The sequence below is a fragment of the Streptosporangium sp. NBC_01469 genome, from assembly GCF_036227305.1.
In the GTDB taxonomy this organism is placed as follows: Bacteria; Actinomycetota; Actinomycetes; order Streptosporangiales; family Streptosporangiaceae; genus Streptosporangium.
Window position 1 is genome coordinate 5515244 of the sequence record NZ_CP109465.1, and the last position, 230686, is coordinate 5745929.

Genomic DNA, 230686 nt, shown 5'->3' on the forward strand with positions numbered 1-230686 from the left:
TCGGCCGCAGCCTGCGGCTGGGGTCGCCCACGAGCGAGGTGAACTACGTCTCGAAGTACACCAACAAGTCCGTCGTGGACGACTCCGGCACCGTCGTGCCGTACCCCTACGGCGGTTTCAACATGCCCAACCAGGACGCCAACGGCGGCTGGATCGCCTCGGCGGTCGACATGGTGAAGTTCGCCATGGTCTTCGACGCCGCCGGTCCGGTGCTGAACGCCGCCTCGATCGCCAAGATGTTCGCGAAGCCGGAGATCGGCGTCAACTCCGGCGGTTCCTGGTACGGCGGTGGCTGGTGGGTCCGGACCTCGGGCAGCAGCATCAACACCTGGCACTCGGGCTCGATGCCCGGCACGTTCACCTACCTGGCCCGGCTGAGCGGCGGGATCTCCTACTGCGCCACGTTCAACCGCCGAGAGGAGGAGGGCACGCCCGACTTCGGGGTGATCGACCCGCTCCTCAGCCAGACGGCCCGCGCGGTGACCTCGTGGCCGACGGCCGACCTCACCTCGAAGTACTTCTGAGCCTGGACTTCGAGGTTCTCCCGGAGCTCCCCGGGTGAGAGGCCGGGATCCCTTTTCCGGTCTCCCACCCGGGGTTCCGCTCCGGCGCTTTGCCCGGGGCTCCGCTCCGGTGCCTCATCGGTGAGGAGCCCGTTTCGGCGACGGGAGTCCATCTCGTCGCGGGGAGCCCGTCTCACCCCGATTGATCGTCCAGGGTGTGGGACAGGTAGCGGTCGGCGGATCGGCGGACGGCCCCGGCGCCGTCGGTGTGCACGATCCGCTTCCACCAGCCGCCGTAGACGCGTTCGAAGGAGTACGGCTCCAGCAGCGACAGGGCGCGGCGGATCGTGCCGGGGCGCTCGGGGATGAGGTTGGGGTAGCTGTACATGAAGCTGACCCAGCGGCGGTCCTGGACCACCTGGAGGATGTCGCCGGAGAACAGGGCGCCCCGGCCCTCCTCGCCGTCGCGCCAGTGCATGACCTGGCCGCCGTCGAAGTGGACGCCCGCGTTGATCAGTGTCAGCCCCTCGCGGATCTCGTGGGTGTCGCCCTCCCAGAACACGACGGAGTCGTCGGGGCGGCCCACCCAGTCGCGGTCGGCCGCGTGGATGTGGATCGGCGCGTCGAAGGCGTGCGCCCACTCCACCATCGAGCCGTAGAAGTGCGGGTGGCTGATCGCGATGGCGTCGATCCCGCCGAGCTCGGTGACCTGCTTGACCAGCTCGTCGTCGAGGTGGGTGACCATGTCCCACAGCACGTTGCCGCCGGGGGTGCGGACCAGTAGCGCCCGCTGGCCGATGGCGGTGGCGGGGTCGCTGCCGACCCCGACCACCCCGGTGCCCTCCTCGGCGATCAGCGGCCGGTGCCCGGTCGCGCGCAGCTTGTTCAGGGAGGTCCAGCGCTGCCCCTCCCAGCCGACGTACTGCCGCTCGTCCTCGCAGATCGGGCAGTTCTCCCGAGGTTCGGCGTACTGGACCCCGCAGGTGACACAGATGGGCAGATCGTTCACGGAATCTCCTCAGGTCGCGTTCGTTTCCCACCCTAAGATCACTGTGGGCCCCGGCGTTTCTCCGAGAACGGCCGTCACATCTGCCTCGACCGGCTTCCCGTACGGTTCCGGACGCCGCTTGGCCGGCGCGGGTAGATCTGGGTGGTCACGGCTCCTGGAGGAGACGGGCCGAGCGGCGGCCCAGGTGTAGCAGCGGCGGGCAGGTCAGGCGGGTGCCCCAGCGGGTGGGGAGGGCGAAGGCGACGGCCTTGGCCGGTGCGTCGGCGGTGAAGGTCGTCGTGGGGTAGGCGCGGCAGTGTCCCCGGGAGAGCTCCCGGACCAGCGTCAGGCCACGGCCGTTCTCGGCGAGCGGGTCCGGCGTGGCATGCGGGCGGGAGTGGTCGAGGAGCGCGGGAATCCAGCCCAGGTCGGGATCCCCGTCGACGAGCTCGCACCACGTGGGGACGCCCGCCAGGCTGAAGACGCGGATCTCGTACGGCGGACGGGCGTGCCGCTCGCAGTTGGCGGCGAGCTCGGCCGCGACCGCCTCGGTGTCGGCGATGTCGTCGCCGGGCAGGCCCTCGGCCAGCAGCACCTCGCGCACGACGGCGCGGGCCCGGCGGGAGGCCGAGCCCGGACGCAGGACGGCCACCAACATGCCGACCTCGCCGAGGGCCTCCTCCGGGGCTCCCACGCTGGTGACGGTGATCCCCTCATGGGGGAGGCCCGGTGGGTCCGCCGGGTCGCGGAAGGTTGGCCGCATGTGCTTGCTCCGTCGCTGTCGGTGACTGTTCCAGCAGGAAACGCCACGGGACGGGCGGCGGCCAGGTTCGGGTGCGGGCATTGCGGTGCCCCGCGCGGGGTGCGGGAGCGGGGCGTCGCCGCCGCACCCCGCGAGGATCATTCTGTCGGCTGGTCGTTTCCTGGTCGTTTCCGTCGGCGGGCGAGCCGCGCGAGCCGCGTTCGTCGACAATGGGTTGATGATTCGTCGCTCCGGGTGATGGAGGTTGCCGTGGGTGGTGAGGGACGTCCGGAACTGGTGCGGGCTCGTCGGCGAATGGGCATGAGCCAGGACGCGATCGCGGCGGCGCTGTGGGTGTCGGCGACGACGTGGAGCCGGTGGGAGCGGGGACGCCAGGAGATCCGGCCGATCTACCGGGCGCGGATGGCCGAGGTGTTCGGGGTGGACCCGGTCGAGGTCGAACGGTGGATCGAGGGCACCGCCCCGGTCGATACGGAAGCCTGGCTGGTGCCGGACTTCAGCGACCTGTCACTCGGGGCTACCGTCGAGGCGGCCGGACGACTGTGGAGGTGCGACGTGGATCCGGAACGACGACACGTGCTGGCCGCGCTGCCGTTCGTCCCGGCGGCACTGGGCGGATGGCTGTCGGAGTGGAGTTACGGCGCCCCGAACACCTCGGCGGCGTACCAGGGCTCCGGGGCGGCGGTGGGGCTGTCGGACGTGCGGCGGATCGTCGAGGCGCGGCAGGCGTTCGGGGAGATGGATCACCGTTTCGGGGCGGGGATGATACGTCCGGCGGTCGTGGACTACCTGCACAGTACGGTGGCTCCGATGCTGCGTGGCCGCTATGACGACAAGGTCGGGGCCGCACTGATGACGGCAGCGGCGGGGATGACTCTTCAGGCGGGATGGACCGCCTTTGACCTGGGGCGCCACGGACAGGCCCAGCACTACTTCGGTCAGGCGCTCACGCTGGCGAAGGCCGGTGACGACGCACTGACGGGTGCCTGGGTCTTGACGACCATGACGATTCAGGCGATTTACCTGGAGCAGCCCGCCTGGGCGGTGCGGCTGGCGCGAGCCGCCGTGGAGGCGGCTCACCGAGGTCAGGCCCCGCCACGCGTCCTGGCCGAGTTGCTGAGCAGGGAGGCCTGGGCGACGGCCCTACAGGTGAGTATGAGCGACACCGGTGACGGCCATGCCGCCAAACGGGTCGAGCAGCTGCTCGGGGAGGTCGAGCGGGTCTACGCCGGTGGCACCACCGACCGTGATCCCGCGTGGACCGCCTGGTTCGAGCCGACAGAGCCCGTCGCGGAGGCGGGCATCTGCTGGTCCCTCATCGGCGAGCACCGGCGAGGCGCCGACTGTGCTGAGGCGGTGTTGCGCGAGTACGACCAGCGCCGCAACCGCTCGGCCCAGCTCAGCCGGGTGAGCGCGGCCAAGGCGTACCTGGGCATGGGGGAGGTGGAAAAGGCCGTCGACTCGGCACGGGCCGCGATCCCGGCGGCCAGATCGCTGACCTCGCCCCGGCTGGTGGAGAGCATCAGGAAGTTCTCCGACCGCCTTGAGCCGTACGGGACGACCGTCCAGGTCAGGGAGTTCCGCGCCTACCTGGACAGTGAGCTTGTCTCCTGAGGAGGCGTTCCCTGATCCCGCGCGCATCGCCACCCGGAGGTCCGGGGGGTGCCTGGGACCGGGCCGCCGTTCCGATCTCCGGACCGGTCGAACCGCTATCGTGGTGGCGCCGGTTTCCTGGCGGAACGCGGGTAGGCGCCGGTCACGGCCGCCGCCACAGGACAGCTCGACATGGCGGGGGTGTGATGGGGCAGGCCGTACCGTTTCTGCGACGTGTGAAGGTGGAGAACTACAAAAGCATCGCGTCGTGCGATGTCACCTTCACGCCCCTCCTGGTCCTGCTCGGCCCCAATGCGGCGGGGAAGAGTAATTTCCTCGACGTGCTCAGGTTCGTGGCGGACGCGCTGGAGACGACACCCGCCGACGCCCTGATGAAGCGTGGTGGCCTGGATGAGGTGGGCCGACGGGTCCAGACGGACACGAGGTCGTTCGGCGTCTCGCTGGAGTTCGTGATCCAGCCGGACGAAGAGCCGTTGTCGGTCACGTACGGCTTCACCATCGGCCGGGACCCCGCCGGTCGCCGTCCACTTCTCGTGCTCGGAGAGCAGTGCTTCGTCCGTGGGACTCAGTCGCGGTCGAGTTTCAAAGAAGTCAGCTTTGTTATGACCCATGGTTTTTTCAACCAGCGAGGTGACGACGGTATCGAGCCGGACCGGCTCTATCTGCCGCTGGCCGCCACCCAGGGCATTTTCCGTGAGGTCTACCGCAGCTTGCGGAACATGCTCTTCTACCACCTGGACGTGGGCCTGATGCGGCAGGTTCAGTCCAGATCCGCCGGGACCACGCTGGATGACGCCGGAAGGCGGCTGGGATCGGTGCTCGGGTCCCTCGCGCAGCGGTATCCGGCCTTCAAGGCACGGATCGACGACTACATGGGCGCCATCGTTCCCGGGGCCGTGGGGGTCGATCAGCGGCTTCTGGACACCTATTCCACCGTTGAGCTCCTTACCCGTCATGCGGATCGAGAGCTGCTGTTCGGTCCCGAGGCCATGTCCGAGGGGACGTTGCGCGCGGCGGGGCTGCTGGCCGCGCTGTTCCAGCCCGCCGTCCTCGAAGGCGAGGCGACCCTGCTGGGAATCGAGGAACCGGAGACGTCGTTGCATCCGGCGGCCGCGGGGGTGCTGTTCGACGCGTTGAGCGAGGCGAGCGAGCACGTCCAGGTGGTGGTCACCACGCAGAGCGCGGACCTGCTCGATCGCGACGACTTCGATCCGGCGTCCGTACGCGTCGTGACCATGACGGATGGGCTCACGACGATCGGTGAGATCGACGACGTGAGCCGCCGCCTCGTCGACGACCGGCGGGCCACCATCGGGGAGCTGATGCGCGGCAACCAGCTCCGAGCCGGATCTGAGGCGGCCTAGCGACATCGAACGCCTGGTACGAGAGGGTCTATGAACGATCCGGGGGCGCCCGAAGCGAGGCACAGCTAGCGCCTTGGCCCGTCCAATGCGTTTCTCCGTCGGGTGGGGTCAGCGGTGGTAGACCTCCTGGCCGTCGACGAAGGTCATGGCGACCCTGGTGCGCCAGATGTCGGCGGCGGGTTCGGTGAACGGGTCGCGGTCCAGGACGACGAGGTCGGCGCGGTTGCCGGGGACGATGGTTCCGGCGTCGTCGTCGCGGTTGATCCGGGCCGAGCCCGCGGTGTAGGCGGTCAGCGCGGTGGCCAGGGTGAGGCTCTGGCCGGGCAGGAACGGGGTCTGCGCCGTCGGGTAGCCCGCGTGCACCGAGCCGCCGGGTTCGGTGCGGTTGACGGCCACGTGCATGCCCTGGATCGGGTCGGCGTCGGAGACCGGCCAGTCGCTGCCCGCGCAGAACAGGGTGCCGTGGCGCAGCAGGTCGGCGAACGGGTACTGCCAGGCGGAGCGCTCCTCGCCCAGGAAGGGGAGGGTCAGCTCGTCCATCTGGGCGTGGTGGGTGGCCCAGAGCGGCTGCAGGTTGGCGGTCACGCCGAGTTTGGCGAAGCGCGGCACGTCGGACGGCTCGATGATCTGCAGGTGTGCGATGTGGTGCCGGTTGGCCGGGTCGGTCCCCTCGAGACTGTTCAGCGTCTCGCGGACGGCCCGCTCGCCGATGGCGTGGAAGTGCACCTGGAAGCCGTGCCGGTCCAGCTCGGCGACGTACTCTCTCAGCAGCGAGGGGTCCACGTACGACAGGCCGGTGCCGCCGCAGCGGCAGTAGGGCTCGATCACCGCGGCGGTGAAGTTCTCGGCGATGCCGTCCTGCATGATCTTCACCGAGGTGGCGCGGAACCGCTCCAGGCCCTCGGCGGAGCGGCGCCGCTCCAGCAGTTCGGGGATCTGCTCGGCGCCGCGCGCCCGGTCCCACCACAGCGCGCCCACCACGCGGGCCCGCAGCGCGCCGGAGGCCGCCGCCGAGACGTACGTGGGCAGCTGGTCGTCGGAGCCCGCGTAGGAGCCGACGATGGCGTCCTGCCAGCCGGTGACGCCGAGGGAGAACAGGTGCTTCTGGGCCTCCATCAGCGCGTCGTGCAGGTCACCGGGCGTGGGGCGGGGGGTGAGCAGGCCGACCAGGTCCATCGCGCCCTCGTGCAGCACGCCGCTCGGAGTGCCGTCGGCGTCGCGCTCGATCCTGCCGTCGGCGGGGTCGGGGGTGTCGCGGGTGATCCCGGCCAGCTCCAGGGCCCGGCTGTTCACCCAGGCGGCGTGGTGGTCGCGCTGAATCAGGTAGACCGGGCGGTCGACGACGTCGAGCTGGGAGCGGTGCGGCAGGCCGCCGGGGAAGGCCGCCATGTCCCAGCCGCCGCCGTCGATCCACTCGTGGCCGGGATGGGAGGTGGCGTAGGCGGTGATCCGCTCCAGATACTCCGGCAGGCCGTAGACCTCGGACAGGTCGCACCTGGCCCGCTCCAGGCCCGCCAGGATCGGGTGGATGTGCGCGTCGGTGAACCCGGGCGTCAGCAGCCCGCCGCCCAGGTCGACGGTCTCGTGGCCGGGGGCGGCCAGCCGTACGACGTCGGACTCCGCGCCCACGGCGGCGACGCGGCCGTCACGGACCAGCACCGCCTCGGCGAAGGCGTCGGCGGCGAGGAAGACCCTGCCGCCGCGGAAGAGGATGTCGTTCACTCGTTTCCCACTCGGGGGGCGGGCGGGCAGGTCATGGCTCTCCTCGGCATCCGTGTTCTCGGCGTTACCGGCGTTGCCGGTGTCCTCGGCATTCCCGGTGTTCCCGGCATTCTCTGCGTTCCCGGCGCTTTCGGCGTTCCCGGGGTACGGCGACGGTCTCAGCGTCCGGTGATGGAGTCGGCGACGCGGGCCAGCACCGAGGTGCGGCCGAGCCCGGCCTTCTCCCTGGCGTCGGCCCGGCGGTAGAGGTCGTACATGGTGTGCACGCCGATCCACCGCAGCGGTTCCACCTCCCAGCCTCGCACCTTGCGGTCCACCCAGGGGAGGGACGTCAGCTCGGTGTCCTCGCGCAGGATCAGGTCGCGCAGGGTACGGCCGGCGAGGTTGGTCGTGGTCACCCCGTGGCCGGTGTAGCCGCCCGCCCAGCCGATGCCGGTGGTGTGGTCGACGTGCACGGTGGCGCACCAGTCGCGGGGCACGCCGAGCACCCCGGACCAGGCGTGCGCCACGCGAGAGGCCCTGATCGCGGGGAACATCCCGGTCAGCAGCTCCCAGAGCGCCTCGATCGTCCACTCGTGGGTGTGGCCCCGGTCGTCCACGCGGGATCCGTACAGGTAGGGCTTGCCGCGCCCGCCGAACGCGATCCGGCCGTCGGCGGTGCGCTGGGCGTACATGTAGTAGTGCGCCATGTCGCCGAGCAGCTCGTGGCCCTCCCAGCCGATCTCGTCCCACAGCCCGCCCAGCGGCTCGGTTACGATCATGGAGCTGTTCATCGGCAGCCAGGCGCGGTGGTACTGCTTCAGCTCGGCGGTGAAGCCCTCGGTGGCGCGGATGACGTACTCGGCGCGGACCGTCCCGTACGGCGTGCGGGCCTCGCGCGGGGCGATCTCGGTGACCGGGGTGCGCTCGAAGATCTCCACCCCGAGGTTCCGCACGGTCTCGGCCAGGCCCCGGGCCAGCTTGGCGGGCTGGATCCTGGCGCAGTGCGGGCTCCAGATCGCGCTGACCGCGCCGTCCACCCGCAGGCGCTCCTCGCGCTCGGCGGGGTCGAGCAGCCGCAAGTCCTCCTCGGTCCAGCCCCAGTGGCGCTCGTGGGCGAGCAGCCGGTGCAGCCGCCGGTCCTGGGCGGTGTTGGTGGCGACCGTGGTGACGCCGCCCTTGACGATGTCGGCGTCGATCTTCTCGTCCTTGGCGACGGCGACGACCTCGTCGATCGTCTCGAACATCACCCGCTGCAGCCGCCTGGCCGCGTCCGCCCCGTGCGTCCTGGCGTAGCGCTCGGGGGTGCCCGCCAGCTCGCCGACCAGCCAGCCGCCGTTGCGTCCGGAGGCGCCGTACCCGGCGAACTCCTTCTCCAGTACGACGACCCGCAGGCCGGGGCTCGCCTTCTTCAGGTAGTAGGCGGTCCACAGGCCCGTGTATCCGGCGCCGACGATGGCCACGTCGGCGTCGAGGTCGCCTCCGAGTGGGGCGCCGGGCGCGGGGATGCCGAGGGAGCGGTACCAGAAGGAGACGTCTCCGTTGACGAAGTCCCCAGCCAGGGGAACGCGCGTGCTCATGGCCTCATATCCTGCTATATCCGTCTATAGGGGCGTAGCTGTCAACGGAAATCGTTGTAGAAACGCCGTACTGCCGCGTAATGAGTGATCTTCCCAGACGTAACGATGGGCTCACTCATGTGTAGCAGTCCCGTAACAGTGTCAGGCAAGGCTATCCCCCAACAGAGGGAGCATTCTGATGGGGTTTCTGAGGATTCGTACGACCGTTGACGAGAGGCCGGGACGGCTCGCCTCGCTGGCCGCCGCGCTCGCCGCCAAGGGCGGCAACATCCTGGGCCTGAGCGTGCAGACCGACGTGGACGGCACGGTCGACGAGTTCGTCACGGACATCCCCGCCGGAGCCGAGGCGGTGCGCGAGGCGCTGGAGGCCGCCGGGGGACGCCGGGTCCAGGTCGTCACCGCCACCGCCCACGAGCTGACCGACGAGCCCACCCGCATCCTCCTGCTCGCCTCCCGGCTGCGCATGACGCCCTGGCGCCTGCCGGAGCTGCTGGGAGAGCTGCTGCGCGCCGACGACTCCCGCTGGGTCTACGGTTCGGAGATGAGCGATCTTCCGGACCCGACCCTGCTGACCGTGCCCGTGGCCCCGCGCCGCGCGATCAGGGTCCGCCGGGCCGAGCTGCCGTTCACCCTGACCGAGGCCGCCCGCGCGGCCTCCTTCGTACGCCTGGCGCAGCCCCCCGTCGAGCAGGCAGGGGTCGACCGCGAGATCACGCTCTCCGACGGCGTCGAGGTCGAGATCCGCCCGCTCACCCGCCTCTACCGCGAGGCCGTACGCGACCTGCACGACCGCTGCTCGCCCGAGGCCCGCAGGTTCCGCTACTTCACCTCGATGCCGGTGCTGCCGCCGAAGGTCTTCGACCGGCTCTGCGACCGCACCCGGGGTCAGTCGATCGTCGCCGGGTACGACGGCCAGGTCGTCGGCATCGCCAACCTGATGTTCACCGCCGATCCCGGCATCGCCGAGATGGCGTTCCTCATCGAGGACCGCTGGCAGGGCAGGGGGCTGGGGACGGCCCTGGCCGGGATGCTCGTCCGCCAGGCCCGCGACCTGGGCTTCGCCGAGGTCAGGGCGACCCTGCTGTCCGACAACGTCCGCATGCGCAGGCTCCTGGTCTCGCTCGGCGCGACCCTGAACTACACCGAGGACCCCGGCGTGGTGGAGGCCAGGCTGGCCGTGGGCGTGATGGCGACGGTGTCCCCGAGCTGACCCCATCACGTGGCCTTCCCGTTTCGAGATCGCTCAGGGATCCCGAAACGGGGAGGTCGCACTCTTCCCCGTTCCCGCGCGTTCCCTTCCCGTGGGGCGAACCGTCGGCCTCGGCGGGTCGTTCTTCCCGGGAGGGAGTGGGACGCGCTGAACACGCCGCTGCGAGGTAGGTTCGGCGGCTCCGGCGCGCTTCAGGAGGCCCGCCCCTCCTGGGACGGGGACTGCGGGGCGCGGGGCGCTCAGGCGGTGTCGGCGTCTCCGGCGGCGGGGGCGTCGCTGGAGGTGTCGAGGGCGTCCAGTCTGCGCTCGATCCGGTCCAGGCTCTCCTGGACGCGATCCAGCCTGGCCGAGAGCGTCGTTCCCATGACGTGGAGGCCCTCCTCGGCCGCCACCGCGCGCTCTGGGACGCGCCGCCCGAGCAGTGCGGTCACCTGGGCGCGTACGACCTCCAGACGCGCTCCCTGCCCGATCAGCACCTGGCCCGCCACACCCTCGCTCTCGCGGATCAGGCCGAGCAGGATGTGCTCGGTGCCGATGTAGGTGTGGTGCAGGCCGAGCGCCTCGCGCAGGGACATTTCAAGCACCTTCTTGGCGCGCGGGGTGAACGGGATGTGGCTGCCGGGGACCTCGTCGCCCGTGCCGATGATCTCCTCCACGTCGTTCCTGACACGCTCGCCGTCGATGCCGAGGGCCCGCAGGGTGCGGTTGGCGACGCCGTCCCCCTCAAGGACCAGGCCGAGCAGGATGTGCTCGGTGCCGATGTGGTTGTGACTGAGTCTGCGAGCCTCCTCCTGGGCCAGGACCACGACGCGGCGGGCACGGTCGGTGAAGCGCTCGAACACGGGAAGCCTCCGTGAAGGGTGTCGAGGTGCTTGCCCCCACTATGCGTCAGACGGCCGGTGAGCGGGAGGACATCTTCCCGGGCAATTCCCGATCCGTTCATCGTGGCCGATCTCCCTTGATCGATGAAAGCTCACATTTTATTGTTAGCTTCATCGCAAATGTCTTCCGTGTCCGGGGGTGGCGTGCGTAGGGTCCCCGCATGACGATCGACGCCTTCATCGACGCCCTCCCCAAGGTCGAGCTCCACGTCCACCTGATCGGCTCCGCCTCGGTCCCCACCGTGCTGGAGCTCGCCCGCCGCCACCCCGACGGCGGCGTCCCCACGGACGAGGAGGAGCTGCGCGCCTTCTACAGGTTCACCGACTTCCCGCACTTCGCCCGGATCTACCAGGCGGTCAACGCCCTGGTCCGCGAGCCGGAGGACGTGGCGACCCTGGTGCTCGGCCTCGCCGCCGACCTCGCCCGGCAGAACGGCCGGTACGTCGAGCTGACCGTCACGCCGTACGCCCACCACGTCGTGGGCATGCCGATGCGGGAGGTCACCGAGGCGCTCGACCTGGCCGCCCGGCGCTCCCGGGAGGAGCACGGTGTGCGGATGGCGTACGTGTTCGACATCCCCGGCGAGTACGGCGCCGAGGCGGCCCGGGTCACCCTGGACCACGCGCTGCAGGAACCTCCCCAGGCGCTGGTAGGTTTCGGGTTGGCCGGTATCGAGCAGGAACGCCCGAAGTATCGTGACATCTTCGCGGACGCCTTCCGCGCCGCCACCGCCGCCGGGCTGCGCAGCCTGCCGCACGCGGGGGAGATGACCGGCCCCGAGACCATCTGGGAGGCCCTCGACCTCCTGGGCGCCGAGCGGATCGGCCACGGCACCTCCTGCATGGACGACCCCCGTCTGGTCGCCCACCTGCGCGAGACCCAGATCCCGCTGGAGGTCTGCCCCACCTCCAACGTCTGCACCGGCCAGGTCGCCCGCGTCGCGGAGCACCCGCTGCCCCGCATGATCGAGGCGGGCCTGTTCGTCACCCTCAACAGCGACGACCCGCCCATGTTCGCCACCACCCTGAGCCACGAGTACCGCGTCGCCGCCGACCACCTGGGCCTGGACCGCGCGACCCTCACCACCCTGGCCCGCAACGCCGTCGAGGCCTCGTCCATGGACCCGGCGGGCAAGAGGGAGATTCTCGACGAGATCGACGACCTCACCGCCCAGCCCTCCGGGACGACGCTCTGACCCGCCCGAGGCGGCCACCCCGGCCGCACGCGTCGCCGAAGGTCGGGGAACGGCGAGCGCCACCCGCGCCGACGATCGTCCGGGGAGGGCAGGCCCGAGCGGGCCGGTGGCCCTGTCGCACACACGCTACGGCCCCCCTTGTCGCGGATATCTCAGCCATGGCGCCGGTCGCGCTCTCGTCAGTCGAGGTCGAGTTCGAGTCCGAAGTCGAGGCCGCGGAGTTCGGCGCGTGCGGAGATCCCGAGTTTGGGGAACGCCCGGTACAGATGCGAGCCCACCGTCCGCGGGCTGAGGTGCAACCGGTCGCCGATCTCGCGGTTGCTCAGCCCCTTGGACGCGAGCCTGGACACCTCCAGCTCCTGCGGGCTGAGCAGAACGGCGACCGCCCGGCTCCGGTGCGGTACGGTGCCGCCGGCCGCGCGGAACTGGGCGGCCGCGCGCCGTGCCCACGGTGCCGCCCCCAACGCCTCGAACGTCTCGCCCGCGGACCTCAGGATCGGCTGGGCCTCGGTCCTGTGACGGTTGTGGCGCAGCCATTCCCCGTAGAGAAGTTCGGTCCGCGCCCGGTCGAAGGGGCGCCGGTCGAGCCCGCCGCCCGCGAGCGCGCTCCGGTAGTGCGACTCGGCGTGCGCGTCGTCTGCCAGGATCGCGCGGTAGCGGTGCCTTCGGGCCAGGGCGGCGGGCCCGCGGATGCCGCCGGTCCGGGGTTCCACGGCCGCGACGACCCGCCGGGCCGGTTCCGGATGTCCGGCGCGCACGGCGGCCTCGACGAGGTCCGGGAGCATCGCGAAGGCGACGAAGTCATTGGACCGAGGTGAACCCCGGTCGACCAGGCGCATCAACTCCGTGAACGCCTCCTCCGACGCGTCCTCACCCAGCGCCAGCAGCCCCAGGGCGCCGGTCGCGGTCGCCGCGGCGACCCGCTCCCGCAGCGGGAGCGCGATCTCCAGTGCCCGCCGGGCGAGCGTGCGGCATTCCGCGGCCTCGCCGCGCACGGCGGCGAACCGGGCCGACTGGGCGAGGAAGTTGGCCGTCCATCCCCGCTGGCCGGTCTCGTAGCTCAGCCGCAGGCCCTCCTCGGCACGCGCGGCCCCCTCGGTCCAGCGCCCGAGCCGGAACTCGATGTCGACGTGGTAGAACAGCACCTCGGTCAGGAGCGCGGGAGAGCCCGCGGCGCGGACCCGGCGGCCGGTGGCTTCGGCGAGCCGGAGTGCCTGGTGGTCGTCGGGCCCCATCCAGCCGATCACGGTCGCCCACATCCACTCCCGCTCGCCGCCCCCGGCCCCGGCCTGGGCCATGGCGCCCGGCAGTTCCCACAGCTCGGCCCCGGTGATGACACCCTCGTCGCCCTCGAGGAGGCCTTCGGCGGCGCGAAGTGTCGCCGGGGAGCAGTCCAGGCCGGTGATGCGCCTGGTGGCCAGCACCGTCGCCTCCATGTCTCCGGCGTGCAACGCCGATCCCGCCGCGAGCGTGAGGATCCAGGCCGCCTCCTCGGGCTCGGCGGAGGCCGTGAGCTCGGCGCACCGCATCAGGTGTGAGTAGGCGATCGCGGGGTCCCCGCTGTACAACTCGATGGTCCCGTTGAGCCGGGCCAGTACGGCGGGGGGCACGGGCTCGGCCATGACCTGGTCGGCGAGCGTCCGTGCCAGGCCGGGCCGGCCCGCGTCCAGCGCCACGAAAGCGGCGGTCACCGTCCTGCGGCAGCGGTCGGCGGGCGACTCGCTGAGCCGCGCGGCCTGCCGCAGGACGGAGATCGCCGCGGCCGCGCCACCGCGCCGCCGGGCGGCGTCGGCACCTCGCTCCAGCGCGGCGGCGATCTTCTCATCCGGCACGGTCGTGGCCACGGCGAGATGCCAGGTCGCCTGGTCCTCCTCTCCGGCGGCGCCCAGGTACGCGGCGATGGCCAGGTGCGTGGCGCGGCGGCGGTCGAAAGAGGCGTCGGCGTAGACGGCGGAGCGGATCAGCGGATGCCGGAAGCGGATCTCGACCCCGGTGAGCCGCACCAGCCCCGACCGCTCGGCCGGGTCCAGGGCGTCGGCCGGCAGGCCCAGCCGGGCGGCGGCTCCGAGGACGGTGCCGGCGTTCCCGCTCTCCTCCGCGGCCGCCACCAGCAGCGCCGCGCGGCCGTCCGCGGACAGGGCTTCGACCTGGCGCAGGAACGCCGCGCGGACGCGGGCGCTCACGGGCAGGGTTCCGGTCATCGCGAGGTCGGGCAGGGCACGTTCGGGCCCGTCGAGCCGGGCCAACTCGATCAGCGCCAGCGGGTTGCCGCCGGTCGCCGCGACGAGGGCGTCCCGCTGACGGGCGGGCAGCGTCCAGCCGTACGCGTCGAGCAGTCGCGCGGCGTCCTCGGGGGGCAGCCCGTGCAGCACCAGCTCGGTCAGCCCTGCCGTATTGACCTGCGACGATTCGGGTTCGCGCACAGCGAGCAGCATCGCGACGGGCTCGCCGGCCAGCCGTCGGGCGGCGAACAGCAGGGCGGCGGCGGAGGCACGGTCCAGCCACTGCAGGTCGTCGACCGTGACCAGCAGCGGGCGGTCCGCCGCCACCGCCGCGAGCAGGGTGAGCACCGCCGCCGAGACCAGGAAGTCCGAGGCGGGGGAGTCGGTCAGGCCGAGCGCGCCGCGCAGCGCCTCGGCCTGGACGCCGGGCAGCGCGTCCAGGTGATCGAGCACCGGCCGCAGCAGCCCGAGTAGCCCGCTGAAGGCGTGCTCGACCTCGGACTCCACCCCGGCGCACGTGAGCACCCGCATGGGCTCGGGGGCGGTCGCGGTCTCCGCGGCATGGCGTAGCAGCGAACTCTTGCCTATCCCCGCCTCGCCGCGCAGGACCAGCACCCCGCCGCGTCCGCTCCGCGCGTCGGTGAGCAGCCGGGCGACGGCTTCTCGCTCCCCGTGCCGGCCGTGCATCACCTGTGGGTCCCGGGTCTCCGCCGAGGGGCTTCCGGGTGACTGCAGTCGGATCGACTCTGGCCCCGGACCCGCGTCCCCGCGAGGCTGGCGCCGATGGGCGGGTAACACCTGCCGGCCCCGACGACGATGAGGAGACCTTCTGTGGCCACGATGCTGGGAGGAGCGGGCTCGGTGCCGGACGAGGATGGGGCGTCGCCTCCACGGCCGGCGGCGCGACCACAGCGACGGCGCCAGCTTCGCTGGATCATTCCGCTGTTCATCGTGATGCTCGCTTTCGTGGTGTATTCCGTGCCGCCGTACCTCACCTTCGATCCGGCGCAATCGCGGGTCGAGGTGTCCGATGCTCCGTCATTCTTCTATCCCCTGCTCGTGGCGCACATCATGTTCGGCACGGTGGCCCTGCTGACGGGGTGCTTCCAGGTGTGGCCGTGGTTCCGTCGCTCGTTTCCCCGGGTGCACCGCTGGATGGGGCGAGCGTACTTCTTCCTCGGGGTCTTCCCTGCCGGCGTCACCGTGCTCGGGGTCGCTCCGTTCGGCCACACGGGGCTCGGGGGGAACGTCGGGAACACCATGCTGGGGGTGGTGTGGCTGGTCACCAGCATCGTCGGATGGCGGATGGCACGGCAGCGGCGGTTCCCCGAGCACCGCAGGTGGATGATCCGCAGCTTCGCGCTGACCACGTCCATCGTCGTGAGCCGGCTGTGGGCCGGGGTGTTGCTCCTCGTCCAGCTTCCGCGGCTCGACACCACCTACGGCGGCGACGAGCAGGCGATGATCATGGCGATCGGAGCCGCCGGTGTCTGGCTCAGCTGGGTCGTCAACCTGGTGGTCGCGGAATGGTGGCTGGAGTACACGGACCACGCCGGCAGGCCGAAGTCCCGCAGGCGCCCGCGGGGAGGCGTCGCGTCCGCGTCAGGGAGAGGACGTTCCACGGGCTGAGCCGGGTGGCCGCGTCCGAAGACGCCTGCGGCCGGGCGTGGAGGTCACCGTCGTCTTCGGCACTCTCGCACCGTGCGAGCGGCAGTGCCGCCGTGGTCGCAATCGTAAGACGGTCGTTGATATGAAAAATCCTCGCAAATGATTTCTCATTTGCGAGGATTCTCGATGCTCCGAGCCAGGGAGAGTTCAGGGAGAGGAGATCCGGCTCAGGGAGGAGGGGATCTTGGAGGCGGCGGCCCTGTCCAAAAGGAAGAGGGTGCGCCGGCTGCCACGGGCCCCGGCGGCCGGGACCTGCATCGTTCCCGAGTCCGACAGCGCCAGCCGCACAACTCCCGCCTTCTCCTCGCCCGCGGCGATCACCCACACCTCGCGGGAGCCCTGGATGACCGGCAGCGTCAGCGAGATACGGGTGGGCGGAGGCTTGGGCGAGCCGTGCACCGCCACCACCGGGCGGGTGTCGTACAGGGCGGGCATGCCGGGGAACAGCGAGGCGATGTGGCCGTCAGGGCCCATGCCCAGCATCATGAGGTCGAACGACGGGGCCGGGCCGTGGTCCTCGGGGCGCGCGGCGCGGCGCAGCTCCTCGGCGTACGCCTCGGCCGACTCCTCGGCGGTCATGCCCGAGTCGGGGCCGCGCATCACGTGGACCCGCTCGGGGTCGAGGTCGAGGTGGTCGAGCAGGGCCTTGCGGGCGCCGGTCTCGTTGCGCTCGGCGTCGCCGTCCGGCAGGAACCGCTCGTCGCCCCACCAGATGTCCACCTTGCGCCAGTCGACGGCGTCCCTGGCGGGAGAGGCGGCGATCTCGGCGAGGGTGGTGATGCCCAGGGTGCCGCCGGTCAGGACCAGGTGGGCCGAGCCCTTGGCGGACTGGGCGTCGACGGCTCGGACGATCACCCGGGCGGCGACGGCCTTGGCGAGCACGTCGGCGTCGCGGTGGGTGATCACAGTGGGAACGCTCACGGGATTTCTCTTTCGAAAGGAGTGCCCCGCGGCCGTGGCCGCGGGGCACCCACGGCTCAGGACTTGTGGGTCCGGGCGAGTCGCTGGATCGCGGACGCGTAGATCTCGTCGGGGTCCAGCCGCCGCAGCTCCTCGGCGAGGAGCTCCGACGTCGGACGCCGGGTCAGGGCGACCCTGCGGTCCGGCTGGCCGGGGCGCGACAGCATGGCCATGCGGCCGTCACCCCGGGTGATGGTGATGTCGCCGTCGGCCGAGACCAGCTTGACGGCGGTCAGGCCGGGCCCGGGGGAGTCGGCGACCTTCACGGACGCGCCGAGGCGCTCGCCGAGCCAGGCCGCCAGCAGCAGGGCGCTGGCATGGCCGGGCACGGCCTCCACGGTGCCTCGCTTGACCTTGCTCACCGGCTGGTCGAACGCGGCGGCCAGCAGGCTCCGCCACGTCGTCAGCCGGGTCCAGGCCAGGTCGGTGTCGCCGGGCACGTAACCGCGGGCCCGGCCGGTGATCGCCTTGACCGAGTCGGCCGCCGACCGCGCGTCGATGATGCGGCGCTGGGCCAGCATGCCGATCGGATCCTTGGACGGGACCTCGGGACAGTCGCTGGGCCACCAGGCCACCACCGGGGTGTCGGTGAGCAGCAGCGGGCTGACCACCGAGTCGGCGTGCCTGGTCAGCTCCCCGTACAGGCGGAGCAGGATCACCTCGCCCGGGGTCGACTCGCCGAACCGGATCTCGGCGTCGAGCCGGTTCGGCTCCTCCGCGTCGCGGGGGATGACGACCAGGATCCGGGAGGGGTGCTCCCTGGCCGCCTCGGTCGCAGCCCGGACCGCGTCGTACTGGTCGCTCTCACCGCAGACCACCACGAGGGTCAGCACCATGCCGACCGCCGGAGTGCCCATCTGGTGGCGCAGGTGGGTGAGCTGGGAGGAGATCTTCGAGGCGGTCGTGCCGCTGAGCATGAAGCTGGTCATCTACAGCCGCCTCCAGACACGCCCGTCGCGGGCCATCATCTCGTCGGCCGAGGCCGGCCCCCACGTGCCCGCGGGATACTCCTCCGGCGGGCCCTGGGAACTCCAGAAATCCTCGATCGGGTCGAGGATCTTCCATGACAGCTCGACCTCGCGCTGGTGCGGGAAGAGCGGCGGGTCGCCGATCAGCACGTCCAGCAGCAGCCGCTCGTAGGCCTCGGGAGAGGACTCCATGAACGACTCGCCGTAGGCGAAGTCCATCGAGACGTCCCTGACCTCCATCGCGGTGCCCGGCACCTTGGAGCCGAACCGCACCGTGATGCCCTCGTCCGGCTGCACCCGGATGACCAGGGCGTTCTGCCCCAGGATCTCGGTGTCGTCCTTGCTGAACGGCAGGTGCGGCGCTCGCTGGAACACCACGGCCACCTCGGTGACCCGGCGGCCGAGCCGCTTGCCGGTGCGCAGGTAGAACGGCACCCCGGCCCAGCGCCGGTTGGCGATCTCCACCTTGACCGCCGCGTAGGTCTCGGTGATCGAGTCGGGCGGGATGCCCTCCTCCTGCGTGTAGCCGATCACCGGCTCGCCGCCCTGCCAGCCCGGCCCGTAGCGGCCGCGCGCGGTGGCCAGCGACAGGTCGGACGGCAGCCGCAGCGCCTTGAGGACCTTCTCCTTCTCCCTGCGCAGCGAGTCGGCCCCGAACGACGTCGGGTCCTCCATGCCGACCAGGGCCAGCAGCTGCAGCAGGTGGTTCTGGATCACGTCGCGGGCCGCGCCGATGCCGTCGTAGTAACCCGCCCGGCCGCCGATGCCGATGTCCTCGGCCATCGTGATCTGCACGTGGTCGACGTAACCCCGGTTCCAGATCGGCTCGAACAGGTTGTTGGCGAACCGCAGCGCCAGGATGTTCTGGACGGTCTCCTTGCCCAGGTAGTGGTCGATGCGGAACACCGAGCTCTCCGGGAAGACCGCGCTGGTGATCGCGTTGAGCTCCTGGGCGCTCTTCAGGTCGTGCCCGAAGGGCTTCTCGATCACCACCCGGCGCCACGACCCGGCAGGGGCGTCGGCCAGGTCGGTCCGCTTCAGCTGCTGGACCACGACCGGGAAGAACTTCGGCGGCACCGACAGGTAGAAGCCGTAGTTGCCGCCGGTGCCCCGGGTCTGGTCGATCTCCTTGAGCATCATCGCCAGCGTGTCGAACGCGCCGTCGTCGGTGAACTCGCCCCGGCAGAAGAAGATGCCCTCCGACAGCTGCTTCCAGACCTCCTCGCGGAACGGCGTCCGCGCGTGCTCCTTGACGGCGTCGTGGGTCAGCTGCGCGAAGTCCTGGTCCTTCCAGTCGCGGCGGGCGAAACCGACCAGGGAGAAGCCCGGGGGCAGCAGCCCGCGGTTGGCCAGGTCGTAGATCGCCGGCAGCAGCTTCTTGCGGGCCAGGTCGCCGGTCACGCCGAACAGCACCAGCACGCACGGCCCCGCCACGCGCGGCAGGCGCTTGTCGCGCGGGTCGCGCAGCGGGTTGGACTCGATCAGGGCCTCGGTGATGCCGGTGGTCGCCGCGGCGGTGGCGGTGGTGACCGTGGGCGTCACCGTCCCCCCCGTGCCCGTCCCCGTGCTCGTCGCCGAGGTGGTCGTGGTGTCCGCGGCGGCGTCCGCCTGGACGCTCTCCCCGGCACTCGCCCGGGAGTTCTCCTTGCTCATGCGAACCTCCAGCGGCCCATCAGACCTCCCGTGCGGCGGCGAGCAGACGCGCGACTCCGGCGGCGCGGTCGGTCAGGTGCAGCCGCACGGCGGGACGCCCGCGGCTGGCCAGCGCGCCCAGGTCGCCCAGTGCCTGGGCGAGCTGGAGGCGGCCCAGGGTGTAGGGCTTGCCGGGGACCTCGACGTCGTCCGCGACGGCCCCGGTGATCTGCAGGAACACCCCGTTCTGCGGGCCGCCCTTGTGGTACTGGCCGGTGGAGTGCAGGAAGCGGGGGCCCCAGCCGAAGGTGACCGGGCGCTCGGTGCGGATCGCGAGCATCCCGCGCAGCGTGGCCGGGTCGGCCCCGCTCCACACGTCCGTCATCTCCTCGAACGAGGCGCCCTCGGCGTACGGGGCGTCGAAGGCCGCCTCACGGTCGAGGTAGGCCATCACCGCGAGGTAACCGTGCTCGGGGATCGCCTCCAGCAGCCGGGTGAGCACGTCCGACAGGTCCTTGACGTCCTCGGAGCCGGGGAACTCGCCGTACACCTCCACCGGGCCGTCGACCAGGATCGGCGTGCCGACCGGCAGCTCGGCCCGGTCGAGCAGCTTGGCGGTGTTCTCCTTGGACTCGGCCACGTTCGGCTGGTTGAACGGGTCGATGCCGAGGACGCGGCCGGCGACGGCCGTGGCGTACTCCCAGACGAGGAACTGCGCGCCCAGCGGGCCGATGACGGTCACGGCGCCGTCGGTGTCGATCCCGGCGAGCAGCTCGTCGTCGGCGTCGCCGGGGTCGGCGCCCACGACGGGAAGGATGCCCTTGCCGGACTTGCCGGTGGACTCGGCGACCAGCTGCTCGATCCAGTCGGGCAGGCCGTTGATCTCCGACAGGCTGTCCTCGATCACGAGCTTGTCGCGCCCGGCCGTCGCGGCGGCGCCCAGGGCGGCACCGAGGTCGAGGCCGGGGTTGCCCTCGGTCCGCGACAGCAGCGGCAGCACCTCGGCCGCGTCGTCGAGCAGCCGCTCGACGTCGGCGCCCGCCAGCGCGCTGGGCACCAGGCCGAACGCCGTCAGGGCGCTGTAGCGGCCACCCACGTTCGGGTCGGCCAGGATCACCTGGTAACCCGCCTCGCGGGCGCTCGCCTCCAGGGGAGAGCCGGGGTCGGTGACGACGACGATCCTGCCGACCGGGTCGATCCCGGCGTCACGGAAGGCCTTCTCGTAGATCCGCCGGTGGCTGTCGGTCTCGACCGTGCCGCCGCTCTTGCTGGCGACGACCAGGATCGTGTTCTCCAGCCGGTCCTCCAGCGCGCGGCGCACCTGGCCGGGGTCGGTGGTGTCGAGCACGGTCAGGGGCACGTCGGCGGAGGCGGTGATGACCTCGGGGGCGAGGGAGGAGCCGCCCATGCCCGCCAGGACCACGTGGTCCAGGCCCTCGGCGCGGGCACGCTCCACCAGCGCGCCGATCTCGGGGAGCAGTCGCCTGCTCGTCAGCGGGAGGTTGAGCCAGCCGAGGCGGACGGCCGCCTCGGCCTCCGCCTCCGGGCCCCACAGGGTGGGGTCACCGGAGGCCAGAGCCTGGGGGACCCCCTCGGAGGCGAGCTGCCCGGCGGTCTCCGCGGCCTGCTCGGTGAGGTCGTCCTCGCCGAACGTTACGGACACTGACATGTGTTCCTCACGCCTTCTTCAGCTCGGAGGCGACGGTCTCCAGCAACTCGGTCCAGGAGACCTCGAACTTGCTCAGGCCGTCCTCCTCGAGGAACCTCACGACGTCGTCGTAGTCGATGCCGGCCTCCTTGAGGGCGGCCATGGTGTTCCAGGCCTCCTCGTAGGAGGAGCGGACCGTGTCGCCGGTGACGTTGCCGTGGTCGGCCGTCGCGTCGAGGGTCTTCTCCGGCATCGTGTTGACCGTGCCGGGGGTGACCAGCTCGTCGACGTAGAGGGTGTCGGGGTAGTCGGGGTTCTTGGTCCCGGTGGAGGCCCACAGCGGGCGCTGCGGCCGGGCCCCGGCCGCGGCCAGCGCCTCCCAGCGCGGGGACGCGACGACCTCCTCGAAGGCGGCGAAGGCCAGGCGGGCGTTGGCGATCGCGGCCTTGCCCTTCAGCGCCAGGGCCTCGGGGGTGCCGATCTTGTCCAGGCGCTTGTCGATCTCGCCGTCCACGCGGCTGACGAAGAACGAGGCCACCGACTCGATGGCCGACAGGTCCAGGCCGTTGGCCTTCGCCTTCTCCAGGCCGGTGAGCCAGGCGTCCATCACGGCGCGGTAGCGCTCGAGGGAGAAGATCAGCGTGACGTTGACGCTGATGCCCTCGGAGATCGCCTGGGTGATCGCGGGCAGGCCCTCGACGGTGGCGGGGATCTTGATGAACAGGTTGGGCCGGTCGACCAGCCACCACAGCGCGCGCGCCTCGGCGACGGTCTTGTCGGTCTCCCTGGACAGGCGCGGGTCGACCTCGATCGACACCCGGCCGTCCACCTGCCCGCTGGCGTCGTAGACCGGCCTCAGCACGTCGGCGGCCCAGCGGATGTCGTACGTGGTGATGGCCCGCACGGCCTCCTCGACGTCGACGCCGCGGATCTTCAGGTCGTGCAGCTGGCCGTCGTAGGCGTCGCCCTTGCTCAGCGCCGACGCGAAGATCGTCGGGTTGGAGGTGACACCGACCACCTGCTTGTCGGCGATCAGGGACTGCAGGTTGCCCGTACGCAGGCGCTCACGGCTGATGTCGTCCAGCCAGATGGAGACGCCCTGCTCGGAGAGCTTCTTCAGGATCTCACTCATGATCAGTTTCCCGTCGTCTCGCCCTTGTCGGCTCCGGTCTTGGCGAGGCTCGCCTTGGCGGCGGCGGCCACGCGCTCGGCGGTCAGGCCGAACTGCTCGTAGAGGGTCTTGTAGGGGGCCGAGGCACCGAAGTGCTCCAGGCTTACCACCACGCCCTCGTCTCCCACGAACTCCCGCCAGCCCAGCGCGATTCCCGCCTCCACCGCCACGCGAGCGCGCACCGAGGAGGGCAGGACCGTCTGCCGGTAGGCCGCGTCCTGGGCCTGGAACCACTCCACGCACGGCATCGACACGACCCGGGTGGCGATGCCCTCCGCCTCGAGGATCTCGCGGGCCCCGATGGCGATCTCGACCTCGGAGCCGGTGCCGATCAGGACCACCGAGGGCTGCCCGTCGGAGGCCTCCCGCAGGACGTAACCGCCGCGGGCGACCTTCTCCGCGTCGCCGGTGCCCTCGAAGACCGGCAGGTTCTGGCGGGTCAGCGCCAGCGCGGCCGGGCGGTCGTTGTGCTCAAGCACGACCTGCCAGGCGGCGGCCGTCTCGTTGGCGTCGGCCGGGCGCACCACGTCGAGACCGGGGATGGCGCGCAGCGCCCACAGGTGCTCGACGGGCTGGTGCGTCGGGCCGTCCTCGCCCAGACCGATGGAGTCGTGCGTCCACACGTAGGTGACCGGCAGCCTCATCAGCGCCGCCAGCCGCACGGCCGGGCGCATGTAGTCGCTGAACACCAGGAACGTGCCACCGTAGGGGCGGGTGCCGTTGTGCAGCGCGATGCCGTTGAGGATCGCCCCCATGCCGTGCTCGCGGATGCCGAAGTGCAGCGTGCGGCCGTAGGGGTTGCCGGGGAACTCCTTGGTCTGGAACTCCTCGGGGATGAAGGACGGCTCGCCCTTCATCGTGGTGTTGTTGGACTCGGCCAGGTCGGCCGAGCCGCCCCACAGCTCGGGCAGCACCGGCGCGAGGGCGCTGAGCACCTCGCCGGAGGCCTTGCGGGTGGCGACGGAGGAGCCGACCTCGAAGGACGGCAGCGCCTCGGCCCAGCCGGCGGGGAGCCTGCGCACGGAGATGCGGTCGAACTCGGCGGCGCGCTCGGGGTTGGCCTCGCGCCAGCTCTGGTAGAGCTTGTCCCACTCGGCGCGTACCGACCGGCCGCGCTCGACGACCTCGCGGGCGTGCTCCAGGACCTCGGCGGGGACGTCGAAGCTCTTCTCGACGTCGAAGCCCATGACCTTCTTGGTCGCGGCGACCTCGGCGGCGCCCAGCGCCGAGCCGTGGATCTTGCCGGTGTTCTTCTTGTTGGGGGCGGGCCAGCCGATGATCGTGCGCAGCCGGATGAACGACGGCCTGCCGGTCTCGGCGCGGGCGGCCTCCAGGGCCTGGTGCAGCGCCTCGACGTCCTCGACGTAGTCGCCCGTCTGAGTCCAGTCGACGGTCTGGGTGTGCCAGCCGTACGCCTCGTAGCGCGCGACGACGTCCTCGCTCAGCGCGATCTGGGTGTCGTCCTCGATCGAGATGTGGTTGCTGTCGAAGACGACGGTCAGGTTGCCCAGCCGCTGGTGGGCCGCGAGGGCGCTCACCTCGTGGCTGATGCCCTCCTCGATGTCACCCTCGGAGGCGATGCACCAGATGTTGTGGTCGAACGGGCTCGCGCCCGGAGCGGCGTCCGGGTCGAACAGGCCGCGCTCGCGGCGGGCGGCCATCGCCATGCCGACCGCGTTGCCGATCCCCTGGCCGAGCGGGCCCGTGGTGGTCTCGACGCCGACGGTGTGGCCGTGCTCGGGGTGGGCCGGGGTCAGGCTCTCCCACTGGCGGAGCCCCTTGAGGTCGTCCAGGCCGAGGCCGTAGCCCGACAGGAAGAGCTGGATGTAGAGGGTCAGGCTGCTGTGACCCGCCGAAAGGACGAACCGGTCACGACCCGCCCACGAGGGGTCTGACGGATCATGCCGCATCACCCGCTGGAACAGCAGGTAGGCGGCCGGCGCCAGGCTCATCGCGGTGCCGGGGTGACCCGATCCCGCCTTCTCTACCGCGTCCATGGCCAGGGCCCGTACGACGTCGACCGCACGGCGGTCCAGGTCGCTCCATTCGAGGGCTGGCACGAGTTCACTGCTCAAGTGCTCGATCTCCGGATCTAATCGTGTGATGGTGGCGCCGGTCTGGTATTTCCCGCCCACACCGGACCCTAACGGTTTCGACCTCGCTACCGTGGCGTAGGTCCACCCGGGGCGGGTCCGCGGGATCCGAGGCGGTGCGTGCCTCCCTCGCGGGAGCCCCCTCGCGCCGCTTCCGCACCCCGTGCCGGGACCGGCCCCCCCTGCAACTACAGTGAGTCCTCAAGGCTGGCTGGTGCCCGCATTCACGGATCCGCTCTAATCAGAGGTTACGCGTTGACCCCGCACGTGCTGGAAGCGCCTTAGATGGTGCTCACCGACAAGCAATCGACGGCCCCGCCCGAGGCGGGCACGGCTCCCGAGGCCGCGCCGCGCTCCTTCGGCGACGTCGTGAAGGCGTACGTCGCCCTCACGAAGCCGCGGATCATCGAGCTGCTGCTGATCACGACGCTACCGGTGATGTTCCTGGCGGCCAAGGGCCTGCCGCCGCTGTGGATCGCCGTCAACACCCTGGTGTTCGGCACCCTGTCGGCCGGCAGCGCGAACGCGCTGAACTGCTACATCGACCGTGACATCGACGCGGCCATGCGCCGTACCCGGCGCCGCCCGCTCGCCCGCGACCTGGTGCCGCCGACGAACGCGCTGATCTTCGGGATCATCCTCGGCGTGCTGTCCACCCTTGGACTCGGTCTGACGGTGAACTGGCTCGCCGCGGGCCTGTCGCTGGCCGCGAACCTGTTCTACGTGCTCGTCTACTCGATGATCCTCAAGCGGCGGACCTCGCAGAACGTGGTGTGGGGGGGCATCGCCGGCTGCATGCCGGTGCTGATCGGCTGGGCGGGCGTCACCGGCAGCCTCGCCTGGGCCCCCGTGGTGCTCTTCGGCGTGGTGTTCTTCTGGACGCCGCCGCACACCTGGACCCTCGCCATGCGCTACAAGGAGGACTACGCGGCGGCGAAGGTCCCGATGCTCCCGGTGGTCGCCACCGAGCGCCGCGTGGTGCTGGAGAGCATCGTCTACACCTGGGCCACGGTGCTCTGCTCGCTGCTGCTGTGGCCGGTGGCCGGGACCACCCTCCTCTATCCCGTCGTGGCCGCCGTCCTCGGCGCCGCCTGCCTGTGGGAGGTCCACCGCCTCCTCGGCCGGGTCAACGCGGGCAAGACCGGTGTGGACCTGCGCCCGATGCGCTTCTTCCACTGGTCCAACGCCTATCTGGCGCTGCTCTTCCTGGCCGTCGCCATCGACTCGATGTTCGTCTGATGTCCGCCTGATATTCGTCTGATGCCCATCTGAGCCGTCTCACACGTACGGTCTCCTCCGGTGCGCCCGTTTCCGCGCCCCGGCCACGGGGGAGACGTCTCCCGGGGGAAGATGTTTTCTTGACCGGCCCGGGGAGGGCCTGGCCGTGGGGAGGGTGGTTCGTGGTCTTCGGTAAACCCCGGGAGCCGGATTCCGGCTCCGGCCGCGCGGGAGGCCCATCACTCGGTATGGTTTCGGGATTCGCTGTGGCCGGCCGGGTTCACCGGGTTCTCGGCGGGGAGTGGCCGGGGTCCGGCGGCGGGTTGAGGTACGTCAACCTTCGGGTGGTAATCTCCCGGTTCGATCCGTGGGATGGGCGCCAACGGTTACGGTGGCCACATGGCCGGCCATGATCCCCGCTGGGTGCTCAGGGACCGCCCGTCGGTCGCGCTGATCGCCGGGCTCGTCCTGGCGGGGCTGTGCGCCCTGGTGTCGTTCTCCTTCGACGTGCTGAACGGCGACCCGGTCTACTTCTTCATCGCCCTGGGCCTCGCGCTGGCGCCCGTCCCGGTGCTGCTGGCCGCGGTGCTCGCGCTCGACCGCATCGAGCCCGAGCCGCGCGGCAACCTGCTCTTCGCGTTCGCCTGGGGCGCGGGCGTGGCGGTCCTGGTCGCCGGGGTGATCAACTCCTTCAACCTGCTCTACATCGAGAACACCGTCCAGCTGGGCTACGACTACGCGCGCAACATCACCGCCACCTTCGGCGCCCCGGTGGTCGAGGAGACGATGAAGGGCCTGGTCCTGCTGGGCCTGCTCAGGTTCAAGCGCGCCGAGCTGGACGGGCCCACCGACGGCATCATCTACGCGAGCATGGTCGGCCTCGGCTTCGCCATGAGCGAGAACGTCAGCTACTACGTGGCCGCGCTCGACGAGCTGGGCGCGCAGGGCCTGGCGGTGACCGTGGTGCTGCGGGGGATCCTCTCGCCGTTCGCGCACCCGCTGTTCACCTCCATGATCGGTGTCGCGGTGGCCTACGCGGCGCAGCGCCGGGGCCCTGGCCGGATCTTCGTCATCGCCGCCGGATGGATCGGCGCGATGCTGCTGCACGGCATCTGGAACGGCTTCGCCTCCTACGTCGGCATCGGCGGCCTGGCCATCGCCTACCTGCTGCTGATGACCGTGCTGTTCGTGCTGATCTGGATCATCTTCCGCGACCGCAAGCGCATCATCGCGCTCATCCAGACCTACCTGCCCGCCTACTGGGCGACGGGGCTGGTGTCCTCGGGCGACGTCGCGATGCTCTCGTCCCTGCCCAGCCGCCGCCAGGCCCGGCAGTGGGCCAGAAAGCACGGGGGCAGGAAGGCACTGCGGGCGATGAGCGACTACCAGCTCGCGGCGACCGAGCTCGGCCTGCTCCACGAGCGGGCCAGGGGCCACGTGATCGACGAGCGCACGTTCAACGAGGAGCAGCGGGCACTGCTGGAGTGCATGGCCGGCGCCCGTGCCCAGTTCCCCGCGTCGCCCGCGGCCGGGAACGCTCCGGCGGGCCAGGCCTCCGGCGGTCCCGGCCGCGCACCGGGCGGTCCGCCCCATCCGCAGGGAGGCTCCGCCGGTCCCCCGTGGGGTGGTCCCGGCCATCCGCCGCAGGGCGGGTCGTTCCACCCGTAGGGCGGCCCCGGCCGGGTGCCGGGGACGGGGTTCACCCCCGCCGGAGCGCGGTCTCCAGGGTGGTCTCGCGTGGGCCGGGGAAGACGGGCCGCGAGTCGAGGAGCACGGAGTCGACGAGCCCCTTCGCCGAGGCGAGGAACTCGCGGGCGGCGAGACCGTAGGTGGACACCCACCGCTTGGACGAGTCGTCGCCCACGCCGAAGGTGTCGATGCCCGCCGTGCGGCACAGGGCGACCGCCCTGGGCAGATGGAACACCTGGGTGACCACGGTGACCTTGGTGGCGCCGAACACGGTGCGCGCCCGCACGCACGAGTCCCAGGTGTCGAAGCCCGCGTAGTCCAGGACCAGCGCCCCGGCCGGTACGCCGCTCGCCAGCAGGTGGTCGCGCATCACGGTCGGCTCGTCGTACTCCTCGCGGCTGTTGTCGCCGGAGAGCAGGATCGCCTTGACCTTGCCCGCCCGGTAGAGCTGCGCGGAGATGTCCAGCCGCCTGGCCAGCATGGGGCTGGGGGCGCCTCCGACGACGCCCGCCCCCAGCACCAGCGCCACCGGGGCCTCGGGAACCCCGGCCACCCAGCCGGGGGAGGAGTCGGCGACCGCCCGGTGCCCGGAGCTGGTCAGCCAGGTCCAGGTGATCGGGGCGATGGCCAGGACGCTCAGCAGCACGGTGCCCTGGTAGCAGCGCCGTATGGTCGTGCGTGACAACGACATCCGATCATTGTCCAGCCGTACCGGGACCGCGTCGAGTGCGGACGCCGCGTGGTGGCGTACGGGTGGCTCGGACGCGGACGGCGAGGGGCGGTGCGCCGGTGTCCGAATGCGGACGGCGTGGGGGCGTACGGGCGGTTCAGACGCGGACGGTGTCGAGCTCGCCGGTGACCGCCTCCGAGGCGTCCCCCGGCCCGCGCGGGCCGGTCGCGAAGACCACCCGCAGCGCGCAGACCCAGACCAGGGTCGCGCCGAGCACGTGGAGGTTGACCAGGGCCGCGGGCACGCCGAGGAAGTACTGGACGTATCCGATGACCCCCTGCGCCGCCTCCACGCCCAGCAGCGTCCAGGCGGCCCGCCGGGCGGGGCCGGGCGCGTCGGTGATGTGCAGCGCGAACGCCAGCGCGAAGGTGAGGCCGACCACCACGTAGGCGACGTCGGCGTGGATCCTCGCCACGGTCTCGATGTCGAAGCCGAACCGGGAGGCCATCTCGTCCCCGGAGTGCGGCCCGGTGCCGGTCACCACCACGCCCACGACGAGCAGGACGAACACGGCGGCGACGAGCGCGAGGACGAGCGTGCGGACGTGGCGGTGGACCCGCTGCCGCGAGACCTCGTTCCAGCCCCCGCTCCCCTCCCCGGCTGCGCGGGCGTAGAGCGCGTACGCCGCGGCGATCATGCCGATGGAGACCAGGAAGTGCACGCTCACGGTGACCGGGTTGAGCGCGCTGCGCACGACCAGGCCGCCCCAGAGCCCCTGGAAGGCGACGCCGATCGGCTGCAGCCAGGCCAGCCTGACCAGGTCGGGGCGGCGGGCAGGCAGTCGCAGGGCGGCGACCAGGCAGGCCACGCCGACGGCCAGCACCAGGAAGGTCAGCATCCGGTTGCCGAACTCGATCGCCATGTTCAGCGGTGAGATATCGGCGTGGGCCACCGGGGTGAAGCTCTCCGGCGTGCACCGGGGCCAGGTGGGGCAGCCGAGGCCCGACCCGCTGACCCGCACCGCGGCGCCCGTCACCGTGATCCCGACGTTGACGACGACCGCCGCCAGCGCCCAGCGGCGCAGGGTGAGGAGGGTCGGCGGCCCCACGATCCGCGCCGACCCCACGGCATGCCGACGGGCCTTGTCAAGGAGGTGGTTCACGGCTCACATGCTAGGCGGCGAGGTGCGCGGTCCCGCCGTGGACCCCGGGTACGGCCGTCGGTGCGGGGCGTGCGGCACGGGACGGCGTGCCGTACGGGCCCGGGGGTAGGGGAGGGCTTGAGCCGAGAGAACGCGTGCGATGTCCGTTTTGGTGCATTGATCGGCTAAAAGGTATGTGACATAGTACTGGCGAGCCCGAGGCGCGGGAGCGAGGTGAGACATGCCGGACGTCGTGGTCGTCGGCGCCGGGGTCGTCGGTGCCGCCTGCGCCTACTACGCCGCTCGCGCGGGGCTGGACGTGGTGGTCGTCGACCGGGGGGCGGTGGCGGGCGGCACGACGGGGGCGGGCGAGGGCAACATCCTGGTCTCCGACAAGGAACCGGGCCCCGAACTCGACCTGGCGCTGCTCTCCAACCGGCTCTGGCGAGACCTGGCCGGAGCCGGGCCCGGGAGCGGCTCCGGGGGTGGGCCGGGGGGCGAGCACGCCGGTGGGGCCGATGCCGGGTCCGGAGCTGGCGGTGGCGGATCGAGTAAAGCCGGTGCCGGGTCCGGAACTGGCGGTGGCGAGTCCGGGGTGGGGCCCCCGGGCCGGTCCGCGCCGGGTGGCGGCGGATTCGAGCCGGGCGGCGGGTTCGAGTTCGAGGCGAAGGGCGGCCTGGTGGTCGCCGAGACGGACGAGATCCTGGAGGCGCTCACCGACCTGGCGGGAAAGCAGGGCGTCGAGCACGTCGCCGTCGCCCCGGGGAAGCTCGGCGACTACGAGCCCCACCTGGCGAAAGGGCTCGCCGGAGGCGTGTTCTACCCGCAGGACGCCCAAGTCCAGCCCATGCTGGCGGCGGCCAGGCTCATCCGGAGGGGTGCCGAGCGGTTCGGGCACGGCGCCCTGATGCTGCGTACGGGCGTCACGGTGACCGGCTTCGTCCGCGACGGTGACCGGGTCGCCGGCGTCACCACCGACCACGGCGACATCCTCGCCGGAGCCGTCGTCAACGCCGCGGGCACCTGGGGCGGCGAGATCGCCGCGCTGGCCGGTGTGCGCGTCCCGATCCTGCCCAGGCGCGGCTTCATCCTGGTCACCGAGCCGCTCGCCGGGCCGCTGATCAGGCACAAGGTCTACACCGCCGCCTACGTCACCGCGGTGGCCAGCGACTCGGAGGGGCTGGAGACGTCCGCCGTCGTGGAGAGCACCCCGTCGGGGCCGGTGCTCATCGGCGCCAGCCGCGAGCGGGTCGGCTTCGACCGCACGGTCTCCGTTCCGGTGCTCGAACGTCTCGCCCGCCAGGCCGTGGAGCTGTTCCCCGCCCTGGCGGCGTACCGGGTGATCCGCGCCTACTGCGGCTTCCGTCCTTACTGTCCCGACCACCTCCCGGTGATCGGGGAGGACCCCCGGGCTCCCGGGCTGTACCACGCCTGTGGCCACGAGGGGGCGGGCATCGGCCTGGCCCCGGCCACCGGCCACCTGATCGCCCAGCTCCTGGCCGGGCTCCGCCCCGACCTGGACCTCACCCCTTTCCGCCCGGACCGCTTCACCCGGGAGGGGCCTTGACCTGCTTCCGCGGCCCAGGCTTCTGTGGCCCAAGCTTCTGTGGTCCAGGCTTCTGTGGTCCAGGCCGGAATCGACGCCTTCCCGGCGGAGGTGTCCGATGAGGGATCCGTACCGCCTGGTGGGGGCGCGGCCCGAGCCGGGGTTCGAGATCAGCGTGGACGGCGCTCCCGTCCCGGTGGTCCCCGGCCAGACCGTCGGCGCCGCCATGCACGGAGCGGGCGTCCGCTCCTGGCGCACCACCAGGTTCGGCGGGCGCCCGCGCGGGCTGTTCTGCGGCATCGGGGTCTGTTTCGACTGCCTGGTCACGGTGAACGGGATCCCGTCCCTGCGCGCCTGCCTGACCGAGGCCCTCCCGGGAGACCTGGTCACCACCGGCGGCCCTCCGCCCCCGTCTCAGGACCCGCCGGAGGATCCGGAGGACCTGGAGGATCTGGACGACGAGGCCGGAGCCGGGCCGGGGGAGCGGACGGTCGGCGAGCCGGCCGCCCCGGGCGTCAGCGCCTTCGGTACGGAGGGGGGCGTCCCCGCGCGGGCTCCCCGTGGTCTCGACTCCGGTACGGAGGGGGATACCCCTACGGGCGTTTCCCGTGATCCCGGCTCCGGTACGGAGAGGGCCGCGCCGGGTGCGCACGCTCCCCGTGACCCCGGCGCCTCCGGTCCGGAGGGGTGAGCGGCCGATGACGCGGATTCACGACCTCGCCGTGGTCGGCGCGGGTCCCGCCGGGGTCGCGGGCGCGCTCACCGCAGCCCTGGCCGGGCTGGACGTCGTACTGATCGACGGGGCCGCCAGGCCGGGCGGCCAGTACTTCCGGCACCCCGCCGAGGGTTTCCGCACTGCGCGGCCCGGCGCGCTCCACCACGGCCTCGGTGGATTCACCCGCTTCACCCGCCAGTGGGAGACGCTTCGCGAGCGCGCCGAGGTGCTGATGCGCCATCGGGTCTGGGCGGTCGAACGCGCGGACGGGGCGATCACCGTACGGTGCCTGGAGGGAGATCGCGAGGAGCGGCCCCGGGCGGTGACCGCGCGAGGGTTGCTGATCGCCACCGGCGCGCACGACCGGCCGCTGCCGTTCCCCGGCTGGGACCTGCCGGGAGTGCTCACCGCGGGCGGCGCGCAGGCGCTGCTCAAGGGCGACCTGGTCCTCGCGGGAAGCAGGATCGTGGTCGCCGGCACCGGCCCGTTCCTGCTCCCGGTCGCCGCGGGCCTGGCGGACGCCGGGGCCCGGGTGCTCGGCGTCCACGAGGCCGGCGGCGGGTTCGGGCTCGCCAGGCACCCGCTGCTCGCCGCGGGACGGGCCGGGGAGGCCCTCGGGTACGGAGCGCGCCTGGCCCGCCACCGGATCCCGTACCGCCGCCGCGAGGCGGTGGTCGCCGCGCACGGCGACACCGCGCTGACCCACGTCACCGTGGCGAGCCTGGACGGCGACTGGCGGCCGGTCTCGACGAGGACCGTCGAGTGCGACACCCTCGCCTATGGCTACGGGTTCGTCCCCCAGCTCGACCTGCCGGTCCAGCTGGACTGCGCCACCCGCCGCGACCCCGACGGCAGCCCGGTCGTCGCGGTGGACGCGGGCATGCGTACCGGCGTGCCCGGCGTCTACGCGGCGGGGGAGTCCACCGGTGTCGGCGGGGCCGCGCTCGCCGAGGTGGAGGGGCGCATCGCGGGCCGGTCCGCCGCCGCGGACCTGGGCCGCCCGGTGCCGCCCGACCCCGCCCTGTCCCGGCGCAGGAACCGGCTCGCCGCCTTCGCGCACGCCCTGCTGGAGGCCTACCCGGTACGGCCCGGCTGGCGGGAGTGGCTCCGCGACGACACGCTCGTGTGCCGCTGCGAGGAGGTGCCCCTGTCGGCCGTACGGGAGGCCCAGGCCATGGGGGCCGTCGACGCGCGCTCCGTCAAGCTTCTGGCGCGCCCGGGGATGGGATGGTGCCAGGGCAGGATGTGCGGCTACGCGGTCGCGTGCCTCGCCGGTGAGGACCCCGCGCCGCCCCGGCGCCCGATCGCCCAGCCCGTCAGGCTCGGCGACCTCGCCGCGCGGCCACGGGCCTCCTCGGACCGGCGGGAAACCCTCCCGGCGATGGATCGGCCGGAAACCCCTGCGGAGCCGGGCGAGCCGGGGACCCCCTCGCGCCCGGACCGTGCGGAGGCTCTCTCGGATCCGGCCTCGGACTCGGACCGGCTGGAAACCCCTCGGAAGGACGAACCATGACGACCCCCGTGAAGCCCTGGCACGGTGTGACGGTGGCCACCGCGCTGCCCCTGGGCGCGGACCTCTCCGTCGACCTGGACGGTTACGCCGAGCACTGCCGGTGGCTGGTCGCCTCCGGGTGCGACGGCGTCGTGCCGAACGGGTCGCTGGGCGAGTACCAGACGCTCACCCCCGAGGAGCGGGCCTCGGTCGTGGAGACCGCGGTCGCGGCCGTCGGCGGCGACCGCGTCATGCCGGGCGTCGCCGCCTACGGCGCCCTGGAGGCCCGGCGCTGGGCCGAGCACGCCGGTGAGGCCGGGTGCCGCGCGGTGATGCTGCTTCCGCCGAACGCCTACCGCGCCGACGACAGGACCGTGGTGGAGCACTACCGGGAGGTGGCCGCGGCCGGTCTGCCGGTGGTGGCCTACAACAACCCCTTCGACACCCGGGTGGACCTCACCCCCCGGCTGCTGGCCACCCTCCACGCCGAGGGCCTGATCGTCGGGGTCAAGGAGTTCAGCGGAGACGTCCGCCGAATCTACGAGATCGCCGAGCTCGCCCCGGGGCTGGACGTGCTGGCCGGGGCCGACGACGTACTGCTGGAGCTGGTCACCGCCGGGGCGGTCGGCTGGGTGGCCGGATTCCCCAACGCGCTGCCCGAGTCGACCGTGGCCCTGTACCGTGCGGCCGCCGCGGGGGACACGGCCACCGCGCTGCCGCTCTACCGCGCGCTGCACCCGCTGCTTCGCTGGGACTCCAGGCCGGTGTTCGTGCAGGCGATCAAGCTCTCCATGGACCTGGCCGGGCGTAACGGCGGCCCGTGCCGCCCGCCCAGGCTCGGCCTCGCCCCCGAGCAGGAGGCCGCCGTACGCGCCGCCACGGAGAAGGCCCTGGCCGAGGGCCTGCGCTAGACCCGTCCCGTACCCTTTCCCGCGAGGAGAGTCGATGAGAACGAAGAGGATCTTCCACGCGGTGGACTCCCACACCGAGGGCATGCCCACCCGAGTGATCACCGGGGGAGTGGGGGTGATCCCCGGTTCGACCATGGCCGAGCGGCGCGAGCACTTCCTGGCCGAGATGGACCACGTCCGCACCCTGCTCATGTACGAGCCGCGCGGCCACTCGGCGATGAGCGGGGCCATCCTGCAACCGCCCACCCGGCCCGACGCCGACTACGGCGTGCTCTACATCGAGGTCTCCGGCTGCCTGCCCATGTGCGGGCACGGCACCATCGGCGTCGCCACCGTCCTCGTCGAGACCGGGATGGTCGAGGTCGCCGAGCCGGTCACCACCATCCGGCTGGACACCCCCGCCGGGCTGGTCGTCGCCGAGGTCCGGGTCGAGGACGGCGCCGCCACGGAGGTGACCATCACCAACGTGCCCTCCTTCAGCGCGGGGCTGGACCGCGTGGTCAAGGTGCCCGGCGTCGGGGAGGTCGTCTACGACCTCGCCTACGGCGGCAACTACTACGCGATCCTGCCCATCGAGTCCGTGGACCTGCCGTTCGACCGCTCGCACAAGCAGCGGATCCTCGACACGGGCCTGGCGATCATGGAGGCGATCAACGAGCGGGACGAGCCCGTCCACCCGCTGGACCCCGGCATCCGGGGCTGCCACCACGTGCAGTTCACCGCGCCCGGCGCGGGCGCCCGGCACTCGCGGCACGCGATGGCGATCCACCCCGGCTGGTTCGACCGCTCGCCGTGCGGCACCGGCACCAGCGCCCGGATGGCCCAGCTGCACGCCAGGGGCGAGCTCCCCCTGGACACCGACTTCGTGAACGAGTCGTTCATCGGTACCCGCTTCGTCGGGCGGCTCGTGGGGGAGACGGAGGTGGCGGGCCTGCCCGCGGTGGTTCCGGCCATCACCGGGCGTGCGTGGGTCACCGGCACCGCCCAGTACTTCCTCGACCCCCGCGACCCGTTCCCCGCGGGTTTCCTCCTCTGACCTTCCCCACCCTCTCCGGGCCTCTCTGAGCTGTGGATACGCCGCCATTCCCGGTGGGCCGCGCATCACGGGGGAAACGGCGTCTTAACGTTAACGGTCTTGTTTCGGCCCTTGACGTGTACGTGCATTGCACGTGCAATATCACACATCACCAGATGTGAGGAGCCGCGCATGCGTGCCACCCCCCTGAAGTGCTTCACGTCGCTGGCCGTTCTCGGTCTCCTGGTCACCGGATGCGGCCAGGGGCTGCTCGGTGACGGAGGCGGAGGCCAGACGGCCGCCGCGAAGGACGAGCCGATCGTCCTCGGCATGCTGATCCCGCAGTCGGGCAGCGAGGCCGCCATCGGCCCCTACATGAGCAACGCGGCGCAGCTCGCGGTCGACGAGATCAACGCCAAGGGCGGTGTGCTCGGCCGCAAGCTGGAGCTGAGGACCGCCGACGACGCCTGTGACGCCCAGTCCGCGGCGGCGGGCGCCAACAAGCTGGTCACCGAGGGGGTCGACATCTCCGTGGGCGGCTACTGCTCCGGTGCGACGCTCCCCACCCTGCCGATCTTCGGTAAGGCCGGAATCCCGATGATCATCCCGGCTGCCAACTCCCAGGAACTGGTCGACCAGAAACTCAAGCACGTCTTCCTGATCAACGGCACGGGCTCCCAGCAGGCCGCGGCCGCGGAGAAGTGGATCGCCAAGCAGGGTTCCGGGAGCGTCGCGCTCATGCACGACAACACCAGCTACTCCAAGGACATCGCACTGCGTACCCAGGCCCTTCTGGAGGCCCCCGGCGGAGCCGAGGCCGTGATCACCGAGGCGGTCACCCCGAAGGAGAGCGACTACAGCGCCAACATCACCAACGTGCTGGCCAAGAAGCCCGACTTCGTCTACTGGACCGGCTACTTCCAGGAGGGCGGCCTGATCGCGCGCCAGCTCCGGCAGGCCGGATACAAGGGCTCGATCATGGTCGGCGACGGCTCGGTCTCCCCCAAGCTGGTCGAGATCGCCGGAGACGAGGCCGCCGAGGGCCTCTACGCCACGATGACCCAGACGCCCGACACCCTTCAGGGCGCGGAGGGCTGGATCGAGGCGTACAAGAAGAAGTACGCCTCAGAGCCGGGCCCGTACTCCAACCAGGCCTACGACGCGGTTCGGCTCGCCGCCGAGGCGGTCACCAAGGCGGGGGCCACCGACGGCGACAAGGTCATCGCGGCCCTTGAGGCGATCGACGGCTTCCAGATGTTCTCCGGGCCGCTGAAGTTCACCCCCGAGCACACCCTGGCCAACGGCGGCTTCCAGATCCTTGTCGTCAAGGGCGACGGGTTCGCCCTGCAGGACGCGCTCAAGTGACGCAGCTCGTCTGGAACGGGTTGTTCGTCGGCTCGTTCTACGCGCTGGTGGCGTTGGGGTACAGCATGGTGTACGGGATCATCAAGCTGCTCAACTTCGCCCACGGCGACCTGTACATGCTGGGGGCGTTCGCTGGTTTCGCCATTCTCGGCGCGGTGGGTGGTGTGTCCTCCTCGATGGCTCTGCCGCTGCTGCTGGCGGTGCTGGTGGTGACGATGGTGGTCACCGGCCTGGCCGGGGTGGCGTTGGAGCGGATCGCCTACCGGCCGTTGCGTCGGGCGCCGCGGTTGTCTCTGCTGATCACCGCGGTCGGGGCGTCGTTCGCGTTGGAGTACGGGATGCGCGCGGTGGCCGGGGCCGACCCGCGGGTGTATCCGGTGCGGCTGGGCGGCACCTCGATGGAGGTGTTCGGGGCCAGGTTCACCGTGCAGCAGTTGGTGCTGGTCGGGGTGGCGGTGGCGTTGATGGCCGGGTTGAACCTGCTGGTCACCCGCACCCGTGAGGGCCGGGCGATGCGGGCCATCGCGTTGGACCCGCGTACCAGCGCGTTGATGGGTATCGATGTCAACGCGGTGATCTCCCGCACCTTCTTCGTCGGTTCGGCGCTGGCGGGGGCGGCGGGGGTGATGGCCGGGGCCTACTACGGGAAGATCGATTTCATGATGGGCTTCCTGATCGGGCTCAAGGCGTTCACGGCGGCCGTCATCGGGGGCATCGGCAACATCCCCGGCACGATGCTGGGTGGGTTGTTGCTTGGGCTGTTGGAGTCGTTCGGCACGTTCTGGCTGGGCGGTGAGTGGCGGGATGTGTTCACCTTCGGGGTGTTGATCCTGTTTTTGACGGTGCGGCCGACCGGGCTGCTCGGCGAGCGCGTCACGGAGCGGGTATGACCGGGCCCGCCGGGAGCGCCGGACCCACGGGACCCACTGGACCCACTGGACCTGTCGGGAGCACTGGACCCACGGGAGCCACCGGACCCACCACGACCGGGGTCCGCCGTCTGGGTACCGACCGGCCGCCCAGCCGGGCGTCGAGGCTGATGGGTAACCGGTGGGCCGGGCTGGGCGGGCTGCTGGTCGCGCTGCTGGCTCCTTTCGTGAACGCCACGCCGTACGCGTTGTCGGTGATGACGAGTGCGGCGATCTTCGTGATGCTGGCGGCCGGGTTGAACATCGTGGTCGGCTACTGCGGGCTGCTGGATCTGGGCTACGTCGCGTTCTTCGCGGTCGGCGCCTATACCAGCGGGGTGCTGGCCACCCGGTTCGATCTGCCGCTGCTGGCCACGGTGCCCGCCGTGCTGGTGGTCACGGTGCTCGCCGGGATCGTGATCGGCGCCCCCACTTTGCGCCTGCGTAGTGACTATCTGGCCATCGTGACGCTGGGTTTCGGGGAGATCATCCGGATCACCGCCAACAACCTGGACGTCACCGGCGGCCCGTCGGGTATCTATGGGATCCCGCATCTGGTCGGGAGTCCGGTGGCCTTCTACTACGTCACGGTGGTCGTGGTCGCGCTGGCCGTGCTCGGCGCGGCCAGGTTGGGCCGCTCCCGGCTGGGTCGGGCCTGGCGCTTCGTCCGTGAGGACGAGGACGCCGCCGAGGCGATGGGTGTGCACACCTACCGGGTCAAGCTCGCCGCCTACATCGCCGGGGCGGTCTGGGGCGGCTTGGCCGGGGTGCTGTTCGCCTCCCAGCTGTCGGCCGTCTCGCCGGGCAGCTTCACCTTCCTGCAGTCGGCGCTGGTGTTGATGGCCGTGGTGCTGGGCGGGATGGGCTCGGTGCCCGGCGTCGTGGTCGGCGCCGTGGTGATCAGCATCCTGCCGGAGGTCCTGCGTGACCTCGCCGACTACCGGTTCTTCCTGTTCGGCGTACTTCTCATCGCCTTCATGCTGTTGCGGCCGCAGGGGATCTGGCCGGCCCGTTCTCAGGAGGCGCTGCGATGAGTCTGCTACACGTCACCGATCTGCGTCTGGTCTTCGGCGGGCTGGTGGCCATCGACGGCCTGTCGTTCTCGGTGGGCGAGGCGGAGATCGTCTCGGTGATCGGGCCCAACGGGGCGGGCAAGACGTCGGCCTTCAACTGTGTCACCGGCTTCTACCGGCCGACCTCGGGCCGCATCACCCTGCGCGGCAAGGACCTGCCGGGACTGCGGCCCTCGGCGATCGCGGGGTTGGGCGTCGCGCGGACCTTCCAGAACCTGCGGCTGTTCGGCGAGCTGTCGGTCCTGGACAACGTGCGCGCCGGCTCGCATCTGTGGCTGCGTCAGAGCGTCTGGGACGCGTTGTTGCACACTCCGCGCTACCGGCGCTCCGAGCGTGAGTGCACCGAGCAGGCCCATCACTGGCTGGACTTCGTCGGCCTGCGCGGCGACCGGTACGGGCAGGCCGGGAACCTTCCCTATGGTGAGCAGCGCCGTACCGAGATCGCCCGTGCTCTGGCCCGCCGCCCTGATCTGTTGTTGCTGGATGAGCCCGCGGCCGGGCTCAACCGGGGGGAGAAGGCCGAGATGCTCGACCTGATCCGGCGTGTCCAGGCGTTGGGGGTGGCCATCGTGCTCATCGAGCATGACATGGGTTTGGTGATGGAGGTCTCCGAGCGGGTGGTGGTGCTCAACTTCGGCAGGGAGATCGCCGACGGCCGGCCCGAGGACGTCCGCCGCGACCCCGCCGTCATCGAGGCCTACCTCGGTGGTGACACCGCCGCCACCGGGGACGAGACCGACGGGACCGCGACGACCGGGAGGGACCGCGCCGGGAAGGACCGCGCGGCGGAAGGCGGCACGGGCGAGGAGACCGCCGGGAAGGACGGCACGGCCGGGGGAGACGCCAATGCTTGACATCGACGGGCTGGACGTCCACTACGGCGGCGTACACGCCCTGCGCGGCCTGTCCCTCCGCGTCGCCGAGGGCGAGATCGTCGCCCTGCTGGGCAACAACGGCGCGGGCAAGACCACCACGCTGTCCGCGGTCTCGGGGCTGCTGCGGCCCAGCGGCGGCAGGGTGGCCTTCGACGGGAAAGAGATCACCAGGGAGAAGCCGCACAGGATCACCGCGCGCGGACTGGTGCACGTCCCGGAGGGCCGCAGGATCTTCAGCACGCTCAGCGTCCACGAGAACCTCCAGCTGGGCGGGTACCTGGTCCGTGACCAGGCGGAGCTACGCGCGCGGATCGACCGCGTCTACGGGCTGCTGCCCCGCCTGGCCGAGCGGCGCGCACAACAGGGCGGCACCCTGTCGGGCGGCGAGCAGCAGATGCTCGCCATCGGCAGGGCGCTGGTCACCGGACCCCGGCTGCTGCTGCTCGACGAACCGTCCATGGGCCTGGCCCCGCTCATCGTCGTCCAGGTCATGAAACTCATCGCCCAGATCAACGCCGAGGGCACCTCCGTCCTGCTCGTCGAGCAGAACGCCACCGCCGCCCTCGGGATCGCGCACCGTGGTTACGTGATCGAGAACGGTGCGTGTGTCCTCGACGGGCCCGCCGCCGAGCTCCGTCGGGACCCCCGGGTGGCCGAAGCCTACCTCGGCGGGGCCGGGGGGAGCGGGCGGAGACGACCGGCGGGCCCGCCACCGGGGGATCACCCCCCGGGTGTTCGGAGGCACCCTCATGGCCTGGGAGGATGAGGGGGTGGCGGGTTCCGCCGACGAGGCGTGGACGCGAGCGACACGAGAGGCTCCGGTATGGCTCCTAGGGCGGACGGCCGGCTCGACCTGCCGGCCGTGAGCGAGCGGCAGAGCCTGCGGGAGCAGGTGGCCCACGCGCTCAGGGCGGCCCTGATCACCGGTGAGATGAGGCCCGGCATGGTCTACTCGGCCCCGGTCCTCGCCGCCCAGTTCGGGGTCTCGGCGACCCCGGTGCGCGAGGCCATGCTCGACCTGGCCAAGGAGGGCCTGGTCGAGGCGGTACGCAACAAGGGCTTCCGGGTCACGGAGCTGTCCGACCGGGACCTGGACGAGCTGACCGAGATCCGCAGGCTCATCGAGGTGCCCACGGTGGCGCAGCTGGCCGACGCCGGGCGCGCGCCGAGCTTCGAGACACTGCGCCCGCTGGCCCAGGCGATCGTCGACGCCGCAGAGCGCGGTGACCTGCTCGCGTACGTCGACGCCGACATCCGCTTCCACCTGGACCTGCTCGCCCTGGCGGGCAACTCCCATCTCGTGGAGGTGGTCCGCGACCTGCGCAACCGGGCCCGCCTGTACGGCCTGTCCTCCCTTCACCGGCGGGGCACCCTCGCCGACTCCGCCCGCGAGCACCTCACGCTGCTCGCGCTGCTCTCCGAAGGCGACGCGAGCGGTGCCGAGCGGCTGATGCGCGCCCACATCCGGCACGTCCGCGGCATCTGGGCCAGCAGGCCCGAGGAGTAGGGCGGCCGGGACAGGCCAGAGGGGGACGCGGCGGCCCGGTGGGCGGGCGAATGCCCCCGGAGTGCCGGGACGGGGTCAGCCGGTGCTCCGGGTGGCGCCGACGCTGGCGATGACCACGCAGCCGATGGCGGCCCACTCGCGCACCTGGAGTATCTCGCCCAGGATGACCAGCCCGACCAGCGCGGCCATCGCGGGCTCCAGGCTCATCAGGATGCCGAAGACCCGCTTGGGCATCCTGCGCAGCGCCTCCAGCTCGATCGAGTAGGGGATGACCGACGACAGCAGCCCCACCCCGAGCCCGATCAGCAGCAGTTCGGGTTGGAGCAGGTCGGTGCCGCCCGAGGCGATCCCGACGGGGGCGACCAGCACACAGGAGACGATCATCGCCAGGGCGAGGCCGCTCGTCCCGGGGAAGCGGCGGCCGACCGAGGCCGACAGCAGGATGTAACCGGCCCAGCAGACCGCCGCCACCAGGGCGAAGGCGATCCCGGCCCAGCTGATCCTGGACGCCCCCGAGCCCCACGGGGCCAGCAGCACCACGCCCGACCCGGCGAGTACGACCCAGAGCAGGTCGAGGCGGCGGCGCGAGGCCGCCACCGCGACGCCGAGCGGGCCGAGGAACTCGATCGCCACCGCGATGCCCATGGGCAGCCGGGCCAGCGCCTCGTAGAACGACAGGTTCATCACGCCCAGCGTCACGCCGAACGCCACCCCGGCCCCGATGTCCGCCCTGGACAGCCCGCGTAGCCGAGGGCGGGCGACCAGCCCTATGACCAGCGCGCCCGTCGCGATCCGCAGGAACACCACGGCGCTCGGCGGCAGCTGGGAGAAGAGATCCTTGGCGAAACCCGCACCCACCTGCACCGACATGATGGCCAGCAGCACCAGCCCGGACGGCGGGATGGCGTCGGAGGCCGCTTTCAGCAGCGCTCCGGGGTTGGACAGCCCCGGCTTGTACGGCTCGGCGGGCCCGTGCAGGGCTTCGGCGGTCATGACTCTCCTCATGCCAGGTGCAAAGCGATAGGTGACACCTTACTGGCCGAGGCTTTTGGTTTCCGTGGCGTCCGCGATGCGAGACGGCTCCGCGAGGGTGGCGGTCTCGTGAAGGGTGGCGCCCCTCGCGAGACGTGACGGCTCCGCGAGAGGGCCTCGCCGTCTATCCGGCGTCCGGCGCGGGTTCGCGGGTGTAGAGCGCGACGGTCATACCGGGTACGCGGCCCGTCCGCCAGGCCTTGGTCCGGACGAATCCCTCCTTGACCAGGGCGGTGACCCGGCCGACGCGCGAGGCCGCCTCGGATCCGCCCCGCCAGATCACCCAGACCCGCTCGCGCCCGGCCACGGCGACGGCCACGTCGGAGCGTTCCGGGTAGCCGAAGGAGTCGGGCAGCGGGTCGGGCCCGGCGAGCAGCACGTCGTCGGGCAGACCCTTCCCGCCGTGCCGCGTCTCGTCGTAGTAGCGGAAGCCCTCGCGCAGGGAGGAGCGCCCGTAGAGAAGGGCGTCGCCCGGCCGGCCCTCGCTCGCGAGGATCCGTACCGCCCGGGGGAAGTTCTCGTGGTGCCCGTCCTCCTTGCGGAAGTCCAGCTGGCCGGGGATCCCGGCCGCCAGGACGCCCGCCAGCGCGAGCCCGGCGGGCAGGCGGGGCAGCGCGGCGAGTACGAGCCCGGCCAGCAGCGCGTACGCGGGCACCGTCGCGAACAGGTAGCGGTCGACGTAGACCGGCGAGACCAGGTGGGACAGGGTGAACAGCAGCAGGGGCGGCAGGAGCGCCCAGGCGACCAGCAAGCCGATCCAGAGCCGGTCGGCGCCGTGCCGCCGGCGCAGGAACGGGGCGGCCGCCGCGACGGCCATCACCACGCACCCCGCCAGGGCGGTGCCCCCGGCCATCTTGGGCAGCGCCAGGAACACGTCGGGTCCCGGCATGGTGATCCAGCTGATCGCGTGCCGCTCGGCGAAGCCGACCGCCGCCCAGACGGCCCCCGGGACGGACCCCAGGGCCATGCAGGCCAGCATCCTGGGCAGGACGCCCCGCCCGTACAACCCGATGGCGAGCAGGTGCGCGGCCAGCACGAGCAGCGCGAACACCTGCGTGCAGCCCAGCAGTGCGACGGCGGCCGCGTACCTCCACCAGGCGCCGCGCCGTCCGGGCTCCTCGATCGCCCGGTACAGCGCCCAGGTGGCCAGGACCGCGGCGGCGGCGGCGAACGCGTAGGAGCGGACGTTCTGCCCGTGGTAGGAGACCGAGGGCAGGAAGACGTAGACGGCGGCGGCGGTCAGTCCGGCGGGCTGCGAGCTCAGCCGGCGTCCCAGGTCGGCGATGAGCGCGGTGGCCGCGCCCGTCGCGAGCGCCGAGGGCAGGCGTATCCACCACTCGGCCTGCCCGAACTCCAGCCACAGGTGCATGAACCCGTAGTAGGGCAGGAAGTGCCCGTCGATGTGCTGGGCCAGCTCCCAGAGTCCTCCGGCGCCACGGCGGGCCGCGCTGAGAGTGGCGAGTTCGTCCCCCGACTGGGAGACCGTGGACGAGCCCGCGACGGCGACAAGCGTGGCAACGATCCCCATGGCCAGACTCGGCCAGATGCGCCCCGTATATCGTGTCGCCGGACGGGACGGAGATCGCGTTCCGGTAGTGATCACCTGGAGGATGGTAGATCTTGACGATCATCCTCGTTGATCTTTTGCGGTGAGAAGTGGGGATATTCCCGGTTAGGTGGTTTCCAGTAAGGGGTTTCCGGCCGGGTCATTCCCAGCGGAACGTCCGGGAGGTCAGGAAGAGTGACACCGCCGCCCACGCCGCGAGGATCGCCAGGGCGGCGAGCGGCGGTCCCGCGCCGTCACTCAGGACGGTGCGGAGCCCCCCGGTCAGCGCCGAGATCGGCAGCAGCTCCAGCACCGGCCGTACCGACTCGGGGAACCTCGCCAGCGGGAAGGCGACCCCGCCGCAGGCGAGCAGGAGCAGGTAGACGAGGTTCGCCGCGGCGAGGGTGGCCTCGGCGCGCAGCGTCCCCGCCATCAGCAGGCCGAGCCCGCTGAACGCGGCGGTGCCCAGCACGACCAGCAGGAGCGCCGCGAGCGGCGAGCCCGCGGGGTGCCAGCCCAGGGCGAGCGCCACCCCGCAGATGACCGCCACCTGGATGACCTCCACGGCGATCACCGCGAGCGTCTTGGACAGCATCAGCCCGGTCCGCGACAGCGGGGTCGCGCCCAGCCGCTTCAGCACGCCGTACCGGCGCTCGAAGCCCGTCGCGATGGCCTGCCCGGTGAAGGCGGTGGACATCACGGCCAGCGCGAGCACCCCGGGGGTCATGAAGTCGATCCGGGAACCGCCGCCCACGTCGATGATCGGGGCGGAGGAGAGACCGACGAGCAGCAGCACCGGGATGATCATCGTGAGCAGCAGCTGCTCGCCGTTGCGGAGCATCGCCCGGATCTCCGCGCCGGTCTGGGCCGCCACCATCCGGCCCAGCGGCGCGGCTCCGGGGGCCGGCGTGAGGTCCAGGGTCGTCATGGGGCTCTCCTGCGATCTGACATGTCGACTGGCGGGTGGGCCGGCGTGTGGTCCGGCTCGGACCACGCCCGGCCGCGCACGGGGTACCGGCGAGAGGGCTTCGAGAACGCCGCCGGAGCGGAGGGCTTGGGAGGCGTCGGCGAAGCCTCCGGAAGCGCCGGCGAAGCGAGGGGCTCCGGGGACGTCACCCGGGCGGGAGGCTCCGGGGACGCCGGCGGGGCGAAGGGCTCGGAGGGCGTGGGCGGAGCGGAGGACTCAGACGGCGTCACCGCAGCTCACGCCCGGTCAGCTCCAGGAAGACGTCCTCCAGGGTGCGCCGCTCGATGCTGAGGTCGTCGGCGGTGACGCCCTCGGCGGCGCACCAGGTCGTCACCGTGGCCAGGAGGCCGGGCGCGACCTGCCCCTCGATGATGTAGTGCCCCGACGGCGATTCCTTGGCCGCGCTGCCGGCGGGCAGGGCGGCGAGCAGCTCGTCCAGGCAGAGGCCGGGCCGGGCGCGGAAGCGCAGCTGCCGCTCGGCACCGGTGAGGGAGGAGGGCGTGCCCTCGGCGACCACCCTGCCGCGGTCGATGATCACGATCTGGTCGGAGAGCCTCTCCGCCTCGTCCATGTGGTGGGTGGTGAGCACCACCGAGACCCCGCTCGCGCGCAGGTCCTTCACCAGCTCCCAGCAGGCGTGCCTGGCCTGCGGGTCCAGGCCTGCGGTCGGCTCGTCGAGGAAGACCAGCTCGGGACGGCCGATGACCGCTCCCGCCAGCGACAGGCGCTGCTGCTGGCCGCCGGAGAGCCTGCGGTACGGGGTGCGGGCGTGCTCGCTCAGCCCCAGCCGCTCCAGCAGCGCCGCCGGGTCGAGCGGGTGGGCGTGGAAGCGGGCCATCAGCCGCAGCCACTGCCCGCAGCGGGACGCGGGGGGAACGCCGCCCGCCTGGAGCATCACCCCGACCCTGGCCCGCAGCTCCGGCCTCGACGGGGCGAGCCCGAGCACCCGCACGGTGCCGCCGTCGGCCCGGCGGAACCCCTCGCAGATCTCCAGGGTGGAGGTCTTGCCGGCCCCGTTGGGGCCCAGCACCGCGGTGACCGCGCCGCGGGCGGCGTTGAAGGTCAGGCCGTCGATCGCGGTCGTCCCGCCGTATCTCTTGACCAGGTCGACGATCTCGACGGCTGGGGAGTCCATGGCCACGAGTTTAGGGACTGCGCCCGCCGGTCACGCTTCCGGACCACGCGTCCGGGGCCGCGCCGGGCCCGTTTTCCGGCCGGGACCGGACCCGCCCGACTGGCACTTAAAGGTTTTTTCGGGGAAATTTCCGAAATACAGGAATTCGGATGACCGACTGTTGGTTTGGACGCTTCGGCCCCTGTGGGCCCGTCATCGCCCGTAACCAGGGGGCGTGGCCTGCGACCAAAAAGGGGATACGGGTATGACCGCGGCCGTCGTCGAGCCGGAGGTGGCGCCGATCGCACGGCGCAGGTCACTGCTACTGCTCATCCTGGGCGCGCTGTCGGCGGTCGGTCCCCTGTCGATCGACATGTACCTGCCCGCCTTCCCCTCCATCGCCGCCGACCTGGGCACCGGGCAGGCGCAGGTGCAGCTCACCCTCACCGCCTGCCTCGTCGGGTTCTCCGTCGGGCAGGTCGTCGCGGGCCCGATCAGCGACTCGCGCGGCCGGCGGGGCCCGCTGCTGATCGGCATCGCCGCCTACGCCGCCGCCTCCCTGCTGTGCGCCTTCTCGCCCTCGGTGTACGGGCTGGTCGGGTTCCGCCTGCTCCAGGGCATCGCGGGCGGTGCCGCGCTGGTGATCGTCCGCGCGGTCGTCCGCGACCTGTACGAGGGGGCGGCCATCGCCCGCATCTTCGCCACCCTCATGCTCGTGACCGGCCTCGCGCCGATCCTGGCCCCGATCGCGGGCGCGCAGCTGCTCGACCACACCTCCTGGCGGGGCGTGTTCGTCGCGCTGAGCGTCGCGGGGCTCCTGCTGCTGGCCTCCGCGCTGTCCGGGGTGCGCGAGACGCTGCCCGCCGGGCGGCGCGAGCGGGGCGGGCTCCGGCACACCCTCGTCACCTTCTGGCACCTGCTCCGCGACCGTGCCTTCATGGCCGCCACCCTGTCCGGCGGGCTGGGCTTCGCGGCCATGTTCGCCTACATCTCCGGGTCGCCCTTCGTGCTCCAGGACGTCTACGAGACCTCGGCGCAGACCTTCTCCCTGGTGTTCGGGCTGAACGCGCTGGGCCTGACCGTCACCGCGCAGATCGGCGGGCGCCTCGCCGGGCGGCTGGACCCGGCCAGGCTGATCCTCGCGGGGTTGTTCCTGAGCGTGGCCGGGGCCGCCGGGGTGCTCGTCACGGCCCTGCTCCACCTGCCCCTGCCGGTGCTGGTCGCCGCGCTGTTCGTGATGATGTGCGGGGCGGGCTTCGTCCTGCCGGGCAGCGCCGCGCTCGCCCTGGCCGGTCAGCCCCCGCAGGTCGCCGGGAGCGCGGCCGCGCTGACCGGCGTGCTGCAGTTCGGGCTCGGCGCGCTCGCCGCCCCGCTGGTGGGTCTGGGCGGCGAGGGATCGGCCCTGCCGATGGCCGTCGTCCTGGCCGGGTTCACCGTCGCCGCGCTCGCCGCCTTCGTCGGGCTGCGGGGGACCTCACGGAGCGTTTCCCCAGCTTAGGTAAGGCTTACCTGCGTGACGAACCACATTCCGGACGACCGAACATCGGGTTTGTAACTGAGGAAGCAATTACGGCACACTGATGTTGTGAAATACGTGACCGGGATGCAGGGCACCGAGGGAACCGCCGCCGCGCGGCCCTCCGGCGTGTCCGCCGAGCGCAGCACGCGAGCGCGTGTCGCCCGGCTCATCCTGGAGCACGGGCCCATCACCGCCGCCGCCCTCGGCGAGCGGCTCGGCCTCACCCCCGCGGCCGTCCGCAGGCACCTCGACGCCCTGCTGGCCGAGGGGATGGCCGAGGCCCGCACCGCCAGGCCGCGAGGCCAGCGCGGGCGCGGGCGACCGGCCAAGCTGTTCGCGATAACCGACGCGGGACGCAGCGCCTTCGAGCACGCCTACGACGGCCTCGCCGGGAGCGCGCTGCGCTTCCTGGCCGAGCGCGTGGGCGAGGAGGCCGTGGCCGAGTTCGCCCGCTCACAGGTGGCCGGCCTGGTCGACCGCCTGGCGCCGAAGATGAGCGAGGTCCCCGCCGACCAGCGGGTCCGCGTCCTGGCCGAGGCGCTGTCGGCCGACGGCTACGCCGCCTCGGCGAGCAAGGCCAGCCTCGGCGGCGAGCAGCTGTGCCAGCACCACTGCCCGGTGGCGCACGTGGCCGCGGAGTTCCCGCAGCTGTGCGAGGCCGAGACGGAGGCGTTCGCGCGCATCCTCGGCACCCCCGTGCAGCGGCTCGCGACCATCGCCCACGGCGACGGCGTGTGCACCACGCACGTCAGTCCCCACAGGACCCCCGGGCCGGGCACGAGGGAGCGCGCGACGGGCTCCCCGGCACCCGATCCGGCGCAATCACCGGCAATCCACGAAACGATCGACACATCGAGCAAGGAGACCGGAAGGTGACTGTCACCGACCGCCCGGAGCTGGAAGGCCTCGGGAATTACAAGTTCGGCTGGGCCGACTCGGACGCCGCGGGAGCGACGGCCCGGCGTGGCCTGTCCGAAGAGGTCGTCCGCAACATCTCCGCGCTGAAGAGCGAGCCGGAGTGGATGCTGGACCTTCGTCTGAAGGGGCTGCGCCTTTTCGGTAAGAAGCCCATGCCCAACTGGGGTTCCGACCTCAGCGGGATCGACTTCGACAACATCAAGTACTTCGTGCGCTCGACGGAGAAGCAGGCCGCCTCCTGGGAGGACCTGCCCGACGACATCAAGAACACCTACGACAGGCTCGGCATCCCCGAGGCGGAGAAGCAGCGCCTGGTCGCCGGCGTCGCCGCCCAGTACGAGTCCGAGGTCGTCTACCACAAGATCCGTGAGGACCTTGAGGAGAAGGGTGTCATCTTCGTCGACACCGACACCGCCCTCAGGGAGCACGAGGAGATCTTCAAGGAGTACTTCGGGACCGTGATCCCGGTCGGCGACAACAAGTTCGCCGCGCTGAACACGGCCACCTGGAGCGGCGGCAGCTTCATCTACGTGCCGCCGAACGTCAACGTGGAGATCCCGCTCCAGGCCTACTTCCGGATCAACACCGAGAACATGGGCCAGTTCGAGCGGACCCTGATCGTCGTGGACGAGAACTCCTACGTCCACTACGTCGAGGGCTGCACCGCGCCGATCTACTCCTCCGACTCGCTGCACAGCGCGGTCGTGGAGATCATCGTGAAGAAGGGCGCGCGCTGCCGCTACACGACCATCCAGAACTGGTCGAACAACGTCTACAACCTGGTCACCAAGCGCGCCGTGGCGTACGAGGGCGCGACCATGGAGTGGGTCGACGGCAACATCGGCTCCAAGGTCACCATGAAGTACCCGGCCGTCTACCTCATGGGTGAGTACGCCAAGGGCGAGACCCTCAGCGTCGCCTTCGCCGGTGAGGGCCAGCACCAGGACGCCGGGGCCAAGATGGTGCACCTCGCGCCGAACACCAGCTCCTCGGTGATCTCCAAGTCCGTCGCCCGCGGCGGCGGCCGCACCTCCTACCGCGGCCTGGTCCAGATCGAGGAGGGCGCTCACGGCAGCGCCAGCACCGTCAAGTGCGACGCGCTCCTCGTCGACCAGATCAGCCGCTCCGACACCTACCCCTACGTGGACGTGCGTGAGGACGACGTCTCCATGGGGCACGAGGCCACCGTCTCCAAGGTCTCCGACGACCAGCTCTTCTACCTGATGAGCCGTGGCATGGGCGAGGACGAGGCGATGGCGATGATCGTCCGGGGCTTCGTCGAGCCGATCGCCCGCGAGCTCCCGATGGAGTACGCCCTGGAGCTGAACCGCCTGATCGAGCTGCAGATGGAAGGAGCCGTCGGCTGATGGGTCTCGACACCGGAAAACCCCTGTCGACCCTCCACGAGAAGGCCTCGTACGACGTGGCCGACTTCGAGGTACCGACCGGCCGGGAGGAGGAGTGGCGCTTCACCCCGCTCTCCCGGCTCAAGGGCCTGCACGAGGGCGTCGCGGCCTCCGCGAACGTCGTCGTGCACGTCGACGCCGCCCCCGAGGTCACCGTGGAGACCGTCGGCCGCGACGACCAGCGGGTCGGCAGGGCCTACGTGCCCGCCGACCGGGTCAGCGCCCAGGCCTACGCCTCCTTCGAGAAGGCCACCGTGGTCACGGTCCCGCGCGAGGTCGTCGCGTCCAAGCCGACCCTGATCACCCTCACCGGGTCCGGCCAGGGCGCCGCGTACGGCCACACGGTCGTGAAGCTGGAGCCGATGGCCGAGGCCGTGGTCGTCCTCGACCACCAGGGCAGTGCCGTCTACGCCGACAACGTCGAGTTCGTCGTGGGCGAGGGCGCCACGCTCAAGGTCGTCAGCCTGCAGGACTGGGCCGACGACGCCGTGCACGTCTCCCACCACCACGCCCTGCTGGCCAAGGACGCGACCTTCCGCGGCTTCGTGGTCACCCTCGGCGGCGACCTGGTCAGGCTGTCCCCGTCGGTCTCCTACGACGGCCCCGGCGGCGACGCCGAGCTGAACGGCCTCTACTTCGTCGACGCCGGCCAGCACCTGGAGCACCGCCTGCTCGTCGACCACTCCAGGCCCGACTGCCGGAGCAACGTCGACTACCGAGGCGCGCTGCAGGGCCAGGACGCCCACGCGGTCTGGATCGGCGACGTCATCATCCGCGTCGAGGCCGAGGGCACCGACACCTACGAGCTCAACCGCAACCTGCTGCTCACCGACGGCGCCCGCGCCGACTCGGTGCCCAACCTGGAGATCCTCACCGGCGAGGTCGCCGGGGCGGGTCACGCCAGCGCCTCGGGCCGTCTCGACGACGAGCACATCTTCTACCTCCAGGCCAGGGGCATCCCCCACGACGACGCCCGCCGTCTCGTCGTCAAGGGCTTCTTCGCGCAGCTGCTGGAGAAGATCGAGGTTCCCGAGCTTCGCGAGCGGGTGCTCGCCCGGGTCGAGGCGGAGCTTGAGAAGTGACGTTCGAGAAGGTCTGCAAGCTCGCCGACATCCCCGACGAGGGTGTGGTCGGCATTGAGGTAGGCGACACCCCCATCGCCCTGGTCCGCCAGGGCGAGGAGGTCTTCGCGCTGCACGACGTCTGCTCCCACGCCGAGGTGAAACTCAGCGAGGGGGAGGTCTACGACGGCACCCTGGAGTGCTGGCTGCACGGCTCGTGCTTCGACCTGCGCTCGGGCAAGCCCACCGGCCCGCCCGCCAACAAGCCCGTTCCCGTATACCGAGTAAAGATCGACGGCGATGACGTCCTCGTCTCGCTCTCGAAGGAGTCATAAAGTGTCTGACACGAGCCGAGTCCCCTCGGGGTCCACCCTGGAGATCCGCGACCTGCACGTCACCGTCGCCGACAAGGAGATCCTGCGCGGCGTCAACCTGACCGTGCGGGCCGGCGAGACCCACGCCATCATGGGCCCCAACGGCTCGGGCAAGTCCACGCTCGCGTACGCGATCGCGGGCCACCCCAAATACACCATCACCAGCGGCCAGGTCCTGCTCGACGGGGTCGACCTGCTGGAGCTCACGGTCGACGAGCGCGCCCGCGCCGGGCTGTTCCTCGCCATGCAGTACCCGGTCGAGGTCCCCGGCGTCAGCGTCTCCAACTTCCTGCGCACCGCCGTCACCTCCATCCGCGGCGAGGCTCCCAAGCTCCGCGAGTTCGCCAAGGACCTCAAGTCCGGGATGGACGCCCTGTCCATCGACGCGACCTTCGCCCAGCGCAACGTCAACGAGGGCTTCTCCGGCGGTGAGAAGAAGCGCCACGAGATCCTCCAGCTGGAGCTCCTCAAGCCGAAGATCGCCGTCCTCGACGAGACCGACTCCGGCCTCGACGTCGACGCGCTGCGCGTGGTCTCCGAGGGCATCAACCGCTTCCGCTCCGCCGAGACCGGCGTGCTGCTCATCACCCACTACACCCGCATCCTGCGCTACGTGAAGCCGGACTTCGTCCACGTCTTCTCCGCCGGGCGGATCGTGGAGCAGGGCGGCCCCGAGCTCGCCGAGAAGCTCGAGGCCGAGGGCTACGAGGCCTACACGAAGGCGTCGGCCTGATGGAGACCGGCCTTGACGTGGAGAGGATCAGGAAGGACTTCCCGGTCCTCTCCCGCGAGCTTCCCGGCGGCAGGCCGCTGATCTATCTCGACTCGGGCAACTCCGCGCAGAAGCCGGCCCAGGTGGTCGAGGTGATGCGCGAGCACATGACGATGCACTACAGCAACGTCGGCCGCGCCATGCACGTGCTGGGCGCGGAGTCCACCGAGGCGTACGAGAACGCCCGCGACAAGGTCGCCGCCTTCATCGGCGCGCCCGACCGCGACGAGGTCGTCTTCACCAAGAACGCCTCCGAGGCGCTCAACCTGGTGGCGTACGCCTTCGGCAACCCCATCGGCGAGGACCCCCGCTTCCGGCTCGGCCCCGGCGACGAGATCGTCATCTCCGAGATGGAGCACCACTCCAACATCGTGCCGTGGCAGATGCTCGCGCAGCGCACCGGCGCGACGCTGCGGTGGTTCTCCGTCACCGACGAGGGACGCCTGGACCTGTCCGACCTCGCCGAGCTCGTCACCGAGCGCACGAAGATCGTCTCGATCGTGCACCAGTCGAACGTGCTGGGCACGGTCAACCCGGTCGCCCCGGTGCTCGCCAGGGTCCGCGAGGTCGGCGCGCTGATGATGCTCGACGCCTCCCAGTCGGTGCCCCACCAGAAGGTGGACGTGGCCGCGCTGGGCGTCGACTTCCTGGCCTTCACCGGTCACAAGGTCGTCGGCCCCTCGGGGATCGGCGTGCTGTGGGCCCGCGGCGAGCTGCTCGAGGCGATGCCCCCGTTCCTGGGCGGCGGTGAGATGATCGAGGCGGTCTGGATGGACCACTCGACCTACGCGCCCGCACCGCACAAGTTCGAGGCGGGCACCCCGCCGATCGTCGAGGCCATCGGCCTCGGCGCCGCGGTCGACTACCTGTCCGAGATCGGGATGGACGCCGTCGTGCGCCACGAGCGCGAGCTCACCGCGTACGCGCTCGGCGCCCTGGGGGAGATCCCGGGGCTGCGGGTGATCGGCCCGCTGGACCTCGCCGACCGGGGCGGTACGGTCTCCTTCACCCTCGAGGGGATTCACCCGCACGACGTCGGGCAGATCCTGGATGACAACTTCGGGGTGGCCGTGCGCGTGGGACACCACTGTGCCCGCCCGCTCCATCTGAGATTCGGGATTCCCGCGACCACGCGGGCGTCCTTCTACCTCTACAACACACCGGCCGAGATCGACGCCCTGGTCCGCGGCCTCCACCACGTGCGGAAGGTGTTCGCCTAGCCATGCCCGAGCAGTCGAGCCGGCGGACGGGCGAACGGCGGGCGGGAGACGCCCGCCGCACGGCGCCCGGCGACGCACGAGCGCACGGCGCAGCGAACGAGAAGGTGAGCACGACCCTATGATCGCCGAGTCCATGTACCAGGAGCTGATCCTGGAGCACTACAAGCACCCGCAGGGGAGGGGGCTCCGCGATCCGTACGACGCCGAGGTCCACCACGTGAACCCGACGTGTGGTGACGAGATCACCATGCGTGTGAAACTGGGCGACGGCGGCAAGGTCGAGGACGTCTCCTACGACGGGCAGGGCTGTTCCATCAGCCAGGCCGCGGCCTCCGTGCTGCACGAGCTGGCCACCGGCTCGACCGTCCACGACACCCTCGGCATCGTGGACGAGTTCACCCGGCTCATGCAGGGCAGGGGGAAGGTCGAGGCGGACGAGGACGTGCTGGGCGACGCCGTCGCCTTCGCCGGGGTCGCCAAGTTCCCCGCCCGGGTGAAGTGCGCGCTACTGGCGTGGATGGCCTACAAGGACGCGGTCGTGAGGAGCACCAAATGAGCAAGGCTGTTGAGACCCCCACCACGGCGTACGACGGGGACACCACCCATGACGAGGTCATGGAGGCCCTCAAGGACGTCGTGGACCCCGAGCTCGGCATCAACGTCGTAGACCTGGGCCTGATCTACGGGCTTCACCTGGACGCGGCCGAGGCCGCCGAGGGGGCCGAGGGCGGTGCCCTGCCGGTCGCCACCATCGACATGACGCTGACCAGCGCGGCCTGCCCGCTGACCGACGTCATCGAGGACCAGGCGCACTCGGCCCTGGAGGGCATGGTCTCCGACGTGAAGATCAACTGGGTGTGGCTCCCGCCGTGGGGCCCGGACAAGATCACTGACGAGGGACGCGAGCAGCTCAGGATGCTGGGTTTCAACGTCTGAGAAGTGCTTTCCGGTACGGCTCGCACCCCCGGGGTTCGGGCCGTACCCAATTGTGTGAGAGGATTTCCGAGGCCGGGAAGAAAAGCCCGGCCGGGAGTGTTGACTCCAACCGACGGACAAGCGACCGGCTGATGCCGGACGCCCCGACCGAACCCGGCACTGCGAACGCCGGGTATGCTTGATCGTGGTTTGACTGCGTGCGGGTAAGCTAGACCCGCCCCGTGCGGTGCGCCTCGACTTGCACCGCACTACCGCCCCCATGTGGGCGTTGATCCAGCGCGGCCTCAGGCCGTGCGTTCCAGGCTCGTCCTTTCGCAGAAGTGACGTGCCCCGTTCTTCTATCGAAAGGCACGAGTCTTCGTGACCATGCTTGACGCTGTTCTGCCCGAAATCACCGACATCACCGAGATCTCCCAGGCCCCCGCAGGTCCGTCCGAGTTCACGCTCCTCGGCCTGCCGAAGCCGCTGGTGACCGGTCTCTCCCGTTCGGGCATCGACAGTCCCTTCCCGATCCAGCGGGCCACGATCCCCGACATTCTCGCCGGTCACGACGTCCTCGGCCGCGGCCAGACCGGCTCCGGCAAGACGCTCGCCTTCGGCCTGCCCATGATGACCCTCATCGCCGGCGCCAAGGCCCGTCCGGGCCACCCCCTGGCCGTCATCCTGGTCCCGACCCGCGAGCTCGCCATGCAGGTGACCGACGCGCTCGAGCCGCTCGGCCGCGGCCTGTCGCTGCGGATGAAGACCGTCGTCGGCGGTATGTCCATGGGCCGCCAGATCGAGGCGCTGCGCCGCGGCGTCGAGGTCGTCGTGGCCACGCCGGGCCGCCTGACCGACCTCATGCAGCAGGGTGAGTGCATGCTGGACGAGGTCCAGGTGACGATCCTCGACGAGGCCGACCACATGTGCGACCTCGGCTTCTTCCCGGTTGTCAGCGCGATCCTGCAGCAGACCCCTGGCGACAGCCAGCGCCTGCTGTTCTCCGCCACCCTCGACGGCGACGTCGACAAGCTGGTCCGCCGCTTCCTCACCAACCCGGTGACCCACTCCATGTCCCCGGCCGCCTCCTCGGTCGACACCATGGAGCACCACGTGCTGGAGGTGCACCGCGACGACAAGTTCCCGGTGACCGCCGAGATCGCCAACCGCGAGGGCCGGACCATCATCTTCGTGCGCACCCAGCACGGGGTCGACCGGCTGTGCAAGCAGCTCGCCCAGGTCGGCATCCGCGCAGGCGGCCTGCACGGCGGCAAGCGCCAGAACCAGCGCACCCGCATCCTGGCCGAGTTCAAGGAAGGCACGATCAACGTCCTGGTATGCACGGACGTCGCGGCCCGCGGCATCCACGTCGACAACATCAGCCTCGTGCTGCACGTCGACCCGCCCCAGGACCACAAGAGCTACCTGCACCGCGGTGGCCGTACCGCTCGCGCCGGGGAGAAGGGCACCGTCATGACGCTGGTGCTCCCCAACGAGCGCCGCTCCACCGACGCGATGACCCGCCGCGCGGGCATCAAGCCGTTCCGCATCAAGGCCACCCCGGGCCACCCGCGCCTGGGAGAGGTCGCCGGCGCGCGTACGCCCAGCGGCGAGCCGATCCCGGTCTGGGAGCCCTCGGCGCCGGCCGCCAAGCAGCGTCAGGGCCGTGGCGGCTTCGGAGGCAACGGTGGCGGCGGCGGGCGTGGCCCGCGCCGCTTCCGCTCCGACCGTCCCGCCCACGGCACGGGCGAGGGCCAGCCGCCCCGCGAGCGTTCCTTCGGTGACGACAACCGTGGCACCGGCGCCTCCGGTGGCGGCCAGTACCGCTCCGAGCGCCCGGCCGGTGGCGGCGGTTACCGTTCCGAGCGTCCGGCGGGCGGTGGCTTCCGCTCCGAGCGTCCCGCCACCGGTGGCTACCGCGGTGGCGAGCGGCGCGAGCCGTTCCGTGCGGGCACCGACCGTCCGGCCCCGGCCGGCGGCGGCTTCCGCTCCGAGCGTCCGGCGGGCGAGCGCGAGCCGTTCCGCGGCGACCGCCAGGGCGGCGGCTTCCGCGGCGGCGAGTTCCGCGCCGACGGCCGCGGCTCCGCCCCGCGCAGTGGCGGCAGCCGTTACGGCCGCTGATCGCCTCTGATCACCTCGTAGGACCCTGAAGGGCCGGTGCGGCATCCGCCGTACCGGCCCTTCGGTCTTTCCGTAGCGGACCACGCGTGGGTGTGGCCGCGTAGGGGCGGCGATTCCACTACCTCCGGCCGATCCCACCGGCGCCTTCGTCTTTGTGCGGCAGGGTCCCCCAACCGCCGCGATGACGTGCGAAGGACGCTCTATCCCGAAGCCGGTGACGCCTGCCTTCGCGCGGCCGTCCGAGTGATCTCATCGGCGTTCACATGACGCGGTCACCGCCGGTGTCTAGTAGGCCCAGCTGCCGCAGCCCTCGGTCGCCTCGCACACCCGCCAGTTCAGGATGACCGAACCATCCTCCGACAGCTCCGTTCCGGCAGGGGCGGCCGAACCGTTCGCGTCGCCGATCGTGTACGTGTGTCCATTACGCGTGCGGTACTCCGCGTGGACCCCGTGGTTGTCCGCCTCGCGGTCATCCACCCAGATCCGGACTCCGCCGTCCGTCCAGGCCTTGTCGGATCCGTGGTAGGCGTTGGGGCCGGCGGCGTGCGCGGCTGTCTGGGCGAGCCCGGCCAGCGCGACGGCCGCCGTGATGACGACGGCCAGGCGGCCCGGCCTCGAGTGCTGAAACTTCATGTTCATCCCTCCGTGGTTTTGCGACTCCCCCGAGCCTGGTGGAAGGCGGGACCGAAGTCATTGCTGGAGAGCGCCGGTTCATTGACGATCCGCGCCAAAACGTCGCCCTGTGCCAAGCGGAGCTGTGAACGCCGGAGAGCCGCCCCTCCTGGCAGGACGTCGCGAGTCACGGAGATCTCGCGGTCGACGATCTAGAATCAGTCATCATGGCTTCATGACCCACTGTTTCCGTTCATCTTCGAAGCCTTGCGTAGGCCAGACGCTCTCCGTCAGGCTGCCTGGATGATCAACTGATGCGTCTGGAATATCCGAAATAAGAGGATAAATGCGCTTTCTGTGGTCCAGCCTCCGCGTTCTCGCCCGCTTTCCCCTCGTCGTCCTGCTGGCCGTGGCCGGGACCGTTACCATCGTTTCCCCCGCGTCCGCCGCGCAGAGTTACCGCGTCCTGCAGCTCAACCTCTGCCACAGCGGCGTCAACACCTCCTGTTTCAACGGGGCCGACGTCATCCAGGAGGCGCGCGACATCATCGCCGCCAGGCAGCCGCAGGTCGTCACGCTCAACGAGATCTGCCGCGACGACCTGGCCCAGCTGGCCCCCTCGATGGGGGACGGCCACCGGGTGTTCGCCCCGGCGCTGCGGCCCGACGGCACGCCGGTGCGCTGTGTCAACGGCGACGAGTACGGCAACGGGCTGATCTTCCGCGCCACCGGGGCGACGAGCTTCTCGGGCGTCTACGCCACCCAGGACAGCGGGAGCGAGAAGCGCGTCTACGTGTGCGCCGAGTTCGCCGACCTGACCGGCTGCACCACCCACCTGTCGACCACCGGGAACGTCGCCATGGCGCAGTGCAAGGCGGCCATCGCGATGCTGCGCGACCGGGGCGCCGCCACCAGGCCGACCTTCCTGGCGGGCGACTTCAACATGAAATACGCCCCGCTGTTCGGGCAGAACGTCCAGAACTGCAACTCCGCCCCCTTCTTCAGGAAGGGGGACGGGAGTGTGCAGCATGTCTTCGCGGCGAGCATGGGCTTCGAACGTACCGATGTCATCTCCATGCGGTACACCGACCACCCCGCGCTGCTCGTCACCCTGACGAAGCCCTGACCCGCCGTCACTCCGGACAGGGTGGGCCGCGCCGTCCGGAGCGAGCTGGGCCCGGGGGCAGGGACGCCGCGATCGCCCGCGCGGGTCGCGCCGCCCGGGGCGAGCCCTCGCGGCGGCTTCGGTGCGCCTCACGAGGGGCTGCCCTCCCGCCGGGGCGGGGGAGCGGTGCTGGCCCTGGGGGTGAGGCGGGCGACCTCGTCCTCGTACGGGCCCGGCTCCTCCCCGGCGACGAGGGCGAGGAGCCTGCGGGCGGCGTGGGCGCCGTAGGCGGGGGTGTCGCGCCTCAGGGCGGTGAGCGGGGGCGGACGACCCGGGAGAGAGGGGAGTCGTCCCAGGCGACGATGGACAGGTCGCCCGGGACATCCAGGCGCAGGTCCTGGGCGGCCGACAGCCCGGCGACGGCCATGATGTCGTAGACGATCGCGGTGGGCCGGGCGGGGGAGCTGAGCAGGCGCCGGGTGGCGCGGGCGCCCTCCTCGCCGGTGTAGTCGGTGTGCACCGTCACGTGCTCGGCGACGCCGTCGCAGGCCTCGGCGAAGGCGCGGTCGCGCAGCACGGTGTGGACCAGGCGCGCGATTCACTCGTCGTCAAGTACGTTGATCCAGCCTTCGAGAATGAAATCGCCGAAGAGCGAAAGCGCCAGAAAATGGGGCCTGCGGGTACACCTGTTCTGATATGTCGTGGCCAATCTGGCCCAGGTCGTGGTGTGGTTGGCCTACGACCAGGAACACTTTTTCTGGCCCGTGTGGTCGATAGTCTCCTGAGGCATCGTGCTGGCCTTCCACGCCTGGGCGGTCTTCTCGCCGCCCACATCGAATACCGGGCAATAAGCTGTGGAGTTCTTCCGGCAATTCATGCGCGATCCCATGACGGTCGGCGCGGTGGGCGAACAGATGCGCCTCGCGTTCGACCGACAGCGCCCGAGCTCGTTCGGAGCAGGGCGAGCGGTTAGGCCTGTTGCCGCGGCCCGGTGTTCGGCTTGGCGCGGTCCCGCCACACCCGCAACGGACCGAGGATCTGCAGGCGCAGGTTGTCGCCGGAGGACGGCCGGCCGTGGCCACCGGTACGGACCTGAGGCAATGAGCTGTCCAGGCCGGTTCCACCCCAAATTGATCTGTGCCACGCAGGCCACGCGCAGACATCGGCCGGACGGGAAGTCGCCGTTCACTACTCCCGGGTTCTCGTTCAGTGCCGGTCAAGTTCGCTTTCGTACGTTGAGGCCGCCGGGAACGAACTCAAGCCGAAGGGGCCGCGACGATGACGACCACCCGCCGAACACTGCCGGCCGGATCCGCCGCGGTCGCCACCGGCACACCGCTCGATGCGCCCGCCGCGCAGGCACATGACCTGCCTCCCACACCAGCCCATGCCTGACCCGAGTCATAAGGAGCGTTGGATGCCAACTCGAGTGAACCGGCAGACCGTCGGCCTGTACCTCGGCATGCGGGTGAACCGGCGGTACGGGATCCGGACCTTCTTCAGCTTCGGCCGGAAGATCAGTGAGTCGGTCGAGGGCAAGCCGGACGGGCTGCTGCTGCACGAGCCCGTGTACTACTCGTTCTTCCCGATGAACATGGGGATGCGCCAGTACTGGCGGGACCTGCCCTCGCTGCTCGCCTTCGCCCGGTCCGAGCCGCATCGGCAGTGGTGGCTGGACTTCCTGCGGGACTCGGGCGGCACCGGTTTCTGGCACGAGACGTACTCGGTCAAGGGTGGCATGGAGGCCGTCTACGACGACGTGCCCAAACCGCTCGGGTTTGGACGGTTCGCCGGGCTCCAGCGCGCTCGTGGACCCATGTTCGGTTCCGCGGCCCGCCTGGGACGCTCCGACGACGGCAGCCCGGTCCTGAACGAGACGGACCTCTACGAGTCCTAGCCGCGCGGGCCGTCGTCGACGACCACAGGGGGTGTCCGCCCGGTGACACCCGCCGCCTGCCGCTGAACTGTACGAACAGCCGTCGGGCGATACTTGACGGCACGAGTGTGAGCGCGGACCTTCCTACTTGTCGTGCTGCCGGCGCACCATCTCGGTGATCCAGATGGGCGCGAACGGAGACGTGCAGCCCGGGGAAGTCGGATAGTCCTTGAGCACCTCCAGGCGCTCACCGATGTCGATCGCACGGGCGCGGTGCTCGGCGCGCTCGATCCCGATCTGAGCCAGGCAGTGGTTCATCGCCCACCGCAGGCGATCCGGGGCGTCTTTCATCTCCGCCTCGATCACGTCGAGCAGTCCCGCGAGGTCGAGGCCTTCGGGCTTCTTCGCCACGCGTTCGGTGGTCAGCGCCCAGCCGGCACTCGCGACCACCGGATCCGGATCGGCGGACCAGGCCAGGCGCAGCTCTTCGGAGTGCGGACTCTTCTTCACCACGTAGTTCACGAGCCAGTCGTGCACCTTGGGTACGCGCGCCTCGCGCAACATGACGTCCAGCTCCTGCCGCCCGAACGCCTTCGGGCGGCAGATCAGGATCGCCAGCAGTCTCGCCGCGGTGTCATCCGTCTCCCAGAGCCGACCCGCGAGTTCCTGCTGAGTCTTCAGCCGCTTCGCGAGCGCGCGCAGCCTGCCGAGGTTCACACCGTGATCGTCACCGTGCTTCTCGCTCACCGCGCGTATCTTCGGGTCCTCAAGCCCGGCCAGCTCGGCCATCACCTCGGCCACCGTTGTCTCGGTCAGTGTCGTCTCGGCCACCTCGGACTCCTGTCCATCACGTGCGGGATGCAGCCCACGACGGAAGCGGGCCTCCTGTCGTACACGCCAGTCTGACGGCAGCCACCGACACGAAACCCCGTTTCTTCACAAACCGGCTGATCGCCGCCAAGAGGTGTTTCGACCCGGACGGCGTCTTCTCCGCCACACCACTCCCGCAGGTGATCCCCGGCTGAGACACGCGGGCCACCCCTCTCGTTCCTCCGGCTTCCTTCGGCCAACCCGCCGTCCCGCGTCGCGCGACGCCTTCGGAGCGGCGGTCGCCGGCGCGATGAGGGATCACCCGGTGCCGGCGACAGCCGGTGATCCCGGGTGTCGTGACCACGAAGAGGGACGCGCCGGTGGTAGGCAGGGAGGAGGCCGCGCCAGGCCGTCCGTGCCGCCCGTAGTCGCCCGTGCCGCGTCCCAGAGCGTGGAACCCGCACGCGGTGGGGTCGGATGGCCCGTTAGGCTTGACGAGCACATCCGACGACGCCGAGAGAGATCATGAAGACCTTCGAAGAGCTGTACGCCGAGCTGTCCGACAAGGCGCGCACCCGGCCCGAGGGCTCGGGCACCGTGGCCGCGCTGGACGCCGGGGTCCATGCCATCGGCAAGAAGGTCGTGGAGGAGGCCGCCGAGAGCTGGATGGCGGCCGAGCACGAGTCGAACGAGCGGGCGGCCGAGGAGATCTCCCAGCTCCTCTACCACGTGCAGGTCCTCATGATCGCCAAGGGGATCGGGCTGGACGAGGTCTACAAGCATCTGTGAGCCGGTGCGCCCGGCTCCCGGTCTTGTAGGCAGATCCCGTCCACATGTAAGGAACCCAGCCATGCTGCGTCTCGCCGTACCCAACAAGGGCGCCCTCACCGAGGGTGCCCAGACGATCCTCAAGGAAGCCGGATACCGCGTCCGCAAGGACAGCAAGGAGCTCGTGGTCGCCGACCCGGAGAACTCCTGCGAGCTGTTCTTCCTGCGGCCCAAGGACATTGCCGTCTACGTCGGCGAGGGCACCCTGGACGCCGGGATCACCGGCCGTGACATGCTCCACGACTCCGGCGCGCAGGTCGAGGAGATCATCCCGCTCGGCTTCGGCCGCTCTACCTTCCGCTTCGCCGCCAACCCCGGCGACTTCGACTCCGTCGCCGACCTCAAGGGCAGGCGTGTCGCCACCGCCTATGCGGGCCTGCTGGAGGCCTACCTCGCCGAGCGGGGCGTCGAGGCCCGGGTGATCAAGCTGGACGGCGCGGTCGAGACCGCGATCCGGCTGGGCGTGGCCGACGCCGTGGCCGACGTCGTGGAGACCGGCACCACGCTGCGCAACATCGGCCTGGAGGTGTTCGGCGAGCCGATCACCCACTCCGAGGGCGTGCTGATCAAGGGGATCGGCACCGAGGAGACCCCGGGCCTGCGGCAGCTCATCCGCCGCCTGCAGGGCGTGCTGGTGGCGCGCGACTACGTGATGATGGACTACGACATCCGCGCCGAGCGGATCGAGGAGGCCATCGCCCTCACCCCGGGCATGGAGGGGCCGACGGTCTCCCCGCTGCACCGGGAGGGCTGGGTCGCGGTCCGGGCCATGGTCCCGCGCAAGGGACACCAGCAGATCATGGACCAGCTCTGGGAGATGGGTGCCAAGGCCATCCTGGTGACCGCCATCTTCGCCTGCCGCCTCTGACCCGGCGCCCCTCGGGCGTCTGCGGCTTCCGGCCCGGCGCCCCTCGGGCGTCTGCCGCCTCTGACCCGGCGCCCCCGGGTGCCTGCCGCCTCTGACCTGACGCCCCTGGGCGCCTCCGACTCTGGCTTGACGGCCTCGGGTGCCTGCCGTCTTTGGCCTGACGGCTCCCGACGCTCCGGCGAGCCCGCCCGTCGTCCCCGTGGCGCCGGTCCGGCTCGCCGCCGGGTGCCACGGGGTCGGCGTGCCCGGCGGACGCCGCCCCCGAACCCCGCCGGCTCAGGAGGAGAGCGCCGTGGCCTCCTCGGCCTCGATCTGCTCGTTCCACTCGCGCTTGGAGGAGCGCCACGCCTCGTCGTCGCGGCCCAGCCGCCAGTAGCCCGAGATGGAGAGTCTCGCCAGCGGGACGCCGCGCTCGGTGCGCAGGTGGCGCCTGAGCTCGCGGACGAAGCCCGCCTCGCCGTGGACGAAGGCGTGCACGTCGCCGCCGGGGAAGTCGAGCTCGCGGACCGCCCTGACCAGCGTCTCGCCGTACGGGGCGTCCCCGCGGTGCAGCCAGACGATCCTCACGTCGCCGGGGGAGTCGATCTTCTGCTCCTCCTCGGGACCCTCGACCTCGATGAAGGCCCAGGCCGGGGCTCCGGCGGGGAGGTTCTCCAGGGAGACGGCGATGGCGGGCAGCGCGCTCTCGTCTCCCGCGAACAGGTGCCAGTCCGCCTCCGGGTCGGGCGCGTACGCGCCGCCGGGACCGAAGAAGTGGAGCTCCTCACCCGGCTGGACCCGGTCGGCCCACGGCCCGGCCAGGCCGACGTCGCCGTGGTGGACGAAGTCGAGCGTCAGCTCTCCCGCCTCGGCGTCCCAGCGGCGGACGGTGTAGGTGCGGGTGGTGGGCCACTGCTCGCGGGGCAGGTCGCGGCGGATCGCCTCCATGTCGAACGGCCGCGGGTAGCTCACCCCGGCCGGGGCGAACAGCAGCTTGACGTAGTGGTCGGTGTACTCGTCCGCGCAGAATCCGGCGAGGCCCTCGCCGCCCACCACGACCCGGATCATGTGGGGGGTGAGCCGCTCGACCCGCCGGACCAGGCCGCTCGTCACCTTCGGCGTACGGCGCCCGGCTCTCTCGTCTGCCATATGTCACTCCGTGGGGGTCTAAGTTAGGTGAACCTAACTCGTACCATACGTCACCGGAGCGCGGCGACGGCCCTCACCGCCTGGTCCACCTGTTCGGGGGTGGTGACGATCCCGGTGCCGAAGCGCAGGTAGACGTCCTGGTACGGGGTGGCGCTGGTGACGATCCGGTGGTCCCTGCGGAGCCTGCCCACCGCGGTGGGGGCGTCCACGCCGTCGACCGCGCAGCAGACCAGCCCGGCCGACAGCTCGGGGGAGACCGGGGTGACCAGGCGCACGTTGGGCAGGGCCGCGAGCCCCGCCTTGAGCCGGGTGGCCTGCTCGGTGATCCTGGCCGTCACCCGCTCCTTGCCGATCGCCGTGTGGAAGGCGAACGCCTCGCCCAGCGCCCAGCGGTGCTCGAAGCTGTGGTAGCCGCCCGGGGTGTGCACGAGCCCGCCGGGGCCGTACGGCTCGTCGCCGGTCCCCGGGTCGACGGTCACGTTGGAGAAGGTCGCGATCACCGGCAGCAGGGCGTCCCAGGCCCGGCCCCTGCCCCACAGGATGCCGGTGCCCCGGGGCCCGAACAGCCACTTGTGGGTGCCGCTGGCCAGGAAGTCGCAGCCCAGCTCCTCCACCCCGTCGGCCATCGCGCCGAAGCCGTGCACCCCGTCCACGCACAGCAGCGCCCGGTCCTCGGCGTCCCTGGAGCGGTTGGCCTCGGCGACCATGTCGGCGATCGCCCTGACCGGCATCCGCACCCCGGTGCCCGAGTGCACCCAGGTGATCGCCACCACCCGGGTCCTCGGTTCGAGCGCGGCCTTCAGCCGGGAGACGATCTCGTCGGCGGAGGCCTTGGCCGGGTCGTCGTACAGGCGGACCCTGCGGACCTTGGCGCCGGTCCTGGCGGCGAGCAGCCGCAGGCTCTCGTGGGTGGCGAAGAAGTCGTGCTCGGTGGTGAGCACGTCCTGGCCGGGGAGCAGCCGCATGCCGCTGTAGAGCAGGCCTAGGCCCATCGTGGTGCTGTCGGTGAGGGCGACGTCGGGGGCGTCGGCGCCCAGGTAGGCCGCGGCGGCCTCGCGCACCGCCTCCTCCCGGTCCTCGCCGTGCAGGTAGGCGTCGGTGTCGGTGTCGAGGCCGCGCCGATGCTCCTCGATCGCCCGCCGCACCGGGGCCGGGTGGGCGGCGAGGACGTAGGCGGCGAACTGGGCGTAGGAGGGGTCGAGTGGGAACTGGGCCCGCACCGACTCCCAGCTGGCGGGGTCGAACGGCGGAGGCCGCGACGCGGTGGGCGTGGCGGGCTCGTCGCCGGGGGTGCATCCGGACAGCGCGGCTCCGGCTCCGGCCAGGAGTCCCGCGCCGAGCAGCCCGCGCCGCCCGACCCGAGGTCCGCGCTCGTCCATGCCCTACCCCTCGCCGTCGTCCCGCCCCTGTGCCCCTTCCTATCGTGATCATGCGCGCCTGCCAAGAGGGCACGGCGACGGCGTGGCGGATGTTCGAATCTACAACGTAAAGGCGTCGGCGTCCGGCGGGACGGAATGGACCGTTCCGGCCAGGGGTGGAGAGGTCCTCAGCGCTGCATGGCCGCGACCTGGCGGATCAGGTCGGCGACCCGGACGACGCCCATGCAACGGCCGACCTCATCGGTGACGACCAGGTCGTCGTAGACCCGCTCGGCGTCGCGGCCCGCGACCTGCATGGCCGCTATCGCGGGGGTGGTCTTGGGAACGGTGCGGGCGGGGTCGGCCAGCCGCCCGGCGGCCTTCTTGCCGTGCAGGGCGTGGCCGAAGCGTCCGGCGATCGAGAGCAGGAAGCGGCTGCGGTCGAGGCTGCCCCGGGGGCGCTGGTACTCGTCGACGAGGATCACGCTGGTGATGGACGGCTCGCTGCCGAAGGCGTCGATCACCGCCTCGGCGGTGGCCTCGTAGGGGAGGGTCACCGCGGGCAGCAGGAACTCGTGGACGCGGGGGCCGAGGACGAACCGGGAGGGCTCCTGCTCGACGACCGGGAGCGGCACGTGCACCCGCCCCGACGGGCCGGGGACCAGCAGTGGGCCCTGGGCCAGCCGCACCCCCCAGCCGCGGACCGCGGTGAGCTGCGCCTCGTCCCCGATGCCCGGGGCCAGCACGTGCGCCCCCACTCCCCGGGCGAGCCGCGCCAGGCCCTCGCCGATCGCGGCGCGGCGCGGGTCGCGGGGCACCTGGGCGATCAGGTCCGGTGAGATCACCGCCAGGTACGGCGCCGCGTCGGCGATCAGGTCCAGCGGGACGTGTCCGGTGCCCAGGTCGCCGACCGCGATGAGGTAGCCGATGGCGCGCAGGCCGTCCAGCCCGGTGAGCAGGGAGCGGCGCTCGAACTGGGCGAAGTCACCTCGTACGGTGAGGATCACCTCGCGGGGGCGCCGGCCTGACGCGCGCAGGGCCTCGTGGAGCGGTGCGAGGGCGGCCGAGCCGCCGATCACCGCGGCCGTCGGCAGGGGGAGCACCAGGGGGAGCAGGACCTCGCTCGCGGCGACGTCGCGCACCGTCTGGACGGTGGAGGAGATGTTCCCGCGGCCCGCGCCGTCGGCCTGGAAGGCGATGACGCCCCCGGTATCGAGATCGACGACGGGCGTGACACCCACGCCTGCCGCGGAGGAGTGCGGGACGGCTTGCGCTCTGGTCGTCACGTTCCGAGAATGCGGCATTATTTATCGTCACAGAAGTAACGCACTGTGATGTTCACCGATATTTCGCCATTCGTTGGACTTGGCCGGTGGGACGGTGTGTCCGGCGAGGTCAGCCGGTAGTGTCGCGTTCCATGACGTCGCGACCGGCCAAAGGGGGAGGCCGCTGGGTCTCCGTGGCGCCCGAGCGCCTGAACCGCTGGATCGACGGCTTCGTCGACCGGCACGGCCCGCCGAGCGTGACGGCCTCGGCCTCCGTCGTACGCCTCGAGGGCGCGGACGGCGCGGTCGCCGAGTGCCAGGTGCCGTTCCCGCCGCTGACCCCCTCCGGGGGCGGCCCGATGGCACGCCTGGTCACCCACGTGCGCACCGAGCGCAGGATCGGCGTGCTGCTCGTACGGCTGGGCGGCCACGCGGCGGGGATCTTCCAGGGCGAGGAGCTGCTCTCCTCCAAGGTCGGCTCGCGGCAGGTCCACGGGCGCAGCGCGGCGGGCGGCTGGTCACAGCGGCGCTTCGCCCGGCGCAGGGAGAAGCAGGTGGACCAGGCGCACGAGGCGGCGGCCGAGGTGGCGCTGCGCGTCCTCGGCCCGCACGTGGGGGAGCTGGAGGCCGTCGTGCTGGGCGGAGACCGGCGCGCGGTCGACGCGTTGCGGCCCGACCGCAGGCTCGCCCCGGTCTTCGCGCTGGAGACCGAGCCCTTCCTGACGGTCCCCGATCCGCGGCTGGTGATCCTCAAGGACACCCCCGCCCAGTTCCGCGCGGTCCGCATCAGGGTGAGCGACCCGGTGTAGCCGGGTTCCGCGCGGTCGGGCACCACGTGAGCGGGCTCCGCGTGAGCGGGCTCCGCGTGAGCGAGGCCCGTTTGAGCGGGTTCTGTGGGAGTTCCGCGTGAGTGAGGCCTGTGTGAGGCCTGTGTGAGCGGGCTTCCTGTGAGCGGGTCCCGCTGGACGGGGGCTCCGCCTGACAGGGGCTCGCGTAATCGTGGAGAAGCCGGCCGGTGCCGCGCCGTACACTGATCGGTATGCGCACTCCCGATTGACCGTCGTCCCGATGAAGGCGAGACGGCCGAGCCGAGAGCCGGGAGACACAGGGCGCGGCGGGTTCGGCCACAGTGAAGTGAGCCTGTGTATTTCCTGCTGGGAGTGTTCTCCAACCATGATCGTAGCTTCTGACATCGAATTGCGGGCCGGGGCCCGGTTGCTCATCGAGGCCGCGTCCTTCCGGGTGAACCCCGGCGACAAGATCGGGCTCGTCGGCCGGAACGGGGCCGGGAAGACCACGCTGACCCGCGTGCTCGCGGGAGAGGGGTCGGCCGCCTCGGGCACGGTCTCCATCAGCGGCGAGGTCGGCTACCTGCCGCAGGACCCGCGCACCGGCGACCTGCACGTGCTCGCCCGCGACCGCATCCTGTCGGCCCGCGGGCTCGACCAGGTGCTGCGCGAGCTGCGCGAGGCCGAGTCCGGCATGTCCTCGGCCGACGACCGCACGAGAGACCGCGCGGTCCGCGCCTACGGGCGCCTGGAGGACCGGCTGCACGTCCTGGGCGGGTACGCCGCCGAGTCGGAGGCCGCCTCCATCGCCTCCAGCCTGGGGCTGCCCGACCGGGTGCTCGGCCAGCCGCTGGAGACCCTCTCGGGAGGGCAGCGCAGGCGGGTGGAACTGGCCCGGATCCTCTTCAGCGGGGCGGAGACTCTCCTGCTTGACGAGCCGACAAACCACCTAGATGCGGACTCAATCGGGTGGCTTCGTGATTTTTTACGATCCCACCAGGGCGGCTTGATCATTATTAGCCACGATGTCTCGCTTCTTGAAGCGACGGTAAACCGCGTCCTGCACCTCGACGCCAACCGCGCGGTGATCGACACCTACAACGTCGGCTGGAAGGCCTATCTGACCCAGCGGGAGACCGACGAGAAGCGCAGGAGGCGTGAGCGCGCCAACGCCGAGAAGCAGGCCTCGGCCCTGATGTCGCAGGCCGACAAGATGCGCGCCAAGGCCACCAAGGCCAAGGCGGCGCAGGACATGCAGCGCCGGGCCGAGCGCCTGCTTTCGGGCCTGGAGGTGGAGCGGCGCAGTGACAAGGTCGCCAAACTGCGCTTCCCCCAGCCCGCCCCGTGCGGGCGCACCCCGATCATGGCGGAGGGGCTGTCGAAGTCGTACGGTTCCCTGGAGGTCTTCACCGACGTCGACGCCGCCGTCGACAGGGGGAGCAGGGTCGTCATCCTCGGTCTGAACGGCGCGGGAAAGACCACTCTGCTGCGGATTCTCGGCGGCATCGAGGAGCCGGACACCGGCGCGGTCAAGCCGGGACACGGGCTCAAGCTGGGCTACTACGCGCAGGAGCACGAGACGATCGACCCCGAGCGCACCGTGCTGGAGAACATGCGCTCGGCCGGGGGAGAGCTCCCCGACGTGGAGCTGCGCAAGGTGCTGGGCTCGTTCCTGTTCACCGGCGACGACGTGGACAAGCCCGCGGGGGTGCTGTCGGGCGGGGAGAAGACGCGGCTGGCGCTGGCCACGCTGGTGCTGTCCGCGGCCAACGTCCTCCTTCTCGACGAACCCACGAACAACCTTGATCCGGCCAGCAGGGAGCAGGTACTTTCGGCCCTAACGTCCTATTCTGGGGCGATTGTGCTCGTCACGCATGATGAGGGTGCTGTAGAGGCTCTACGACCCGATAGGGTGATCTTGCTGCCTGACGGAGTTGAAGACGCATGGAGCGACGAATTTTCCGATCTTGTGGCACTTGCCTGATCTTAATTTGAGCGGGTACGGATCTTTTCCCGTGGAGTAGGTAGCCGATCTCGTTGAAATGACTGATCATGGCGTGTGTAACGCTGCGGAAGTCTGGCACTACAGGAGGTACTCGTGGCCGAGACTCTGAAGAAGGGCACCCGGGTTACCGGGGCCGATCGTGAAAAACTGGCCTCCGATCTCAAGAAGCGCTACAGCGCGGGTGAAAGCATCCGTGCCCTGGCCGCTTCGACCGGCAGGTCATACGGGTTCATCCACCGCATCCTGAGCGAGTCCGGTGTGACTCTGCGCGGGCGCGGTGGCGCCACCCGAGGCAAGTCCAAGCGCTGACCCCGCCTCGGAACGCGCGACCGCAGCCGCTCGTCCCCCACGCCGAAGCCGTCCCCGCCCGGACCTGTAGAACCTCATTCTGGGGAATCGATAGGCTCGGGCGAGGCGGACACCGAGGGTGGGAGAACGGCGATGGCGGAAGTGGCGTTCGGGGGGAGTGCGGAGGAGATCTCTCTCAAGGAGGTCGGTCTGCGCTACGAGGTGGACGGCGAGATCGCGACGATCACGCTGGACCGTCCGGAGAAGCGAAACGCTCAGACGTTCGCTACCTGGTCGGCTCTGGCTCATATCGGTGACGGCCTGCCGCAGCAGGTGAGGGTCGTCGTGATCAGAGGTGAGGGGCCGTCCTTCTCGGCTGGGATCGATCTGAGGATGTTCACTCCGGAGGGGGTTCCAGGGCAGGGGTCGTTCGCGACCTCCGCGACACTCGACGAGGCGGCCTTCGCCGAGCGGGTGACGCGGGCCCAACGGGGTTTTCTCTGGCTGAGGCGTCCCGACATCGTCTCAGTGGCGGCCGTTCAGGGCCACGCGATCGGTGCGGGGTTCCAACTGGCGCTCGCCTGCGATCTGCGGGTCCTGGCGGACGACGCCAAACTGTGCATGAAGGAGCCCGCCCTCGGGCTGGTTCCCGACCTGACCGGCACCAAGCCGCTGGTCGACCTGGTGGGCCTGTCGAGGGCGATCGAGATCTGCCTCACCGCCCGCGTCGTGGGGGCGCGGGAGGCGGCGAGGATCGGCCTGGCCGAGCTGGTCGTCGCGCCGGGGGAGCTGACGCAGGCCGTACGCGACCTGACCGACGCGCTGCTGGCGACCGACCGCGACGCCGCGACGGCCACCAAGCGGCTGCTTCAGGGGGCTTCGGGGCGCACACTGGCCGAGCAGGGCGCGGCCGAGGCGCGCGAGCAGGCGAAGCGCGTCAAGGCGCTCTTCGGATAGGCCGTCCCGCGGAGCACAGGTGTTCGCCTCAAGCTGACAGGGGAATGATCGCGCTTCTCCCGATGCTCGCATCGGGAGAGGAGGCCATATGGCGATGATGGGTGGGGGACTCGGTCCCCAGGCGATGGTCTCGTTCCGGCGTGACAGCTCGGTGACCAAACAGCGTCTCGCCCCGGGCACGGTCAGGCGCATCGCCCGCTACGCACAGCCCTTCTCGCGGCAGATCGCCGCCTTCCTCGCGCTGGTCGTGGTCGGCTCGGTCATCGTGATCGCCAACCCGCTGCTGATGAAGGCGATCATCGACGACGGCATCATCGCCAAGCGCCAGGGGGTGGTGGTCGCCCTCGCGCTGGTCATCGCGGGTCTGGCGGTCGCCGACGGGGCGCTCACCCTGGCCCAGCGCTGGTTCTCCTCGCGGATCGGCGAGGGCCTCATCTACAACCTGCGCACCGAGGTCTTCGACCACGTCCAGCGGATGCCCGTGGCCTTCTTCACCCGTACCCAGACCGGTGCCCTGGTCTCCCGGCTCAACACCGACGTCATCGGCGCCCAGCGCGCCCTGACCAGCACCCTGTCGTCGGTCGTGGCCAACGTGGTCATGCTGGTGCTGGTGCTCGGCGCCATGCTGGTGCTCTCGTGGCAGATCACCCTCGTCGCCCTCGTGCTGTTACCGATCTTCATCTTCCCCGCGAAGTGGGTCGGCAGGAAGATGTCCGGGCTCACCCGCGAGCAGATGGAGCTCGACGCCGAGATGAGCACCATGATGACCGAGCGGTTCAACGTCGCCGGGGCCATGGTCGCCAAGCTGTACGGTCGCCCGGCCGACGAGACCGCCGCCTTCGGCGGCAGGGCGGGGCGGGTGCGCGACGTCGGCGTCACCGTCGGCATGTACGGGACGGTCTTCCGCGTCGCGCTCGGCCTGGTCGCGGCGCTGGCCACCGCCCTGGTGTACGGCGTGGGCGGCGTGCTGGCCGTCTCCGACGTCTTCGAGCTCGGCACCCTCGTGGCGCTCGCCGCCCTCCTGATGCGCCTGTACGGCCCCCTGACGAGCCTGTCGAACGTGCACGTGGACGTGATGACCGCCCTGGTGAGCTTCGACCGGGTCTTCGAGGTGCTCGACCTGCAGCCCATGATCGCCGAGAGGCCCGGCGCCCGGCCCCTTCCCGGCGGCCCGGCCTCCGTGGAGTTCGAGGACGTCCGGTTCAGATACCCGTCGGCCTCGGAGGTGTCGCTGGCCTCGCTGGAGGCGGTGGCCCGCCCCGACACCGGGCCGGGTCACGAGGTGCTGCGCGGCGTCACCTTCACCGCCCGCCCCGGCGAGATGGTCGCCCTGGTCGGCCCCTCGGGCGCGGGGAAGACCACCATCACCGGCCTGGTCTCCCGTCTCTACGACGTCAACGAGGGCGCGGTCCGCGTCAACGGCCTGGACGTGCGCGACGCCACCCTGGCCTCCCTGCGCGACACCGTGGGAGTCGTCATGCAGGACGCCCACCTGTTCCACGACACCATCGGGGCCAACCTCCGCTACGCCAGGCCGGGGGCCACCGACGAGGAGATCTGGGACGCCCTGCGCGCCGCCCAGATCTCCGACCTGGTCCTGGACCTCCCCGACGGCCTGGAGACCGTGGTGGGCGACCGGGGCCACCGGCTGTCCGGTGGCGAGAAGCAGCGGCTGGCCCTGGCGAGACTGCTGCTCAAGGCGCCCCGCGTGGTCGTCCTCGACGAGGCCACCGCGCACCTCGACTCCGAGTCCGAGGCCGCCGTCCAGCAGGCGCTGAAGGTCGCGCTGGCCGGGCGCACCTCGCTGGTCATCGCCCACCGGCTGTCCACGATCCGCGAGGCCGACCAGATCCTGGTGGTCCAGGACGGCCGGGTGGTCGAGCGGGGCCGCCACGAGGAGCTGCTGGCCAGGGGGGCGGTCTACGCCGAGCTCTACCGGACCCAGTTCAGCCGGACCTGACCTCTTCCGGGCGCCCCCGGCCGTGGCAGCGGCCCTCCAGGCTGCCCTGGCCGTCCTCCTGACCTCTTCCGAGGCCAGGCCCGGCCCCGGACCTCCGGACCTGTCCCGGCACCGGTTCGGCCGGATCTCCCGGCGGCTGACGACGTCCGGCGGCGCGGCTCTGAGTGGATCTTCCGGTACCGATGGTGTTAGATCATGGGGACGTGGACGACCGGTTGAAACGCGATGATCTGACCGACGACGAGTGGGGGCGGCTGGCGCCGTTGCTGCCCGCTCACGCCCGGCGGGGAAACCGGTGGGCCGATCACCGCACGATCATCGACGGGGTGTTCTTCCGTACCAGGAGCGGCTGCCCCTGGCGCAAGCTGCCGGAGGCCTACGGCAACTGGAAGACCGTCTACAACCGGCACCGCCGGTGGTCGGTGGACGGCACCTGGGAGACGATCCTGGGGGCGCTGCGGATCGGTGACGGCGTCGGCGGGGGTCCGGTGCCCGGCACCGGTTCCACGGCCGTCACGGCCCGGCCGGGGGACATCCGGCCCGGCGCGACGTTCGAGGTCCCCGGCTGGTGACCACAACCCCGTGAGGGGGCTCGCATGGCCCGTGGGAACACGATTTCACGCCGGACATCGGTCCACTCGATGCCCCGTGAAGGGGCTCGTACGGCCAGGGGAACCCCGAGAACGCGGACCGGCGTCAGGACGAGGCGTAGCCCAGGCGGGTGAGCTCCTCGCGGGCGACCTTGGCCACCAGCTCGGCGTCCTGGCCGCGCAGGCGGGTGCGCCAGACACCGACCTTCGGCACGCTCCTGCCCAGCAGGGCGATCTTCGGAACCCGCGTCTCCAGGAAGTGGGAGAGCCCGTCCAGGGACTCGGCGGGAGAGGAGATCAGGTCCTCGTAGCGCATGGTCAGCAGCTGCTCCCGGGGCAGCTCCTGGTGGAGCGAGGCCGACAGCCGCACCGCGCTGCGCCAGCGCAGCGCGCACTTGCCCGCGGTGGGCATCGCCTTCCAGCGCTCGCGGTGCTCGCCGGAGTTGACGCCGAGGAACGGGTTGGGGAACTCCGTCTCGTCACTCAGCATGGCCGGCTTGAACCACGTCAGGGAGGCGGGGTCGGCCAGCATGTCGGCGGCCACGTCACGGCCGTCCCTGATGAGCTGGACGAAGCGGGCGTCGGGGAAGGCCTGCAGCAGCACCGAGGCGCTGTAGAGCAGGTCGGGGCTGGCGTCGCCGAATCGGGCCACGGAACCCGAGGCCACGCAGGGGCCCGCCCCGGTCACGCCGCCAGCCTCCCGGCACGGCGCCGGGCACTCCTCGCAGGCGCCGGGGACGATCTGCCAGGACTCGGCCATGGCGTCGCGGAGCACGCGGGTCGCGCCCATGCCCCGTCCCGCGATCGAGGGCCGCCGGGCGAAGGCGTAGACGACGTGCGCCACCGCCGCCCGCCCCATGGTGACGTGGAATCCGGGGGAGCGTTTCAGGGCGCGGGCCAGCAGATCCGCGCCGGAGTGCGGGGCGGCGAGCACGAATACCGGCCTGCGGACCTTGATGCCGTTGACCACCAGGATGTGGGGCGGAGGTCGCATATGAAAGCCCAGTGTGGCACCGTTTGCGGAGTGAACGAACCGGCTGCCGGGATACCGGTCCCACCTCCGCCGCGTCCGGGCGACACGGTGGCGGTGGTGGCCCCGTCCGGACCTCCCGATTTCGAGCGGCTGGCGCGCGGAGTCCGTGTCCTGGAGGGGCTCGGGCTGAAGGTCGTCGTCGGCGCCCACGTCCTCGACAGGGACCGCTACCTGGCCGGTTCCGACGCCGACCGCGCGTCCGATCTGCTGAACGCCTGGTGTGATCCCGAGGTGAGCGCGGTGTTCTGCGCCCGCGGCGGCTACGGCGCCACCCGCCTCCTCGGCCACCTCGACTGGGACGCCATGCGGGCCGCCGGGCCCAAGGCGCTGGTCGGCTCCAGCGACGTCACCGCCCTGCACCGCGCGTTCGCCGTGGAGCTGGGCGTCGCCTCCTGGTTCGGGCCGATGCCGGCCAGCTCCACGATCAGCGATCCCGAGGGGCCCGAGCCGCGCACCTTCGAGAACTTCACCGCCGCGCTCGCCGGAGCCCCGCCGACGATCACCGGCGACCGGGTGATCGTTCCCGGCGACGTCACGGCGCCGGTCACCGGTGGCAACCTCAGCCTGCTGGCCGCGCTCTGCGGCACGCCGTACGCGCTGTCGGCGCGGGGCCGGATCGTCCTGCTGGAGGACGTCACCGAGGCGCCGTACCGGATCGACAGGATGCTCACCCAGCTGCTGCGGAGCGGGGCGCTCGACGGGGCCGCCGGGTTCGTCCTGGGATCCTGGATCGACTGCGGCGACCCCTATCCGGTGCTGGAGGAGCTGCTCGCGCCGCTCGGGGTACCCGTTATCGCGGGGCTTCCGATAGGGCATGGAAGTCCACAGTTTTCTGTATTGCTCGGGGCACTTGGTGCTATTGATGCAAAATCGTGCTCTCTGGCCTACTCAACAGGGGGCGTCGGCAAGGCACTCTAGGTGCGAACCTAGGAGGAAACCGGCAGAGGGGGCGCACGCGTGAGATTGTTCCGGCGGCACCGTGACCGGCGGACCGAGACGCCGCCGCGTCCGGTCGAAGAGGTCGATCTCGACTCCCTGCTCGCCCTGGTCGCGGACAATCTCGGCTATGCCTGCGCCTTCGATCCCGGCGGCGGGACCCTGACGCTCACCGGCCCGCGCCGGGTCGTGGTGCGGCTCGCCGGGCTGCGCGCCGAGGCGCTCCGGCGCTCCCGCGAGGACTGGCCCGTGATCGTCTCCGAGCACCTGTCCCACGCCCTGGCCACGGCGGACGAGCCGTTCGACGCCTGCGATCTGGAGCAGGTACGCCCGCTGCTGCGCACCCGCATCCAGCTTGACGACGATCTCGACTCGGCCCGCGTGGTCGGGCGCCACCTCACCGCCGACCTGGTCGAGGTGCTCACCATCGGCGACGGCGCCGCCGGGCGCCAGGTCCGCCCCGAGGAGGTCGGCTGCTGGCCGATCACCGCGGCCCAGGCGCTCGACCTGGCCCTGGACAACGCCCGCAGGGACGAGCGGCTCTCGGTCACCGAGGGTGACCTCGGCGGTGTGGCGGTCCGCAGGCTGACCGGTCCCACCGAGGGCGCCGCCGCCCATCTGCGCAGGCTGGGCGACTACCTGCCGGTCCCCTCCGACGGGGTCCTCGTCGCCCTGCCCGACCCGGCGACGCTGATCGTCCACCCGGTCGAGGGCATCAGCGTGGTCCGCGCGATCGAGCGGCTGCGGCTGTTCGCCCAGCGGGAGTTCGACATGCGCGCCGAGGCGCTCAGCCCGCAGGTCTACTGGTGGCACGGCGGCCGTCTCTCCCTGATCAGGGCCGACCTGGTCAGCCAGGACGGGCAGACCCGGCTGGTGGTCGCGCCCCCGCCGGACTTCGCCCGCGTCCTCGCCGCCCTGGCCGTCCGCCCCGACGGCGGCCTCGGCGGCTGACCCGCCCCCCCGCGAGGACGGTCACCCGAGCCCGGCCCGTCCCACCCCCGGGCTCCTGCCGGTCCTGTCGCCCTGTGAAGGTCCCCCGCGCGGGGGACCTCGCAGACCTGTCATCGGTGCGACCATCGTGACCCGGCGGTCCGGGACGGGATAAAGTACGCCTGCGCCAACCCCGTGTGCGACTGGGTCGGGCATGCCGACACCAACGCCGCGATCAATATCAGGAACGCCGTCGGAACGCCGGTGTCAGGACGTGGAGACCTCGGGGTTACCCGGTCTGCGAAGCGTCAACCCCCGCGCGCCGCCCAACCGCGACGCGACGGGAGAGTCCCCGGCCCTCAGGCCGGGGAGGAGTTCAAGAGGAGTGGACATGGCGCAGTGGTGCCTCGGTGTCGATCTGGGGACGAGCTTCTCCGCCGGGGTGATAGCGGCAGAAGGACGCTTCGACGTCCTGGAGGTCGAGGGGGAGCGGCGCATCCCCTCCGCGGTCATGCTGGACGAGCGCGGGACGCTCGTGGCGGGCAGGATCGCCCAGCGGGGCATCGCGATCAGTCCCGAGCGCGTCGAGCGCAACCCCAAGCGCTACGTCGGCCGGGGCCGGATGCTGCTCGGCGGCGTCCCGGTGGACGTGGCCGACGCCCTGGCGGCGCTGCTGGAGCTGTTCGTCAGCGAGGGACGGCGGCGGTTCGACGGCGCCGACCCCGACTGCATCGCGCTGACCCACCCGGTGGCCTGGGGCGCCGACCGCAAGGCGGTGTTGCTGGCGGCGGCGAGGAAGGTCGTCAGCGGCGTGCGGATCGCGCTCATCGACGAGCCCGTCGCCTCGGCCCGCTACTTCGCGTCCGCGGGACGGGCGACCGGCGGATCGCGGCTGGCCGTCTACGACCTCGGCGGCGGCACGTTCGACGCGGCCGTCCTCACCGTGGACGGCGGTGACTTCGCGGTCGTCGGCGAGCCGGGAGGCAGCGACGAGATCGGCGGCGAGGGGTTCGACGAGCAGGTCTTCGCGTTCCTCGGCGCCCAGATCGAGCGGCTCGACGCCGACTGGTGGCAGCAGGTGACCACCAACCCCGAGCGCCGCTACGTCAGCTACGCCGCCGACCTGCTCAAGATGGCCAGGGAGGCCAAGGAGACGCTGTCGAAGTTCGACACCTCCTCCCACTACGTGGTGGGCATCAACGAGGACGTGCACATCACCAGGGCCGACCTGGAGGACCTCATCGGCGAGGAGATCGTCAGGACGGTCGACATCCTCGACGAGACGATCCGCGGCGCGGGGGTCGAGTCCGGCGAGCTGGCCGCGGTGTTCATGACCGGCGGGCCCAGCAGGATGCCGCTGGTCCAGAAGGCCGTGCGCGAGCGCTTCGGCGAGCGGGTCAGGACCTACGACGACCCGAAGATCGTGGTCGCGTACGGCGCCGCGCAGCTGGCCTGGAAGCTCAAGGTCGAGCACCGCGAACCGGGCCGGGGCTCCGCTCCCGCCACCGGCGGTCACCCGGTCCCTCCCGGCACCTCCGGCGATCCCGGCGCCGGGCGGGTCCCCGGTGCGGGGCAGCGGGCCTTCACCGGCCCCGCGGACTCCCCGGTCCCCGCGGGCGGCCCCGCCGGGGGGCACCGGCCTCCCGGGGCGCCGGTCGCCGTCCCGGCCGCGGGCCCGCGGGCCTTCACCGGCCCGGCGGGCGGTGCCACCGGGGACCACCGGGTGCTCACCGGTCCCGAGGACGGCGCCACCGGCGGCCACCGGGCCCCCACCGGCCCGTCAGGGGGTCCCGGGGGTCCCGGGAGCGCCGGGGGTACGGCGGGCGGGCCCACGGTCCAGGGGATCGAGAAGGTCATGGACGCCGTCCTCGAGGCGCGGGCTGAGGCGGGCCGGGTCCTCGTCCACCAGGCCTTCGATAGCGGCCACCTCCTGCGCAGGCTCGACGGGATCGGGGGCCGCCACGACCGGGAGTTCCGCTTCGGCAGGCTCGTGGAGTGGGCCGCGTCCGGAGAGGGCGTCGTGGCCGTGGAGCAGGTGGGGCCCGCGCAGGTGCTGGTCCGCACCCTCACCCCCGACCTTGCCATCCGCGCCACCCACCCGATGCAGATGTGGGGCAACCCCACCGTGATCGCCCACGGCCGTACGGCGTGGGCCTTCTTCCACTCCCGGCAGGCCGTCCCGGTCGACACCGCGATGGGCCTGCCCTGGGGGGAGACCGGCCAGCTGGCCATGATCGAGCTCGACCTGGGCGGGAACCTCGCCTTCCAGGCTCCCCAGCCGCGCGAGCTGGGCCCGTACGCTCAGTGGTTCCTCAACGAGGACAACAGGCTGCGACGGCTGCTCGACCAGGAGGCCCCCAGCGGCACCGAGCCGTCGCCCTCGGTGGGCGCGCCGGGCTGCACCGTGGTGCTCGGGCAGTTCGGCAGCAACAAGCCGATGTTCCAGAACCGGCACCAGGACTTCAGGCCGTGGCAGGTCCTGTGCCTGGTCGACCCCGGCGGCGTCGTGCGCCCGACGGTGCGCGAGCCGGGGCGGAGCTGGCTGCACCAGGTGGTCCTGCACGGGGGCAGGTGGTTCACCTCCGGCTCGGCGGGGCTGGAGGCCGACACCGCGGACGGCAGGACCAGGCTGGTCATGCCGCGTCCCCGGGGCGGCGCGCTGCGCTGGTTCCCCGCGGGCAACCAGATCTACGCGGTCGGCACCGACCAGGTGAGCCCGGCCAGGGGCTGGTCTGTCGGGATCTTCGACCAGCGCTCCCAGACGCTGGAGTTCCTGATGGGCAAGCAGTCGGCGACCCTGGCCGGTCACCTCACCTCGCGGCACCGCTGGGAGCGTCCCAGGTTCGTCGCCGACGGCGACTCGATGTGGATGACCATGCTTGACGCGGGCCGCAGCAGGCTGCTGCACGTCACCCCCGCCGGGGCGCGGGAGGTGCACCGCACGCCGGGGATGTTCGAGCCGGTCGCCCGGGTTCCGACGGGTCTGCTCTGCCTGCACCGCCCCGCCGACGCGCTCGGCGCCACCCGCGACCAGCCCGCCACCCTGGTGCACCTGCCCCTCTGATCGTTCACGGCCCCCGCCCGGCAGGCGGGGGCCGTCACGGCTCCACGGGTGCGTTCCGGTTCCGTCCCGATCCTCGTTCCCCACCGGAGCGACGGCCGACGCCGACAGCGAGGTGGCGACGGCGGGCGACGGTGATCGGTCGCCGGCCGCGGTCGCGCGGCAGGGAGGTGTCCGGTCAGGTCGCGGCGGGCACCGGTCGTTCCGCGCCCAGGGCGGCCACCGCGGTGGCCAGTTCCCCGCGGAGCTCCTGGCCGCGCGCGGTGAGGGTGGCGATCGCGGCGATGCGGTCCTCACCCGACCTGCGGGCCTTGAGACGGTCGGCGGCCGAGCGGGCGGAGGCGGACTTCAGCTCGGCCCGCCTGCTCTCCAGCTCCCTGCGGCGCCGGGCCAGGCTCTCGTCCGCGGTCTGCTCGACGCCCACCCGCCAGGTCGCCACCATCCGCTCCAGGTCGAGCGTCATCTCCCTGGCGACCACCGAGAACTGGTCGCGCAGCGCCCCCCTGATCGCCGCCTGGCTGCGCTGCACCTTCTCCATCGAGCGCCGTCCCATGAAGATGGCCGCCCCGATGGCCGGGGCGACCAGGATGAAGCCCACCGGGCCGAGCAGGGCCGTGGCGAAGCCGCCCAGCGACAGCCCGATCGAGGCCGAGGGCAGCACGTCCCGGATCAGGTCCACGCTGCCCGGGTCGTCCGCGGCCAGGTCGCCCTTGACCTGGACCTGCGTCAGGTTGGGCATCGCGCGCCCGTCGGTGGCCAGGTCGACCGGGTCGAGGCCGAGATCGCGGGCGAAGGCGTCCAGCGTGGTCCTGGCCAGCGTCTCCACGTCGTACACGATCTGCGACCACGCCGCCTCCAGGGAGCGCTGCACGCTCTCCGGCAGCTCCGCCATGTACTGGTCGACCTGGGCCTGCTTCTTCAGCGTGGCGATCGTGTTCTCGTACGGCTGGCGGATCTCCGACACCCGCGCCGCCACGATGCCCGCCACCTCGCGCCCGAGGAAGGTGTTGGCCACCGCACCCGCCCTGCGGCGCCCCGCCAGCCCGGCGAGCTCCGCGAGGCCGGCGTCCACCTCGGCGAGCCGGGCGGTGACGTCGCCCTCGTCGTCGGAGCCCACGGCGACGTCGTCCTTCGCGCCGGTCGCCAGCGAGCCCAGCACCGACAGCGCGGCGGCGACCACCGTGGCGCCCCGCGCGGAGTCCCTGCCCTCGGCGAAGCCGCGCAGGTGCCGCTCCAGCACGTCCATGCCGCTGCGCGCCCGCAGCGTGTCGGCGCGCTCCGTGCGTCCCTCGCGCCGCTTGACCTCGGCGGCCTCGGCGAGCTTGGCGCTCACCGGGATCCACGGCGCCTCCAGGAGCGGGGCCAGCGTCGCCGCCCTGCCGGGACTCGCCGCGATCGCCTCGGTGACGAACGTCCTCAGGCGGGTCTTGTTCTCCTCCTGCAGGGCGCGCCAGTTGGCCGAGTCCTCCACCTTCGTCAGGACGAACGCGATCGCCTGGACCCGCTCGGCGGCCTCGGCGAGGAACTCCAGCTCGTGCCTGAGCACCGGCTGGTCCTGCGCGCTGAGGGTGAACAGCAGCGCGTCGGCCCGCTGCAGCATGGCCACCGTCACCTGCCGGTGGCCGACCGTCAGGCTGTCCACGCCGGGGGTGTCGAGCAGCCGCAGGCCGTCGAGCAGCGGGTTGTCGAGGGTGATGTCCACGCTGACGACGTCGCGGCGCTTGCCCGCGTCGCCGCGCATCGAGGCGTAGTCGGGGATCGACTCGACGGTGATCGGCGTCTGGACCGGTCCCGCGTCGGTGCTACGGTGCACGACGGCAGCGAGCTGGGGGCCGCGCCGCAGCGACAGGAAGCAGTTGGTGGCCACGTCGGCGTCGACGGGGAGCAGGTCGGGGTGGGCCACCAGCGTGTTGAGCAGCCGGCTCTTGCCGCGCTTCTGCGCCCCGGCGACCACGATGTCGGTGCACTCGTCCTTCCAGCGGCCCGCGCACGCGGCCAGCACCTCCGCGAGGTCCTTCCTGCCGCACTGCCCGGCCAGCGCGTGAACCTCGTTGGCGTAGCGCAGCAGCCTGGCCACGGGGCCGGTCGGGTCGGGGGTCGTCATGGTCCTTGTTCTCCTGTCGGGGATGGTTCGGGTGTCGGGGGCGCGCCCTCTCAGGAACCGCCGCCGTAGTGCGACCAGATGGCCTCGTACGCCTCGCACAGCGTCTCGGCCGCCCGCCGCTGCCGCAGGGAGAGCGGCCGGTGGGTGAGGACGCGGAACCGGGCGCCCAGGGCGGCGGCGTAGCCCGCGACCTCGGCGCGCGGCGCTCCGGGCGGCGCCCCGAGCTGGGTGGCCAGCTCGGACCCCGCGAGCAGGAGCTCCAGTGCCCGCCGGTCGTCGGCGGGGACGAGGGGGGAGGCCCGCAGCGCCTCGATCGCGGCGGGGTCCACCCGGACCGGGGGGAGCGGTTCGCCCCCGGCACTCGCGGGGGACGCCCCTCCGGTCCGTACGGCCCCGTCCGACGCCGCCTCCTCCAGGGCCGCCTCGTCCAGGGCCGCCTCGTCCAGCGCCGTGGAGACGAGGTCCTCCAGGACGGTCAGCACGTCCCTGGCCCGGTGCCCGCCGGTCCTGCCCTCGCTCATCATCGCCAGGGTGCGCCAGCGCATCGACGCCGCGGTGGCCGCGGCGGCGACCTCCGAGGCCGAGGTCCCCGAGGGCAGGCCGAGCTGCTCGGCGGGCTCGTCGTGGCGGGCCAGGCGCAGGAGTTCGGCGGTCATCTCCTCGTTCAGCACGAGCGTGCCCCGGCCGAGCGCCTCGGCGGCGGTGAAGATCCGCAGGCCGCCCAGGGAGGTCGCGATCGGCCGGTTCTCGTCGAGCTGGGCCGCGAGCGCGTCCAGGGTGGCGCGGTCGGCCCCCAGCGCGGGCGTGCGGGCGATCGCGCGCAGCCGGGTCAGCGCGTCGAGCGCCTTCAGCTGGTCGGCGCGACGGGCGAAGTGGGCGATGCCCGCGGCCACCGAGCCGGTCGCGGCCCGGCCCGCGGAGGAGTAACCCGAGCGTTCCAGCAGGTGGGCGGCGAGCGCCTCGGGGTCGGCGGTCCCGGTCGCGCGCACCGCGTCCACCGCGCTGGTGATGCCGTAGCGGTGCAGCCGCTCCACCAGCCGGTGCCGCACCTCGGCCGGTACGGGAAGTTCGGGCGCCGAGCGGAAGTCGTCCAGGTCCAGGAGATAGTCCTCCAGGTCGTCCTCGTCGAGCCCGGCCAGCGCCGCCAGGGCCGCCGCCTCCTCGGTGCCCAGCGGACGGGCCCGCGCGGTCTCGGCCAGCAGTCCGATCACCGGGACCACGTCGAAGACGGAGGTGCGCAGGTCCGCGTAGCCCTTGGCGGCGAGCCGCCTCGCGGTCGGCCACGGGTCGCCCTCGTCGCCGCGCCGGTCGACCTGGCCGAGCACGGCGAGGGTGTTGACGCAGCTCATGCCGCAGGCGTCGGTCAGCCCGCGGAACTCGGCCAGGGTGGTGTCGTCGAACTTCTGGACGTAGCGCAGCACGTAGATCATCGCCTGTGCGCGGTCGTCCTCGTCGCCCGAGCCGAACAGCATGCTCCTGGCCGCCCGCTCGTTGGCGACCGTCACCGTGTTCATGCCGGGGGTGTCGACGATGGTGATCGTGCGCAGCGACGGCAGGTCGAGGGTGACCCGCAGGCGCCGGATCCGGGCCACGTCGACGCCGAACTCGGAGGGGAGCCGGTGCCCCGGCAGCAGCCGGGAGTGGGCCACTCCGCCGTCGGTGAGCTCGACCGTGATGTGGCCGTCGTCCTCGCCGTACTCGTACTGGGTGACCACGAAGGTGCACTCGCCCGCGTCCACCGGGGCGACGGGCAGTCCGAGCAGCGCGTTCACCAGCGTCGACTTGCCGCTGCTCACCGCGCCCGCCACCGCGACCCGCAGCGGCGCGTCGAGGCCGGCGCGCACCTGCCCCACCCGCTCGCGCAGCTCCGCGCCGGAGAGCCTGGCCGAGGTGGTGTCGCACAGGCGGCGCAGCAGGTCCGCGGGCCCGGCGTTCACGCGTCACCGTTCCGGCCGCCCGAGGCGTTCTCGCGGGCGGGTACGCGGTTCCGGCCGTCCGGTGGAGGTGTCTGAGCGGGCATGTCCGGTATTTCCTTCTCGGTGGGTACGGGAGTTTGGTGGGTGCGGGAGCCGGTGGGGCGGGGTGGACGCGAGGGCGGGGGGCGAGAGGGGCGAGCTCCGGCGCGGTGAGGGCCGGGCGCTTCACCGCCGCACCGGCTTACCGCCGCTCCGCTCCGGGGTCCGGCGAGCCGTGGCGGTAGACGACGACCCGCGGCACGCGGATCACGCGCTCGCCGTCGGCGTACCCCCGCCTGATGGTCTCGGCCACGATGTCGTGCAGTTCGGGGCGTCCGGCCGGCTCGGTGCCGGCCGCCTCGTGCAGGCGCGGGTCGAAGCGCCGCCCGTCGGCGACGATCTCCCGGATCCCCGCGCGGTTCAGCGCCTCCAGCAGCGTCCCGGCCAGCCGGGGGTGCCGCTCGGCGAGCTGGTCACGGTAGTCGACGCAGGCTGTCACCAGCGCCTCGCGCCCCGGACGGCCCCCGGCGAGGAGCCGTTCCACCTGCTGCGTGAGCGCGGCGCTGATCCCGCTCGCCGCGACCTCGGCCAGCGCCCCGGCCAGCGGGTCCGCCGAGGGATCCGCCCCCGGATCGGCGGATGGAGCGGCGTGGTCCGCGCCGGGCCGTCCCGGTGCCGGTCCCGCCCCGCCCGCCGGGAACGGCGGCGTCCCCGGTGGTACGGGGGCCGCCCGCCAGGTGCCGGGAAGGGGGGCTCGCGGGGTGGGGCGGCGGTCGCGGTGCCGCAGGTACAGGCCCACGGCCACCACGGTCACCACGGCCAGGGCGCCCGCCGCCACCGCGAGCACCAGGGGCGGCGGGAGGAACCCGAACGGTGTTCCCACCGTGACGGTCCCCGCCTCCCCGGGATCCAGGGGGCGCACGCCGCCGTCCCGCAGTGGGACCGACGGCGCGCCGACCGCCTCTCCTCCGGGCCTCGTCACCGCGCCGCAGCCGGTCAGCACCGGCCAGGCCAGGAGCAGGGGAAGGAACGCGCGTCGGTCCCTCATCGCAGGCCTTTCTCGTCGGCCGCCCGTGTGACCCGGATCCGGGTCCCCCCTCGGTGAGATCACACGGGCTCGTGCCGGTCTCTCTGTTTTCAGACGGTTCAGACGGTCGGGAAGGGGCCTGCGGTCTCGGTGTAGTCGGCGACCCCGTCGCCGTTCAGGTCGACGCGCGTCTCGTCGATGTAGCCGTCGCCGTCGTGGTCGAGGTAGACGACATCGGTGACGCCGTCACCGTCGGTGTCGTAGCGCTCCTCGTCGGCGAGACCGTCACCGTCGACGTCGATCAGCTGGGCATCGGTGCCCCCGTCGCCGTCGTAGTCGACCAGGTCGGTGGTGGTCACGTCGAAATCGCTCATTGGTTCGATCCTTTCCGGTGGTGTTACATCGGATGAGAGTCACGATCGCACCGGATTGTTGCAGCCGAATCCCGGATTTCTTGGCGAATTTCCGAGAAGTCAGCCGTTTCCAACGACCTGTTCAGACAAAAAGGGATAAAGCGGACTGGAGGTGCCCGGAGATCGGCGTCTCAGCTGAGCGCGCGGGCGGTGTGGATCAGCGGAACGTGGCTGAACGCCTGCGGGAAGTTGCCGACCATCCGGCCGTAGCGGGGGTCGTACTCCTCGGCGAGCAGGCCGACGTCGTTGCGGAGCGACAGCAGGCGCTCGAACAGCTCGACGGCCTCGTCCTTGCGGCCGATCATCGCCAGGGTTTCGGCCAGCCAGAAGCTGCACGCCAGGAAGGCGCCCTCGCCGCCGGGCAGGCCGTCCACGTCGTTGTCGGGAGAGACCGGGTAGCGCAGCACGAAGCCGTCGACCATGAGCTCGCGCTGGATCGCCTCCACCGTCCCGACCACCCGGGGGTCCTCCGGCGGCAGGAAGCCGACGATCGGGATCAGCAGCAGGGCCGCGTCCAGCTCCTGCGAGCCGTACGACTGGGTGAAGGTGCCGCGCACCGGATCGAAGCCCTTGTCGCAGATCTCGGCGTGGATGCGGTCGCGCAGGTCCCTCCAGCGCGCCAGCGGGGCGGGCTTGCCGAAGGCCTCCACCTGCTTGACGGCCCTGTCGACGGCGACCCAGCACATGACCTTGGAGTGGACGAAGTGCCGTCGCGGACCGCGGACCTCCCACAGGCCCTCGTCCGCGTCCACCCAGTGCTCCTCGACGTAGGAGATCAGCTCGTACTGCAGGGTCCACGCCCGATGGTCCGCCTCGAGGCCGGAGACGCGGGACAGGTGCAGGGAGTTCATGACCTCGCCGTAGACGTCCAGCTGGAGCTGGTCGACCGCGCCGTTGCCGATCCTGACCGGCCGGGAGTTCTCGTAGCCGGGCAGCCAGTCGAGCTCCAGCTCCGTCAGCCTGCGCTCCCCGGCGACGCCGTACATGATCTGCAGGTCCTGGGCGCGGCCCGCGATGGCCCGCAGCAGCCAGGACCGCCACGCGCCCGCCTCCTCCAGATATCCGGCGCCGATCAGGGCGTCCAGGGTCATGGTGGCGTCGCGCAGCCAGCAGTAGCGGTAGTCCCAGTTGCGGACGCCGCCGATGTCCTCGGGCAGCGAGGTGGTCGGGGCGGCGACGATGCCGCCGGTGGGGGCGTACGTGAGCGCCTTGAGCGTGATGAGCGAGCGGACCACGGCCTCGCGCCACGGCCCCTGGTAGGTGCACTGCTCGACCCATTCGGCCCACAGCGACTCGGTCTCGCCCAGCTGCTCGTACGGGTCGATCTCGACGGGCCTGGGCTCGTGCGAGGGGTGCCAGGTGAAGACGAACGCCAGGCTGTCGCCCTCGGACACCTCGAACTTCGCCCGGTGGGCGTAGTCACTGCCCTCCAGCGGGACGGGGGAGTGCAGCCACACGGAATCGGGCCCGCCGACGGCCTGCAGCAGGCCGTCGCTGCGGCGCACCCAGGGCACGATGCGGCCGTAGTCGAAGCGGATGCGGATCTCGGTGGCCATCTCCACCGTCCCGGACACGCCCTCGACGATTCTCACCAGGTCGGGGTTGGTGTGCCGGGTGGGCATGAAGTCGGTCACCCTCACCGTGCCGGTCGGGGTGTCCCACTCACTCTCCAGGATGAGGGTCTCGCCCCGGTAGCGGCGCCGGGTGGCGTGCGGACGCTCGGCGTGCGCGGGGCCGATCCACCACTGGCCGTTCTTCTTGTCGCCGAGCAGCGCTCCGAAGCAGGAGGGCGAGTCGAAGCGCGGCAGGCAGAGCCAGTCGATGGAGCCGTTGCGGCCGATCAGGGCCGCCGACTGCATGTCGCCGATGAGAGCGTAGTCCTCGATCCACATGCCTCGAAGCTAGTGCCTTCGCGCGGTCCACGGTGGCCTCCGGAGGAACTGGGCGCCGGGCCGCGTCCTGGGCATGAAGAACTGGCTCAGCGGCCCGATGGCGAGGGCGAAGACGAGCGTTCCCACCCCCACGGTCCCGCCGAGCAGCCAGCCCGCCGCCAGCACGGTGACCTCGATGACGGTGCGCGCCGCGCGGATGGACAGGCCGAGGCGGTTCAGGCCGGTCATCAGGCCGTCGCGCGGCCCGGGGCCGAGCCCGGCGCCGATGTAGAGGCCGGTCGCCGCGCCGGTGATCACGACACCGAGCAGGAGGTACGCCCAGCGCGCGGCGAGCGCGTCCGGGGTCGGGAGCAGCCACATCGCCCCGTCGGCGAACAGCCCGAGGAAGACGACGTTGCTGAGGGTGCCCACTCCCGGTCTCTGCCGCAGCGGGATCCACAGCAGCATGACCAGGGCGCCCACGATGATGATCCAGGTGCCGATCGACAGGCCCATGTGGATGGAGAGCCCCTGGTGGAACACGTCCCAGGGGCTGCCGCCCAGCCGCGACTCGATCTGCAGGCCGACGCCGACGCCGTAGAGGGCAAGGCCCGCGTACAGGCGGGTGAGGCGGTTGGGAAGGGAGACGAGGGTGGGCAGGGAGAGTTCGCTCATGATGGTGTCAATCGTCCAGGCCACAGTTTCGGATCAAAAGGGCCAATTTCCGGAAGTGGCCTTAAAGTGGTCCTCATGGATCGGTATCTCAGCGGCTCCCAGCTCGCCCGCCTCCTGGCGATCGACCCCGCCGCCCGGCCGTACTACCGGGTCCTGGCCAGGACCGTGCGATCGCTGGTCCTCGACGGGCGGCTGCCCGTGCGGGTGCGGGTGCCCGCCGAGCGGCACCTCGCCGAGGCCCTGGGCGTCAGCCGCACCACCGTGACCTCGGCCTACGACCTGCTCCGCGAGCAGGGATACCTGGAGAGCAGGCAGGGCGCGGGAAGCTGGACCGCGCTGCCCGACGCGGGCTCGCTGGGCGTAGACAACCCGTGGATCGCCGCCCAGGACGACGGGCTGCTGCCGCTGCACGCCGCGGCCCCGAGCGCGATCTCGTCGCTGCCCGACGCGATCGCCGCCGCCACCGGCCAGTATCCCCGCTATACGCTCGGCATGGGCTACGACCCGGTGGGGATCGCCCCGCTGCGCCAGGCCATCGCGGCCCGCTACACCGCGCGCGGGGTGGCCACCCGGCCCGAGCAGATCCTGGTCACCACCGGCGCCCAGCAGGCCATCCACCTGGTGACCACGATGCTGCTCTCCCGGGGCGACCCGATGCTGCTGGAGTCGCCCACCTACCCGCACGCCATCGACCTGGCCAGGATGCGCGGCGCCAGGATCGTCCCGGTCGGCGTCCCCGACGAGGGCTGGCGTGACCTGGACCTGCTGACCTGCGCGATGCGCCAGTCGGCCGCCCGCCTCGTGTACGTCGTCCCCGACTTCCAGAACCCGACCGGGCACCTGATGGGCGACGCCGCGCGGGCGGCCCTGGCCGCCGCGGCGAGGCGGTACGGCACCACCCTGGTGGTCGACGAGAGCTGGAGCGAGCTGGCGATCGACGAGGGGGCCGGGGCCACGCCGCTGGCCGCGTTCGACACCGACGGCAGGGTGATCACCATCGGCTCGGCGTCCAAGCTGTGGTGGGGAGGGCTGCGCATCGGCTGGATCCGCACCAACGCCGCCACGGTCCGCCGCCTGGCCGTGCTCCGCGCCTCCGTGGACATCGCCAGCCCGCTCTTCGAGCAGCTGGTGGTGGCCAGGCTGTTCGAGGACATCGAGGAGGCCAGGGCCGAGCGGGCCCGCGGTCTCGGCGCCTCCAGGGACGTTCTGGCGGCCGAGCTGGCGGCGCGGATGCCCGACTGGAGCTTCACGCCGCCCCGGGGCGGCGGCTCGCTCTGGGTGCGGCTGTCCGGCCCCTCGGCCACCGCGCTGGCCGACGCGGCGGCCTGTCAGGGGGTCCGTCTCGCCCCCGGCCAGTGGTTCGGCGTGGACGGCACCCTGGAGGGGCGGCTCCGCCTCCCCTTCACCCAGCCGCCCCAGGTCCTCGTCGAGGCCGTGCGGCGCATCGCCGAGGCCAGGCTCAGGGGCGCGTACGGCATCCGCCCGGCCGAGCCCCTCACCCCGAGTCTGTGAACCGGCCCCGTCACCCCGCGGGGACGCGGTTCGGCCCGAGGCGACGCTCCTCGCCTGGAGCCGGTGAACCGGTCCCGTCACCCTGCGGGGACACGGTTCGGCCCGAGGTGATGCCTCTCACCCCGAGCTTGTGAACCGCCCCCGTCACCCCGCGGGGGTGCGGCTCAGTCCGACGTGACGCCCCTGGCCAGCGGGGCCCGCAGTCCCAGCCGCATGGCCGCGATCCGCAGCCCGAAGGCGAGGAGCGCGGCGGCCAGCGTGGCCGGCCAGCCGTGCAGGCCGGCGGTGTAGAGCAGTGCCATCAGCGCCGAGCCGAGCATGGCGGGCACCGCGTACAGCTGGCGGTCATAAAGCAGGGTGGGGATCTGCCCGGCGAGGATGTCGCGCAGGATGCCGCCGCCGACCGCGGTGGTGACCCCGAGCAGGGCCGCGTGCAGCGGGGTGAGGCCGAAGTGCATCGCCTTCTCGGTGCCGACCGCGCAGAACAGGCCGAGCCCCGCGGCGTCGAGGACGTTCACCGCGGGCATCACCCGTTCGACCTGCGGGTGCCAGAAGAACACGATCGCCGTGGCCACCACGGGAACGACCACGTAGCCGACGCTGGAGAAGGCCGCGGGCCGCACGTTCAGGATCAGGTCGCGCAGGATCCCGCCGCCCAGCGCGGTCATCTCGGCCAGCACGGCCATGCCCACCACGTCGAGTCGCCTGCGTACGCCGACGAGGGCGCCCGAGAGGGCGAAGACGAAGATCCCGACGAGATCGAGCACAGTATTCACGGATAAATCATCCCATGACCGGACATATGGGCTTTCCGTTGAGGGGGCGGGGTGGCTAGGGCGACGGGCTGGTGCTCGGCGCCCGGTGCTCGCGCATCATCGCATGCAGCCTGCCGGAGAACGCGAGCAGCACCAGCGACGCCACGATGGAGATCGAGGCGAGGGTGAGGAAGTACGCGGGCTCCGACATGTGGTTCTTCAACCGTCCCGTCTGCCCGCCCACCGCGTCGCCCACCGAGAAGGACAGGAACCACAGCCCGAGCATCTGACTCTTGAACGCCTCGGGGGCGAGCTTGGTGGTGACCGAGAGCCCGACCGGGCTCAGCGCCAGCTCCCCGAAGACCTGGACGAGGTAGACCAGCACCAGCCACCACACCGAGATCCTCCCGCTCTGGGCCAGCATGGCGGCCAGAGCCATGACCATGAAGCTCAGGCCGTTGACGAACAGTCCCACCGAGAACTTGTGGGGGGCGGTCACCCGGTTGCCCAGCCGGATCCAGAGCGCCGCGAAGACCGGCACGAAGATCATGATGAACAGCGGGTTGAACGCCTGGGTGATCGCCGGGGTGATCCGCAGGCCGAGCAGCGACAGGTCCGTGTTGTGCTGGGCGAAGAACAGCAGCACGGTCGGCGCCAGGTCGTAGACCATCCAGAAGATGGCGGCGGCGACGAACAACCAGACGTACGCCTTCATCCGGGAGCGCTCGTCGTCGGTCAGGTTGTGGCTGCCCAGCAGGATGTAGCCGAAGTAGAGCACCGGCACGGCCACGATGAGCAGCGTCATCACCAGGGCGAAGGTGTCGAGGCCGAAGGTGCCCGAGGCCACCCACGCGGCCAGCGCGCCGCCCGCCACGACGACGGCCACGACGAGGGCGAGGGTGAAGTGCCGGCGCTCGCGCGGGGTCATCCGATGGCCTGGCCGCTCGCCCACGCCCATCAGGTGGCGCCTGCCCAGCACGTACTGGACCAGGCCCAGGGCCATGCCGACCGCCGCCGCGCCGAAGCCCAGGTGCCAGCGGTCGTCCTGGGCGAGCCAGCCGACGACGACGGGGGCGATGAAGGCGCCGATGTTGATGCCGAGGTAGAAGATCGAGAAGCCCGCGTCCCTGCGCGCGTCGTCGTCCCGCGGGTAGAGCTTGCCGACCATCGTGGAGATGTTGGGCTTCAGCAGCCCGGTCCCGGCGATGATGAGGAGCAGCCCGAGCGCGACGAACACGCCGGTCCTGACGGGGATGGCCATGCTGATGTGGCCGCACATGATGACGACGCCGCCCCACAGCACCGCCCTGCGGGCGCCGAGTATCCGGTCGGCGATCCAGCCGCCGGGCAGGGCGACGAGATAGATGAGGGCGCCGTAGATGCCGATGATCGCCTGGGCGGTCTGCTCGGTCAGCCCGAGGCCGCCCGTGGCGGGGGAGGCGGCCATGAAGGTGGCGAGGATGGCCCGCAGGCCGTACCAGCTGAAGCGCTCCCACATCTCGGTGCCGAAAAGCGTGGCGAGGCCGCGCGGGTGCCCGAAGAAGGTCTTCTCGCGAGCTCGTCTCCCCGATGGCATGCGTCCCCCCGAACGTCATCGCGTGATCAGAGGCTAACTCTACGTACGCATCCTGTCGGGATGGAAAAGACGGTTGTGCAATGTGGCGTTTCTTCTCCCTTTCAGGGTCTTGTCCGAGGGGAACGGCGTGTGGTGCGATGCATGCCACTCGTGCAAGTGAGCACTTTCAGGAGGCGCGTCATGGCCGATGTCCTTGAGGAGCGGGCGGCGATCGAGAGGGAGATCGCGGGCCGTACGGTCTGCGGTCAGCTGAAGGAGGCGGCCGAGAGCAACCCCGACGCGCCGGCGTACTCCGACCCGGTCGAGGGGGGCTGGTCCACCCTGACGTACTCCCAGGCCAGGCAGCGGGTCCTGGAGATCGCCGCCGGCTTCGTCGCCCTCGGCCTGGAGCCCGGCGAGGCGGTCGCGCTCATGATGGTCAACCGCAGCGAGCACGTGCTGGCGGACCTGGGCGCGGTGCACGCCGGCGGCGTGTCCTGCTCGGTCTACTCCACCTTCGCCCCCGAGCAGGTGGCCTTCGTCGCCGGTGACGTCGAGGCGAGGATCGCGGTGCTCGGCGGACCGGCCGACCTGGCCAGGTGGGAACCGGTCCTGGACGAGCTTCCCGGGCTGCGCAAGGTCATCGTGCTGGAGGGCGCCCCGACCGGCGACCGGTTCGTCTCCTGGGACGACTTCCTGGCCCTCGGCCGCGAGACGCTCGCCGCCGACCCCGCCGCCGTCGACGCCCGCTGGCGGGCGGTGACCGCCGACGACGTCCTCACCGTCCTGTACACCTCCGGCACCACCGGCAACCCCAAGGGCGTGCCGCTGACCCACTCCAACGTGTTCTTCGAGGTCGTGGCCACCAACCAGATGGCCGACCTGCCCAGCAACGGCACCCAGATCTCCTACCTCACCTACGCGCACATCGCCGAGCGGGTGCTCAGCCTCTACCTGCCGCTCTTCAAGTTCTCCCACACCCACTTCTGCACCGACCTCGCCCAGCTCGGCGCCACCCTCGGCCAGGTCAAGCCGGTGCTGTTCTTCGGCGTGCCGCGCGTGTGGGAGAAGATGATGGCCCGCCTGCAGGCGCTGCTGGCCACCCAGCCGGAGGAGCAGCAGGAAAGCGTGCGCCAGGCCATGGCCGCCGGGCTCGCCCACGTCGAGGCCAACCAGTACGGGCGCACCCCCTCGCCCGAGGTCCTGGCCGCCTACGAGCAGGCCGACGCCGCCCTGCTGTCGATCATCCGGTCGATGATCGGCTTCGACAACGCGGGCTGGCTCGCCACCGCCGCCGCGCCCATGCCGCTGGAGGTCCAGCGCTTCTTCGCCGGTCTCGGCCTGCGGGTCCTCGACGTGTACGGCATGACCGAGACGACCGGCGCGTTCACCGCCAACGCCCCCGACCGCTTCAAGCTCGGCACGGTCGGGCAGGCGGGTCCCGGCGTCGAGGTCAGGATCGCCGAGGACGGCGAGATCATCACCCGCAGCCCGGCCAACACCCGCGGCTACCTCGGCCGGCCGGAGGCCACCGCCGAGCTGCTCGACGAGGACGGCTGGCTGCACACCGGCGACGTGGGCTCCATCGACGAGGACGGCTTCGTCAGCATCGTCGACCGCAAGAAGGAGCTCATCATCACCTCCGGGGGGGAGAACATCTCCCCGGCCAACATCGAGAGCCACCTCAAGGAGCACCCGCTCATCGGCCAGGCCCTCGCCTACGGCGACGGCAGGCCGTACCCGGTGGCGATCCTCACCCTCGACGGCGAGGTGGCCCCCGGCTGGGCGCAGGCCAACGGCGTCTCGTTCACCACCCTGGCCGACCTCGCCGAGCACCCCGACGTCCTCAAGGCAGTCGAGGGCGCGATCGCCGTCGCCAACGAGAAGCTGGCCCGCGTCCAGCAGGTCAAGCGCTGGCGCCTGCTGCCGGTGGAGTGGACGGCCGAGACCGCGGAGCTCACCCCGAGCCTGAAGCTCAAGCGCCGCGTCATCCACGCCAGGTACGCGGAGATCATCGACGGCATGTACGAGGGCTGATCCCGCGTCGATCTCGGGCCGGCCACGAGCCGCCCGGCGCCCGCCGTCGCCGGGCGCCGGGTGTCCCCTTCCCCGGATGTTCCCCGGGTGCGGGGTTCCGGGTCACCGGGCACCGGCTCCGGCCGCCCGGACCCGGGAGGGTTCCGGCGGCCGGTTCCGGCGCGAGTCCCGTGGCGGAACCGGCCCGCCCTCGCTTTGCCCAACGGTGCGTGTGTCCTCTACCTGCTTGTTACCGGCGGCCTCCTAGCGTCCTGATCATGACGATGAGAGCCCTTCTCGCATCCCTCGCGGCCGGGGCGGTGACCCTGCCGGTACCGGCCGGAGCCCCGGCCGCGGCCGTCGAGGACCTGACGATCCGCTCGGTGACCCTGCGCCCGGCGACCCCGGTGGTCGGGCCCGCCGACTCCGTACGCATGGTGATAGAGGTGGTGGCCCGGGGCGTCGTCGGCCCCGAGGGGGTGAGGATCAAGGTCGAGCCCGGCGCGCCTCCCGCCTCGGCGAACACGTCCTTCCCCGTCACGGCGCCCCGCCCGGGGGCGTCCGCCCGGCCGGGACCCGGACGGGGCCCGGCCCTCGCGCCGGGTCCCGTACCCGGCCCGGTCGTGTCCGCCCGCCTGGCCCCCGGCGCGGCCGGGGCGAACCACCAGGTCTCCCGCCCGGGGGAGGGCTGGGAGACCTGGCGGTTCGCCCCGGAGAAGAGCCTGAGCCGCTGGTACCCGGCGGGACCCTGGACGGTCTCCGTGACCGCCAAGGGCGCGGACGGCGCCGAGGTCACCGGGTACACGGGCTTCCTGCTGAAGCGCCTGACCAGGTTCGGCGGGGTCGAGGCGGTCAGAGAGGGCTCGGGCGTACGGGTGACGGGCGTGCTGAACAGGGTCGACCCGCAGGGGGCCCTCGACTACGCGCCCTTCCCCGGCCAGCCCGTCGAGATCATGCACCGGCCGGGGGAGAGGGCCGGCTGGACGAAGGTGGCCGGTGCCACAACCGACTCGCGGGGACGTTTCGCCCGGACCGTGGGCGATCGCACGGGCGGTGAGTGGCGGCTCCGCTTCCAGGGCACGAACCACTACGCCCCGAGGCTGGGCATCGTCCACCAGGTCTCGCGCTAGGTGTTCCGCCCCGTGGGTCGCCGGGCCGTGCTCCGTCCGCCGGCATCCCGGGAATGCGGGCCGTCCCGTGGGTCGCCGGGCCTGGGCTCGTCCGCCGGCACCCCGGGCGTGTGGGTCGCCGGGCCAGGCCAAGCTCCGTCCGCCGACGCCCGCGGGGGTGGCGAGCCGGCCAGTGGGTCCCCAGGTCAGGCCAGGGCGTGCACCGCCGCGCCGAACAGGGAGGGCATCCGCCGGGCGGCCGGGACGATCAGCCGCCCCGCCGTCCGGTATCGGCGGGTGCCCAGCAGCGCCCCGGTGAGCAACCGGTGGCGCCGGGACAGCCGCAGCCAGGCGGCCTCGTACGACCCGGGGGTACCGGCCCGCAGGCAGTCCACCAGCAGCCGCGCGGACGCCAGCGCGAGCGACACCCCCTCCCCGGTGAGCGCGTCGACGTAGCCGGCCGCGTCGCCGACCAGCAGCACCCGCCCGGCCACCCGGGCGCGTACCCGCTGGCGCAGCGGCCCCGCCCCGCGCACCGGGGTCGCCGCGGGTCCCTCCAGCCGTTCCAGGAGTGCGGGGAAGTCCGCCAGGTGCTCCGGGTAGCCGCGCCGCCGCGAGCTCAGCACGGCGACGCCCACCAAGTTCTCGCCCACCGGCGTCACGTACGCCTCGCCGTCCGCCGCCCAGTGGACCTCGACGAAGTCCGTCCACGGCGCGACCGGGTAGTGCCGCCGCAGCCCGTACCTGCGCGGCCCGCGCCCCGGCAGCTCCAGCCCGAGCAGGGCGCGCAACGGGGAGTGCAGGCCGTCCGCGGCCACCAGCCAGCGGGCGCGCAGGCCCGCGGCCTCGACCCCGCCACCGTCCTGCCGCACGCCGTCCACCTTGCCCGGCACGACCTCCACGCCCAGTTCCCGCGCCCGCCGGGCCAGCGCGGCGTGCAGCGCGGTCCGGCGCACGCCCAGGCCCGGCCCGTCGCGGAACGCCGCCTCCACCTCGTACCGGCGGTCCAGGTAGCGGATGCCGCGCAGCGGCCTGCCCTCGACCCGCACCCCCAGCGACCCCAGGGCGGCGGTCCCGCTGGGCATCAGCCCCTCGCCGCACGCCTTGTCCACCGGTACGGCCCTGGGTTCGACGACGACCGCCTCCATCCCCGCCATGGCCGCGTGGATGGCGGTGGCCAGCCCCGCCGGCCCCCCGCCCGCGATCAGGACGTCGATCACGCCGGCGCGTCCCTCGACGGCTCGGTCCCCGCCGTGGTGAGCGAGGCCAGGGCGTCCTCCTCGCAGCGGATCCGCACCACCATCAGCGCGGCGTTGAGCACGGTGAACACCAGCGCGGTGACCCACGCGGTGTGCACCAGCGGCAGCGCCGCCCCCTCGACGGCGACCGCGACGTAGTTGGGGTGGCGGAGCCACCGCAGCCGGTAGGGGCCGCGCTCCACCGGTGCCAGGCCGGGCACGACGATGACCTGGGTGTTCCACTGCGGGCCCAGCGTGGTGACGCACCACCAGCGCAGCCCCTGCGAGGCGACCACCAGGACGACCATCGGCCAGCCGAGCGCGGGCAGGAAGGGCCGGTCGGCCAGGCCCGCCTCGAACAGGCATCCGGCGAGCAGGCCGGTGTGCAGGGCGACCATCCACGGGTAGTGGCCCTGCCCGGACACCACCCCGCCGCGCGCCATGCTCCAGCGCGCGTTGCGGCGGGCGACGACCAGCTCGGCGAGGCGCTCCAGGCCGATGAGCAGCACGAGCGACAGGTACCAGGACGACAGATGCCAGGACATCGGGCTCCTACCAGCGCAGCAGTACGAGTTCGGAGCAGAAGCCCGGCCCCATCGCGAGGAGAAGCCCCGGCGTGCCCGGCGGCGGCGGCCGCAGAGTGAGCGTATCCCGCAGCACGTGCAGGACGGAGGACGAGGACAGGTTCCCGATCGCGGCGAGCGAGCGCCAGGTGAGGTCCAGCGCGCCCTCGGGAAGCCGCAGCGTCTCCGCCACCGCCTCCAGGACCTTCGGGCCGCCCGGGTGGCAGACCCACGCCGTCACGTCCTCGACCCTCAGGCCGTGGTCGCCGAGGAAGCCGTGCACGTCGTCCGCCAGGTAGGTGCGCACCACCTCGGGGACGCTCGCGTCGAGCACCACGCGGAAGCCGGTGTCGCCGACGTTCCAGCCCATCACGTGCTCGGATCCGGGATACAGGTGGCTGCGCGAGGCCACCACCGTCGGCCCCGTCAACGCGTCCGCCGGCTCCGGGATCCCGTACGCTCCGGCCGGCTCGGGGAGCGGCCGGTGCGTCACGGGCGCGCCGGTCGCGGGGGAGAACCTCGCGACTCCCGGGGACGCCGAGGACGCAGGGGACGCATAGGACACGGTAGGTGCGGATGGTCCGGAGAGGGGGAGCCGGTGGTGCGTGGCGGGCGAGCCGTTCGCCGGAGAGGAACCGGCGGGCCCCACGGGCCGCGTCGTCGCGGCCGCGCCGTTCGCCCCGGCGGCACGGGAGGCCGCGGAGGGTCCGGTACGCCGAGGCCGCCACTCGTCACCGCAGGCCACCAACGCCGTCGCCCCGTCGCCGAACAGGGCGCTCGCGACCATGTTGGCGATGGAGGCGTCGCCGCGCTGCAGGGTGAGGGAGCACAGCTCGACCGAGAGCAGCACCGCCAGATGGTCCGGCCAGCCGCGCAGGTAGTCGTGGAGGCGGGCGATCCCGGCCGCCCCCGCGACACAGCCCAGGCCGAAGACCGGTATCCGCTTGACGTCCGGGCGCAGTCCGAGCCGCCCGGCGAGCCTGGCGTCCACCGAGGGCGCCGCGACACCGGTCACCGAGGTGAAGAGAATCATGTCCACGTCCTCGGGGGCGACCCCCGCGTCCTCCAGCGCCCCGCCCACCGCCTCGACGCCCAGCTCCACGGCCGTCTCCACGAAGGCGTCGTTGGCCGCGCCGAAGCCGTCCAGCTTGGCGTACCGTTCGAGCGGCAGCGTCAGGTGCCGGGACTCCACCCGCGCGGAGGCGTGCAGCCGATCGAGCAGCCGGCGGCTGGTCCCCTCGGGAAGGCACGCTCGCGCGAACGCGTCGGTGATCTCTGCCTGGGAGTGGCGGTTCGGCGGGAGCGCGCCGCGGACGGCGACGATTCGCGTCATCTATTAACCCCCGGCTCGCGAACAGCGGACATCTCCCTTTTGCCCACCTGTCGTGTGCGGCATGCGTCACGAAGTCCTCTGTGCCCGCTTTCCAAAGCGTTCCGGTCCGGGAGGGAGCAGCGCCTCGGTTCCGTGAGGTCCGGGAGGGAGTCGCGCTCCGGTCCGTGAGGCGGGCGGTCGGTCTGTGAGGCGGGCGGCCGGAGAGCGCGGGGCGCGATCCGGTCCGCGAGGGTGCCCGCGCTCCGTGAGGTTCCCGCCTACGATCGACGCGTGACGACGAGCAGGCCATCGCACCCGAGTTCCGGGCCGTTGCTCCGGGCCGTACGGGGATTGCTGCTGGCCTGTCACCCGGGACCGACCGCGGCGGTCACCGTGCTGGTGACCGCGCTGGCCGTCGCGAGCGGGCGTGACGCGGCCGGGTGCGCCCTGGTGGCCGCGGCCGTGCTGACGGGGCAGCTCTCGATCGGCTGGTGCAACGACGCGGTGGACGCCGCGCGGGACGCCGCCGCGGGCCGCACCGGAAAGCCCGTCGCCTCCGGCGCGGTGAGCGTCCGTACGGTATGGGCCGCCGCGATCGCGGCCCTGGCGCTCTGCGTGCCGCTCTCGCTGGCCTCGGGCCCCGCCGCGGGTGCCGTCCACCTGGTCGGCGTCGCCGCGGCGTGGGCCTACGACCTCGGGCTCAAGGCGACCGTGCTGTCCTGGCTGCCGTACGCGGTGGGGTTCGGCTCGCTGCCGGGGTTCGTGACCCTGGGCCTGCCGGGACACCCGTGGCCCGCCTGGTGGGCGGTGACGGCCGCGGCGCTGCTCGGCTGCGGGGCGCACCTGGCCAACGTCCTTCCCGACATCCCCGCGGACCTCGCGGGCGGGGTACGGGGCTGGCCGCAGCGGCTCGGCGTCGCCCGCGTCCGCGTCCTGATCCCGGTGCCCCTGCTGGCCGCGACGGCCCTGCTCGTCTTCGGCCCCCCGGAGCAGCCGGGCGTGGGAGGCTGGGCCGCCCTGGCCGCGGCGGTGGCCTTCACCATCGGAGGGCCGGCACTGGGCCGGGGCTCGTCGCGCGTCCCCTTCGCCGCGGCGATCGCCGTCGCCGCGGTCGACGTCGTCCTGCTCCTCGCACGCGGCACCGCCATCACCGCTCCCTGACCGGCCCGCTCACGTTCGGCGCCCCCGAGCGGGGCCAGACCTTGCCCCGTCCCCGGCAGGTGCGACCGCCCGCGGTTCGGCGGCCCGGCGTGCCGGGTGCGAGGCACGCCGGGGCCGATGATCGTGCGCGTGTGCACGGTCCGGCGGGCGAGGATCCGCCGGGAGAGCACCCGCATCGTACGACGGTGTTTCGGATGAGCGACGAATATCGATTCGGTCGCAAAGGAAATGGGGCGGCCTCGCCGGCCGTGTCCGAGGGGTATTTCCGCAAACGCGAATAAAGCTGGGACCGAAACCGGTATGCCAAATAGGTTTGGAGTGGGGTAAGGTTAAAGTCGCCCGGCTGGCGACGCTTTGATTCCGCATTTTCGACTTTATTTATAGGTTTTGTGGGTTTTCTGGTTTCCGGGTGCGGGTTCTCGATATTCCGCCTCGCGATCCGGTCCAGGGATCTTTGGCGGGCCCCCTCCGATGGCGGACACCACAAACGGCCGGGTTGTGCGATGGAGCTCAAACTCCCAGCTCAGAGAGGTTTCCGATCTGGGGTGGGGAAGTGACGGCCGCCCTCGCCGCCCGTGGGGCGCGGCCTCCGCCGGACCGGGACGCCCCCGCCGGAGTCGCGGGCCCGGTGATTTATCCGGCGTCGGGGGAAACGCGGGCGGTCGCGGATGCGTGTGGAAGGTCGCATGTCCATTGCCGCAGCCATACCATTTCTGCCCATTGACACCCTTGGCGCATTTAGGGAACATTCAAAAGATTTTCCTCGGCCCCCAGCATGATCGAGAAACCCGTCCCACGAACCTGAGAAACCCTCGGAAGAATTGATCTCCGCGATTTCCCGGACGATCACCAGTGTTGTTTCCGATCCGCCCCCGGCCCCGCGATCGCGGTGGGGAGCGCGACAGACAAGTTCACCGCCGCCACCTTCGACACCACCGGAACCGCGTGACCATGACCGCGCCGTGGTGGTGATCACGCCTGCCAGAAAGCCATCGACGAGAAAACCAGCCAGCCAGCAACGAGGAGCTCGACGGTGAACAGAAAGAAGGAGGGACCCGCGCCGGTCCTGTCGCTGCCGGGGAGTGGAGCGACCGAGGACGCGCGGCTCGCCATACACGGTGGCGACCCCGTCAGGCGCGTGCCCTGGCCGACCTACGACAAGGGAGCCGTCTTCGTCCACCCCGAGGACGAGGAGGCGGCGATCCGCGCCATCCGCAGCCATCTCTACTTCCGCTACGACTGCCGATCCCAGCGGGACACCGAGTGCGGCCGGTTCGAGGAGGAACTGCGCCGCTACTTCGGGACCAAGCACGCGCTGGCCGTGTCGAGCGGCACCACCGCGATCGCGCTCGCCATCATGGCGGCGGGGATCCCGCGGGGCTCCCTGATCGCCTGCCCCGGCTTCACCTTCGTCGCCACCCCCAGCGCCATCGTGCTCGCCGGGTGCACCCCCCTCCTGGTGGAGGTGGACGAGAACCTCCACATGGACATCGAGGACCTCCGCCGCCGCTGGACACCCGAGATCAAGGGAATCCTCGTCGTCCACATGCGCGGTTTCGCCGCCGACATGGAGGCCCTGACGCGCTTCGCCGCCGAGATGGGCGTGCCGGTGTTCGAGGACGCCGTACCGGCCCTCGGCGCCGAGCTGAAGGGCCGCAAGCTCGGCACCTTCGGCCTCGCGGGCGCCTTCAGCACCCAGTCGGACAAGTCGCTCAACTGCGGCGAGGGCGGCTTCCTGGCCACGGACGACAGCGTGCTCTTCGCCCGCGCCGTCGTGCTCTCCGGCGCGTACGAGGGACGCTTCCGGCGGCACTTCCCCGACGGCGAGCCGCCGATCGGCACCGATCTCGACCTGCCGCTGCTCAGCTTCCGTATGGACGAGATCCGCGCGGCCCTGCTGCGCGCCGAGATGGCCCGGCTGCCGCTGCGCCTGGAACGTTTCCACCGCAACTACGCCTACGTGGCCTCGGCCCTGTCCGGCCTCTCCCGGATCGCGATCCGGCAGCCCGTGGAACCCGGCGCCTACCTCGGCGAGGCGTTCATCTTCCGCGTTCCCGGGGTGGACGCGAAGTGGTTCGCGAACGCCCTCTGCCGAGAGGGTGTCGACGCGCGCAACCTCGGCTCCGACGAGGACACCAACGTGCGGGTCTTCTGGAACTGGCGGTTCATGTTCGGCGCCAAGGACGCAGAGGAGATCAAGACGCTGTTGCCGAACACCACGAGATACCTGGAGCAGGCGGTCGACGTCCCCCTGTCCTCCAGCCTCTCGGTGGAGGACTGCGACCACCTGATCAAGGCGGTCCGCAAGGTGGCGGCGGCCGTCGCGCCGGATCGCCGCCTCGCGGAACCGGTACGGGCCGTCCTGGGCGACGATCGCGGGTACGCGCCCGGCGGCCAGGACTCCGGCCCGTCGGCGGAACCGGTCGCCGGGCTGGCCGACACCGCGCCCGTCGGGCAGTAGCGATGGAGGCCCCCGCGGAAAGGAGCACGATCCCGCGCCTCGCCCTCGTCGGGGTCTTCGGGGGGCTCTTCTGCGGCTACCTGGGTCTCACCGCGGCGATCCCGGTCCTGCCCGGCTTCGTCAGGGAGAGCTTCGGCGCCGGTGACCTCGCCGTCGGGCTGGTCGTCATGGCGACGGCGCTCACGGCCCTGCTCGTACGGCCCGTCTCCGGCCACCTCGCGGACCGGTACGGCCACCGCCTCGTCATGCGGGCCGGCGCGCTGGTCATCACGGTCGGCGGCCTGCTCTACTTCCTGCCGCTCGACCTGAACGGTCTCGTCGCGGTCCGCCTGCTGCTCGGTGCCGGCGAGGCGTCGCTCTTCACCGCGGGTGCCGTCTGGGTCGTGTCGCTCGCGCCGCACAACCGCCGCGGGCAACTGATCGGGCTCTACGGCATCAGCATGTGGGGCGGGATCTCGGCCGGGACCTTTCTCGGCGCGGCGCTGCTGAATCTCGGCTACGGCGCGGTGTGGGGCTTCGGCGTCGCCGCGGCGCTCGCCGGTCTCCTGCTGATCAGCTCGGTTCCCGCGCCCTCCGGGGCCGGGCGGCCCGGCGAAGGGCGGCAGGGGGAGGGGCCGGACGGTGAAGGGCGGCGGGAGCGGCGGAGCTGGGGGAGCACCCTGCTGCCGCGCCCCGTACTGCTGCCGGGGCTGGCACTCGCGCTCGCAGCCGCGGGATACGCCGGGCTCGCCGCCTTCGTCGTCCTCCACCTCCAGGCCCGAGGCGTCTCGTCGGGCGTTGTCGTGCTCAGCGGTTTCAGCGCCGTCTACGCCGGCACCCGCCTGTTCATCGGCCACCTGCCGGACCGGCTCGGGCCGCGCAGGGTCGCTATCTGGTCCGGTGCCGGCGAGGCCGCCGGCCTGCTGATCATCGCCCTGGCCCCGAACCTGCCCGTCGCCGTGCTCGGGAGCCTGATCATGGGGGTCGGGTTCTCGCTGCTGCACCCGTCGCTGGCCCTGATGGTGATGAACCGCACCGACCCGTCGAGGCAGGGAGCCGCGATCGGTGCCTACACCTCCTTCTGGGACCTGGGCCTGGCCGTCTGGGGACCGCTGGCCGGAGCGGTCGCGACCGGGTTCGGCTACCCCGCGGTGTTCGTCGTCGGTGCCGCCTGCGCGGCGACGGCCGTGGTCGTGTCGCTGTGTGTCCGCCGGCCCGACGCGCGGCCGGCGGTCGTGAGTTGAGCCAGTCGAGTCAGGAGCACGCCATCAACACATCGGAACCCCCGGGCGCGTCGCCGCTCAGGATCCTCTGCATCACCGGCTGGTGCCGCAACGGCAGCACCATCATCGGCAACATCCTCAACGAGGTCCCGGAGTTCTTCCACGTCGGGGAGATGCACTTCCTGTGGAAGAACTCCGCGGGCAGGGGCGCGAACAGCTCGTGCGGCTGCGGCAGGCCACTGACCGAGTGCCACATCTGGTCGAGGATCCTCCTGCTCGACCGGCCGCCAGGGGTCTCGGCGGAGGCCCACGCGGACGCCGTCATCCGCCGCCAGCTGGCCTGCGTGCGGACGCGGCACACCTGGCGCGTGCTCGGCCGCGGGCTGCACTCCGCCGAGATCCGCGAGCACGCCGCCCTGATGACGCGGACCTACCACGCCGTCGCCGCGCTGACCGGCGCGCGCGTGCTCGTGGACACCACCAAGATCCCCGGTGAGGCGGCCCTGCTGCCGCACCTCGAAGGGGTGACGCCCTACTACGTCCATCTCGTGCGCGACCCTCGGGCGGTCGCCCAGTCGTGGAGCCGGGAGAAGCAGTACTGCTACGTCATGTCGTCCAGGAAGAGCACGGCCTACTGGCACGGCTTCAACGTGGCCTCGCGGGCGATCCTCCGGCGCCATCCGGAGCGGTCGACGTTCCTGCGCTACGAGGAGTTCATCGCCGATCCGGCCGGGACGATCGACGCGCTGCTGCGGTTCTGCGGCGCCGATCCCGCCGCCAACCCGGTGCGGGGCCGGACGGTCGAGCTCCACACCAACCACACGGTCACCGGCAATCCGGATCGCTTCAACACCGGCACCACCGTCATCCGGAACCGGGACGACTCCTGGAGGACAGGCCTTCCCGTACCCGCCAGGCTGGCCGCGACGACGCTGTCATGGCCGCTCTTCCGGCGCTACGGCTACGAATACGGCGGCACACTCCCCATCGGCCCGCGGCGGGCCGGTACCGCGCCGCCGCGGGCGACCGGTGAGCGTTAGGCCCGGACGGCGGCGGGCGCGCGTCGAGGAACCCGTACGACAGGACGTCGCGGACACCGGGAAGTCCGGGCATCGGGAAGTCCGGGTGGCAGGACGGCAGGGACGGCAGGACGGCAGGGACGGCAGGGACGGCAAGGAGGAGGACGGTTGGATCTGGGGCTCAAGAACAAGGTCGCGCTCGTCGCCGGTGGCTCCAGCGGCCTCGGCCTGGCCACCGCCATGGAACTGGCCGGGGAGGGGGCGCACGTCGCGATCGGCGCACGCGACCGCGACCGGCTCGCGGAGGCGGAACGGAGCGTCAAGGAGGTGGCGCGCGGACGCGTGCACGCCACGAGCGTCGACGTCACCGACGGGGACGCGGCGCGCCGCTGGGTCGACGAGGTCGCCGCCGACTTCGGCGCGCTCCACATCGTCCTCGTCAGCGGCGGCAGCCCGCCGATCGGCACGGCCTCGCAGTTCGAGCCGGCCGACTACCAGGCGGCCGTCGACAAGGTGCTCTCCCCGGCGATCGCCCTGGCCCTCGCGGCGCTGCCGCACCTGAGGGCCGCCCGGTGGGGCCGGCTGCTCTTCGTGGCCTCGGAGACGGCGAGCGTCCCCATCGCGCAGCTGGCGCTGTCCGGGGTGACCCGCGCCGCCATCGTGCGTTTCGCCCAGTCCCTCGCCTCGGAACTCGGCCGCGACGGCATCACCGTCAACGTGCTGGCACCCGGCACGACCCGTACCCCGCCGGTGGAACGGGCGGCGGCGAAGCTGGCCGTGGACGGCGACGTCGAGGCCCGGCTGCGCGCCATGGGCCGTCACAACGCCCTGGGCCGCCTCGCCGACCCGGCCGAGTTCGCCGCCGTGGCGGCCTTCCTCGCCGGGGAGCGGGCCTCGTTCGTCACCGGCGCGCTCCACCTGATCGACGGTGGCGCCAGCGTGGTGGGGCCGGAGCCGGCCCACCTCACCTCCGCGAGCAGGGACACCTTCACATGACGGCCGGGGCGATCCCCGCCGGGAGCCCAGGTGACAGGGCCCGGGAGGACCGGGCCACGAAAAACAGGCCCAGGAGGACGAAGCCCAGGAGGACGGGGCCTCGGAGGACAGGGTTCGAAAGACGGAGTTTCGAAAGACGGAGTTTCGGAAGACAAGAAAGGCACCCGTGATGTCGACGACCAGCCACGCCCACACCGAGAGAGACGTCCGCGACTTCTTCGACCAGACCCTCAGCACCTATCTGAGTTTCTGGGACGGCGACGGTGTCCTGCACACCGGTTACTTCGCGGACGACACCGACGACGACTACCGTGCCGCCGCCGAGCGGACGTCCGACATCCTGGCCGCGGACGCCATGATCGACGACTCGTCCTTCGTACTCGACGTCGGCTGCGGCTGCGGCAACTTCCTCATCCACCTCGCCAGACGGTTCGGCTGCCGGGGAGAGGGGCTCGACCTGAGCGTGGAGCGCGTGAAGTTCGCGCGGGAGGCACTCGCCGCCGAGACCGGGCTCGACATCGGGTTCCGCCAGGGCTCGGTCATACAGATGCCCTACGAGACGGGTACCTTCAGCCACGTCGTCAGCCAGGACGCGCTCTGCCTCGTACCGGACAAGCCCAGCAGCCACCGCGAGATCCACCGTGTCCTCAGGCCCGGGGGCATCTTCGCCTTCTCCGACTTCCTCCAGCCCAAGGAAGAGATCGGCGAGCGCGCCCGTAAGCACGTCTACGACCGCGTGAGATGGAACAGCGGCTACTCGTTCGTCGGCTACCAGGCCGTCCTGCAGGAGGCCGGATTCGAGATCCTCCTGGCCCGCAACCTGGAGAGCCACATCAGGCAGACCTACCGCGTACTGGGCAGGACGGCCACGGAGCGCGCCGGGACGACGCAGGACGCAGCGGCGCGCGACTGGATGCTGGCCTTCGCCGAGTCCTGCGCGGAGATCCAGGTCGCCATCGACGACGGCGAGTTCGGCTGGGGGATGTTCGTCACCCGCAAGCCCGGCGACGCCACGTCGTAGCGCCGGCCCACGTCGTAGCGCCGACCCACGATGAGCGCCGGATCACCATGAGCGCGGAATCACGATGAGCGAGGAAGTCATGCAGCGTACAGAAGGTATGAAGCGGACGATGGCCGAAGTCGTCGCCGAGCGGAAGAAGCAGATGTCGCCGGGCCGGATGTTCGTCGAGGCCTGTATGGCCAAGGGGCTTGAGGCCTCCGTCGAGTACGACGTGACGATCACCGACTCGCTGACGAGCTCGCGGCGCAAGCCGCGTTACCCGGCGCGCAACATGCTCAAGGTCGTCGACCTCTCCAGGGACCCCCGACGGTACTACTGGCAGGAGAGCCCGCCCCGGCCGGACGACCCCAAGGTCGACGAGGCCGACCTGCGGCGCGAGGCGGCGAACCGCTTCCACAGATCGCCGATCCCGGAGCTCTATCCCACCACCGCGTGGGTGCGGGTACCGCCCGGCCTGTGGGAGGACCCCGAGACCTTCGAGTCCTTCATCAACTACCGGCTGATCGTCCGCCTCGGCACGGCCGAGAACCACACGATCATCCGCGGCAAGGGCGGGCTGCTGAACATCCCGGACGTCATACGCATGACGTCGAAGGGCCCGTTCACCTCGACGATCCTCGCGGCGTGCAACGAGGCGGAGCAGATGGGAGGCACGGCCGACGGCCTCATCATCAACCCCGTCGACTACTACCGCTTCATGGGACAGGGCCGCCTGATGGACGACCTGGAGCAGAACGGCGTCTTCATCGTGCGGACGCGCCTGGTCGACCCGGGAACCGCCATCGTCGGCGACTTCGGGCACGGTGCCCAGCTGTTCGACGCCGGGCGCTCGGTGATCCGCTTCGCCGAACCGCCCCCGGGGACCTTCGCCGAGCCCGGCATCGCGCTCATGGCCGAGATCTACGAGCGGGTCGTGATCAACCTCATGACCAACTTCTTCATCGTGACCCTGTGACCGAGACCCCTGTGACCGAGACCCCTGTGACCGAGACCCCTGTGACCGAGACCCCTGTGACCGAGACCCCTGTGACCGCGACCCCTGTGACCGCGACTCCCATGAGCGTGATCCCGTGACAGCGACCCCCATGAGCGTGATCCCGTGATCGTGACCCCTTAGAGGACCGCACATGCCGACAGCGCCGCCGCCCCCGCCGCCCCCATCACTCCCGCCGCCTTCGCGGCCCTCATCGAACCCGGCACCCATCCGGCGCGATCCCGACGTCCTCGTCATCGGCGGCGGCGCCGTCGGCCTGTTCTGCGCCTACTACCTGCGCCGCGCGGGCTACGGCGTGACCGTCGTGGAACGCGGGCCGCTCGGCGGTCCCCAGTCCTGCTCGTACGGCAACACCGGCTTCGTCGGCACGCAGGGCGCGCTTCCCCTCGCCGAGCCAGGCGTGATGGCCCAGGGGCTGCGCTGGCTCCTCAACCCGGAAAGCCCCTTCTACATCAGACCGCGACCGGACCCCGAGCTGCTGTCCTGGCTCTGGCACTTCCGCCGCGCCTGCAACGAGCGGGACGCGAAGGCCGGGTTCCGGGTGCTGGTCGACATGAAGAAGCGGAGCCTCGACATCCTGCGAGAGCTCTGCGCGCCGGGAGACCTCGCCTCCACCTTCACCGCCCAGGGCATGCTCCTCGCGTACAGGACACCGCAGGGGTTCGAGAAGGCCCGCCTGTCGGTGCCCGGTACGGTCGCGAGCGGCGTGCCGCTGCGCGTTCTCGAACCGGGGGAGCTGAGCGTGCTCGAACCGGACGCCGAGTTCGACATCTGCGGCGCCCTGTACAACGAGGAGGGTGCCTACCTGCGTGTTCCCGAGTTCGTCACCGGCCTCGCCCGGACGCTCGACGGCATGGGCGTCGAGATCCACGAGCGGACCGAGGTCGTCGGCATCGAGGCCGCGGGCCGCGAGATCCGGCGGGTCAGGACCACGCGAGGGGATCTCAGCCCCCGAGAGACGGTCGTCGCCGCCGGGACGTGGTCGGCGGAATGCGCCCGCGGGCTGGACCTCGGGCTCAGGCTCCAGCCCGCCAAGGGGTACTCCGTCACGGTCAAGGCACCGGCCAACGCGCCCCGGCTGCCGGTCCTGCTGGGCGAGGGGAAGGTCGCGCTCGTGCCCCTCGGCGACCGCCTCCGCTTCGGCGGGACCCTGGAGCTGTCGGGCCTGGACGCCACGATCTCCCGCCGCCGCGTGGACGGCATCCTGCGAACCGTCCACACCTACCTTCCGGAACTGGAGAGCACCGAGATCCTGGAAACCTGGAGCGGCTTCCGCCCCTGCAGCCCGGACGGCCTTCCCTACCTGGGACGCGCCGACCCCTACCGCAACCTCTCCGTCGCGTGCGGCCACGGCCACATCGGCATGGGTCTCGCGCCGGTCAGCGGCAGGCTGATCGCCCAGATCGTTGCCGGAGAGCGGCCCGAGACGGACCTCACCCCCCTGCGCCCCGACCGCCACGGAGGCCGTACCCGGCGCCGGCTCCGGTCCTGATCACCGGCCGCGCCCGTTCCCATGACGTGACAGCATCCTCCGACGGGAGAGAACCACCGTGACTCCTCCGCTTCCTGAAGGGAGCGGCTTCTCGTTAAGCCGCTTGCGCGACGTCGCGAAGGGCAAGCCCTGCCCTGAGGATGTTGATCGCCGCGTTGACGTCGGCGTGCGCCGCATGAGCGCACCGCTGACAGTGGAACTCGGCTTGGGTGAGGCGGTTCTCCTTCGCGCAGTGCCCGCAACGCGAGCAGGTGCGGGAGGTGTTGGCGGGGTTCACCGCGATCAGCTCTCGGCCAGCACTTTCAGCCTTGTGCGACAGGATCGTCAGGAACACCCCCCAACCCGCGTCCAGGATGCTGCGGTTCAGGCCGGACTTTTGCGCGACGTTCCGGCCGGGTGCCTCCACGGTGCCGGACGCCGATCGGGTCATGTTGGCGATCCGCAGGTCTTTGTGGGCGATGACGTCGTAGTCACGAACCAGGCGCAGGGCCGCCTTGTGTGCGCCGTCGAGGCGTTGGCGGCGGATCTTGCCGTGCAGGGCGGCGATCCGGGTCACAGCCTTGCGACGCCGCTTCGAGCCTCGCTTGGTGCGGGCGAGGTCCCGCTGCGCGACGGCGAGGCGGTCTGCGCAGGCGGCCAGGTGGCGCGGGTTGTCCAGGTGGTCTCCGTCGCTGGTGGTGACCAGCGACGCCACTCCCATGTCGATCCCGACGGTGGCGCCCGCGGCGGGCAGGGCCTCGGCGGGTACGTCGTCGCAGGCGAGGATCACATACCAGCGCGAACCTTCACGTTTCACGCTGATCGTCTTCACGGTGCCACGTACGGCACGGTGCTGGTGGACGCGTACATGCCCGACGCCCTGGAGGCGGACGAACGTCGCGGACGGGTGTTCGGGCTGGGAGTCCCACCGGCAGCCGTCGCCGTCCTTCGGCCACTGCACCGTGTCGAACCGGCCCTTGCCCTTGAAGCGAGGAAAGCCCGGTGCGCGCCCGGCCTTGACGCGGGCGAAGAACGCGGCGAACGCCTTGTCGAGACGGCGCAGGGTGGCCTGCTGGGAAGAAAACGACCAGCGGCCCTGACCGTCTGCGTCATCGGCGCGGATGTGCTTGAGGTCGGCCGACTGCTCACCGTAGCGGACCGTCGCGCCTGCCTTGCGGTAGGCGGTGCGGCGGTGCTCCAGCGCGGCGTTGTACAGGGCGCGGTGGTCATCCAGGCACGCGGCCAGTGCGGCGGCTTGGCGGGCGGTGGGGCGCAGCGGGAACGTGAACGACCTACGCACGAGCACCCCCGCTCGTGGGGACACGCTCGTACTGGGTCTCGATGTAGCGCTGCACGGTATCGGCGGACACCGCGCCGACCGTGGCCACGAAGTAGGACCGCGACCACAGCGTGGGCAGTCGGGATCGCAGGTGCGGAAACTCGGCGCGCAGGTGGTGGGAGGTGAAGCCCTTGAACTGGTTGGCCACGTACGACGGTGAGTTCTTCGGGTGCGGCTTGACGAACAGGTGCACGTGGTCGGGCATCACCTCAAGCGCCACGATCTGCCAGCCATGCTCGTCGGCCTTGGCGCGGATCAACTCCTCAAGGCGGTCCTTCACCCCCCCACAGAGAACCGGGCGGCGATACTTCGGACACCACACCACGTGGTATCCGAGGTCGTACGCCGCGCCGGGAGAGGTGCGCATCTGACGAGTCACACGATCAATACAACAACGCCATCCATCTAATGCGCGACGATCGGAGATCTCCAATGCGCAGACCTGACCGGCCAGGGCACACTCGGGCCTTGGCCGCCCTCTCTCTCCCGATTCCCCCGTCGCTCAAAGGCGACGGTCCCCTCCGGAGGATCTGATGGCAACCGAGACGGACACGACGCGCGATGTCGCGATCGGCGTCCTCTGCTGCGACACCGACTTCACCAAGATCCCGGGGCACATCCGCAACCGGGCCACCTTCGACTTCCCCGTCATCTACCGGGTCGTGGACGGCGCGACGGCGGAGCGCGTGGTGACCCAGGCCGACCCGAGCCTGCTCGACCCGTTCATCCAGGCCGCGCGGGAACTCGAGGCGCGGGGCGCGGCGGCCATCACCGGTGCCTGCGGCTTCCTCGCCATCTTCCAGCGGCAGCTGGCCGACGCGGTCAACGTCCCGCTCCACGCCTCAAGCCTGATCCAGCTGCCCATGGTCCACCGCATGATCCGCTCGGACCGGAAGGTCGGATTGCTGGTCGCCAGGAAGCCCTCCCTCACCCGGCGCCACCTGGAGGCGGTCGGTGCCGAGCACGTCCCGGTCTGCGTCGCGGGCCTGGAGGACCAGCCGGAGTTCCGTGAGGTGATGCTCGAAGGGCGGCGAGCCGAACTCGACGCCGACCGCCTGGGCCGCGAGGTGCTGAGCCAGACCGAACGGCTGGCGAAGGAGAACCCGGACATGGGAGCACTCGTCATCGAGTGCACCGACGTGGTGCCCTACGCGCACGAGATCCAGGCGCGGCTCGGCATGCCGGTCTTCGACATCGTGACGCTCACCCAGATGGTCCACCGGAGCCTGACCCGCAGCCCCTTCGGCACCTCCGGCACCGTCGGGAACACGTGACCGCGACCGGACGGAGGCCGCCCGGATCCCCACGGACGCCATCGTCCTGGCCACAAGAGGCCATCTCGTTGTCACCGGGAAAACGTGGTGGAAGTGTCATGGTTCCTTCGGAAAAGTGATTGGGAGATCACCATGAGCCAGACCACGCACGCGACCCCCAAGCAGACGCGGATGGCAGCCGTGCAGGCGGCGATCGGCAAGACGAAGATGACCACGGCCAAGCTGTGGAACCCCTGGCCGCAGCTGCTGGACGACGACGTCGTCATCAAGAAGCTGGAAGTCGCGGCCGGTGGCGGGAACGTTCCAGAGATCATTCCCGACGGTCAGCAGTTCTCCGACCTCAAGCCCGTGCGCCTGCCGGCGATCGGCAGGGAGGCGGGCCTCGGCGGGCCGGTGACCCAGGTCACGTTCGCCGAGGCCCGCGAGAAGATCAAGGGCAAGTACGTCGCGACCGGGCGGGCCAACTATCGCGGGCTCGCCAGCGCCAACTGCACGCTCTTCGCCTGCTGCGTCATCGGGATGCTCGCCGACCAGCCCAAGCTGCTCGGCTCGGGCGTCAAGGTGGAACTGATCAACTTCCGCGACACCACCGGGGGCGCCGGGCACGCCTACGTCGTCGTGGGACGCGACGAAGGCGATGTGGGCAACATCAAGACCTACGGTTCCGACTGCTTTTTCATCGACCAGTGGTACGCCCGCCACAAGAGCGGCACACCGGGCGTCCAGGGGGTCAAGGACGCCGTTCCGGGTGAGTCTCCCAACCCTTTCTGGGACTTTGATTTCTACGCCTTCATGAGTGACGAGACCTCCCCCGTCGTGAAGCTCACCTTCACCAGCGACGAACTGTCCAAGCTCGGACTCTGAGCCTCTGCTCCACCGAATCCGTGGTCCGACCGGCCATCGGGGTGGGTGTGGCCGCACGTGGGCACGCCGGGCGTCGAAACCCTCGTCGGCCTTTCCTGGCGGTGGAGAGAAGGCGGGTCGATATGTCGGCGTTTCGTCGTTGACCGTGCACGGTATGTGGGTGCCGGAACATGTTCCGGCACCCACATACCGTGCACCCCTGAAAGACATATGGTGACGAGTTCGGGAACGGCGTAAGCTGCTGTGTCAAAGACCCTGGAATTTAACGGTGTAGGCGAGAGTGTTAACCGAAGTCGTCGGTGACATCGCACAGGCGCTGGCCCTGCCTATCGCGGTGCTTGCGCTGGTCGTGGCGCTGGTTGTTCAGCGCCGCAGCGCGCACTCTGCGACGATACAGAGTGTCTACCAGGCGTTCGGTCAGCTCACGACCCTGCGCATCGAGCACTGGGAGGCCGCGCATCTGTTGGAGATGCCCGAGAATTACGCCATCCAGTTCGAGGCGGTTCACCGGGCGGTCGGTAGGGTTTCCGCCAACGAGCAGGAACGACTGTTGCTCCTCGAACGAGCCGTGGCCGTGCGGATCTTTGAGATGTTCGAGCAAAATCTCTATGAGCAAAACCAGGCCCACCGCGCGGGCGAGAAGCAGCGTCTTGGTTTTCTGCAGGATGTCGAAGGATTTTTCCTCAGGCTTCTGCAGAATCCGCGGCTCGTCTGGTACTGGGATCCTCAGAACGGAAATCTGTGCCAGTACGCGGAGAAGGAGACCCGAACTCACTACGACAAGGTCATGGCCGGCCTCCCCCTTCGAGCTGATGCGGAGAATCCATACTCGGGCCGTCGGCCACGCGGCTGGAGGGCAGTGTTTCTGCGATGGCGTACGGCCGGGCCGCGGCTGGGGGCGTCGCGACGGCGTCCCCGATCTGCGTGACCACGCCGCCCATCAGTGCGAGTCCGAGCAGGACGGCAACGGCCTTGCCGGTGTCGGCCAACGCGGCTCGCAGCCACCGCTCCTCGTCCTCGGGACTCTTCCAGACCCCGAAGCGGATGGCCTCCCAGGCAAGAACAAAGGCCGCGACTGCCCCGTATTGATATCCGGCCCGCCATCCACCTTCAGAGATGATCGAAGCGCCGACCAGTCCGAGTCCGAAGGCGAACGCCCCCAACGTGAGACGCGTTGCCCGGACCACCCTGGGCATCCGGTCGGCGACACCACTTGGCGCGTTCGTGCTCGGAGGTGCCCTTCGGATGATGTCCTTTGGGCGCAGTTCGCGTAGTTGCGTCCAGCCGTCGCGCCAGCTCGCTCCAAGCTCGGGCAGGCGTGTGAATACGTAGAGTGGACGTTTCGCGACCCCCTTATAGAAAAGGAAGGTCTCACGGTTGGAAAGAAGCGAGACGAAACCGACACCCCTGATATCCGCTCTGTCGACGAGTCGGCCACTATGCGTCTTGGTCTGCCAGCGCGGTATTTTTACAACAACGTGCTTGTCCGACATCACCCGCCCCGGCTTCTTGTGGTGTCTGCAGTATTTCCACTCGCCGGGAACGATGGTCCTGCAGGGCTTGTCCGAACGTCGCTGCTGGGTGTGGTAATACTTGCAGGCTACCGGCCACACGCGTCCGCGCAGTACCCAAAGTGTGATTCTTAGTACGGCGACGAAAGGAAGGAAGAGAAGCCCGAGGATCAGTGGCCAAGGTATCGGACTGACCGAATCCAGCCAGGTGGCGAAGATCGCGAAAAGCTGGCCGAGAAGCTCCGAGACATCCGCCATCACAATATGAAGCCACTGGATGCCTGTGCTCGAAAAGTCTATTATTCGGTCGGCGGACGGATAGCTTTATGTGGACTGCTCGGCTATTGCCTGAGGCTCCGGGTGCTGCGACCGTCTGGTCCCTCGCCAGCCGGCCCAGCACGACGTCCAGCGTTTGAACGCGTCCGGTCGCCGTGCCAGAGCGCCACCAGCGTGAGCGGCAGCGGCGCGTCGTCGAAACGGGTCTCCTCGGTGACCCGATGGAACGCCACCAACGCGTCGCCCGCGTCGTCGCCGGCAAGAACGTCACTCATGCCGGCGCCTTCCCATTGCGTTGACCGCAGGCATCCTCCCGGCACGTTCACCGTTGCCGGTATGGCCGGATCCGGTCACCACCGGCCGGTGTACCGGCGCCCTTTCGTGGGCTGTCCCGCGACCTCTTGCTTAGTCCAACTTACTAAGTTTTACTGAGTATATGGGACGTCGAACACAGGATCTCGGGCGCTTCACCGACGTGGCACTGCTCGTGCTCGTCAGCCTCGCCGAGGGCGACAAGCACGGCTACCGGATGATCCAGGACATCGAGGAGTTCTCCGGGACGGCTCTGGAGCCCGGCACCCTCTACGGGGCGCTCATGCGCCTGGAGGAGCGCGGCTGGATCGAGCAGGTCGCCTCCGACGAGCGCCGCAAGCCGTACCGGCTCACGGAGAGCGGCAGAGGCGCGCTCACCGAGCAGCTCGCGACGCTGCGCCGGATCGAGCGGACGGGCGCCAGGCGCGCTGAGGTCGCCTGGGGATTGTCATGATGCGGGCGCTGGCCGTCGGAGCGCTGCGGCTCTATCCCAAGGTGTGGCGCAGGCGCTACGAGGAGGAGGTCCGAGAGCTGGTCGAGGCGCGCCCGGTGCGGTTTCGCACGGTGGCCGATCTCCTCGCGGGCGCGTTCGACGCCCGTGTCAACCGTGACCTGATCCCAGGAGGTTCCGCCATGCGAATTCCGCCCGCCGCCGTGCTGACCGCCGGCGGCATCGCGCTCATCTATCTCTGGAATCCCGGCATCCGCCAGATGTCCAGCCTGGAGGCGACGTGGTCGCACGCCCGGGAGCACGGGCCGATCGCGGAGTCGCTGGCCGGCGTGAGCACCGCCGCGTTCACGATGGCGCCGATGATCGCCGTGCTCGCGATGATCCCGCTGCTGGTGAACACGGTGAGGGTGGTCAGGCGCAGCGAGCTTTTCGCCCCCTACGGGGTGATCGCCTTCGCCCCCGTGTGCCTGTTACCGGCGGGACTGATCGGGTGGCTGTACGTGAGCATGGTGTTCATGGACGTCGGATTTCCGATGGGAGTGTTCGGCAACGCCATGACCGGCGGGTTCTTCGTGCCGATAATGCTCGCCTTCCTCCTGGGGCTGCCCTCGACGGCGGCCGGGGATCCCATGCTCGCCCCCGGTGTCCGTACCGCCGGCCGGTTGCTCGCCGTGGCCGGCTGGGCCACCGCCCTGGCCTGGCTGCCGATCGCCGTCCTGATGCTCATGGGCGCCGAGGGAGTCACCGGCTCCTTCGCGACGGCGGTGGCGGCGAGCGCGGCGGTCAGCGTGGCGACGTCGATCCTCATCGCCACCCGGGCCCTCGGCCACGACCGCCAGGCGGTCCGGCACCTCGCCCACGCCTGACAGGGAAACCGGCCCGGCCGGGACGACAGGGGCGGACCGGCCGGTGGTCCGCCCGATCCCCACGACCCCGAGCAGCACCTGAGCCTTCGCGTCGGCGCGGTTGAGCTCCTCGCGAGCCTCGGTGAACAACCGGGTGGCATAGGAGCGGGCGGCCTCCGCGTGGTCCCGCTCCGCGGCTCGCGGTTCCACCACGTTCCTGACACGACGACGCAGCACTTCAGGCCCCTAACCTCAAGCCGGTTCGATGGTTCCAGCCACTCCCGCCTCTGGTGCCGTTCTGCGATTCGGCGGGAACCCGGCGCACTCCCGCACCATTGAACCGAGGACGGTCATGACCTGTACACGGATGTCATGATCACATTTTGTGGGCGAGGACGCCCTCCGGGAGCCGGCCGAGCGGTCCGGCCGAGCGGTCCGGCCGGGAGGCCGGCAACGGGGAAAGCTACCTGACCTGGCCGGACGAGTCGATGGGTCATCGAACGACCCGTATCACGGGAGCCAGGCTGAAGGTGAGCGTCAGGACGGCGCAGCCACCGATGATCGTGAGCAGTGGCGGCCACGGCACGACGATCGGCATCGAGGACGTGACGGGTCCGAGGGCGATGCCGATGCCCGCGAGGGTGGCGGCCGTCACCACACCGCCCAGGAGCGTGCCGATCGCGAGGACGAGCACGGCCTCCCACCCCACGATCCGCAGCAACTGCCCGGGGGTCGCCCCGGCGAGCCGTAGCGCGGAAAGCTCGGCGGTCCGGTTCGCGGTCCCCATCGTCTGGGTGTTGGCGATGGAGATGCCCGTGTAGACGAGAGTCATACCGATCGTGGCGAGCAGCGCGATCTGGCTTAACCGGTCGAACTCCGCGTCCAGCGTGGAGAGGTGGGCCCTCGTCGGCGTCACGACGCCGCCCAGTGGCCGGACGACGGCGTCCACGGACGCGCCGGGGACCAGGCTCAGGTAGACGGCGTCGGGCAGGGGCACCGCCGAGTGCGCGGCCACCATGGGCCAGGGCAGCAGTACGGTGGGCAGCCCCATCCTGTCGTCGAAGACGGCGACGACGCGGAGCCGCACGAGCGCCCCGTCGCCGAGCCACAGGGTCATCCGGCGGCCCACGGCCAGGCCCATCGACCGGGACAGCGCCACGGTCGCCGTACCGGTCAGCTCGGCGAGCGACCCGGCCGAGACGGGCACGGCCAGCACGTCTCGTACGGCGGGACCGTCCACGAACCAGGCGCTGTGCTGGCGGATCATGTCCTTGTCGCGGTCGTACGCCATGCCGGCCTTGACCGGGACCGCGGCGGTGACACCCGCCACCCGCCGGACCGTGCCCGTCAGACTGTCCGGCAGTGCCGCCCGCCCGGCGGGAACCACCACCGACGACGCGGTGACGTGATCACGAAGGCCCTGGGCTCCGGCGGCCGAGAAGGTGGCCATTCCGGAGAGAGCCGCCCCGGCCAGACCCACCGTCGCCAGCACGGGCGCGACGGTGGACGCGACGCGCCGGGGGGACGCCAGGGCGCTCGCCCGGCCGAGCACCCCGATCGGCCCGCGTACGGCGAAGGGCGGTGTGCGCACCAGGAACGGCACGAGGGCCGGGGCGAGCAGGGTGAGCCCGAGGATCAGTAACAGGGCCACGGCGAACGTGTACGCGCTGCCCTCCGGTGACCGGAGGAGAGGGATGACCGGCACCGCCACCGCGAGAGCGCCCACGCCGAACGCCCACCGGGTCCGCGTCATCGGGCGTCGTTCGGCCGTGGCCTCGCGAAGAGCCTCGACCGGCCGGATCGCACCGGCCCGCCTGGCCGCCGACCAGGCGCCCGCCACCGCCATGGCGAGACCGATGCCGAAGGCCACCGCCGGAGGCCACGGGACGGCGTGTGCGCCGAAGCCCGCCGGCGCGAGACCGACCCGGGCCATCCAGTGGGTGAACGCCGGCGCGGCCACGACGCCCGCCACACATCCGCTCAGCCCAGCCGGTACGCCGACGACCGCGGCCTCCCAGAGCACCAGTCGACGCGTCTGGCGCGGGGTCGCCCCGGCGGCCCTCAGTAGGGCGAACTCGCGGCGCCGCTGGGTCACGCCGAAGGCGAAGGTCCCCGAGACCACGAACGCGGCGACGACGGCCGCGATGCCGGCCGTCGTGCCCAGTAGTGACGCGGCGACGATCAGCAGGCCCGCCTCGGGGTCCGGCTCCGCGAGCCGCCGCGCGTCGCCGGTGAGGATCCGGAGGTCGGGCCATGCGGCGAGCGCGGCGCGGACGTTCTCCACGCCCGCGGATCCGGGCAGCGCCACCGCGACGACCCGGTCGCGCGCGAGCCGGGCGGCCTCGCGGTCGGTGACGTACAGCGCGGGCGGCGCCGAGGTCCGGACGATCCCGGTGACCGTGAACCGGCGAGGCCCCTCCGCGGTGGCCACGGTCACGACGTCACCGGGCAGGTGATCGGCGGGCGCGGTGAGCACGATGTCGTCATCGGCCGCCGGGGCCCTCCCGGTCAGGGTGAACCGGTGCAGGGAGGCCGCCGACCAGGGGCGCGCCCCGGTCGTGTTCCCCAGCCGCGCGTAGCCCGACCGGTCCAGCACCGCCCGGCCGAGAGAGGTGAGCCGGGAGACGGCCTCGGCCGGGATGTGGCCTCGCTCGCCGGGCGGCAGCATGGAGTTCCCCGGGGTCCCGCCACCCGCCTGGGAGGGACCCGCGACCACGATCTCCGGAACCGTGTACCACCGCGGCGGCCTGTCCGGCCCGCCGTAGGCCGACGCGAGGGCGAGTCCGGTGGTGGTCAGCAGCGCGACACCGAGCATCAGGGCGGCGAACGAGCCCGCCATGTTCGTCCATCGGGCCGCGACCGCGCGCACCGCGACCCGGATCACGACGTCACCTCCGGCTCTGTCGTCCGCTCCGCGATCCCGATCACGACGCCACCTCCAGCTCCGTCATCCGCGCCGCGACCCGCAGCGGCGTCGGACCGGCGAGTTCGCCGGCGAGACGGCCGTCGGCGAGGAAGACGACCCGGTCGGCGCGGGAGGCGGCGAGCGGATCGTGGGTCACCATCACGACCGTCTGCCCGTGGTCGTCCACGAGGGAGCGCAGCAGCGACAGCACCTCACGGCCGGTGGCCGAGTCGAGCGCGCCGGTGGGCTCGTCGGCGAACAGCACCTCGGGACGGGTGACCAGGGCGCGGGCGATCGCGACCCGCTGCTGCTGGCCGCCGGAGAGCTCCGCCGGACGATGCCCGATCCGGTCCGCCAGCCCCACGGCGGCGAGCGCGGCGGAGATCTCGGCGCGACCAGGCCGCCGACCGGCCAGCAGCAGCGGCAACGCCACGTTCAACCCGGCGTCCAGGGAGGCCAGCAGGTTGAAGCCCTGGAAGACGAAGCCGATCCGCTCCCTGCGCAGCACCGTCAACCGCGTCTCGTCGAGGTCGTCCAGCCTCGTGTCCCCGACGAACACCTCGCCCGACGTAGGCCGGTCGAGCCCGGCGGCACACTGCAGCATCGTGCTCTTCCCGGACCCGGAGGGGCCCATCACCGCCGTGAACGTGCCCGCGGGGAAGTCGAGCGTCACGCCGCCGAGGGCCGCGACGGCGCCCGCGCCGGTTCCGTACACCTTTCGTACTCCGTGCAGCCGCACGGCTCGTTTCACCATGTCCCCAACGGTTCCGGCTCCGCCGGTCGGAATCACTGGCGCGGGATTCACGCCCGCCGGTAACCCTGGCACTACCACCCACGGTCACGTCACCGGTAGGGGCAACCGGGACGCTGCCTTCTATCCTGGGGAGATCATGGATGGCGTTCGGACGGCGTGGCAGGCCCTGACCGGGCTCTCCCCGCCGCGGTTCCTCGCCTCCGGCTGGCCGTGGCGGGCGCAGGTCTACCTGCTGACCGGCTCGCTCGTCGCGTCGGTGTGGCTCGCCTGCTCGCTCGCGATGCTGGTCGTCCCCGCGGCCGGGGCCGCGGTCCTGCTGGCGGGCGTCCCGCTGAGCTCGGTCGAGCGATGGCGGCTGCGGCTGCTCGATCGCGCACCGGCGCCGTCCGCGCATTCGCCTTCCGGGCAGGGGGTCTGGACGTGGACCGCGACCCGGTTCCGCGAGGCGGCGACGTGGAGGGAGCTGGCGTACGCGCTGGCCTTCGCATTCGGCCTGGCCTGGCTGGACCTGGTCATCGCGATGCTCGGCTGGTGTGTCCTGTACCTGATCTCCTTCCCCGCGCTCCTCCTCCTGCTGCCGGACTACCAGCCCGAGGTGACAGTGTCTCCCTGGCTCGTCGCCGCCGTCGGGATCGTCGTCGCGCCGATCGTCCTCTACCTGGGAACCGCGTACGCCGCGGGCAGGGCGACGATGACCCGGTCGCTGCTGGTCCGGCGCGATCCCCCCGCCGGGGACGTCCTCGAACTCACCCGATCGCGAGAACGGATCATGGAGGCGTTCGACGAGCAGCGGCGGCGCATCGAACGCGACCTGCACGACGGGGCGCAACAGCGGCTGACCGGCCTCATCATGACCCTGGGAATGGCCCGGCTGGACCCGCCCGCCTCCCATGACCTGATCGACAAGGCGTACCGGGAGGCGAAGACGACGCTCGCGGAACTCCGGGACCTCGTCCGCGGCATCCATCCCCAGGTGCTGACCGTGCGCGGCCTGGCGCCGGCGGTGGCCGAGCTCGCCGAGCGCTGCGCGGTTCCGGCCGAGGTCGACATCGACCTGCCCCGGCGCCCCCCGGAACCGGTGGAGGCGGCGGCCTGGTTCATCATCGGAGAGGCGCTCACCAACGTGGCGAGACACAGCCACGCCCGGTGCGCCCGGGTGACGGTCCGCCGGTCCGGAGACCTGCTCGTGCTCGAGGTCCGCGACGACGGTGTCGGCGGCGCCGACCCCCGCCGGGGCACCGGGCTGTACGGCCTGGCGGACCGGGTGTCGGTGTTGCGCGGCAGGATCGTCGTCAGCAGCCCCGACGGCGGCCCGACGACGCTGCGGGCGGAGCTGCCGTGCGCATAGTGATCGCCGAGGACTCGGCCCTGCTGCGCGAGGGGCTGACGCACATCCTCACCCACTTCGGGCATGACGTGCGGGCGACACCCGACGCCTCCGGTCTGCTCGCGGCCGTCGAGGAGGACCGGCCCGACGTGGTCATCACCGACATCCGGATGCCCCCGGACTTCCGCGACGAAGGGCTGAAGGCCGCCGTCGAACTCCGCCACCGCGACCCCGGCCTGGCCGTCCTGGTCCTGTCCCAGTACGTCGAACAGACCTATGCCGCCGAACTCGTCGAGACCGGAGGCGGTGTCGGTTACCTGCTCAAGGACCGGGTGGGTGACGTCGCCGAATTCGTCAACGCCCTGACCGAGGTCGCGGCCGGAGGCACCGTCATCGATCCCGAGGTCGTCCGCGGACTGCTCTCCCGGCGCCGCGTCCAGGCTCCACTCGCACGGCTCACGCCCCGCGAGCGTCAGGTGCTCGCCCTGATGGCCGAGGGCCGCTCCAACGCCGCGACAGCCCGGCGGCTGAGCGTCACCGACGCGGCCGTCGCCAAACACGTCAACAACATCCTGGCCAAACTCGATCTTCCCCCGGCCCCGGACGACCACCGCCGCGTCCTCGCCGTTCTCGCCTACCTCCAGGCCTGAGCCCGCCCCCCGCCGGGTGGCCGGACCCAGGTAGGCCCGGTGAGACCGGCTCCCCGAATCAGGCCGGGCAGGTCAGGCCGCAACGCGGCGCCCCGCCGCCGGTGACCGGCGACGGGGCTCGGGAAGCGCGAGGTCAGCCCTTGTAGTTGAACACCTGGCGCAGTGTGTGCTGGATCGCGACCAAGTCCTTCTGGTCCGCCATCACCTGGTCGATCGGCTTGTACGCCTGCGGGTGCTCGTCCACCAGGGCGGCGGCGCGGTCCGCGTTCCAGGTGCGGCCGCGCATCGCCTCGGTGAGGGACGTGGCCGTCAGCTCACGCTTCGCCCGGGTGCGCGACATCCTGCGGCCGGCTCCGTGGGCGCAGGAGTTGTAGGACATCGGGTTGCCGAGCCCGCGCACGATGTACGAGCGCGTCCCCATCGAGCCCGGGATCACGCCCTCGTCGCCGGTGTCGGCCTTGATGGCCCCCTTACGGGTGATCCACAGGTCCTTGCCGTCGTGCGTCTCCTGCTGCGTGAAGTTGTGGTGGCAGTTGATCGTCCGGAGCCGCTGACCCTTGCCGACGACCCGGAACAGGGCGTTGCTCAGCACCTTGTCCATCCGGGCGCGCGAGGCCATGGCGTAGTGCTGAGACCACAGCATGTCCTCGATGTAGGCGGTGAACTCCGGCGTGTTCTGCACCAGGTAGGCCAGGTCCGGGTCCTCCAGGCCGATCTCCTGCTTCTTCATCATCTTCTTGGCGTCGACGATGTGCTTGGTCGCGAGCAGGTTGCCGATGCCGCGCGACCCCGAGTGCAGCACCGTCCAGACCCGGTCACGCTCGTCGAGGCAGACCTCGACGAAGTGGTTGCCGGACCCGAGGGTGCCGAACTGCAGGGACACCTTCCTCTCCTGGTGAGGGGTGAGGTCGGTGTGCGGGCGGCCGAGGTCGCCCAGCGCGCGGTCCGTGGACGGGTCGTCGTGGCCCCTGCCGACGCCGGCCGGGATCCGCTTCTCCACCAGCGGCATCAGGGCCTCAAGGGTGTCAGGGAGGTCGGCGGCGGTGAGCGTCGTCTCGGTCGCGACCATGCCGCAGCCGATGTCGACGCCGACGGCGGCCGGGATGATCGCCCCCTCGGTGGGGATCACCGATCCGACCGTCGCGCCGATCCCGATGTGCGCGTCGGGCATGAGAGCGACGTGTCCGGAGACGAATGGCAGGCGGGCGGCGCGCGCGGCCTGCATGATCGTACCCTCGTCGATCTCGCTGGCCCACGACACCAGGTTCGGTGCGGGATGGTTCGGCATCATGATCTCCTTAGTTGCGAGATCCAGTTTGCCCACGTTCCGACATGAGATCCCACTCATTTTATCGAGTGCCGCCGGTCATGACCGCTCGGTGTACCTCGCGCGTACCGGGACATCCGGCCGGGCCCGGCGGCGCGGGCCGACCAGGTCGAGACCGTCGCCCACCTGCGGCGGCCGGTCCGCGCCAACGCAACGAGGCGGTCCCGGCGGCCGGGGGAGGGGCGCGGGAAGTCAGCACGCCAGGAATCAACCATCTCATGGTGATGTTGAAACAATGAGGCCTGTTTAGGGTCGGGCAGGGGGCTGGCCGTAGGCTGGCCCCCTGTTCCAACAGGTGACCAACTGAGAGGTGGCGTCCCGTGTTGCAGGATTCCTTCGGTCGCGTGGCGACCGATCTGCGGGTCTCTCTCACAGATCGCTGCAACCTGCGCTGCTCCTACTGCATGCCACCCGAAGGCCTTGAATGGCTGCCGAAACCCGAGCTGCTCACCGCCGACGAGATCGTCCGGCTGGTCACCATCGGGGTGGAACGGCTCGGCATCACCGAGGTCCGCTACACCGGCGGCGAGCCCCTGCTCCGCCGCGAGCTGGTCGACATCGTGACCCGCACCACCGAGCTCGGCCCCGCCCCGCAGGTCTCGCTGACCACCAACGGGATCGGGCTGGGCAGGATGGCCGCCTCCCTGGCCGCCGCCGGCCTGCACCGGGTCAACGTCTCCCTCGACACCCTCGACCGCGAGACCTTCAAGAAGCTCGCCCACCGCGACCGCCTGGCCGACGTCCTCGAAGGGCTGGAGGCGGCCGACACCGCCGGGCTGCGCCCGGTCAAGGTCAACACGGTGCTGATGCGCGGGATCAACGACCACGAGGCCGTGCCGCTGCTCCGCTACTGCCTGGAGCGGGGCTACGAGCTCCGGTTCATCGAGCAGATGCCGCTGGACGCCCAGCACGGCTGGCGCCGGGAGAACATGATCACGGCTGACGAGATCCTCGCCACGCTCAAGGCCGACTTCGACCTGGCCGACGCCGACTCGGCGGAGCGCGGCAGCGCGCCGGCCGAGCTGTTCCTCGTCGAGGGCGGCCCGGCCAGGGTGGGGGTCATCGGCTCGGTCACCCGCCCGTTCTGCGGCGCGTGCGACCGGGTACGGCTCACCGCCGACGGCCAGATCCGCAACTGCCTGTTCGCCACCGACGAGTCCGACCTGAGGGCCGCGATGCGCGCGGGCGCCGATGACGACGAGATCGCCGAGCGCTGGCGATCCGCGGTCCGGATCAAGAAGGCCGGTCACGGCATCGACGACCCGACCTTCCTGCAGCCGTCCCGCCCGATGTCCGCCATCGGCGGCTGACGTCCCCACCCGGAGGTGTCCGATGACCGTCCGCCACGACGCCTGCATCCTGGCGGGCGGTCTCGCGCGAAGGCTCGGCGGGCGGGACAAGCCCGGCCTGCACGTCTCCGGCCGCCCGCTGGTCGAGTCGGTGGCCGCCGCCGTGCCCGGCGCGGCACGGCTGATCGTCGTCGGGCCGCCCCGCCCCGGGCTGCCGCGCGCGATCTTCCGGCGCGAGGACCCGCCGGGGGGCGGCCCGGTCCCGGCGCTGCGGGCAGGGCTGGCCGAGGTGACCGCACCGTGGGTGGCGCTGCTCGCCGCCGACCTCCCGTTCCTGACCGCCGAGCACGTGGAAGCGCTGCTGGACGCCGCCGGGGCGGGGGACGGGTGGGACGCAGAGGACACAGAGGGGGCGGGGGCACCTCCGGGCGGGCCCGGGGCGGGGGCGGTGCTCCTCGACGACGGCGGGCGCGAGCAGTGGCTCGCCGGGGTGTGGCGCACGCGGAGCCTGACACGGGCGCTCGCCCGCTACGAGGGGCGGTCGCTGCACGGGCTGCTGGCCCCGCTCTCCCCGGTCACGCTTCATCTCACCGGCCGGCCGTGGTTCGATTGCGACACCATGGACGATCTACAGCGGGCCCGGACGATGGAGCCGGGCTCCGACGGCGGAGACGCGGATCCCGGCGAGGGTCGCGAGAGCGGCGACGGCACGGGACGGGCGCGACCGCGGACAAGGAGCGAGAGTTGAACGTGCTGACGGAGTGGACCGCGCTGGTCTGCCGGGAGCTGGGTATCGATCCCGCGGTGGTGGACCGCGACGAGGTGCTGGACCTGACCAAGGAGGTCGCGCACGGGGTGGCCCGGCCGGCCGCGCCGCTGACGGCCTATCTGCTCGGCCTGGCCCAGGGGGCGGGCACGGCGCCGCCGGACATCGTGGAGAGACTGACCACGCTGGCGCGCAACTGGGAGCAGGCGACGACCGAGACGCTGGGCGACAAATAACGCCAAAGAAAAGAAGACTTGTTGTTAAAGTCTGGGAAAAGGGCGACGCCGGGTGGTTACGGGGGCAAACCACCCGGCGTCGCTTCATCGGCGTTCCGACGGGGGCCCGGAACGCCGGCAACAGTGCCCCGACGGGGGACCAGGGCACTTGGCTAAAGCGTACACCTACTACCCTTGGGGTGCGTCAAGACTTAGTCACGACCCGATCTCGCGTCGGTGGCGCGGAATCTGGTTTTGTCCTGAATCTTCCACGTCAGGGGCATGCGGAACCCCGCGCGGCGGCGCATTGGCCCCGATCACGGCAACGTATGGTAAAAAGATCGCCCCGGCGAAGAGTAGCAGCCGGACGGGCATCGGAGCGGGCACCGTGAAGGCGAGGACCAGGCAGATCAGCCGGATCCCCATCTTGATGAAGTAGCTCTTCTCGCGCTTGCCGATGTCGGCGCTGAGAGAGGGCTGGGCGTCGGTCACCTGATGAACCACCGGACGCCTGCGCAATCCCTTCACGATTCCCAATCTAGGCCTCATATCGGCTGGGGGCGAACGGTCATGTAATCGTGGCTTTCCGGGAAGAAGCAGGGGATGACAGATCGAACGTACCGGGTGACCGAGATAGTCGGCACTTCGGGGGAGAGCATCGAGGCCGCCGTTCGCAACGGGATCCGCAGGGCCTCCCGGACCCTGCGCCACCTCGACTGGTTCGAGGTGACCGAGATCAGGGGGAACATCGAGGAGGGGGAGATCGGCCGCTTCCAGGTCGGCATGAAGATCGGATTTCGCCTGGAGGACGACTGAGCCTGTACGTCGGCTGCCCGGTGACACAGACTGCGGGAATGGAAGAGACGCGGGCCGCGAGGGCGAGAAGACCACGCGGCGCGGCGGGGGCGGTGGTACGGGCCGCGCTGGCCGCGGCGGTGATCCTCCCGACCGGCTGCGCCACCCAGGCGGGCGGCGCGCCCACCGTGCCCGCCGCCACCGAGGCCGCCTCGCGAACCACGCCCGCCGCCACCGCGCCACGACCCTCGCCCGACGCCGACGCCGACGCCGACGCCGGGCCGCGAGCCGGGACGGAAGGGGAACCACTGCTGCGCCAGAGCGCCACCGACGTCGCGCGGACGATAGGCAGTCTCCGCAGGATCGACGACCTGCCGCTGTACGAGATGACCTTCCACGGGTCGTACGACCGCGAGGCGCCCCTCGGGGAGGAGGAGCTGGCGGGACGCGCCGACGGCTGGGCCTGCTCCCTGTTCGCCCTCGGCGGCGACCGGCCGCTGTTCGGCCGCAACTTCGACTGGGACCCCAACCCGGCGCTGATCGTGCACGCCGACCCGCCCGACGGCTACGCCTCGGTCTCCGTCGTCGACCTGTTCCACCTGATCGGAGGCTCCGCCCCGCCGGACCTGTCCGCCGCGCCCGCCCGCCGCAGGATGGCCCACGCGGTGCTCGCCCCCTTCGACGGGGTCAACGAGAAGGGCCTGGCGATCGGGATGGCCACCTCGCCCGAGGGCGGGCTGCCCGCCCGCTCTCCCGACCGCCCCGACATCGGCAGCGTGCGCGTCATCAGGATGATGCTCGACAAGGCGGCGACCGTGGACGAGGCGCTGGCGATCATGCGCCGCTACGACGTCGACTTCACGATCGGGCCGCAGGTCCACTACCTCATCGCCGACGCGGCGGGCGGGTCGGCCGTCGTGGAGTACGCCGGGGGCAGGCTCAACGTCATCGACGACCGCGTGCTCACCAACTTCGGCATGACCGGCACGTCCGCCGCCCAGCGCCGGGCCGACCCCCGCTACCGCACGCTCGCCGAGGGGCTGCCCGCCACCGGGGACTGGCGCGACGCGATGGGCCTGCTCCGGCGGGTGGCCCAGACGCACACCCGCTGGTCGGTCGTCTACGACCTCACCGACGCCACCGCCCGCGTGGTGGCGGGCCAGCGCTGGGACACGGTGCACACCATCCCGCTCGTCCAGCGCTGAGCGGACGGAGCGCGCCTTCCCCGGCCACGCCCCGATCCAGCGGACGGCCGGCCCCCGACGGCCCCACCACCGCGGATGGAGGACCTAGCTGGCCTGGCTGACCGTCGACATGTTGAAGTCGGGCACCCGGATCGGAGGCATGATCGCGCGGTTGAAGTAGTCGCTCCACTCGCGCGGCAGGGTCTGCTCCGAGGCGCCGATCTCGCTGAGGCGGCGGAGCAGGTCCACCGGGCTCTCGTTGAAGCGGAAGTTGTTCACCTCGCCCACGACCTCGCCGTTCTCCACCAGGTAGACGCCGTCGCGGGTCAGGCCGGTCAGCAGCAGCGTCTGCGGGTCGACCTCGCGGATGTACCACAGGCAGGTGAGCAGCAGGCCGCGCTCGGTGGAGGCGATCATCTCCTCCAGCGACCGTCCGCCCTCGGGCCCCCGCATGATCAGGTTGTCGACGGCCGGGGTCACCGGCAGGCCGGTCAGCTCGGCCGAGTGCCGGGTCTGCAGCAGGTTGGCCAGCCTGCCGCCGGAGATCCAGTCGGTGGGCGCCAGCGGCAGCCCGTTGTCGAACACCGAGTTCTCCCGGCCGGAGGTGTGCGCCACCACGAACGGCGGGCACTCGATACCCGGCGCCGAGGGGTCGCCGTACAGACGGATCGGCAGCTCGGAGAGGACGTCGCCGACGCGGGTGCCGCCACCGGGCCTGGAGAAGACCGTGCGTCCCTCCAGGGCGTCGCGGGCTCCGGCCGTCCAGTACAGGTAGGTCATCAGGTCGGCCACGGCCGTCGGCGGCAGCAGCGTCTCGTACCGGCCCGCGGGCAGCTCGACGCGGTTCTTCGCCCACTCCAGGCGCCGGGCCAGCGAGGCGTCCAGAGCCGCCACGTCGACGTCCGAGAAATCGCGGGTCGACACGCCGGCCCACGCCGAGCGCCGCATGTCGGAGGACTTGGCGTTGAGCTCCAGGCGGCCGGTGGGCTGGGTGTGCCGCAGCCGGGCGCCGGTCGAGGTGCCCACGAAGGTCGTCGTGACGATGTGCTCGGCGAACCCGTACAGCCTGCGCCCGCCCGCCTCGGCCGTGGCGAAGGCCTCGCCCAGGGCGGGGGCGAAGGCACCGAACACCCCGATCGAGGTCGGCTCGGCGGGGGCGTCCCAGTCGCCGGAGCGGGTGCCCTCCAGCAGCGGCCGGGCGTCCTCGGACGGCCGCGCGTCCTCCGCGGCGTGGTCGGCGGCGGCCACGACGTCGTCGAGCTGGTCGGGGCGGACCGCCGCCCGCGACACCACGCCCACACCGCGGCCCACGATGGAGATCACGGTCAGCTGCGAGGAACGGGACACGCCGTTGGTGGTGAGGGTGTTTCCCGCGAAGCGCAGGTTGGCACTCGACCCCTCGTCCACGATCACGACGTTGTCGTCGGCCGTGGAGAGCTCAAGGACCTTCTCGATCATCTCCTGGGGAGTCATCCCGCTCCTCTCCTGCCGGACCGCGCGGCCGGCGCCTGCTTCCACCCGCTCGCCGTACGTGCTCAACTGCCACTCTCCTGGACGGTGTTGAGGACGCGCACGCCGCGGAAGAGCGCCGACGGGCAGCCGTGGCTGACCGGGGCGACCTGGCCGGGCTGCCCCTTGCCACAGTTGAACGCCCCGCCCAGCACGTACGTCTGCGGCCCGCCGACCGCCGCCATCGAGCGCCAGAAGTCGGTCGTCGTGGCCTGGTAGGCGACGTCGCGCAGCTGCCCGGTGAGCCTGCCGTTCTCGATCGAGTAGAACCGCTCGCCGGTGAATTGAAAATTGTAACGCTGCATGTCGATGGACCAGCTCTTGTCGCCCACCACGTAGATGCCCCGGTCGACGCCGGAGATCAGCTCCTCGGTGGTGGGGCCGTCGGGCGCCGGCCGCAGCGACACGTTGGCCATCCGCTGGATCGGGGTGTGGCCGGGGGAGTCGGCGAAGGCGCAGCCGTTGGAGGCGCCCAGGCCCTTCAGCAGTGCCATCCGCCGGTCGAGCTGGTAACCGACCAGGACGCCGTCGGAGACGATGTCGAACTCCCTGGTCGCCACCCCCTCGTCGTCGTAGCCGATCGTGGACAGGCCGTGCTCGACGGTGCGGTCACCGGTCACGTTCATCACCGGCGAGCCGTACACCAGCGTGCCGAGCTGGTCGAAGGTGGCGAAACTCGTCCCCGCGTACGCCGCCTCGTAGCCGAGGGCGCGGTCGAGCTCGGTGGCGTGCCCGACCGACTCGTGGATCGTCAGCCACAGGTTCGACGGGTCGATCACCAGGTCGTACGGCCCCGCCTCGACAGAGGGCGCCCGAAGCTTCTCCTCCAGCAGCTCGGGGATGCGCGCCAGCTCCTTGGGGAAGTCCCAGCCGGTGCCGGTGAGGTACTCGTACCCCCGGCCGACGGGCGGGGCGAGCGTCCGCATCGAGTCGAAGCGGCCGTCCAGCACCCTCGTCGCCTTCAGCTGGGGATGGACGCGCACCCGCTGCTGCGTGGTGGAGGTCCCGGCCGTGTCGGCGTAGAACTTCTGCTCCTTGACCTGCATCAGCGACGCCTGGACGTGGTCGACCCCGGGATCCCTCAGCAGGGCGCCCGACCAGTCGGCGAGCAGCGCAGCCTTGTCGCGCATCGGCACCTCGAACGGGTCGACCTCGTAGGAGGAGACCCAGGTGACGTCGGAGTGGACCGCCTCGGGCGCCAGCTCGACGGGCTCGCGGTTGACCGCCGCGGAGACGACCGCCACCTCCACCGCCTGCTCGGCGACCCTGACGGCCGCCTCGGGGGTGAGCTCGATGCCTCCGGCGAAGCCCCAGGTGCCGTTCTTGACGACCCGTACGGCGTAACCGAGGGTGTCGGCGTCGATGGAACCTTCCAGCGCGGCGTCGGACAGACGCAGGGTCTCCCCGCGGACGCGCTCCAGCCGGAAGTCGGCGTGCTCGGCGCCCAGGTCCCGGGCGCGCTGCAGGGCCGCGTCCGCCAGCCGGCGCAGAGGCAGGGCGAGGAAGTCGGAGTCGATCTGGCGCATGTCAACGATCCTAGCCCTGCGATCTTGTCCTTCCCGGACAAGAGGGTTACCCCCCGGTAGCCGATACCTTCTGACCATGGCTCGATCTGTTCTCGTAACCGGCGGCAATCGCGGCATCGGCCTCGCGATCGCCCGCGAACTCGCTCAGGCAGGCGACAACGTCGCCGTGACCTACCGTTCCGGCCAGCCTCCCGAGGGCCTGTTCGGCGTGCGCTGCGACGTGACCAGCACGGCCGACGTGGACGCCGCCTTCGCGAAGGTCGAGGCCGAGTACGGCCCGGTCGAGGTGCTCGTCGCCAACGCGGGCATCACCAGGGACACGCTGCTGCCGATGATGAAGGAGGAGACCTTCACCGACGTCATCGACGCCAACCTGACCGGCGCCTACCGGGTCGCCAAGCGCGCCACCCGCGGCATGCTGCGGCTCAAGCGCGGGCGCATCGTGCTGATCTCCTCGGTGGTCGCCATGCTCGGCTCGGCGGGGCAGAGCAACTACGCCGCCTCCAAGGCGGGCATGATCGGCTTCGCCCGGTCGGCCGCCAGGGAGCTTGGCTCGCGCAACATCACCGTCAACGTGGTCGCCCCCGGTTTCGTGGAGACCGACATGACGGCCGAGCTGGACGAGGCGTACCAGGAGCAGATCCGGAAGAACATCCCCCTGGGCCGTTACGCCGCCCCGGAGGAGATAGCGCGCGTGGTCAGGTTCCTGGCCGGCGAGGACGCCGCCTACATCACGGGGGCTGTCATCCCCGTTGACGGCGGCCTTGGAATGGGGCACTGACGTGGGAATTCTCGAAGGCAAGCGGCTTCTCGTCACCGGGGTGCTCACCGACGCCTCCATCGCCTTCTCGGTGGCCAAGCTGGCCCAGGAGGAGGGCGCGCAGATCGTGCTCACCGGATTCGGCCGGCTCAGCCTGGTCGAGCGGATCGCCAAGCGCCTGCCGGAGCCGCCCCCCGTGCTGGAGCTCGACGTCACCAACACCGAGCACCTCGACTCCCTGGCCGACCGGGTCGGTGAGCACCTCGGCGGCCTGGACGGGGTGGTGCACGCCATCGGCTTCGCGCCGCAGACCGCCCTGGGCGGCAACTTCCTGAACACCTCCTGGGAGGACGTGGCGACCGCCGTCCAGGTCTCCACGTACTCGTTCAAGTCGCTCGCGGTGGCCGCGCTCCCGCTCATGAAGGAGGGCGGCGCGATCGTCGGCCTCGACTTCGACGCCACGAAGGCCTGGCCGGTGTACGACTGGATGGGCGTGGCCAAGGCCGGCCTGGAGTCCTGTTCCCGCTACCTGGCCCGCGATCTCGGCAAGCAGGGCATCCGGGTCAACCTCGTCGCCGCGGGCCCGATCAGGACCATGGCCGCCAGGAGCATCCCCGGCTTCGTGGAGTTCGAGGAGAGCTGGCCCGCCAAGGCCCCGATCGGCTGGGACATCAACGACCCGATCCCGGCGGCCAAGGCGTGCGTGGCCCTGCTGTCCGACTGGTTCCCCGCCACGACCGGTGAGATCGTCCACGTCGACGGCGGCGTCCACGCCATCGGAGGCTGAGCGCTTTCCGGCTCGGCGGGCGGTGACCGGCCGGGGTGGTGTCGTCCCGGGGGGCGAAGTCGCGGGCGGGGGGTCCAGCGGGGTTCTCGGCGATCCGCTTCCGGCGGTGTCGTCTCAGAGTTTCAGCGGTGTCGTCTTCGGGTTTCAGCGGTGTCGTCTCCGGGGCGGGCGGCGAGGAGTCGCGGCCCGGCCGCGGAGTGACGACACCGTGGGGCGACGGCGTGAGCCGAGGAGCGTGGCCCGTCGTGGGGTGACGGTTCGACGAGCCGAGGAGCGTGGCCCGGGACGTCGCGGCCAGGGCCCTAGGCCACCCGCTGGTGTCCTGGTGGAACCGGATCGAACGGTATCGACTCCCTGATCTTCCGCCTGCTGTACAGCAGGCGGACCGCGAGGATGGCCGAGATGAGCACCGCCGTGGTGAGCACGGTGCTCGCGGTGTCGGACGACCGGCTGGGCGTCACCGGCCGTTCGCCCGGCATCTGCCGCTGGAGCTCCTGCATCACCGGGGCGGGCCACAGCAGCTCCACCCGGGGCGCCTCGGCGTCGACCACGGGCGACGGCTCGGGGGGCACCGGCTCGCCCACGTCGGTCGTGGGCGTCCTGGTGTCCGGGAGCGACACCTCCGGAAGCGGTCGGCCGGTCGGCACCGGAACCGGGCTCTTGCGCGCGGGAGCGGCACCCTCACGCCGCGAGGGGCTCGCCGAAGGGGTCGCCGACGGGCTGGGACTCGACGGGCTGGGGCTCGGCGGCGCCGTGGGCGAGGCCGCCTCCTCGGGCTCCTCGACGAGGGTGGTCACCGACGAGTCCGCGCACCCGGGGGAGGCCGCCGCGGCCCGGCAGGCGTCGTCGGTGCCCTGGGGCAGGGGCGTCTGCGTATCGCCGGAGGGCTCCCTTTCCCTCCCCTTCACGGCGGGTGGCCTCTTTCGCGACGGGTGCTCGGAAACCGAGGCGACCGGCGCCGGGGTCTCCGGCCGGCCGGGCGTCTCCTCGACGTCGGCGGACGTCTCGGCATCGTTCCCCGCGGAGTCTCCACCGGAGGGCAGCAGGGGGGCGGGGAAGGAAGGGGAGACGGCGTCCCCGAGGCCGTGCACGACGCCGTCCACACCGTTCTCAAGACCGTGCACGACCCGGCAGACCCCGCCGGTCACGGTGCCCAGCAGCCCTCCGTGATCGCAGTCGTCCATCCGCGGGACGGCGCTCGCCTGGGCGGCACCCGCGGGCACGACAGCGACCGCCGGGATCCCGCCCCCCAGCGCCAGCGCCAGAACGCCTGCCGCCATCGCAGTTCGCACTCGTCTCCTTCGCCCCGGGTCGGACATCGGCCATGGCATCTCACCGACATCCGGGTGCCCCCGCCACCTGTTTGACAGTTTTGTGGGGAGGCCCGCTTTTTCCACGGAAAGTTGCCATTCGGTATCGACTAGTGATACGCGAGACGAATTCTCGTTCGGTTTTCGCGGGTGGCGACCCGCACCGGAGCCTCCGCGCCGCGCCGTGCCTCTCCCCGTCCCTCCGTCCGCGCCTCCGCCTCTCCCCGCCCCTTGGTCCGCTAGTCCGCGGACACGTCGTCGAGCGCTTCCCTGATCTCCACGGGGAGCGTCAGGTCCTCGGCCTGGAGCACCCCGGACAGCTGCGCGTGGGTGCGGGCGCCGACGATGGCGGAGGACACCCCCGGCTGGTCGCGTACCCACGACAGGGCCACCGACAGCGGTGAGACGCCGAGCCCCTCGGCGGCGGTCGTCACCGACTCCACGACCCGGCGGCACCGCTCGTCGAGGTAGGGGGTGACGAAGTCGGCGAAGTGCGGGGTCGCGGCCCGGGAGTCCGCGGGGATGCCCGTGCGGTACTTCCCGGTGAGGACTCCACGACCGAGCGGCGACCAGGCGAGCACTCCCGCGCCGACGTGCTCGGCGGCGGGGATCAGCTCGCGCTCGGCCTCCCTGGCCAGGAGCGAGTACTCGACCTGGGCCGCGACGATCGGCACCCTGCCGGGGACCGCCCGCTGCCCCACGGCCGCGGTCGCCAGCTGCCAGCCCGCGTAGTCGCACACCCCGGCGTACGCGGCCCGCCCCGAGGACACGATGGCGTCCACGGCGGCCAGGGTCTCCTCCAGCGGGACGTCGGGATCGAAGGCGTGCAGCTGCCACAGGTCGACCTCGTTGACGCCCAGACGGGTCAGGGAGGCGTCGATCGCGGCGACCAGATGCTTCCTGGAGGCGTCGCGGGGCCTGCGCCCGGCCGGGGTGAGCACGGCCTTGGTGGACAGCACCAGCTCCGAACGCGGCACGGAGTCGCGCAGCAGCCGCCCGAGCAGCCGTTCGGCGTCGCCGCCCGTGTAGACGTCGGCGGTGTCGATGAGCGTGCCGCCGGCCTCGGCGAACATGCGGAGCTGCGCCGCGGCCTCCTCGGCGCCGGTGTCACGTCCCCACGTCATCGTCCCCAGTCCCAGGCGGGACACCGACAGGCCGCTGCGGCCCACATAGCGCTGCTCCATGATCCGGCCAGGTTACCGCCCGGCCACTTAAAAGTAGTGGAGCGAAGGCTGCAAGACTTGCCCGCGTGACGACCTTGTTGCTGGCCAGACACGGCCTTACCCACCTCACCGGTCCGGTCCTCGCGGGCTGGACCCCGGATGTCCACCTCAGTGACGCGGGACGGGCCCAGGCGGAGGCGCTCGCCGCGCGGCTGACCGCCCTGGAGCTGGACGCGATCGTCTCCAGCCCGCTGGAACGCTGCCAGGAGACCGCGCAGGCGGTCGCCGAGGGACGGCGGGAGGCGGAGGTGCTGACCGACGAGCGCTTCGGCGAGTGCCGCTACGGCGAGTGGACGGGCCGCCCGATCGCCGAGCTCGCCAAGGACCCCCTCTGGCCGGTCGTGCAGGCCCACCCGAGCGCGGTGACGTTCCCCGGGGGAGAATCCCTGTCCGCCGTCCAGCACCGCGCCGTGACGGCCGTCAGGGAGTGGAACGAGCGCCTCGGCCCGAAGGCGGTCTACCTCGTCTGCAGCCACGGAGATGTGATCAAGGCCATCGTGGCCGACGCCATGGGGCTCCACCTGGACCAGTTCCAGCGGATAACCGCTGATCCGGCGTCGCTCACCGCCATTCGCTACACCCCCTTGCGTCCCTTCGTGCTCAGGCTCAACGACCTGGGCGGAGATGTAACCGGATTGCGCCTTCAGGAGGGTTCGGACGGCGAGGAGGGGGGAGAAAATCCCACCGGGAGCGATGCCGCAGTCGGCGGCGGATCCGGAACCACGTAAGGTCGGGCTATGCCGGTCTTCGACTACGATCCACCCGAGAGGTTCGTGGCCGGTGCCGTGGGGCAACCGGGATCACGAACCTTCTTCCTGCAGGCGCGGGGCCAGGGCAGGCTGACCACCGTGGCGCTGGAGAAGTTCCAGGTCGCGGCGCTGGCCGATCGCCTCGACGAGCTGCTCGACGAGGTGTTGCGGCGCGGCGAGGGCAGCGTCCCCGTGCCGGCCGTCGCCCCGGCCGCGCTGACGGACAACGCCCCCCTCGACGTGCCGATCAGCGAGGACTTCCGCGTCGGCGTCATGGCCCTGGCCTGGGACTCCGAGGCCGCCCAGGTGATCATTGAGGCCAAGGAGGCCGTCGCCGAGGACGAGGAGTTCGAGCCGTCCCCGCTCGTCGAGCCCACGGTGCTGCGCGTCCACATCAGTCCGGGCGCCGCGCGGGCCTTCACCAAGCGGGCCATGGCGCTCGTCGCCGCCGGCCGCCCGCCCTGCCCGCTCTGCGCCCAGCCTCTCGATGCCGAGGGGCATATTTGTGTGCGGCTCAACGGTTACCGGGGTAGTAGCGCTTCATCTGCTGGAGGAGGCGAATGAGTGCTGAGAGCGAGCCGACGCTGAGTGCGGCGCCGGCCGCGGGGCTGGACGACGAGACCGCGACGCGTCTGCTCCGTGACGGCCAACTGGATGTGGCGGGCCGCCTGGTCGAGGCGACCAACATGACGCTCTACTGTTCGGTCCGGCTCGGCGGGCTCGCGGCGGCCTGCGTGTACAAGCCGGTACGGGGCGAACGCCCCCTCTGGGACTTCCCCGACGGCACCCTGGCCGCCCGCGAGGTCGCCGCCTACGAGGTCTCCGCGGCGATCGGCTGGCGGATCGTGCCACCCACCGTCTACCGCGACGGTCCCTTCGGCCCGGGAATGTGCCAGCTCTGGATCGACACCGACCCCGAGACCGACCTGATGGTGCTGATCCGCAGCCGTCAGCCCTCGCTGCGGCGGATGGCCGTCTTCGACGCCGTCGTCAACAACGCCGACCGCAAGGGCGGTCACCTGCTGCCGCTCGCCGACGGCCACGTCTACGGCGTCGACCACGGGGTCTCCTTCGCCGCCGAGGACAAGCTCCGCACCGTGCTCTGGCAGTGGCGCGGCAAGCCCCTGTCCCGCGAGGCCATGAACGTCCTGACCCGCCTTGAGGCCGACCTGGAGCAGGGCCGCCTCGGACGCCGCCTCCGAGAGCTCCTCACCCTCCACGAGGTCGAGGCCACCTGGTCGCGGGTCCGCAGGCTCCTCGACACCGGCCTGCACCCCCTGCCCTCCAAGGACTGGCCCGCCATCCCCTGGCCGCCGATCTGAGGCCCTCGCGCGGTGACGTCTCGCCGCGGGCGCCGGGCACCCCGCGGGGAGGCGGGACCGGTGACCCGGCGGCGCCCGTGACCTCGGCCACGGGGCCCGTGACCTCGACCGTAGCGGTGCCCATGATCTCGGACTCCCCCCGAGGCGGGGCCCCGGTCCGAGCCCGTCCGCCGTGAGGGCGTAGCCTCCGGGCATGTGCACGGTTGTCGTCAGCATCGATCCGAGCGCCGAGATCCCCCTGATCGTGGTCGGGGTGCGCGACGAGTTCACCGATCGCCCCTGGGTCTCCCCGGCCCGGCACTGGCCGGAGAGCCGGCCCGGCCTGATCGGCGGGCGTGATCTCCGGGGAGGCGGCACCTGGCTGGCCGTCGACCCCGAGGCCCGGCGGGTCGGAGCCCTCCTCAACGGGCTCGGCGTGCTCGCCCCGGAGGAGACCCGCCGCTCGCGGGGCGACCTGGCGCTCCTGGCGGCGGCCGGAGGCCGGCCGATGGAGGGTGATCTCGGTCACTACGACCCCTTCCACCTGCTGCGGGCCGATCCAGCCGGGGCCCGCCTGTGGCACTGGGACGGGATCACGCTGGAGCGGGACGACCTTCCCCCGGGAACCCACATGATCGTCAACAGCGGATGGGAGCGCGGTGAGGAGAACGAGCGCGTGGCGTTCTTCCGCCCCCTGTTCGCCAAGGCGGGCCGTCCCTCGGAGCTCGACGGCCCCTGGGAGGAGTGGCGGCAGCTCGCCACCGGGGCGGGGATTCCCTCCGATGACCCGCGCACGATGATCATCCATCACGATCTGCCCGACGGGCGGACCTTCGGTTCAGGGTCGGTCACCCTGCTGGCCCTGGCGCCCGGCGGCGTGCGCTACGACTTCACCGCCGATCCTCGCGATCCGGGCGCCTTCCGCGGGGTCCTCACGGAATGATCCGGTCAGTTTCCGGAGTTGAGGTGAGTGCCCATATGTCCACCACCCCGAGCCAACCGGGGTGGTCTAACTGCTGGATAGGCTGCATTTTATGAGATCGTGGTCTGAGCCGAAGGTTCCTCGGCTTCCCGGTGCCGGTGTCCCGCTGCGGTTGTTCGACACCGCCGCGCGAGAGGTCGGCCCCACAAAGCCGGGCCCCACGGCACGGATGTACGTCTGCGGCATCACGCCCTACGACGCCACCCATCTGGGCCACGCCAACACCTACCTCGCCTTCGACCTGGTCAACCGGGTCTGGCGCGACGCCGGTCACGAGGTGCACTTCACCCAGAACGCCACGGACGTCGACGACCCCCTGCTGGAGCGCGCGGGGCAGACCGGCATCGACTGGCGTGACCTGGCCGAGCGTGAGATCGAGCTGTTCCGGACCGACATGGAGGCGCTGCGCATCCTCCCGCCGCGCGACTACGTCGCCGTGACCGAGGTGATCGACCAGGTCGCCGACCTGGTCGCGTCGCTGCGTGACAAGGGCGCCACCTACGACCTCGACGGCGACGTCTACTTCGACGTGGCCGCGGCCCCCAAGTTCGGTGCCGTCTCCGGCTACTCGGAGGAGCGCATGCTCGCCCTGTTCGGCGAGCGCGGGGGAGATCCGGACCGGCCGGGCAAGAAGCACCCGCTCGACTGGCTGCTCTGGCGCGCGGAGCGTCCGGGGGAGCCGTCCTGGCCCTCGCCGTTCGGCCTGGGCAGGCCCGGCTGGCACATCGAGTGCACCGCGATCGCCCTGGCGAACCTGTCCAGTGGTTTCGACGTCGCCGGCGGCGGTTCCGACCTGATCTTCCCCCACCACGAGTGCGGCGCCCACGAGGGCCACGTGGCCTGTGGGGAGTGGCCCTTCGCCAGGGCGTACGTGCACGCGGGCATGGTCGCCCTGGACGGCGAGAAGATGTCCAAGTCGAAGGGCAACCTGGTCTTCGTCTCCCGCCTGCGCCGGGAGACCGACCCGATGGCCATCCGGCTGGCCCTGCTGGCGCACCACTACCGCTCCGACTGGGAGTGGACCTCCGAGCAGCCGGCCTCGGCGGAGGTGCGGCTGGCCCGCTGGCGCTCGGCCGCGGGGCTGCAGACCGGCCCCGACGCCGGTGTCGTGCTCGAGAGGGTACGCGCCCGGATGGCCGACGACCTGGACGCCCCCGGAGCCCTGGCGGTCGTCGACGACTGGGCCGAGCGGGCCCTGTCCGAGGGGGGCAGCGACCCGGACGCGCCGGTCCTCGTCAGGGAGACCGTGGACGCGCTGCTCGGGGTCGCGCTCTAGGTTTCAGGCGGTGCCGGATGGCGCGTCCGTGCCGAGCATCTCCGGCCGGGTGATGTCGCGCTCGGGGCTTTGGGCGGTGCCGGATGGCATCCATGCCGAACGTCTCCGTCTGACATCTCCGCCCGGGTGACGTCGCGCTCCGGGGTCCGAGACTCCGGGCGGCGCCGGCCCCGGGGTAGGTGCCGCCCGGCCCAGCCCAGCCGCCCGCCCCGCCCAGCCGCCCGGCGCCGTCCGGACGGCCCGGGGCCTGCCTGGTCCGGGACCGCTCAAAACCGTGCCCGGACGGCGCGGGGGAGACACCCGCGCCCGGGAAAGAACTGAGCCCGCACCGCTTGCGCGGTGCGGGCTCAGCCTAAGCCTTTGAGGTCAAGCCAGGTCAGATGACCTCGACCTTGTCGGCCTGGGGGCCCTTCTGGCCCTGCGTGGTGACGAAGCTGACACGCTGGTTCTCCTCCAGGCTGCGGTAGCCGCCGGAGTTGATAGCCGAGTAGTGCACGAAGACATCGGCGGTGCCGTCATCCGGTGCGATGAATCCGAAGCCCTTTTCGGCGTTGAACCACTTAACGGTGCCCTCAGACAAAACTACTTCTCCTCATTGGGAGCCTCACCGAACCACCAGGTCGGCGGCACGGGGCTGCGTTGCGGACCCTACCATGCACCCGCGGAGACCATCCGGAGAAACTGTGTAACGTCCGCTGTCGGCGGACTTCTCATAAGCACTTGAGATGATAAGGCTAAACTGAGAACTACGACTGCAACCATACGACCCTATCCGACGCTTCTGTGATGCGCAAGTCACGAAATCGAGTCGAGGAAGCGCTCCCGATCCTCCTCGGGGAGGTGGTCGACGAAGAGGGTGCCGTCGAGGTGGTCGGCCTCGTGCTGCAGGACGCGGGCGAGCATGCCCAGGGCGCGGACGGTGGCGGGTTTGCCGAACATGTCGCGACCACGGGCGGTGACCATGTAGGAGCGTTCCAGCGGCCACCAGCGGCCGGGCGCGGACAGGCAGGCCTCGTCGGCCACGATCTTCCGCTCGGACAGCTCCAGGCGCGGGTTGACCAGGTGGCCGGACTTGCCGTCCAGCTCGTAGACGACCACCCTGAGGGGGACGCCGATCTGCGGGGCGGCGAGTCCCGCGCGGCCCGCGCCGGCGCGCATCGTGGCCTGGAGCGACTTGACCAGGCCGCGCAGCGCGCGGTCGAAGGTGGTCACCGGCTCGGACACCGTGCGGAGCACGGGATCGGTGAACGGTCGGATGGGCTGGACAGCCACGCACACTCCCCGAAGCGAACGAACTGAATACCGAAGACGCTTCCCGTTGTCGCTCCGGCTCAACCGTTACCCCGTCGCCCTTTGCGTTTCCGGAATGTTGCGAGTGTGCGACCTGTGCATTGCGTATTTCCATGGTTAGTCACACGTAACCGGCGCACCATCACAGATAGTAAATGTGCGTAATGCCGTTCTCTTAGGTTTCGGGATCGTAGCCCCCGAAACCGCAGGAGGAACGATGGCCAAGCCCTGGATCAGCGACTGGCGGCCCGACGACCCCGACTTCTGGCAAGGACAGGGCAGGAAGGTGGCCCGCAGGAACCTGGTCTTCTCCATCTTCGCCGAGCACCTCGGATTCACGCTGTGGACCGTGTGGAGCATCGTGGCCGTGCAACTCGGCTCCTACGAGTTCTCCACCGACCAGCTCTTCTGGATGGTCGCCCTGCCCAACCTGGTCGGCTCGGCGCTGCGCATCCCGTACACCTTCGCCCCGGCCAGGTTCGGCGGCCGGAACTTCACCGTGGTCAGTGCCCTGCTGCTGCTCGTGCCCGCGGTGCTGCTGGCCATCGCGGTCGGTGATCCCGGCACCCCCTACTGGGTGTTCCTGGTCATCGCGGCCACGGCGGGTCTGGGCGGCGGCAACTTCGCCTCCAGCATGGCCAACATCACCTACTTCTACCCCCAGGACAGGCAGGGGTCGGCGCTCGGGCTCAACGCCGCGGGCGGCAACATCGGGGTCAGCTCGGTGCAGCTCGTCATGCCCCTGGTGATCGGGGCGTTCGGCCTGGCCGCCGCGGGACTGTTCTGGATCCCGTTCATCCTGGCCGCGGCGATCGGCGCCTACTTCTTCATGGACAACCTGACCTCCGCCAAGGCCAGTCCCGCGGACCAGCTGAAGGTCGCCGGCCGGGCCCAGACCTGGATCATGTCGGTCCTGTACATCGGCACCTTCGGCTCCTTCATCGGCTACTCCACGGCGTTCCCGCTGCTCATCAAGAGCCAGTTCCCCGAGCAGGCCTCCCTGGTGGGGCTGGCCTTCATCGGCCCGCTGCTCGGCTCGCTGATCCGCCCGATCGGGGGCTGGCTGTCGGACCGGCTCGGCGGGGCGCGGGTGACGCTCGTCAACTTCGCCGCGATGGCGGGCGCGGCGGCGCTGGTCTGGCAGGGTCTGTCCCAGCACGCTTTCGCGCTGTTCTTCTGCGCCTACATGCTCCTGGTCGCCACCACCGGCATCGGCAACGGCTCGACCTACCGGATGATCCCGGCGATCTTCCGGGCCAAGGCCGTGGCGGGCGTCGCCCCGGGTACGCAGGCCCACGAGGCCGCCGCGGCCATCGGGAAGCGGGACGCCTCCGCCGCGATCGGGATCATCTCCGCGATCGGCGCCTTCGGTGGATTCTTCATCAACCGTGGATTCGGCAGCTCCATCGCCGCGACCGGGGGAGCGGGCGCCGCGCTGGCCTCCTTCGCCGCCTTCTACCTGGTGTGCGCGGTCATCACCTGGGGCTGCTACCTGCGTACCGCGGGATCCGTGCCGAGTCTGGCGGCGGCCCGCGTGTGACCGCCGGCGCGCCAGGTACCCGTTCTGCTCACATCCGGCACCGGCCCGGCCGATGGACAACTCACATCGGCCTCATCGCGAATGTGAACGCGGTTAGCGGCTTGTAGCACATCGGTAACAGAGGAGACCTCGCGGTGAAACCGCCTGAAAGCACCATCGGATCCATGCCGGTCTCACTTCACCCCCAGACGCCTGTGAAGGCTGGGACGGCGACGCGCCATCCGCACCGCGCTCCGCGGCACGGCGTGAACGCCGCGACGGGCGAGACCATCACCATCACGTCGCGTCACGGCGGCCCCGCCGCGCGGGAGACGGCCGGCGTCGTGCCGCCCACCGCCCGGTGGGCCGGGAGGAGCGGCACCACGACCGATCCAGGGTGGGCGCCGCTCCGCCGCCGAGCGGTCGCTCCGCCGTCAGGGGGGCGGAGCGGCCCCGAGACCCTCAGGAGACCCGCCGAGCGGTCGCGTGGGACGGGGAGGACGCCGGATTCCGGCGGCAGGGCGCGCGAGGACGTCGCCGACCGGCTCGGCGACCGGGAAGGGGGCCCGGCGTGAGCGCCGAGGGACCGGCCGCGCGCCGGACGGGCGGCGAGGCCGGGGCGGACGTGGACCGGGTGAACGGAGCGCCCCGCGAGGGGCGGGCGGACGACAGCGGAGCGGACGGGAAAAGGAGCGCGACCATGTCACGGCTCGTCGTGGTGGGACACGGACCGACATCGCACCGGCTGGTCGAGGCGCTGGTCGCGAAGGGCTTCGCGGGCGGCATCACGGTGCTGGGGGAGGAGCCCCGGCCGGCGTACGACCGGGTGGCGCTCACCTCCTACCTGGCGGGCAGGAGCATCGAGGACCTCACCTATCCGACGCCGGACGGGGTCGTGCTGCGGCTGTCGTCCAGGGTCGTGAGCATCGACAGGCGGGCGCGTGAGGTCACCACCGCGGACGGCCACCGCGAGCCGTACGACGTGCTGGTGCTGGCCACCGGCTCCAGCCCGTTCGTGCCGCCGGTGCCCGGCAGGGAGCTGGACGGCTGCTTCGTCTACCGCACGATCGACGACCTCGACGCGATCAGGGAGGCCGCCTCGGGCGCCACGAGCGGCGTCGTGATCGGCGGCGGCCTGCTGGGCCTGGAGGCCGCCGACGCGCTGCGCGGCCTGGGCCTGGCGACGCACGTGGTGGAGATGGGCGGCTGGCTCATGCCCCGGCAGGTCGACGAGGGCGGCGGCGCCGTCCTGCGCGGCCACGTGGAGGCGCTCGGCCTGAGCGTGCACACCCAGGCGGGGGCCAAGGAGATCGTCGCGGGCCCGGACGGGCGGGTCGCGGGCCTGGTCAAGCCGGACGGCGAGACCGTCGAGGCGCAGATCGTGGTCTTCTCCGCGGGCGTCAGGCCCCGCGACGAGCTGGCCAGGCAGGCGGGCCTGGAGGTCGGCGGGCGCGGCGGGATCGCCGTGGACGACGGGATGCGCACCGGTGATCCGGCGATCTACGCGGTCGGCGAGTGCGCCCTGCACGAGGGCGTGGTCTACGGGCTGGCCGGGCCGTGCTTCACGATGGCAGAGGTCGCCGCCGACCGCATCCTCGGCGGCGAGGCGGTCTTCACCCGCGCGGACCTGTCGACCAAGCTCAAGCTGCTCGGCGTGGAGGTCGCCCAGTTCGGCGCGATGGAGGGCGCGCTGGACGTGACCTTCATGGACCCGGTGGGCGGGGTCTACCAGAAGCTGTTCGTCAGCGACGACGCCCGCACCCTGCTCGGCGGGATCTGCGTCGGCGACGCCACCCCGTACAACACCCTCAAGCCCTTCGTCGGCCGCGACCTGCCGGGCTCGCCGAGCGAGCTGCTGTTCACCGGCGGCCCGGCGAACATGGAGGTCCCCGACGACGCGCAGATCTGCTCCTGCAACAACGTCACCAAGGGGCAGGTGTGCGAGGCCATCGCCGAGCACGGCCTCACCGACGTCCCCGGCATCAAGGCGTGCACCCGTGCGGGCACCACCTGCGGCAGCTGCGTCCCGACGCTCAAGCGGATTCTTGTCTCCTCGGGCGTCGAGGTCTCCAAGGCCCTGTGCGAGCACTTCGCGTACAGCAGGGCGGAGCTGTTCGACATCGTCCGGGTGCGCGGCATCACGACGTTCTCGTACCTCATCGCCGAGCACGGCACCGGGCGCGGCTGCGACGTGTGCAAGCCCGTCGTCGCCTCGATCCTCGCCTCGCTCGGCAACGGCCACATCCTCGACGGCGAGCAGGCCGCCCTGCAGGACACCAACGACCACTTCCTGGCCAACATCCAGCGCAACGGCACCTACTCGGTGGTGCCGCGCGTCCCCGGCGGGGAGATCACCCCGGACGGCCTCATCGTGATCGGCGAGGTGGCCCGCGACTTCGGCCTCTACACCAAGATCACCGGCGGGCAGCGGATCGACCTGTTCGGGGCCCGCGTGGAGCAGCTCCCGCTGATCTGGAAGCGCCTGGTGGACGCGGGCTTCGAGTCCGGGCACGCGTACGGCAAGGCGCTGCGCACGGTGAAGTCCTGCGTGGGCTCGACCTGGTGCCGGTACGGGGTGCAGGACGCCGTCGGCCTGGCCATCGCGCTGGAGCTGCGCTACCGGGGCCTGCGCTCGCCGCACAAGCTGAAGTCGGCCGTCTCCGGCTGCGCCCGCGAGTGCGCCGAGGCCCGCGGCAAGGACTTCGGCGTCATCGCCACCGAGAAGGGCTGGAACCTCTACGTGGGCGGCAACGGCGGCTTCACCCCGCGCCACGCCGACCTGTTCGCCGGCGACCTGAGCACCGAGGAGCTGGTCCGCGTCATCGACCGGTTCCTGATGTTCTACGTCCGCACCGCCGACCGCCTGCAGCGCACCTCCGCCTGGCTGGAGGCCCAGGGCCTGGCCTACGTCAAGGAGGTCGTCCTGGACGACTCCCTGGGGATCTGCGCCGACCTGGAGGCCCAGATGGAGCGGCACGTGGCCGGGTACGCCGACGAGTGGCGTGCCGCGATCGAGGACCCGGAGAAGCTCCGGCGGTTCGTCTCCTTCGTCAACGCCCCCGGGACCCCGGACCCGTCGATCGCCTTCGAGACCGAGCGCGACCAGGTGAAACCGGTCCTGATCCCGCTGGAGGTCGTCCGTTCCTGAGTCGTCCTGATCCGTCCTGATCCGTGTCCCGCCCCGGCCGTACCGGATCGCCGCCGTCGCACCCCGAGGACCCGAGGAGAGGAGACCTTCACCGATGACAGCCCTGAGAGAAGACCTGGAGACGACCCGCTGGACCCCGGTCTGCTCCTACACCGACCTGCTGCCCGAGCGCGGAGCGTGCGCGCTCGTCGGCGACAGGCAGATCGCGCTGTTCCGCGCCTTCGACGGCTCCCTGTTCGCGATCGGCAACCACGATCCGTTCAGCGGCGCCCACGTCCTGTCCCGCGGGATCGTGGGCACCAGGGCCGGCGAGCCCGTGGTGGCCTCCCCCATGCACAAGCAGGTGTTCTCCCTCACGACGGGGGTGTGCCTGGACGACCCCGCGGTGGCCGTGCCGACCTATCCGATCCGCGTCACCGGCGGAACGGTGGAGGTGGGTTCGCCGTGAGCGGGTGCGCCGTGGGGCCGCGGGCGACCGGATACCGAGGAAACATCGAGCGAGGAGTGGTGAACGACAGATGAGCATCGCCGTTCTGGACAGTCCCATCGGCTCTCCCGAGACAGCGCCCGACGCGCTGGCCGGGTTCACGATCGGGGTCACCGCCACCCGGCGGCGCGAGGAGTTCTGCGCGCTGCTGGAACGCAGGGGCGCCAGGGTGGTGCGCGCCCCGGCGATCCGGCTGGTGCCCCTGGCGGAGGACGCCGACCTGCTGGCCGCGACCCGCGCCAGCCTGTCCGCCCCGATCGACGACGTGGTGGTCACCACCGGCGTCGGCTTCCGCGGCTGGATGGCCGCGGCCGAGGGCTGGGGGCTCTCCGTCGACCTCTCCGAGCACCTGACCTCGGCCAGGCTGCTGACCCGCGGGCCCAAGGCGCGCGGCGCGGTCAGGGCGGCGGGCCTCGTCGACCACTGGACCCCGCCCACGGAGTCGTGCGAGGAGGTCAAGCAGCACCTGCTCGCCCAGGACCTGCGCGGGCGCCGCATCGCCGTGCAGCTGCACGGGGAGCCGCTGACCGGTTTCGTGGCCGCGCTGCGCGAGGCGGGCGCGGAGGTCATCGAGGTGCCGGTCTACCGGTGGCTGCCCTACCGCGACGTGTCGCCGCTGCGGCGGCTGGTCAGCCAGGCCATCTCCGGCGGGGTGGACGCGGTGGCCTTCACCAGTGCCCCCGCCGTGCTGGCCATGCTCAACTCCGCCCGCGCGGACGGCCTGGAGGACGCGCTGGTCGCGGCCTTCGCCGGGCCGGTCGTCGCCGCCTGCGTGGGCCCGGTCACCGCGGGGCCGCTGGAGGCGCGCGGGGTGCCCACCGTGCAGCCCGAGCGCTCCCGCCTGGGCACGCTGGCCCGTACCCTCGCCAGGCACCTGCCCGAGCACAGCGTCACCCGCCTGGTCGCGGGCGGCCACCAGCTGGAGATCCGCGGCCACGCCGTCGCGGTGGACGGCGAGCTGAAGCCGCTGCCGCCGGCGCCGATGGCGGTCCTCAAGCGCCTGGCCGACAAGCCGGGACACGTGGTGGCCCGCTCCGACCTGCGGACCGTGCTCCCCGGCGGCCCGTCGCGCGACTCGGCCGAGCACGCGGTGGAGATGGCCATCACCCGCCTGCGCCGCGCCCTCGGCCCCGCGGGGATCGTCGAGACGGTCGTCAAGCGCGGTTACCGCCTGGCCTGCGACCGGGGCGAAGGCCTGTGACGACGCTGGTCCTGGCCGGGCACGGGACGCGCAGCGCGAGGGGGGAGGAGACCCTGGCCGGACTGCGGGACCTGGTGCGCGGGGGCCGCCGGGGAACGCGCGTGGAGCAGGCGTTCCTGGAGATCAGCTCACCTCTGCTGGCCGACGTGCTTCCCGGCCTGCCCGGCCCCGTCGTGGTGGTCCCGCTGCTGCTGGCGGGCGGCTACCACGTCCACATCGACCTGCCCTCCGTGGTGGCCGAGGCCAGGCCGGACGCCGTGGTGGCGGCCCCGCTGGGACCGCACGCGCTGCTCACCTCGGTCCTCGCCAGGCGGCTGTCCACTGCGGGGCTGAGGGCGGCCGACTCGGTGATCCTGGGAGCGGCGGGGTCGTCCGATCCCGCCGCGCTGGCCGACGTGCGGGCGGCGGCCAGGCTGCTGGCGGTCCGGCTCTCCCGCCCGGTCACCGCGGCCTTCGCCGCGACGGGCGCCCCGTCGATCGCCGAGGCCCTGGACCGGCTGCGCTCGGGACCGGCGCCGCGGATCGCGCTGGCCTCCTACCTGCTGGCCCCCGGCTTCTTCCAGGACCGCCTGGAGGCGTCCGGCGCCGACCTGGTCGCCGCTCCCCTGGGGGTGGACGCCGACCTGGCCGCGCTGGTGTGGGCCCGGTTCGACCAGGCCCGCCTGGCATCGGTGGCCTCGGGGGGCGTCCGGGCCCGCCTGGCGTCCGCGGCGGCGGGTGCCGACCGGGCGCGCCCGGCCCCGCCGGGGTCCGAGCGTCCGGGGCCCGGCGGGGTCCGCCTGGCGCCGGTGGTCCCGGGAGGAGATCAGGCTCGCTGGGGCTCCAGCCTCAGCTCCCGGACGATTTCCTCGGCGACCTCGTCCCGCGACGGCAGGGAGTCGGAGCCGAGAAGGATCTCGTAGTAGGCGTGGCGGAAGCACCCGGCGAGCAGCAGCCGGGCGCTGGCGACCGGGACGACCTCGGGGGAGAGGCGCCCCGCCCGCTGCTCGGCCGCCAGGTACGCGGTGAGCGGGACGATCTCGGACATCGGGCCGATGTCGCTGTCACGCATCGCCTCGCGGAAGCGGACGGTGACCGAGGGGGAGGTGAAGGCGGGCAGCGCCGCCGACTGGACCTCGCAGTAGTAGTCGATGCCGGCTCGCGTGATGGGCAGCAGGTTCTCGCTCACCCGGCCCTTGCCGACCAGGTACATCAGGTCGTCGAGGATGCGCCGCCAGACCGGGAGCCGGTCCTGCAGCAGGGCCAGGAACATGTCGACGGCGTGTCCGGTAGCGGTGCCCCGAGAGCGCGGTCGTGAGGCGTCGTCGGCCTCCTCGCGTTTCATGAACGCGGCCAGCTCGAGGACGCGGAGCCGTGCCTCCTGCGCGTTCCGGTGCGGGTCGGCGGTCTTGCGGTACGGATCGATATGGGGAGTCGCCATGGTCGCCCTAACGTGCGCAGTCACATGGACAGATGGTCGTAACAGTGATGCGTCGTTCACCGGTGTCCGCGAGGCCGGGTCTTTCCTGGCCGTGCAGTCGCCGACGTCCGGTTTTCCGCTCGGCGCGACCCCGGCGAGTGCGGGGCGTGCCCGATCAGTGCCTGTCGACCCGGGCTCGACCCCGGGCGCAACCTGGGTTCAACCTAGGCGAAAAACAGCGGCCGGTGGTAACCGTACGCCGTGAGTTCAGCCGTCGGAGTCACGGTCGCGGCGGCGAAGATAGCGCTCGAACTCGGCGGCGATGGCGTCGCCGCTCGCCTCGGGCAGCTCGGCGGCGTCCTTGCGCTCCTCAAGCTCCTTGACGTACTCGGCGACCTCGCTGTCCTGGGAGGCCAGCTCGTCGACGCCGTGCTCCCAGGCCCGGGACTCCTCGGCCAGCTCGCCCAGCGGCATCGGGATGTCGAGCAGGTCCTCCATCCGGCTGAGCAGCGCCATGGTGGCCTTCGGGTTGGGCGGCTGGGCCACGTAGTGCGGCACCGAGGCCCACAGCGACACGGCGTGCAGCCCGGCGGCGCCCAGGGAGTGCTGGAGGACGCCGACGATGCCCGTCGGCCCCTCGTAGCGGCTCAGCTCCAGGTTGATCGCCCTGGCCAGGCCCTCGTCGGTCGCCGACCCCACGATCGGCACCGGGCGGGTGTGCGGCGAGTCGTTGAGCAGCGCGCCGAGCAGGACCGCGAGCTCGACCCCCAGCTCACGGCAGACCAGCACGATCTCCTCGCAGAACGCGCGCCAGCGCATGTTGGGCTCGATGCCGCGCAGCAGGACCACGTCGCGGTCGACGCCCGGAGGCCTGGCCACCGACAGCTTGGTGGTCGGCCAGGTGATGGAGCGCGTCAGCCCCTCGCCCATCTCGACGATCGGGCGGGTCACCTGGAAGTCGTAGTATTCCTCCGGGTCCAGGGAGACCAGCGGGGTCGCCTTCCACTCGTCCTCCAGGTGCGCGATCACTCCGCTCGAGGCCTCACCCGCGTCGTTCCACCCCTCGAACGCGGCGATCATCACCGGGTCGACGAGCTCGGGCAGACCTTCGATCTCGATCACGCGCCCCCTCCTTCTCACCTCACGTCCTATCCGGCTAAGCCTATGCGGTGAGGGGGCCTTCACGTCACCTTCCCGGCGCGGTACGGACGATCAGGACGTCGCGGCCCGCGCGGCCGTCACCCGCCGGACGGCGCCGGGCACCGTGACCCGCGCGGGCCGCCGGGCTCCGGCCGCCGGCCGCGGGGAGGCCACCCCCGCGGCCGGGGAACCGCCGGCGCGGACAAAGGCCGATAGGGATGGTGTGATCAGCAACCATTGGTACTTCAGAGAATCGGTGGAATCAATTGGACAAAGGGTTCAATTGCCACCAAGAACAATTAGTGCCCGGACGGATCCCAGTACTCTTGTTCCCATGACAAGCACTCCGTCTTTCCGTGAAGTCCTGGCCGAGCGCGTGATGGTCGCCGACGGGGCCATGGGGACGATGCTTCAGGCCCACGACGTCACCATGGATGACTTCCAGGACCATGAGGGCTGCAATGAAGTGCTCAACGTCACCCGTCCCGACATCGTCCGCGCCGTGCACGAGGCCTACTTCGAGGTGGGGGTCGACTGCGTCGAGACCAACACCTTCGGGGCCAACCTTTCAGCTCTCGGCGAATACGACATCTCCGAGCGCGTCTTCGAGTATTCCGAGGCCGGCGCCCGCGTCGCCCGCGAGGCCGCCGACGCCTACTCCACCCCCGACCGCCCGCGCTTCGTGCTGGGCTCCATCGGCCCCGGCACCAAGCTCCCCACCCTCGGGCACAAGCCGTACGCCGTGCTGCGCGACGCCTACTACGACAACGCCGCCGGCCTGGTCAGCGGTGGCGCCGACGCGCTGATCATCGAGACCTCCCAGGACCTGCTCCAGGTCAAGGCGGCGGTGATCGGCGCCCGCCGGGCGATCGCCGACGCGGGCCGCGACGTGCCGGTCATCGCCCAGGTGACGATCGAGACCAACGGCGCGATGCTGCTGGGCTCGGAGATCGGCGCCGCCCTGACCGCGATCGAGCCGCTCGGCGTCGACGTGATCGGCCTCAACTGCGCGACCGGCCCCGCCGAGATGAGCGAGCACCTGCGCTACCTGGCCCGCCACGCCCGCGTCCGCCTGTCGTGCATGCCCAACGCCGGGCTGCCCGTGCTGACCTCCGACGGCGCCTACTACCCGCTGAGCCCCGAGGAGCTGGCCTCGGCGCACGAGAACTTCACCCGCGACTACGGGCTCTCCCTGGTCGGCGGCTGCTGCGGCACCACCCCCGAGCACCTGCGCCAGGTCGTCGAGCGGGTCCGCGGGCAGGAGACGGCCCCGCGCCGTCCCCGCCCCGAGGCCGGCGCCTCCTCTCTCTACCAGAGCGTCCCCTTCCGCCAGGACATCTCGTACATGGCCATCGGCGAGCGCACCAACGCCGTCGGCTCCAAGGTGTTCCGCGAGGCGATGCTCGCCCAGGACTGGGAGGAGTGCGTGGAGATCGCGCGGGGGCAGGCCCGCGACGGCGCGCACATGCTCGACCTCTGCGTCGACTACGTGGGCCGCGACGGCGTGGCCGACATGAGGGAGCTGGCGTTCCGCTTCGCCACCGCCTCCACGCTGCCGGTCGTCCTCGACTCCACCGAGCCCGCCGTCCTGGAGGCCGGGCTGCAGATGCTCGGCGGGCGCGCGGTCGTCAACTCGGTCAACTACGAGGAGGGCGACGGCCCGGAGACGCGCTTCCACCGCAACATGACCCTGGTCCGCGAGTACGGCGCCGCCGTGGTGGCCCTCACCATCGACGAGCAGGGCCAGGCCCGCACCGCCGACCTGAAGGTCCAGATCGCGGTCCGCCTCATCGAGGACCTGACGAGCAACTGGGGCATGAACGTCGAGGACATCCTCGTCGACATGCTCACCTTCCCCATCGCCACCGGCCAGGAGGAGACCCGGCGCGACGCGTTGGAGACGATCGAGGCGATCAAGGAGATCAAGCGGCTCCACCCCGGCGTGCAGACGGTCCTGGGCCTGTCCAACGTGTCGTTCGGCCTCAACCCGGCCGCCCGCATCGTGCTCAACTCGGTCTTCCTCAACGAGTGCGTCAACGCGGGCCTGGACGCGGCGATCGTGCACGCCTCCAAGATCCTGCCGATGGCCCGCATCCCCGAGGAGCAGCGCCGGGTCGCCCTGGACATGGTCTACGACCGGCGCAGGGAGGGCTACGACCCGCTGCAGCGGTTCATGGAGCTGTTCGACGGCGTCGACGCCGCCGCGCTCAGGGAGAGCAAGGCCGAGGAGCTCGCCGCGCTGCCGCTGTGGGAGCGGCTCAAGCGCCGCATCGTCGACGGCGAGCGCAAGGGACTGGAGGCCGACCTCGACGAGGGCCTCGCCCAGCGTCCCGCCCTGGAGATCGTCAACGACGTGCTGCTCGACGGGATGAAGACCGTCGGCGAGCTGTTCGGCTCCGGCCAGATGCAGCTGCCGTTCGTGCTCCAGTCGGCCGAGGTGATGAAGACCTCGGTCGCCTACCTGGAGCCGCACATGGAGCGGGTCGAGGGCGAGATCAAGGGCCGCATCGTGCTCGCCACCGTCAAGGGCGACGTGCACGACATCGGCAAGAACCTGGTCGACATCATCCTCTCCAACAACGGCTACGAGGTCGTCAACCTCGGCATCAAGCAGCCGGTGTCGGTCATCCTGGAGGCCGCCGAGGAGAAGAGGGCCGACGTCATCGGCATGTCCGGGCTGCTGGTGAAGTCCACGGTCGTCATGAAGGAGAACCTGGAGGAGATGAACTCCCGGGGCATCTCCGAGAAGTTCCCCGTGCTGCTCGGCGGGGCCGCGCTCACCCGCGCCTACGTCGAGCAGGACCTCGCGGAGCTCTTCCAGGGCCAGGTCCGCTACGCCCGCGACGCCTTCGAGGGACTGCGCCTGATGGACGCCTTCATGGCGGTCAAGCGCGGGGAGAAGGGCGCGAGCCTGCCGCCGCTGCGCGAGCGCCGGGTCAAGAGCGGCGCCACCCTGGTCAGGACCCCGGTGGAGGAGCTGCCCGCCCGCTCCGACGTGGCCGCCGACAACCCGGTGCCGACGGCGCCCTTCCTCGGCGAGCGCGTCATCAAGGGAGTGCCGCTCGCCGAGTACGCCGCCTTCCTGGACGAGCGGGCGACGTTCATGGGTCAGTGGGGCCTCAAGGCCGCGCGCGGCGGCGACGGGCCCTCGTACGAGGAACTGGTCGAGACCGAGGGCCGTCCGCGCCTGCGGATGTGGCTGGAGCGGATGCAGACCGACGGGCTGCTGGAGGCGGCGGTCGTCTACGGCTACTTCCCGTGCGTCAGCGACGGCGACTCGCTGATCATCCTGGACGAGGGGGGCAATGAGCGCACCCGCTTCACCTTCCCGCGCCAGCGCCGCGACCGGCACCTGTGCCTGTCCGACTTCTTCCGCTCCAAGGACTCCGGCGAGGTCGACGTCGTCGCCTTCCAGGTCGCGACGATGGGCAACAGGGTCTCCGAGGCGGCGGCCGAGCTGTTCGCCAAGGACGCCTACCGCGACTACCTGGAGCTGCACGGCCTGTCGGTGCAGCTGACCGAGGCCCTGGCCGAGTACTGGCACGCGCGTGTACGCTCCGAGCTGGGCATCGGCGGGGATGAGTCGCTGGAGGACATGCTCAAGGTCAACGTCGCCGGCTGCCGATACTCCTTCGGCTACCCGGCCTGCCCCAATCTGGAGGACCAGGTCCAGTTGATGGGGCTGCTCGATCCGGCGAGGATCGGCGTCGAGCTGTCGGAGGAGTTCCAGCTCCATCCCGAGCAGTCGACGTCGGCGCTGATCGTCCATCACCCCGAGGCCAACTACTTCAACGTATGACCGGCGTGTGATCGGCCAGGGGGTTCACCGGGGATGGAAGCTGTTCTCTTCGACATGGACGGGCTTCTCGTCGACAGCGAGAAGATCTGGTTTCAGGTCGAGACCGAGGTGATGGAACGGCTCGGCGGCGAATGGGGGGAGGCCCACCAGGAGAACCTGGTGGGCGGTTCCATGCCTGCCACCGTGGCCTACATGCTCCGGATCTCCGGCGGGGGCGCCACCCCCGCCGAGGTGGAGGCCTGGATGCTGGAGGGCATGATCGCCAGGCTCGCCGGCGGGGTGGAGATGATGCCCGGCGCCGCCGAGCTGCTGGCCGAGGTGCGCGGGGCGGGCCTGGCCACCGCCCTGGTCACCTCGTCGGTCCGGCCGATCGCCGAGGCGTGCCTGAAGAGCATCGGCGCGTACAACTTCGACCGCGTGGTCACCGGTGACGACGTCGCGAGGACCAAGCCCGACCCCGAGCCCTACCTGACGGGCGCCCGGCTGCTGGGCGTCGACCCGGCCCGCTGCGTCGCGCTGGAGGACTCCCCGAACGGGGTGACGTCGGCCACCGCCGCGGGCTGCCGGGTGGTGGCGGTGCCGAGCGTGCTGCCGATTCCCGCCGCGCCCGGCCGCCTCGTCGTCGGCTCGCTGCTGGAGGTCGACGTGGCGATCCTGCGCTCGCTGTCCTCCGGTGAGCTGTCCTCCGGTGAGCCGTCCGATGTCGGGGATCGTCCCTGATCTTTCGCGCGGACCGGGCCGTATCCCTTAGGGGGTGATCCCTCCTCAGGAAGGAGGGCCCGTCCCGATTCGACGTGCCAGGATGGATATACGGGTAAGCCGATACGAGGGGCGGTCCGCTATGCCGTACGACCAGATCGCGTGGTTGCCGCTCTGTGCCGGGGTCACCGGCGTGGGGCTGGTGCTGAGTTTCCTGCTGATGCGGCGCCGGGGCGCCGCGGCGGGGTTGCGTGCCGCGGCCTGGTCGCTGCTGCCCGTCGCCGCCTTCCTGACCGGCGCGCTGCCGACCGTGTGGCAGATCGGCACGGCGATCGGCGGGTTCCTCACCGGCCTGGCGTTCAACCCCGTGGTGTGGTCCGGGGTGGCGGTGACCGGGCTCGCCGTGCTGCTCTTCCTGGTCTCCGGCTTCCTGCGCGGACGCCGCCTCAGGGCCGCCGCCTCGGCGTCCGGGGCCTCCCCGGCACCCGTCGCGAGCGCCCCGGCGCGGAGCGGGGCCGTGACGCCGGGAGTGCCGGGCGCGACGGCCGTCACGCAGCCGCTGCCCAAGCGCAAGGCCGCTCCCGCGCCCGTTTCCCAGCCCGCCGCCTCCCGGCCCGCGGCGAAGCCGGCGGCCGATGACGACTTCTCCGATATCGAGGACATCCTCAAGCGTCGCGGGATCGGATGACGCTACGTCACCGCCTCGTTTCAATGTCACGAATCCGAGACAGAAGCGGAACGGCTTCCGGACATTACCTTCAAGATCAAAACGAATGAATTTCGCGTGAATCACAGTTAAGCCACATAGCGCCTCAGAGGACTGGTCAGCGCAGTTCAGCCCATAGATTCTGCGCACGGGACCACGAATACTGGCCCGTAGACTTACGGCGCGCTACCCCGACCCGGGGGACGCGTTGACGGACAACGTCGTCTGGGATCCAGGGGGCCACTGTATGACCGCACCGCTCGACGTCCCTGGCACGGCCATGGAGGCCCAGCCGGAGGCTGTTCTCGAAGGGGTGGGCGGAAAAGCCATCGAAGGCCGTTCTCTCGGCCAGATAGCTTGGTTGCGCCTGAAGCGCGATAAAGCAGCAATTATCGGCGCTTTCGTCGTGGTCTTCCTGACGCTGATCGCGATCTTCGCGGAGCGTCCGTTCGGCGGGATCATCGCCCTGTTCGGCGATTCCCCGAACATTCCCAACAACGACCTCATCGATCCCATGACGAGTGCGCCGCTGGGCGCCTGGGGCGGGATGAGCTTCGAGCACCCGCTCGGCCTGGAGCCGGTCAACGGCCGCGACATCTTCGCCCGGATCATCTCCGGCGCCCAGATCTCGCTGCTGGTCGCCTTCCTGTCCACGCTGCTCTCGGTGGTGCTCGGCTCGCTGCTGGGCGTGCTCGCCGGCTTCTTCGGCGGCTGGGTCGACACCCTCATCAGCCGGGCGATGGACGTCTTCCTCGCCTTCCCCCTGCTGCTGTTCGCGATCGCCATCGTCGGCGCCGTCCCCGACCAGGCCCTCGGGCTGAAGGGCAACGGCCTGCGGATCGCGGTGATCGTGTTCATCATCGGATTCTTCAACTGGCCGTACATCGCGCGCATCGTGCGCGGCCAGACCCTGTCGCTGCGCGAGCGTGAGTTCGTCGACGCGGCCCGCTCCCTGGGCGCGGGCAACCGCTACATCATCTTCCGCGAGATGTTCCCCAACCTCGTGGCGCCGATCCTCGTCTACGCGACCCTGCTGATCCCCACGAACATCCTGTTCGAGGCGGCTCTGTCGTTCCTCGGTGTCGGTGTGAACGAGCCCCAGGCCTCCTGGGGCGGCATGCTCACCAGGGCGGTCGACTACTACCAGACCGCCCCGCTCTTCATGATTGTCCCGGGCCTGGCGATCTTCATCACCGTCATGGCGTTCAACCTGCTGGGCGACGGGCTCCGGGACGCCCTCGACCCGCGAGCCCGGTAGCGAACAAGCGACCGTCCTCTATATCTCCGTCACTCACGACAAGGGGTGTACCACCACGATGAGGAAGATCAACGCCCTGGCGCTCGCCGCGCTGGGTACCGCGCTGACCATGGGACTGGCCGCCTGTGGCGGAACAGCCGGTGGCGGTGGCAACACGTCCTCAGGAAACCAGGGGACCGGTGCCGCAGCCTCCGCGGCCAAGCACAACGACGCCTACACCAAGGTCGTCAACGCCGCCGACACCAAGGGCGGCACCCTCAAGTTCGCCTACTCCGACGAGCCCGACTCGATGGACCCGGGCAACACGTACTACGCGTTCAACTGGAACTTCACCCGGCTGTACGCCCGCCCGCTGATGACCTACGCCCCCGCCGCCGGGGACGCCGGTCTGAAGCTGGTCCCGGACCTGGCCGAGGGCCCCGGCGAGATGGCCGCGGACGGCCTCTCCTGGACGTACAAGATCAAGAAGGGCATCAAGTACGACGACGGCACCGAGGTCAAGGCCACGGACGTCAAGTACGCCATCGCCCGCAGCAACTTCACCGAAGAGCTCACCGACGGTCCGAAGTACTTCGCCCAGTACCTCGACGCCGGTGACTACAAGGGTCCCTACAAGGACAAGAACCTCGACGACTTCAAGGGCATCGAGACCCCCGACGACTACACCGTCGTCTTCAAGCTGAAGGCGCCGTTCGCGGAGTTCGACTTCCTGGTGGCCAACCCGCAGTCCGCCCCGGTGCCGCAGGCCAAGGACACCGGCCTCGACTACGAGAAGACCGTCGCCTCGACCGGCCCCTACAAGATCGAGAGCTACGAGATCGGCAAGCAGTTCAACCTCGTCAAGAACGAGAACTGGGACCCGGCCACCGACACCACCCGCAAGCAGCTGCCCGACCGCATCGAAGTCCAGATGAAGCAGAACGCCGAGGACATCGACAAGCGCCTCATCAGCGGCCAGGTCCACGTCGACCTCGGCGGCACCGGCGTGCAGCCGGCGGCCCGCGCCCAGATCGTCGCGGACGCCAAGCTGAAGGACTCCACGGACAACCCCTTCACGCCGTTCAACCGCTACGCGATGATCTCGACCGCGGTGAAGCCGTTCGACAACATCGACTGCCGCAAGGCCATCCAGTACGCCACCGACAAGACCGCCACCCAGGCGCCCTGGGGCGGCCCGCTCGGCGGCGAGATCGGCACCACCGCGATGACCCCGACCACGGTCGGCTACAAGCAGTTCGACCTGTACCCCAACGGTGCCGACCACAAGGGCGACCTGGCCAAGGCCAAGGAGCACCTGGCGGCCTGCGGCCAGCCGAACGGCTTCGAGACCAACATCGCCGTCCGCGGTGACCGCACCAAGGAGGTCCAGGTCGCCGAGGCCCTCCAGGCCTCCCTCGACCGGGTCGGCATCAAGGCCACCATCAAGAAGTACCCCTCGGGTGACTGGAGCGCGCAGTACGCCGGCAAGCCGGAGTTCGTGCACGCCAACAAGCTGGGCATCATGATCGCCGGCTGGGGCTCCGACTGGCCGTCCGGCTTCGGATTCCTGTCGCAGATCGTCGACGGTCGCTTCATCAAGGACTCCGGCAACTACAACATGATGGAGCTCAACGACAAGTCGGTGAACGAGCTGCTGGACAAGGGCATCCAGACCACCGACGCCGCCGCCCGCAACGAGATCTGGGCCCAGGTCGACCAGAAGGTCATGGAGTCTGCCGCCTTCATGTCCTTCGTCTACGAGAAGACCCTCATCTTCCGTCCGTCGACCCTGACCAACGTGTACGTGCACCCGGCCTACGGCATGTACGACTACACGTGGCTCGGCGTCCAGCAGTAGCCCTTCCCTAGTTAGCCAAAGGCAGGTGAAGGCCTGACGGTGCCCGGGAGCGATCCTCCCGGGCACCCCGGCCGAACGATCGTGGTCGCTTTCATCGTCCGCCGCGTGATCGCCGCCGTGCTGATGCTCGCCATTGTCAGCATGGCCACCTTCGCGATCTTCTTTCTCATCCCGCGTGCTCTGGGACAGACCCCCGAGGGCATGGCGTCGCGTTACGTCGGGCGAGACGCCACCCCTGAGGCGATCCAGGGTGCCGTCAAGCGACTGCACCTGGACGATCCGCTCCTGGTGCAGTACGGCCGGTTCGCGCAGGGCATCGTCGCCGGTCAGGACTACTCGCTCGGCCCGCGCAAGGCCGAGTGCCCGGCACCGTGCTTTGGCTTCTCCTTCAACAACAACCAGCCGGTCTGGCCGACGCTGCTCGACCGGCTCCCCGCGACGATCTCCCTCGCCCTGGGCGCGGCGATCACCTGGGTCGTCGTCGGCGTCAGCGTGGGCGTCATCTCCGCGCTGAAACGCGGCACCGCCATGGACAGGGCGGCCATGACGATCGCGCTGGCGGGAGTGTCGCTCCCCATCTACTTCACCGGCCTGGTGTCGCTGTCGCTGTTCGCGTACACGCTGGGGATCTTCCCCGGCGGCGGCAGCTACACGGCGTTCACCGAGAATCCGATCATGTGGTTCCAGGCGCTCGTGCTGCCCTGGATCACCCTGGCGTTCCTGTACGCCGCCCTGTACGCCCGGCTCACCCGGGCGGGCATGCTGGAGACCATGGGCGAGGACTACATCCGCACCGCCCGCGCCAAGGGTCTCAAGGAGCGGACGGTCGTGACCAAACACGCCCTGCGCGCCACGCTGACCCCGATCCTCACCATCTTCGGCCTGGACCTCGGCCTGCTGCTGGGCGGCGCGGTGCTCACCGAGAGCACCTTCTCCATCCCCGGCATCGGCAAGCTGGTCATCGACGCGATCCGGAGCAACGACCTGCCCGTCGTCCTGGGCGTGACCCTGTTCGCGGCGATCTTCATCGTCCTGGCCAACTTCATCGTGGACGTCCTGTACGCGGTGGTCGACCCGAGGGTGAGGCTCTCATGACGACTCCCGCACCGGAGTCCTTCCTGGAACTGCGCGACCTGCGCATCCACTTCCCGACCGAGGACGGCCTGGTCAAGTCCGTCGACGGCCTGTCGTTCAAGCTCGACCGGGGCAAGACCCTGGGCATCGTGGGCGAGTCGGGCTCCGGCAAGAGCGTGACCAGCCTCGGCATCCTGGGCCTGCACAAGGGCGGCCGCGCCAAGATCTCCGGTGAGATCTGGCTGGACGGCGAGGAGCTCGTCGGCGCGAACGCCGACCACGTGCGGACCCTGCGCGGCAAGAAGATGGCGATGATCTTCCAGGATCCGCTGTCCGCCATGCACCCGTACTACACCGTGGGCGCCCAGATCGTCGAGGCGTACCGGATCCACCACAAGGTGAGCAAGGCCGTCGCCCGCAAGCACGCGATCGACATGCTCGGCCGGGTGGGGATCCCGCAGCCCGACAAGCGGGTCGACGACTACCCCCACCACTTCTCCGGCGGCATGCGCCAGCGCGCGATGATCGCGATGGCGCTCTCCTGCGACCCCGAGCTCCTGATCGCCGACGAGCCCACTACGGCCCTCGACGTGACCGTCCAGGCGCAGATCCTGGACCTGATGCGCGACCTGCAGAGCGAGTTCAATTCCGCGCTGATCGTCATCACCCACGACCTCGGCGTGGTCGCCGAGCTGTCGGACGACATCCTGGTGATGTACGGCGGCAAGTGCGTCGAGTACGGCACGGCCGAGGACACCTTCTACCGGCCCGAGCACCCCTACACGTGGGGTTTGCTGGGCTCGATGCCCCGCCTGGACCGCGAGCCCACCGAGCGGCTGCTCCCGATCAAGGGCTCCCCGCCCTCGCTGATCAACGTGCCGTCCGGCTGCGCCTTCAACCCCCGCTGCGCCTTCGCCGGCCGTACCGAGGGCAAGGCCACCTCGGAGGTGCCGCAGCTGCTGGAGACCGACGGCGGCCACCTGGTCCGCTGCCACATGCCCCGCGCGCAACGGCGGTCCATCTGGGAGAACGAGATCAAGCCGATGATGGAGAGCACGTGAGCGAGCGAGCCGGTCAGCACAGCACGCCCCGGGTTAGGGAGGACGCGTGACCTCGGTCGACGTCGTTGACGACAAGGGCGGCGCGGCCGAGAGGTCCTCCTCCGACGCGCTGCTGTCCGTGCAGGACCTGCAGAAGTACTTCCCGGTGACCAAGGGCCTGCTGCGCAGGCAGGTCGGCGCGGTCAAGGCGGTCGACGGGATCAGCTTCGACGTCCACAAGGGCGAGACGCTCGGCCTGGTCGGCGAGTCGGGCTGCGGCAAGAGCACCACGGGACGGCTGATCACCCGCCTGCTCGAGCCCACCGACGGCAAGGTCGTCTTCGAGGGCCACGACATCACCCACATGTCCCAGGCCAAGATCCGCCCGCTCCGCCGCGACGTGCAGATGATCTTCCAGGACCCCTACTCGTCGCTCAATCCCCGGCACACGGTCGGCGCCATCGTCGGCGCCCCGTACCGCATCCAGGGGATCCAGACCGAGCAGGGCACCAAGAAGGCGGTCCAGGAGATCCTGGAGCTGGTCGGGCTCAACCCCGAGCACTACAACCGCTACCCGCACGAGTTCTCCGGCGGCCAGCGCCAGCGCATCGGCATCGCCCGCACGCTCGCCCTCAAGCCCAAGCTCATCATCGCCGACGAGCCGGTCTCCGCCCTCGACGTGTCGATCCAGGCCCAGGTGGTCAACCTCCTGGAGGACCTGCAGAACGAGCTCGACCTGACCTACGTCATCGTCGCGCACGACCTGTCGGTCATCCGGCACATCAGCGACCGGGTCGCGGTCATGTATCTCGGCAAGATCGTCGAGCTGGCCGACCGCAAGGACCTGTACGAGTCGCCCATGCACCCGTACACCACCGCGCTGATGTCCGCGGTGCCCGTCCCCGACCCGGCCCGGCGCAGGGACCGCGAGCGCATCCGCCTCCAGGGCGACGTGCCCAGCCCGCTCAACCCGCCGCCCGCCTGCCGGTTCCACACCCGGTGCTGGAAGGCCCAGGAGATCTGCAAGACGGTGGAGCCGCCGCTGGAGGCGCTGGCCCCGGGCCACCAGGTCGCCTGCCACTTCCCGGAGAACGCCCCCAAGCAGCCCGCGCAGGCCGTCTCCGGCTGACCGCTCCTCCCCGCCCGTACGGAGGGTTCGTACGGGCGGGCGGGCGAGGGCGAATCAGGGAAGCGCGCCCGGCGTGATCAGGCCGGTCTCGTACGCGAGGACGACGGCCTGGACGCGGTCGCGCAGGCCCAGCTTGGTGAGCACGTTGCCGACGTGGGTCTTGACCGTCGTCTCGCTCACCACCAGCTCGGCGGCGATCTCCGCGTTGGACATGCCCTTGGCGATCAGCCGGAGCACCTCCAGCTCGCGCTCGGTCAGCCGGTCCAGGCGCGCGGGGGTCGACTGCTGGTGCACCGAGGGCAGGTGCGCGCCGAACTTGTCCAGCAGCCGCCTGGTGACGCTCGGCGCGACGATGGCGTCGCCCGCGGCCACCACCCGGATGGCCTGCACCAGATCCTCGGGCGGGACGTCCTTCAGCAGGAACCCGCTGGCCCCGGCGCGCAGCGCCTCCACGATGTACTCGTCGAGGTCGAAGGTCGTCAGCACCAGCACCCGCGGCACGTGCGCGCCCACGGTGGCCTCCCGCACGATCCTGCGGGTCGCCTCGATGCCGTCCACACCCGGCATCCGGATGTCCATCAGCACCACGTCGGGCAGCAGCGCCCGTGACTGGTCCTGCGCCGCCTTGCCGTCTCCCGCCTCACCGACCACGGTGAGATCGGGCTCGGCCTCCAGGATCAGGCGGAAGCCGGTGCGCAGCAGTGGCTGGTCGTCCACCAGCAGCACTCTGATCGTCATCACGCATCCTTGAGGGGGAACCGGGCATTGACCTCGAATCCGCCCCCGGGACGCGGGCCGATCCTCAGAAGTCCACCATAGAGGGCGACGCGCTCGCGAATACCCGCCAATCCGTGCCCGGTCACCTCCTCGTCCGCGTCACGCGCCTTCGGCCCGAGGCCGTCGTCCTCGACCTGGACGGCCAGCCCGCCCGGTTCGTGCCGCACCGTCACCCAGGCCCGCGCCTGCGGCCCCGCGTGCCGCAGGCTGTTGGTCAGGGCCTCCTGGACCAGCCTGTACGCGGCCAGGTCGACACCGGCGGGCAGCATCCCCGCCATCCCCGCCATCCCCGCCATCCTCGCCATCTCCGCCATCTCCGTGACCCCCGTCGTTCCCGACGCCCCCGCTCCCGTCGTTTTGGACGTCGCCGCGGTCCCCCGCTCGTCCTCGATCGACAGCTGCGTCCGCAGCCCCGCCTCGCGCATCTGGTCGACCAGGGCCGGGATCTCACGAACCCCCGGCTGCGGGCTGCGCTCGGCGGGTGTCCCGTCGGTCCTGAGCACGCCCACCATGCTGCGCATCTCCGACATCGCGGTCCGGCCGAGCTCCTCGATCGCCGACAGGGCCTCTCGCGCCCCGTCGGGGTTGCTGGCCAGCACCCGGCGCGCCGCGGCGGCCTGGACGGTCATCACGCTCACGTGGTGGGCGACCACGTCGTGCAGCTCGCGGGCGATGCGGGAGCGCTCCTCGGCCCTGGCCGCCCGGGTGTCGGCCTCCCGGGCGCGTTCCATGCGCCGCGCCCGGTCGCGCAGCTCCGCCTGGTAGGCCCGGCGCAGCCGCACGCTCCGGCCGGCGATCCACAGGGAGGCGGTGAACACGGCCATCAGCAGGTGGCCGCTCCACCCGCCGAGCCCACCGCCCGCCGACGACGACAGGACGTGCCCGGTGAGGGCCAGCGCCGGGGCGCCCAGGCTGAGCGCCAGACCGCGCCGGGCGGCGATCGTGTAGACCAGCACCAGGGTGACGAGCCAGAGCAGGGAGGGGTTGCGTCCCGTCGCGGCCAGCGTGACCTCGGCCAGGCAGACCAGGAAGAGCACCAGGAACGGCCGGTGGCGGCGCAGCGCCACCGACAGGCAGCCCGCCACGATCAGGCCGAGCCCCATCGCGTCGGGCGCCCTCAGGCGGGCGGGGTCGCCGAAGACGTGGGTCACGTGGGCGAAGGGGACCGAGGCGGCGGCCAGCGCTCCACCGAAGATCACGTCGGGAATCAGCGGGTGCCCGAGGAACCACGTCCGCAGGCTGCCGATGGTGTTGCGCACACAATCAATTTAGGCGCCCTTCCACCGCCGCCACCCTGCCAGAGGTGGATATCCCCCTCATCCCCACGAAGGATCCGCCCCGCGAAACACCGCGAGGCCGCGTCAGGGAAGTGGGCCGAGGGGCGTCGTGGAGACGCGCCGGGAAAGCGGGCCGAGGAGCGAGGGAGCCGGGGGCGCGGCCTCACCGCGACGCGCGGCGCCGCCCACCGCGGCCGCTACCGGGAATGCGGGCCGGTGCTCGGGCCTTCAAGCCTGGGGTGAAGGCCCGTGCGGGAGTGCCGTCAGGCCCGAGTGTGCTCCAAGGGAGCACGTCAAAGCTCGTCGGTGGCCGCCCTCGTGATCCTGGCGGGCCGCCGGTTGCTGCGGACGGTGTCGCCGGGCTGCCGCTCGGGGACGGGCGGGGGAGTGCCGCCGAACTCCGGGCACAGGTCCTTGTAGCTGCACCAGCCGCACAGCCTGCTGGGCCTGGAGCGCCACTCGCCCGTCTCCAGCGCGCGCTCGATGGCCTGCCACAGGGCCTGGACCTTGCGCTCGGTGGCGAGCAGGTCGGCCTCGTCGGGGGTGTAGCGCAGGACCTCGCCGCCGCCCCCGAGGTACATCAGCTGGAGCATGCGGGGCACCGAGCCGCGCAACCGCCACAGGACCAGCGCGTAGAACTTCATCTGGAACAGCGCCTTGGCCTCGAAGGCGGGACCGGGGGCGCTGCCGGTCTTGTAGTCGACGACGCGGACCTCGCCGGTGGGCGCCACGTCCAGCCGGTCGATGTAGCCCCGCAGCATCAGGCCGCTGCCGAGCACCGCCTCCACGTACAGCTCCCGCTCGGCGGGCTCCAGGCAGGTGGGGTCCTCAAGGGTGAAGTAACGCTCCAGCATGGCGCGGGCCTGGGCGAGCCACTCGGCGCGGTCGTCGTCGCCGGTGAACATGCCGGCGTACGAGGGCTCCTCCTCCTGGAGCCTGCGCCACTGCGGCTCCAGCAGGTCCTGGGCCGCGGAGACCGTGCGCTCGGGGGCGGGCAGGTCGTACAGCCGCTCCAGCACCGAGTGGACCATCGTGCCGCGCACCGCGGCGGGCGACGGCGGCTCGGGAAGCCGGTCGATCACCCGGAAGCGGTAGAGCAGCGGGCACGTCATGAAGTCACCCGCGCGCGACGGCGACAGGGCTCCGACGATCGTGGGCTCGGTCAGCGACATGACCGCACTGTAGGTCACGGTGACGACAGTTTGTGCCCGAGGTGCCTCGTGGCGTCTGCCACGGGCCCGATGGCGCGTACCATCGAGGCCTGAGGGTGGATGGGACGAGGAATGGTGAGCCAGCGGTGAGCAGCGACAGCCCACGCCAGGACAATCCGGGGCTGCGGATGGGCCGGCCGTTCGGCATCCCGATTTACGTCTCGCCGACCTGGTTCATCGTGGCGGCCTTCATCACCTACTCGTTCCAGGGCGTGGTGGCCTCGTGGCTGCCCGACCTGAGCGTCCCGCTCACGTACGTCGTCGCGTTCGTCTTCGCGGTGCTGCTGTACGTCTCGGTGCTCCTGCACGAGCTGGCGCACTGCGTGGTGGCCAGGATGTACGGCCTGCCGGTACGGCGCATCACGCTCTACCTGCTCGGCGGCGTCTCGGAGATCGAGCGCGAGCCGGAGACCCCCGGCAGGGAGTTCATGGTGGCCTTCGCCGGGCCGCTGCTCTCGCTCGGGCTGGCCGGGATCGGCTTCGCCGCCTCCCGGTTCATCGAGCCGGGCACGATCCTCGGCGTCCTGGTCTTCCAGCTCTGGGGGGCCAACCTGATCGTCGGGATCTTCAACCTGCTGCCGGGACTGCCCCTCGACGGCGGGCGCATGCTGCGGGCGGGCGTCTGGAAGATCACCCGCAAGCCCGTCTCCGGCACGATCGCGGCGGCCTGGGCGGGCCGGGTGCTGGCCGTCGCCCTGGTGGCGGTCCCCGTCGGGCTGGCACTGGTGACCGGGCAGTCCCCGGACCTGATGATCATCTGGTCGGTGCTGCTGGCCGCCTTCATCTGGTTCGGCGCCACCCAGGCACTGCGCGGCGCCCGCGTACGGGCCCGCATTCCCGAGGTCAACGCCCGAGCCCTGGCCAGGCGGGCCATCGCGGTGACCGGCGACGTGCCGCTGGCCGAGGCCCTGCGCCGGGCCGCGGAGGCCCAGGCGGGGGCGATGGTGGTGGTCGACCACGACGGCCACCCCACCGGCATCGTCAACGAGGTCGCGGTGGAGGCCACCCCGGAGAGCCGCCGCCCCTGGGTGACGGCGGGTTCGCTGGCGCGCAGCCTGGAGCCGTCGCTGGTGCTCGCCGCCGACCTGGAGGGGGAGCCGCTGATCGACGCCATGCGCGAATCCCCCGCCGGGGAGTATCTCCTGGTGGAGCGCGGTGGCGAGATCTTCGGTGTGCTCGCGACCTCGGACGTGAATCGCGTATTCAGCGGGGTTTAAGCGAACCGCAGGTGGTTCACAGGCGTCTCACTGGATACTCGCCGATGACAGGGGCGACAGGAGCAGATCATGCCTGTTCGTCCCACTCGTCTTCGGCTCTTACCAGGACTAGGGTTTTGGCCAGCGAACGGGCTGGCCATGTAGCTTAAGGGACGTCAATTGGCACCCCCCCAAACACCGGCTCCGGCCGGCGATCTGACGCCGGATCTCCTCGGCACCCCCGAATGGACCGACCAGATGGTCGCGGCCGCGGGCATCCCCATGTACGACATCCCGTTCCTCACGATCGGTGGCGGCATGGGATCCTTCGTGACGCTCGACTATCTGAGGATCTACGGCGTCCCCACCTCGCAGATGCGGGTGGTGTCCAACATCGACCATCCGTGGCAGACCTACGAGTTCCTCACCAGGTGCTCGCAGATCCCCCGAGGGGAGCGGATCCGCTCCGACTCCTCCTCCCGCCCGGACAACCTGTGGGGATTCCCCTCCTACGCCCTGGAAGAGGCGTGGAAGGAGAAGAAGCCGTCATACCTGTGGCAGATCCTCACCGAGCCGCTGCTGAACGACTACTGGACCCCGCGCGCCGGCACCGTCTTCGAGAACCTCGAACGCGAGGCCAAGCGCATCAACTACTGGGACATGCTGGTCAAGGGCCAGGTGCGGATGGTCCGCCGCAGGGCGGGCGGCGGCTACTTCACCGTGGTCACCCCGCCCGACGGCGCGGCGCCGACCAAGCGCATCATCTTCCGCTCGCGCTTCGTGCACGTCGCGATCGGCTACCCGGGCCTGAAGTTCCTGCCCGACCTGCAGGAGTTCCGTACCAAGCACGGTGACTACCAGCACGTCGTCAACGCCTACGAGCCGCACGAGCAGGTCTACGAGTTCCTGAAGACCCGGCCGGGCACCGTGGTCATCCGCGGCGGCGGCATCGTCGCCTCCCGGGTGCTCCAGCGGCTGTTCGACGACCGGGAGCGGCACAACCTGCAGACCCAGATCATCCACATCTTCCGCACGTTCGTCAGCGGCTCCCACGGCCCGCACGTCTGGTCGCGCCGCAAGGGCGGGGACGGCTGGGCCTATCAGGGCTTCAACTACCCCAAGTCGGTGTGGGGCGGCCAGCTCAAGGCGCAGATGCGCAAGCTGGAGGGCGCCGACCGGGCGAAGAAGTACAAGGAGATGGGCGGCACCAACACCCCCTTCAGGCGGCGCTGGCAGGAGCAGATGCGGGCGGGCCGCAGCGGCGGCTACTACCACCCCGTGCAGGGCACCGTCGACCGCGTGGAGCAGAGCCGCGACGGGCGGCTCGTCAGCTACGTGCGCAGCGGCGACGGTATCGTCCGGGAGCCGGTGTCCGACTACATCATCGACTGCACGGGTCTCGAGGCCGACATCGCCGAGCACCGGGTCTTCGCGGACCTGCTCCAGCACGGCGGGGCGTTCCGCAACCCGGTGGGCCGGCTGGAGGTGGAGCGCCACTTCGAGGTGAAGGGGACGGCCAGCGGCGACGGCGCCCTCTACGCGTCGGGATCGGCCACGCTCGGCGGCTACTTCCCCGGCGTCGACACCTTCCTCGGCCTGCAGATCGCGGCCCAGGAGATAGCGGACGACCTGGCGAGGCGTGGATTCGTCAAGAAGATGGGGCCGCTGCGGTCGACCTCGCAGTGGTTCAAGTGGGCCCGCAACTCGTCGGTGTAATCGGTGTAAGGAGTAGTTCCCCGTGGTTCCGACCCTGCTGGGCCGTATTCAGACGCGCCTCCTCATGCTCGCCACCGTCGGCGTGGTCATCACCCTGCTGATCGTGCCGCTGCTCCCCGGTTCCGGGCCGCTCTCCGGCCGCTACGCCAACGGCCTCCTGGTCATCGCGGCGGTCGCCGTGCTGGGGGTCGTCTGGGAGCTGATATACCACTTCCTGATGCAGTTCAGATGGGAGAAGGACTGGCCGACCCTCTTCGGCCTGCTGACGCTCGTGCCCGAAGGTCTTGTGCTGTACTTTTTGCTACGGTCCGGTGCAGTTGATTTCATCGATCCGGTCCCGCCGGCCGCCTTCTGGACGCACTTCACCGTCGTCTGGGTATGCATCTGGTTGGTGACGAACGGCCCCATGAGGGTGCCGTTCATCCGGTGGCGTTTCCGGGGAGGGAGAGTTCTGTGACCGACCAGGGCTTCGGGGTGGTGCGTCCGCTTCCGGGCAACGGGCTGGTGGCCCACGAGGGTGGCCTGCTGCTGGTGTGCGACGCGGCCGAGGCCGTCGTTGAGGATCTGCTGAGGGCGATGCGGGAGACCGCGGCCTCCGGCGGCGACGGCCGGGCGCTGGCCCGCCGGGTCGCCCAGATCCTCGCCGTCATGATGGGCGAGCCGGTGGCGTGCGCCGTCGCCGGTCCCGTCGGCGGGGGAGTGGCCGTCCTGGTCAGCGGCCCGGCGTTCGCGTCGGTGACCGGTGCGAACGGCGAGATCCAGCTCGCCGGGCGTGACGCGCTCACCTGGTCCGACCGGTTGGTCCCCGGCCCGGTGACCCGGGTGGAGCTGCGCCTGCCCGACGCGGGGGCCGCGCACCCGCTGTCCCGGCTGGACTCCGGAGTGATCGTCGCGGGCGGGGTCTCGTGCGACCTGACCGAGGCGGGCGCCGCCCCGCGGGCCGTGTCGCGGGCGGAGTCCGCCGCGCCCCAGGGACAGCACGTCCAGCAGGCCGCGCCCCGGATGGAGCCCGCGGTCCCCGCTCCCACCCCGATGCCCGCGCCGCCCGAGCGGCCGGAGCCCCCCGCCTGGTCGGCACCCCCGGAGCCCGCACCGCCCGCGCCCTACCCGATGGGCCCGGCCGAGCCCTACCCGCCGGTCGCCCCGCCGGTGGAGCCGCGGCGCGAGCCGCAGCCGCAGGGGTGGCACTCCGAGCCGGTGCCGCAGGGCCCGCTCTCCTCTCCCGGCCACTCGGGTGCCCATTCCGGAGGTCCCTCCGCCGGGCCCGATCCCGCGGTCGTCCACCACGAGGACATCGACACCGCGATGGCGAGCGGGATGGGCGGAGACCCCGTCGACGTGCGCGACCAGCCGTTCGAGTACGAGCTGCTGACGCCCGGGGGCTCGCAGCCGGGGAACGAGCAACCCCCGGCGGGGCCCGCGGCCGAGCCCGAGGCACGGCCGCTGGTCTACGGGGTCGACTGCAAGAACGACCACTTCAACGACCCCCGTGTGCCCTACTGCGCGGTCTGCGGCATCGCGCTGGTCCAGCGCACCCTCGTCCCGTACAAGGGGCCGCGCCCGCCGCTGGGGGTGCTGCTCCTGGACGACGGCCTGACGCTGCGGCTCGACACCGACTACCTGGTGGGCCGTGACCCCGAGCGTGCTCCCGAGGTGGCCGACGGCTCGGTGCGCCCGGCCAAGGTCACCAGCCCCGACGGCTCGGTCTCCCGCCGCCACCTGCGGGTGGCGCTGGACGGCTGGGACGTCAACCTGGTCGACCTGGGATCGGTCAACGGCACCCAGATCCAGCCGCCCGGCGACCCCAACTTCTACGACATCCCGCCTAACGAGCCGGTCGCGATCCTGCCCGGCACCACCGTGCGGATCGGCGTCTCGCGCACCATGCGCTACGAATCGCACCGCAACCGCTGAGAGGCGCCTCTCGCCTTCCGGGCGGCACGGCCACGGCCGTGCCGCCCGGCGTGCGTTCGGGGCCGCCGGACCGGGGAGGTAGGACCGGCCGGGAGGCGCGGGCGTACGGTCAGGGCCGCGGGAGCGGGGCGCGCAGGGCGGAGACGGCCTCGGTCCAGTCGACCGGGTCGGGGTCCTGCTCGGCGCGGACCAGCAGGTGGGCGCCTTCGGGGGCGTTCGCGGTGTCGGCGGCCACGACCAGCGCGCCCTCGGGGACCGGGCCCGAGGTGGCCTCCACCCCGAGCCTGGCCAGCCGCTGGGCCAGTGCCGAGGCCCGGTTCCCGCCGGTGACGACCAGGGGGCGGCCCCACAGCGTCGCGAGGGTGAGCGCCACGTGGGCGGCCGCGTCGCCCCCCGAGCCGTGGTGCACCGCCACCGGCCCCGGCTCGGAGCCTGACCCGGCCTGCCCGAACACGGACGGCGACACGGACGGCGACTCGGGTATGGGCACGGACTCGGATACGGGCGATGGCACGGCCACGGTCACCACGCGGCAGGTGGCGCCGTCGCGCACACCGGCGTAGCCGGGGACACCGGCGGGCAGCACCAGCAGGTCCGGACGGGCACCGGAGGCCAGTCCGGGCAGCTCGCCCGCCACATCCGCGCTGAACCGGCTCACCACCCTGCTCTCCGAGCCGCGCTCGCGGACCGTGGCGGCCAGCGTCTCCAGCTCGTGGAGGGTCTCGGCCAGCTCGGCCAGCTCCGAGGAGAGGCCGCTGCCGACCTCCAGGCGGCCCGCCGGATAGGGGCGCAGGTGGCCCAGGACCACCTCGGACGAGGACGCCGAGGACGCCGGGGACGCCGGGGACGCCGAGGGCGCTGACAGGGCCAGGGTGGTGGCCAGGCCGACCAGCGGGGCCTGCTCGGCGGGAGGCTCCGGCACGATCACCAGCACCCGGTGGGCGGCGGTCACCCCGAGGGCCGCACGTTCGGCGTCGGCGATGTCGCGGGCCACCCGCCGGTCCGGGTAGAGCCTGCGCACCAGCGGGCCGGTCATCGCGGTCGTGACGAGGGCCATGACCACCATCAGCGAGTACAGCTCGTCGTCGAGCACGCCCTTCTGCAGGCCGACGGTGAGGATGACGATCTCGGTGAGCCCTCGCGTGTTGAGCAGGGCGGCCAGCGTCCAGGACTGCCGGGCGGGCAGCCGCTGCGTCCGGGCGGCGGCGTAGGAGCCGAGCAGCTTGCCGCCGATCGCGACGGCCAGGATCGCGGCGAGCGTGCCGAGGCTGGACAGGTCGAGCTCGCGCAGGTTGACGTTGAGGCCCGCCACCACGAAGAACATCGGCAACAGCAGCAGCACGGCGAGCTGCTCCAGCCGTTCCAGGATCTCGTGGTTGAGCCGCTCCGCTCCCTCGCGGGGCATCACCGTGCCGAACACGAAGGCCCCGAAGATGAAGTGGACGTGCATCCACTCGGTGGCCCAGGCCGATCCGATCAGGCCGATGAGCACCAGCGAGAGCAGTCCGGGCGTCAGCCGCCCGGCCTTCTCGTACGCGGGCACCAGGCGGGCCAGCAGTGGCTTGACCACCAGGAACATCACCAGCGCGTACGGCAGGGCGAGCAGGACCTTCCACTGCCCCTCGGCCTCTCCCGCCCCGGCGATGCCCACCACCACCGCCAGAACGGTCCAGGCGAGCACGTCGATGACGGCCGCCGAGGCCAGGGCGAGGCCGCCGAGCGTGATGCGCTGCATCCCCCGGTCGGTGAGGATCCTGGCCAGCACCGGGAACGCGGTGGCGGCCATCGCCGCGCCCATGAACAGCACGAAGGGCAGCGTCCTGCCGCCGCCCACGTGCTCACCCGCGATGGCCAGCGCGAGCACGCACCCCAGGACGAACGGCACCACCGTCGAGCCGAGCGCCACGGTCACCGCGATCCGGCCCTTGCCCCTGACCAGCTTCTGGTCCAGCTCCAGGCCGACGACGAACATGAACAGCACGAGGCCGACGTTGGCCAGGGCCTGCAGCGGGGGCCGCATCTCGGGTCCGAACAGCTGGTCGCCGATCAGGGGGCCCAGCAGCGTGGGGCCCAGCAGGATGCCCGCCACGATCTCGCCGATGACCGGTGGCTGGCCGAGCCGTCTGGCCAGCGCTCCGAACAGCCGCGCCGCCGCGAGGACGATGACAAGGTCGAGGAGGAGCAGATCCATGTGCAGCACTTGCGAGCACGCTTTCCGTATGTAAAGAAAAGCCCCGAGAATGTCGAGGGCGACGTTACCGTGTGTGGGATGTCGTCGCGAACGTTGCGCAGGCATGGAGGGAGACCGTTGGTGGAAGGCATCGCCGATTACGAGTTCGTCCGGTCACTGGGGGCGGGCAACCACGGCGAGTTCTACTTGGCGAAGAAGCCGGAGCGGTTGCCCGTCGAGGCGGACCTGGTCGCGGTGAAGGTGGTGGGCGGCACCGGGAACGACGCGTTCCGCCGCGCCACGAGGGAGCTGAAGGCGTTCGCCGCGGTGCGCTCTCCGTACCTGGTGCGGCTCTACGACGCCGGCCAGCAGGGCGGGGTGTTCTACTACTCGATGGAGTACCTGCCGGGCGGCTCGCTGGCGCGTCCCGCGGAGCGTCCCTCGCGTGAGCGGGTGCTGCGCTCGATCGCCTGTGTGTCCCACGCGGCGCAGGCGCTGCACGAGGAGGGCATCGTCCACCGCGACATCCGTCCCGGCAACGTGCTGCTCACCGACGACGGCGGCAAGCTCTCGGACCTGGGCCTGTCGCAGGTGCTGATGCCGGGCGCGACGGTGACCGGGATGGGCGACATCGGATCGGTGGAGTTCACCGATCCGGCGCTGCTGCAGGGGGAGACCCCCGCCCCCGCGGGAGACGTGTGGTCGCTGGGCGCGACGCTGCACTGGGCGGTGAGCGGCAACGGCCTCTACGGGGAGCTGCCCACCCACGACCCGCTGCTCACCCTGCGCAAGGTGTACAGCACGACGCCGTCGATCGACCCGGGGCTGGAGCCCGAGCTGTCGGACCTGGTCCAGGCCTGCCTCGGCGACACGGCCAAGCGGCCCACCGCCAGGGGAGTGGCCGACCGGCTCTACTCCCTGCTGGCCTGAGAGCTCCGCCGGCCTGAGAGCTCCGCCGGGCTGAGACGCCCTGTTGGTTCGGGACGCCCTGCCGATCGAGACGCCCTGCCGGTTCGAGACATCCTGCCGACGCCGGGCGGGGAGCCCCGCCGGTGCGGGGTGCCCGACCGCCGGGGTGCCTCACCCGAGGACCGGGCAGGCGGCCTGAGGTCCTCCGGGCCTACGCGCCGGTGGGGCGGAGGCGGTCCAGTTCGGTGTCGAGCATCCGTTCCAGGCGCGCGGCGTCGAGCCTGTCCGGATAGAGCAGGTGGTGCGCGCTCAGCCCGTCGACGAGGGCGAGCAGCCGTTCGGTGACGTCGTCGAGGTCGTCGGCGGTGGCGATCTCCCCGCCGGTGGCCGCCGCGCCGAGCAGGCTGCGTACCAGGTAGCGCAGCTCCTCGGCCTCGGCGCGCTGCGCCTCCAGCATCGCCGGGCTGGTCATGCTGCGGCTCCAGAAGCCCATCTCCAGCCCGCTCTCCCGGGCGCGCTCGTCGTCCAGCGGAAGGTTGTCGAGGAGGAGTTCGCGCAGCGCGGCCAGCCCGGTGAGACCGGCCAGCTTGCCGCGCAGGCGCTCCACGATGCGCCGGTGCGAGGAACGCAGCGCCGACAGCATGATGTCGTCCTTGTCGGCGAAGTAGTGGGTCAGCACGCCGTTGGAGTAACCGGCCTCCCTGGCGATGGCCCGGGTCGTGGCGGCCTCGATGCCCTCGCGCAGGATGATGCGGCGCGCGGCCTCGACGACCTCCTCGCGGCGCTCGCTGTGATTGACGATCTTCGGCACCTCACTCCTTCCCGAACGGGTTCGTTGACATTTTAGTCGGTCGCCCGTCTACTATCCGCTGAAGACATGAGGAGGACTCGATATGACCGTCGTCACCCTCGGTGTGCACATCGTGGACGTGCTCGCCAGACCGGTGGAGTCGATCCCCGACGGGCAGGACACCCACCTGCTGGAGCAGATCCGCGTCACCGCGGCGGGCGCCGCCGCCGCGACCGCCGTCGACCTGGCCGCGCTCGGTGTCCCGGTGGCCTCGGTGGGAGCGATCGGGGACGACGAGCTCGGAGACCTGCTCGTCATGATGATGGAGCGGCGCGGGGTCGACGTGGCCGGGATCGTCCGCAGGCGGGGGGAGCAGACCGCCGCCTCGATCCTGCCGATCCGTCCCGACGGCGGGCGCCCGTCCTTCCACGTTCCCGGCGCCAACCTGGGCCTGTCCACCGCCGACGTCGCCCGCGAGACCGTCCTCGGCGCGCGGGTCGTGCACCTGGGCGGCATGGACGTCACCTGGGGCCTGTACGACCCCGCGTTCTTCGCGCTGCTGGACGAGGCGCGGGCGGCGGGCACGATCGTCACCATGGACCTGCTGTCCAACATGCCGGACCTCATGCGGGGGGTTCGCAGTTTCCTCCCGCACGTCGACTACCTCCTGCCCAACGAGGAGCAGGCGCTGCTGATGAGCGGCGCGGGCGAGGTGGGCGACGTGGAGGAGGCCGCGAGCGCCCTGCTGGCGCAGGGGGCCTCGGCCGTCCTGGTCACGCTCGGCGCGGACGGGAGCCTGATCGCCGACGCGGAGGGCCTCACCCGCGTTCCCGCCCTCGACGTCCCGGTGGTCGACACCACCGGCTGCGGAGACGCCTACTGCGCCGGGTTCATCGCCGGTCTGGTCGACGGCCGCGACGTGGCCGGCGCCGCGCGGCTCGGCACCGCGCTGGCCGCCCGCGTCGCCGGGGGCCTCGGCTCGGACGCGGGCCTGGACGGGGCAGGGGAACTCCGCGACGAGAAGTGACCTCTCCGTCCGAGGTCCCGACCTCGCCCCCGGTTCCGGCCCCGAGGTCGTACGGACGGCGGGAGCGGCCGTGAACCGCCCGAACCCATCCAGACGTGAATCCAGACGTGAAAGGACGACGCATGTCCATTGACGCCAAACTCAGGGAGCGGGCCGCCAAGGTCGTCCCCGGCGGAATGTACGGCCACCTCAACGCGGCCCTGCACGGCCCCGCCTACCCGCAGTTCTTCGTCGGGGCAGAGGGTTGCCGCCAGCGGGACGCCGACGGGCGCGAGTACATCGATCTCATGTGCTCCTGGGGGCCCGTCGTGCTCGGCCACCGCCACCCCGCCGTCGAGGGCGCCGTCGCGGCCCAGCTCGCCGCGGGCGACTGCCTCAACGGCCCGGGTCCCGTCTACGTGGAGCTCGCCGAACTGCTGGTGGAGATCGTCCCGCAGGCCGACTGGGTGATGTTCTCCAAGAACGGCACCGACGCCACCACCCAGGCGCTGATGGTCGCCCGCGCCGCCACCGGCAGGACCAAGGTCCTCATGGCGCACGGCGCCTACCACGGGGCCGACCCGTGGTGCACGCCCAGCCCGGCGGGGACCACCCCCAGCGAGCGCGCGGACCTGGTCGAGTTCACCTACAACGACCTCGCCAGTGTCGAGGCCGCCGCGGCCCGGGTGGAGGGCGACGTCGCCGCGATCATCGTGACGCCGTTCAAGCACGACTCGTTCGAGGACCAGGAGCTCGTCGCCGCGGAGTTCGCCCGGGGGGTGCGGGCCCTGGCCGACCGGATCGGCGCCGCGCTGGTGATCGACGACGTGCGCGGGGGCTGGCGGATCGACCTGGGCGGCTCCTGGGAGCCCCTGGGCGTGCGCCCCGACCTGTACGCCTTCAGCAAGGCGATGGCCAACGGCCACCCGATCGCCGCCGTCACCGGAGTGGACTCCCTGCGCGGGCCCGCCCAGACGCTCTACTCCACCGGCTCCTTCTGGTTCAACGCCGCCCCGATGGCCGCGGCCAAGGCCACGATCGAGACGCTGCGCGCCATCGACGGCATCGCCCTGATGGAGCGCGCGGGCACCCGCCTGCGCGAGGGCCTCGCCGCCCAGGCCGCCTCCCACGGCTTCACGGTCAACCAGACGGGCCCGGCGCAGATCCCGTGGCTCTCCTTCGAGGGCGACGCGACGCTGGACAAGGGCATGTTCTGGGCCGCGGCCTGCCTGGAGGAGGGGGTCTACCTCCACCCGTGGCACAACTGGTTCCTGTCGGCGGCCCACACCGACGCCGACATCGACCGGGCACTCCAGGGCACCGACGCCGCCTACGCCAGGCTCAGGGCCCGCTTCGGCGCCGACTGAGACCCGGCCGGACGCCGGGACCACCGGGACGGCGGCGTACGGCTAGCGCCGGGCGTCGTCCCGCAGGCGAGACCACTGCAGGTCGTCCAGGCGCGTGCCGCCGGGGCCGGGCAGCATCCCGCGCAGCAGTGCCTCCCGGGTGAAGCCCGCGCGCTCCAGCACGCGCTGCGAGGCGACGTTGCCGGGGGAGGTGCCCGCGATGATCCGGGCCAGCGGGGTGTACTCGAAGGCCCAGCCGACCAGCAGGTCCACCGCCCTGGAGGCGAAGCCCCTGCCGCGGAACTCCGGCCGCACGCTGTAGCCCGTCATCGCCTGCCCCAACGGGGGGATCACCCCGCTGAGCTGGATGTCCCCGGCGAACGCGCCCGTCTCGGCGTCCAGGATCGCGACCTCGGCCCCCCTGCCGGCCAGCCAGTTCGCGCCCGCGGTGCGGCACCGCTCCTCGGCCTCCTCGAAGGTGGGGGGCTCGGGCGGGACGCTGTGCTTCACGACGTCGGGCACGTTCTGCAGCGCCAGGTAGTCGGCGGTGTCGGCGGCGGTGAGCCGCCTGAGCCGCACGACCCCGTCGGTCAGCGATCCACCGGGGAACTCCGGCAGGAAGGGCGCCACGCGCTCGCCGGAGTCGCCGCGCAGGCGCGCGAAGCCCACCAGGTCGTGCCGGGTGCCGTCGCGCTGCTCCTCGGCCCCGCGCCGGACGCCCTCGTGCCGGAAACCCGCGGCCAGGGCGACCCGCTGGCTGGCCAGGTTCTCCACGTTGGCGAACAGCTCGACGCGCGCGACCCCGTGGCCGAACCCCCACGCGCTCAGCGCGGCGGTGGCGGCCGTGGCCACCCCGCGGCCCCGCGCCCACGGCGCGACCAGGTAGCCGATCTCGATGCCCCCGCGGGGACGGGCCATGAGGCCGATGTTGCCCAGCCACTCGCCCGTCACCGCGTCCGCGATCGCGAACGGGGCCCCTCCCGTTTGCCACTCCTCCCGGCACCGCTCCATGTACTCGAGCGCGTCGTCCCGGGTGTACGGCACGGGGATGAGGGGGAGGAAGTGGACGATCTCCGGGTCGGAGCAGGCACGGACGATCGCCTCGGCGTCGGTCGGGGCCAGCGGCCTCAGGACGACGGGGCCGGCCGGAATCACATCATGGGGAAACACGCCACAATAGCTACCAGGTGCCGCTTTGAGCGGCGAATCATTTAGCGGATCATCCCGCCCGTCCGCCCCGGCTTCCGTCCCCGAGCGCCCTTCCCCCTCGCGTGATCACGTTCCCGGCGGTCCGAGGACACCGCCGCGCGCCGATAACCTTGCGGTCATGGGTTTTCGCAGGCATGGGCCGTTTCAGGCCGGGGATCAGGTTCAGCTCACCGACCCCAAGAACAAGCGTCACACGGTGACGCTGAAGGAAGACGGCGTGTTCCACACGCACAAGGGCGGGATCCCGCACAGTGAGCTGATCGGCCAGCCCGAGGGCTCGGTGGTGCGTTCGTCCGGCGGCACCCAGTATCTGGCGTTCAGGCACCTTCTCCAGGACTACACGCTGTCCATGCCGCGAGGCGCGGCGGTGATCTATCCCAAGGACTCGGCCCAGATCGTGGCCATGGCCGACATCTTCCCCGGCGCCCGGGTGGTGGAGGCGGGCGTCGGCTCCGGCGCGCTCACCTGCTTCCTGCTGCGCGCCATCGGCTCCGAAGGCACCCTCACCTCGTACGAGCGGCGCCAGGACTTCGCCGAGATCGCCACCAAGAACGTGGAGAAGTTCTACGGCGGCCCGATGAAGCAGTGGCGTCTGGTGGTCGGCGACTTCGTCGACGATCTCGACGAGAGCGACGTCGACCGGATCATCCTGGACATGCTCGCCCCGTGGGAATGTGTGGACGCCGCAGCTCGGGCTCTCACCCCCGGCGGCGTGATCTGCTGTTATGTCGCGACCACAACTCAGCTCTCGCGTACGGTCGAAACTATCCGGGAGCACGGGAGTTTCACCGAGCCCCATGCGTGGGAGACCCTGGTTCGTGACTGGCATGTCGAGGGACTGGCCGTGCGGCCCGACCACAGGATGGTCGGCCACACCGGGTTCCTGGTCACGGCCCGTCGTATGGCCGACGGGGTGACGCCACCACCTCGACGTAGACGTCCGGCGAAGGGGGCACATGGCGAGGAGTCCACGACTTCCACGTCTTCCGCCACATGATGACGATTCGGCCACGACGGCCCGTGAGAGAGTGACACGGGAGCGGACCTTCGTGTTCTTATACATCTAGTACTAAATGCACCAAAAGGGATTAATCATCGCGCACTTAATGTAGTCATATGAACACTGCTCAGCCAGGTAAGGGACAGCCCTTAGATGGGTAGGGTTTTGAGTAGTCGGTCTCGACTGGGAAGGAGGTGACGCCGTGGCAGCTCGCGACGACGCTGAGGCTCGTGCCGCGCAGCGCGAACGGGAGGTCGCCGACCTCACAACACAGGTCTCCTTCCTGCAGGAGGAGATCACCGCGTTGCGTCGGAAGCTGACGGAGTCTCCCCGGCAGGCCAGGATTCTCGAAGAGCGTCTCCATGACGTGCAGGCGAACCTCGCGGCCGTAACCGGCCAGAACGAGCGTCTGGTGGCCACCCTCAAGGAGGCCAGGGACCAGATCGTCGCCTTGAAGGAGGAGGTAGACCGGCTGGCGCAACCGCCGTCCGGGTTCGGCGTGTTCCTCGAAACCAGAGAAGACGGCACGGTGGAGGTCTTCACCGGTGGCCGCAAACTCAGGGTGAACGTGAGTCCCGCGGTGGACGTCGAGTCGCTGAAGCGTGGCCAGGAGGTCATGCTCAACGAGGCGCTCAACGTGGTCGAGGCCCTCGGCTTCGAGGACCTCGGCGAGATCGTGATGCTCAAGGAGCTCCTCGAGGACGGCCAGCGCGCGCTGGTGATCTCGCACGCCGACGAGGAGCGGGTGGTGAAGCTCGCCGAGTCGCTGATGGACCAGCCGATCCGGGCGGGCGACTCCCTGCTGCTCGAACCGCGCTCGGGCTACGTCTACGAGCGCATCCCCAAGTCCGAGGTCGAGGAGCTCGTCCTGGAGGAGGTGCCCGACATCTCCTACGAGGAGATCGGCGGGCTCATGCGGCAGATCGAGCAGATCCGGGACGCCATCGAGCTCCCGTACCTGCACGCCGACCTCTTCCGCGAGCACAAGCTCCGCCCGCCCAAGGGCGTCCTGCTCTACGGGCCGCCCGGCTGCGGCAAGACGCTCATCGCCAAGGCCGTCGCCAACTCCCTGGCCAAGCAGGTCGCGGAGAAGACCGGCCAGTCCGGCAAGAGCTTCTTCCTCAACATCAAGGGCCCCGAGCTTCTCAACAAGTACGTCGGCGAGACCGAGCGGCACATCCGCCTGGTCTTCCAGCGGGCTCGCGAGAAGGCCTCCGAGGGCACCCCGGTGATCGTGTTCTTCGACGAGATGGACTCGATCTTCCGGACCCGAGGCTCGGGCGTCTCCTCCGACGTCGAGAACACCATCGTCCCCCAGCTCCTGTCGGAGATCGACGGCGTCGAGGGCCTGGAGAACGTCATCGTGATCGGCGCCTCCAACCGCGAGGACATGATCGACCCGGCGATCCTGCGGCCCGGCCGCCTGGACGTCAAGATCAAGATCGAGCGGCCGGACGCCGAGGCGGCCAAGGACATCTTCTCCAAGTACCTCATCCCCGAGCTCCCGCTCCACGTCGAGGACCTCTCGGAGCACGGCTCCAACCGCCAGGAGACCATCTCCGGCATGATCCAGCGGGTCGTCGAGCGGATGTACACCGAGAGCGAGGAGAACCGCTTCCTCGAGGTGACCTACGCCAACGGCGACAAGGAGGTCCTGTACTTCAAGGACTTCAACTCCGGCGCGATGATCCAGAACATCGTCGACCGGGGCAAGAAGATGGCGATCAAGCAGTTCCTGGAGACCGGTCAGAAGGGCCTGCGGATCCAGCACCTTCTGGCGGCCTGCGTGGACGAGTTCTCTGAGAACGAGGACCTGCCCAACACCACCAACCCCGACGACTGGGCCCGCATCTCCGGCAAGAAGGGCGAGCGGATCGTCTACATCCGTACCCTCGTGACGGGCAAGCAGGGCACCGAGGCAGGGCGCTCCATCGACACGGTGGCCAACACCGGTCAGTACCTGTAACCACGTGTGACCGGTGGCGCGGCTCCCTCCGGGGGGCCGCGCCACCGGCGTCTTCGCGCCTTTCGAAACCCTGGTCGATTTCTCGCGCGTAATTCGACAGCCGATGACTCTTGTCCTATTTCATCCCTTTTAGTGACTGTGGTCCGTACCTCCTTTCACACCCGTCCCGGAAGTGAACGGAAATAGACAGCCGTCACGGGGAACCTGAATGATCGAGACGCCGTCCAAGTGGCGTGCGTGAACATTCCGGCCCGGCCGCCCGGTGAACGGCACGGGGTCTCGCGAGGCGCTTCGGGGAAGTGGCCGCCTCGCCGAACTCGACCTCCTGCGCTTCTTCGCCGCCATGGCGGTGCTCGCCTTCCACTACTTCATCGCCTTCGCCTCGGTGTGGGGCGACCGCCCGGCCGAGCTGTTCCCGGCGATCTCCACCCTCTCCGGGCTCGGCATCCTCGGCGTCGAGCTGTTCTTCATGATCAGCGGCTTCGTGATCCTGATGAGCATCTGGGGACGCGGGCTGGGGGCGTTCGCCCTCTCCCGGCTGGTGCGGCTCTTTCCCGCCTACTGGGTCAGCGTGGCCGTCACCGCCGCGGTCTACGGGCTGACCGCCGCCACGGCCCTGGACCCCAAGCTGAGCCTCGGCGAGTACGGGATCAACCTCACGATGCTCCAGCGGGCTTTCGGGGTCTACGACGCCAACGGCGTCTACTGGTCGCTCTGGGTGGAGCTCCGCTTCTACGTGCTGATCTCGATCCTGGTGATCGCCGGGGTGACGCTCAACCGCTGCCTGGTCTTCATGGGGGTCTGGCTGCTGGCGGCCGGGTTCTTCGCCGGGAGCGACGAGGCGTGGGTCGAGCTCGTGGTCATGCCCAAGTACGCGGCGTACTTCGTCGGCGGCATGGCGTTCTTCCTGATGACGAGGTTCGGTCCCAGGCTCGTCCTGTGGTGCCTGGCCGGGATCAGCGGCGGCCTGGCCGTCAGCGCGGCGATCGACCGGGTGGCCGGGCGTGTCGAGAACGTCGGCTACGCCGCGATGCCGGTGCCCGAGTGGGCCGTGATCGCCACCGTGATCGGTTTTTACGTGCTCATGGCGATGGTGGCGCTGGGCTGGCTGGGGTGGCTGCGCTGGCGCGGCCTGGTCGTCCTGGGGGCGCTCACCTACCCGCTCTACCTGTTCCACACCCCGGCCGCGGTACTGATCGTCCCCGCCCTGCGGGACGTGCTGCCGCCCGCGCTGACCGCCCTGGTCACCCTGCTGGCCGCGATGGCGTTCTCCTACCTGGTGTACCGGGTGGCCGAGCGCCCGCTTCAGGAGTTCGTCAAATCCAGGAGGCGGAGAAGGGCCGCATCCCCGTCCCCGTCACAGCTCCCCGCGCTCTCCTCGATCCCCCTCGCAACGGGCGAAAAGGCTTCGGTGCCATAACTGTCCGACCACCGGGCATAGTGAAGGGTCTAGGGTCGGGAATAGATACCACGGAGAGAAACAGTCCCTGACGAACAGAGGGTGCGCATGACGGTACGGCGGGTGATGGGCATCGAGACCGAATACGGCATCTCCGTGCCCGGACAGCCGGGGGCCAACGCGATGGTGACCTCCTCTCAGGTCGTGAACGCCTATCTGGCGGCCTCGGCCGCCAGGGCACGGCGCGCGCGATGGGACTTCGAGGAGGAGAACCCGCTGCGGGACGCACGGGGGTTCGACCTCGCGCGGGAGGTGGCCGACCAGAGCCAGCTGACCGACGAGGACCTCGGCCTGGCGAACGTGATCCTCACCAACGGGGCCCGGCTGTACGTGGACCACGCCCATCCCGAATACTCCACACCCGAGTGCACCAATCCTCGGGCGGCGGTGATCTGGGACAAGGCGGGCGAGCGGGTGATGCACGACGCGGCGGTCCGCGCCTCGGCGATGCCGGCCAACGCCCCGATCCAGCTCTACAAGAACAACACCGACAACAAGGGTGCCTCCTACGGCTGCCACGAGAACTACCTCATGCGCCGGGCCACCTCGTTCGCCGACATCGTCAGGCACCTGACGCCGTTCTTCGTCTCCCGGCAGGTCGTCACCGGCGCGGGCAAGGTCGGCATCGGCCAGGACTCCCGGGGCGAGGGCTTCCAGATCAGCCAGCGGGCCGACTTCTTCGAGGTCGAGGTGGGCCTGGAGACGACGCTCAAGCGGCCGATCATCAACACCCGGGACGAGCCCCACGCCGACCCGGAGAAATACCGCCGCCTGCACGTCATCATCGGCGACGCCAACATGTCGGAGATCTCGACCTACCTGAAGCTGGGATCCACCGCGCTCGTCCTGGCCATGATCGAGGACGGTTACTTCACCCGAGACCTCGCCGTGGACAACCCCGTCCAGGCCCTGCGCGCGGTCTCGCACGACCCCACGCTCAAGTACGAGATCTCCATGCGCGACGGCCGCAGGCTGACGGCCGTGCAGCTCCAGATGGAATACCTGGAGCTCGCGCGCAAGTACGCCGAGGAGCGCAGCGTCAACGGCCTGGACGAGCCCACCAAGGACATCCTGGAACGCTGGGAGTCGGTCCTCACCCGCCTGGCGGAGGACCCGATGCAGCTGTCCGGGGAGCTCGACTGGGTGGCCAAGCTGGAGCTCCTGGAGGGCTACCGCACCCGTGACGGCCTTCCCTGGTCGCACCCGCGCCTGCAGCTCGTCGATCTCCAGTACTCCGACATCCGTCCCGACCGGGGGCTCTACAACCGGCTGGTGGCCCGGGGCCGCATGCAGCGCCTGGTCACCGAGGAAGAGGTTCAGCGGGCCATCGAGGTGCCGCCCAACGACACCCGGGCCTACTTCCGCGGCCGCTGCCTGAGCCAGTACAGCGAGTCGGTGGCCGCGGCCTCCTGGGACTCGGTCATCTTCGACATCCCCGGCCGCGAGTCGCTGCAGCGCGTCCCCACCCTTGAGCCGCTGCGCGGTACCAAGGCCCACGTGGGCGAGCTGTTCGACCGCTGCCGTACCGCCGCGGAGCTGGTGACGGCGCTGACCGGCGAGCAGTGACCTTCTGAGAGGGGGGAGGCGGCCCGGCCGGGCCGCCTCCCCCCTCGGTGTACCCGGATCCTTTGAAAGCCGGATCCCGTCAAAGCGGACAGCCGGATTGACGGGGGACGGAGAACCGGGGTACGTTCCGGGTGTTTTGTGGCGGTGCGAGGGAAATCCGGTGAGATTCCGGTGCGGTCGCGCCACTGTAACCGGCCCGCATGGGCCGGGAGCCAGGTCACACTCGGCCGCCACCGACCTACGAAAAGGGACGCGTAAATCCCGGAGGAGGTGGCCGTGAGCCAGATCTCGGCACCGCACGCCCAGCCCATCCCATGGCCCTCGCTCACCCGCTGGCTGCTCGCCGTACCGGTGCTGCTGCTCCTCGCCTACCTGGTCACCTTCGACCAGGGAGCGATCTCCCAGGCGGGAAACTACCTGCACGAACTCATGCACGACGGGCGTCACCTGCTCGGCGTGCCGTGTCACTGAGCCACAGGTGATCACCAAACTCATCGTCCGGGGCCTCGTCGTCGGACTGCTCGCAGGGCTGCTCGCGGCCGTCTTCGCCTACACCGTCGGCGAACCGCGCATCGACCAGGCCATCGCGCTGGAGGAGGCGGCCGCCGCGGCCGCCGCCCCGGCCGAGTCGCACGACGACACCGGGACCGCGGCCCACTCCCACGACGAGGAGGAGGCCCTGGTCAGCAGGGACGGGCAGCGCTTCGGGCTCTTCCTCGCCCTCGGCCTGTACGGCCTGGCGGTCGGGGGCCTGTTCTCCCTCGTCTACGCGGCCGTACGCGGGCGGGCGGGACCCCGCTCGGAACCGGTGCTCGCGGTCACCCTCGCCGCCGCCGCGTTCACCGCAGTCGTCCTCATCCCTTTCGTGAAATATCCCGCCAATCCACCGGCTGTCGGTGATCCGGAGACCATCAACCAGCGCACCGTGCTCTACCTGGTCGCCGTGGTCATCGGGATCCTCGCCGTCGCCGCCGGGGTCGCCACCCACCGCTACGCCTCGCGGAGCGAACCGTGGGTGCGCTGGCTGTCGGCGGGCGCCGCCGTGCTGGTTCCCGTCGTCGCGGCCTGGATCCTCCTGCCGGAGATCTCGGAGGTGCCCCGGGGCTTCCCCGCCGACCTCCTGTGGGACTTCAGGGTCGCCTCCATCGGGACCCAGGTGGTCTTCTGGGCCGGCGTCGGCGCGCTGTTCGCCTTCGCCGCTCGCAGGCGCGGCCCGGTGTGACGACCCCCTCGGGGGTCACCCGCCTGCTCCTGGTCTGCCACGCCTCCACCTCGGCGACGGCGCGGGCCGCGTTCCCGGGCGACGAACCGCTCGACGAACGCGGCCTGCGCCGGGCCGAGGGGATGGCACGGGACCTCGCCCCGGGGCCCGCGGCCTGCCCGGCCGAGCTGCGCTGCGTCCAGACGGCGGCGGCGCTCGGCCTGCGGGCCGAGCACGACCCGCTGCTGGCCGACTGTGACTACGGCCGCTGGAGCGGCATGACGCTCGGTGAGGTCGAGGCCGCGGAACCCGAGGCGCTCGCGTCCTGGCTCGGCGACCCCGGCGCGGCGCCCCACGGCGGGGAACCGGTCACCGCACTCCTCGCCAGGGTGTCCGGCTGGCTCGCCGTCCGCGCCCCCGGCAGGGCCGTCGCGGTCACCCACCCGGCGATCATCCGCGCCGCGGTCGTCCACGCCCTCGGCGCCCCCGCCCAGGCCTTCTGGCGCGTCGACGTCGCGCCACTGGCCCGGGTGACGCTCACCGGGCGCGGCGGGCGCTGGCGGCTCAGCTACTCCCCCTGACGGTTCCACCGACGTGACGGCCCGACGACTTGACGAAGGAGATCCCGAAGGTGCGTGACTCCCGCTATCCCTTCACCGCGATCGTGGGGCTGGAGGACCTGAAACTCGCGCTGATCCTCAACGCGGTCTCCCCCCGTGTCGGGGGAGTGCTGGTCAGGGGGGAGAAGGGCACCGCCAAGTCCACGATCGTGCGGGCGCTGGCCGCGCTCCTGCCGCCCGTCGAGGTGGTGACCGGCTGCCGCTTCTCCTGCGACCCCGCCGCCCCCGACCCCGGCTGCCCCGACGGGCCGCACGAGGCCCGTACGAAACCCGCGGCCAGGCCCGGCGCGCCTCGTTCCTCCGCGACCTGGCCCGAGGCGGCTCGCTCCGGTGCGGTCCCGGCCGATGCGGCTCAGGCCGGTGCGGTCCCGGCCGATGCGGCTCAGGCCGATGCGGTCCCGGCCGAAGTGGTTCCGGCCGAGGTGGCTGAGGCCGGCGTGACCCCGCCCGGTGGCGACCGGGGCGGCGCGGCACGGCCCGCGCGCCTGGTCGAGTTGCCCGTCGGCGCCTCCGAGGACCGCCTCGTCGGCTCCCTCGACATCGAGCGAGCCCTCACCGAGGGCGTGAAATCCTTCGAACCCGGCCTCCTGGCGGGTGCCCACCGGGGCGTCCTGTACGTCGACGAGGTCAACCTTCTCCACGACCACCTGGTGGACCTGCTGCTCGACGCCGCCGCCCTCGGTACCTGCTACGTCGAACGCGAGGGGGTGTCGGTCCGGCACGCCGCCCGGTTCCTGCTGGTCGGGACGATGAACCCCGAGGAGGGGGAGCTGCGCCCGCAGCTGCTCGACCGCTTCGGGCTGACCGTGGAGGTCCGGGCCTCGCGGGAACCGTCCCAGCGGGTGGACGTGGTCCGGCGCCGCCTGGCCTACGAGGCCGACCCCGAGGCTTTCGCCGCCGCCTGGTCGGACGAGGAGCGGGCGCTGGCCGCGCGCATCGCCGAGGCTCGCGCCAGGGTCGCCCAGGTCGTTCTGCCGGACGCGGCACTGCTCAGGATCGCCACCGTCTGCGCGGGGTTCGAGGTGGACGGGCTCCGGGCCGACCTGGTCACCGCCAGTGCGGCGATCGCGCACGCCGCCTGGCAGGGCCGCACCTCCGTCACCGCCGACGACGTACGGGAGGCGGCCAGGCTCGCGCTCCCGCACCGCCGCCGCCGCGACCCCTTCGACGCGCCCGGCCTGGACGAGTCCAGGCTCCAGGATCTCCTGGACCAGATCCCCGACGACCCCGACGACCCCGAGGGGCCGGACGACTCCGGCGGCCCCGGGGGCACCGATCCCGACGCGGGCCCGGACGGCGGCCCGGACGGCCCCGCGCCCGACGGCGGCCCCGAGACCGGGGACGCCACCTCGGACGACCCGGGCCCGGACGGCCCCGGCGGTCACGACGGCCCGGACACCCCCAGGCCCGAGGCCCCGGACGTCCAGGGCGCCCCCGACCCCGGGACGAAGGAGGCCCCGGCCTCCGTCGCGGATCCCCGGGAGTCGCCGGAGACGGCCGGGGGAGTACCGGCCCGCGAGCAGACCTTCGACGCCGACCCCGGGGGCAGGACCAGGCTTTTCACCGTCCCCGGCATCGGCGCCGGAGCCCCGGGGCGCCGGTCGCGCGCCAGGACGCCCCTGGGCCGTACCACGGGGGCCCGGATCCCCGAGGGCCACACCGGCTCCCTCCACCTGCGGGCTACCGTCGGCGCCGCCGCCCCGTACCAGGTCGCGCGGGGCAGGAGCGGGCCCGGACTGCTGCTGCGGCGCGGCGATCTCAGGGAGGCGGTCCGGGAGGGCCGCGAGGGCAACCTGGTGCTGTTCGTCGTGGACGCGAGCGGTTCCATGGCCGCCAGGCAGCGCATGCGCGCGGTCAAGACAGCGGTGCTGGGCCTGCTCCTCGACGCCTACCAGCGCCGGGACAAGGTCGGGCTCGTCACCTTCCGCGGCGCCCGCGCCGACCTGGTCCTGCCGCCCACCTCCTCCGTCGAGGCCGGTGCGGCCCGGCTGCGCGAGCTTCCCACCGGAGGCCGGACCCCGCTGGCCGCCGGCCTGCTGCGGGCCGCCGAGGTGCTGCGGGTCGAGCGCCTGCGCGACCCGTCCAGGCGCCCGCTGGTGGTCCTGGTCACCGACGGGCGGGCCACTTCTGGAACCGTCGAGGAGTCCCACCGCGCGGCGGGACTGCTGGCCGGGGTGGCGGGCGTGGTGGTCGACTGCGAGGGCGGTCACGTGCGCCTCGGCCTCGCCGCCTCCCTGGCGGCGCGGATGGGCGCGGAGACCGTACGCCTCGACGACCTCACCGACCTGGCCGGGATGGTCCGTGAACGGCGCGGCGCCGCGTGACCGCGAAGGGCCGGCCAGGACGGCCAGGACAGCCAGGGCACTGCGCCGTATGACAGCAAGTCGTATGACAGTGAGCCAGATGACAGCGAGTCACATGACAGCGAAGGGAGGGCGACGATGCCGCAGGGCAAACCCGTCAGCGTGCCCGAGGACGGCCTGACCACCAGGCAGCGCCGCACCCGGCCGCTGCTGATCGTCCACACGGGACCGGGCAAGGGCAAGTCCACCGCAGCCTTCGGCCTGGCCCTGCGCGCCTGGAACCAGGGCTGGCCGATCGGGGTCTTCCAGTTCGTCAAGTCCGCCAAGTGGCGCATCGGCGAGGAGCGGGCACTGCGGGTGCTCGGCGACTCCGGTGAGGGCGGGCCGGTCTCCTGGCACAAGATGGGCGAGGGCTGGTCCTGGATCCAGCGTCCCGGCAGCGAGGAGGACCACGCCGCCGACGCCCGCGAGGGCTGGGAGCAGATCAAGCGCGACCTCGCCGCCGAGACGTTCCGCCTGTACGTGCTCGACGAGTTCACGTACCCGATGAAGTGGGGCTGGATCGACGTCGACGAGGTGGTCGAGACCCTGCGCGGGCGCCCCGGCGGCCAGCACGTCGTCGTCACCGGCCGCGACGCCGACCCCCGGCTGCTCGACGCCGCCGACCTCGTCACGGAGATGGGCAAGATCAAGCACCCCATGGACGCCGGGCAGAAGGGTCAGAAGGGCATCGAATGGTAGCCCGGCTGGTCATCGCGGCCCCTGCCTCCGGAGCGGGCAAGACGACCGTGGCGACCGGCCTGATGGCCGCCCTCGCCCGCCGGGGCATGGCCGTCTCCCCGCACAAGGTGGGGCCCGACTACATCGACCCCAGCTACCACGCCATGGCCACCGGCCGTCCCGGACGCAACCTCGACCCCTGGCTGGTGGGGGAGGAACTCGTCGCCCCGCTGTTCCTGCACGGCGCCGCCGGGGCGGACGTCGCGGTCGTGGAGGGCGTGATGGGCCTGTACGACGGCGCGGGCTCCACCGAGTTCGCCTCCACCGCGCACGTCGCCAGGCTGCTCGGAGCCCCGGTGGTCCTGGTCGTGGACGCCGCCAAGCAGAGCCGCTCCGTGGCGGCGCTGGTGCACGGGTTCGCCTCCTACGACACCCGGATCAGGCTCGGCGGGGTGATCCTCAACCGGATCGGCTCCGAGCGGCACGAGGCCATCTGCCGCGAGGCGCTCGCCGAGAGCGGTGTCCCCGTGCTCGGTGCGATCCGCCGCAGCGACGCCGTCGCCACCCCCTCCAGGCACCTGGGCCTGGTCCCCGTCGCCGAGCGCCGCACCCAGGCCGTCAGGGCCATGGACGCCGTCGCGGACCTGGTCGCCGCCTCCTGCGACCTGGAGGAAATCCTGCGCCTCGCCCGTACCGCGCCGCCGCTGCCCGCGGTCCCGTGGACCCCCGGGCCGCCCGCCGCCCCCGTCACGAGGATCGCGGTCGCCGGAGGGCAGGCCTTCACCTTCGGCTACACCGAGCAGGCCGAACTGCTGGCGGCGGCGGGGGCCGAGGTCGTCCCCTTCGACCCGCTCGTCGACGAGACCCTCCCCGAGGGGGCTCGCGGGATCGTCCTCGGGGGAGGCTTCCCCGAGGTCTACGCGGCCGAGCTGTCGGCCAACGAGCCGTTGCGCGATCAGGTCGCCGCGTTCGACGGGCCGATCTCGGCCGAGTGCGCGGGCCTGCTGTATCTGGCCAGGAGGCTGGACGGCAGGCCGATGTGCGGGGTCCTCGACATCGAGGCCAGGATGACCGGAACCCTCACCCTCGGCTATCGGGACGCGGTGGCCGTCCGCGACTCGCCGCTCACCAGGGACGGAGAGCGCTACCGGGGCCACGAGTTCCACCGCACCGCGGTCGAGCCGGCCCCCGACCGGCCGCTGTTCCGCTGGCGTGGCGGTGCCGACGGGTTCGCCGACGGCCGGGTCACCGCCTCCTACCTGCACCTGCACTGGGCCGGTAGTCCCCGGCTGGCCTCCAGGTTCGTCGAGGCCTGCCGCCGCGTCCCGGCCGTCTGACGTCCTCGCGGTTCGAGCCTGTCCAAGCTTGTTCGAACGGGCTCCGAGGCGGGGAGTCCGGTGTCCGGCTTTTCCATTCGGCCTAATTCTGACCGTTTGTCCATTTGTTTGGAGATCCAGAGAAACGCGCCCCGCCCGGCCGTCGCGGAACGGCCCGGTCCTGCGCGGCGAAAGAAGGGACGAAAGGCGCTTTTTTCCTCGTCCTGAATGTCCGGTGAAAGGCCGCGCGAGGTCCCGGAGGTCCTAGGCGAAGGCGTCCGGCGGCAGGCGGGCCGCGGGCAGCCGCGGTGGTGCCAGGGCCACCCCCTCCGTGTGGAGGATCGCCGACAGCATGCGGCCGGCCTGCCCCATGCTGATGCGGGCCGCCGGGTCGCGCTGGAGCAGTCCCTCCAGGACGGGCCACAGCACTCCCGCCAGCGTCGCCGGATCCGCCTGCCCGCCGCCCGAGGGGTCGCGCGGCGCCGGCGTACGGGAGGTGGGACGCGGGGGCCGGCCCTCCACCGCGAAGTACAGGCTCGCCCCGAACGACCACAGGTCGCCCGCCGGGGTCGGCGGCCCGCCCCGCAGCCGCTCCGGCGCGACGAAGGCGGGAACGTGGGCGAGCGGCACGGTCGTGGAGTCACCCGGATCGCCGTGCAGCGCCGCGATGCCGAAGTCGGCCAGCACCACCCGGTCGCCGGTCAGCAGGATGTTGCGCGGGTTGATGTCCCGGTGCAGGACGCCCGCCCCGTGCGCGTGGCGCAGCCCGCCCAGCAGCTGGAAGCCGATCCACGCCGCCCAGTGGATCGGCAGGTGGCCCAGGTGCCGTACGGTCTCCTTGAGCGTGAGGGCCTCCAGCAGCTCCATCACGATCCAGAGCCGCCCGTCCTCCTCGAGCAGGTCGTGCACCGAGATCACCGCCGGGTGGTTCAGCCTCCCGGCCGAGCGCGCCTCGCGCAGGGCCCGCCGCCGCGCGTCGTGCATGTCCCCCCCGTCCTCACTGAACCGGGGCTGGATCTCCTTGATCGCCACATTCCGCCTGAGCAGGGAGTCGTGGGCCCGCCACACCGTGCCCACGCCGTCCCGCCCGATCTGCGAGGTCAAGTGATAGCGATCACCTAGTAAGCGTGCCTTTCCCGCATCTGTTCCCATGAATCACCTGCTGCACATAGAAGCCGGGCCCCTCAGCTGATTCATATTTCCACCTGGGACGGTGCACTATGTGATTACCTATGGTGATTCTCTGTAACGATTTAGACGCACGAGCACGATGGAATTTTATTCCGTGTCCGTAAATCCTGATTACGGAATCAGGAAAGCTGCCCTGGGGCCGGCGACCGCGCTTCGGAAACGCCCGTGGACGGCCTCAGGCCGCGCTGAAGCAGCGCACGTCCTCGAGCATCTTCGAGGTCCGCTCGGCACTCAGCCGCGCCCGGGGATCCTTGCGCAGCAGCCCCCGCAGCACCGGCTCCAGGGCGCCCGCCCGCTTCGGCGCGCGCGGCGGTTCGCGCAGCGCCGCCACCAGCGCCGCCATCGAGTTCACCGTACGGAACGGGGTCCTGCCCTCCACCGCCATGTACAGCGTCGCGCCGAACGACCACATGTCCGCCTCGCGGGTGCCGCCCCTGCCCTGCAGCGCCTCCGGCGCGATGAACGCCGGGGTGCCCCGTGTCGAGGTCGTCGCCGCGCCCTCCGGCGCGGCGAAGCCGAAGTCGGCCAGCACCACCCGGTCGCCGGTCAGCATGATGTTGGCGGGCTTGATGTCACGGTGGATCACCCCGCCGTCGTGCGCGTGCCGCAACGCCTCCAGCAGGCGGCATCCCATCGCCGCCACCAGGTCCACCGGGAGCGGGCCGGCCTGCACGAGCGTGTCGTGCAGCGTCAGCGCCTCCAGGAACTCCATGACGATCCAGAGGCGCTCGGACTCCTCGGTGAGGTTGTGCACCGTCACGATGCCCCGGTGGCTCAGCCGCGCCGCCATGCGCGCCTCCCTGACCACCCGCCGCCGCTGCTCGGCCGCGGCGGCCCCGGGTGGCAGGAGTATCTCCTTGAGGGCCACCTCTCGCTCCAGCAGCAGGTCGTATGCGCGCCAGACGACGCCGGTCGCCCCTTGGCCGACGCGTGAGACGAGCTTGTACCTGCGCGCGATGATGGTGCTCACCTCCCAATGATCGCAGTTTTCCGCCCCGAAGGCCTACCTGGAACGTTCCCTATCTCCCTCGGGACGAGGAATTAGCCTGGATTCAGTGGGTGACGATGCTCACACGAGACCCGGGTGGATCCATCGGAGGCCCACGCGGGGCTCGTGCGGGGCTGTGGGCCCGTGGGGGCCGTGAGAGCCGTGCGGGTCAGACGAGGCCGACACCGAGCAGCAGTGTGCCGGCGCCCAGCGACACCCCGCCCGCCGGGACCAGCCAGATCAGCCGGTTCGGCTTCGTGTCGGAGGGGCGCACCACGGACAGGAAGAAGCCCAGCGGCATCAGGATCGGCGCCGCCACGATCAGGATCCTGGCCAGATCCTTCAGGCCGCCGGACAGGTCCGCCCGGTCGATGTAGAGCAGCGCGACGAGCGCGAAGAGCACCAGGACACCCGCGTGCGCGTGGCCGGCCCGCCACAGGCCGCGCCGCACCGGGTTGTCCGCGTATCCGGGAATGCCGCGCATGATGTGCGCGAGCAGGGAGACCCCGCCGAAGGCCACGGCGGGCACGGTGATGAGGAGTATTCCGGCTGTGCTCAGTGACGACGGTGACATGGGAGGCCCTCTCATTGGATAGTGGAGCTAGCCAATTATTGGATAGGGATGCTATCCAGTCAAGGGCGGCGGATCCGCCTCGGAGCCTCGATTTGCCTTGGGGGCCCGGGGGGAGGTTCTCTGACGGGCAGGACCTCGGCACGGCCCGTGCGGGCTCCCGTAAAGATCGCGGGACGATCCGCGCGCAATGTCGCCCGGTTCGGGGAAGATATGAATCAGATCCGTCCCCCAGGTGGAGGTGCCACACATGGCAAGCAAGGACACCGGCGGCCAGAAGCAGACAGGCCGGACCGACAAGGAGGTCGAGGAGACCGCCCCGGCGGAAACCTCCGACGTCCAGGAGCGTCACGAGAAGCTCTCCGATGACGTCGACGCGATCCTCGACGAGATCGACGAGGTCCTGGAGGAGAACGCCGAGGAGTTCGTGAGGAGTTACGTGCAGAAGGGCGGCCAGTAGGTTCGCCCGCCGGGATTCACGGTCAGGGGCGGAGGCGGATCCGGCGAGGAGCCGGAAGGCCCGTCCTGACGCCCACGGGCCCGGCTCGGCTCCCGCCGGGCCTGGCGGGCGGGTGACGTGCGGCCGTCCCCCGCCGGGAGCGCCATTCCGGGGGCTCCGCCTCCGACCGCCGCGAACACGCTGAGTCGATCAGGGGAGACCCCTCCGGGAACGGTTCCCGGAGGGAACGAGAACCGTCCGGAGTACGAAGCGGGAAGGCGCGGGCCAATCCGGCCGCGACCGTTCCCGGCCCGGCGGGCCGGCCGTTCCCGCCGGCCCCGCCACCTCCGTGGACGAGGGCCGGAGCGGTGAAGAACCGCGGCATCGGCCCCTCGTGACGTCCCTCCGTGAGCGCCGTCCATGAGCAGAGCGCCGCCGGTGACACCACTGGTGACACCGCCGGTGAGCGCAGCCGGTGAGCGCCGCCCCCCTCCGTGAGCGCGCCCTTCGCGGGCACCGCCCCGCGTTCTTCGCGGGTAACCGCCTTCGGGTTCCGCGCGGGCACCGCCCGCGTGTTCTCCGCGGGCAGCGTCCGGAGATCCTTCGTGAGTGCCACCCGCGTTCTCCGCGGGTACCGTCCCGGGATCCTTCGCGAGCGCCGCCCGCGTGCTCTCCGCGGGTACCGTCCGGAGATCCTTCGTGAGTGCCGCCCGCCTGCCCCCCCGCGCGTGCCGTCCGGCGGCCTTCGCGAGTACCGCGCCCGTGTTCTCCGCGGGCGCGGTTCCGTCTCCCACGCTCGTCCGGGCGGGCCGTCGTCCCCTTCGCCGCCTCCGTCGTGTTCGCCGTCTCCGGGGGGATCGGCGAGGGATCGGGCGACCGGGGCCGATCACCCGCAAAAGATTCAAAAGCCCGGCGGAGGTGGTTCGCGCTGAGCTGATCCAGGGAAGTGCAAGCAGCACGGCAAGATGAGTAAGGTCGGGCCTTAAAGGACCGCACCTTTGGAGGGAGTCGCGTGGGATCTCACAGGGACCTGCCCGCCGGCATGGTGAATCACATCTTTACCGACACCGGGAGCTCCTCGTTCACCGAGTTCGTCAGGTCCCATTCGCCGGACTTGCTGCCTAGCCGTAACGAGGCCCTGGCGACCCCGGTGGGCGATCAGATCCCGCACGCCACCACGATCGTCGCGGCGATGTGCGCCGGTGGCGTGGTGATCGCGGGAGACCGCCGGGCGACCTCCGGCAACATCATCTCCCAGCGTGACATGGAGAAGGTGTTCCGCACCGACGACCACTCGGGCATGGGCATCGCCGGGGCGGCGAGCACCGGCATCGAGATGGCCCGCCTCTACCGGGTGGAGCTCGAACACTACGAGAAGCGCGAGGGCCGCACGCTCTCGGTGGCGGGCAAGGCCAACCGGCTCGCCACGATGATCCGTGGCAACCTGCCGATGGCGATGCAGGGGCTCGTGGTCGTCCCGCTCTTCGCCGCCTACGACCCCGACGTCGACGGCGGCCGCATCTTCAGCTACGACGTGGGCGGCGGTCCCTACGAGCAGAGCCAGTACCACTCGATCGGGTCCGGCTCGATCTTCGCGCGGGGCGCTCTGAAGAAGCTCTACCGCGAGGGAGCCTCACCCGAGGACACCGTGCTGACGCTGATCCACGCCCTCTACGACGCGGCCGACGACGACTCGGCGACCGGCGGTCCCGACGTGATCCGCAAGATCTGGCCCGTCGTCGCGGTGATCACCGCCGACGGATACCACCGGCTTCCCGACGAGGAGGTCGGAGAGCTCGTCCGGGTCGTGATCGAATCCCGGGCGGACCGCCCCGACGGCCCCACCGCCCCGCTGCGCTAACACGAGAGGATCACCCCAGGTGTCCATGCCTTTTGGATATGTCTCGCCCGAGCAGCAGATGCGGGACAAGGCGGACTACGCGCGCAAGGGGATCGCGCGGGGCCGTAGCGTCGTCGTCCTGCAGTACGAGGACGGCATTCTGTTCGTCGCGCCCAACCCGTCCCGCGCCCTGCACAAGATCAGCGAGATCTACGACAAGATCGGGTTCGCCGCGGTCGGCCGCTACAACGAGTTCGAGGCCCTGCGCCTCGGCGGCATCCGATACGCCGACATCAACGGCTACACCTACGCCCGCGACGACGTCACCGCCCGTGGCCTGGCCAACCTCTACGCGCAGAACCTCGGCCAGATCTTCACCGAGTCGCTGAAGCCGTTCGAGGTGGAGATCGTGGTCGCCGAGGTCGGTGACTCCTCCGACGAGGACCACATCTACCGGCTGACCTTCGACGGCTCGGTCTTCGACGAGGCGGGCCTGGTGGCCATGGGCGGTCAGGCCGAGGCGGTGGCGGGCCGTCTCAAGGAGCGCTACCGCGACGGCCTGTCGCTGGGCGAGGCGCTGGAGGCGGCGCTGTTCGCGCTGACCGAGCCCGGAGGCGAGCGCTTCCCCGCGAACCAGCTGGAGGTGGCGGTGCTCGACCGCAACCGCCCGCACCGCAAGTTCCTGCGACTCAACGGCCCCAGGCTGGAGCGGCTGCTGGCCGACGGGGCCCCCGCGGCCGAGTCGGCCGCCCAGGCGGCCAAGGACGAGAGCCTCCTTTCCGCGCCCGAGACGCCCGGTGCCCCGCCGACCGCGCCCGACGGCGACATCGACACCGGATCCAGCGGCTGACCGCGCCCACCGGCGACGCCGGTGCCGCACAGGACGGCTGACCGCACGGCGCGGGAGTGCCCCCACCCGGGGCGGCATCCCCGCGCCGGACGGCCGGTCACCGGCACGACGTGGTCCGCGCCGCCGGATAGCACGGCTTTGGGGGAGTGTCGTCCCGGGCGGAGCACCACCCCGTCCGGGACGACACTCCCGCGCCGGACAATCGGCCGACGACAATATGGCGCCGCCTCCGCCCGGGGCGGCGCTTTGGTGTGCCCTGGATCACACCCTCTCCGGACAACCGATCCCGTCCCACGGTGGTCACAGTCTGCGTGAACAACACCACCCGGCGGGCCTGGACCAGGCTCGCTCCCCATATGACCGCCCCCGCCGCTCCGCGACGGCCCGGCGCGGCGCTCGCCCTGCTCGTGGCCGTGGCACTGGCGTCCGGCTGCGCCGCGGAGCCCACCCCGGCCCCCTCCCCGGCCGCAGCCTCCTCCGCGCCCGCCCCCTCGACGGGCGCGCCGGAGCCCACCCCGGCCTCCAGGCCCGCCGCCGCCCCCGAGCTCTTCGGTACCGAGTTCCAGGCCGCCCCCGAGCACGACTGGAGCAAGGGGCAGCCGCCGCCCTTCGAGGGCGTCCTGCGGGGCTGGCTCACCGGCGTGGACGACAACGGGGTGGCCGAGTACAGGCCGATCCGCTTCGTCCAGCGCGGTGGCGAGGACGGCCACTTCGACGGTCCCGAGGAAGGCGACGTGATCCGCTACGTGGCGCCCATCGCCGAGGACGTGCGGTTCCTCGCCGACAGCGGCTGCGACGGCTCGGCGCAGACCTACGACAGGGCCACCAACCTCGGCACCGAGAGCTGCACCCGCGAGACGCTGATCGACAACGTCAGGGAGACGGCCTCCCTGGTCGAGGTGGAGGGCCTCTACCGGCCGGCCCTGATCACCACCGAGAACGGCAGGATCACCAAGGTTGTCGAGATCTTCTGGCAGGGCGGAGGCTGATCGGGGCCGCCGATCCCGGCGCCTTCGCACCACCCGTGCCCGGCGGGAGCCGGGCGCGGGCCGCGCCCGCGCTTAGCAGCTCGCGGCCTGGGGCATAAGCCGTACGACCGAAAACCCCATGATCCCTCCCGCGAGAGGGGTTCGGCGAATAGTGTGAGGCAATGGATCGTCGCATCTTCGGGCTTGAGAACGAGTACGGCGTCACCTGCACGTTCAGGGGGCAGCGGCGGCTGTCACCCGACGAGGTAGCGCGTTATCTATTCCGCCGTGTCGTCTCCTGGGGCCGATCGAGCAACGTCTTCCTCCGCAACGGGGCGCGCCTGTATCTCGACGTGGGAAGCCACCCCGAGTACGCCACCCCCGAGTGTGACAACGTCGTGGAGCTCGTCACCCACGACAAGGCGGGAGAGCGCATCCTGGAGGGCCTCCTCGTCGACGCCGAGAAGCGCCTCCGCGAGGAGGGCATCGCCGGGGACATCTACCTGTTCAAGAACAACACCGACTCCGCGGGCAACTCCTACGGCTGTCACGAGAACTACCTGGTCGGCCGACACGGCGAGTTCGGCCGCCTGGCCGACGTGCTGATCCCGTTCCTGGTCACCCGGCAGATCATCTGCGGGGCGGGCAAGGTGCTGCAGACCCCGCGTGGAGCGGTCTACTGCGTCTCCCAGCGGGCCGAGCACATCTGGGAGGGCGTATCCAGCGCCACCACCCGGTCGCGCCCGATCATCAACACCCGAGACGAGCCGCACGCCGACGCCGAGCGGTTCCGCCGCCTGCACGTCATCGTCGGCGACTCCAACATGAGCGAGACGACCATGCTGCTCAAGGTCGGCGCGACCGACCTGGTGCTCCGCATGATCGAGGCGGGCACCGTGATGCGCGACCTGTCCCTGGAGAACCCGATCCGGGCCATCAGGGAGGTCTCCCACGACATGACCGGGCGGCGGCGGGTGCGGCTGGCCAACGGCCGGGAGGCGTCCTCGCTGGAGATCCAGGAGGAATACCTCTCCAAGGCCCGCGACTTCGTCGACCGCCGCGGCGGCGACGAGATCAGCCACCGGGTGCTGGAGTTGTGGGAGCGCACGCTCAACGCGGTCGAGACCGGCAACCTCGACAAGGTCGCCCGCGAGATCGACTGGGTGACCAAATACCAGCTGATCGAGCGCTACCGCAGGAAGTACGACCTGCCGCTGTCGAGCCCCAGGGTCGCCCAGCTCGACCTCGCCTACCACGACGTGCACCGCCGTCGTGGCCTGTTCTACCTGCTGCAGAAGCGCGGCGCGGTGGAGCGGGTGGCCTCCGATCTGAAGATCTTCGAGGCCAAGTCGGTGCCGCCGCAGACGACCAGGGCCCGGCTGCGCGGTGAGTTCATCCGCAAGGCGCAGGAGAAGCGCCGCGACTTCACCGTCGACTGGGTGCACCTGAAGCTCAACGATCAGGCGCAGCGCACCGTGTTGTGCAAGGACCCCTTCCGCAGCGTCGACGAGAGGGTGGACAAGCTCATCGCCGGAATGTGACGGTCATACTTCGGCAAGCTCGTCCCGGCCTTACTTCCTCCGTACGCCGGGACGGGTAGTGTGGCGCGAACCTGACGTCTGCTTGAGGGATACCTATGCGCCGCCGCAGCATGGCCGTAATGGCCGCAGTGCCTCTGATGTTCGCCGCAGCATGCGGCTCCGGAGGGGGCGTGGCCACTGGCGCCTCCAGTCCCGCCAGCAGCAGTAGCGGGGTCACCGAGCTGCAGGTGACCGGGCAGGCCGGAGCCAAGCCGACCGTCGCCTTCCCGTCGAAGGTCGTCGAGACCTCCTCCTTCAAGGTCCTCACCCCCGGCACCACCGGGGAGGTGGCCAAGCTCGGCGCCAACGTCGTCGCCAACTTCACCGTCTTCACCTGGGACGGCAAGGAGAACAAGCTCGCCGGTTCGACCTACGACGAGGGCGGGCCGCAGGTCATCGCCCTCAACGAGCAGGTCCCGGAGATCCTCCGCAAGGGCTTCGCCGAGACCAAGGGCGGCGGCAGGTTCATGTCGGTCGTCGCCAAGGACGCGCTGCCCGCCGAGCAGCAGGCGCAGGCCCCTCCGGGCCAGTCGCAGGTCTTCGTGGTCGACGTCGTGGGCGTCCCCCAGGAGAAGGCCGCCAAGGGCACCGCGGTCGACCCCGGCCTCGATGGTGTCAAGGTGGAGAACGCGGCCGGTGACGCCGCGCCGAAGCTCACCACCAAGACCAAGAAGAAGGCTCCCAAGGAGCTCGTCGCCAAGACCGTGATCAAGGGCACCGGCCCCGAGGTCAAGAGCGGCCAGTCGATCCTGGTCCAGTACGCCGGGAAGATCTGGGGCTCGGACCTCGAGTTCGACAGCAGCTGGTCCCGCGGCGCCCAGCCGATCATGTTCCAGATCGGCGCCGGCAAGGTCATCAAGGGCTGGGACCAGGGTCTGGTCGGCGTCCCGCTCGGCAGCCGGGTGCTGCTGAGCATCCCGCCGGACCTCGGTTACGGCAAGGCGGGTTCCGGCGACAAGATCAAGGGCACCGACACCCTCGTCTTCCTGGTCGACGTGCTGGCCGCCTACTGAGCCCGCTGATCCACTGAGCCGGCGTTCCATCTCCGGCGGGGCCCACCGGGCCGCCGCCGGGGTGAACCGCCCCATCCCGGAGCCCGGCCGTGCGCGCACGGCCGGGCTCCGGGCTTTCCCGGCCCGGGGTACGGTCCGCGCGGCCGTGTCACCGCCGGCCCGTGCACGGACCGGCTCGTCCGCCTCGTCCGCTGGATCTCGCGTCGTTCGAAACGCCGGGCCTCGTCTGCCGGGCCTCGTACCGTCGCCGGTTCCCGGCCGGGTCCTGTGCCGTTCGGGACACCCGGCCGAATCGTCCTCCGGGTCTCATGACGCCCGGAACGCCCGTCGGCTCCCCGAGGGCGTGACTCCGGGCCCTCGGCCTACAATCCGGGCTGTGAGCGGCGACGATCTCGACACGGTGGCGGTACTCCACGACCCGGTGCGCCGGGCCGTCTACGACTACGTGGCCTCCCGGGGCCAGGACGTGGGGCGCAACGAGGCGGCCGAGGCGGTGGGGGTGCAGCGGACCCTGGCCGCCTTCCACCTCGACAGGCTCGTCGAGGCGGGCCTGCTCGAGGCGGGGTTCCGGCGGCTGACGGAGCGGACGGGGCCGGGCAGCGGCAGACCGGCGAAGGTCTACCGCAGGGCGCCGGGGGAGTGGCAGGTCAGCGTGCCCGCCAGGGACTACCGCACCCTCGCCCTGGTGCTGGCCGAGGCCGTCGAGCTGCTCGGCGGGGACGAGCGGGCCGAGCAGGCCGCCCGGCGCGCGGGGGCCAGGATCGCGGGGGAGGGCGAGGATCTCGCCGGGGTGCTGCGGCGGCGCGGCTACGAGCCGTACGAGGAGGAGGGCGGGGTGCGGCTGCGCAACTGCCCGTTCCACGTGCCGGCCGAGGAGCATCCGCTGCTGGTCTGCTCGGTGAACCTGGAGCTGTGCCGCGGGCTGCTCGAAGGGCTCGGCCAGGACGCCTCGGCGGCCAGGCTGGATCCGCGCCCCGGGGAGTGCTGCGTCGCCTTTTCTAAAAACAATGAAGATTGACATAGAAGAATCGGGGATGATTTGCTGTGCTCATGCACCTGGCTCAGTTGAACGTCGCCCATGCGCGCGCGCCCAAGGACTCCCCGGAACTGGCCTCCTTCATAGCGGGCCTCGACCCCATCAACCAGCTGGCCGAGGCCGAACCCGGCTTCGTGTGGCGGCTCAAGGGCGGCGACGGCCCCGAGGACACGATCGAGCACGAGTACGGTGACCACCTGCTGGTCACCTTCTCCGTGTGGAGGTCGCGCGACGCGCTGTGGGACTTCGTCTACCGCAGCGGCCACCTGGCGTTCATGCAGCGGCGCAGGGAGTGGTTCCTGCAGATCGCGGAGCCGTACTCGGTGATGTGGTGGATCCCCGAGGGGCACGAGCCGACGCTGGACGAGGGGATGGAGCGCCTGGAGCGGCTGAAGGCCGAAGGCCCCACACCGCAGGCCTTCACCTTCAAGAAGTTCTACGACAGCAGTGAGGCCGCGTGGCGCCCGGCGGCGGCCGAGGCCAGGAAGTAGGCCAGGTCCTCGTCCAGGCCCCGGCCCATCGTCGACAGCCGTACCGGAGACCCCCGCAGCGCCTCGTGCAGCCCGTCCACCGGCACCTCGACCAGCTCGTGCCGCGCGGCGAGCGGGCGCGACTGCTCGGCCACCCGCCTGCCGAAGTCGCCGGGCAGCACGGGCACGGCGACCTGGGCCGGGGCCAGCGCCACCCGGCCGTAGGCGGTCAGCGAGTGGTGTGAGACCCCGATGTGGCGCTCGCGCAGGTCGCCCTCGCTGACCCGCAGCGCCGCGACCGGGCGGCCCCCCAGGACCGCGGCGGCGTTGACCGCCTCGCCGGCCGAGACGCCGGAGAAACCCCAGCGGGTGCCGCTGCCCAGGTTGCCCGGCCCCTGGGTGACGATCGCGACGTCGGCCTCCAGGACGTGCCTGGCCGCGAGCAGCCCGGTGTGCGGGGTCACCACCTCCACGTCGCCGCCGAAGGACTGGCCCGCCGTGACGACCCCGCACAGCCAGCCGGCCTCCCGCAGCCGCGCGCACGACATGGAGAACCAGGCGGGCAGCGCGCCCCCGTCGAGCATCACGTACGCGACCCTGAGGGGCCTCCCGCGCTCCCGGCCCCCGGTTTCCGCGGTCTCACCGGGCCCCGGGGGTTTCTGGCCGTACAGGCCGCAGAGGATCGCGGGCAGGGCGGAGTGCAGGTCAGCGACGATCACCGGCATGCCGTCCACGGAGTCGGCGTCGCGCAGGACCTCGTGGAAGGGCGAATCCTGCTCGTCCGCGCCGAGGACGGTGGCCTGCAACGGGGTGTAGCGTGCCTTCACCAGGTGTCCGGGACCTTGAGGATCTTGTGGCAATCGGTCGGGAACAGCCACCACCATGGCGTAGCCTCCCGTACCGAGACCCATCGCGAGCGCGGTCGTGTTGAGCAGCACCACGTCACCGGGCTCGGGGCGGCCCACCAGGGCGGGGTAGGCGAGCGCGCGAGCCTCACCGTCCTCGGTGGTCACGTCGAGTTCCACCGCCCCCGGCCATTCGCGCCGGATCCGTACGACCTCACCCCTGCGCCATCTGATCACGGGGGAAGGGTAGCGTCACTCGAACAGGGAGGAGGCCGGATGTCGCGCCGGAAGACCGAGCGGCTGCTCAATCTCGTGATCTGCCTGCTGGCCACGCGGCGGCCGCTCAGTGCCGAGCACATCCGCCAGGCGGTGCCGGGCTACGACGCCGACAACGACGAGGCCTTCCAGCGGATGTTCGAGCGGGACAAGAACGAGCTGCGGGAGATAGGCATCCCGATCGAGGTCCACAAGGACCCGTGGGAGGAGGATCCCGGCTACCGGATCGTCCGCTCGGCGTACGAGCTGCCGGAGATCACCCTGGAGCCCGACGAGGCCGCCGTGGTGGGCCTGGCGGCCCAGGTGTGGCAGCGGGCCAGTTTGGCCGAGGCGGCCAGCGGGGCCCTGCTGAAGCTGCGCGCCGGGGGCGTGCAGACCGACGAGGCCCACGGGGTGCTCGGCGGGGCGCTGGAGCTGCGCGTCGACACCCAGGACCCGTCCTTCCCCGCGCTGTGGGAGGCCGTGCGCGACCGGCGCGCGGTCCGCTTCGCCTACCGGGCGGCGGCCAGCCAGAACGTGCTGACCCGCACCGTGGAGCCGTGGGGCGTCGTCAGCCGCCGGGGCCGCTGGTACATGGTCGGCCACGACCGCGACCGGGACGCCCCCAGGGTCTTCCGGCTCAGCCGGATCAGCGGCACGGTCACCACCGTCGGCCGCCCCGGCGCCGTGGTGGTGCCCGAGGGCGTCGACATCAAGTCCATGGTCGGATTCAGCGACGCCGCCGTCCGCGAGCGCACCGCCCTCATCCGGGTCAGGCAGGACACCTGCCAGGGGCTGCGCCAGGTGGCGAAGGCGGTGCGGCCCGCCGGTGGCGGCTGGGACGAGCTGGACGTCGACTTCACCGACCCCGGCCGCCTGGCCGGGTGGATCGTGGGCTTCGCCGCGGACGCCGAGGTGGTCGGCCCGCCGGACGCCCGTGACGCGGTCATCTGCCGCCTGAAGGGAGCACTCGCGTGAGCACGGCCGATCGCCTGCCCAGGCTGCTGGCACTGGTGCCCTACCTGATGTCGCACCCCGGGGCCCAGGTGCCCGAGGTCGCGAAGATCTTCGGGCTGAGCGAGAAGCAGCTCATCGACGACCTGCAGCTGGTCTGGATGTGCGGGCTGCCCGGCCACACCCCCGGCGACCTGATCGACGTGTCGTGGGACGGCGGGGAGATCGTCATCGACAACGCCGAGACCATCGCCCGCCCGCTGCGGCTGGGCGTGGACGAGGCCAGCGCCCTGCTGGTCGCGCTGCGCCTGCTCGCCGAGATGCCGGAGTTCGGGGAGCGCGACGCGCTGGCTCGGGTCATCGCCAAGTTCGAGCAGGCCTCGGGCGAGGGCGCGGCGGCGGTCAGCAGCCAGGTCGCGGTGGAGGTCGACGCCGCGCCCGACGCGCTGCCCAGTGTCAACGAGGCGCTGCGGAGCCGCAGGCGGCTGTCGCTGCGCTACTACGTGCCGGGACGCGACGAGATCACCCCGCGCGAGGTCGACCCGATGCGGCTGGTCGTCGTGGACGGCCGCCCCTACCTGTCGGGCTGGTGTTACCGGGCCGAGGCGGTCCGGCTGTTCCGGGTGGACCGGATGCTCTCCGTCGACGTGCTCGACGTGCCCGCCGACCCGCCCGCGGGCGCCGTGGCCGACGAGGTGACGCCCGGGGTGTTCCGGCCCTCGCCGACCGACGAGCTGGTGGAGCTCGAGCTGACCGCCGCGGGCCGCTGGGTCGCCGAGTACTACCCGTGCGAGCGGGTCGAGGAGCTCGGCGAGGGCCGCGTGCGGGTGGCCCTGCGGGCCAGGGACCAGGGCTGGCTGGTACGCCTGGCGCTGCGCCTCGGCGACACCGGCAGGGTGGTCTCGCCCGCCTCGCTGGACGAGAGCGTCCGGGCCGCGGCCACCGCCGCGCTGAATCGTTACGAGTCGGTTTCCTGACGCACGGAGCTGGAGCCTCCCGACATGAGCTGGATCATCGCCGCGATCTCGCTGGCCCTCGCCGGGCTGGCCGTCCTGGCCTTTCTGACCGTGCGCGTGCTGCGTGCGGCCGCAGAGCTGGGCCGCGAGGTCGATCGCACGGAGGGGAGGCTCGAACCCGTTCGGGTTCTGTTCGGCGAGCGTACGGCGACTGTACGGGGCCAAAGGGATGAGTATGTCTCCTGGGGAGCGTACGATCGTGAACAGAGACTGCACGTCGCCCGGCGTAAGGATGTGTAATGCCCAACCTCGGACCCACTGAGCTGATCATCATCGGCCTGATCCTGGTGCTGCTCTTCGGTGCGAAGAAGCTGCCGGAAGCCGCCCGCGGGCTCGGCCGGTCGCTGCGCATCTTCAAGTCGGAGACCGCCAAGCTCCGCGACGAGGACGAGCCGCAGACCGCGACCGCCACGGTCGTCCAGGCGCAGCCCCAGCCCGCAGCCCCGGTTCCGCAGCCGATCCCGGCCGCGACCCAGGCCCCGGCCCCCGCGCCGAGCGCCGAGGAGGAGGCCCGCCGGCTGGAGGAGCAGGCCGCCCGGCTGCGCGCCCAGGCCGGAGCGCCCAAGTCGCAGTGATCGGCGGTAGCCTGAAGATCTACCCTGATCACTCGACTCGTCACCCCAGGATTCGCGAATGGCGCTGCTGAAGTGGCCCAAATCGGGCCGGAACGGGGCGGCACCGCCGCCCGCCGAGGCGGGCGACGGTCGCATGCCGCTCATGGAGCACCTGCGCGAGCTGCGTAACCGGCTGGTCATCGTCCTGCTGGCGCTGGTCGCGGGGATCATCGTCGGCTTCATCTTCTTCCAGCCGATCTGGACCTTCATCACCGAGCCCTACTGCCAGCTGCCCGCCTCGCAGATCCTGCGGGAGGGCGAGTGCACGTTCGCCATCCGCGGTGTCTTCGAGGCGTTCCTGGTGAACCTGAAGGTCGCGGCGATGTTCGCGCTGGTGGTCTCCTCGCCGGTGTGGCTGTACCAGATCTGGGGCTTCGTGACCCCGGGCCTGTACCGCAACGAGAAGCGCTACTCGATCTCGTTCCTCGGCCTGGCGATCCCGCTGTTCCTGGCGGGCGCGGCGCTCGCCTACTTCATCATGGACACCGGCCTGGCGCTCCTGCTCGGCTTCGCGCCGGACAACGCGGTGCCGCTGCTGGAGATGGACGAATACCTCAGCTACGCGCTGGTCATGATCATCATCTTCGGCGTCTCGTTCGAGCTGCCGCTGCTGATGGTGTTCCTGAACGTCATCGGCGTCCTGTCGCACGCCACCGTGGCCAAGCACCGCCGCATGGTCATCTTCATCATGTTCCTCTTCGCCGCGCTGGCCACACCGAGCACCGACCCGTTCTCGATGATCGCCCTGGCCGTCCCGATGGTGGTGCTGTTCGCCCTGGCCGAAGGGGTCATGTACCTGCGTGACAGGAGACAGGCCAAGGCCGAGGACTTCTCCCACCTGTCCGACGACGAGGCCTCCTCGCTCGACGACGACACCTCGTCCCTGGGCGACGTGACCCCCGTCGGCGATCCGGCTCCTATCGATTCGAGAACGACCGACACTGATCCCAGCAGATAGGGGATAAGTTCCGGTCTGTGCCCGCAGAGATCGCAGTCCTCGTCAACCCCGCCGCCCGCGGCGGCCGTTCACGGGGACTGCTCTCCCCGGTGCTCGACCGCCTGCGGCAGGGCGGGCGCGAGGTCTCGGTGATCCTCGGAGACTCCGCCTCCGACGCCCTGGAACGCGCCTGCACCGCCGTCGCCGAGGAGCCGGAGGCGCTGGTCGCCTTCGGCGGCGACGGCCTGGTCCACCTGGCCCTCCAGGCGGTCGCGGGCAGCGGCGTGCCGCTGGGCGTCATCCCGGTGGGCGCCGGCAACGACATCGCCGCCGCGCTCGGCATTCCCCTGAAGGCGCCGCTGGCCGCCGCCGACACCGTGCTGCGCGGGCGGGTGCGCACGGTCGACGCCGCGAAGGCGGGCCGGGACGAGTGGTTCGCCGGGGTGCTGGCCTGCGGCTTCGACTCCCGGGTCAACGAGCGGGCCAACACGATGACCTGGCCGCCCGGGATGGCCAGATACCTGGTCGCCCTCGCCGAGGAACTGCGCTCCTTCCGGCCCATCCCCTTCAGGATCGACCTGGACGGTGAGATCGTCGAACGTGAGGCGATGCTGGTCGCGGTCGGCAACACCTCCTCCTACGGCGCCGGCATGCGCGTGTGCCCCGGCGCCGTCCCGGACGACGGCCTGCTGGACGTGACGATCCTCGACGCCGTCCCCAGGGGGGAGTTCCTGCGCGTCTTCCCCCGCGTCTACCGGGGCTCCCACGGCGCCCACCCCGCCGTCACCATGCGCCGCGCCCGCCGGGTGACCGTGGAGGCGCCGGGAGTGATCGCCTACGCCGACGGCGAGCGGGTCGGTCCCACCCCGCTGACGTGCGAGATCGTCCCCGGCGCGCTGGCGGTCCTCGTCTAGGGCCGCTGCCGCCCGCCGGTGCCGCCCGGGGCGGGCCGGTGGCGGGCCCGGGACCGCCCGCGCGATCGGCGGGGTCCCGGGAGAAGGGGGGACGGACCGGAATCCCGATATCGGTAGGCTGGACGCATGACGACCCCAGCGGAACGATACGCTGCCTTCCGTCAGAGCCAAGCCGAGAGTGGCCCAGCGCTGACCTCGTTCCGCGGCCTGTACGACTTCGAGCTGGACGACTTCCAGCTCGACGCCTGCCGGGCGCTGGAGGCGGGCGACGGGGTCCTCGTGGCGGCCCCCACCGGCTCGGGCAAGACCGTGGTGGGCGAGTTCGCGGTGCACGTGGCCCTGCAGGAGGGCCGCAAGTGCTTCTACACCACCCCGATCAAGGCGCTGTCCAACCAGAAGTACAACGACCTGGTCAGGCGATACGGCGCCGACAAGGTGGGCCTGCTCACCGGTGACAACAGCGTCAACGGCGAGGCCCCCATCGTCGTCATGACGACCGAGGTGCTGCGCAACATGCTCTACGCCGGGTCCTCCACCCTGGCGGGGCTCGGTTTCGTCGTCATGGACGAGGTCCACTACCTCGCCGACCGGTTCCGCGGCGCGGTCTGGGAGGAAGTGATCATCCACCTGCCCGAGTCGGTGCGCCTGGTCGCCCTGTCGGCCACGGTCAGCAACGCCGAGGAGTTCGGCGAGTGGATGGGCGAGGTCCGCGGCGACACCAGCGTCATCGTCGACGAGCACCGCCCGGTCCCGCTCTGGCAGCACATGCTCGTCGGCAGCCGCATCTACGACCTGTTCGTCACCGGCGACGAGGACCGGCGCCCGCAGATCAACCCCAACCTCCTGCGCATCGCCAGGGACGAGGAGCGCCAGGCGTACGGCAGGGGGCGCCGAGGCTACTCGCGGCCCCGCAGGAACGGCCCGCCGGACCGGGCGGCGGCCATCGAGCGCCTGGACGCCGACGCCCTGCTGCCCGCGATCACGTTCATCTTCTCCAGGGCCGGTTGCGACGCCGCCGTCATGCAGTGCCTGCACGACGGCATCCGGCTCACCACCGACGCCGAGCGGCACGAGATCCGGCAGATCGTCGACGAGCGCACCGCGCACCTGCCCGACGAGGACCTGGGCGTGCTCGGCTACCTGGAGTGGCGCGACGCCCTGGAGCGCGGCCTGGCCGCCCACCACGCGGGCATGCTCCCGACCTTCAAGGAGGTCGTCGAGGAGCTGTTCACCCGGGGCCTGGTCAAGGCCGTGTTCGCCACCGAGACCCTCGCGCTGGGCATCAACATGCCCGCCCGCTCCGTGGTGATCGAGAAACTCGACAAGTGGAACGGCGAGACCCACGCCGACCTCACCCCCGGCGAGTACACCCAGCTCACCGGGCGGGCCGGGCGCCGCGGCATCGACGTGGAGGGCCACGCGGTCGTCCAGTGGCAGCCCGGCACCGACCCGCTCCAGGTCGCCGGCCTGGCCAGCACCCGCACCTACCCGCTGCGCTCCAGCTTCCGCCCCTCGTACAACATGGCGGTCAACCTCGTCGGCCAGGTGGGCAGGGAGCGGGCCAGGACCCTCCTGGAGTCCTCGTTCGCGCAGTTCCAGGCCGACCGGGCCGTGGTGGGCATCGCCAAGCAGGTGCGCCGCGCGGAGGAGGCCCTGGAGGGCTACCGCCAGGCGATGACCTGCCACCTGGGCGACTTCGAGGAGTACGCCGCGATGCGCAGGGCCCTGTCCGACAGGGAGGCCGAGCTGTCGCGCCAGCGCGGCGCGGCCCGCAGGACGCAGGCGCTGCGCTCGCTGGAGGCGCTCAAGCCCGGCGACATCATCAGGGTTCCCGGGGGGCGCCGCGCCGGTCTGGCCGTCGTCCTCGACCCCGGCCTCAACTCCCGGGGAGAGGGGCCGTCCCCGCTGGTGCTCACCATCGGCAAGCAGGTCAAGAAGCTGTCACCGGCCGACTTCCCCGTCCCGGTGGAGCCGGTCGAGCACCTGCGCATCCCGAAGAACTTCAACGCCCGGTCGCCCAAGGAGCGGGCCAACCTGGTCTCCTCCGTGCACGCCAAGATCGGCGACCGTGACTTCGGCAAGCCCGTCAGGGCGCGCGACCACGCCGCGGAGGACGACGAGATCAACCGCCTGCGCCGGGAGATCCGCCAGCACCCCTGCCACGGGTGCGACGAGCGCGAGGACCACGCCCGCTGGGCCGAGCGCTACCACAAGCTGCTCCGCGAGACCGAGGGCCTGCGCCGCCGGGTCGAGGGCCGCTCCCACGTCATCGCCCGCACCTTCGACAAGGTCTGCGGCGTGCTCGACCAGCTCGGCTACCTCGACGGCGAGAGCGTCACCGCCGAGGGCCGCCGCCTGGCCCAGCTCTACACCGAGCTGGACCTGCTGACCGCCGAATGCCTGCGCGCGGGGCTCTGGGACGACCTGGACCCGGCCGAGCTGGCCGCGTGCGTGTCGTCACTGGTCTTCGAGTCGCGGCAGGCCGACGACGCCCGCCAGCCCAGGATCCCCGCGGGAGCGGCCCAGAAGACGCTGGCGGACATGGTGCGCCTCTGGGGTGAGCTGGAGTCGATCGAGGGCGATCACGGCCTGTCGTTCATCAGGGAGCCCGACTTCGGCTTCGCCTGGGCGGCCTTCCGCTGGGCCAAGGGCCACACCCTGGACGCCGTGCTCCGCGACGGTGTCGCCGGTGCGGAGCTGGCCGCCGGAGACTTCGTCCGCTGGACCAAGCAACTGCTCGACCTCCTCGGCCAGATCTCCGACGCCGCCCCGGCGGGCAGCAAGGTCAAGCAGAGCGCGGGCAAGTCGATGGACGCCCTGCGGCGCGGGGTGGTGGCCTACTCGTCCGTGACCTGAGTCGGCCCGAGCCGACCACCCGCGGGGTCTCGGGCGGTGCCGGGGCTTCAGGCCAGGCTGAAGCGGACCTCGCGGGTGGTCGGGTCGGCGCGCGTCAGCCGCACGCGTACGGTCTCCCCCAGCGGGAGCCCCTCGCCGTCGCAGCGGGCCACCACCGCCGGGTCGGTGACCTGCACCTGGCCCCACGGCCGGTCCCCGGCCACGTCGATCACCACGGCGTCGAACGTCTGGCCCACCCGCTCGCGGAGGACGAAGGCCTCCACCAGGTCCACGCACGCCCGCTCGACGCCGCCCGCGCGGCGCCCGGTGGCGTGCATGATCTCCGGCAGCTCGCCCATGGCCCGCTGGACGTCCTGGGGCACCGGCTCACCCGCCGCGATGGCCAGGCAGATCTCCGTGGCGTAGCGGTCGATGAGGCGGCGCAGCGGAGCGGTCACGTGCGCGTACGGCGCCCCCACGGCGGCATGCTCCGCCTGCGCGGGCGGCTCGCCGTTGAAGGCGACGTATCCGGCGCCGCGCAGCAGCACCGTCGACTCCTGCAGGAACGCGGCCTGCTCGGGGATCTTCGGGTCGAGGGAGTGCACGACGTCGCCGTACCCGGCGCCCTCGGGCCAGGGCACGCCGAGCGCGGCGGCCACCCGGCGGACCTGGGCGATCCTCTCCGCCGGGGCGGGCGGCAGCACCCGCAGCAGGCCGATCTCGGCGTCCAGCATCATGGCGGCGGCGGCCATGCCCGTCAGCAGCGAGATCTGCGCGTTCCACGCCTCGGCGTCCAGCGGGGCACGCAGCTCCACCCGGTAGCCGTCCCCGTCGGGGACGACCTCCTGGTCGGGGGTGGGCAGCGTCACGCCGCCCCTGGCCCGCTCCTGGGCGAGCCTGAGCCGGCCGATCTCGGCCAGCAGCCGCAGCGTGCCGTCGGCGGTGCCGGTGTCGATCGCGGCCTGCGCGTAGTCGTAGTCGAGCCGCTCGCGGCTGCGCACCAGCGCCCTGGTCACGTCCGCGCCCACGATCCGGCCTTCGGCGTCCAGGTCGACGCACCACAGCGCGGCGGGCCGGGTCACGCCGGGCAGCAGGCTGGCGGCGCCCTCGGACAGGACGGGCGGGTGCAGCGGCACACGCCCGTCGGGCATGTAGACCGTCTCGCCGCGGACGCGGGCCTCGGCGTCGATCGCGCCGCCGGGCCTGACGAACGCCCCGACGTCGGCGATGGCGTACCAGACGCGGTAGCCGCCGGGCTGCTCCTCCAGGTGCACGGCCTGGTCGAGGTCCATCGCCCCCGGAGGGTCGATGGTGATCAGGGGCAGGTCGGTCCGGTCGAGCCGGGGCAGGGCGGGCACCTCGGCGACCCACTCGGCCTCGTCGACCACCGCCCGGGGGAATCCCTCGGGCAGTTTCATCTCACGGCGGATCCGTTGGAAACCGTCGTCGAGCCGCGGATGGGACTCTCCGGGCACCCGGATGCTCTTGTGAGGCACAGGCAGCAACCTACCGGCTCGCGACGGGCCCCCTCACCGACCGGTCGGGGCGACGGTGACCGACGCGGCTGGGGAGCAGGTCAGAGCCCGGATACCAGGGGGGCGGCGGTGCGGCCGGGCCGGACGGCGGAGCGGGTGGCGGGGGAGGGTGGCGGTGGTCCGGCCGGACGGCGGTGTGGCCGGGGACGGGCGGCGAGGTCAGAGCGCGGAGGTCAGGCGCTCCAGCGGGCCGGAGAGACCGTAGCGCTCGCTCAGGGCCGCCAGGGCCTCCGGGTCGCGGGGCTTGGCGGGAAGCGCGATGCCGACCTCGGGAAGGGGGGCGTCGCGGGCGACCTGAACCACCCCGGGAGCCACCCGCAGGTAGTCGCGGGCCGCCGACAGCTTGGCGCGCTGCCCGGCGGTCAGGTCACCGCCTCCCTCGCCCCCGTCGACGGCTCGCAGGAGCGCCTCGAGCGAGCCGAACTTGGTGATCAGGGCCGCCGCGGTCTTGTCGCCCACCCCCGGCACGCCCGGCAGCCCGTCGCTGGGGTCACCGCGCAGGGTGGCGAAGTCGGCGTAGGAGCGGCCGGGGACGCCGTACTTCTCGGTGACGGCGGCCTCGTCGACCAGCTGGAGGTTCTTGACCCCCCTGGCGGTGTAGAGGATCCGGACCGGCCGGGAGTCGTCGACCAGCTGGAACAGGTCGCGGTCACCGGTGACGACGTCGACCTGGCCGCTCGCCCGCGCGGTGAACGTCCCCATCACGTCGTCGGCCTCGTAGCCGGGCACGCCGACGAGGGCGATGCCCACCGCGTCGAGCACCCGCTCGATCACCGGCACCTGCGGGGCGAGCGTGTCGGGGGTCTCCTCGGCGCCGCCCTCGGCGACCCGGTGGGTCTTGTACGTCGGGATGGCCGCCACCCGAAAGGCCGGGCGCCAGTCGGCGTCCATGCAGGCGACGAGTTCGGCGGGGGAGTGCCGCCGGACCAGCATGGCGATCATGTCGATGACGCCGCGCACCGCGTTGACGGGCATCCCGTCGGGCGCGGTCATCGACTCGGGGATGCCGTAGAAGGCGCGGTAGTACAGCGAGGGGGTGTCAAGAAGCATCAGGCCGGGCATGGCGACTATTTAACCAATCAGCCGAGCACCCCGATCGCCAGAACGCAGGTGTCGTCCTCCGGGTTGGGTCCGCCGATCACCTCGATGAGCCGGTCGAGCCCGTCGTTCGGATCCCCCCTCAGCAGGGCCGCGGCCTCCATGGTCAGCGCGAGACCCTCGTCGATGTCGCGGGTGCGCCGCTCCACCAGCCCGTCGGTGAACAGCAGCAGGAGGTCGCCCTCCCGCAGCTCGACCCCGGCCAGCTCGTACGGTTCGTCGGGGGTGGCGCCCAGCAGCACCCCGGCGGGCGGGTCGAGCTGGGTGGCCGTCCCCTCGCGGACCAGGATCGGCGCCGGGTGCCCCGCCTGTCCCCAGGTGAACCTCCTCGTGGCCGGGTCGAGGTGGCCGACGACCGCGGTCGCCGTCGTCTCGGGCATCCGGTGCAGCACCAGGTCGTTGAGCCAGGCGAGCAGCCTGTCGGGGGACTGGCCGGTCATCGCGAGGCCGATCAGGGCGTGGCGCAGCTGGGCCATCTGGGAGATCGCGGGCATCCCGTGCCCGGACACGTCGCCGATGGCGAGCAGCACCCTGCCGTCGGACAGGGGAACGGCGTCGTACCAGTCGCCGCCCAGGCCGGGCTTGACCCCCGCCGCCACGTAGCGGACCGCGATCCGCGCGTGCGGCAGGTCGATGGTGTCGCCCAGTCCCGGCATGATCGCCTCGCGTAGCGCCACGCTCATGTCGTGCTCCTCCGCGACCTGCTCGCGGACCCGCAGCAGCTTGCTGCGCGACTCCGACATGATCCGCTCGGCGCGGCGGCGGCAGGTGATGTCCTGGACGACGCCGTGCACGGTGGGATGGCCGCCGCTCACGACGGGGTCGAGCACGGCGCGCAGGTGGCGCAGCTCGCCGTCGCGGCGGATGCGGAACTCGGCCTCCCCGGCCTCGGCCCGGTGCACGACGGACCACAGCAGCCGGTCGAGGTCGGGCCGGTCGGCCGCCTCGACGTGACCGGCCAGGTCGCGCAGGGGGATCGGGCCGTCGCCGGGGGCGCGGCCGAATATGGTGTACGCCTGGTCGGACCAGGTGGACTCTCCGGTCTGGAGATCCCACACGGTCCAGCCCATCTCGCCCATGCGCTCCGCGTGCGCCAGGCGTGCGATGAGGAGTTGTCGCTCCACGGCCATGTGCTCGTCCGGCTCACCGCGTGACCGCTGCGCCGTCCCAGCGGCGGTCGACGGGGCCGGACCGGTCACCTGGTCGTTTCGTGGGTGGAGGGGTGGCTGGTGGCCGCCCACTACGCCGACCATGTAGCTCGCTCTCGAAATGTGTGGCTTTACGGATATTTTGCCAACAAAATGTGATCGTACTTCAACAGATTGTAGTGGCGGGGGTGCCTTCGTGCCTTCCTTTCCCTGACTTTCGGTTCCCGGGCCGGGCCGGATGCATCGCCGTTCCGGCCCGGGATTAGATTGGTCGGCGTGACGACGGAGTCCTCTGACCTTTATCCCGTGACCCGCCTGGCCGCCGCCCGCGAGGCGACCGCCGCCGCCGGGCTCGACGCGCTGCTGCTCACGCCCGGTCCCGACCTTCGCTATGTGACAGGGTACGAGGCGCCGCCGCTGGAGCGGCTCACCTGCCTGGTGCTCCCGGCGAAGGGCGAGGCATTCCTGATGGTGCCCCGACTGGAGCTGCCGGCGGCCGAGCACTCACCGGCGTCGCGGCTCGGCGTCGAGTTCGTCCCCTGGGACGAGACCGACGATCCGTACGCGGTCGTCGGCAGGCGGCTGGGCGCGGTCCGCAAGGTCGGCCTCGCCGACCGGATGTGGGCGATGCAGTCGCTGCGCCTGCGCGACACGATCCCCGGCGCGGAGCAGGTGCTCGCCGGGACCGTCCTGCGCGGGCTGCGGATGCGCAAGAGCCCGGCGGAGGTGGCGGCGCTGCGCGAGGCGGGGGCCGCGATCGACGCCGTCCACGCCCAGGTGCCCGGCTTCCTGCGGGCCGGCAGGACCGAGCGCGAGATCGGCAGGGACATCGCCGAGGCGATCATCGCGGCCGGCCACTCCACCGTCGACTTCGTCATCGTCGGCTCCGGGCCCAACGGCGCCAGCCCGCACCACGAGCTGTCGGACCGCGTCGTCCAGGAGCGCGAGCCGATCGTGGTCGACATCGGCGGCCAGATGCCCGGCGGCTACTGCTCCGACTCCACGCGCGTCTACGCCATCGGCGAGCCTCCGGCGGGCTTCCTGAAGTACTACGAGGTGCTCAGGCGCGCCCAGCAGGCCGCCTGCGACGCCGTGCGCCCCGGGGTGCCGTGCGAGGCGATCGACGCCGCCGCCCGGGACGTGATCGCGGCCGAGGGGTACGGCGACTACTTCATCCACCGCACCGGCCACGGCATCGGCCTGGAGAGCCACGAGGAGCCCTACATCGTCGCGGGCAACGCCGAGCCGCTGGCGCCCGGCTTCGCCTTCTCCGTCGAGCCCGGTATCTACCTGCCCGGGGCCCACGGCGCCCGCATCGAGGACATCCTCGTCTGCACCGACGAGGGCAGCGAGCGGGTCAACCACCGCCCTCGCGAGCTGGTGGTCGTCTAACGGCGCCCGGACGACCGCGCCCGGCCGTGGCTCGCCCGGTCGCGGGGTGGACCGTACGGGCGGGTCTCGTACGGGAACGACCGGATCGCACGGGCAGGTCCCATACGGGCAGGTCCCATACGGGCGCGGCCACATCGCACGGCGGCTCTCGTACGGGCGCGGTCGGCTCGCACGGCCAGAGGTCTCGCACGGGCACGGGGACGGTCGCCACGGGCACCGGCACGGTCGTACGGCCGTCACGGGCACGGGGACGGTCGCGTGGCCGCGCTCGCGCGGCGGGTGCCAGAATCGGGGTGGCCGGTGATCCCGGCCACCCTCTCGTCGTCCGCGCCAGGGCTCCGCGCCGGGGACCTGGAGCACGCGGGCGCCCCCTCCCCGTGAACCCTGGGGCGGGGTCTCCACGCTGGAAGGACCCAGATGACCGTTGAGCGCGTTCTGCCGACCGGCGACGCCCATGACCTGCTGGACCTGGTCCGCGACCTGATCGGCAAGGAGGTCGCGCCCCGGGCCGCGGCCGACGAGTCCGCCGGGCGCTTCCCTCGGGAGGTGTTCACCACGCTCGGCCGCGCGGGGCTGCTCGGCCTGCCCTACCCCGAGGAGCACGGCGGGGCGGCGCAGCCGTACGAGGTCTACCTGCAGGTGGTCGAGGAGCTCGCGGCCGGCTGGCTGGCCGTCGGTCTCGGCCTGTCGGTCCACACGCTGTCGTGCTTCCCGGTGGCCGCCTACGGCACCGCCGAGCAGCGCGCCGCGCTGCTTCCCGAGATGCTGGGCGGCGAGTGGCTGGGCGCGTACTGCCTGTCGGAGCCGCAGTCGGGGTCCGACGCCGCCGCGCTGACGACCAGGGCGGTTCCCGGGGACGGCGGCCCGGCCGGCTCCACCGGCTCCACCGGCTACACGGTCGACGGCGTGAAGGCCTGGATCACCCACGGCGGCGTCGCCGACTTCTACACGCTGATGGCCCGCACCTCGGCCGACGGCGCGCGCGGCATCTCCTGTTTCCACGTGCCCGCCGGGACGGAGGGGCTGTCGTTCGGCGCGCCCGAGCGGAAGATGGGGATGAAGTCCTCGCCGACCGCCCAGGTCCGCTTCGACGGGGTGCGGCTGGCGCCCGAGGCCCTGCTGGGCTCCGAGGGGGAGGGTTTCCGGATCGCGATGGCCGCCCTGGACGGCGGCAGGCTCGGCATCGCCGCCTGCGCCGTGGGCGTGGCCCAGGCCGCCTTCGAGACCGCCACCGCGTACGCCGCCGAGCGCCGCCAGTTCGGCTCGCGGATCATCGACTTCCAGGGCATCGGCTTCATGCTCGCCGACATGGCCACCCAGATCGCCGCCGCCCGCGCCCTCTACCTGGACGCCGCCCGGCTGCGCGACGCGGGCCGGCCGTACGGCACGCGGGCCGCGATGGCGAAGCTCTTCGCCACCGACATGTGCATGAAGGTCACCACCGACGCGGTCCAGGTCCTCGGCGGCTACGGGTATGTGGAGGACTTCCCGGTCGAGCGCCACATGCGGGAGGCCAAGGTCCTGCAGATCGTCGAGGGCACCAACCAGGTCCAGCGCCTGGTCATCGGCCGCGCCCTCGCCAGGGAGGCGGGGAACGCCGGGCTGTGACGTCCACGGGCGTCCACGGGCGTCCACGGGCGTCCACGGGCGTCCACGGGCGTCCACGGGCGTCCACGGGCGTCCACGGGCGTCCACGGACGTCCACGGACGTCGCGGACGCCCGCCGGTGACCCGCCACGCGGTCCCGGCGGCGGCGGTCCGGGCCGCGGGGGCGCGTCGCCTCCCGGCCCGGACGCCGTGTCAGAGCCCGTACGTCTCCAGCAGCCGCAGCCAGATCTCGCTGACCGTGGGGTAGGACGGCACCGCGTGCCAGAGCCGGTCCAGGGGCACCTCGGCGACGACGGCGATCGTCGCCGAGTGCAGCATCTCGCCCACCGCGGGGCCCGCGAAGGTCACCCCGAGCAGCACGCGGCGCCGCTCGTCCACGACGGCCTTGGCCCTGCCCCGGTAGCCGTCGCCCTGCAGATAGGCCCCCGACACCCTGCCCAGGTCGTACTCGACCGTGCGGACGTCGAACCCGTCGGCGCGCGCCTCAGCCTCGGTCCGGCCGGCCGAGCACACCTGCGGGTCGGTGAAGACCACCTGCGGCGCGCCGTACGCGTCCGCCACGTCGCGCAGGCCCGGCAGGTCGTCGGGCTCGCCCTTGGCCCGCGCCGCGATGACGTCGCCGCACACCCGCGCCTGGTACTTGCCCATGTGGGTGAGCAGGGCGCGGCCGTTGACGTCGCCCACCGCGTACAGCCAGTCGCCGGAGACGCCGGTCGCGCGCATGCTGTCGTCGACCTCCACCGTGCGCCCGGCCTCCAGGCCGACGGTCTCCAGGCCGAGGTCGCCCGTCGCGGGACGCCTGCCGGTGGCCACCAGCAGCTCGTCGGCCTCGACGGGCGGGCCCTCGGACAGGTGGACCGTCACCGGCCCCCCGGGCGTGGGCCGCTCGACCTTCGTCACCTGGACGCCCATGCGCACCGTGATGCCCGCCTCGGCGAACGACTCGGCCACCAGCTCCCCGGCGAACGGCTCCATCCTGCCGAGCAGCCGGCCGCGCGCCAGCACCGTCGTCTCCCGGGCGCCGAGGCCGTGCATGGCCTGGGCCATCTCGCAGGCCACCACGCCGCCGCCCAGCACGGCCAGCCGCGCGGGCACGCTCCTCGCCGCCGTCACCTCGTGGCTCGTCCACGGCGACGCCTCCGCCAGGCCGGGGATCGGCGGGACGGCCGCGTCGCTGCCGGTGGCCAGCACGACCGCCCGCCGGGCGGTCAGCGTGCGGACCGAGCCGTCCTTCGAGGTCACCACGACCCGTTTGGGGCCGTCCAGCCGCCCGTGCCCCCGGACGAACTCCGCGGGCACGCTCCCGATCCACTCGACCTGGCCGCTGTCGTCGAAGTGGGACACCGCCTCGTCGCGCCGGGCGAGCACGGCGGCGGTGTCGATCGGGCCCACCGTCAGGCCGGGCACCCGGGAGACCTCGGCGGCCAGCTCCACCGGGCGCAGCAGCGCCTTGCTGGGGATGCACGCCCAGTAGGAGCACTCGCCGCCGGCCAGGTGCCTCTCGACGACCACGGCGGTCAGCCCTCCCCTGACCGCGCGGTCGGCGACGTTCTCGCCCGCGGGGCCCGCGCCCACAACCACCACGTCGAACTCGTCCGACACGACTTACCTCCCACAGAGAACCGGCCATCGGCCGCGCGCCGCCCCCGGCGACGCCGGTCCTACCAGCTTCGCATCCTCCGGCCGGGACCGGGGCCGCGCCCCGCCCCGGTGGGTCGCGCGGGATACGCGCGGCCCCGGCCGCGGCGGGAACCGCGGTCGGGGCCGGGAGGTGCGGTCGGGGTGGGACGGGGGAACGCGCGCCTCCACGTTCCCCCGTCCCGCCTCACGCCTTCGACAGGCGCTTGCTGAAGAACGTCACCGGCCTTTCGAGCCTCACGCCGTCCACGACGATGTCGACGACCTCGTTGTAGAAGGCGATGTGATCCCTGATCCTCTCGGCGGCCGGGATCGGGTCGGGGTAGGCCCACGCCACGTCGGCCGGGACGGACCCGTCCTCGCGCGCGGACCAGTAGGAGGCGACTCCCTTGTACGGGCAGCGGGTGCTGCTCGCCGTCGGCTCGAACAGCTCGAGGTTCACGTCCTCCGGGGGGAGGTAGTAGCGGGTGGGCAGGCCCGTCTCGAACAGCAGCACCGGGCGCCGGGTCTCCGCGACGACCCTGCCGTCGATCTCGACCCTGACGTGCCGCGAGCTGGGCACCGGATCGACCCGCTTGTACGGGTCACGGGGATGGACGAAGATCTCCTCCTCCTCTTCGTACCAGTGCTCGAGCACCTCGCCCTCGTGCTGGAACCACTCGAACGCGATGTGGCCGGGCAGGGCCGGATAGCGCCACGCGGCGTTCGCGACGGTCTCGCCGCCGATCACCAGGTCGTAGAGGACCGTGGACCCCTCGTGGACGCCGGTGGCCGGGTCGGCGGCCGGGCGCAGCAGGTCGGAGCGGACCTCGGCCTCGGGGAACGCGTAGCGGGGCACCGGGTGCGACGCCTCCCAGACCAGCACCGGGTTGCGGCTGTCGACGACGGTGACATCGCCCCTGGTCCCGCGGACCCAGCGCTCGCTGGGCTCCCAGTTGAACGTTCCTGACGCGGGCACGGCCTATGCCTCCGCGAGTTCCGCGAGCTCCGCGACGTACGGCCTGCGCTCGCGCCAGGCCGCGATCTGGTCGGGCCGCCCGAAGACCCGCAGGTACTCCTCGACCTGCCCGCCGGCCTGGTCCCACAGCAGCTCCGGCTCGAAGTCGCTGCCCTCGGGGCCGACGAACGGCTCCAGCGGCTCGATCACCGTGTCGAGGCTGGGATGCCAGAAGACGCCCGTGGAGCGCCGGGTGACCGTGCCGCCCGCCACGACGCGGTGCCGTCCGGGGCGGAGCCGCCCGTTCGTCCACTTGGTGAGGATGTGGCCGGAGAAGACCTGCAGGGCTCCGGGCACGATCGGCACCGGGATCCAGCTCCCGTCGGGCGCCTGCCCCTGCAGCCCCGCGTAGTCGCCGCGCTGGTGCAGCACGGTCAGCGCCGAACCGTCGGCGTGCTCCAGCAGGAGCAGCTTGTCGTCGTCCGCCCCGGTGTCCCCGTGCGTCCAGGTCGGGTAGTCGTTGACGACGAAGCTCGTGTAGTACGGGCGCCCGGAGATCGGGAACGTCGACAGGGGCACGCCGAGCACCCGGCTGTAGAGGCCGAGCACCCGCTCGGCCACGCGGACCGAGGCGTCGTGGTAGAGCCTGGCCACCCCGGCGAGGCCCGGCTCCTGCGGCGGCCAGACGTTGGGGTGGGCGTACAGCTGCGCGTACTCCTCCGACAGCCCCGCGGACCTCGCCTCCTCGACGGTGTCGAACTGGCCGATGTTGAAGCGCTCCAGCTCCAGTCGCCCGAAGTCGTCGGGCCACTGCCGCCAGCCCCGGTAGGGGTGCCCGGTCGGGCTGGCCAGCTTCGCCTTCTCCTCCCTGGGCAGGGCGAGGACGCGGCCGATCCGGTCGTGGAAGTCGTCGATCAGCTCGGCGGAGACGCCGTGGTTGACGACCTGGATGATGCCCACCTGCTCGGCCGCCGCGCGCACCGAGGCGATCAGCTCCTCGGGGGCGTCGTCGCTCAGGGCCAGTTCGAGGTCGATGACGGGGATCTGGGCGGTCATGCGGTTCTCCCTTGGATCGTGTCGAGCACTTCGCGCAGCACCCCGGCCAGATCGGCCGGGTCTTCCACCGTGACGAGCCGGGCCGACGGCACCCGGCGCGCGAGCTCGCCCGCGGAAGCCTCGCTCAGGCGGCCGCCGGTGGCGGGGCGGACGAGCAGGACGGGCACCTCGTATCCGGCGAGGACCTCCAGCTGCTCCCAGAGGGTCTCGTCGCCGAGGTGCGCCGCCGCCTCGGCGGGCAGGTTTCCCAGGTGGTGGCGCCAGGTCCACGTCCCGTCGGACTCCTCGACGAGCTCGTAGCGGACGTCGGCGACCAGGTCCTCCTCGGCGGCGTCGGGCCTGGCCTCCCTGAGCCGGTCGAGCGCCTCCTCCCGGGAGGTGTGGCGGCCCGACACGACGCCCGGCTCCCCCGAGGCGCCGGGAAGGGTGTCCACCAGCACCAGGGCCCGCACCAGGTCGGGCGAGCGGGCGGTCAGCGCGATCGCGGTCAGCGCGCCGAGACCGGCGCCGGCCACGACCTTCGAGGTGGGCGCGAAGGAGCGGATGGCCTCGCTCACCGCGGGGGCGAGCCTGCGCGGGGAGTAGACGCCGTTCCCGCGCCAGCCCGACCGGCCGTGGCCGGGCAGGTCCAGTGCCAGGGCCGGTCGGCCGAGTGCCAGCAGCACCCGGTCCCAGGAGCGGGCGCTGCGGCGCGCCTCGTGCAGCAGGACGATCTCGGCCGGGCCGGTGTCCCAGGTGACGCCGCTGACGTGGCCGCCGCTGACCACGGTGACCCAGCGGCGCTGGACGCGGTGCGGATCGGGGCCGGGCAGGCCGAGGCTCTCGGCGAGCTCGGGCAGCAGGGCGAATTCCTGTTCGGGTACCGCGAGTTTCGATGACATCGGTGCCTCCATGAGAGCTAGCGGGAAAACCAGGGGCGTGTTCTGGAGCGATCAGTCCTCCTTCTCTCGGGCGTCCCGGGCCTTCCGGGACTCCCGGCCGTCTTGGGTCTCTCGGGTCTCTTGGGCCTCTCGGGCGGTGGGAGCCGCCACCGGGACGGCGGCCCGCGGGAGGTCGCCCGCGTCGAGATGGCAGCGGACTGCGTGGCCGTCGCCGGTGTCCCGCACCGGCGGGTCCACCGTGTCGCAGAGCCCCTCGATCCGCAGCGGGCAGCGGGCCGCGAACCCGCAACCGGTCGCGCCCGCCCGGCCGGTCCGGCCCGCTCGCGCGGTCTTGCCGACCCGCCCGGCCTCGGCGGTTCGCGCGGTCTCGCCGAGCCGCCTGCTCTCGCCGGTCTGCCCGGTTCCGTTGACCTGCCCGGTTCTGTCGGTCCGCTCGGCCTCGCGGGTCTGCTCGATCCGCCTGCTCTCGTCGGTCCGCTCGGCCTCGCCGGTCTGCCCGGCTCCGTCGACCCGACCGGTTCCGTCGGCCCGCGCGGTTCCCGCCGGGCGGGCGCTCTCCGGTCCGTCCAGCCGGGCCCGCGACGCGGCGACCAGCGAGGCGGTGTACGGATGGTGGGGACCGGAGAGCACCCGCCCGGCGGGCCCCTCCTCGACGATCCGGCCGCGGTACATGACCGCGATCCGATCGGCCAGGTAGCCGACGACCGCGAGGTCGTGCGAGATGAACAGGTACGACGTCCCGGTCAGCCGCTGCTGCTCCGACAGCAGCCGCAGCACGCCCGCCTGCACGCTCACGTCGAGCGCCGAGACCGGCTCGTCGCACACCACCAGCTCGGGATCCCCGGCGAAGGCGCGGGCGATCGCGGCCCGCTGCTTCTGGCCGCCGGAGAGCCGGTCGGGGCGGGCGTCCAGCAGGTGGTCGTCCAGGTTGGCCCGCGCGGACAGCTCCGCGACGGTGCGGGAGCCGCCCAGCCCGCGGACCGCCCTGGTCAGGATCGCGCGGATCGTGTGGCTGGGGTTCAGCGACGTCTCGGGGTTCTGGAAGACCATCTGGACGCGGCGGCGGTCGCGCGCGTCACGCCGTCCCACGGTCGCGGCCAGCTCCCGCCCGTGCAGCGCGATCGTCCCCGTTCCCCGGGGGCCGAGCCCGGCGACGGCGCGGGCCACCGTCGTCTTGCCGCTGCCCGACTCGCCGACCAGGCCGAGGACCTCGGCGCGGCCGATGGTCAGGTCCACCCCGTCGACGACGGTGGTCCGGCCGTACTTCCTGGTCAGGCCGCGGACCTCCAGCAGCGGCACCCCGCGCGGGGCACCCGTCCCCCCGGCCGGGCCGGTGACCGCGCCGGTCGCGCCTGGCGCCGCCGCGAGCAGCGCGCCGGTGTGGTGGCAGCGGGCCCGTCGCCCGCCGGGGGCGGCCTCGAGCACGGGCGTCCTCTCCCGGCAGAGGTCGTCGGCGAGGGCGCATCGGGGCGCGAACGCGCACCCGCGGACCTCCTCACCGGGGACCGGGGGCCGGCCGGGGATGGCCGCGAGCTCCCGCGCGTGGCGGGAGACGCCCAGCCGGGGGACGCTCGCCAGCAGCGCCGAGGTGTAGGGATGCCGCGCGCTCGCCATCACCTCGGCAGCGGGGCCCTCCTCGACCATGCGCCCCGCGTACAGGACGCCGACGCGTTCGCACAGGCGCCCGACCAGCGCCAGGTCGTGGCTGATCAGCACCACGGCCGCGTCCGTCTCCGCGCGCAGCGCCCAGACGAGGTCGAGGATCTCGTGCTGCACCGTCGCGTCCAGGCCGGTCGTCGGCTCGTCGAGGACGAGCAGGCGGGGGCGGGTGGCCAGCGCGGCGGCGATCACGACGCGCTGCTGCTGGCCGCCGGAGAGCTGGTGGGGGTAGCGCCGCGCGATCGCGGCCGGGTCCGGCAGCCGCACCCCGGCCAGCAGCGAGACCGCCTCCCGCCGGGCCTCGGCCCGGCCGCGTCCCTGCAGCCTGAGGACCCCCGCGAGCTGCGCGCCGATCCGCATCGTCGGGTCGAGCGAGCTGCCCGCCTCCTGGTGCACGACGGCGAGCGAGGTGGTCCGCCAGCGCCGCAGGTCCGCGGGGGAGAGGTCCAGCACCTCGACGCCGTCCACGGTCACCCCGCCGCCGGTGATCGAAGCGCCCGGCGGCAGGTGGCGGCCCAGCGCACGGCTCAGCGTGGTCTTGCCGCACCCCGACTCGCCCACGATCCCGTACGTCTCGCCCGGGGCGACGTCGAAGGAGACGTCCGTCACCGCCGGGGTCTCGCCGCGCGCCGTGCGGTAGGAGACCGACAGCCCCGCCACCCGCAGTCCCCGGCCCGCCGGTCCGGGGCCGTGCGGGTTCTCTCCGCGCGGTCGCGCCACGCCGACGCCTTCGGCCACGGGCTCCCGGGGGGCCGGGAGCCGGGGTTCGCCGGTGCCCGCGGCCCCGACGCGCCCTGTCCAGGTCACGATGCCTCCCATCTGCCGCGCAGCGCGTCGGCGACGAGCGCGATCCCCACCACCAGCGAGGCGATGGCCAGCGCGGGGGCGAGCACGGTCCAGGGCGCGAGCTGGAGCCAGACACGGTTGTCCGAGACCGACGCGCCCCAGTCGGGGGAGCCCGGCGGCTGGCCGAGCCCCAGGAACGACAGCGTCGCGGCGGCGAAGATCGCGTCGCCGAACCGGGAGGTCGCCTCCACCAGCACGGTCGTGCCGACATTGGGGAAGATCTCCCGCCGCATCAGCGACCAGGGGCGTTCCCCGCGCAGCCTGGCCGCCTCGACGTACGCCTTCTCCCGCTCGACCAGCGTCGCCGCGCGGACGCTGCGGGCCACGATGGGCACGAACGACCCCGCGACGACCAGCACCATGACGGTGACCGAACGGCCCGCCAGCGCCACGAACAGCACCGCGGCGATGATCGCGGGGAAGACCACGACCGCGTCGAGCAGCCGCATGACGATCTCGTCGACGAGACCGCCGAACGTCCCCGCCACCAGGCCGACCGCGGTGCCCGCCACGACGGCGAGCGCGGTCGCGAGCGGCGCCACCTGCAGCACCGGACGGGCTCCCGCGAGCATCCTGGAGAAGGTGTCGCGGCCGAACTGGTCGGTGCCCAGCCAGTGCTCGGGACCCGGGGGCAGGAAGCGGCTCAGGGGGTCGTGCTGCTGCGGGTCGTAGGGCACCAGCTGCGGCCAGAACGCGGCGACGACCGCCCAGGCCAGCACGAGCGCGCCGCCCGCGACGAGGGCCACGCGGAAGCCGCGCCCGGCCGCCCGCCGCCGCACCCCGCCCGCCGTGACGGCGCTCATGCGCGCTCCCTTCCGTACCCGGCACCCGGTGTTCCACGGCGCCCACCGGCCGGGCGCCTCGCGCGCCCGTTCACGCGGCGGCCCCGCCGAGCCGGATCCGGGGGTCGAGCAGGCGGTAGGCCAGGTCGGCCACCAGGATGATCAGCATGTAGAGGATGCCGAGCACCATCGCGGTGGCCTGCAGGGTCGGCAGGTCCTTGTCGATCGCCGACTGCAGCAGCAGGGCGCCGATGCCCGGGTAGTTGAACAGCAGCTCGACGGCGACCAGCCCGCCGAGCAGGAACTGCAGCTGCACGCCGAGCGCGCTGGTGGCCGGCACCGTGGAGTTGCGCAGCACGTGCCGCCGCACCACCCGGGCCCGGCCGAGACCGCGCAGCTCCGCGGCCCTGACGTACGGGCTCTCCACGGCCGCCACGGTGCCGGCGCGCACGTGGCGTGCGACGTAGCCGGTGCACAGCAGGACGAGGGAGATCACCGGCAGCGCCAGGTGGCCGAGCCGGGTCGAGATCGTCGCGCCGTCCGGCGCCTGGGCCGAGGCGGGGAACCAGCGCAGCCGCACCGCGAAGACGACCAGCAGCACCACCCCCGTCACGAACTCGGGGATGGCGCCCAGGGCCAGCCCGGTGACGCTGATGACCCGGTCGGCGGCGCGGTCGTGGTAGACCCCCGCGATCAGCCCGAGCGTCACCGCGACCGGGACCAGCAGGGCGAACGCCAGCCCGCCCAGGACCAGCGAGTCGGCGAGACGTCCGAGCACGAGCTCGCGGACCGGCACCCCGAGGGTGTGGGAGTCGCCCCACCCGCCGGTGAAGAACCCCGACAGCCAGTCGGCGTAGCGGTCGGCGAGCGGCCGGTCGAGCCCCAGCTGCTCGCGGAGCCGCGACACGGCCTCCTCGCCCGCCTCGCGGCCCAGGATCGTGCGGGCCACGTCGCCGGGGACCAGCTCGGTGGCGGCGAAGACGAGCAGGGACACCGCGAGCAGGGTGAGCGGGATCGCCGCCAGCCGCCGGAGCAGGAATCGCCTCATGCCGCCCTACAGCCGCGAGACCGAGCTGAAGTCGACATAGCTCGATGGATGGGCCGACACGCCGGTGAAGCGCTTGGCGTCGTAGGCCCGGACGGCGCCGCTCCAGACCGCGATGATCACCGGGACGTCCTCGTGGAGCGCCCCGGCGATGATCGCGGCCTGGGCCCGGCGCTCCTCGTCGGTCGTCGCCGAGTCGTAGGCGTCGGTGGCGGCGTCCAGCGCGGGGTTGGCGTACTTCGAGCCGTTCCACACGCCGCCGCTCTTGACCATCGGGATGACGAACTGGCTGGGCACCGCGCGCCCGGCCCAGCCCACCAGGTTGGCCGGGGTGAACAGCCAGGGGGTGTCCTTCTCCTGGTCGCCGCCGTAGAAGTCGCCGGAGGTGCGCTGGTCGAGCTCCACCTCGATGCCGACCTGCTTGAGCTGGTCCTGCACGGTGAGGGCGTAGTCCTTGCTCGGCGGGTCGTACGTCAGCGCGAAGGAGAGCCTGTCCACCCCGGCCGCGGCGAGCAGCGACGCGACCTTCGCCGGGTCCTTGGCCCGCTGCGGCACGTCCGGCGGCGCGGCCGGGAACAGGGCGGCGAACAGGTGGTCGTTGCCCAGCGCGCCGATGTCGTCGTAGACGCCCGCGTTCACTCCCGGCCGGTCCAGGGCGTACGCGATCGCCTGGCGCACCTCCTTCCTGTCGAAGGGCGGCTGGTCCACGCGCAGGGTGAAGGCGGTCAGGCCGGTGCCCTGAACCTGGTCGACGGTGATGCCGCCGACCCCGTCGAGCGGCCCGGCCAGCGCGGGGCGGCTGAGGATCTGGGTGTCGATCTCGCCGCTCTGCAGCGCGAGGAGGTCCGCCTGGTCGTCGGCGTAGAACGTGATCCGCACACCGTCCAGGTACGGCTTTCCCGGCTCCCAGTACTTCGGGTTGCGCGTGAACACCGCACCGCTGGAGGCGTCGTACGACTCCAGCAGGAACGGGCCGGTGCCGACCGGCTTGCCGGTGAAGTCGCCCGCGTAGTCCTCCTTGAGGATCACCGCGTTGTAGTTTCCGGCCGAGACCAGGTACGGGAAGTCGGAGAAGGGCCGTTCCAGGGTGAAGACGACCGTCGAGTCCCCCCGGACGCCGATGCCGCCCCTGGCCAGGACCGAGTCGAACGCCGCCGCGGCGGCGGACTTGCTCTTCGGATCGAGCAGCCGGTCGAAGGTGGCCTTGACCGCCTTCGCGTTCAGCGGCGTGCCGTCGGAGAAGGTGACGCCCTCGCGAAGGGAGAAGACCCAGCGCCTGCCGCCCTCCTCGGACTCCCACTTCTCGGCGAGGCGGGGCACGAGCTTGAAGTCCCTGTCCAGCCAGATCAGGTAGTCGGCCACCAGCTGGACGATCGCGATCGCGGAGCCGTCGTACATGGTGACGGGGTCGACCGCGGTCGGCGGCGGGGGAGAGCCGGCGCGCAGGACGCCGCCGGTCTTCGGGGTGCCCGGCGCGGAGGCGGGAACCGTCCGGGAGCCGCTCGCCCCCGCCGTGTCGCCCGCGCCGCCCGCGCAGGCGGCGAGCAGCCCGGTCAGCGCGGCGCCCCCGGCCGCGCCGAGGAAGAGGCGTCGTGACAGGCCGGGGAGGCGGGACAACACCTCGCCGCCGGGACCGCCGGGACCGCCGGGGGCGGAGGTGCCCCGAGGGTCGGGATGGGGGGATTTCTGCATGGGAGGGTCTCCTCGCGGTCGCGGCTGGTGAGGATCCGCGCAGCTCGGCGACGTCCTGCGGCGGCTCGAATATATCCACACTATTCAGGTAGGAATAATGGGCTGTCAAGAGCGCGTGGCCGATCGGGACCGGATGGCGCGACCTTTCCCTTCCTTTCCCGGCCCCTTCCCGTCGCTTCCGGCCTTCCTCTCTGTTCCGGTCTGTTCCGGCCCTTTACCGGACAGAAACGACGCAGAGCGCCCCCCGGTCAAGAGGAGGGCGCCCTGGGGCGTTTCGGTCCCGCGACCCGGAAGACGGGGCCAGGCGGCACAGACCCGCCGGCCCGGCGGGTCCGTGCCGCCGGTGGCGGCGTCCCGGGTTCTGACCGCTAGCGGCGGCGCCCGCGGGCCTTGAGGGGGGTCAGGGGCAGCTCGGGCGCGGGCAGCGGGGCGGCTCCCGCGCCGGGCACCGTGCCGAACCCCTCGCCCTCCATCCACTCCCGCCGGAACCGGACGATGTCCTCGTGGCTGCGGCCGACGAAGTTCCACCACATGACGATCCGCTCCTCGAACGGCTCGCCGCCGAGGAGCAGCAGCCGCCCGGCCCCCTCGGCTTCCACGGCCAGCTCCGAGCGTCCGCTGCCCAGGTAGAGCAGCGGGCCGGGGGAGAGGTCCGTACCGCCGACCCGCACGGTGCCGGACAGGGCCAGCACGGCGTACTCGAAGCCGGGACGGAGCGGGACCGAGGTCCCGGCGCCCGCCTCCAGCGTCACCTCGGCCCCGACCAGCGGGGTGTGGACCGTCGCCGGGGAGGTGACACCGCCCAGCTCGCCCATGATGACGGTCACCGTGACGCCCGGCGACGACGGCGACGACGGCGCTGTCAGCGTGGGCAGCACCGGGTGGTGCTCGAAGGCCGGGGCGCCCCCGCGGGCGGCGGAGGGGAGCGCCACCCACAGCTGGACCCCGTGCAGCACGGCCTCGGACGGCGACTCCTCCGCGTGGGAGATGGCCCGCCCGGCGGTCATCAGGTTGAGCTGGCCCGGCCTGATCAGCTGCTCGCTGCCGACGCTGTCGCGGTGCAGGACCTCGCCCTCCACGAGCCAGCTGACGGTCTGCAGGCCGGTGTGCGGGTGCGGGGGGACGTGCATCGTCGCCCGCTCGGGGCCGTAGTGGTCGACGAAGCACCACGCGCCGACCATCCTGACGTCCCGGTTCGGCAGGGTCCTGGTGACCCTCATCGCCCGGGGACCGCCCAGCACCACGTCCCGGCCGGTCAGCAGCTCGTTCACCGGTTCCGCGGCCACGTCCGCGAGGCCGCCGCAGGCCGACTCCCGCGGATCCGTTTCCAGGTTGCTCATGCCGTGACTGTACGACTCGATCCCGGCGGCATGGGCAGGGCCATCCCGGGGGCGGGATCGCATGCGTGGAGGGCGGCTCGTTCCGGTATCTTTCGTCCACCCCGCCGGGCACCCGCCGCTCCGGCGGGACGACACCGTATGAAGTGAGAGGCCGTTGACCACCGAGACACCTTCCCGCGGATCTCGGAAGAGCCGCTGGAGCGCGCAGACGTGGTTCAACGTCGTGCTGCTCGCCATGACTCTCCTGCTCGGGGTGTCGGCGATTGTCGGCGCCACGGTCCTGCAGAACGCGGCGTCCGCCTCCAACAGGCTGATCGACCACATCTCGGTGGGCAGGATCCAGGCGGAGCGCCTGCAGGCGACCCTGCTGAACCAGGAGACCGGGGTGCGGGGCTTCGTCATCACCGGCAAGGAGGAGTTCCTGCAGCCGTACGTGGAGGGGCGGCGCGACGAGCTCGTCGTGTCGTCACAGATCGCGCGGCTGGTGCCGGGCACGGAACCGCTGGCGGCACTCCAGGAGGTGGGGCGGCGGGCCGCCGACTGGCGGACCCGCTACGCGGAACCGATGATCGCCAGCGTCAGGGAGAAGGGCCCGGAGAGCGTGAGCGCCGAGCAGGCCGAGGAGAGCAAGCGCTCCTTCGACGCCGTCAGGAAGGCGCTCGACACCCAGAACGTCGCCTGGAGCCACGCGAGGGAGCTGGCCCGTGCCGACCTGGAGGCCGCCCGCACGGTCAGGGACGCCACCTTCTTCGGCATCCTGGCCGCCTTCCTGATCACCATCGTCACGGTGGCGGTGCTGCTGAGGATCGCGGTGTTCGGACCCCTGGCCCGTCTCCGCGAGGCCTCCCGCCGGGTCACCATGGGAGATTTCGCGCACCACGTCGACACCGGCGGCCCCGCCGACCTCGCGGAGCTGGCCGACGACATGGAGGCGATGCGTCGGCGCATCGTCACCGAGCTGGAGGAGGCCCGCGGCTCCCGGCTGCGGATCGCCGCCCAGGCCGAGGAGCTGAAGCGCTCCAACGCGGAGCTGGAGCAGTTCGCCTACGTGGCCTCGCACGACCTGCAGGAGCCGCTGCGGAAGATCGCCTCCTTCTGCCAGATGCTCCAGCAGCGGTACGCCTCCCAGCTCGACGAGAGGGCCAACACCTACATCGACTTCGCCGTGGACGGCGCCAAGCGCATGCAGGTGCTCATCAACGAGCTGCTCACCTTCTCCCGGGTGGGCCGCGTCGCCAGGGAACCCGTCGAGATGGACCTGAACGACGTGGTCGGCAGAGCCCTGGCCAACCTCTCGGCGGCGGTGGAGGAGTCCGGGGCCGAGATCGAGGTCGGGGACCTGCCCGCCGTCGTCGGGGACCGGACCCAGTTCGTGATGCTCTGGCAGAATCTGATCGGCAACTCCCTGAAGTTCCGCGACCCCGGCCGCGCGCCCCGGGTCACGATCGAGTCCGAGCGGCTCGACGGGGAGGTGCGGATGACCGTGACCGACAACGGCATCGGCATCTCGCCCAACTTCGCGGACAAGATTTTCGTCATCTTCCAGCGGCTGCACCAGCGGGACGCCTACGAGGGCACCGGGATCGGCCTGGCGCTCTGCAGGAAGATCGTGGAGCAGCACGGCGGCACGATCCGGCTGGACACCGAGCACACCGGGGGTGCCCGCTTCGTCATCACGCTGCCCGCCGGGGCCGTCGCGCCGGAACGGGAGGGGCCCCCGGAGATCGCGGTTGGGACCGTGCCGTGACACGCGGACGGTACGTGCGGGATCCGAATGCCGTTACCGTTTACCGGATGGAGGAGATCGACCGCCGTATCGTCACGTTGCTGGCCAAGGATGGCCGGATGAGCTTCACCGATCTCGCCAGGGAGACCGGGCTTTCGGTGTCGGCGGTGCACCAGCGGGTGCGCCGGCTGGAGAAGCGCGGGGTGCTGCGCGGGTACGCCGCGCTGGTCGACTACGACGCCATCGGGCTCTCGCTCACCGCGTTCGTCTCCATCAAGCCGATCGACCCTGCCGCCGCCGACGACGCCCCGGAGCGGCTGGCCCATCTGAGCGCCGTCGAGGCCTGCCACAGCGTGGCCGGGGACGAGAGCTACATCCTCAAGGTCCGGGTGGCCTCGCCGATCGCGCTCGAGGAGCTGCTGAACCAGATCCGCACCGCCGCCAACGTCTCCACCCGCACGACGGTCGTGCTCAGCACGCCGTACGAGCACCGCACCCCGGAGCCGGCGGGTCAGGAGAACGGGAAGCCCGAGGAGCGCGCCTGACCTCCGGGGCGGGTCCGCCGGTGTTTTCCCCGGGCGCGGTGATCGGCCCACGTGCGGTAAGGGCCGTCGGCGTTTCCCCGAAGGCGATGACCGGCCCGCTCCCCGCTTCGGGGAGCGCGTACGAAGGACCGTTTCCCCGAAGGTGGCGACCGGCCCGCTCTCCTCTCCTCGGGAGGTTGTTCCTGATTTGCCGGGAGTGAGGTGATTGATCCAAGCTGGACGAATGCCTCCCAGAAAGATCATCATTGACTGCGACCCGGGGATCGACGACGCGCTGGCGCTCGTCCTCGCCCACGGGAGCCCCGATCTGGAGATCCTGGGGATCACCACGGTCGGCGGCAACGTCGAGCTGGCCAGGACCACCGACAACGCGCTGCGGCTCCGCGAGTTCCTGGGGTTCAGCGGGGTGCCGGTCGTCGCGGGCAGCGCGGGCGCGCTCCTGCGCCCCCGGGTGAACGCGGCCGGGGTGCACGGGGACTCGGGCCTCGGGGAGGCGCTGCTGCCCCCGGCGTCGCTCCCGCCGGCCGCCGGGCACGCCGTCGACTTCATCATCGAGACGCTCCGGGCCGATCCGGGCGAGGTGACCCTGGTCGCCATCGGCCCGCTCACCAACGTGGCGCTCGCCGTGCTCAGGGAGCCCGCGATCGTGAGCTGGGCTCGGGGCCTCACGATCCTCGGCGGGTCCTACACGCGGGGCAACTTCTCTCCCGCGGCCGAGTTCAACATCGCCGCCGACCCGGAGGCCGCCGCGGTCGTCTTCGGCGCGGGCTGGACGGTGACCATGATCGGTCTCGACGTGAGCCGCGGCGCCGTGACCACCGAGGCGGTGGCGGACCGCATGGCGGCCATGGGCAGGCTCGGCGCCGACCTGCTCCTGCCGTGCGTGCGGTTCTACGGCACGATCACCGCCGAGGACGGGCCCGCGATCCACGACGCCTGCGCGATCGCCCACCTGATCGACCCGTCGCTGATCACCCTCGAACCCGCCGTCGTGGACGTCGAGACGGCGGGCCGCTTCACCGCCGGGATGACCGTGACCGACTTCGCCCTCCGGGGCCGCGCCCCCAACGCCCTGGTCGGCACCTCCCTCGACGTGGGCCGCTTCTGGGACCTCCTGCTGACCGTCTACGCCCGGGTCGCGGAGTCGATCGAGCCCTGAGGCCGCTTTCGCGGGACGGACTCCTCAGGGGATGATCCTGCGGCGGCGGAGGTCGCCGAGGATGTCCAGGAACATCGCCTCGGTGTCGACGTACTCGTGGAAGCCGAAGCGCCGGGCCTTGGAACCGTCGGCGAAGAAGTCGTAGTCCCAGGAGAACACGGCGTCGCCAAAGGCCCAGGAGGACACGTCCTTGTACGGGTGCGGCTCCAGCCCGTACCTCTCGGTCATGGCGTCCCAGAGCGGCTCCTTGTCGGCCATGACGACGTCGAGCGACATCGGCAGGGGAGGGGCCACCTCCAGGTCGAAGAACCCGGCGATCCTCGGCCACATGTCGTTCCAGCGGAAGAGGTCGCCGTTGTTGACGTTGAACGCCTGGTTGGCGCAGCGCTCGTCGGTCGCCGCCCAGACGGTCGCCCTGGCCAGCAGTCCCGCGTCGGTCATCTCCAGCAGCGTGTCGTAGGCCCCCGGCCTGCCGGGGAAGCGCAGCGGCAGGCCCAGCTCCTTCGAGATCGCGCCGTACACCGCGATCACCATGGCCAGGTTCATCGGGTTGCCGAGGGCGAAGCCGCACACCACGGACGGGCGGATCGCCGTCCACGTCCACCCGGAGCCCTTCTGACGCTCCTCCAGGAAGTTCTGCTGGTCGACGTTGAACTCCGGCGGCATGTGGTGCGGGTCGCTCTCGCGGGCCGGGGTCTTGAAGGGACCCAGGTGCGCGCCGTAGACCTTGTATCCCTGCATGAGGCTGACGTGCCGCAGGCCCGGAGCCACCGGTTCGACCGCGTCGACGACGTTGACCAGCATGGCGAGGTTGGGCGGAACGAGCTCGGCCCAGGTCGGCCGGTCCTGGTAGGCGGCGTAGAAGACGTGGGTCACGTCGGTGAGCTCGCCGAGCTTCTTGGCGCAGTCGTCCCGGTCGAGCAGGTCGACCCGTACGTGGCGGACCCGTCCCGCGCTCTCCCCGCCGCGGCGCGACAGGCCGATCACCTCCCAGTCGCCGAGCGCCGCGAGGTGGTCGACCAGGTTGCGGCCGATCACCCCCTGAGCGCCGACGACGAGGGCGACCTTGGGCTGGGTGCTCATCGTTCTTCTCCCGATCGGTGCGGATGGGCCGGCGCGCGGTCACGTTCCCGTGCCGGTGCCGTGCGATCCGATTCTGCGGGGCTCCCTCCCTATGAGTCCAAGGCTTGTTTCTTGTCGCGGCCATGAGCGTCGTTTATGGCGGACGTCGCGGGTGCTCGAAGCTTTACATGACCCAAAGTCATGATTTATGGGGCTCTGATAATTTTTGCGCATGCTGAGCCTGCGACAGCTCGAATACCTGGTGACCATCGTCGACCAGGGCTCCTTCACGCGGGCCGCCGAGATCCTCCACGTCACGCAACCGGCCCTGTCGCACCAGATCCGGGCGCTGGAGCGGTCGGTCGGCGCCTCACTGCTCGAACGGCTGCCCAGGGCCGTCCACCTCACGGCGGCCGGGCGCGCGATGCTGCCCCACGCGCGAGCCGCCCTCGCCGACGCGGCCCGCGCCCTGTCGGCCGTACGCCAGACGACCGGGCTGGCCGGGGGAGAGCTGCGGCTGGCGACGGTCTACTCGGTCAGCCTGGGCGTGCTGCCCGCCGCGCTGCGCGCCTGGAGCGGTCTCCATCCCGGGGTCGACGTCAGGCTCTTCGAACACCGCCACGCCGACGAGCTGGCGGAGGCGATGGCGAGCGGGCAGGCCGACCTCGCCGTCGGTCCCCGGCCCGCGTCCTGGGCGGGGCCGGTGCGCACGCTCGGCGTCGAGGAGTTCGTCGTGGCCGTCTCCTCCGGCGACCCCCTCGCGTCCGGCGGGGCGTCCTCGGTGGATCTGGGTGATCTCCGCGACCGCCGTTGGGTCCACTACGCCCCCGGTAACGGCCTGGCCGACATCCTGGACCGCGCCTGCGCGAAGGCCGGATTCCAGCCCAGGATCGCGGTGCGCACCGAGCAGACGGCGTCGGCCCCGACCCTCGCGGCCGCCGGGCTCGGGCCCGCGCTCATCCCCGCCAATATCGTGCCAGGGGGGTACGAGGGCCACATCCTCCGGCCGAGGCCCGCCGTGACCCGGGTCCTCACCGCCTACGCGCGCACCGGGTTCGACGCCCTCGGCGGGGCCTTCCTCACCCTGCTCGCCGAGAGCGCGGCGGCCACGCTCCTTCCCCCCGCTTCCCTCGCGGGACGCCCGCCCGGCCTCCTGAACGACCCGCTTCGGAAACGACCCGCTTCGGACGACCCACTGAGCGGCCTGCGCTGAGCGGCCCGCCCCTGAGCGGCTCGCTTCGGACGACCCACTGAGCGCCCCCTGGCCCGCCCGTCCCGGGTCGTACGCGCTCCCCGTCCCCGCGCGCCGCGGCCCGCGCCGTGAGACGCGGGCCGTGCGCGGCGCGATGTCACCCCGCCCCGGTCACCCCGTCATGTCAGGGCGTGGAAGTGGGCCCGGAGCCGGGCCCTCGCCCCCTCGGTGGCACCGAGGGCGTCCAGGCCCAGGAGGGCGGCGCCCATGATGGGCGCGACGTCGGCGACGATCAGCTTGGCCTGCGGGGCGCTCTCGGCGAAGCCCCGCTCCAACAGCTCGCTCATCAGCGGGTCGCGGGCGGTGAGCACGCCTCCGCCCAGGACCACCTCCATCGGGACGGAGAGCAGATCCAGGCGGCGCATCGCGACCACCGCGAGCACGACGACCTCCTCGGCCATCCGCGCCACCAGTGAGCGGGCCACCCCGTCCCCCCGGTTCGCGACCGCCATCAGCACCGGGACCAGCTCGTTCAGCCTGCCGTAGGGAAGCTCGCCGAAGTGGACGGCGAGGGACACCTCCTCGACGGTGCGGGTGCCGAAGTGCTCGCGGACCGCGGGGACCAGCGCGCTGGCCGGACCCCGGCCGTCCTCGGCGCGCACGGCGTGCCAGAGCGTCTCCTCGCCTAGACCGAGGCCGCCGCCCCAGTCGCCGGTGAGCCGTCCCAGCGCGGGGTATCTCGCGACCTCCCCCGAGGGGGAGACCGCCACCGCGTTGATCCCCGCGCCGCACACCACGGCCACCCCCGAGGGCCCGGAGGCCCCGGCGCGCAGCAGCGCGAAGGTGTCGTTGCCGACGGTCGCCTCCCTGCCGTACCCCCGGGCGAGGATCTCCTCGCGGAGCGCCTCCTCCTCCACCGGCAGGTCCGCGCCCGCCACGTACGCGGCCACGTGGTCGGCGTAGGGCGTGGCCGTGCCGGGGCCGAGCGCGGAGCGCACGGTGTCGCCGATCGCGTCGATCGCGACGCCCACCCCCGCGGTCTGCGGCTGGAAGGCGCCGCCGCGCCCGGTGGCGAGGACCGAGCCGTCCTCGGCGACGAGCGCGATGTCGGTCTTGCTGTTGCCGCCGTCGACCGCCAGGACCGTTCTCACGCGGTCGCCCAGGACAGGTGCCCGCGGTTGGCCTCGATCAGGCGCCTGGCCAGGTCGCCGGAGAGCGAGGCCTGGCCGATCAGCGGGTGGGCCAGCAGCGCGTCGGCGACGCGGTCCTCGCCGCCGTGCAGCGCGGCCTCGAGCGCGAGCGTCTCGTACGCCGTGACGTGGGCGATGAGCCCGGCGAAGAGGGGTTCCACCGGGTCGACGGGCAGCGCGGTCGCACCCGCAGAGGTGATCGTGGCCGGGACCTCGATGACCGCCTCGTCGGGCAGGAACGGCAGCGTGCCGTCGTTGCGCAGGTTCACCACCTGGGTGTCGCCGCGGTCGCCGGCCAACGAGGCGATCAGCGCCACCGCGGCCTCGGAGTAGAAGGCGCCGCCGCGCCTGCCCAGCAGCTCGGGCTTGGTGTCCACCGCGGGGTCGGCGTACAGCTCGAGCAGGGTCTTCTCCATCGCCGCGACCTCGGCCGCGCGCGACGGCTTGGTCCGCTGCTCCTCCACCACCAGGTCGTGCTCGTAGAAGTAGCGCAGGTAGTAGGAGGGCACCACGCCCAGGTGGCGGATGAGCGCGGCGGGCAGGCCGACGTCCCGGCCGATCTCCTCGGCGTGGCTCTCCAGCAGCTTCGGCAGCACGTCCACCCCGTCCAGGTGGACGGACCGTTCCCAGGTGAGGTGGTTCAGGCCGACGTGGCCGAGTGAGATCCTCTCGGGGGCGACGCCCAGGTTCGCGGCGAAACGGCGCTGGAAGCCGATGGCCACGTTGCACAGGCCGATGGCCCGGTGCCCCCCCTCCAGCAGCGCCCTGGTGACGATGCCGACCGGGTTGGTGAAGTCGACGATCCAGGCGCCGGGCGCGTGCCTCCTGACCTTCTCCGCGATGTCCAGCACCAC

General features: G+C 71.6%; 199 protein-coding genes, 2 pseudogenes and 1 riboswitch (2 of these 202 cut by a window edge). Of the genes and pseudogenes, 123 read left to right on the plus strand and 78 right to left on the minus strand.

Annotated elements, in window-relative coordinates:
- Positions 1–524: the final stretch of a serine hydrolase domain-containing protein gene (locus OG587_RS24185; RefSeq protein WP_329079045.1), read on the plus strand. The gene continues 736 nt to the left of window position 1, outside the view; only the last 524 of its 1260 coding nucleotides appear in the window; the start codon falls outside the window, past its left edge; the stop codon is at positions 522–524.
- Positions 525–696: 172 nt separating this feature from the next.
- On the opposite strand, the gene OG587_RS24190 is transcribed toward OG587_RS24185, so the two are convergent.
- Positions 697–1512, minus strand: coding sequence for an MBL fold metallo-hydrolase (locus tag OG587_RS24190; RefSeq protein WP_329079046.1), 816 nt, complete (start codon positions 1510–1512; stop codon positions 697–699).
- Positions 1513–1657: 145 nt separating this feature from the next.
- Positions 1658–2254, minus strand: coding sequence for an ATP-binding protein (locus OG587_RS24195; protein WP_329079047.1), 597 nt, complete (start codon positions 2252–2254; stop codon positions 1658–1660).
- A 237-nt stretch (positions 2255–2491) separates the two neighbouring features.
- On the opposite strand from OG587_RS24195, the gene OG587_RS24200 reads away from it, so the two are divergent.
- Together OG587_RS24200 and OG587_RS24205 are read left to right on the plus strand one after the other, a co-directional pair.
- Positions 2492–3868 carry a helix-turn-helix domain-containing protein gene (locus OG587_RS24200; protein WP_329079049.1) on the plus strand — a complete coding sequence of 459 codons (1377 nt, stop codon included), beginning with the start codon at positions 2492–2494 and terminating at the stop codon, positions 3866–3868.
- A gap of 221 nt (positions 3869–4089) precedes the next feature.
- Entirely contained in the window at positions 4090–5232 is a 1143-nt protein-coding gene (locus OG587_RS24205; protein ID WP_443075215.1) for an AAA family ATPase, read from the plus strand.
- Positions 5233–5340: 108 nt separating this feature from the next.
- Here the strand turns inward: OG587_RS24205 and OG587_RS24210 are convergent, their stop codons facing one another.
- The gene (locus OG587_RS24210) at positions 5341–6954 is read right to left on the minus strand and encodes an amidohydrolase (RefSeq protein ID WP_329079053.1); all 1614 of its coding nucleotides are present in this window, start codon (positions 6952–6954) and stop codon (positions 5341–5343) included.
- Positions 6955–7112: 158 nt separating this feature from the next.
- The gene (locus OG587_RS24215; protein WP_329079055.1) at positions 7113–8513 is read right to left on the minus strand and encodes an NAD(P)/FAD-dependent oxidoreductase; all 1401 of its coding nucleotides are present in this window, start codon (positions 8511–8513) and stop codon (positions 7113–7115) included.
- 178 nt (positions 8514–8691) lie between these two features.
- On the opposite strand from OG587_RS24215, the gene OG587_RS24220 reads away from it, so the two are divergent.
- Positions 8692–9723, plus strand: a complete 1032-nt coding sequence (locus OG587_RS24220) for a GNAT family N-acetyltransferase (protein ID WP_329079057.1) — start codon at positions 8692–8694, stop codon at positions 9721–9723.
- A 416-nt stretch (positions 9724–10139) separates the two neighbouring features.
- Here OG587_RS24220 and OG587_RS24225 read toward each other — a convergent pair.
- A pseudogene (locus OG587_RS24225) lies at positions 10140–10565 on the minus strand (Clp protease N-terminal domain-containing protein); the annotation flags it as partial.
- Between the two features lie 200 nt (positions 10566–10765).
- Here OG587_RS24225 and add point away from each other — a divergent pair.
- Positions 10766–11800 (plus strand): adenosine deaminase, encoded by a 1035-nt coding sequence (gene add / locus OG587_RS24230; protein WP_329079058.1) that lies wholly within the window; start codon positions 10766–10768, stop codon positions 11798–11800.
- A gap of 179 nt (positions 11801–11979) precedes the next feature.
- On the opposite strand, the gene OG587_RS24235 is transcribed toward add, so the two are convergent.
- On the minus strand, positions 11980–14709 hold the full coding sequence (locus tag OG587_RS24235) for an AAA family ATPase (RefSeq protein WP_329079059.1): 2730 nt from the start codon (positions 14707–14709) through the stop codon (positions 11980–11982).
- Between the two features lie 153 nt (positions 14710–14862).
- On the opposite strand from OG587_RS24235, the gene OG587_RS24240 reads away from it, so the two are divergent.
- Positions 14863–15651, plus strand: coding sequence for a DUF2306 domain-containing protein (locus OG587_RS24240; RefSeq protein ID WP_329093995.1), 789 nt, complete (start codon positions 14863–14865; stop codon positions 15649–15651).
- Between the two features lie 186 nt (positions 15652–15837).
- Here the strand turns inward: OG587_RS24240 and pgl are convergent, their stop codons facing one another.
- From pgl to tkt, 6 genes are read right to left on the minus strand one after another with little or no spacing between them, the layout of a single operon-like run.
- Positions 15838–16611: a 6-phosphogluconolactonase gene (gene pgl / locus OG587_RS24245; RefSeq protein ID WP_329079062.1), complete on the minus strand. Its 774-nt coding sequence runs from the start codon at positions 16609–16611 to the stop codon at positions 15838–15840.
- Between the two features lie 56 nt (positions 16612–16667).
- Positions 16668–17579, minus strand: a complete 912-nt coding sequence (locus OG587_RS24250) for a glucose-6-phosphate dehydrogenase assembly protein OpcA (protein ID WP_329079063.1) — start codon at positions 17577–17579, stop codon at positions 16668–16670.
- Positions 17580–19271 (minus strand): glucose-6-phosphate dehydrogenase, encoded by a 1692-nt coding sequence (zwf, locus tag OG587_RS24255; RefSeq protein WP_329079064.1) that lies wholly within the window; start codon positions 19269–19271, stop codon positions 17580–17582.
- Positions 19272–19290: 19 nt separating this feature from the next.
- Positions 19291–20919 carry a glucose-6-phosphate isomerase gene (locus OG587_RS24260; RefSeq protein WP_329079066.1) on the minus strand — a complete coding sequence of 543 codons (1629 nt, stop codon included), beginning with the start codon at positions 20917–20919 and terminating at the stop codon, positions 19291–19293.
- 7 nt (positions 20920–20926) lie between these two features.
- Positions 20927–22030: a transaldolase gene (gene tal / locus OG587_RS24265; RefSeq protein WP_329079068.1), complete on the minus strand. Its 1104-nt coding sequence runs from the start codon at positions 22028–22030 to the stop codon at positions 20927–20929.
- A 2-nt stretch (positions 22031–22032) separates the two neighbouring features.
- A complete protein-coding gene (gene tkt / locus OG587_RS24270) occupies positions 22033–24129 on the minus strand; it encodes a transketolase (RefSeq protein WP_329079070.1) in 2097 nt (698 codons plus the stop codon).
- Positions 24130–24447: 318 nt separating this feature from the next.
- Here tkt and OG587_RS24275 point away from each other — a divergent pair, with 318 nt between their 5' ends.
- Complete coding sequence (locus OG587_RS24275) at positions 24448–25401, plus strand: heme o synthase (RefSeq protein WP_329079072.1); 954 nt, start codon at positions 24448–24450, stop codon at positions 25399–25401.
- Positions 25402–25779: 378 nt separating this feature from the next.
- Positions 25780–27048, plus strand: coding sequence for a PrsW family intramembrane metalloprotease (locus tag OG587_RS24280; RefSeq protein WP_329079074.1), 1269 nt, complete (start codon positions 25780–25782; stop codon positions 27046–27048).
- Positions 27049–27079: 31 nt separating this feature from the next.
- Here OG587_RS24280 and OG587_RS24285 read toward each other — a convergent pair whose 3' ends face one another.
- Together OG587_RS24285 and OG587_RS24290 are read right to left on the minus strand one after the other, a co-directional pair.
- The gene (locus tag OG587_RS24285; protein ID WP_329079076.1) at positions 27080–27760 is read right to left on the minus strand and encodes a SanA/YdcF family protein; all 681 of its coding nucleotides are present in this window, start codon (positions 27758–27760) and stop codon (positions 27080–27082) included.
- A gap of 136 nt (positions 27761–27896) precedes the next feature.
- Complete coding sequence (locus tag OG587_RS24290) at positions 27897–28901, minus strand: COX15/CtaA family protein (protein WP_329079078.1); 1005 nt, start codon at positions 28899–28901, stop codon at positions 27897–27899.
- A gap of 220 nt (positions 28902–29121) precedes the next feature.
- Here OG587_RS24290 and OG587_RS24295 point away from each other — a divergent pair, with 220 nt between their 5' ends.
- From OG587_RS24295 to OG587_RS24345, 11 genes are all read left to right on the plus strand, one after another.
- Positions 29122–30447 (plus strand): NAD(P)/FAD-dependent oxidoreductase, encoded by a 1326-nt coding sequence (locus OG587_RS24295; protein WP_329079080.1) that lies wholly within the window; start codon positions 29122–29124, stop codon positions 30445–30447.
- A gap of 97 nt (positions 30448–30544) precedes the next feature.
- On the plus strand, positions 30545–31117 hold the full coding sequence (locus OG587_RS24300; RefSeq protein WP_329079081.1) for a (2Fe-2S)-binding protein: 573 nt from the start codon (positions 30545–30547) through the stop codon (positions 31115–31117).
- Positions 31118–31124: 7 nt separating this feature from the next.
- Positions 31125–32654 (plus strand): FAD/NAD(P)-dependent oxidoreductase, encoded by a 1530-nt coding sequence (locus OG587_RS24305; RefSeq protein WP_329079083.1) that lies wholly within the window; start codon positions 31125–31127, stop codon positions 32652–32654.
- Complete coding sequence (locus OG587_RS24310; protein ID WP_329079085.1) at positions 32651–33544, plus strand: dihydrodipicolinate synthase family protein; 894 nt, start codon at positions 32651–32653, stop codon at positions 33542–33544. Before OG587_RS24305 ends, OG587_RS24310 begins: the two co-directional genes overlap by 4 nt.
- Positions 33545–33578: 34 nt before the next feature.
- On the plus strand, positions 33579–34580 hold the full coding sequence (locus OG587_RS24315; RefSeq protein ID WP_329079086.1) for a proline racemase family protein: 1002 nt from the start codon (positions 33579–33581) through the stop codon (positions 34578–34580).
- 171 nt (positions 34581–34751) lie between these two features.
- Positions 34752–35924, plus strand: a complete 1173-nt coding sequence (locus OG587_RS24320; RefSeq protein ID WP_329079089.1) for a branched-chain amino acid ABC transporter substrate-binding protein — start codon at positions 34752–34754, stop codon at positions 35922–35924.
- Positions 35921–36814 carry a branched-chain amino acid ABC transporter permease gene (locus OG587_RS24325; RefSeq protein ID WP_329079090.1) on the plus strand — a complete coding sequence of 298 codons (894 nt, stop codon included), beginning with the start codon at positions 35921–35923 and terminating at the stop codon, positions 36812–36814. The genes OG587_RS24320 and OG587_RS24325 overlap by 4 nt, the downstream gene beginning before the upstream one ends.
- A gap of 149 nt (positions 36815–36963) precedes the next feature.
- Entirely contained in the window at positions 36964–37866 is a 903-nt protein-coding gene (locus OG587_RS24330; RefSeq protein WP_329079092.1) for a branched-chain amino acid ABC transporter permease, read from the plus strand.
- Positions 37863–38759: an ABC transporter ATP-binding protein gene (locus OG587_RS24335; protein WP_329079093.1), complete on the plus strand. Its 897-nt coding sequence runs from the start codon at positions 37863–37865 to the stop codon at positions 38757–38759. Before OG587_RS24330 ends, OG587_RS24335 begins: the two co-directional genes overlap by 4 nt.
- Positions 38752–39546, plus strand: a complete 795-nt coding sequence (locus tag OG587_RS24340; protein ID WP_443075217.1) for an ABC transporter ATP-binding protein — start codon at positions 38752–38754, stop codon at positions 39544–39546. The genes OG587_RS24335 and OG587_RS24340 overlap by 8 nt, the downstream gene beginning before the upstream one ends.
- Before the next feature lie 57 nt (positions 39547–39603).
- Positions 39604–40287: a GntR family transcriptional regulator gene (locus OG587_RS24345; RefSeq protein ID WP_329079094.1), complete on the plus strand. Its 684-nt coding sequence runs from the start codon at positions 39604–39606 to the stop codon at positions 40285–40287.
- Between the two features lie 75 nt (positions 40288–40362).
- Here the strand turns inward: OG587_RS24345 and OG587_RS24350 are convergent, their stop codons facing one another.
- The 4 genes from OG587_RS24350 to OG587_RS24365 all read right to left on the minus strand — a co-directional run bounded on the left by OG587_RS24350 (position 40363) and on the right by OG587_RS24365 (position 44967).
- Entirely contained in the window at positions 40363–41280 is a 918-nt protein-coding gene (locus OG587_RS24350; protein WP_329079096.1) for an EamA family transporter, read from the minus strand.
- Between the two features lie 163 nt (positions 41281–41443).
- On the minus strand, positions 41444–42847 hold the full coding sequence (locus OG587_RS24355; RefSeq protein ID WP_329079098.1) for a glycosyltransferase family 39 protein: 1404 nt from the start codon (positions 42845–42847) through the stop codon (positions 41444–41446).
- 178 nt (positions 42848–43025) lie between these two features.
- Positions 43026–43793 (minus strand): ABC transporter permease, encoded by a 768-nt coding sequence (locus OG587_RS24360; protein WP_329079100.1) that lies wholly within the window; start codon positions 43791–43793, stop codon positions 43026–43028.
- Positions 43794–44058: 265 nt separating this feature from the next.
- Positions 44059–44967, minus strand: coding sequence for an ABC transporter ATP-binding protein (locus OG587_RS24365; protein WP_329079101.1), 909 nt, complete (start codon positions 44965–44967; stop codon positions 44059–44061).
- A 244-nt stretch (positions 44968–45211) separates the two neighbouring features.
- On the opposite strand from OG587_RS24365, the gene OG587_RS24370 reads away from it, so the two are divergent.
- From OG587_RS24370 to OG587_RS24415, 10 genes are all read left to right on the plus strand, one after another.
- Positions 45212–46444, plus strand: coding sequence for a multidrug effflux MFS transporter (locus OG587_RS24370; RefSeq protein WP_329079102.1), 1233 nt, complete (start codon positions 45212–45214; stop codon positions 46442–46444).
- Between the two features lie 105 nt (positions 46445–46549).
- A complete protein-coding gene (locus OG587_RS24375) occupies positions 46550–47341 on the plus strand; it encodes a helix-turn-helix transcriptional regulator (protein WP_329093996.1) in 792 nt (263 codons plus the stop codon).
- Positions 47338–48750 (plus strand): Fe-S cluster assembly protein SufB, encoded by a 1413-nt coding sequence (sufB, locus tag OG587_RS24380; protein WP_329079103.1) that lies wholly within the window; start codon positions 47338–47340, stop codon positions 48748–48750. The genes OG587_RS24375 and sufB overlap by 4 nt, the downstream gene beginning before the upstream one ends.
- Positions 48750–49871, plus strand: coding sequence for a Fe-S cluster assembly protein SufD (gene sufD, locus OG587_RS24385; RefSeq protein WP_329079105.1), 1122 nt, complete (start codon positions 48750–48752; stop codon positions 49869–49871). Before sufB ends, sufD begins: the two co-directional genes overlap by 1 nt.
- A complete protein-coding gene (locus tag OG587_RS24390) occupies positions 49868–50185 on the plus strand; it encodes a Rieske (2Fe-2S) protein (RefSeq protein ID WP_329079107.1) in 318 nt (105 codons plus the stop codon). Before sufD ends, OG587_RS24390 begins: the two co-directional genes overlap by 4 nt.
- A 1-nt stretch (position 50186) precedes the next feature.
- The gene (sufC, locus tag OG587_RS24395) at positions 50187–50957 is read left to right on the plus strand and encodes a Fe-S cluster assembly ATPase SufC (protein ID WP_443075218.1); all 771 of its coding nucleotides are present in this window, start codon (positions 50187–50189) and stop codon (positions 50955–50957) included.
- Positions 50957–52216: a cysteine desulfurase gene (locus tag OG587_RS24400; protein WP_329079109.1), complete on the plus strand. Its 1260-nt coding sequence runs from the start codon at positions 50957–50959 to the stop codon at positions 52214–52216. The genes sufC and OG587_RS24400 overlap by 1 nt, the downstream gene beginning before the upstream one ends.
- A 118-nt stretch (positions 52217–52334) precedes the next feature.
- Positions 52335–52772: a Fe-S cluster assembly sulfur transfer protein SufU gene (sufU, locus tag OG587_RS24405; RefSeq protein ID WP_329079111.1), complete on the plus strand. Its 438-nt coding sequence runs from the start codon at positions 52335–52337 to the stop codon at positions 52770–52772.
- Complete coding sequence (locus OG587_RS24410; RefSeq protein ID WP_329079112.1) at positions 52769–53152, plus strand: metal-sulfur cluster assembly factor; 384 nt, start codon at positions 52769–52771, stop codon at positions 53150–53152. The genes sufU and OG587_RS24410 overlap by 4 nt, the downstream gene beginning before the upstream one ends.
- Positions 53153–53518: 366 nt before the next feature.
- Positions 53519–55252 carry a DEAD/DEAH box helicase gene (locus tag OG587_RS24415; RefSeq protein ID WP_329079114.1) on the plus strand — a complete coding sequence of 578 codons (1734 nt, stop codon included), beginning with the start codon at positions 53519–53521 and terminating at the stop codon, positions 55250–55252.
- 285 nt (positions 55253–55537) lie between these two features.
- On the opposite strand, the gene OG587_RS24420 is transcribed toward OG587_RS24415, so the two are convergent.
- Positions 55538–55885 (minus strand): hypothetical protein, encoded by a 348-nt coding sequence (locus OG587_RS24420; RefSeq protein ID WP_329079115.1) that lies wholly within the window; start codon positions 55883–55885, stop codon positions 55538–55540.
- A gap of 325 nt (positions 55886–56210) precedes the next feature.
- Here OG587_RS24420 and OG587_RS24425 point away from each other — a divergent pair, with 325 nt between their 5' ends.
- Positions 56211–56990 carry an endonuclease/exonuclease/phosphatase family protein gene (locus OG587_RS24425; protein ID WP_329079117.1) on the plus strand — a complete coding sequence of 260 codons (780 nt, stop codon included), beginning with the start codon at positions 56211–56213 and terminating at the stop codon, positions 56988–56990.
- A 283-nt stretch (positions 56991–57273) separates the two neighbouring features.
- On the opposite strand, the gene OG587_RS24430 is transcribed toward OG587_RS24425, so the two are convergent.
- Positions 57274–57546, minus strand: coding sequence for a substrate-binding domain-containing protein (locus tag OG587_RS24430; protein WP_329079118.1), 273 nt, complete (start codon positions 57544–57546; stop codon positions 57274–57276).
- 840 nt (positions 57547–58386) lie between these two features.
- On the opposite strand from OG587_RS24430, the gene OG587_RS24435 reads away from it, so the two are divergent.
- A complete protein-coding gene (locus OG587_RS24435; protein ID WP_329079120.1) occupies positions 58387–58866 on the plus strand; it encodes a monooxygenase family protein in 480 nt (159 codons plus the stop codon).
- A gap of 123 nt (positions 58867–58989) precedes the next feature.
- On the opposite strand, the gene OG587_RS24440 is transcribed toward OG587_RS24435, so the two are convergent.
- On the minus strand, positions 58990–59634 hold the full coding sequence (locus OG587_RS24440) for a DNA alkylation repair protein (protein ID WP_329093998.1): 645 nt from the start codon (positions 59632–59634) through the stop codon (positions 58990–58992).
- Positions 59635–60180: 546 nt separating this feature from the next.
- On the opposite strand from OG587_RS24440, the gene OG587_RS24445 reads away from it, so the two are divergent.
- Both OG587_RS24445 and hisG read left to right on the plus strand, forming a co-directional pair.
- A complete protein-coding gene (locus OG587_RS24445; protein WP_012892448.1) occupies positions 60181–60444 on the plus strand; it encodes a phosphoribosyl-ATP diphosphatase in 264 nt (87 codons plus the stop codon).
- Positions 60445–60505: 61 nt separating this feature from the next.
- Positions 60506–61351, plus strand: coding sequence for an ATP phosphoribosyltransferase (hisG, locus tag OG587_RS24450; RefSeq protein ID WP_329079127.1), 846 nt, complete (start codon positions 60506–60508; stop codon positions 61349–61351).
- A gap of 276 nt (positions 61352–61627) precedes the next feature.
- On the opposite strand, the gene OG587_RS24455 is transcribed toward hisG, so the two are convergent.
- The 3 genes from OG587_RS24455 to OG587_RS24465 all read right to left on the minus strand — a co-directional run bounded on the left by OG587_RS24455 (position 61628) and on the right by OG587_RS24465 (position 65123).
- Positions 61628–62479: a siderophore-interacting protein gene (locus OG587_RS24455; RefSeq protein WP_329079129.1), complete on the minus strand. Its 852-nt coding sequence runs from the start codon at positions 62477–62479 to the stop codon at positions 61628–61630.
- A 50-nt stretch (positions 62480–62529) separates the two neighbouring features.
- On the minus strand, positions 62530–63858 hold the full coding sequence (locus OG587_RS24460; protein ID WP_329079131.1) for an aminotransferase class V-fold PLP-dependent enzyme: 1329 nt from the start codon (positions 63856–63858) through the stop codon (positions 62530–62532).
- Positions 63859–64025: 167 nt separating this feature from the next.
- Entirely contained in the window at positions 64026–65123 is a 1098-nt protein-coding gene (locus OG587_RS24465; protein WP_329079133.1) for an EAL domain-containing protein, read from the minus strand.
- Between the two features lie 131 nt (positions 65124–65254).
- Between OG587_RS24465 and OG587_RS24470 the strand changes: the two genes are divergently transcribed.
- The 6 genes from OG587_RS24470 to OG587_RS24495 all read left to right on the plus strand — a co-directional run bounded on the left by OG587_RS24470 (position 65255) and on the right by OG587_RS24495 (position 71672).
- On the plus strand, positions 65255–65911 hold the full coding sequence (locus OG587_RS24470; protein ID WP_329079134.1) for an acVLRF1 family peptidyl-tRNA hydrolase: 657 nt from the start codon (positions 65255–65257) through the stop codon (positions 65909–65911).
- Positions 65912–66275: 364 nt separating this feature from the next.
- Positions 66276–67874 (plus strand): ABC-F family ATP-binding cassette domain-containing protein, encoded by a 1599-nt coding sequence (locus OG587_RS24475; protein WP_329079136.1) that lies wholly within the window; start codon positions 66276–66278, stop codon positions 67872–67874.
- A 114-nt stretch (positions 67875–67988) separates the two neighbouring features.
- Entirely contained in the window at positions 67989–68204 is a 216-nt protein-coding gene (locus tag OG587_RS24480; protein WP_030904785.1) for a helix-turn-helix domain-containing protein, read from the plus strand.
- 132 nt (positions 68205–68336) lie between these two features.
- Positions 68337–69140 (plus strand): enoyl-CoA hydratase/isomerase family protein, encoded by an 804-nt coding sequence (locus OG587_RS24485; RefSeq protein ID WP_329079144.1) that lies wholly within the window; start codon positions 68337–68339, stop codon positions 69138–69140.
- A gap of 88 nt (positions 69141–69228) precedes the next feature.
- Complete coding sequence (locus OG587_RS24490) at positions 69229–71100, plus strand: ABC transporter ATP-binding protein (protein WP_329079145.1); 1872 nt, start codon at positions 69229–69231, stop codon at positions 71098–71100.
- Between the two features lie 203 nt (positions 71101–71303).
- The gene (locus OG587_RS24495; RefSeq protein WP_329079147.1) at positions 71304–71672 is read left to right on the plus strand and encodes a transposase; all 369 of its coding nucleotides are present in this window, start codon (positions 71304–71306) and stop codon (positions 71670–71672) included.
- A 124-nt stretch (positions 71673–71796) separates the two neighbouring features.
- Here OG587_RS24495 and OG587_RS24500 read toward each other — a convergent pair whose 3' ends face one another.
- Positions 71797–72684: a sulfotransferase family protein gene (locus OG587_RS24500; RefSeq protein WP_329079149.1), complete on the minus strand. Its 888-nt coding sequence runs from the start codon at positions 72682–72684 to the stop codon at positions 71797–71799.
- 30 nt (positions 72685–72714) lie between these two features.
- Between OG587_RS24500 and OG587_RS24505 the strand changes: the two genes are divergently transcribed.
- The 4 genes and pseudogenes from OG587_RS24505 to OG587_RS24520 all read left to right on the plus strand — a co-directional run bounded on the left by OG587_RS24505 (position 72715) and on the right by OG587_RS24520 (position 77653).
- Positions 72715–73641: a S66 peptidase family protein gene (locus OG587_RS24505; RefSeq protein WP_329079151.1), complete on the plus strand. Its 927-nt coding sequence runs from the start codon at positions 72715–72717 to the stop codon at positions 73639–73641.
- Between the two features lie 39 nt (positions 73642–73680).
- Complete coding sequence (locus tag OG587_RS24510; protein WP_329079154.1) at positions 73681–74610, plus strand: hypothetical protein; 930 nt, start codon at positions 73681–73683, stop codon at positions 74608–74610.
- Between the two features lie 99 nt (positions 74611–74709).
- Positions 74710–74820, plus strand: a pseudogene (locus OG587_RS24515) (hypothetical protein); the annotation flags it as partial.
- Between the two features lie 160 nt (positions 74821–74980).
- Positions 74981–77653: an Hsp70 family protein gene (locus tag OG587_RS24520; protein WP_329079155.1), complete on the plus strand. Its 2673-nt coding sequence runs from the start codon at positions 74981–74983 to the stop codon at positions 77651–77653.
- Positions 77654–77828: 175 nt separating this feature from the next.
- On the opposite strand, the gene OG587_RS24525 is transcribed toward OG587_RS24520, so the two are convergent.
- The 6 genes from OG587_RS24525 to yczE form a co-directional block, all read right to left on the minus strand.
- Entirely contained in the window at positions 77829–79754 is a 1926-nt protein-coding gene (locus OG587_RS24525; protein WP_329079157.1) for a dynamin family protein, read from the minus strand.
- A 50-nt stretch (positions 79755–79804) separates the two neighbouring features.
- Positions 79805–81691 (minus strand): dynamin family protein, encoded by a 1887-nt coding sequence (locus OG587_RS24530; protein ID WP_329079159.1) that lies wholly within the window; start codon positions 81689–81691, stop codon positions 79805–79807.
- Between the two features lie 220 nt (positions 81692–81911).
- Entirely contained in the window at positions 81912–82757 is an 846-nt protein-coding gene (gene grpE / locus OG587_RS24535) for a nucleotide exchange factor GrpE (protein WP_329079161.1), read from the minus strand.
- A 98-nt stretch (positions 82758–82855) separates the two neighbouring features.
- On the minus strand, positions 82856–83110 hold the full coding sequence (locus OG587_RS24540) for a hypothetical protein (RefSeq protein WP_329079163.1): 255 nt from the start codon (positions 83108–83110) through the stop codon (positions 82856–82858).
- A gap of 170 nt (positions 83111–83280) precedes the next feature.
- The gene (locus tag OG587_RS24545) at positions 83281–85041 is read right to left on the minus strand and encodes a glycoside hydrolase family 15 protein (RefSeq protein ID WP_329079165.1); all 1761 of its coding nucleotides are present in this window, start codon (positions 85039–85041) and stop codon (positions 83281–83283) included.
- A gap of 9 nt (positions 85042–85050) precedes the next feature.
- Entirely contained in the window at positions 85051–85695 is a 645-nt protein-coding gene (gene yczE / locus OG587_RS24550) for a membrane protein YczE (protein ID WP_329079166.1), read from the minus strand.
- A gap of 75 nt (positions 85696–85770) precedes the next feature.
- Between yczE and yczR the strand changes: the two genes are divergently transcribed.
- Positions 85771–87207 carry a MocR-like transcription factor YczR gene (gene yczR / locus OG587_RS24555; protein ID WP_329079168.1) on the plus strand — a complete coding sequence of 479 codons (1437 nt, stop codon included), beginning with the start codon at positions 85771–85773 and terminating at the stop codon, positions 87205–87207.
- Between the two features lie 164 nt (positions 87208–87371).
- On the opposite strand, the gene OG587_RS24560 is transcribed toward yczR, so the two are convergent.
- Both OG587_RS24560 and OG587_RS24565 read right to left on the minus strand, forming a co-directional pair.
- Positions 87372–87983, minus strand: coding sequence for a trimeric intracellular cation channel family protein (locus OG587_RS24560; RefSeq protein ID WP_329079170.1), 612 nt, complete (start codon positions 87981–87983; stop codon positions 87372–87374).
- Positions 87984–88038: 55 nt separating this feature from the next.
- Complete coding sequence (locus OG587_RS24565; protein WP_329079172.1) at positions 88039–89538, minus strand: peptide MFS transporter; 1500 nt, start codon at positions 89536–89538, stop codon at positions 88039–88041.
- A 180-nt stretch (positions 89539–89718) separates the two neighbouring features.
- On the opposite strand from OG587_RS24565, the gene OG587_RS24570 reads away from it, so the two are divergent.
- Both OG587_RS24570 and OG587_RS24575 read left to right on the plus strand, forming a co-directional pair.
- Positions 89719–91554, plus strand: coding sequence for an AMP-dependent synthetase/ligase (locus OG587_RS24570; protein ID WP_329079174.1), 1836 nt, complete (start codon positions 89719–89721; stop codon positions 91552–91554).
- 257 nt (positions 91555–91811) lie between these two features.
- Positions 91812–92663 carry a hypothetical protein gene (locus OG587_RS24575; protein WP_329079177.1) on the plus strand — a complete coding sequence of 284 codons (852 nt, stop codon included), beginning with the start codon at positions 91812–91814 and terminating at the stop codon, positions 92661–92663.
- Positions 92664–92848: 185 nt separating this feature from the next.
- On the opposite strand, the gene OG587_RS24580 is transcribed toward OG587_RS24575, so the two are convergent.
- Genes OG587_RS24580 through OG587_RS24590 form a run of 3 tightly spaced genes read right to left on the minus strand, consistent with a single transcriptional unit; the run spans position 92849 to position 95776 of the window.
- Complete coding sequence (locus OG587_RS24580) at positions 92849–93862, minus strand: NAD(P)/FAD-dependent oxidoreductase (RefSeq protein ID WP_329079178.1); 1014 nt, start codon at positions 93860–93862, stop codon at positions 92849–92851.
- Positions 93859–94425 (minus strand): isoprenylcysteine carboxyl methyltransferase family protein, encoded by a 567-nt coding sequence (locus OG587_RS24585; RefSeq protein ID WP_329079180.1) that lies wholly within the window; start codon positions 94423–94425, stop codon positions 93859–93861. Before OG587_RS24585 ends, OG587_RS24580 begins: the two co-directional genes overlap by 4 nt.
- Positions 94426–94432: 7 nt before the next feature.
- Positions 94433–95776 carry a type III polyketide synthase gene (locus OG587_RS24590; RefSeq protein ID WP_329079182.1) on the minus strand — a complete coding sequence of 448 codons (1344 nt, stop codon included), beginning with the start codon at positions 95774–95776 and terminating at the stop codon, positions 94433–94435.
- 270 nt (positions 95777–96046) lie between these two features.
- Between OG587_RS24590 and OG587_RS24595 the strand changes: the two genes are divergently transcribed.
- The 8 genes from OG587_RS24595 (at position 96047) to OG587_RS24630 (ending at position 106101) form a co-directional block, all read left to right on the plus strand.
- Entirely contained in the window at positions 96047–96916 is an 870-nt protein-coding gene (locus OG587_RS24595; RefSeq protein ID WP_329079184.1) for a UbiA family prenyltransferase, read from the plus strand.
- Between the two features lie 1033 nt (positions 96917–97949).
- Positions 97950–99377 (plus strand): DegT/DnrJ/EryC1/StrS family aminotransferase, encoded by a 1428-nt coding sequence (locus OG587_RS24600; RefSeq protein ID WP_329079186.1) that lies wholly within the window; start codon positions 97950–97952, stop codon positions 99375–99377.
- Between the two features lie 2 nt (positions 99378–99379).
- Positions 99380–100600: an MFS transporter gene (locus OG587_RS24605; RefSeq protein ID WP_329079187.1), complete on the plus strand. Its 1221-nt coding sequence runs from the start codon at positions 99380–99382 to the stop codon at positions 100598–100600.
- Entirely contained in the window at positions 100597–101619 is a 1023-nt protein-coding gene (locus OG587_RS24610; RefSeq protein ID WP_329079189.1) for a sulfotransferase, read from the plus strand. Before OG587_RS24605 ends, OG587_RS24610 begins: the two co-directional genes overlap by 4 nt.
- A gap of 147 nt (positions 101620–101766) precedes the next feature.
- Positions 101767–102594: an SDR family NAD(P)-dependent oxidoreductase gene (locus OG587_RS24615; RefSeq protein ID WP_329079192.1), complete on the plus strand. Its 828-nt coding sequence runs from the start codon at positions 101767–101769 to the stop codon at positions 102592–102594.
- A 169-nt stretch (positions 102595–102763) separates the two neighbouring features.
- Positions 102764–103615 (plus strand): class I SAM-dependent methyltransferase, encoded by an 852-nt coding sequence (locus tag OG587_RS24620; RefSeq protein WP_329079194.1) that lies wholly within the window; start codon positions 102764–102766, stop codon positions 103613–103615.
- Positions 103616–103724: 109 nt separating this feature from the next.
- Positions 103725–104570 carry a family 3 encapsulin nanocompartment shell protein gene (locus OG587_RS24625; protein ID WP_329079196.1) on the plus strand — a complete coding sequence of 282 codons (846 nt, stop codon included), beginning with the start codon at positions 103725–103727 and terminating at the stop codon, positions 104568–104570.
- Positions 104571–104742: 172 nt separating this feature from the next.
- Positions 104743–106101 carry an NAD(P)/FAD-dependent oxidoreductase gene (locus OG587_RS24630; RefSeq protein WP_329079199.1) on the plus strand — a complete coding sequence of 453 codons (1359 nt, stop codon included), beginning with the start codon at positions 104743–104745 and terminating at the stop codon, positions 106099–106101.
- A gap of 94 nt (positions 106102–106195) precedes the next feature.
- On the opposite strand, the gene OG587_RS24635 is transcribed toward OG587_RS24630, so the two are convergent.
- Together OG587_RS24635 and tnpA are read right to left on the minus strand one after the other, a co-directional pair.
- The gene (locus OG587_RS24635; protein WP_329079201.1) at positions 106196–107404 is read right to left on the minus strand and encodes an RNA-guided endonuclease InsQ/TnpB family protein; all 1209 of its coding nucleotides are present in this window, start codon (positions 107402–107404) and stop codon (positions 106196–106198) included.
- Entirely contained in the window at positions 107373–107786 is a 414-nt protein-coding gene (gene tnpA, locus OG587_RS24640) for an IS200/IS605 family transposase (protein WP_329093999.1), read from the minus strand. Before tnpA ends, OG587_RS24635 begins: the two co-directional genes overlap by 32 nt.
- A 166-nt stretch (positions 107787–107952) precedes the next feature.
- Between tnpA and OG587_RS24645 the strand changes: the two genes are divergently transcribed.
- Both OG587_RS24645 and OG587_RS24650 read left to right on the plus strand, forming a co-directional pair.
- The gene (locus OG587_RS24645; RefSeq protein ID WP_329079203.1) at positions 107953–108693 is read left to right on the plus strand and encodes an aspartate/glutamate racemase family protein; all 741 of its coding nucleotides are present in this window, start codon (positions 107953–107955) and stop codon (positions 108691–108693) included.
- A 132-nt stretch (positions 108694–108825) separates the two neighbouring features.
- Positions 108826–109557, plus strand: coding sequence for a hypothetical protein (locus OG587_RS24650; RefSeq protein WP_329079205.1), 732 nt, complete (start codon positions 108826–108828; stop codon positions 109555–109557).
- 283 nt (positions 109558–109840) lie between these two features.
- On the opposite strand, the gene OG587_RS24655 is transcribed toward OG587_RS24650, so the two are convergent.
- From OG587_RS24655 to OG587_RS24665, 3 genes are all read right to left on the minus strand, one after another.
- On the minus strand, positions 109841–110332 hold the full coding sequence (locus tag OG587_RS24655; RefSeq protein WP_329079206.1) for a hypothetical protein: 492 nt from the start codon (positions 110330–110332) through the stop codon (positions 109841–109843).
- 10 nt (positions 110333–110342) lie between these two features.
- Positions 110343–111326 carry a hypothetical protein gene (locus OG587_RS24660; RefSeq protein WP_329079208.1) on the minus strand — a complete coding sequence of 328 codons (984 nt, stop codon included), beginning with the start codon at positions 111324–111326 and terminating at the stop codon, positions 110343–110345.
- 83 nt (positions 111327–111409) lie between these two features.
- Positions 111410–111619: a hypothetical protein gene (locus OG587_RS24665; protein ID WP_329079210.1), complete on the minus strand. Its 210-nt coding sequence runs from the start codon at positions 111617–111619 to the stop codon at positions 111410–111412.
- Positions 111620–111780: 161 nt separating this feature from the next.
- Here OG587_RS24665 and OG587_RS24670 point away from each other — a divergent pair, with 161 nt between their 5' ends.
- The gene (locus OG587_RS24670) at positions 111781–112110 is read left to right on the plus strand and encodes a PadR family transcriptional regulator (protein WP_329079212.1); all 330 of its coding nucleotides are present in this window, start codon (positions 111781–111783) and stop codon (positions 112108–112110) included.
- The gene (locus tag OG587_RS24675) at positions 112107–112973 is read left to right on the plus strand and encodes a hypothetical protein (RefSeq protein WP_329079213.1); all 867 of its coding nucleotides are present in this window, start codon (positions 112107–112109) and stop codon (positions 112971–112973) included. The genes OG587_RS24670 and OG587_RS24675 overlap by 4 nt, the downstream gene beginning before the upstream one ends.
- A 472-nt stretch (positions 112974–113445) precedes the next feature.
- Here the strand turns inward: OG587_RS24675 and OG587_RS24680 are convergent, their stop codons facing one another.
- Together OG587_RS24680 and OG587_RS24685 are read right to left on the minus strand one after the other, a co-directional pair.
- Entirely contained in the window at positions 113446–115836 is a 2391-nt protein-coding gene (locus tag OG587_RS24680; RefSeq protein ID WP_329079215.1) for an ABC transporter permease, read from the minus strand.
- A 40-nt stretch (positions 115837–115876) separates the two neighbouring features.
- The gene (locus OG587_RS24685) at positions 115877–116611 is read right to left on the minus strand and encodes an ABC transporter ATP-binding protein (RefSeq protein ID WP_329079217.1); all 735 of its coding nucleotides are present in this window, start codon (positions 116609–116611) and stop codon (positions 115877–115879) included.
- 136 nt (positions 116612–116747) lie between these two features.
- Here OG587_RS24685 and OG587_RS24690 point away from each other — a divergent pair, with 136 nt between their 5' ends.
- A complete protein-coding gene (locus tag OG587_RS24690; protein ID WP_329079219.1) occupies positions 116748–117959 on the plus strand; it encodes a sensor histidine kinase in 1212 nt (403 codons plus the stop codon).
- Positions 117950–118588: a response regulator transcription factor gene (locus OG587_RS24695; protein WP_329079221.1), complete on the plus strand. Its 639-nt coding sequence runs from the start codon at positions 117950–117952 to the stop codon at positions 118586–118588. The genes OG587_RS24690 and OG587_RS24695 overlap by 10 nt, the downstream gene beginning before the upstream one ends.
- A 133-nt stretch (positions 118589–118721) precedes the next feature.
- Here OG587_RS24695 and OG587_RS24700 read toward each other — a convergent pair whose 3' ends face one another.
- On the minus strand, positions 118722–119912 hold the full coding sequence (locus OG587_RS24700) for an RtcB family protein (protein WP_329079223.1): 1191 nt from the start codon (positions 119910–119912) through the stop codon (positions 118722–118724).
- A 323-nt stretch (positions 119913–120235) separates the two neighbouring features.
- Between OG587_RS24700 and moaA the strand changes: the two genes are divergently transcribed.
- Genes moaA through OG587_RS24715 form a run of 3 tightly spaced genes read left to right on the plus strand, consistent with a single transcriptional unit; the run spans position 120236 to position 122206 of the window.
- Positions 120236–121225, plus strand: a complete 990-nt coding sequence (gene moaA / locus OG587_RS24705) for a GTP 3',8-cyclase MoaA (RefSeq protein ID WP_329079225.1) — start codon at positions 120236–120238, stop codon at positions 121223–121225.
- 22 nt (positions 121226–121247) lie between these two features.
- Positions 121248–121952 carry a molybdenum cofactor guanylyltransferase gene (gene mobA / locus OG587_RS24710; RefSeq protein ID WP_329079226.1) on the plus strand — a complete coding sequence of 235 codons (705 nt, stop codon included), beginning with the start codon at positions 121248–121250 and terminating at the stop codon, positions 121950–121952.
- Positions 121953–121954: 2 nt separating this feature from the next.
- On the plus strand, positions 121955–122206 hold the full coding sequence (locus OG587_RS24715; RefSeq protein WP_329094000.1) for a DUF6457 domain-containing protein: 252 nt from the start codon (positions 121955–121957) through the stop codon (positions 122204–122206).
- 195 nt (positions 122207–122401) lie between these two features.
- On the opposite strand, the gene OG587_RS24720 is transcribed toward OG587_RS24715, so the two are convergent.
- Positions 122402–122713, minus strand: coding sequence for a DUF3099 domain-containing protein (locus tag OG587_RS24720; RefSeq protein WP_329079228.1), 312 nt, complete (start codon positions 122711–122713; stop codon positions 122402–122404).
- 75 nt (positions 122714–122788) lie between these two features.
- On the opposite strand from OG587_RS24720, the gene OG587_RS24725 reads away from it, so the two are divergent.
- Together OG587_RS24725 and OG587_RS24730 are read left to right on the plus strand one after the other, a co-directional pair.
- Positions 122789–123001: a dodecin gene (locus OG587_RS24725; protein ID WP_329079230.1), complete on the plus strand. Its 213-nt coding sequence runs from the start codon at positions 122789–122791 to the stop codon at positions 122999–123001.
- A gap of 38 nt (positions 123002–123039) precedes the next feature.
- Complete coding sequence (locus OG587_RS24730) at positions 123040–124185, plus strand: carcinine hydrolase/isopenicillin-N N-acyltransferase family protein (RefSeq protein ID WP_329079232.1); 1146 nt, start codon at positions 123040–123042, stop codon at positions 124183–124185.
- Between the two features lie 84 nt (positions 124186–124269).
- Here OG587_RS24730 and OG587_RS24735 read toward each other — a convergent pair whose 3' ends face one another.
- Complete coding sequence (locus tag OG587_RS24735; RefSeq protein WP_329094001.1) at positions 124270–125637, minus strand: metallopeptidase TldD-related protein; 1368 nt, start codon at positions 125635–125637, stop codon at positions 124270–124272.
- Between the two features lie 62 nt (positions 125638–125699).
- On the minus strand, positions 125700–127199 hold the full coding sequence (locus tag OG587_RS24740) for a TldD/PmbA family protein (protein WP_329079234.1): 1500 nt from the start codon (positions 127197–127199) through the stop codon (positions 125700–125702).
- A gap of 76 nt (positions 127200–127275) precedes the next feature.
- On the opposite strand from OG587_RS24740, the gene OG587_RS24745 reads away from it, so the two are divergent.
- Both OG587_RS24745 and fabI read left to right on the plus strand, forming a co-directional pair.
- Positions 127276–127980 carry a beta-ketoacyl-ACP reductase gene (locus tag OG587_RS24745; protein WP_329079236.1) on the plus strand — a complete coding sequence of 235 codons (705 nt, stop codon included), beginning with the start codon at positions 127276–127278 and terminating at the stop codon, positions 127978–127980.
- A gap of 1 nt (position 127981) precedes the next feature.
- Positions 127982–128746: an enoyl-ACP reductase FabI gene (fabI, locus tag OG587_RS24750; RefSeq protein WP_329079237.1), complete on the plus strand. Its 765-nt coding sequence runs from the start codon at positions 127982–127984 to the stop codon at positions 128744–128746.
- 302 nt (positions 128747–129048) lie between these two features.
- Here fabI and OG587_RS24755 read toward each other — a convergent pair whose 3' ends face one another.
- Together OG587_RS24755 and OG587_RS24760 are read right to left on the minus strand one after the other, a co-directional pair.
- Positions 129049–130038 carry a hypothetical protein gene (locus tag OG587_RS24755; RefSeq protein WP_329079239.1) on the minus strand — a complete coding sequence of 330 codons (990 nt, stop codon included), beginning with the start codon at positions 130036–130038 and terminating at the stop codon, positions 129049–129051.
- 257 nt (positions 130039–130295) lie between these two features.
- Positions 130296–131240 (minus strand): aldo/keto reductase, encoded by a 945-nt coding sequence (locus OG587_RS24760; protein ID WP_329079240.1) that lies wholly within the window; start codon positions 131238–131240, stop codon positions 130296–130298.
- A 65-nt stretch (positions 131241–131305) separates the two neighbouring features.
- On the opposite strand from OG587_RS24760, the gene OG587_RS24765 reads away from it, so the two are divergent.
- From OG587_RS24765 to mshC, 5 genes are all read left to right on the plus strand, one after another.
- Positions 131306–132007, plus strand: coding sequence for a histidine phosphatase family protein (locus OG587_RS24765; RefSeq protein WP_329079242.1), 702 nt, complete (start codon positions 131306–131308; stop codon positions 132005–132007).
- A 9-nt stretch (positions 132008–132016) separates the two neighbouring features.
- Positions 132017–132592, plus strand: a complete 576-nt coding sequence (locus tag OG587_RS24770) for a DUF3090 domain-containing protein (protein ID WP_329079244.1) — start codon at positions 132017–132019, stop codon at positions 132590–132592.
- Positions 132589–133350: an SCO1664 family protein gene (locus OG587_RS24775; protein ID WP_329079246.1), complete on the plus strand. Its 762-nt coding sequence runs from the start codon at positions 132589–132591 to the stop codon at positions 133348–133350. The genes OG587_RS24770 and OG587_RS24775 overlap by 4 nt, the downstream gene beginning before the upstream one ends.
- A gap of 193 nt (positions 133351–133543) precedes the next feature.
- Complete coding sequence (locus OG587_RS24780; RefSeq protein WP_329079248.1) at positions 133544–134272, plus strand: NRDE family protein; 729 nt, start codon at positions 133544–133546, stop codon at positions 134270–134272.
- Positions 134273–134363: 91 nt separating this feature from the next.
- Positions 134364–135587 carry a cysteine--1-D-myo-inosityl 2-amino-2-deoxy-alpha-D-glucopyranoside ligase gene (gene mshC / locus OG587_RS24785; protein ID WP_329079250.1) on the plus strand — a complete coding sequence of 408 codons (1224 nt, stop codon included), beginning with the start codon at positions 134364–134366 and terminating at the stop codon, positions 135585–135587.
- 376 nt (positions 135588–135963) lie between these two features.
- Here mshC and OG587_RS24790 read toward each other — a convergent pair whose 3' ends face one another.
- Together OG587_RS24790 and def are read right to left on the minus strand one after the other, a co-directional pair.
- Positions 135964–136167, minus strand: coding sequence for a cold-shock protein (locus tag OG587_RS24790; protein ID WP_329079252.1), 204 nt, complete (start codon positions 136165–136167; stop codon positions 135964–135966).
- Between the two features lie 215 nt (positions 136168–136382).
- On the minus strand, positions 136383–136859 hold the full coding sequence (gene def / locus OG587_RS24795; protein ID WP_329079254.1) for a peptide deformylase: 477 nt from the start codon (positions 136857–136859) through the stop codon (positions 136383–136385).
- 235 nt (positions 136860–137094) lie between these two features.
- On the opposite strand from def, the gene OG587_RS24800 reads away from it, so the two are divergent.
- The 5 genes from OG587_RS24800 (at position 137095) to OG587_RS24820 (ending at position 144134) form a co-directional block, all read left to right on the plus strand.
- A complete protein-coding gene (locus tag OG587_RS24800; RefSeq protein ID WP_329079256.1) occupies positions 137095–138417 on the plus strand; it encodes an MFS transporter in 1323 nt (440 codons plus the stop codon).
- A 679-nt stretch (positions 138418–139096) separates the two neighbouring features.
- Positions 139097–141544 (plus strand): nitrite reductase large subunit NirB, encoded by a 2448-nt coding sequence (gene nirB / locus OG587_RS24805; protein ID WP_329094002.1) that lies wholly within the window; start codon positions 139097–139099, stop codon positions 141542–141544.
- Between the two features lie 94 nt (positions 141545–141638).
- Positions 141639–141992, plus strand: a complete 354-nt coding sequence (gene nirD / locus OG587_RS24810) for a nitrite reductase small subunit NirD (protein WP_329079258.1) — start codon at positions 141639–141641, stop codon at positions 141990–141992.
- 70 nt (positions 141993–142062) lie between these two features.
- Positions 142063–143232 (plus strand): uroporphyrinogen-III synthase, encoded by a 1170-nt coding sequence (locus OG587_RS24815; RefSeq protein WP_329079260.1) that lies wholly within the window; start codon positions 142063–142065, stop codon positions 143230–143232.
- Positions 143229–144134 (plus strand): sirohydrochlorin chelatase, encoded by a 906-nt coding sequence (locus tag OG587_RS24820; RefSeq protein WP_329079261.1) that lies wholly within the window; start codon positions 143229–143231, stop codon positions 144132–144134. The genes OG587_RS24815 and OG587_RS24820 overlap by 4 nt, the downstream gene beginning before the upstream one ends.
- Here OG587_RS24820 and OG587_RS24825 read toward each other — a convergent pair.
- Together OG587_RS24825 and OG587_RS24830 are read right to left on the minus strand one after the other, a co-directional pair.
- Positions 144038–144676 (minus strand): hypothetical protein, encoded by a 639-nt coding sequence (locus OG587_RS24825; protein WP_329079262.1) that lies wholly within the window; start codon positions 144674–144676, stop codon positions 144038–144040. The genes OG587_RS24820 and OG587_RS24825 overlap by 97 nt on opposite strands.
- A 222-nt stretch (positions 144677–144898) precedes the next feature.
- Positions 144899–145753: a PAC2 family protein gene (locus OG587_RS24830; RefSeq protein WP_329079264.1), complete on the minus strand. Its 855-nt coding sequence runs from the start codon at positions 145751–145753 to the stop codon at positions 144899–144901.
- Between the two features lie 352 nt (positions 145754–146105).
- Between OG587_RS24830 and metH the strand changes: the two genes are divergently transcribed.
- The 8 genes from metH to OG587_RS24870 all read left to right on the plus strand — a co-directional run bounded on the left by metH (position 146106) and on the right by OG587_RS24870 (position 157313).
- On the plus strand, positions 146106–149570 hold the full coding sequence (gene metH / locus OG587_RS24835) for a methionine synthase (RefSeq protein WP_329079266.1): 3465 nt from the start codon (positions 146106–146108) through the stop codon (positions 149568–149570).
- A 33-nt stretch (positions 149571–149603) separates the two neighbouring features.
- The gene (locus OG587_RS24840; RefSeq protein ID WP_329079268.1) at positions 149604–150290 is read left to right on the plus strand and encodes an HAD family hydrolase; all 687 of its coding nucleotides are present in this window, start codon (positions 149604–149606) and stop codon (positions 150288–150290) included.
- 121 nt (positions 150291–150411) lie between these two features.
- Entirely contained in the window at positions 150412–150957 is a 546-nt protein-coding gene (locus tag OG587_RS24845) for a cellulose synthase (RefSeq protein WP_329079271.1), read from the plus strand.
- A 265-nt stretch (positions 150958–151222) separates the two neighbouring features.
- Positions 151223–152233 (plus strand): ABC transporter permease, encoded by a 1011-nt coding sequence (locus OG587_RS24850; RefSeq protein ID WP_329079272.1) that lies wholly within the window; start codon positions 151223–151225, stop codon positions 152231–152233.
- Positions 152234–152291: 58 nt separating this feature from the next.
- A complete protein-coding gene (locus tag OG587_RS24855) occupies positions 152292–154070 on the plus strand; it encodes an ABC transporter substrate-binding protein (protein ID WP_329079274.1) in 1779 nt (592 codons plus the stop codon).
- Positions 154071–154151: 81 nt separating this feature from the next.
- On the plus strand, positions 154152–155165 hold the full coding sequence (locus OG587_RS24860) for an ABC transporter permease (protein ID WP_329079276.1): 1014 nt from the start codon (positions 154152–154154) through the stop codon (positions 155163–155165).
- Positions 155162–156205, plus strand: coding sequence for an ABC transporter ATP-binding protein (locus OG587_RS24865; protein ID WP_329079277.1), 1044 nt, complete (start codon positions 155162–155164; stop codon positions 156203–156205). Before OG587_RS24860 ends, OG587_RS24865 begins: the two co-directional genes overlap by 4 nt.
- A gap of 46 nt (positions 156206–156251) precedes the next feature.
- Positions 156252–157313, plus strand: coding sequence for an ABC transporter ATP-binding protein (locus tag OG587_RS24870; protein ID WP_329079279.1), 1062 nt, complete (start codon positions 156252–156254; stop codon positions 157311–157313).
- Positions 157314–157367: 54 nt separating this feature from the next.
- On the opposite strand, the gene OG587_RS24875 is transcribed toward OG587_RS24870, so the two are convergent.
- From OG587_RS24875 to OG587_RS24885, 3 genes are all read right to left on the minus strand, one after another.
- Positions 157368–158051 (minus strand): response regulator transcription factor, encoded by a 684-nt coding sequence (locus OG587_RS24875; RefSeq protein WP_329079281.1) that lies wholly within the window; start codon positions 158049–158051, stop codon positions 157368–157370.
- The gene (locus OG587_RS24880) at positions 158051–159349 is read right to left on the minus strand and encodes a sensor histidine kinase (RefSeq protein ID WP_329079282.1); all 1299 of its coding nucleotides are present in this window, start codon (positions 159347–159349) and stop codon (positions 158051–158053) included. The genes OG587_RS24875 and OG587_RS24880 overlap by 1 nt, the downstream gene beginning before the upstream one ends.
- Before the next feature lie 311 nt (positions 159350–159660).
- The gene (locus OG587_RS24885; RefSeq protein ID WP_329079284.1) at positions 159661–160539 is read right to left on the minus strand and encodes a RecB family exonuclease; all 879 of its coding nucleotides are present in this window, start codon (positions 160537–160539) and stop codon (positions 159661–159663) included.
- 167 nt (positions 160540–160706) lie between these two features.
- On the opposite strand from OG587_RS24885, the gene OG587_RS24890 reads away from it, so the two are divergent.
- From OG587_RS24890 to OG587_RS24905, 4 genes are all read left to right on the plus strand, one after another.
- Entirely contained in the window at positions 160707–161795 is a 1089-nt protein-coding gene (locus OG587_RS24890) for a site-2 protease family protein (RefSeq protein WP_329094003.1), read from the plus strand.
- Positions 161796–161954: 159 nt separating this feature from the next.
- Positions 161955–163490, plus strand: a complete 1536-nt coding sequence (locus OG587_RS24895; protein ID WP_329079286.1) for a hypothetical protein — start codon at positions 161955–161957, stop codon at positions 163488–163490.
- A gap of 22 nt (positions 163491–163512) precedes the next feature.
- Positions 163513–163947, plus strand: a complete 435-nt coding sequence (locus OG587_RS24900) for a hypothetical protein (RefSeq protein WP_329079288.1) — start codon at positions 163513–163515, stop codon at positions 163945–163947.
- The gene (locus OG587_RS24905) at positions 163944–165404 is read left to right on the plus strand and encodes an FHA domain-containing protein (protein WP_329079290.1); all 1461 of its coding nucleotides are present in this window, start codon (positions 163944–163946) and stop codon (positions 165402–165404) included. The genes OG587_RS24900 and OG587_RS24905 overlap by 4 nt, the downstream gene beginning before the upstream one ends.
- 109 nt (positions 165405–165513) lie before the next feature.
- On the opposite strand, the gene OG587_RS24910 is transcribed toward OG587_RS24905, so the two are convergent.
- A complete protein-coding gene (locus OG587_RS24910) occupies positions 165514–167595 on the minus strand; it encodes a cation:proton antiporter (RefSeq protein WP_329079292.1) in 2082 nt (693 codons plus the stop codon).
- A gap of 120 nt (positions 167596–167715) precedes the next feature.
- On the opposite strand from OG587_RS24910, the gene OG587_RS24915 reads away from it, so the two are divergent.
- Complete coding sequence (locus OG587_RS24915) at positions 167716–168504, plus strand: serine/threonine-protein kinase (protein WP_329079293.1); 789 nt, start codon at positions 167716–167718, stop codon at positions 168502–168504.
- A 190-nt stretch (positions 168505–168694) separates the two neighbouring features.
- On the opposite strand, the gene OG587_RS24920 is transcribed toward OG587_RS24915, so the two are convergent.
- Positions 168695–169294: a TetR/AcrR family transcriptional regulator gene (locus OG587_RS24920; RefSeq protein ID WP_329079295.1), complete on the minus strand. Its 600-nt coding sequence runs from the start codon at positions 169292–169294 to the stop codon at positions 168695–168697.
- Positions 169295–169376: 82 nt separating this feature from the next.
- On the opposite strand from OG587_RS24920, the gene OG587_RS24925 reads away from it, so the two are divergent.
- Together OG587_RS24925 and OG587_RS24930 are read left to right on the plus strand one after the other, a co-directional pair.
- Entirely contained in the window at positions 169377–170300 is a 924-nt protein-coding gene (locus OG587_RS24925) for a carbohydrate kinase family protein (RefSeq protein ID WP_329079297.1), read from the plus strand.
- A 122-nt stretch (positions 170301–170422) separates the two neighbouring features.
- Positions 170423–171646 (plus strand): aminotransferase class III-fold pyridoxal phosphate-dependent enzyme, encoded by a 1224-nt coding sequence (locus OG587_RS24930; protein WP_329079298.1) that lies wholly within the window; start codon positions 170423–170425, stop codon positions 171644–171646.
- 42 nt (positions 171647–171688) lie between these two features.
- Here the strand turns inward: OG587_RS24930 and OG587_RS24935 are convergent, their stop codons facing one another.
- Positions 171689–172795, minus strand: coding sequence for a GNAT family N-acetyltransferase (locus OG587_RS24935; RefSeq protein WP_329079299.1), 1107 nt, complete (start codon positions 172793–172795; stop codon positions 171689–171691).
- 157 nt (positions 172796–172952) lie between these two features.
- On the opposite strand from OG587_RS24935, the gene OG587_RS24940 reads away from it, so the two are divergent.
- The 10 genes from OG587_RS24940 to OG587_RS24985 all read left to right on the plus strand — a co-directional run bounded on the left by OG587_RS24940 (position 172953) and on the right by OG587_RS24985 (position 185006).
- Positions 172953–173831: a tRNA (adenine-N1)-methyltransferase gene (locus OG587_RS24940; protein WP_329079300.1), complete on the plus strand. Its 879-nt coding sequence runs from the start codon at positions 172953–172955 to the stop codon at positions 173829–173831.
- 205 nt (positions 173832–174036) lie between these two features.
- Positions 174037–175800, plus strand: a complete 1764-nt coding sequence (arc, locus tag OG587_RS24945) for a proteasome ATPase (RefSeq protein ID WP_329079302.1) — start codon at positions 174037–174039, stop codon at positions 175798–175800.
- 262 nt (positions 175801–176062) lie between these two features.
- Positions 176063–177220, plus strand: a complete 1158-nt coding sequence (locus OG587_RS24950) for an acyltransferase family protein (protein ID WP_329079304.1) — start codon at positions 176063–176065, stop codon at positions 177218–177220.
- Positions 177221–177307: 87 nt separating this feature from the next.
- Positions 177308–178825 (plus strand): depupylase/deamidase Dop, encoded by a 1518-nt coding sequence (dop, locus tag OG587_RS24955; RefSeq protein WP_329079306.1) that lies wholly within the window; start codon positions 177308–177310, stop codon positions 178823–178825.
- A gap of 125 nt (positions 178826–178950) precedes the next feature.
- Positions 178951–179071, plus strand: a riboswitch (cobalamin riboswitch).
- 30 nt (positions 179072–179101) lie between these two features.
- The gene (locus OG587_RS24960) at positions 179102–179296 is read left to right on the plus strand and encodes a CbtB domain-containing protein (protein WP_329079308.1); all 195 of its coding nucleotides are present in this window, start codon (positions 179102–179104) and stop codon (positions 179294–179296) included.
- A gap of 7 nt (positions 179297–179303) precedes the next feature.
- Positions 179304–180047, plus strand: a complete 744-nt coding sequence (locus tag OG587_RS24965; protein WP_329079310.1) for a CbtA family protein — start codon at positions 179304–179306, stop codon at positions 180045–180047.
- Complete coding sequence (locus OG587_RS24970) at positions 180044–180607, plus strand: histidine phosphatase family protein (protein WP_329079312.1); 564 nt, start codon at positions 180044–180046, stop codon at positions 180605–180607. The genes OG587_RS24965 and OG587_RS24970 overlap by 4 nt, the downstream gene beginning before the upstream one ends.
- Before the next feature lie 50 nt (positions 180608–180657).
- Positions 180658–182970 carry a VWA domain-containing protein gene (locus OG587_RS24975; protein WP_329079314.1) on the plus strand — a complete coding sequence of 771 codons (2313 nt, stop codon included), beginning with the start codon at positions 180658–180660 and terminating at the stop codon, positions 182968–182970.
- A 117-nt stretch (positions 182971–183087) separates the two neighbouring features.
- Positions 183088–183690 carry a cob(I)yrinic acid a,c-diamide adenosyltransferase gene (cobO, locus tag OG587_RS24980; protein ID WP_329079316.1) on the plus strand — a complete coding sequence of 201 codons (603 nt, stop codon included), beginning with the start codon at positions 183088–183090 and terminating at the stop codon, positions 183688–183690.
- On the plus strand, positions 183684–185006 hold the full coding sequence (locus OG587_RS24985) for a cobyrinate a,c-diamide synthase (protein WP_329079318.1): 1323 nt from the start codon (positions 183684–183686) through the stop codon (positions 185004–185006). Before cobO ends, OG587_RS24985 begins: the two co-directional genes overlap by 7 nt.
- Positions 185007–185249: 243 nt before the next feature.
- Here the strand turns inward: OG587_RS24985 and OG587_RS24990 are convergent, their stop codons facing one another.
- From OG587_RS24990 to OG587_RS25000, 3 genes are all read right to left on the minus strand, one after another.
- Positions 185250–186089, minus strand: a complete 840-nt coding sequence (locus tag OG587_RS24990) for a serine/threonine-protein kinase (protein WP_329079320.1) — start codon at positions 186087–186089, stop codon at positions 185250–185252.
- A gap of 262 nt (positions 186090–186351) precedes the next feature.
- Positions 186352–187146, minus strand: coding sequence for a serine/threonine-protein kinase (locus OG587_RS24995; protein ID WP_329079321.1), 795 nt, complete (start codon positions 187144–187146; stop codon positions 186352–186354).
- Positions 187147–187333: 187 nt separating this feature from the next.
- Positions 187334–187738, minus strand: coding sequence for a hypothetical protein (locus tag OG587_RS25000; protein ID WP_329079323.1), 405 nt, complete (start codon positions 187736–187738; stop codon positions 187334–187336).
- Between the two features lie 247 nt (positions 187739–187985).
- Here OG587_RS25000 and OG587_RS25005 point away from each other — a divergent pair, with 247 nt between their 5' ends.
- The 8 genes from OG587_RS25005 (at position 187986) to OG587_RS25040 (ending at position 195952) form a co-directional block, all read left to right on the plus strand.
- Entirely contained in the window at positions 187986–188195 is a 210-nt protein-coding gene (locus tag OG587_RS25005; protein ID WP_329079325.1) for a ubiquitin-like protein Pup, read from the plus strand.
- 1021 nt (positions 188196–189216) lie between these two features.
- On the plus strand, positions 189217–190035 hold the full coding sequence (gene prcB, locus OG587_RS25010) for a proteasome subunit beta (protein WP_329094004.1): 819 nt from the start codon (positions 189217–189219) through the stop codon (positions 190033–190035).
- Between the two features lie 25 nt (positions 190036–190060).
- Positions 190061–190864 carry a proteasome subunit alpha gene (gene prcA / locus OG587_RS25015; protein ID WP_329079327.1) on the plus strand — a complete coding sequence of 268 codons (804 nt, stop codon included), beginning with the start codon at positions 190061–190063 and terminating at the stop codon, positions 190862–190864.
- Between the two features lie 296 nt (positions 190865–191160).
- Positions 191161–191853 carry a hypothetical protein gene (locus OG587_RS25020; protein ID WP_329079328.1) on the plus strand — a complete coding sequence of 231 codons (693 nt, stop codon included), beginning with the start codon at positions 191161–191163 and terminating at the stop codon, positions 191851–191853.
- Positions 191854–192014: 161 nt separating this feature from the next.
- Complete coding sequence (pafA, locus tag OG587_RS25025) at positions 192015–193373, plus strand: Pup--protein ligase (protein ID WP_329079331.1); 1359 nt, start codon at positions 192015–192017, stop codon at positions 193371–193373.
- Between the two features lie 119 nt (positions 193374–193492).
- Positions 193493–194425: an FKBP-type peptidyl-prolyl cis-trans isomerase gene (locus tag OG587_RS25030; RefSeq protein ID WP_329079333.1), complete on the plus strand. Its 933-nt coding sequence runs from the start codon at positions 193493–193495 to the stop codon at positions 194423–194425.
- A gap of 376 nt (positions 194426–194801) precedes the next feature.
- Positions 194802–195443 carry a helix-turn-helix transcriptional regulator gene (locus OG587_RS25035; protein WP_329079335.1) on the plus strand — a complete coding sequence of 214 codons (642 nt, stop codon included), beginning with the start codon at positions 194802–194804 and terminating at the stop codon, positions 195441–195443.
- 32 nt (positions 195444–195475) lie between these two features.
- Positions 195476–195952, plus strand: a complete 477-nt coding sequence (locus OG587_RS25040) for a DUF3291 domain-containing protein (RefSeq protein ID WP_329079337.1) — start codon at positions 195476–195478, stop codon at positions 195950–195952.
- Here the strand turns inward: OG587_RS25040 and OG587_RS25045 are convergent.
- The gene (locus tag OG587_RS25045) at positions 195898–197013 is read right to left on the minus strand and encodes a DUF3866 family protein (protein ID WP_329079338.1); all 1116 of its coding nucleotides are present in this window, start codon (positions 197011–197013) and stop codon (positions 195898–195900) included. The two genes, OG587_RS25040 and OG587_RS25045, sit on opposite strands and share 55 nt — an antisense overlap.
- A gap of 39 nt (positions 197014–197052) precedes the next feature.
- On the opposite strand from OG587_RS25045, the gene OG587_RS25050 reads away from it, so the two are divergent.
- The 7 genes from OG587_RS25050 (at position 197053) to OG587_RS25080 (ending at position 204322) form a co-directional block, all read left to right on the plus strand.
- Positions 197053–198009 (plus strand): helix-turn-helix transcriptional regulator, encoded by a 957-nt coding sequence (locus tag OG587_RS25050; RefSeq protein WP_329079339.1) that lies wholly within the window; start codon positions 197053–197055, stop codon positions 198007–198009.
- Positions 198006–198962 carry a helix-turn-helix transcriptional regulator gene (locus OG587_RS25055; protein ID WP_329079340.1) on the plus strand — a complete coding sequence of 319 codons (957 nt, stop codon included), beginning with the start codon at positions 198006–198008 and terminating at the stop codon, positions 198960–198962. The genes OG587_RS25050 and OG587_RS25055 overlap by 4 nt, the downstream gene beginning before the upstream one ends.
- Positions 198963–198986: 24 nt before the next feature.
- Positions 198987–199241, plus strand: a complete 255-nt coding sequence (locus OG587_RS25060) for a hypothetical protein (protein WP_329079344.1) — start codon at positions 198987–198989, stop codon at positions 199239–199241.
- Positions 199241–199576, plus strand: a complete 336-nt coding sequence (tatA, locus tag OG587_RS25065) for a Sec-independent protein translocase subunit TatA (RefSeq protein WP_329079346.1) — start codon at positions 199241–199243, stop codon at positions 199574–199576. Before OG587_RS25060 ends, tatA begins: the two co-directional genes overlap by 1 nt.
- 58 nt (positions 199577–199634) lie before the next feature.
- Positions 199635–200573 carry a twin-arginine translocase subunit TatC gene (tatC, locus tag OG587_RS25070; RefSeq protein ID WP_329079348.1) on the plus strand — a complete coding sequence of 313 codons (939 nt, stop codon included), beginning with the start codon at positions 199635–199637 and terminating at the stop codon, positions 200571–200573.
- Between the two features lie 17 nt (positions 200574–200590).
- Positions 200591–201466, plus strand: a complete 876-nt coding sequence (locus tag OG587_RS25075; protein ID WP_329079350.1) for a YegS/Rv2252/BmrU family lipid kinase — start codon at positions 200591–200593, stop codon at positions 201464–201466.
- A gap of 126 nt (positions 201467–201592) precedes the next feature.
- Positions 201593–204322 (plus strand): DEAD/DEAH box helicase, encoded by a 2730-nt coding sequence (locus tag OG587_RS25080; RefSeq protein ID WP_329079351.1) that lies wholly within the window; start codon positions 201593–201595, stop codon positions 204320–204322.
- Between the two features lie 47 nt (positions 204323–204369).
- On the opposite strand, the gene OG587_RS25085 is transcribed toward OG587_RS25080, so the two are convergent.
- The 3 genes from OG587_RS25085 to OG587_RS25095 all read right to left on the minus strand — a co-directional run bounded on the left by OG587_RS25085 (position 204370) and on the right by OG587_RS25095 (position 208064).
- On the minus strand, positions 204370–205719 hold the full coding sequence (locus OG587_RS25085) for an RNB domain-containing ribonuclease (RefSeq protein WP_329079354.1): 1350 nt from the start codon (positions 205717–205719) through the stop codon (positions 204370–204372).
- A gap of 276 nt (positions 205720–205995) precedes the next feature.
- Positions 205996–206898 (minus strand): 5'-3' exonuclease, encoded by a 903-nt coding sequence (locus tag OG587_RS25090; protein ID WP_329079356.1) that lies wholly within the window; start codon positions 206896–206898, stop codon positions 205996–205998.
- Between the two features lie 17 nt (positions 206899–206915).
- Positions 206916–208064: a PP2C family protein-serine/threonine phosphatase gene (locus tag OG587_RS25095; RefSeq protein ID WP_329079358.1), complete on the minus strand. Its 1149-nt coding sequence runs from the start codon at positions 208062–208064 to the stop codon at positions 206916–206918.
- Between the two features lie 294 nt (positions 208065–208358).
- Here OG587_RS25095 and OG587_RS25100 point away from each other — a divergent pair, with 294 nt between their 5' ends.
- Both OG587_RS25100 and OG587_RS25105 read left to right on the plus strand, forming a co-directional pair.
- The gene (locus tag OG587_RS25100; RefSeq protein WP_329079360.1) at positions 208359–209474 is read left to right on the plus strand and encodes a M24 family metallopeptidase; all 1116 of its coding nucleotides are present in this window, start codon (positions 208359–208361) and stop codon (positions 209472–209474) included.
- Between the two features lie 417 nt (positions 209475–209891).
- A complete protein-coding gene (locus tag OG587_RS25105; protein WP_329079362.1) occupies positions 209892–211082 on the plus strand; it encodes an acyl-CoA dehydrogenase family protein in 1191 nt (396 codons plus the stop codon).
- 192 nt (positions 211083–211274) lie between these two features.
- On the opposite strand, the gene OG587_RS25110 is transcribed toward OG587_RS25105, so the two are convergent.
- The 9 genes from OG587_RS25110 to OG587_RS25150 form a co-directional block, all read right to left on the minus strand.
- A complete protein-coding gene (locus OG587_RS25110) occupies positions 211275–212684 on the minus strand; it encodes a dihydrolipoyl dehydrogenase family protein (RefSeq protein WP_329079364.1) in 1410 nt (469 codons plus the stop codon).
- A 223-nt stretch (positions 212685–212907) separates the two neighbouring features.
- A complete protein-coding gene (locus OG587_RS25115; RefSeq protein WP_329079365.1) occupies positions 212908–213678 on the minus strand; it encodes a DUF427 domain-containing protein in 771 nt (256 codons plus the stop codon).
- Between the two features lie 3 nt (positions 213679–213681).
- Positions 213682–214713, minus strand: coding sequence for a 2-oxoglutarate and iron-dependent oxygenase domain-containing protein (locus OG587_RS25120; RefSeq protein ID WP_329079366.1), 1032 nt, complete (start codon positions 214711–214713; stop codon positions 213682–213684).
- Entirely contained in the window at positions 214710–215594 is an 885-nt protein-coding gene (locus OG587_RS25125) for an alpha/beta fold hydrolase (RefSeq protein ID WP_329079368.1), read from the minus strand. The genes OG587_RS25120 and OG587_RS25125 overlap by 4 nt, the downstream gene beginning before the upstream one ends.
- 51 nt (positions 215595–215645) lie before the next feature.
- A complete protein-coding gene (locus OG587_RS25130) occupies positions 215646–218060 on the minus strand; it encodes an ABC transporter ATP-binding protein (RefSeq protein WP_329079369.1) in 2415 nt (804 codons plus the stop codon).
- Positions 218057–218902: an ABC transporter permease gene (locus OG587_RS25135; protein ID WP_329079372.1), complete on the minus strand. Its 846-nt coding sequence runs from the start codon at positions 218900–218902 to the stop codon at positions 218057–218059. The genes OG587_RS25130 and OG587_RS25135 overlap by 4 nt, the downstream gene beginning before the upstream one ends.
- Before the next feature lie 70 nt (positions 218903–218972).
- Complete coding sequence (locus tag OG587_RS25140; RefSeq protein WP_329079374.1) at positions 218973–219929, minus strand: ABC transporter permease; 957 nt, start codon at positions 219927–219929, stop codon at positions 218973–218975.
- Between the two features lie 6 nt (positions 219930–219935).
- Positions 219936–221618, minus strand: a complete 1683-nt coding sequence (locus OG587_RS25145) for an ABC transporter substrate-binding protein (RefSeq protein ID WP_329079375.1) — start codon at positions 221616–221618, stop codon at positions 219936–219938.
- A 368-nt stretch (positions 221619–221986) separates the two neighbouring features.
- The gene (locus OG587_RS25150; protein WP_329079376.1) at positions 221987–222958 is read right to left on the minus strand and encodes a pirin family protein; all 972 of its coding nucleotides are present in this window, start codon (positions 222956–222958) and stop codon (positions 221987–221989) included.
- A gap of 154 nt (positions 222959–223112) precedes the next feature.
- On the opposite strand from OG587_RS25150, the gene OG587_RS25155 reads away from it, so the two are divergent.
- The 3 genes from OG587_RS25155 to OG587_RS25165 all read left to right on the plus strand — a co-directional run bounded on the left by OG587_RS25155 (position 223113) and on the right by OG587_RS25165 (position 226388).
- Positions 223113–224705: a sensor histidine kinase gene (locus tag OG587_RS25155; RefSeq protein WP_329079377.1), complete on the plus strand. Its 1593-nt coding sequence runs from the start codon at positions 223113–223115 to the stop codon at positions 224703–224705.
- A gap of 47 nt (positions 224706–224752) precedes the next feature.
- Positions 224753–225229, plus strand: a complete 477-nt coding sequence (locus OG587_RS25160; RefSeq protein ID WP_329079379.1) for an Lrp/AsnC family transcriptional regulator — start codon at positions 224753–224755, stop codon at positions 225227–225229.
- A gap of 223 nt (positions 225230–225452) precedes the next feature.
- Positions 225453–226388 (plus strand): nucleoside hydrolase, encoded by a 936-nt coding sequence (locus OG587_RS25165; protein ID WP_329079381.1) that lies wholly within the window; start codon positions 225453–225455, stop codon positions 226386–226388.
- Positions 226389–226412: 24 nt separating this feature from the next.
- Here the strand turns inward: OG587_RS25165 and OG587_RS25170 are convergent, their stop codons facing one another.
- Complete coding sequence (locus OG587_RS25170; RefSeq protein WP_329079383.1) at positions 226413–227471, minus strand: SDR family oxidoreductase; 1059 nt, start codon at positions 227469–227471, stop codon at positions 226413–226415.
- A gap of 211 nt (positions 227472–227682) precedes the next feature.
- Here OG587_RS25170 and OG587_RS25175 point away from each other — a divergent pair, with 211 nt between their 5' ends.
- Positions 227683–228663 carry a LysR family transcriptional regulator gene (locus OG587_RS25175; protein WP_329079385.1) on the plus strand — a complete coding sequence of 327 codons (981 nt, stop codon included), beginning with the start codon at positions 227683–227685 and terminating at the stop codon, positions 228661–228663.
- A gap of 158 nt (positions 228664–228821) precedes the next feature.
- On the opposite strand, the gene OG587_RS25180 is transcribed toward OG587_RS25175, so the two are convergent.
- A complete protein-coding gene (locus OG587_RS25180) occupies positions 228822–229793 on the minus strand; it encodes an N-acetylglucosamine kinase (RefSeq protein ID WP_329079387.1) in 972 nt (323 codons plus the stop codon).
- Positions 229790–230686, minus strand: the 3' portion of a protein-coding gene (locus tag OG587_RS25185; RefSeq protein ID WP_329079389.1) for a 6-phospho-beta-glucosidase. 363 nt of this gene lie beyond the right edge of the window; the window shows 897 of its 1260 coding nt (coding positions 364–1260); the start codon falls outside the window, past its right edge — the gene reads right to left on this strand; the stop codon is at positions 229790–229792. The genes OG587_RS25180 and OG587_RS25185 overlap by 4 nt, the downstream gene beginning before the upstream one ends.

Coding starts and splice junctions, on each gene's coding strand:
- OG587_RS24760 (WP_329079240.1), bottom strand. CDS start 131,240: ATGGAGCAGCGCTATGTGGGCCGCAGCGGCCTGTCGGTGTCCCGCCTG.
- OG587_RS24645 (WP_329079203.1), top strand. CDS start 107,953: ATGGCAACCGAGACGGACACGACGCGCGATGTCGCGATCGGCGTCCTC.
- OG587_RS24490 (WP_329079145.1), top strand. CDS start 69,229: ATGGCGATGATGGGTGGGGGACTCGGTCCCCAGGCGATGGTCTCGTTC.
- tnpA (WP_329093999.1), bottom strand. CDS start 107,786: ATGCGCACCTCTCCCGGCGCGGCGTACGACCTCGGATACCACGTGGTG.
- OG587_RS24240 (WP_329093995.1), top strand. CDS start 14,863: ATGCTGGGAGGAGCGGGCTCGGTGCCGGACGAGGATGGGGCGTCGCCT.
- OG587_RS24300 (WP_329079081.1), top strand. CDS start 30,545: ATGAGGGATCCGTACCGCCTGGTGGGGGCGCGGCCCGAGCCGGGGTTC.
- OG587_RS25135 (WP_329079372.1), bottom strand. CDS start 218,902: ATGAGCGCCGTCACGGCGGGCGGGGTGCGGCGGCGGGCGGCCGGGCGC.
- OG587_RS24780 (WP_329079248.1), top strand. CDS start 133,544: ATGTGCACGGTTGTCGTCAGCATCGATCCGAGCGCCGAGATCCCCCTG.
- pafA (WP_329079331.1), top strand. CDS start 192,015: ATGGATCGTCGCATCTTCGGGCTTGAGAACGAGTACGGCGTCACCTGC.
- dop (WP_329079306.1), top strand. CDS start 177,308: ATGACGGTACGGCGGGTGATGGGCATCGAGACCGAATACGGCATCTCC.
- OG587_RS24940 (WP_329079300.1), top strand. CDS start 172,953: ATGGGTTTTCGCAGGCATGGGCCGTTTCAGGCCGGGGATCAGGTTCAG.
- OG587_RS24305 (WP_329079083.1), top strand. CDS start 31,125: ATGACGCGGATTCACGACCTCGCCGTGGTCGGCGCGGGTCCCGCCGGG.
- OG587_RS24840 (WP_329079268.1), top strand. CDS start 149,604: ATGGAAGCTGTTCTCTTCGACATGGACGGGCTTCTCGTCGACAGCGAG.
- OG587_RS25125 (WP_329079368.1), bottom strand. CDS start 215,594: ATGTCATCGAAACTCGCGGTACCCGAACAGGAATTCGCCCTGCTGCCC.
- OG587_RS24815 (WP_329079260.1), top strand. CDS start 142,063: ATGAGCATCGCCGTTCTGGACAGTCCCATCGGCTCTCCCGAGACAGCG.
- prcA (WP_329079327.1), top strand. CDS start 190,061: ATGCCTTTTGGATATGTCTCGCCCGAGCAGCAGATGCGGGACAAGGCG.
- OG587_RS25085 (WP_329079354.1), bottom strand. CDS start 205,719: ATGAAACTGCCCGAGGGATTCCCCCGGGCGGTGGTCGACGAGGCCGAG.
- OG587_RS24345 (WP_329079094.1), top strand. CDS start 39,604: ATGGCTCCTAGGGCGGACGGCCGGCTCGACCTGCCGGCCGTGAGCGAG.
- OG587_RS24565 (WP_329079172.1), bottom strand. CDS start 89,538: ATGCCATCGGGGAGACGAGCTCGCGAGAAGACCTTCTTCGGGCACCCG.
- OG587_RS25095 (WP_329079358.1), bottom strand. CDS start 208,064: ATGGCCGTGGAGCGACAACTCCTCATCGCACGCCTGGCGCACGCGGAG.
- OG587_RS24375 (WP_329093996.1), top strand. CDS start 46,550: ATGCAGGGCACCGAGGGAACCGCCGCCGCGCGGCCCTCCGGCGTGTCC.
- OG587_RS24540 (WP_329079163.1), bottom strand. CDS start 83,110: ATGAGCGATTTCGACGTGACCACCACCGACCTGGTCGACTACGACGGC.
- OG587_RS24400 (WP_329079109.1), top strand. CDS start 50,957: ATGGAGACCGGCCTTGACGTGGAGAGGATCAGGAAGGACTTCCCGGTC.
- OG587_RS24370 (WP_329079102.1), top strand. CDS start 45,212: ATGACCGCGGCCGTCGTCGAGCCGGAGGTGGCGCCGATCGCACGGCGC.
- OG587_RS24280 (WP_329079074.1), top strand. CDS start 25,780: ATGGCCGGCCATGATCCCCGCTGGGTGCTCAGGGACCGCCCGTCGGTC.
- OG587_RS25145 (WP_329079375.1), bottom strand. CDS start 221,618: ATGCAGAAATCCCCCCATCCCGACCCTCGGGGCACCTCCGCCCCCGGC.
- OG587_RS24690 (WP_329079219.1), top strand. CDS start 116,748: ATGGATGGCGTTCGGACGGCGTGGCAGGCCCTGACCGGGCTCTCCCCG.
- OG587_RS24330 (WP_329079092.1), top strand. CDS start 36,964: ATGGGTAACCGGTGGGCCGGGCTGGGCGGGCTGCTGGTCGCGCTGCTG.
- zwf (WP_329079064.1), bottom strand. CDS start 19,271: ATGAGCAAGGAGAACTCCCGGGCGAGTGCCGGGGAGAGCGTCCAGGCG.
- OG587_RS24220 (WP_329079057.1), top strand. CDS start 8,692: ATGGGGTTTCTGAGGATTCGTACGACCGTTGACGAGAGGCCGGGACGG.
- OG587_RS24460 (WP_329079131.1), bottom strand. CDS start 63,858: ATGGACGAGCGCGGACCTCGGGTCGGGCGGCGCGGGCTGCTCGGCGCG.
- OG587_RS24575 (WP_329079177.1), top strand. CDS start 91,812: ATGACGATGAGAGCCCTTCTCGCATCCCTCGCGGCCGGGGCGGTGACC.
- OG587_RS24235 (WP_329079059.1), bottom strand. CDS start 14,709: ATGCACGGCCGGCACGGGGAGCGAGAAGCCGTCGCCCGGCTGCTCACC.
- sufU (WP_329079111.1), top strand. CDS start 52,335: ATGATCGCCGAGTCCATGTACCAGGAGCTGATCCTGGAGCACTACAAG.
- OG587_RS24620 (WP_329079194.1), top strand. CDS start 102,764: ATGTCGACGACCAGCCACGCCCACACCGAGAGAGACGTCCGCGACTTC.
- OG587_RS24685 (WP_329079217.1), bottom strand. CDS start 116,611: ATGGTGAAACGAGCCGTGCGGCTGCACGGAGTACGAAAGGTGTACGGA.
- OG587_RS24335 (WP_329079093.1), top strand. CDS start 37,863: ATGAGTCTGCTACACGTCACCGATCTGCGTCTGGTCTTCGGCGGGCTG.
- OG587_RS24625 (WP_329079196.1), top strand. CDS start 103,725: ATGGCCGAAGTCGTCGCCGAGCGGAAGAAGCAGATGTCGCCGGGCCGG.
- OG587_RS24275 (WP_329079072.1), top strand. CDS start 24,448: ATGGTGCTCACCGACAAGCAATCGACGGCCCCGCCCGAGGCGGGCACG.
- nirB (WP_329094002.1), top strand. CDS start 139,097: ATGTCACGGCTCGTCGTGGTGGGACACGGACCGACATCGCACCGGCTG.
- prcB (WP_329094004.1), top strand. CDS start 189,217: ATGGTGAATCACATCTTTACCGACACCGGGAGCTCCTCGTTCACCGAG.
- OG587_RS24650 (WP_329079205.1), top strand. CDS start 108,826: ATGAGCCAGACCACGCACGCGACCCCCAAGCAGACGCGGATGGCAGCC.
- OG587_RS24485 (WP_329079144.1), top strand. CDS start 68,337: ATGGCGGAAGTGGCGTTCGGGGGGAGTGCGGAGGAGATCTCTCTCAAG.
- OG587_RS25000 (WP_329079323.1), bottom strand. CDS start 187,738: ATGTCACCGTCGTCACTGAGCACAGCCGGAATACTCCTCATCACCGTG.
- OG587_RS24985 (WP_329079318.1), top strand. CDS start 183,684: ATGGTAGCCCGGCTGGTCATCGCGGCCCCTGCCTCCGGAGCGGGCAAG.
- tatA (WP_329079346.1), top strand. CDS start 199,241: ATGCCCAACCTCGGACCCACTGAGCTGATCATCATCGGCCTGATCCTG.
- OG587_RS24725 (WP_329079230.1), top strand. CDS start 122,789: ATGACAGATCGAACGTACCGGGTGACCGAGATAGTCGGCACTTCGGGG.
- OG587_RS24350 (WP_329079096.1), bottom strand. CDS start 41,280: ATGACCGCCGAAGCCCTGCACGGGCCCGCCGAGCCGTACAAGCCGGGG.
- OG587_RS24570 (WP_329079174.1), top strand. CDS start 89,719: ATGGCCGATGTCCTTGAGGAGCGGGCGGCGATCGAGAGGGAGATCGCG.
- OG587_RS24675 (WP_329079213.1), top strand. CDS start 112,107: ATGATGCGGGCGCTGGCCGTCGGAGCGCTGCGGCTCTATCCCAAGGTG.
- OG587_RS24800 (WP_329079256.1), top strand. CDS start 137,095: ATGGCCAAGCCCTGGATCAGCGACTGGCGGCCCGACGACCCCGACTTC.
- OG587_RS24200 (WP_329079049.1), top strand. CDS start 2,492: ATGGAGGTTGCCGTGGGTGGTGAGGGACGTCCGGAACTGGTGCGGGCT.
- OG587_RS24930 (WP_329079298.1), top strand. CDS start 170,423: ATGTCCATTGACGCCAAACTCAGGGAGCGGGCCGCCAAGGTCGTCCCC.
- OG587_RS25005 (WP_329079325.1), top strand. CDS start 187,986: ATGGCAAGCAAGGACACCGGCGGCCAGAAGCAGACAGGCCGGACCGAC.
- OG587_RS25050 (WP_329079339.1), top strand. CDS start 197,053: ATGTCGCGCCGGAAGACCGAGCGGCTGCTCAATCTCGTGATCTGCCTG.
- yczE (WP_329079166.1), bottom strand. CDS start 85,695: ATGAGCGAACTCTCCCTGCCCACCCTCGTCTCCCTTCCCAACCGCCTC.
- OG587_RS24415 (WP_329079114.1), top strand. CDS start 53,519: ATGCTTGACGCTGTTCTGCCCGAAATCACCGACATCACCGAGATCTCC.
- OG587_RS24470 (WP_329079134.1), top strand. CDS start 65,255: ATGACGTCGCGACCGGCCAAAGGGGGAGGCCGCTGGGTCTCCGTGGCG.
- OG587_RS24740 (WP_329079234.1), bottom strand. CDS start 127,199: ATGCGCCAGATCGACTCCGACTTCCTCGCCCTGCCTCTGCGCCGGCTG.
- OG587_RS24410 (WP_329079112.1), top strand. CDS start 52,769: ATGAGCAAGGCTGTTGAGACCCCCACCACGGCGTACGACGGGGACACC.
- OG587_RS24360 (WP_329079100.1), bottom strand. CDS start 43,793: ATGACGACCCTGGACCTCACGCCGGCCCCCGGAGCCGCGCCGCTGGGC.
- OG587_RS25090 (WP_329079356.1), bottom strand. CDS start 206,898: ATGCCCGGCCTGATGCTTCTTGACACCCCCTCGCTGTACTACCGCGCC.
- OG587_RS24730 (WP_329079232.1), top strand. CDS start 123,040: ATGGAAGAGACGCGGGCCGCGAGGGCGAGAAGACCACGCGGCGCGGCG.
- OG587_RS24890 (WP_329094003.1), top strand. CDS start 160,707: ATGGGCCGGCCGTTCGGCATCCCGATTTACGTCTCGCCGACCTGGTTC.
- OG587_RS24310 (WP_329079085.1), top strand. CDS start 32,651: ATGACGACCCCCGTGAAGCCCTGGCACGGTGTGACGGTGGCCACCGCG.
- OG587_RS24845 (WP_329079271.1), top strand. CDS start 150,412: ATGCCGTACGACCAGATCGCGTGGTTGCCGCTCTGTGCCGGGGTCACC.
- OG587_RS25040 (WP_329079337.1), top strand. CDS start 195,476: ATGCACCTGGCTCAGTTGAACGTCGCCCATGCGCGCGCGCCCAAGGAC.
- OG587_RS24355 (WP_329079098.1), bottom strand. CDS start 42,847: ATGGGGATCGTTGCCACGCTTGTCGCCGTCGCGGGCTCGTCCACGGTC.
- OG587_RS25120 (WP_329079366.1), bottom strand. CDS start 214,713: ATGACCGCCCAGATCCCCGTCATCGACCTCGAACTGGCCCTGAGCGAC.
- OG587_RS24865 (WP_329079277.1), top strand. CDS start 155,162: ATGACGACTCCCGCACCGGAGTCCTTCCTGGAACTGCGCGACCTGCGC.
- OG587_RS24445 (WP_012892448.1), top strand. CDS start 60,181: ATGAAGACCTTCGAAGAGCTGTACGCCGAGCTGTCCGACAAGGCGCGC.
- OG587_RS24215 (WP_329079055.1), bottom strand. CDS start 8,513: ATGAGCACGCGCGTTCCCCTGGCTGGGGACTTCGTCAACGGAGACGTC.
- OG587_RS24855 (WP_329079274.1), top strand. CDS start 152,292: ATGAGGAAGATCAACGCCCTGGCGCTCGCCGCGCTGGGTACCGCGCTG.
- OG587_RS25175 (WP_329079385.1), top strand. CDS start 227,683: ATGCTGAGCCTGCGACAGCTCGAATACCTGGTGACCATCGTCGACCAG.
- hisG (WP_329079127.1), top strand. CDS start 60,506: ATGCTGCGTCTCGCCGTACCCAACAAGGGCGCCCTCACCGAGGGTGCC.
- OG587_RS24885 (WP_329079284.1), bottom strand. CDS start 160,539: ATGTCGCTGACCGAGCCCACGATCGTCGGAGCCCTGTCGCCGTCGCGC.
- metH (WP_329079266.1), top strand. CDS start 146,106: ATGACAAGCACTCCGTCTTTCCGTGAAGTCCTGGCCGAGCGCGTGATG.
- mshC (WP_329079250.1), top strand. CDS start 134,364: ATGAGATCGTGGTCTGAGCCGAAGGTTCCTCGGCTTCCCGGTGCCGGT.
- OG587_RS25160 (WP_329079379.1), top strand. CDS start 224,753: ATGGAGGAGATCGACCGCCGTATCGTCACGTTGCTGGCCAAGGATGGC.
- OG587_RS24875 (WP_329079281.1), bottom strand. CDS start 158,051: ATGACGATCAGAGTGCTGCTGGTGGACGACCAGCCACTGCTGCGCACC.
- cobO (WP_329079316.1), top strand. CDS start 183,088: ATGCCGCAGGGCAAACCCGTCAGCGTGCCCGAGGACGGCCTGACCACC.
- sufD (WP_329079105.1), top strand. CDS start 48,750: ATGGGTCTCGACACCGGAAAACCCCTGTCGACCCTCCACGAGAAGGCC.
- OG587_RS24770 (WP_329079244.1), top strand. CDS start 132,017: ATGCCGGTCTTCGACTACGATCCACCCGAGAGGTTCGTGGCCGGTGCC.
- OG587_RS24910 (WP_329079292.1), bottom strand. CDS start 167,595: ATGGATCTGCTCCTCCTCGACCTTGTCATCGTCCTCGCGGCGGCGCGG.
- OG587_RS24545 (WP_329079165.1), bottom strand. CDS start 85,041: ATGTGGATCGAGGACTACGCTCTCATCGGCGACATGCAGTCGGCGGCC.
- mobA (WP_329079226.1), top strand. CDS start 121,248: ATGACCGTCCGCCACGACGCCTGCATCCTGGCGGGCGGTCTCGCGCGA.
- tatC (WP_329079348.1), top strand. CDS start 199,635: ATGGCGCTGCTGAAGTGGCCCAAATCGGGCCGGAACGGGGCGGCACCG.
- OG587_RS25140 (WP_329079374.1), bottom strand. CDS start 219,929: ATGAGGCGATTCCTGCTCCGGCGGCTGGCGGCGATCCCGCTCACCCTG.
- tal (WP_329079068.1), bottom strand. CDS start 22,030: ATGAGTGAGATCCTGAAGAAGCTCTCCGAGCAGGGCGTCTCCATCTGG.
- OG587_RS25060 (WP_329079344.1), top strand. CDS start 198,987: ATGAGCTGGATCATCGCCGCGATCTCGCTGGCCCTCGCCGGGCTGGCC.
- OG587_RS24670 (WP_329079212.1), top strand. CDS start 111,781: ATGGGACGTCGAACACAGGATCTCGGGCGCTTCACCGACGTGGCACTG.
- OG587_RS25170 (WP_329079383.1), bottom strand. CDS start 227,471: ATGAGCACCCAGCCCAAGGTCGCCCTCGTCGTCGGCGCTCAGGGGGTG.
- OG587_RS24585 (WP_329079180.1), bottom strand. CDS start 94,425: ATGTCCTGGCATCTGTCGTCCTGGTACCTGTCGCTCGTGCTGCTCATC.
- OG587_RS25105 (WP_329079362.1), top strand. CDS start 209,892: ATGACCGTTGAGCGCGTTCTGCCGACCGGCGACGCCCATGACCTGCTG.
- nirD (WP_329079258.1), top strand. CDS start 141,639: ATGACAGCCCTGAGAGAAGACCTGGAGACGACCCGCTGGACCCCGGTC.
- OG587_RS24660 (WP_329079208.1), bottom strand. CDS start 111,326: ATGGCGGATGTCTCGGAGCTTCTCGGCCAGCTTTTCGCGATCTTCGCC.
- OG587_RS24850 (WP_329079272.1), top strand. CDS start 151,223: ATGACCGCACCGCTCGACGTCCCTGGCACGGCCATGGAGGCCCAGCCG.
- OG587_RS24195 (WP_329079047.1), bottom strand. CDS start 2,254: ATGCGGCCAACCTTCCGCGACCCGGCGGACCCACCGGGCCTCCCCCAT.
- OG587_RS25080 (WP_329079351.1), top strand. CDS start 201,593: ATGACGACCCCAGCGGAACGATACGCTGCCTTCCGTCAGAGCCAAGCC.
- OG587_RS24420 (WP_329079115.1), bottom strand. CDS start 55,885: ATGAAGTTTCAGCACTCGAGGCCGGGCCGCCTGGCCGTCGTCATCACG.
- OG587_RS24295 (WP_329079080.1), top strand. CDS start 29,122: ATGCCGGACGTCGTGGTCGTCGGCGCCGGGGTCGTCGGTGCCGCCTGC.
- OG587_RS24630 (WP_329079199.1), top strand. CDS start 104,743: ATGCCGACAGCGCCGCCGCCCCCGCCGCCCCCATCACTCCCGCCGCCT.
- OG587_RS24365 (WP_329079101.1), bottom strand. CDS start 44,967: ATGGACTCCCCAGCCGTCGAGATCGTCGACCTGGTCAAGAGATACGGC.
- OG587_RS25165 (WP_329079381.1), top strand. CDS start 225,453: ATGCCTCCCAGAAAGATCATCATTGACTGCGACCCGGGGATCGACGAC.
- OG587_RS24320 (WP_329079089.1), top strand. CDS start 34,752: ATGCGTGCCACCCCCCTGAAGTGCTTCACGTCGCTGGCCGTTCTCGGT.
- OG587_RS24455 (WP_329079129.1), bottom strand. CDS start 62,479: ATGGCAGACGAGAGAGCCGGGCGCCGTACGCCGAAGGTGACGAGCGGC.
- OG587_RS24250 (WP_329079063.1), bottom strand. CDS start 17,579: ATGACCAGCTTCATGCTCAGCGGCACGACCGCCTCGAAGATCTCCTCC.
- OG587_RS24475 (WP_329079136.1), top strand. CDS start 66,276: ATGATCGTAGCTTCTGACATCGAATTGCGGGCCGGGGCCCGGTTGCTC.
- OG587_RS24435 (WP_329079120.1), top strand. CDS start 58,387: ATGCCAACTCGAGTGAACCGGCAGACCGTCGGCCTGTACCTCGGCATG.
- OG587_RS24500 (WP_329079149.1), bottom strand. CDS start 72,684: ATGCGACCTCCGCCCCACATCCTGGTGGTCAACGGCATCAAGGTCCGC.
- OG587_RS24925 (WP_329079297.1), top strand. CDS start 169,377: ATGACCGTCGTCACCCTCGGTGTGCACATCGTGGACGTGCTCGCCAGA.
- OG587_RS24735 (WP_329094001.1), bottom strand. CDS start 125,637: ATGACTCCCCAGGAGATGATCGAGAAGGTCCTTGAGCTCTCCACGGCC.
- OG587_RS24745 (WP_329079236.1), top strand. CDS start 127,276: ATGGCTCGATCTGTTCTCGTAACCGGCGGCAATCGCGGCATCGGCCTC.
- OG587_RS24340 (WP_443075217.1), top strand. CDS start 38,752: ATGCTTGACATCGACGGGCTGGACGTCCACTACGGCGGCGTACACGCC.
- OG587_RS24590 (WP_329079182.1), bottom strand. CDS start 95,776: ATGACGCGAATCGTCGCCGTCCGCGGCGCGCTCCCGCCGAACCGCCAC.
- OG587_RS24440 (WP_329093998.1), bottom strand. CDS start 59,634: ATGGCCGAGCTGGCCGGGCTTGAGGACCCGAAGATACGCGCGGTGAGC.
- OG587_RS24605 (WP_329079187.1), top strand. CDS start 99,380: ATGGAGGCCCCCGCGGAAAGGAGCACGATCCCGCGCCTCGCCCTCGTC.
- OG587_RS24665 (WP_329079210.1), bottom strand. CDS start 111,619: ATGAGTGACGTTCTTGCCGGCGACGACGCGGGCGACGCGTTGGTGGCG.
- OG587_RS24315 (WP_329079086.1), top strand. CDS start 33,579: ATGAGAACGAAGAGGATCTTCCACGCGGTGGACTCCCACACCGAGGGC.
- OG587_RS24520 (WP_329079155.1), top strand. CDS start 74,981: ATGGCGCAGTGGTGCCTCGGTGTCGATCTGGGGACGAGCTTCTCCGCC.
- OG587_RS24425 (WP_329079117.1), top strand. CDS start 56,211: ATGCGCTTTCTGTGGTCCAGCCTCCGCGTTCTCGCCCGCTTTCCCCTC.
- OG587_RS24525 (WP_329079157.1), bottom strand. CDS start 79,754: ATGACGACCCCCGACCCGACCGGCCCCGTGGCCAGGCTGCTGCGCTAC.
- OG587_RS25030 (WP_329079333.1), top strand. CDS start 193,493: ATGGCCGCAGTGCCTCTGATGTTCGCCGCAGCATGCGGCTCCGGAGGG.
- OG587_RS24285 (WP_329079076.1), bottom strand. CDS start 27,760: ATGTCGTTGTCACGCACGACCATACGGCGCTGCTACCAGGGCACCGTG.
- OG587_RS24775 (WP_329079246.1), top strand. CDS start 132,589: ATGAGTGCTGAGAGCGAGCCGACGCTGAGTGCGGCGCCGGCCGCGGGG.
- OG587_RS24260 (WP_329079066.1), bottom strand. CDS start 20,919: ATGTCAGTGTCCGTAACGTTCGGCGAGGACGACCTCACCGAGCAGGCC.
- grpE (WP_329079161.1), bottom strand. CDS start 82,757: ATGAGGGACCGACGCGCGTTCCTTCCCCTGCTCCTGGCCTGGCCGGTG.
- add (WP_329079058.1), top strand. CDS start 10,766: ATGACGATCGACGCCTTCATCGACGCCCTCCCCAAGGTCGAGCTCCAC.
- yczR (WP_329079168.1), top strand. CDS start 85,771: ATGGATCGGTATCTCAGCGGCTCCCAGCTCGCCCGCCTCCTGGCGATC.
- OG587_RS25150 (WP_329079376.1), bottom strand. CDS start 222,958: ATGAGCAACCTGGAAACGGATCCGCGGGAGTCGGCCTGCGGCGGCCTC.